Raw genomic sequence first — 230,686 nt, 5'->3', positions numbered from 1 at the left:
TGCCCTGGTAAGTTTGGGCTATAAGCTCACTGAAGCATCAAAGATGTTGGCTGATATCAACCCTAAGCAGTCAACAGAGGCAATTATTAAAGCCGCGCTGACCAAACGCATGGCTGGGTAACAACGTAGGTTATTTCATGGAACGACGGATAGTGCGCACCTTATGTTAGAACATGACCGATTAATTGCAGCACAGCCCGAGCACGGGGAAGGGCGTATTGATCATGCGATTCGTCCTAAACATCTCAAGGATTATATTGGGCAACCACGCGTACGTGAGCAGCTCGAAATCTTCATGGGGGCTGCAAAACTACGTCAGGAAAGCCTAGATCATACCTTGGTATTTGGCCCGCCAGGGCTTGGTAAAACAACGCTTGCTAATATTATTGCTACTGAGATGGGGGTAGGGCTGAAATCAACTTCTGGCCCCGTGCTTGAGCGTGCAGGTGATTTGGCAGCCATGCTGACAAATCTAGAACCCGGTGATGTACTGTTTATTGATGAAATTCATCGCCTGTCCCCTGTGGTAGAGGAAGTACTGTACCCGGCGATGGAAGATTTTCAGTTAGACATTATGATTGGCGAGGGGCCAGCAGCCCGTTCAATCAAGCTCGATTTGCCTCGTTTTACCTTGGTGGGCGCGACAACGCGCGCAGGCCTACTAACTTCCCCCCTACGTGACCGCTTTGGCATTGTACAGCGGCTGGAGTTTTACAATCTCGAAGAACTTACTGAGATTGTCACGCGCTCGGCTCGCTTGCTTGGTGTAGAAACCAGCTATGAAGGAGCAGTAGAAGTCGCACGACGCTCAAGAGGGACCCCTCGTATCGCCAATAGACTGCTGCGTCGGGTGCGTGACTACGCAGAAATAAAGGGCAATGGCATCGTTGATGTAACGCTCGCCGATGCAGCCCTTAATATGCTAAATGTCGATCACCATGGGCTGGATCATATGGATCGGCGCCTTTTACTGGCAATGATCGATAAATTTGATGGCGGCCCTGTCGGGGTAGATTCGATTTCAGCGGCTATCAGTGAAGAGCGCGGCACCATTGAAGATGTCATCGAGCCTTACTTGATCCAGCAAGGACTAATGATGCGCACACCAAGAGGACGTGTAGTGACGCGACAAGCATGGTTACACTTCAATAAAACGCCTCACGAGAATGCTATTGACCCAGAGGGAGAGCGTCGCCCATGAAAAATGGGGCCACGATGCCGGTGCGAGTATATATGGAAGATACTGACGCCGGCGGAATTGTCTACTACGTTAACTATTTGAAGTTTATGGAGCGTGCTCGTAGCGAGTGGTTGCGTACATTAGGGCTTAATCAGCAAACGTTACTAGACGCAGGTACCCAGCTAGTGGTATATCGCCTAGCCTGCCACTACAGCAAGCCAGCTCGCTTAGATGACTCGCTTATTGTCAGCACAACTGTTGAGAGTGTTGGCAAATGCCGCATGACTTTTTTACAGCAAGTTCAGCGAGATGAGGAACTCTTATGCGCTGCTACAGTCGAGATAGCCTGCCTGTGCGCAGACAAGATGCGGCCTAAGGCATGGCCACAAGCATTGAAAGCACTTAGATGATTCATTTTAGGCGAACGCTGATAACTTGCGTAAATCTATGAAGTAGTGCGATGTAGCGCGCTACCTCATTACCTTTAGACACCACCACTGTTCGGAACTTCCGACGCTAATAGCTTGACGAGGGTAACTGTGAACGATAACACCATGTCTATTCCCCACTTGATAATGAGTGCCAGCACGGTTGTTCAGCTGGTGATGTTGCTGCTGGTGGTGGGTTCAATCCTCTCATGGGTGGTTATTTTCCAACGTAGCATTGCCCTACGTAGGGCAAAACAGGAATACAACCAATTTGAAGAATCGTTTTGGTCGGGGGTCGATTTAAACGAGCTGTATCGAGAAATTCCCGCGGATGACCCGCACTATGGTGCAGAACATATCTTTCAGGCAGGCTTCCGTGAATTTAATCGCTTAATGCCAAAAACACGTAACCCCGACACAATCTTGGAAGGTGTGCAGCGTAGTATGCGCGTTGCCTGGTCTCGAGAAGAAGATCGCCTAACTCAGCACTTGGTGTTTCTTGCCACCGTCGCGTCAGCGAGCCCTTACATTGGCTTGTTTGGCACGGTGTGGGGAATCATGGGTTCCTTTCAATCCCTTTCGATGACACAACAAGCTACGCTGGCTACCGTTGCCCCGTGGATTGCTGAGGCGCTAATCGCAACAGCAATGGGTCTTTTTGCAGCTATCCCAGCGGTGATTTTCTATAACCGCCTATCTAATGATGCTGCACGCTTGCTGGGTAAGTACGAAGACTTTGCCGAGGAATTTCACGCCATTTTGCATCGTAATTTGCAAGGCCGTGAAAGTAAGTCCAGCGCTAGCTAAGGGAGTACGCTATGCAAGGCCCGTTTAATCGTAGCGGCAATAAAAAGCCGATGGCGGAAATCAACGTAGTGCCCTTCATTGATGTCATGCTGGTTTTGCTGGTGATCTTCATGATTACCGCACCGATGCTGACGCAAGGGGTACAAGTAGACCTTCCACAAGTCACCTCAGAGCCGATTGAAAGCCAAGAAGAAAGTGACCCAATCATCATTTCAGTTGATCGAGAGGGTGGTTATTTCATTACGTTAGGTGAAGACTCAACGTCTGTTTCGCTTGAACAAATGTCCGAACGGGTAGTAGCAATATTGCAGCGTCGACCTGGCACGCCAGTCATGGTGCGTGGTGACCGCAATGTGCCTTATGGACAAATAGTGTTATTGATGAGCACACTACAACGTTCAGGTGTTGCTAATGTAGGGCTGTTATCTGAGCCACCACAAGATGGTTAAAGGTAGCGCGCAAATGGCAGTTAAACCACCACGTGACCCGCAGGATGTTGGCTATACTTGGCCTACCGTTCTAGCGGTTGCAGTGCATCTATTAGTAGTGTTTTTTAGTTTAGTGAGTTTGCCAAGCTCTACAACAGAACCAGACTCTTCGTCTATTGTGCAAGCTACCTTCGTCAGTACTGAGACATTTACCGATCAGGCCCAGCAGGCAACGGAGCAACAGGCTGCACTTAATAGTTCGAGTGAACCTGACGAAGCTGAACCAGCGCCTGAACCTGATACAAGTGAACAAGAAGCCTTACAACAGCAAGCCGATGAAGCTGCTGCGAGAGAAGAGGCTCAAGCGCAGGCAGAAGAGCAAGCACGCGAGCTTCAAGAGGCTCAAGCTCAGGCCGAAGCTGAAGCGCAGCGAAGGGCAGAAGAAGCCCAGCGTCTAGCCGAACAGCAAGAGGTAGAAGCTCAAGCTCGGGAAGACGCTCAACGTGAAGCTGAGGCAGAAGCCCAACGCCAGCGTGAAGCCGAGGCAGAAGCCCAACGCCAACGTGAGGCCGAGGCAGAAGCCCAACGCCAGCGTGAAGCCGAGGCAGAAGCCCAACGCCAGCGTGAAGCCGAGGCAGAAGCCCAACGCCAGCGTGAAGCCGAGGCAGAAGCCCAACGCCAGCGTGAAGCCGAGGCAGAAGCCCAGCGCCAACGTGAAGCTGAGGCAGAAGCCCAGCGCCAGCGTGAAGCCGAGGCAGAAGCCCAACGCCAGCGTGAAGCCGAGGCAGAAGCCCAACGCCAGCGTGAAGCTGAGGCAGAAGCCCAACGCCAGCGTGAAGCTGAGGCAGAAGCCCAACGCCAGCGTGAAGCCGAGGCAGCTAGGCAGCGTCAGCTAGAAGGGGAAGCTCAGGCTGCCGCTAATGCACAGCAGGCTCAGCAAGCCGCGAATAGTTTTATTAATATTGTGCGTCGTGCGGTAGAGCAAGCATGGTTAATTCCAGCGGGAGCTAGTGACACGATGAGTGCTACGATTCAAGTAAGGCTTGGCCCGTCAGGAGAAGTCCTTTTAACCACTATCGCCTCATCGAGCGGTGATAGCGCCTTTGACCGATCTGCGATGCAGGCCGTAGAACACGCTGCACCGTTCAGCGAGCTGAGGGACTTGCCCGCAGAGCAGCAGCGCAATTTACGTCAATTTAATCTGCGATTTACCCCGGGGGATGTTCGCTGATGCAAACCATAAGCAAAGTATGGCTATTGTGTGTACTGCTTTTTGTGAGTAGTTACGCAAATGCAAACCTAACGATCGAGATAACACGAGGGAGTGATCAGGCCTTACCGATCGGTGTTGTACCCTTTGCAGGAGGCGACAATATGCCTGAGGACGTCGCTCAAATCATTCAGGATAATCTCGAACGCAGTGGCTTTTTTGCGCCCTTAGAACGCGATGCCATGTTTGATAGGCCAAACCAAGCGGATGACGTTGAATTTGGAACTTGGCGTTCGCTAGACGTGCGATATTTAGTGGTAGGTCGTGCGCAACAAACGGATAGCGGTTATCAGATTCAGTTTGAGCTAATGGATATTAGTGGGCAGCGTCGCATGATTAGTGAAACGGTTACTGCGAGCACAAATGATTTACGTGGAGCCGCACACTATATTAGTGATCAAATTTTTGAAGAGATCACCGATATCCGAGGAGCTTTCTCTACTCGGATTGCCTATGTCACCGCGCAAGGGCTTGGCGATAACATGCAATTTGGCCTGTATGTTGCCGATGCTGATGGGCGTAATAGCCAACAGATACTTACTTCAGACCAGCCGATTATGTCGCCCGCTTGGTCTCCTGATGGTCGTAAGCTTGCTTATGTTTCTTTCGAAACAGAGCGCCCAGCGATCTATATTCAAGATGTCTCGACTGGTCAGCGGGTCCAGGCTACGTCTTTTGAAGGCATTAATGGCGCCCCAACATGGTCACCGGATGGCCGCCGCATCGCGATGTCATTGTCTAAAGATGGACAACCTGAAATTTATATTCTAGATATCAATAATCGCTCGGTAGAACGTATTACTCAAAATAGCAGTATTGATACCGAGCCCGCTTGGGCACCGGATGGGCGTAGCTTACTATTTACCTCTGACCGTAGCGGCGGACCACAAATTTATGAGTATTCACTAGGTAGCGGTGAGGCAAACCGCATAACGTTTACAGGCAACTATAATGCCCGCGCGCGTTACTCTCCTGATGGTGAGTACATCTTTTTGATTCACCGCTCTAGCCGTGGTTATCAAGTTGCACGGCAAGAACGTGATGGAGGACGCCTTGTTGTCATAAGTGAAACAACAAGAGATGAATCTCCTAGTGTTGCCCCGAACGGGACCATGGTAATCTTCGCTACCCAACAGGGTAGCAATGGGGTATTAAGTGCCGTTTCAGCGGATGGCCGCTCGTCATTTAGATTACCCGCAGCGCAGGGTGATGTCCGTGATCCCGCGTGGTCACCTTTTTTAAATTAATTGACGAAAAGTATTAATTTTTTGTTTTCAGGCAAGGAGTCTGATTATGCAACTCAAACCGTTGGCTCGCTCATTGGCAGTAGCGCTATCTATCGTAGTTATCGCTGGCTGTTCCAGCACCGGCGGCACCCAGGACGGTGATTCTTATGGAAGCCAGGATGGCAGCAGCATGGGGTCTAGTACCTCCGGTGCGGGCGCTGGTGGTCAGTATGGCTCCACATCTGGTTCAGGTGCCGGCTCTAATCAACAAGCAGACTCACGCATTCCAGAAGTACGCACCATCTATTTTGATTTTGACCGCGATACAATCAAAAGCGATTACGAATCAGTAGTGATGGCCCATGCTCGCTACCTACGCGCCAACCCCAGCGCTCAAGTTGTTCTGCATGGTCACACCGACGAGCGTGGTACTCGCGAATACAACATGGCCCTTGGTGAGCGTCGTGCCGGAGCTGTTCAGCGTTTCTTGAATATTCAAGGCGTATCTCCTTCGCAAATGAGCGTGGTGAGCTACGGTGAAGAGCGCCCAGCCGCTAGTGGCCAAGGTGAGAGTGCCTACTCTCAAAACCGTCGCGTTGTCTTTAACTACTGATGGCATTGGTGTACCTAGTGCTGAACATTAAGTACGCGTTATTAGGCGCTAGGTACGCTAACTGAGTAATGATTGGAGTCATCATGAATCACAGTCTCAAACGTTATTTTGAGAGGCTGTGCGGTGCGGGAGCCATAGTGCTCCCGCTGTCCGTATTGCCCCTGACGGCCTTTGGTCAGCAGCCCCTCGTTCAAGATTTATCCAGCGGTTCGAGTGGCTTTTATCAGCAAACTCAACGTCAGGAATCATCTGGCGGAAACCTTGTATTGTTTAATCAAGTACAAGAGCATCAGAAGGAAATTCAGCAACTACGTGGCCAGATCGAAGAACTACGGCATCAGCTAGAGCAGCTTCGTCGACAATCCCAGCAACAGTACCTAGACATTGAAGATCGCTTAATGAATAGCGCTTCAAATCAAATTGAGCAATCCACACCGGAAGTAGAGCCAGAAGCAGCTGAGCAAGTAGTCAATGCTCCTTCTAGCCGTAACGTCAGTGAAGATGCTCAGGCTGACTATCAGGCGGCCTTCGCCCATGTTCAAGCACGTCAATTTGAAGATGCTATCGATGCGTTCAAAGCTTTTGTCAGCGATCATCCCGACAGTAGTTTGACGGCTAACGGTTATTACTGGCTGGGTGAGCTCTATGCGGCGGAAGGCGAACTTAGCGCAGCTGATGCGTCGTTTAGTCGCGTCATTGAGCAGTACAACGGTAGTAGCAAAGTGCCCGACGCGCTCTATAAACTGGGGTTAGTGAAAGCACGCCAAGGCGAGGCTGAACGCAGCCGTGAATTGCTGGAACAAGTACGTGATGATTATCCGCAGAGTAGCGCTGCAGGGCTTGCAAATGACTTTTTACGTCAGTCTGCAGGATAATATTGATTACACTTTCGCATCAAGGAAACCTCATGAGCTGCAAAATCGACTATCAACCAGCGTCCAATCTTTTGGAAAACCGCGTCGTGTTGGTAACCGGTGCGGGTGATGGTATTGGACGTGCTGCGGCACTTAGCTACGCCCGTCATGGGGCAACTGTAATACTGCTTGGCCGTACAATTGCAAAACTTGAACGTGTTTATGATGAAATTGAAGCAGAAGGTGGGCCTCAGCCCGCAATTTTTCCGCTCAATTTTGAAGGTGCAACGCTTAAAGACTTCCACGACATGGCTGAAACCCTCGATAAGGAATTTGGCCGTTTAGATGGGTTGCTTCATAACGCTGGCTTACTGGGAAGAATTACCCCTTTTGAGCAATACAACCCAGAGCTGTGGGAGCAAGTCATGCAGGTCAATATCAATGGACCTATTTGGATGACCCAAGCGTTGTTGCCACTGCTTCAGCAGTCAAAAGATGCCTCTGTCATTTTCACTTCATCAAGCGTTGGGCGAAAAGGCCGAGCTTATTGGGGGGCGTACTCAGTGTCCAAGTTCGCCACTGAAGGCTTCGTGGAAGTGCTTGCTGACGAACTTGATAACCAGTCAACTGTAAGGGTTAACACCCTAAACCCAGGTGCAACACGTACTCAAATGCGTCGCACTGCTTATCCTGGTGAAGACCCTCTTACTCTGCGTACTCCCGAAGAGATAATGCCCACCTACTTATGGTTGATGGGTCCTGATAGTGCCGGCACCAGTGGTCAAAAATTTGATGCTCAACCACCACGTGCATGAGCGTACGCTTCCCATAGCTTTTTGATACATAGTTTTTTGATACATAGTTTTTTGATACATAGTTTTTTGATACATAGCTTTTGACGTGCCGCTTGTCGATGTTCTACGCATTTTCATCAAATAGCGTTTCCCAATAACCCTACCGATGAAAGGTCGTTAGGGCATCGACTAAGTCTTTACAGGTTTCAAACCATAAGTCAGCTGGCCACTGATGGTAATCGTCTTCCTCACTGATATACCCGTACCCAACTGCGACAGCCGTCATTCCCGCTGCTTTTGCCGCCTCAATATCACGGATATGGTCACCAACGTACCAACACGCTTGCGGCGCCACGTTAAGCCTGCGCGCGGCTTCCCACAGAGGTTCAGGGGCAGGTTTTTTAACCGCAAGATCATCCGCACATAAAAGCGCACCTGGCGTCAGTGCCAAGGCTTCAAGCAGTGGAAGGGTATAGCGCCGAGGCTTGTTCGTTACAATTCCCCATAAGCGTGATTCGGCATGCCAGCGGACGAGCCATTGATCAAGGGGTTCAAATAGTCGACTGTGGACAGCAACGGCCTGTTCGTAAGCATCTAGCAAATACTGGCGCGCTGTATCATGCTCAGTAGAACCACTTTCGATACCAATAGCCAGGGTAACTAAGGCGCTACCCCCATTAGATACTTGACCACGTATTTGGCTGTAAGGCAGTGATACCAGACCATGATGCCGTCTCAATGCATTTGTCGCTTCAGCAAGGTCTGGGGCTGTGTCAACGAGAGTTCCGTCTAGATCAAACAGTATGGCTTCAGGGAGAGACGTTGACATTTATTGACTCGCTTTACGGCAATACATCATATAGTTAACCGACACATCATTAGCTACTAAACGGTAGTGACGAGTTATGGGATTATATGTGAGCCCGGTTTGTTCGTTAATCTCAAGATCGGCAGCTCTTGCCCAAGCAGCCATCTCAGAAGGGCGTATAAATTTCGCATAATCATGGGTGCCACGGGGCAACAGTTTAAGCACGTACTCAGCACCTAAAATCGCAAAAGCATAGGATTTAGGGGTGCGATTTAAGGTCGAGAAGAAAATATATCCCCCTGGACGAACCAGTTTACTGCAAGCGCGGATAACAGATGCCGGGTCTGGGACGTGCTCAAGCATTTCCATACAAGTGACAACATCATAATGCCCTGGCTTTTCTGCTGCTAAGGCTTCAACACTTATCAATCGATAATCTACTGTTACGCCACTTTCTGCAGCATGTAAACGAGCAACACTCAGAGGGGCATCTCCAAGATCAATGCCAGTAACGTTGGCCCCACGATGGGCCATAGACTCGCTTAAGATGCCGCCACCACATCCAACATCCACTACGCGTTTGCCGGCTAGCCCTGCGCGAGCGTCGATAAAATCAAGACGTAAAGGGTTAATCTCATGCAGTGGTTTAAATTCACCCTCTAAGTCCCACCAACGGCTAGCAAGTGCTTCAAATTTAGCAACTTCTGCTGCGTCGACATTGTCGTGGTTGCGATGAGTAGTGCTATCCTGAGATATCGCTTGCATATTCTGACTCCCGTCGTCGTTATGTTGGCATGAAGGTGGCATCCAACCAGCCGTTCAGTATGATGTCATTCTAACCACTCCTGGAGCACAACGCATGAAAAGGAACGCGACATGATTTTTAACCTTCTACTTTCGCGGCTTTTATCTTCTCAGGGAGCGTAATGAATGCAAGTGTTACTCCATGGTAGTGAATTAAGTGCCGCCACCGCCGCCGCTGCATTAGCCTGGGTGGGACATCAAGTTGAGTGGTTGCCTCATAAGAGCGCACCATGGTCAGCGCTTTCAAAGGCAGACTGGCTACGCCGCGAACCCGAATTAATGACTCATATTGATCAGGCGATAGCGGGCGGAACACTTAAGATTATTGACACTCCGGATCAGGCAAGTTCCCCTGATATTGTGTGGCTGGCACTTTCTCCAGACCAGCGTCCAGCGGCTAAACAGCTGCTCAAAATACCTATTTTTGAACACCATCCCGGTGCGGTCTTAATTAATAATTCTACTTTTCCTGTAGGAGAGACAGAAAAGCTGCATGCGCTTATGGGAGCTCAGCACAGTAGTGTTGCTTTACCCGACACGCTTGAAGAAGGACGAGCTTGGATAGCATTTACTCGCCCCACACGTTGGCTTTTGGGCTGTGATGATGCCGTCGGTGAGCAAGTGGCACGTGAACTTTTGCGCGCTTTTAATCGTCGCAATGATGTATTTCAGCGCATGCCTTGTAGAGCTGCTGAGCTCACTAAGCTAGCTATTAATGGCATGCTGGCAACACGCATCAGCTATATGAACGAAATTGCAGGACTGGCAGACACGTTGGGCGTAGACGTTGAGCATGTGCGTCGTGGTATGGGAGCGGACACACGTATTGGCTATGAGTATTTATATCCTGGCTGTGGCTTTGGTGGCCCTAATTTCTCTCGCGATCTGATGCGCTTAGCGGACGTTCAGTCAGCCAGTGGTCGTAATTCGGCGTTATTAGAGCAAGTAATGGACATTAATGAGCAGAAAAAAGAGACCTTGTTCAGGAAATTATGGACATTCTTTGAGGGAGATTTAGCAGGCAAAACGGTTGCTATATGGGGGGCTGCTTTTAAACCTGGCACCACTCGAATCGATCATGCGCCAGTACTCACGCTTCTTGCCGCTTTATGGGCACAAGGAGTAAAGGTAAACCTTCATGATCCAGCGGCAACCCCAGCGCTTCATGAAGCAGTAGGCCAGCGAAACGATCTAACTACGTTTACCAGTGATCCTTACCAAGCATGTGAAGGTGCAGATGCACTGATGTTAGTAACTGAGTGGAAATCTTATTGGAACCCAGACTGGCATCGTTTAGCCTCATTATTGAGCGCTAAGTTAGTATTGGATGGGCGTAATATCTATGATCCAGCCTTCGTAGCTAGCTGTGGCTTAAGGTATAGAGGAATTGGTCGCCGTGCCGACCCTACAACGCATTGAGGAAAAAACATGCCCAATAGCACTGGGTCTTCTCGCATTGTTCCCGATGTGGATCAAAGCTTGACTGCACAACACTTGCGTCATCGCAAGGGGCCTACATTGTGGCCATTGTGGCTATTTATAGTGCTTATCATTATTTCATTATGTGCCGCAGGGGTAGGTCTTTGGTATGAAAGAGAACGTTTACTAGAGGAGGTTCATCGAGTAAGTGGAGAAGTATCAAACCTACATGCAAGGCTGGACTCAGGTGACACGGATACGCAAGATGCGATAGCCTTTGTACAAGCTCAAATGACAACACTGTTCCAAGAACAGGAGATGCTGGCTGTCGCAGTAACGGACACTCGTGAAGAACTGTATGGGCTTTTAACGTCTAACGAAGAGCTTGTAAATAACGATGCGCTCAGCAGTATTGCAGAGCGTATCAACCAATTAGAAGAGCAGGCAGCACTGCGTGACCAACAACTCGCTGCCATTAGGACGTCGCTTGATGCACTTGAGCAAGCTGGTATTGCTGGGCGCCAAAACCTAGCCGAAGAGGTTACTTACCTCGAAGAGGTGCTATCACAGCGCTTAGCAGCTACTTCAAGCCGATTAGAAGACATTGAGCAGTTGGAAAATGAGAGCACTGAATTGGTAACAAAAGTTACCGCATGGCAAGAAGAGATTGATCAGCGCTTTAGTGAGGTAAACTCAACACTTGAGACTCTAAGCAGTACTGACACTCCAGCAACTGTGGAAGCTCTAGAAGCGCTTGAGCAACAATGGGCACAACAGCTTAACACCTTAGAGAGTGATATCCGTCAAGTGCGGCAAGCTCAGCTGGCATTTAGTGCCCAAATGGAGATGCTCCGCTAGAAATGAAACGCTAGGAATTGTCCGTTATGGGGCAATTGGTAATGAAGCCACCGAGTCGCTGATTTGGTTAGGGATGAACTGCATGGAAAGTAAACGGCGATGGCCTACCGTCAAAAAAGCGACTTGTGGGGTGGTTTTACCACTTTTTATAACGTGGGCCGCTCCCGGATGGGCGCTTAATGCCTCCATCAATGGTGTCAGCAGTGAAGTGGAAGCTAATATTGATGCGTATTTACAAAATATTGATGAGGGCCAGTACACCGATGTCAGGTTAGAAGGTGAAATACGTAAACGTACGCGAGAAGCAATGCGTGTTTTCGGCTATTACGAACCTGACATTACAGTTGACGTTGAAAGCTCTCCCATCACGCTTCGCATTGAACCTGGTTCACAGGTCAAAATCGACGTGCTGTCTATCAATATCGCCGGCGAAGCAAGAGATGACCCGCCCTTCCAGGAAGCGCTCGACGCATTTCCCTTAGCTGAGGGAGATACATTACGCCATGCACCCTGGGATCGCCTGCGTAATCAATTTTCAGGCTTAGCGCTGGAACGTGGCTATTTTGATTGGGGGTTCACCGACCGCCGTATGGAAATAAGGCCATATCTTGAAAGTGCGCGCCTCTACATGGATTTCGATAGTGGACCACGTTATCAATTTGGCAATACGTTTATTTCAGGCAGTCATATTGAGCCTGAACGCTTGCATAAAATGCAGACCTTTGCGGAAGGGGAGCCTTATCTAGCGGAATCAGTAGCACTTTATAATCAACGCTTAGCCGAGACAGGTTGGTTTAGCTCGGTAACGGTTCGACCACGCTTAGAGACAGCACGTGAGCTGGCCCTATCACCGCCAACAGGTGGCTCGCCGTGGTGGGATGAGGCAACGGCGTCGCAGCCTAAGCGCCCCCGACTTTCTAGTGCTGCGTTCGCAAGTGCACTAAGTGTCACTCAGCGCGACGATACACGCCTACCTATTGACGTAAGTGTAGAGCCTGCTGACCGTCATCAATTCGAAGTGGGGGTTGGCTTTGCTACCGATGTAGGGCCACGTTTGCGCTTTGGTTGGCAACAACCATGGATTAATCGTTTTGGTCATAGCTTAAATCATGATTTATATATTTCAGCACCCGACCAACGTTTTACAGGTAACTACAATATTCCGCTAGACGATCCCTTACGTGATAGCTACCGGCTGCAGTATGGCCTGCGTAACCTAGATGATGGCGATACTCAGTCGTTAGAAGGCACCGTAGAAATCGCGAGGCGCTGGGAATTTGAAAACCGCTGGGTACAAACACTTTACTTCCGTAGCACCTTCGAAGACTTTACCCAAGGTGGGGTATCCGATGAAGTGTTGCTCTTTTATCCAGGCATTCAATGGTCACGCACAAGAACGCGTCCGCAGCGGTTCCCCCTATGGGGAGACCGACAACAGCTATCAATCGAATATTCAGACCCTTTATGGGGATCTGACGCACAATTTACACGTTTAACAGGCGATACCGAATGGATCCGAACCATCGGCAATGACAACCGTTTTTCAGCAAGACTAAGCATTGGCGCTATTGAAACAGATAATTTCGATAAACTGCCTCCATCGCTACGCTTTTTTGCAGGCGGTGACCGAAGTGTTCGGGGTTACTCTTACGAAAGCCTATCCCCGCGAAATGAAGAAGGGCGCTTACGTGGTGGCCAACAAATGTTGACCTCGACATTCGAGTACCAGCGCAGAGTCTCTGGGGATTGGTGGGGAGCCACTTTTATTGATAGCGGTGACGCCTTCGATAACTGGGGCCCTGAGGAGTTGAAAACAGGCGCAGGGCTTGGCGTACGCTGGATTTCACCAGTTGGGCCTATCCGACTAGACGTAGCACATCCCTTTGACGATGAAGATGATTGGCGCCTGCATTTTTCCATCGGACCGGAATTCTAGGAGAGCACTTTGGCTAAGGTTGCAACAGCGGCATCTACTAAGCGTCAACCGCTCTCAGTTCAACATCGCTTTGGATTATTATTGTGGAGTTTAGTGCGGCTAGTTATTGTACTGCCACTATGGTTATTTGGTTTGATTGCGCTACTGCTCGGCGTTGCGCTTTCGCCCTGGGGTACTGGCCAGCTATTCTCTCAGGGCGAGCAGCGAGGCTATTTCACCTATGAACATCAAGCAGGCGCACTGCTTGATCACTTTGAATTGCAAGGTTTTCAGCTGTCGCTTGGTGAGACACGAATCAACGTTGACAGCCTAGCGCTAGCCTGGGCTGAAGATTGTGTGCTGTCAGGTAAGCTGTGCCTGGACAAATTTCATCTAGAAGGTGCGGATATTCGTTTGGGCGAGAGCACCGAATCGGCGCCAGAATCAACTGAATCGGAAGGGATGCCTAGCATCCAACTTCCTTTTCCTATTGAACTACGCTCGGTTGAGTTGAATAACGTTCAGCTGCAGCTGGCTGACGGAACACGTATCGGCTGGGAATCGTTTTCAACCGCAATGACTGCACAGCAGCATCTTGTTAATGTCGCGCCCACCACGCTCATGCGTCCAACACTCTATTTACCTACCTCTGCTGGCACTCAACTGACTGAAGGTATCCAAACGCCGTTACATGCATCTGGCATTGATGGTGCTATTAAGTCTACCCAGCCTATCAAAGCAGAATCTGATGAAGCGTCCGAAGCATTGGCCGCACGGGAACGAATTGAACTACCCGAGATAGTGCTACCTATTGATATCGACTTAGCATCTCTTACCGTGGCCGACGTCACTATCAGCGGATCAGTTGATTACCAAGTCGAACGATTAGCTGTCGTTGCTAGTGCCGAGGGTAGCCAAATAAACCTCCGGTCGTTAGAGTTGCTTACGCCTGATGCTGAGGCCAATTTAACAGCCAGTGCTACATTATCAGGCAGTTATCCGCTAGATGCCCAATTAACGTCAACCTTGTTTTTACCCGAGATATTTCCTGAGCTAAGTGGCGAAGAGCTTGTTCTCGAGCTATCGGGATCACTAGAAGCGCTTACAGCCAATTTAGAAGCATCCGGTGTCGTTGATGCGTCACTGGAGGCTCAAGTTGATGCGTTAGCGCCGACGCTACCCTTCGATTTACGACTACAGAGTAGCCGCCTGCAGTGGCCACTCACCCAGCCTAATAGTGATGAGTCAACGGCAGAGCCCTATATTGCTGAAGATATAGATATCATTGCCAGTGGCAGTTTGGAGGCGTACCAAACGACGCTTTCCTTGAACGCTCAAGGTCCTCAAGTACCAGCCACCACTATCCGACTCAGTGGCGACGGCGATCTTTCATCATTCCGTTGGACGCCGCTAACCCTAGCGATTGATGACAGTTCACTTAGCAGTGAAGGGGAAGTTAACTGGGCTTCGACACTTCGGGTTGACACCACCATCAAGCTGGAGCAGTTCGACCCTTCACACTTTATCGAACAACTTAACGGCAATCTCAATGGTAATATTACGGCTAGCGTGCGCCAAACCGGTGATCTGTGGGAAGTCAGTCTACCGGTGCTTGATATTGACGGGCAGCTTCAGGAATATCCTTTAACGTTACAGGCCGCTTTAGAGGCTAACAGTGCTCTCGAAGTTGATATTCAAGAACTTCTTTTCACTCAAGGAGACAACCGATTAACGGCCTCTGGCCAGATGAGTGAGCAAGCAATGTCGCTAGATACCGAGATTGCATTGCGACAATTACAGACGCTGCATCCAGATTTGGCGGGTACATTAACGGGTAATATTCTCGCTAGGGGTAGCTTTAGCCAACCTCGAGTGGAAGCCGAATTGACTGGTCGTGATTTACAGTTTGCCGAAAACCGGATTGACGCCTTATCACTGACCAGCAATATCGACGGGATCGAAGACCCGTCGCTAGACATTGACCTTGGCTTGCAGCAAGTCAGTGCAAGTGGTCAGGCATTTTCAAATATTGCCCTGGAGCTTAACGGTCGTTTATCACAGCATGCAATGACTGTCAGTGTCGATGGCCAAGCCGATAACATGCTAAGCCGTGCATTTGTCTCTTTAGAGGGAGGTTTTGATCAGCAAGCACAGCAGTATCAGGGTCAGCTCACACCGCTGGAAGTTGACTCCGAGTTTGGCAATCTACGTTTAGAAGCCCCCCTTGATATTCGTTACAGCCTTGCTGACGGCCAAGCACAGCTTTCACCTTTTTGTATACGTCGCGAAGAAGGAGGGATCGTTTGTTCGGAAGAACCGATTGGCGCATCGGCTGACCAAGGACGAGCGGTACTAAGCATTAGAGAAGTACCAATGGAAGCAGTGGAGCCGGTACTGCCAGAAGCGTGGAGCTTAGAAGGTGACACGACGGCAGACATCGTTGCAGCTTGGCGCCAGGGCGGAACACAGTGGCAGGCGGATGTTCAAGTATTAAGTGAGTTGGAGATTACTGCGGTTAACGATTACGGCCAGCCAGTACAGCTTCCCGTGATTCGCTTGGATACACAGCTGGAAGCCAACCAAGCTCAGGCCGATGCCAATATTGTGCTGTCGTTTGAAGAAGCAGGTGAACTTACCCTTGATCTTACTGTTAGCGACCCCCTTGGCAGTGGTGGTTTAAATGGCGAGCTACGAGCCCAGCAAGTTTCTTTAACCCCATATCGTCCATTAGTGGTAGGCATGGATCGCTTAGAAGGCGATTTAAATGGCAGTATACAGATTTCTGGAACAACCAATCAGCCAGACTTACAAGGTCAGCTTGCACTTCGTAACCTAAGCGTTCATGGTCCAGATATTCCTATCGATATCAAAGATGGCGAGCTGGTCGTTGCATTTGATGGTGAGCAAGGCGACATAAATGGGTTTGTTGCTGCTGAACGTGGCCGCTTAAATATCACCGGGGATGCCTACTGGCCCGCGGGTGACGATTGGCGTATTGGGGTCGATGTTAATGCTATCCAAGAGCCATTATTAATCGTGCTGCCACAGTTTGGACGTTTAGAAGCAGCGCCTGATATTCGTATCCGGGTAACGCCAGATCGCCTGCAAGTGCGAGGTAATGTGGATTTACCGTGGGCGCGCTTGGAGGTTGGTGATCTTCCTGCTTCGGCTGTTAGTCCAAGCTCTGATGAAGTCATTATCACGGAACGTGACGACCAAGAAGCTGAGCGGCTAGCCCAGCAACGGGCAACGAATGGTGAGCCAAGTGCTGCTGACGAATTATCACAGTCAGGCATGGCCCTTGATGTGCTCATTACTCTAACGTTAGGCCGTGATATGCAGATCTCAGCATATGGGCTTAATTCTGGCTTAGGTGGTACGTTAGAAATTCGTCAAGACAGTGGGGCACTTCAGCTATTTGGTGATGTCAACCTAGTTGATGGGCGTTTTCAAGCCTTTGGTCAAGACCTTTTGATCCGTAGGGGGCAGCTCATTTTCAGTGGCCCTCCGGGGCTTCCAATTCTCGATTTCGAAGCAATTCGCAATCCAGATATCACCGAAGATGAAGTTATTGCCGGTCTTCGGGTCAGTGGTAATGCAGAAGAACCCAACGTATTAATTTTTTCTGAACCAGGTATGGATGAAACTCGAGCGCTGTCATATTTATTAAGAGGGCGTGCACCCGATGCGTCTGGTGGGGGGATTGATAGTGCGCTGACGACTGCGCTAATTGGGATGTCACTCGGCCGAACGGGGGGCGCTGTTGGCTCTATTGGGGAAGCATTCGGTATTAGCGATTTAACGTTAGATACCACAGGTGCAGGTGATAATAGCCAAGTAGCACTTACTGGGCAGTTAACCGATGATATTCGCATTAGCTATGGCGTCGGCATTTTCTCTCCTATCGCAGAATTAACACTTCGCTATACCCTTTGGCGTAACTTGTACGTTCAAGCAGTATCGGGCGCTAACCAAGCAGTTGACTTAATTTATACCTTCACTCGTTCAGGTGACCCTACTATTTTTCCACGGCAGTAAGAGGGCGTTATGACGCTATTTTCTAAAGCAAGTTCAGCACCACTTGGCCGCTTAACGCCGATTGAAACGAGTCATACACATACCGTTAACGGACATTCACTTCATCCTCCTTTTCCAGCAGGGTATGAAGAAATCGTGTTAGGAATGGGATGCTTTTGGGGAGTTGAGCGTCTATTTTGGCAAGTGCCAGGGGTTTATGTTACCGCTGCAGGCTATGCCGGAGGCGAAACACAAAACCCCACTTATCAAGAAACCTGTACGGGCCAAACCGGTCATACCGAAGTCGTCAGGGTAGTCTACGACCCAAGCACCACTGCTCTAGAAACACTGTTGCAAATTTTTTGGGAACAACACGACCCTACTCAAGGGAATCGTCAAGGCAACGATGTGGGTAGCCAATACCGTTCGGCTATTTTTACGACAACAGCTGCACAGTTAATTGCCGCTGAAAAAAGCGCCGACGCCTATCAAAAAGCTCTTGATAGTGCGGGGCGTGGTGCGATTACCACCGAGATCAAACCCCTGGACGTTTTTTATTATGCGGAAGCTTATCACCAGCAGTATTTGGACAAGAATCCTAATGGATACTGTGGTCTCAAAGGTACCGGCGTCACGTGCCCAATTCAATCGTGGTGAAATCGGCAAAATAACCCATCACAAGGCCATTAACATGCCACACACATTTAAACGCCTATGGCTCATACCTTCGGTGTGGTTCGTGGTTATCTCTGGTGGCATTGCTACCGATGCTATGGCAGAAGAAATGGTAGCCGAAAATACTGTGCCGCCGATGCCACAAACGATTGAAGACAGCCCCTTTGCAAGTGAGAGAGAAGCTGTTATTTGGCGCCAAGACGAGCTTAAGGAGTTAGAAAGGCTTCTTCGTCAGCTGCGTTTTGACTTGGTCAATAACCAAGATGCGCGCGGGGCTGCCCCACGTCTAGTAATGCTCCAAGAGCGAGCTACCCAAGCACATTTTTTACCCGCGTTTATCGTCGGCACTCATGGGCGCGGATCTGATGCCCGTCCAGAAATTTGGGAAGAGTGGGAAGATTTTGCTGAGGGCTTCACAGATCTTGAGCAAAAAGTGGAAACGCTAGTGGATGCCGCCGAGCAAGAGGATTATCGCGCTGCCACGCAAGCATTTTCGGATGTTGGTTTGAGCTGTAAAAGCTGTCATCGCGCCTATCGCTATAACTAGCCGGGGGGGGTTATAACTAATAGAGATAGACCTCACAGAGATAGACGCGGCTATTGTCAGTCGCTTTGCTGAAGGCGGTCGATACGGTAAAGGGTTTCAACCTGTTCCAGACCAGTTATGGTGCAATTGAGATCCTTTACTCGGCCATCGCTTAACCCGTAAACCCAGCCGTGAACTGAGATATCTTGGCCCCTTTGCCATGCGCGTTGTAAGATTTTAGTCCGGCATAGGCTATTAACCTGAGCTTTAACGTTCAATTCGCACATGCGATTGATTTGATCTTCAAGTGGGAGATGCTCAAGCGCATCGCGATGGCGATTATATTGTTCGCGAACCGAGTGAAGCCAATAGTCCACCACGCCGCACTCACCACCAGTCACTGCTGCTTTAATACCACCGCAACCATAATGCCCCACAATCATTATGTGACTAACGTGAAGTACATCCACCGCATATTGGACAACAGACAAGGCATTCATGTCGGTATGATGGAGAAGGTTAGCGACGTTACGGTGGACAAACACTTCGCCCGGTGGAAGTGCGATTATCTGATTAGCGGGCACACGACTATCTGAACAACCAATCCATAAATAGTCAGGGTTCTGTTGGTTAGAAAGGCGCTTGAAATATTCCGGGTCTTCATCGCACATACGCTCAGCCCAGGCACGATTATTATCCAGGAGCGTCGCAATAGGGTTTGACATTGAATCTCCGCTACAGGTTAAAAGCTGTTAGGTTCAAGATAGAGCACACTAGGTTACAGAGAGAGCGTTTTTAACCTTCTCAGAATCTAAGGTCAATCTTTGTGCTTAGTGCTCGTTAGTGCTAAGCAGATGATGGCAAGTATATGCAGTGGTTTAGGACAGGAGTAGCACATGTCGGAAAATGCGCAATATGAATTCGATTTACTGGTGATAGGAGCAGGTTCAGGCGGTGTTCGCGCTGCGCGAATGGCCGCTGCAGCAGGAGCCAGAGTCGCCATAGCAGAAGATCGTTACTTAGGCGGCACGTGTGTCAATGTCGGCTGTGTTCCAAAAAAGCTTTACTCTTATGCTGCCCATTTTCACGATAGTTTTGATGATGCTGAAGGCTTTGGTTGGCATTTACCAGGTCCTGCAACATTTGAATGGTCCGTTTTACGTGACAATAAAACCAGCGAAATAAAAAGATTAAATGGCATTTATCAACGGATGTTGGAAGGCGCTGGAGTGATGTTATTAAATGCCAGAGCAACGGTAACGGGGCCGCACACCGTTGCGTTGACTTCGGAAGAGGGTGTTAACCAGGTCACCGCGCAAAAGATACTACTCGCCACGGGTGGCTGGCCATGGGTTCCTGACTTTCCTGGCAGTGAACACACCGTCACTTCTAACCAAATATTTGACCTAGATGCATTTCCAGAGCGCTTTTTGGTTTTAGGTGGTGGCTATATTGCAGTCGAGTTTGCAAGTATTTTTAACGGCCTCGGTAGCGATACTCACTTGATTTATCGGGGCGACTTGTTTCTGAAGGGCTTTGATGAGGAAGTTCGAGCGTTTACTCGCGATGAAATGATTAAAAAGGGTGTCAACCTCCATTTCAATACTAATATTGAGCGTATTGAACCGCATGGTTCTGCGTTTAAGGTGTATTTAACTAACGGTGAGTGCCAAGAAGTAGATGCCGTTTTAGCCGCAACAGGACGTAATGCCAATACGCAGGGACTGGGCCTTGAAGCGTTAGGAATTCACCTCGACAGCAGTGGAAAAATCCCTGTCAACGAGCGTTATGAGACGGCGATTCCTTCCATTTTGGCGCTTGGCGATTTAACTCAAGGGCCTGAATTAACCCCTGTCGCTTTAGCCGAAGCAATGCAACTAGTGGACATCCACTACACAAAGACACTGCCCAAACCACTGGACTACGCCACTATTCCTACCGCTATTTTTTGCCATCCTAACATCGGAACCGTAGGGCTATCTGAGGAGGCTGCCAGAAAAAAAATTGGCAACATACGCGTCTATTGTACGAATTTCAAAGCAATGAAACACACGTTGTCAGGTAGCCAAGAACGAACCCTAATGAAATTGATTGTGGATGATGCGTCGGATGTTGTCGTAGGGGCGCATATGGTAGGGGATGAGGCTGGTGAATTAATACAAGGGATTGCAATTGCGGTCAGGGCTGGTCTTACAAAAGAAGATTTTGATCGCACCATCGGTATCCATCCAACAGGCGCAGAAGAGTTTGTCACAATGAGAACACCTGCACGCAATTGATATTTTAGCAACACTATTTATGGCGAGCCTTAGCTCGCCTTTTTTTATCTCGCACTATGGCAGGTTGATCTAAACTCCTTCAGTACGACTGTTTTCTATCACCAGTAATTTTTACCGCAACTGTTTTTTTACCCCCCTAGCCTTTCGGCATACCACACGGCGTTTGATAACCAAAAATTATGGAAAACGTAAGGATGAATAATATTATTTTTGAATTGCTCATAATCAGCTGTTATAATGATTCTCAAATTCGCTACAGCGAAGCATAACCATGAGTACGCCAATAACACCTTTTACCCCTTCTGCGGATCTTGCACGCCCGACAGTTGCAGATGCTGTAGTGGGTCATGCGTCTACGCCGCTATTTATTCGTAAGCCAAATGCAGATGATGGCTGGGGCGTTTATGAATTAATCAAAGCATGCCCACCACTTGATGTTAACTCTGCTTATGCCTATCTATTGCTGGCAACTCAGTTTCGTGACACCTGTGCCGTTGCGACAAATGAAGAGGGCGAAATAGTAGGTTTTGTATCTGGTTATGTGAAAGACAACGCACCAGACACCTACTTCTTATGGCAAGTTGCCGTTGGTGAGAAAGCGCGTGGTACAGGCCTAGCACGCCGTTTAGTTGAAGCCATCATGTCGCGTCCAGAACTCGACAATGTGCATCACCTAGAAACCACCATCACACCAGATAACCAGGCTTCATGGGGGTTGTTTCGCCGTCTAGCAGCACGTTGGCAAGCCCCATTAAACAGCCGAGAATATTTCTCTACCGAACAGCTAGGTGGAGAACATGATCCAGAAAATCTAGTTCGTATAGGTCCATTTCAAACTGACAGCATGTAACAAAGCTGATCAGCTCAACTCAACTATTCCCGCTGACCCACATTTTGAATAGATTCTGCTATTTCTGCCAGTTTGTCTCACGCTTGGCTCAATGATTAAAAAAGGAGGTCGTTAATGCAGACCCAGACGCTTGAACGCATGGAATCCAACGTACGTACTTATTCGCGCTCATTTCCCGTTGTGTTTACGAAAGCCCAGAATGCTCGTTTAACTGACGAGAATGGACGTGAGTACATTGATTTCCTAGCCGGCGCCGGTACGCTTAATTACGGTCATAATAACCCGCATCTCAAACAAGCGATGATTGACTATCTGTCTACAGATGGCATCGTGCATGGTTTGGATATGTGGACCGCAGCAAAACGTGATTATTTAGAGACCTTAGAAGAGGTTATCTTCAAACCACGCGGCTTAGATTACAAGGTACACCTACCTGGGCCAACAGGGACTAACGCAGTCGAAGCGGCCATCCGATTGGCCCGTGTTGCTAAAGGTCGCCATAATATTGTGACCTTCACCAACGGCTTCCACGGCGTTACTATGGGCGCATTAGCGACTACGGGTAACCGTAAGTTCCGTGAAGCGACCGGCGGCATTCCCACCCAGGGCGCAAGTTTTCTACCCTTTGATGGCTATATGGGTGAACACGCAGATACGCTGGACTACTTTGAAAAACTGCTTAATGATAAGTCTGGCGGGCTAGATATTCCCGCGGGCGTTATTGTTGAAACCGTGCAAGGCGAGGGCGGTATTAACGTGGCAGGCCTTGAGTGGCTCAAACGCCTAGAAGGTATTTGTCACGCCCACGACATTTTATTAATCGTTGATGACATCCAGGCAGGTTGTGGCCGTACAGGTAAATTCTTTAGTTTCGAACATGCCGGTATTACGCCAGATATCATCACCAATTCGAAATCTCTTTCTGGTTTTGGGCTGCCTTTTGCCCACGTATTGATGCGCCCTGAACTAGATAAATGGAAGCCCGGTCAATACAACGGCACTTTCCGTGGCTTCAGTTTGGCGATGGTAACTGCCACCGCTGCACTTAAAAAATATTGGTCAAACGACATCTTTGAGCGTGATATTCAGCGTAAAGCGCGTATCGTTGAAGAACGTTTCCAGAAGCTAGCGGCCTTACTTAGTGAGAACGGCATGCCGGCAACCGAGCGTGGCCGCGGCCTTATGCGTGGTATTGATGTTGTCTCAGGTGATATTGCTGACAAGATCACCAGCAAAGCGTTTGAGCATGGGCTCATTATTGAAACCAGCGGCCAAGATGGCGAAGTAGTGAAGTGCCTATGTCCGCTAACAATTAGTGATGAAGATCTACTGGAAGCACTGGATATTCTTGAAGCGTCGGTTAATGCTGTTATCCAAGAGTAATGCAGTTTTAGGCTACTTTTTCAGTCACTTGAATAAGTGGCATCGATTCAGTACTGGGCCGTTGAGCGACTCAGCTAAACGCCTCACTATGGAGTACTTCTATGATCGTTCGCAATATTGAAGAAGCACGCAAAACGGATCGTTTGGTAACCGCAGAAAATGGCAACTGGGATAGTACGCGCCTAGTGCTTGCCAATGATGGCGGAAACTTCTCGTTCCACATCACTCGTATCTTTGAAGGTACTGAGACTCATATTCATTACAAGCATCACTACGAATCCGTATACTGCATCGAAGGTGAAGGCGAAGTAGAGACGTTGGCAGATGGTAAAATCTGGCCAATCAAGCCAGGCGATATTTATATCCTGGACCAGCATGATGAACATCTGCTGCGTGCGCACAAAACGATGCATTTAGCATGTGTGTTTACGCCACCTATTACTGGCAATGAAGTACATCAGGAAGACGGTTCTTACGCACCTGCAAGTGAATAAAACCTTAATTAGATTAATGGCTTATAAAAACAGCCTGCTTAACTAGCAGGCTGTTTTTTTGATCAACAATTGAGACAAGGTTGATGGAGAGCAAGTAAAAGGTCGCTAAGTTGGTCGTTTAAGGAACAATCTGCTCAAAAACCAGCGTGATTTCTCCTAATGTAAGGCCAAATTTACGCATGGCAGTCCGATTAATTAAACGCCCATCAGGCTGTAAGTACATCCAATCATCCATGGTAAAACGAATAGTGCGACCACTGACTTCAATATCAAGCGGATAGCGCATATGAAAGGCATGCCCATACTGACGAGCATCTACTTGACCCTCCACATCATTAGCCGTGCCAATCCAGTGGTGATCGTCAACACGCTCAAATACCCAGACCCGACGATCTGTTTCACCATCCGCAAACACAAAGGCTTCATCAAGCGTTAGCGTGTTGTTTTCATAAGTACCAACAATATCGACTGTAAAACGGCGCTGTACTTCACCAGAGTAGTCTTGCACCATGCCCCAGGCCCGGGTGTCACCAGTGAAGTACTCAGCGATATCTAAACGGGGCGTTGTGCTGGCATAATTTTCGATGTCGACATTGGCACAGCCTGCTAGTACAAACGCAGTGGCAATATAGATAAGCTTGCGCATGCTAATCATTATAAATCCCTTACATAGAGAATGGTTTTCGTATAGCTATTGTAGGAGAAAAAAGTGAGGCAAAGTACCAGCAGCGTATAAAATTGTCTTCATCGTAGTTCGCATAATATATATTATGTTAAATTGGTAAATAAAGGTATCAAAACGCCATGCTCAGGTTGGACAATACAATGTCCTTCTCCTTATCATTCCTTCTCTTATTGTTTAAGGATATCTCTCGTTATGCGCTCAGGTGTATTGTGGCTAATGGCTGGTTTGTCGCTTTCGTTTGCAGGCTGTGCTGTGACGCCGCCAGAAACGAATGAACCACCGCCATTAAGCGAAGCGTCATTTAACACTCGTATCCTTGAGCTTGAAACCTCTCTTATCAGGCAGTGTGCTTCCTCTTCGGCCTTGCATGAGCAACAGCTCAGCCAACAGCAGGGTTTAACGGCTGATGTTCGCGAAGTTGGCAGCTTGCTGCGCAATTTGCGTCAAGACGTGGCCAACCTCCAAGCACGGGGTGAAGAACCGGTTATTGTTCGCGAAGAGTGTGATATTGATCCCACTCATGACACCAAAACTCTGCTCGGCCGCAGTGAATGGGTTGGGCTGCCCAGTATCGGCACTTATTTGAAAGCACGGGTTGATTCCGGTGCAAACACATCCTCTCTATCAGCATCGGATATTACCCGCTTTGAGCGTGATGGTGAAAACTGGGTGCGTTTTAAACTGGCACTTAATGACGATGACGTGGTGGTAGATCGTGTTCGCGATGAGTGGATTGAAGCTCCTATTGTTCGCCGCGTGCGAATTGTGCAAGCGTTAGGTGAAGAATCTCGTCCGGTAATCTCACTGTTAATGACCCTAGGCCCGATACGCGAAAATGTTGAGTTCACACTTAATGACCGCTCTCATCTGGACTATCCAGTGCTATTAGGACGGCGATTTATGATGGATATTGCCACTATCGATGTGGCTCAAACGTATCTCTACGAACGCCCAGAATTCCCGGGTGGCGAACCCGCCGATCAAGCCGCTGAAGATGAAGCCGCTGATCAGGACGACACTGAAGAATAACAGCTCTCCCTCGCCGTTTTTCGCTGAAAGGAATCATGATGTCACGGTTGCCGTTTTATTTGATTGTAGGATTACTATTGCTGGTTGGCATTGCGGCCAGTGTGCATCGACACATTCAATTCGAAATTCCTTGGCTGCCTGGTGAACAGCGCCAAGTGTGGGAAATTGAAGCGGTTATCAACTTTAATGCCCAAAACGGCCCTGTCCAAGTTGACTTGGCGCTACCTTCTCATCAGGCCGGCTACCGGGTTTTAACGGAAAACACCGCTTCCTCAGGTTATGGACTTGCCTATAAAGCGGATGAATTAGGTCGCCAGGCTGAATGGACGATTCGGGAGGCAGCTGGTAGTCAACAGCTTTACTATTCCGTCCAAATGCTCGTTTCGCCTGATGCACGTTCGCCGGTGCAAACGCCGCCAGAATTATCAACTATACCTCCCTGGGAAAGCCCTTATGACACAGCGGCCAGCCAGCTCATTGATAGAGCTTGGTCACGCAGTGCCAATAATGCCACCTTTGCCAGAGAGTTGATTTTAGATATCAATAGTGAAAGACAAGGTGAAAACGCGCGGCTGCTTTTGACACAAGAGCAGCCTTCGGCACTGATTGTGCGCTTGTTAAATCAAGCCGGTGTGCAAGCAAGAGAAGTTAGTGGGCTGTTGATGGAAGATGGCCGTCGACGCCAAACCCTGAGCAGCTGGATTCAGGTGTTCGATGAAGCTGCTGAATCGTGGACACTATTTAACCCTGCCACTGGAGAACAAGGAAAGCCAGATAACTTGCTGCTTTGGGAAACGGGTGGTCGTGCTGTCCTAGAGGTTCAAGGCGGCACCAATTCTCGCGTCACTTTTTCTATGCTGACGCACTATCAGCCTGCCTCTGCTGCGGTTCGTAATCACTATTCCGACGACACGCTACTTAACTTCTCTATCCATAGCCTTCCTTTGGAAGAGCAAGCGCTTTTCCAAACGATTCTACTGATTCCCATTGGTGCACTGGTAGTGGTGTTCTTGCGAGTGCTAGTTGGGGTGAAAACGTCGGGCACATTTATGCCGGTGCTTATTGCATTAGCATTTATTCAAACGACGCTGCTGACTGGCTTGATAGGGTTTCTGCTCATCGTGGCGATGGGACTGATTATTCGCAACTACCTCTCCTACCTTAATTTACTTTTGGTAGCGAGGGTTTCAGCGGTCATCATTACCGTAATAGCAATTATCTCAATTTTCACTGTCATTGCTTATCGTATGGGCCTAAGCGCGGGGTTAACCGTCACTTTTTTCCCGATGATTATTCTAGCTTGGACGATTGAGCGGATGTCGATTCTTTGGGAAGAGGAAGGGCCAAAGCAGGTATTGATTCAAGGTGGGGGCAGTCTTCTAACGGCTGTATTAGCGTTCCTCGCCATGAACAACCCCTGGATCCGTCATATCACCTTCAATTTCCTTGGTGTTCAGTTCATTCTGATGGCGCTGATCTTATTGTTAGGTAATTACACCGGTTATCGTCTATTAGAGTTACGTCGCTTTAAGCCCATTACCGATGAAGAGAAATCCTCATGAGTTGGCTAAAGAACTGGACGTGGCCCTCTCGGCTCAGAGATAAGGGAATTATCGGCATGAACCGGCGAAACATTCGCTACATTGGCCGCTATAATTCACGTCGCCTGTACCCACTTGTTGATGATAAGTTGAAAACCAAGCTGATTGCTCAACGCTACGGCATCACGACACCTGAGCTCATCGGTACGGTAACAACTCAGTTTGGTGTGAAACATATCGATGAGATGCTGAGTGGCCACTCAGGCTTTGTGATCAAGCCAGCCAAAGGCAGTGGCGGCAAAGGAATCCTCGTTATAGAGAAAGTACACGAGGGTGCCTTTATCAAGCCCAGCGGTGTCAGCTTGACGATTGAAGACATTGAGCGCCACGTTTCAAACATACTTTCTGGGCTGTACTCACTAGGCGGCTCACCAGATGTCGCGGTCATCGAAACACTGATCAATTTTGATGAAAGCTTGATGGCTTATACCTACGAAGGTGTACCAGACATCCGTGTCATTGTGTTTAAAGGCTACCCCGTCATGGCGATGATGCGGCTTTCTACTGCCGCCTCAGATGGTAAGGCCAACCTTCACCAAGGTGCTGTTGGGGTGGGTTTAAACATTGCGACAGGGGCGGCATTGCGCGGCGTACAGTTTGATAGGCCCTGTTATAGCCACCCTGATACAGGCCACGATTTAGCAAGCTTGGTCGTGCCTCAGTGGGACACCCTACTTCACCTTGCCGCTAGCTGCTACGAGATGACTGGGCTTGGCTACCTAGGTACCGACATGGTACTTGATCGTCAGCATGGCCCTATGCTGCTAGAGCTTAATGCACGCCCAGGTCTTGCTATTCAAATGACAAACGGTGAAGGGCTGAGGCGTCGGCTCGATCTAATCGAACAACAGCCAGACGGTGTTCCTGTTGCTAAGCGGGTGGCGTTTGCACAACATTATTTCGCCCGACAAAGTGAGCTCGTCGAAACCCCTGACACGCCTTCGGTAACGGCGTAGACTACGCCTAAGACGTTCAACGAGTTACCTAATGACAGAAGCTAATACGCTATTACAACAAGCGGAGTCTCAGTGCCATACCCGTGGCGTCAGGTTTACGCCTATTCGTCGCAGGGTGTTGGAACTGATTGCGGAAAATGGTGGCGGCTTAAAAGCATATGATTTGCTAGATCAACTATCTACTGAGCATGCTGCTGCCCGCCCTCCAACCGTTTATCGCGCTCTCGATTTTCTGATTGAGCAAGGCCTAGTACATCGCATTGAGTCTCAGAATGCTTACGTGGCCTGCGCCTGCCCCGAGCATGTCCACGGCTTTCAACTATTGATTTGTCGCAAATGCGGTTATGTTGAAGAGCTTCACTTAGATGAAATAAGTGACCAGCTGGCTGCGTTAGCTAAGCATCAAGGGTTTAATGTCGAGCGTCAAACCATAGAGCTTCAAGGCTTGTGTCAACAATGTCGAACTGCGAGTAATGAGTGATGTCCCGTTTTGATCAATTACCCCCTGGTGATCTCTTCAAGGCATTGGAAGTTGCCAGCCCTTCTGATGATCTGCCCCAGATAAATGCCTTGTTAGATGCCGTACGATTTAATGAAGGCGGATTGCTTCCTGCCATCGCCCAACAGTTTGATTCAGGCGAAGTGCTAATGATGGCATGGATGAACCGCGAGGCACTCGAAGAAACGCTAACCACTCAGCGTGTTTGCTACTACTCCCGTTCGCGTCAAAAGCTGTGGCGTAAAGGTGAAACCTCTGGCCAGCAGCAGCAACTAAAAAGCGCTGCGCTTGACTGTGATGGCGACACGCTGCTACTCCAAGTTGACCAAACGGGTCCTGCCTGTCACACCGGCCGACGCAGTTGCTTCTACGTATCGCTTAGTAATGAGCACGCAGCGATTACCAGTGAACCGCTTATCGATCCAGCGACCCTTTACGGCAAAAAATAGTGTTACGCCTGCTAACGTTAATAAAGCACTGGACTTTGAACACACTTTCATTGGTGATGATAGGCTTTATTAAAGTCTACCAATACACTATTAGCCCACTGCTGGGGCCTCGCTGCCGATTCTGGCCTAGCTGCTCTTCCTATACCGTTGAAGCCATCCAAGTACATGGCCCTTTTAAAGGGGGCTGGATGGCGATAAAACGCATTGTAAAGTGTCACCCAGGCAGTGCTGGCGGTATTGACCCGGTTCCCGGCGGTAGAAGCGAACGATTATGCCAGGAAGATCCCGACCTAGCCGAGGCGCCGTGCTCAACCTGCAATCACCGGCGCTGATATACCTCAAGTCGATTGTTCTTTAGCTTCTTATTCTGGCTGCTTTGCCACTTGGTAAATACGCTCCAACATGGCATGTAAGCCGTTGCTGCGGGTCGGTGATAAGTGCTTATCTAAGCCTAAATCTTTCAAGAAGTGTGGCTGGGTATGATTAATCTCATCGGGTGTGCGATCGCTATAGATTCTCAGCAGCAGCGCAATTAAGCCAGACACGATGGCAGCATCTGAGGTTGCCTTGAAGACCAGCTTGTCGCCCTTCTCTTCATGACACATCCATACGTTGGATTGACAGCCTTGAATCTTAAACTCCTCGGTTCGCTGCTCCTCGGGGAAGTCAGGCAGTTGCTTCCCCATATCGATGATGTATTGATAACGATCCATCCAGTTATCAAAAATTTCAAACTCTTCGACCAACTCTTGCTGGGCCAGCTCAGCGCCTGAAGTTGCCATGGCGTTACCTTTGGGTTGATGTCTAATGTGGTTGATATTATAACGGTTTAGAGGGGGTTTTGGGGGCTGATTTCAAGCGATGGCGTTGCTGCTCTTGGTGCCATTCGTTGTCCTCGATATGCAAATAGCGGCTTGTTGTATCTAGCTTAGAGTGACGGGCACTTTCAGATAAATAGCGCAGACTTACCCCCGACTGCGCCTGATGAGTGATCGCCGTGTGCCGTAGCCAGTGGGGAGTCGCCCTACGCAGCGCACTAACATAAGCGAGCTTGCCATTTTGCGCCTCTAGCGCATCAGCGGCTTCGCTAAATGTGCTTTTAAGCAACCGGTAGAGCTGGTTATCGCTAATGCCACGATGCTTATCAAGCGCGCGAATGAGTGGAGTAGGCTCGTGGTAACTGGGCAATCCTTGTAACTCAAGCGCTCCTCGCCACTCGATTAAGCATTCCAGCATGTCGTTGGGCACCGGAATGCGCGCAAGCTTACTGCCCTTGCCAACCACTACCCACCACCAGCGCCCCTCTCTTTCCTGAAAATCATCCATCCGTGCGTTAGCCATTTCACTAATCCGAGGGGCTAACAGATAAGCGAAGCTGACGATAAACCGTCGCCGCGCTTGCTCGTAAGCTTCTCGCTCACTAGTGAGCTTTGCTGGTGCATTTAGCCACTGCCAAAACCAGGCCCAGAGATCGCCTTCTAAATAGCGCTCAATGGTTTGAGTCTGGTTATTTAGCCGCCTTGCCTTGTCACGCATCAGCACAAATGGGTTGTGCCTTACCCACCCAGCTTCTACCAACCAGCTATATAGGCCCTGCAGAATAATCAGGCTTTGACGCCGGCTTGCCGGTGAAAGCCCGCCACGAAAAGGCCGCCATTGGGCATGATAACGAGGCTTACTTGGCCCCACCCACTGCTCAGCTGGCTGTGGATCTTCCAAAAAAGCCTCGTATTGGCGCAACAATTCACGATTCATATCGCGTAACTGATTGTTTTGGCTAGCCAGCCAAAGCAACAGTCGCTCTGCTTCCCGGCGGTAACTTTTCAGCGTTTGAGGGCTATCTTGATACTCCTGCAGCCACGCAGCCACCGCCTCGACATCGTTTTGGGCGTCAATTAACAAAACGTCAGTTTGTGGCGCATCAAGCAAGGAGAGCTTAGGCAACAAATCAGACCAGCTGTCCTTTTCTAGACGCTTACTCCCTAGCGATCGCTGTTTTGTTACCTCTGTGGGCATCGCTACGCCTCCCTCTATGAGTGCTTCTTCAATAGGTTAAGTGTGACGTTACGAGCGAAGAAATTCAAGATAATAGGGGTAATCTTGAATTTATAGCGCTAAGTGTAAATAATATTACGTTTTATGTATTACGTAATTATTGTAATTTTAACCAAATGCTATGAAAATAGTGCTATCAATCTGATAAGGATAAGCGCCATGGCTCGCAGCGGGATTCAATACAGTGATGTTCAGCAAGCAGTCGATACCCTGCTCGCTCGTGGCGATACCCCAAGCGTTCAACGCATTCGGGAAGTACTGGGCACAGGCAGCTTCACCACGATCAGTGAGCATTTCCGTAGTTGGCGTATTGAGCGAGAGCAAAATCGTGACGTTCCGCCACCTAAGGGCGTTCCAGAAGTCATCGTTAATGTGGCAAGCGAGCTGTGGAGAGAAGCGCAAGAAGTCGCTAACCAGGCTCTCATCCACTATCGCGAGGATGCCAATCGACAAGTGGAGAACGCCCAGCAGGAAGCCGCTGAAGCCCTTCAGCAAGCGGCAAATGCCGAACAACGTGAAAGCGCCCTTGCGGAGCATTTGAGACATACAGAGCAGCGCCTGGAAACGCTAAACCGGGAGCTGGCGGCTAGCCAAGCCAATGAGCATCAATGGCAACACCAGGCAGAACAAGCCGCTAAAGATGTCAAGCAGTATCAGCAGCTGTTAACGAAATCTGAGTATGAAGTAGCTACACTTAAAGAGCGCTTTGCTGAAGAGCAGCAACAGCGACAAGCCGTTTGGGAACAGCGTCTTACGCAGGAAGAGCAGCGTAACGAAGCAGCAGAAGGAAAACTGATGGCGCTGCTAGATACGTTAAGGCAAGAGCGGGCCCAAGAAGAAAAAGCACTGCAAAAACGCCTGCAACAGACGGAGCAACGTGCAGACACGCTTACGAAGGAGCTTCAGCTAAAAAAAGAGACGCTACAGCACTACCAGTTAGACAACAGTAGCTTGCAACAGCGCATTGATGAACTTGAGCGCATGAACGCATCGCTTGAAGAGCAGCACAACAGCCTAAAAAATGATCTTAATAAGGCCTACCAAGCATTAGAAAAACAGCATCAAACAGCGCTTAAGGATGATAACTGGCAGCAGCAGCTTTGGCAGCGTATGGAAGCGCTTCAGGAACAGCTAACGGCTTTGCCAAAGACGCTCTCTTTCCAAGAAAAAGAGAACAGAACAAACGACGAGTGACCGTTCACTCATAAAAAAGCCCAGCAAATTACTGCTGGGCTTTTGGAGCGAACACAATGTCACTACTATAACGTTAGCGGTAATAGGCGTTCGTTGTATCGGTATGGTCAGTCACATCACGGATGCCTGCTAATTCGGGAATCCGCTCCATGAGTGTTTTCTCAACACCATCTTTTAGCGTTAGATCGACCGCAGCACAGCCTTGGCAACCGCCACCGAAGGCAAGAATTGCCACGTTGTCTTCAGTGAGTTCGACCAGTTTGATTTCACCGCCATGAGCTGCCAACCCAGGGTTAATCTCACTGTAAAGCGTATAATTGATACGGTCTTCCAGCGGACTATTGGCATTGACTTTAGGCATTTTCGCGTTAGGAGCCTTAATGGTTAACTGGCCTCCCATACGATCTGCATTAAAATCAACTACTGCTTCATCTAGAAACGCCAGGCTGTTTTTATCAAGAAATACGTTAATCTTTTCAAGCTCAAGCTTAACGTCAGTTGGCTCTTCTTCACCTGGGCGGCAATACGCTAGGCAGGTTTCTGCGTAGGGTGTGCCTGGCTGGGTGATAAAAATGCGTACAGCGATACCCTCAACGTTCTGTTTTTCCAGCAGCTCAGCAAGATACTCCTGAGCACTGTCAGTAATATCAATACCTTGAGTTTCAGTTTCGGTAGTCGCGGTCATAAGGGATGTTATCCTCCCGTGGTTGTGGCGTGGCCACATCACATGTCATTTATAACTATTTCATTAACGCCTATGGTAAGCAAAAGTGCTCGCCAGCACAATCCCGACCATTTTAGTAGGCTATTGGCTAGGTATATGAACGTGCCTAATGCAGATACTGCAATAACTTCACGCCCTTACTTGCTGCCCTATGGTGTGCCCTTTGTTATGATAGTGGCCGCTCACACTATAACGACGACTATAAAAATATCCTTTTTTGACCGAGACGCTGGAGATTCCCCCCTGCCATGGCTGCTAGTGATTTGACTGCTTCCCTCACCCAACGCCTTGCCCAACGCATCCTGATTTTGGACGGCGGCATGGGCACCATGTTGCAGAACGCCGAACTCAGCGAGGACGATTTTCGTAGTGACCGTTTCCGTAACTGGCCATCGGATCTTAAGGGTAATAACGATTTATTAGCACTTACCTGCCCTGATTTAGTAGCGCGTATCCACCGCGATTACTTAGAAGCTGGCGCAGACATCATCGAAACCAATACGTTTAACAGCACGCGTCTTTCCCAGTCAGACTATGGCATGGAAGACCTAGTGCCCGAGTTAAACCGCGAGTCGGCGCGCCTGGCGCGTAACGTTTGTGACGCCGTAGCTGCCGAAACGGATATCCCGCGTTATGTTGCCGGGGTACTTGGGCCAACTTCGCGCACCGCGTCGCTGTCGCCGGATGTGAACGATCCATCGAAACGCAACGTCACCTTTGATGAGCTTCGCGAGAACTATTATGAAGCTGCTAGTGCGTTAATCGAAGGCGGTGCCGATCTTATTATGATCGAAACCATCTTCGACACACTTAATGCCAAAGCCGCTATTTACGCTCTTGAAGAGCTATTTGATGATCTGGGCACACGGCTACCGGTGATGATTTCCGGTACGATCACTGATGCGTCAGGTCGTACGCTTTCTGGCCAAACTACCGAAGCATTCTGGAACTCAGTTCGCCATGCCCAGCCGCTCTCAGTTGGCTTGAACTGTGCCCTAGGTGCTGAAGAGCTGCGCCCGTATATCGAAGAGCTTTCCACTAAAGCCGATACTTTTGTCTCTGCGCATCCTAATGCGGGTCTGCCCAATGAGTTTGGTGAGTATGACCAAACACCAGAGGAAATGGCCGCTATTGTCAGCGAATTCGCACAAAGCGGACTGGTCAATATTATTGGTGGCTGCTGTGGTTCAACCCCTGAGCATATTCGAGCCATTGCTGAGGCTGTTAGCTCCATGGCGCCTCGTAACGTGGCTAAGCGCAGCCATGCCTGCCGCCTATCTGGCTTAGAGCCCTTCAACATTGAAGCCGACTCTCTGTTCGTCAACGTGGGCGAGCGCACTAACGTGACAGGCTCTGCGCGCTTCAAGCGGTTAATCGTCGAAGAAGATTTCACTACCGCGCTTGAAGTTGCCCTTGAGCAAGTCGAAAACGGCGCACAAATTATTGACATCAACATGGATGAAGGCATGTTGGAGTCCCAGGAAGCGATGGTTCGTTTCCTGAATTTAATCGCTGGCGAACCCGATATCGCTCGCGTGCCGATCATGATCGACTCCTCTAAGTGGGACATCATCGAAGCGGGTTTAAAGTGTGTTCAAGGCAAAGCGGTGGTGAACTCTATCTCGCTAAAAGAAGGCGAAGCCGCGTTCCGTGAACAAGCCACTAAGTGTCGCCGCTTTGGTGCCGCCATCGTGGTCATGGCGTTTGATGAAGAAGGTCAGGCGGATACTTTCGCTCGCAAAACTGAAATATGTGAGCGCGCCTATCGCTTACTGGTCGATGACATCGGCTTCCCTGCCGAAGATATTATTTTTGACCCTAATATCTTTGCCATTGCTACCGGCATAGACGAGCACAATAACTACGCCGTCGATTTTATTGAGGCCACCCAGTGGATTCGTGAACACCTGCCCCATGCGATGATTTCCGGCGGCGTATCGAACGTCTCGTTTTCATTTCGGGGTAATAATCCCGTTCGTGAAGCCATCCACTCGGTGTTTCTCTACCACGCCATTCGCGCTGGCCTCTCCATGGGCATCGTCAATGCGGGCCAATTGGCGGTGTATGACGACCTACCCGCCGAGCTGCGTGATGCCGTAGAAGACGTTGTACTTAACCGTCGTAGCGATGGCACCGAGCGGCTACTTGACCTTGCCGACAAGTACAAGGGCGACGGCAGCGGCGCGGCCAAAAAAGAGGATCTGGAGTGGCGCAGCTGGCCAGTTAATAAGCGTATCGAGCACGCGTTAGTAAAAGGCGTAACGGCGTACATAGAAGAGGATACCGAAGAAGCTCGCGCCCAGGCTGCAAGACCTATAGAAGTGATTGAAGGCCCGTTGATGGACGGCATGAACGTGGTTGGCGACCTGTTTGGCGCAGGAAAAATGTTCCTTCCCCAGGTGGTTAAGTCGGCCCGTGTCATGAAACAGGCAGTCGCCTATCTGATTCCCTATATCGAAGCGGAAAAAAGCGAAGAGACCAAAGCCAAAGGCAAAATCGTAATGGCCACGGTTAAAGGCGATGTTCACGATATTGGCAAAAACATTGTCGGCGTGGTGCTGCAGTGTAATAACTATGAAGTTATCGATCTAGGCGTGATGGTGCCCACCGAAAAAATCCTCCAGGCAGCGCTGGATCATAACGCCGATATTATTGGGCTTTCTGGGCTAATCACCCCATCGCTTGATGAAATGGTGCACGTTGCCAAAGAAATGAAGCGTAGAGGAATGGATTTGCCGCTGCTAATTGGCGGTGCCACCACCTCTAAAGCGCATACCGCGGTAAAAATTGAGCCACAGTACGATCACCCGGTGATTTACGTGACAGATGCTTCCCGAGCCGTTGGGGTAGCGGGTCGCTTGCTGGCACCTAATCTGAAAGAAGCCTACGTTAGCGAAATTCGTGAAGAGTATGAAAAAGTACGCGAGCGTAACGCCAAACGTCGCCCGAAAGCGGCGGATTTGGATTACACCCAAGCTCGAAAACGGCGCTTTCGTACCGACTGGAGCAGCCATACCCCGGTTAAGCCCCAAATATTGGGTCTAAAAACCTTTGATAACTACGACCTTGAAGAGCTGGTGGAGCGAATCGACTGGACGCCATTCTTTATGAGCTGGCAGTTGGCCGGTAAGTACCCCAAAATCCTTGAAGATGAAATAGTTGGCGATGCTGCACGCAATTTGTTTGCCGATGCTAAAGTAATGCTGCGCAAGCTAATCGACGAAAAACGTGTACAGGCGCGTGGTGTGATTGGCTTATGGCCCGCTAACAGCGTTGATGACGATGTCATTGAAGTCTATGCCGATGAAAGCCGCAGCGAGGTTATTGAGCGTTTACATCACATTCGCCAGCAGACCACCAAAGGGCGTGATGGTATTTGCTACAGCCTAGCAGATTTTATTGCGCCTAAAGAGAGCGGCAAAGCCGACTGGATTGGGGGCTTTGCGGTTACCACAGGCCATGGGGTTGATGAACTTTCCAAAGCCTATGAAGCAGCTGGTGACGATTACAACGCCATCATGGTGCAAGCATTAACTGACCGTTTGGCAGAGGCGTTTGCCGAACGCATGCACGAGCGTGTGCGCAAAGAGTTTTGGGGCTACGTACCGGAAGAAACACTAGATAACGACGCCCTAATTGCCGAGAAATACCAGGGTATCCGCCCTGCTCCCGGCTACCCAGCCTGCCCTGACCATACCGAAAAGGCCACGCTGTTCCGGCTGCTTGATGCGACACAAAACACCGGCTTGGCACTGACCGAAAACTTTGCCATGTGGCCTGCGGCGGCAGTATCTGGTTGGTACTTCGCCCACCCACAGTCAAAATACTTCTCTACGGGCAAAATCACTCGGGATCAAGTGGAAGCGATTGCACAGCGTAAGCAAATGCCACTAGTAGAAATGGAGCGCTGGCTCTCTCCGGTGCTTTCCTACGATCCTAGCTAACGTTTAGCTGATGTCGCCAGTGGGTCGCCGCCAAGGTAAGGTAATGCGCCTAGCCTTACCCATCATGTTGGGCATGCTCTCACAAAGCATGCTCAACCTTATTGACGCTGCATTGGTCGGGCATTTAGGACAAGAAGCCTTGGCAGGGGTTGGTATCGGCGGCTATGCCATGTTTATGATGACAGCGCTGGTATTTGGCCTCTCCTCCAGCGTCCAGTCACAAACCTCTCAGGACCTGGGCGCAAGACACTTCCCACTGACTCGCTCACTTCACTCGGGCTTGCTTATCGCGGTAATCGTCGCCCTTCCACTCTCGTGCCTGGCATGGTGGCAAGCGCCTTGGCTAATACAAGTGATTGCGCCTGCCGATGATGTGACGGCCATTGCCGTGGAGTATTTCCGCTGGCGCGTGGTGTCGTTAACAGCGATTGCCCTGACACTTTGCTTTCGTGGTTACTGGAACGGGCGACAGCACACGCACCTTTACCTCCGCATTATTGTGATTGTGCATGTGTTTAACGTAATTGCCAGCGCCGGGCTAATTTACGGCATCGGCGGCCTTCCGGCGCTGGGTATCAGTGGCGCGGGTATTGGTACAACGCTTTCTTTACTGCTTGGGCTACTCATTTGGGCGGGCGTAACGTATCACGCTGGTGCGCTTACCCAACAGAAGCAGACGTTGCACTCACTAAAAACAACGCTATTACTCGCCTTTCCCCACTCCATGCAACAAGTGTGGTTCGCAGCAGGTTATGTGGTGTTGTTCTGGCTATTAGGCAGGATGGGCACGGAAAGTGTCGCTGTTGGCCATGTGTTAGTGAATTTATCGTTGCTGCTTATTTTACCTGGGGTCGGTGTTGGCATCGCAGCGATGAGTTTGGTGGGAGAAGCATTAGGTCGAGATGATCTACAGGCGGCTCACCGCTGGGGGATCGACGCTTTAAGTGTCGCTGGCGTGATGCTAACCGTGTTGGCACTCCCCATGCTCTTGTTCCCTGCAGCGGTTCTGACTATTTTCTTCGAAGACCCTTCGCTCATTCAGCTGGGTACTCTACCGTTACAAATTACTGGCCTTATGATTGTGCTAGATGCAGCCGCCCTGGTGCTGGCTCAGGCATTAATGGGCGCCGGAGCCCAGCGAACAGTGATGCTGCTTACTTTGAGTATACAGTGGTTGGTATTCTTACCAATGGCTTGGTGGGTAGGTATTGAACTGGGCTATGGGCTACTCGGTGTTTGGTTAGTGCAACTCTTTTACCGCTCGCTCAATTCCGGCAGCTTCTTATGGGTTTGGCAGCGTCGACGCTGGTTAGCACAAGCGCTATGACTTATGAACCATAAATACCATTTAGCGATAAAAAGATAATTATATATTCTTTTGTAGAATATGACGCCCGCGTTAAGGTGGCGGCACATTACCGTCCGTCTCGACGTGACCATTTCGCTTTTAGCAGGATCGTGCCACATGTACCGTTATGATATTCACGACCAAACGTTGGTTGACGAGCGTGTTGCTCAGTTTCGTGACCAGATGGACCGCTACCGCGCCGGGCGTTTGGGAGAAGAAGAGTTTCGCCCATTGCGGCTCCAGAACGGCCTCTATATTCAGAAGCATGCGCCCATGCTACGTATTGCCATTCCTTACGGCATGTTGGCAGGCAAACAGCTTCGTGCATTAGCGGACATTACCCGTCGTTATGACCGTGGTTATGGTCACTTCACGACTCGGCAAAACTTGCAGTTGAACTGGCCCGCCTTGGAAGATGTGCCCGATATTTTGGCAGACCTAGCCAAAGTACAAATGCACGCCATTCAAACCAGTGGCAACTGTATCCGTAATACCACCAGTGACCAATTTGCCGGTATCGCGGGTGATGAAGTCGAAGATCCACGCCCTTGGTGTGAGTTAATTCGCCAATGGTCGACGTTACATCCTGAGTTTGCCTATCTGCCGCGCAAATTTAAAATTGCCGTCAGCGGTGCCGCACAGGATCGTGCAGCCATCCAAGTGCATGATATCGGCCTACGGTTATGGCATAACGCAGACGGTGAAGTACGCATTAAAGTGTTAGCCGGTGGTGGTCTTGGCCGTACGCCGATGATTGGCGACGTAGTGCGCGAGGACTTGCCCTGGCAGCATTTGCTAACATATTTGGAAGCGTGTGTTCGCGTTTATAACCAATTTGGTCGTCGCGATAACAAGTTTAAAGCACGTATTAAAATACTGGTCAAAGCGCTCGGTATTGAAGAGTTCCGTCGTCGCGTTGATGAAGAGTGGGCGCACCTTAAAGATGGCCCACAAACACTCAACCAAGCAGCGGTTGATGCGGCCAAGATCCATTTCCCCGAGCCAGCGCGTCGTCCGGTTACTGATAGCGCCATTGCCGAATTCGAACGACTACGCGGCGAAAATCGCAGCTTAGCTCGCTTTGTGACAAATAACGTCACCGACCACAAAGTTTCGGGCTATAAAGCCGTGACCCTTTCGCTTAAGCGCCGCGAGCACGCGCCTGGCGACGTCACTGCAGACCAGATGGAAGCCGTCGCCGACTTGGCAGATCGCTATAGCTTTGGTGAAGTCCGCGTGACCCACGAACAGAATCTGGTGCTGTCTGACGTTCCCGTCGACGAACTGGAAGCACTTTGGAAAGAGCTTGATGCACTGGGCATGGCTAACCCAACAGTGGGTACGCTGAACGATATTATCTGCTGCCCTGGTGGCGACTACTGCGGCTTGGCCAATGCGGTCTCCATTCCTATCGCTCAAGCACTACAGGAGCGGTTTGAAGACCTGGATTTTCTCTACGATCTCGGTCCCTTGGATCTCAACATCTCAGGCTGCATGAACGCCTGTGGGCACCACCATGTTGGTCACATCGGCATACTTGGCGTTGATAAAAAAGGCGAAGAGTATTACCAGATCTCAATTGGCGGTAACTCAACAGACGATGCGTCATTAGGCAAAATCCTTGGGCCCTCCTTCTTCCGCGAAGATGTACCAGACGTGGTCGATAAAGTACTTCAAGTCTATGTGGCCGAACGCCATGAAGACGAGCGATTCCTCGACACCTATCGCCGTATTGGCTTAAAACCCTTTAAGGAGCGTGTTTATGCCCAGCAATGACACTCAAACTGACGCGGTTGAGCTTACGCCAGTACATGTCGACCATCTGATCGCTGATGGTGAGCTGGCCGCCGAAAATGCTTGGTGTGTCTCTTATGACACAGAAACACTTCCTGAACAGCGTCCTGCCTTTGTGCCGTTGGCACTCTGGCAAGCGAACCAAGACGATGTCGAGCTAGCACCGCTGCTTTCAAGTGATACCGAGTTAACCACTGAACTTGGCCAGCAGCTGAGCGGAACCAACGCTATTGCCGTTGATTTCCCAGCATTCACTGACGGACGTGGCTATACCCTGGCCCGTTTGCTGCGCGAACGCTATGGCTATACCGGTGAAATACGTGCTGTCGGTGATGTTCTAGTCGATCAGTTGGATTACATGCGCCGCTGTGGTTTTACCGCTATGGCCTTGCGTGATGACCAGCACCCTGATGATGCTATCCGTGCGCTTAATATGTTCAGCGTTCGCTATCAAACTGACGTTGAACAGCGCCAAGCACTGTTCGAACGCCGCTTATTGGCCAGTGAATAGTAACAAGCAATAACGCTGTCAATGCATAGGTCGACGCAAAGACAGAGCTAGCAACAAAAGGGCAGCCACAGCTGCCCTTTTGCTTCATAATAACGAGTTTATTAACCGCGACGTTTTTGCTGGCGCTCACGATTATTCATTTTAGCCCGATCGCTTTTACGCAACATGACCCAGGTAGCCCCCAGGCCGCCCTCTGAAGGCTGCGCAGAGACATACGCTTGTACTTCATCAAACTGACTAAGCCACTTGGCTAGGTAAGAGCGTAGGACATTTGCAGGGCTGTCTACCTCTCGCCCTCTCCCATGCACAATTAGCACAGAACGAAGGTCATGGGCGTAAGCTTCTTGAATAAACGGAAAAAGCATTCTGCGGCACTCTGACAACGGCCTTCGTAAAAGATGCAGCTGCGCCTGAACACTGTAACCTCCGTGTTTCAGTTTATCGACGACCCCTTGTTGAATACCTTCCCGGCGGAATTCCATTGGATCAAAAGGCGGCAAAAGATCAACAAAATCGTCAGATAAGAAATTGCGCTCTTCTAGCTGCTCTTGGGCGCTGTCACGGCGAGCTAGCTGAGCCTCAGACGGCTGATGACGCTGAGTGCCTGTGTCTGCGCGGTTACGCTTGGTTAGTGGTTTAACATCACCAACTAACGCACGGAAATCCATATCGCCATGAAGTGACTGGTTCATAACAGGCTCCTCCGGTAGGGTCTAATGCCTAAGCGTCTACTGCCTATCCTAGCAAACCCACTGACATTGCTTAAGACTTGTTTTCATTAACATCTGACACGACGCGGATCGCCAGCCCAATGGAAGGAGGTTATATGAAGTGGTTAAAACGATTAGCGGCACTCGGTATATTACTTACCGTTGGTAGCGCGGGCTGGTTATGGTTAACCATGCTCAGCCCATGGTTTTATGAACGCCCCGCTCACCTACCGGTCATCGAACAACGTACCCACCATGTGTTTGTGTACGGTACATTGCGCTACTCGCCAGTGCGCTGGGTGGTGATGGGCAGCTCAGGTAACCCACAGCCAGCTCGGCTTGAAGGCTTTACAAAAGAGGGCCTTGATCTGGCTCCCGATGCCAATAGCGTTGTAGAGGGTTTACGGTTAGCAGTCACCGCCGATCAGTTAGCGCGTTTAGACCGATATGAGCGTTTGGGCATCCGTTATGAGCGTATAAAGCAAACCTTATCCGATGGTTCAACGGTTTGGGTTTATGTTCGATTGCCAACGCTGAGTCAATTGACCTCTCCTGTCCAACAAGCAGCTCTGATAACATAGACAACCATTACAGTAATGCCTTTTTAGCCCTTACCCCTGGGATATCTCATGAGTGATTCGACGCCGTTTGTTCTGATTCTTTATTATTCGCGCTCTGGAGCCACTGCGGATATGGCACGCCAAATAGCGGCGGGTGTCGAAAGCATGCCCGGCATAGAAGCCCGCCTGCGCACTGTGCCGCCTGTCTCCACTACCTGTGAAGCCGTTGCCCCTGAGATTCCGGAAGAAGGAGCCGTTTATGCAGATCTTGATAATTTGCGCCACTGCAGTGCTTTAGCATTGGGCAGCCCTACACGCTTTGGCAATATGGCCGCGCCGCTTAAATACTTCCTTGATACTACAAGTAGTTTGTGGATGAACGGGGCATTAATCGACAAACCTGCCTGTGCGTTTACGTCCACTTCAAGCCTTCACGGCGGCCAGGAAAGCACACTACTTACTATGCTTATTCCACTGCTGCACCATGGCATGGTCTACGCAGGCATCCCTTATAATGAAACCGCCCTGCTGAATACCCAAACGGGAGGCACACCCTATGGGGCTAGCCATGTCGCTGGTGCGCGAAGCGACCGTTCTGTTGATGAACACGAGCGCGCCTTATGTCTTGCCCAAGGTAAACGGTTAGCTAAATTGGCGCTTGCGCTACATGCAATGCGTCAGGAGGAATCTGCATGAGGCAGTGGTTAGAAGGTCTAGAAGCCCAACACGGACTAGATAAGCTCACACGGCAAGCAAGGCAGTTAGTCCTGGTCAGCTTTGTTATTTTACTGCTACTGGTTATTTACCGAGGCTTTTTTATCCAAGGAGACACCTTTAACTGGCGTCCTGTGGTCGCTTTTGTATTGCCATTGTTACTATTTCTCCCCTCTATCATTGGTCAGCGTGCTAGGGGTCATGCTTGGTTAGCGTTTGTCAGCCTGCTCTACTTTACCCAAGGCGTCATGTTAGCCACCTTGCCTGGGCAAGGTATGCGCGGTGTACTTGAGGCGGTTATCTCGCTGGCGCTGTTCACTGGTTGCATGGCGTACGCACGTTTTCGCAGCCGCCAACAGCGCCAAGGGTAAGCTTAGCGAGCGCTAAGAGTAAAAGAGATGCGCTAGTAGGGATAAAACCATAACCAGCCACATATGCCTGCCGCTACTAAAAAAGCACCTAGCGCAAACAGGTGGTGTTTAGTTCGGTGGGTCTGTTTTATATCAACCGGTTCACTCGTAAAACGTTTGATGCCCGTCACCATCGCCGCTACTAAATTCTCTCCCTGCAGAGCATGCACCACGACACCCACAAGATGAAGCCCTATGAGAATAAGCAATACATCGCTATTGAGTGCATGCAAGCTGGCTAGTTCGCCACTTATGTCTCGGTCTAGCAAACCGTAAAGCGGTCCCTGAAAAAAGATATCGTCACTAAGAAACAGCCCACTCACCGCTTGAAAGCTCAGTGAGAGTAATAAAAGCACTACCATCCAGCCACCTAGTGGGTTGTGGCTTGCATAGCGTGGCGCACGGCGCTTGAACAGCGCCTTGGTATACACTGCCGTGTCTCTAGGCCCGTATACAAAGGTGCTAAAGCGCGCATAAGTAGTGCCTAAGACGCCCCAAATGATGCGAAAAATCAGCAAACCAATAATGAGGTAGCCGGCTTGGGCATGCACCTCAATGGGAAACAAAAACGGAATGCCGTCAGTTTTTGTGGTGTAGAAAGAAACGGCTACGGCCACCACCAGACACCAATGAAATAAACGTACAAAGACATCCCAAACGGCTACCTGTTTTCTATCGTGCTGCATTAAATTGCCCTTTGTCTGTAGTTCATACATTTTCTCATTTCTTCTATGTTTCTGATAGAACGCATTACAGAAGGTGGTCAACGCGTTATACAATCAAACAGCTTAAGGTTGGTCATGTATCTCCATCCTCTGATTAAGGCTTCTAAGCAGGGCCACGAGACAGAGCTTGAGCTTTGCAAAAAGACCAGCGAATATGAACAAAACTTAAAGGGAGCAGCATTCAATGACACGCAATATAGCTGACATTAGGCGCGATTATGAAGGTGGCCGCCTTGACGAAGATCAGGCCCCCGACAACCCTTTTGTTCTGTTTGATGAGTGGTTTAGCCTAGCGCTAGAAACAGAAGGAAAAGATGGCAACGCGATGACCCTTTCTACTGTAGATAGCCAGGGCCGTCCTCATGCCCGGGTTGTGCTACTAAAAGGATTTGATGAGCGCGGCATGGTGTTTTTCACCAACTATCACAGCCATAAAGGCAGCGAGCTAAGCAATGTACCTTATGCAGCAATGACTTTTTGGTGGCCTTCGCTGTCGCGCCAGATCCGTATTGAGGGGCCTGTCGAGCAAGTAAGCCATGAAGAGTCTGATGACTACTTTTCGAGCCGCCCACGCGGCAGCCAACTCGGCGCTTGGATTGCCACACAAAGCGTAGTAATCCCCGATCGCAACTGGATTGAAGAGCGTCAAAAGCGCTTTGAACAAGCCTACGAAGGCCAAGATATACCGCGTCCGAATCATTGGGGTGGTTATCGAGTTAATCCGGAAATGATTGAGTTCTGGCAAGGGCAACCCAGTCGTCTTCACGACCGCCTCCGCTTTGAACGGCGTGACGGCGGCGATTGGAGCCGCTTTCGCTTAGCTCCTTAATTTAGCCCTTTGATGTAGCGCTGTTGCCATTTCATGATTAGGCCCGCCTCAAAAGAGTCGGGCCTAATCATGTCAGCATGTAATCTAATCAGGCAGACTCTCCAACCGATGTCTCTGCCATTCACTTTCCGGTTCGTTAAGCTTCAGTACAGCATCAATGACCTGCTCTTCCATGTTGTAACGGCATCTAAAGCCCAAGTGTTTCATCAAAGCGCGCATGGGATGATTATCGACCATAATTTTGCCGATCATTTCGAGCGTGCCAATGTTGGTGCAGTAATCGATCATCTTTTTCATCAACAGACTACCGATGCCCAGCCCCTGTAAATCGTCACGGATGATGACCGAAAATTCCGTACGAATATTGTCGGGGTCGTTCCACACACGTACAACGCCTAACATCTCTTTGCTACCGTCATCGTGTTGATGTTCAGCAATAAAAGCCATCTGACGATCGTAGTTAATATGTGACAGAATCGACAAATCACGCTGGGTTAAATTAGATTTATTGTGGAAGTAGCGAAAACGAATGCTCTCCTCTGACAACTGCTTGTGAAACGTTGTAATTAGGGGCGCGTCTTCCGCGCGGATGGGGCGAACCTCTACACGCCATCCATTTTTGAGCGTTACCCACTCACGTAACTCTTCAGGGTAAGGCATGATGGCAAATCGCGCAGGTGTGCCTAGATCCATCGCAAAATCTACTGCTAACATCCCATCACGGTTCAGCAGTAGTGGATTGAGCTCCAGTCCTCTCAAGTCGCCTAAGTCGGACGCCATCTGTGACAGCTTGACCAACAGCTGACATAGCCGTTGAATATCCCGCTCAGGATCAGCCGAATGCTCGCGAATCAATGAAGCCGCATGGGTTCTGCCTACTACGTCAGCGGCCAAGCTCATGTTCAGTGGTGGCAATGCTACCTGACGATCTGCCAACACATTCACTTTGTAACCACCAATGCCAAACACAATAAGTGGACCAAATACAGGATCACGAGTAATACCCGCACAAATCTGCATTGAATGTTTACCACGTTGCATGGGCTGTAAACAGTATTCGCGAATGGCATATTCGGGAAATTTCTCGCGAACCTTGTCGCCTAGCTGGCGGATACCTTCCGCAATTTGTTCCGGCGTTTCTAAATCCTGGAGCAACCCTGCGGAAATTTTATGAGGATGTTTGCGATAACGATAAGGTCGACAGTTACCTTCGTGAATGACTTTTAGTGCCTTATGCCCAGGAAAATGATCCGCCATTGCCAATGCTTCTTCAGGGTTTGCCAGGTAGACACTAGGCGCAGCAGGAATGCCGTAGGCTTCTAATACCTGAGCCGTTTCGGAATGGGTCAACGTTTGTCGCCCCTCCGCTTTGGCGTTTTTAATCAGTGCGCGACACTCCGCACGAATCTCTACGCTGGTGGAAAAGGGTAAGCTAGGCGGAATTTCATGCAGTAGCGCTTGAACACGCTGGTAGTCCACCATATGCATAAATGCTTTCACCGTCTTTTCTGGCGACGTATAGGTAGGAATACCAGCCAAATTGCAAATATGCCGGGCGTTCAATGCTTCTTTCAGCCCCATCCAGCTTGTCAGCAAATTGCGCTTAAACGACTTTCGGTGATCAATTAACGCCTGGGCGGTGGCCAATGAGGGGGCTAAACGGGTAGGCGCGTGTACCACCAGAACTGCATCTACATGAGGATCCGCAGTAACAATTTTTAGCGCTTCAACAAACCGCTCTGGCGTCGCATTGCCTCCTAGATCCACCGGGTTTTCACCGGGTTTGCTCATATCTACCTGACTTTTATGCAGAGCGCGCTGGGTCTCTTCGGTAAACTCTGCCAGCTTCCCACCAGCGCTAATCAGTTTATCGATTGCTAGCATGGCAGGCCCTAACCCATTAGAGACAATTGCCAAGCGATCACCGCGTAGCGGTTTCATTCGCGATAAAGTTTCAAGCGCATCCAGCAGCTCATCATAGTCATTAACACGAACAACACCCGCGCGGGCAAAAGCCGCGTCAAACACCACGTCACGATTAGCAATACCCGGGGTTGGCGCCATGCCAGAAATATCAGATTGTGGCGTTCGACCGCTTTTAATAGCGACAACCAAGCGGTTACGCGAGGCATCACGTACCGAGGTCATAAAATGTTGAGCGTCCATTACTCGCTCGAGGTGTAGCAAAATGGCTTGCGCTGGAGAGAACTGATTTACGTAGTCAATTAAATCTGGCAGCAATACATCGACACTGTCGCCTACCGTTATTAGGTGCGAAAACCCAACGTCACGACCAGCCGCCCAATCGATCATGGCATTGGCTAGCATCCCCGACTGCCCTAAATAAGCCACTCTGCCCGCTTTTACAGGCTGACTAGCATAGGAGGCATTCAGCTTTTTGCCAGGCACAATCAAGCCCATGCACTCTGGCCCTAACACACGAATACCGGACTCTATCGCTGATTGCAGCATACGCTGCCGGATAGACCCTTTATTACCCGTTTCACGATCAAGGTAAGCACCACCTGAAAGTACCAGAGCTGCTTTTACACCAAACTGGCCAAGCTTTTTGATAAGGCTAGGAACGCCATCAATAGGAGAACAAATAACTGCTAGATCAGGAATTTCAGGCAGCTCATTTACCGTACGGAAACAATTTACGCCAAAAACCTTGTCGTACCCTTTAAGATTGACTGCCCATATTTTTCCTTTGAACCCGCCCTCCTGAAGGTTATTAAGCACTAACCCCCCTAACGACGCTGGCTTTTCAGAGGCACCGAACACGGCCACTGTGCGCGGTTCGAAAAAATGATGCAAAAAGCGTGTACTCACGAATGCGTCTCCCCTGAAATTAATAGCCACTATGTACGACTTATTGACACTGTCGCGCAAGCCCCCGGGACGATTAAGGTGTCGATATTGTCTTCGGAGCACTTGCATGATTACTGCCTACCTTACCCACCCCGACTGCTCATTGCATCATATGGGGCCTGAACATCCTGAAAGTCCGCAGCGGCTTGAGGCGATACGCGCGCGCCTATCCCTAGCGGGACTTCTTCAACAAACCATGCAAGCAGATGCCAAAGAAGCGTGTGACGAAGCATTAGCAAGAGTGCATCCGGTCAGGCATCTTAACGCACTCAAGAAGTGCGTTCCCGATGAAGGCATTGTTACGCTCGATAGCGACACAATGATGAACCCCGATAGCTTAAAAGCGGCAAAAGTAGCCGCAGGTGCCGTTATCCGTGGTGTTGATCAGGTTTTTAAACGCCAAGCAGATAATGTTTTTTGTGCAGTACGACCACCTGGTCATCATGCAGAAGCAGCTGATGCAATGGGATTTTGCTTTTATAACAACGTTGCCGTTGGTGCTGCCCACGCTAAAGCTAAATATGGCGCTAGGCGTATTGCAATTCTCGATTTTGATGTCCATCAATGTAACGGCACTATCGATATTTTCAAAAACGATCCTGAGGTATTGATATGCACCAGCTTCCAATATCCATTTTACCCATGGCGCTATTTACGCAGTGAATGGCAAAACGTAGTTAATACACCGCTAGAAGTAGGCACTGACAGTACTGAGTTTAGACGCATTATAGAACGACAGTGGCTTCCTGCTCTTCATGCGTTCAAACCAGATTTGGTGATGCTTTCTGCTGGTTTCGATGCTCACCGTGACGATCCAATGGGAGACATTTGTTTAGAAGATGAAGATTTCTATTGGGTAACGCACTTAGCAATGGAGATTGCGGCCCTTTATGCAGAAAACCGTGTGGTTTCTGTGCTTGAAGGAGGCTATAACCCTAAGACGCTTGCCAGTGGTGCAGAAGCCCACTTAAAAGCTTTATTGGGTTTACCTTTTATGGATGTTCCATAAAGGGTACCAACAACTACAGCAGCTCGTTGCACTGTATTGCTTGAAAACTGTGCCACATTAAAACTGGACGAGTGTGATAACATGCGGCTCTATTGACGTTTACTCACGTGACTTTTATGACCGCTACTTCTGAAGAGCATGCTGCGCTGCGCATAGCCTCAGGGCGTAAGCCCTTTGTCGAACCTTTACGGTTGGGTGAACGATTAAAACAGATTCGCCTTGCTAACCAGTGGACACTGGAGGACGTTAGCCAGCGCACAGGCTTAGCACGGTCAACGCTTTCTAAGATCGAAAATGATCAGGTGTCGCCAACATTCAGTGTGGTTCAAAAGCTAATTACAGGGCTGAACATCGATTTGCCCCAGCTTTTTACTCCGCCAAAGCGTGAACGCTATACCATGGGGCGTAGAGACCTTACCCGTAAAGGTAAAGGTCAGCTACACCCCACCCCAACGTACGAACATGAATTACTAGGGCATCAGCTTGCTCAAAAGCGCATGATTCCCTTTAAAACTATTGTCAGAGCACGCAGTTTTGATGAGTATCATCAGTGGGTACGCCACGATGGCGAAGAATTCCTAATGATTTTGCAGGGTGACATCATGCTTTACACGGAGTTTTATGCCCCGCTGGTGTTAGCCGAAGGCGATAGTATTTATTTTGATAGTGATATGGGCCATGCCCTTGTGTCTACCAGCCCAGAAGATGCAGTCGTGCTTTCCGTTTGTACCCGGGGCGACTTAGTGTAGGCTGCTTAAAGCAAGCAGCACTACAAACAATTTGTTGGCTTAGGCAAGCCAGCAATACGAGCAATACGTTTTGGTGGGCTACCTGGGAACAGCGTCATTAAATAAATCGAATTTCCTTTATCGTCACCCAGGGTCTGTTTAGTTGCTTTGACCAATGGGCGCATCGCGGGTGCCATCTCATATCGGTTATAGAAATCGCGTACTAACTGAATAATTTCCCAGTGCTTTTCTGTGAGGGTTAGCCCTTCGTCTTCAGCAAGTAAATTAGCAATTTCAATGTTCCATTGCTGTTGATTAACAAGATACCCTTCAGGGTCTAACTTAATTTTTTCAGATGAATCAAGATAACGGTATAACTTTTGATTGCTCATGTTTAGTGCCAAGAAATAATCTGTTCATTTTGCTCAGTTAGCGCAATAAAACCATCAACCTCTATCAAAGGCATCTCATGAATAGCAGCAATGGTATGCACCCCCCTTGAAATAGCATCTTCCGCTAATAAGTAAATCGAAACTGTACTTACTAGCCAGCCTTGCCATTCAGGATAAAACGCTGCCTGAACACCATCCTCAATCAGCACAACAGCATCGCCACTGCTGAGGGCATTAAGCATTTGTAGCGCTGAATCGCTATAAGGAGGTTTATTCAAAATATGCAGCATGTTTGACTACTCTATTAAAAATTGAGTACATAAGGATAACGCTGAAATAGTTCCGGTATCTCTGCGGTTGTTACTAAGGTAACTCCCTCGACCAGCTGCTCAGCCCTTATGTTAAAAGCCATCAGTGTCTCTAAGGGCACTAGAATATTTTCTATATCATACATCTCTAACATATCAATCGTCGGCAGTGTCGCTTTTTGGCCCGGAGCGCCGGACTTCTGTTCTTTAAGCAACGCAAGTACGCCCTGCCCTAGAAATAGCAGGCTAACAGACTGCCCAAAAGCAGCGGCCACTAGCGCTACATCCAGCCCTTCTCGCAATGCGTTTGAGCTATAGGGTGCATGCCGTATAACAATGAGCTGCTCATTTGCTCTAGCCATTTGTAATCCCTATGCAAATGTAATCAACCGATCACAGCACTGCTGTAACTCAAGCAACTGCCCTAGCCCGGTTAGTTCAAAGGGGGCCTCAAGGTTGAAATTCACCTGCCCGTGCCGCTTAGCTTCTGATTCACTCATTACACCACGGCGTAATGCCGCTGCGATACAGACGTCTAGAGCCACTCCATGTTGGCGATGCAATTCTACCCATGCGTCTCGCATATTAAGCTCATCTTGCGGAGGAGCCATCAGTTGAGAGGCATTCTGAACGCCATCCTGGTAGAAAAAAACACCCTTAATTTGATGCCCTTTATTTAGAACCGCTTGAGCAAAGCGCAGCGCAGAATGAGGAGCTGAACTACTATACGGTGCCCCCATGATCAATAAGCCGTACTGCATCGCAGTCATCTCGTACATGGTTGTCATAAAAAAACAGACCCTACCAAGTAGGGCCTGCTATGAAACGTACTACTGATTTAATCAGTCGTTGCTCATGATGCCCAATATCGCAAGCAGACTGACAAACAAGTTATAGATAGATACGTAGAGTGTGACAGTCGCGAGAATGTAGTTAGTTTCTCCTGCCCGGTGAACGATTTCACTGGTTTGATAAAGAATCGCTGCTGACGCAAATAGCACAAAACCAGCGGAAACCATTAAAGAAAGCGCAGGAATATTAAAGATCAGGCCAGCGACCATGGCCAAAATCAGCACAATGGCACCTGCCATTAGGAAATTGCCTAAAAAGCTGAAATCTTTCTTGGTGGTTAATGCAATTGCAGAAAGACCAATGAACGTCAGCCCTGTCATTGCCAACGCATTCATAATCAAAGCGCCACCGTTAGGCAACGTAAGATAAGCGGAGATGATAGGGCCAAGCGTAAAGCCCATAAAACCGGTGAATGCGAAAGTAGACAATAAACCAACAGCAGAATTAGCCGTCTTGTGTACCAGGAACATCAGCCCATACGCGCCGATAAAGAACACAAAAATGTTCATTTGTTGGATGCCCATTGCGACAGAAGCACCCGCAGTGACCGCAGAAAATAGCAGTGTCATGGCCAACAGTGCATAGGTGTTACGCAACACTTTATTAGCGCTAACACTGCTTACTCCGCTGCGCGTTTGCGCTCTCGCCGTGCTCGAATCGTTAAAAGCCATTTTTCTATGCTCCCTAATAGTAATACTAACAACGGACAAGAATGCCGTTACCAAGTTCCAGACGCAAGTATTTGTCTTCCACGTAAATAACTGCTTTTTGGGGCAGTCGCTCCCCCAGCGTTGACTATGCTTAACATTTTACGCTGTTTTGGACATGAAAATGCCCTATGGAATTCCCCTGACCGTCAACACATTTAGCTTGATTGTCTTCATCTCTACCGAAGGCTGCGGCATTGGAAATGAAGATATTCGCTACGAAATGGTTGTCGATCCTAACGAGGCTACTTTATATCTGCTGGCGAGAATACAAAAGGCAGCGTGCTAATCATTCACGGCGGGGGCAGCATTGAAACTAAGGAACGACAACTTGCAAGCAAGCGCTCTTTGAAAAATTCAAACAGTGGTGAAATGGAAGGCTGTAAAACGTTTAGAAAACAACGGCGGCGGCAGCTAAAATCGCTATCCATCGCCGCTTATTTTCTATGTCAGTGAAACGTTATCGTCATCGTCTTCTCTGTTGTGAGGCAAATGCTGTGTTGTCGCTGCCTGACGCACATCCTGAGCGTTGTAAAGCCGCGCATCAAGTACGCTCAACACCGCCAACTGTGCAAATAGCACTGCGAAACAAATAATAAGGCCTTTCAACATGGCAGCATTCCTTAGTAGGCTAACAACATTGTCGTTAGTAGCGAATAATAGCCCTGAGCTGAAAGAAAGCAATGGGGGTTGAAAAATAATTTACCCTGTCATCACCTGATCCTTTTCCCCCACGCTTTTAAGACCTTTTATAAGTCATCGCTCACCTATTAACCTGCAAATTCTTCGGTATCAATATCAGCTTGTTGCGCATCATTATAACGAGCACCAGCCACTTGATTCGGTAACATCATTCCATTGAGCTGAACCACGGTTGCATCTTCTAACTTGATCGTTTCAGCGCTTAAATTCTCGCGCATATGCGTTACTAAACGGGTTCCTGGTATGGGGATAATATGATTCCCTTGGGCGTTTAACCATGCCAACGCCAGCTGTGCAGGAGACACCTCCAAACGAGTAGCCAGTGCCTTGAAGTCAGTTAATAAAGATAGATTATTAGGTAAGTTTTCTTTGCTAAACCGGGGCATTCCTGCGCGCATGTCACCCGTTGAAAACTCCGTATTTTCCTCCATTAACCCCGTCAAAAAGCCACGCCCTAAGGGGCTAAACGCAACCAAGGCTACACCTAATTCTAGACATACCTCCTTAAGAGCAATCTCGGGATTACGTGTCCAGAGTGAGTACTCTGACTGAACTGCTGCTATAGGATACTCCGCATTGCCCTTGCGAAGTGTTTCTGCTGATATCTCAGATAAACCAACCGCACCGACTTTACCCTCTTCGACGAGTCGGCCAATCGCACCCACACTCTCTTCGATGGCAACATTACGATCTAAGCGATGTAGATAATAGATGTCTAGATGATCCGTTTTCAGTCGTTTTAGGCTCTCCTCACACTGACGGCGCAGCGTATTAGGCCGTCCATCGATCACGCGATTTCCCGTTTTAGCGTCCAATGCCATACCACATTTACTGGCAAGAAGCAGTTGATGTCGCTTTGTCTTTAAGGCAAGCCCTAACAGGCGTTCATTAGCGGTTCCACCATAGAGTGTCGCCGTATCAAAATGGCGGTACCCCATCTCAAAGGCTTCTTCTAACACCTGAAGCGCCTCCTTTTCTGGCACATACTGTCCATAGCCATGAGAAAGGTTCATACACCCCAGGCCAATACGAGGAGATGAAACATCATTTAATCGGTCAAAAAACGCAGACATAGCAACCTCTAAGTGATTGTCTTTAGTTAGAATAATAACCCTTCAGTGTTATCCGCTTCACTAAGATTGAAAACCTGCGAACGTAGCCAGTCGGGCAAGCGGTGCTCAAGATAATAACGCGGCCGCCAAGGAGGGCCTTCGACAAACCCCACATGCCCCCCAGAAGCATGCAACTCCAGGGTGACATAACTTGGCAGGGCCTTAGCATCAGGAATACTGTGAGGATAGATAAAGGGGTCATCTTGTGCATGCACCATGAGCGTTGGAATACGTAGGCGCTCAACAAAAAAGGCACTGCTACAGCGGCGATAATAGTCATCGGCACTTTCAAAGCCGTGTAGTGGCGCAGTTACACGGCCATCAAAATCCCAAAATGTTTTCATACCATCTAGCGTTTCCAGCGCCGCTAAATGCGCCAGCTCCTTATGACGGCCTTGATGTGAAAGTGCGCGCTGTTTGCTTTGAACATAATGGCGTAGGTCACGCAGGAAACGTGCTTGATAAATCTTGGACACCCCTTTGTTTATTCGATCTGCACAGTGATCTAGCCGAAACGGCACCGATACCGCTACTGCCGCCCTCAGCGGTGTATTACTACCCTCCTCACCTAAATACTTAAGCAGCACGTTCCCGCCTAGTGAATAACCCACGGCGGTAAATAGTTTAGTGGGGTAGCGTGAGGTCAGTTGATTAACCACTTCTGCCAAGTCATCACTCGCCCCTGAGTGGTACCCCCTCGCACGCTGGTTTGGCTCACCAGAGCAACCGCGCCAATTAACGGCCACGCTTTGCCAACCATACGCCGCTAATGCCTGCTGCTGCCCTAGGATATACAAAGAAGAAGAACTGCCGGTTAGCCCATGGAGCAGCAGCACGCAATGGCCCGATGCTCCCTCAGGCCCATACCAATCCATGTCGATAAAATCGCCGTCTTCCAGCGTTAACCGCTCTCGCTGACGGCGCAATTGAGGCGGCTTGCGACATAAAGGACTGTAAAGCGTTTGCAAATGTCCGCCAGGCAACCAGCGCGAAGCACGAAATGGGAATGCGGATCGAAACGGGATCATAGAGGGAAAGTGCCAGCAAAAAACAGCTGGCTAGCTTAGCAAAATTTTTAGGCCGTTTGCTCTAGAAGAACTACCCGCCCTGGGGCTGGTAATGGCTTGTTTTAACTAATGCATCTTACACAGACACAAGCAAGGCTCGCCTAAAATAGACAAGCCTTGTTTACCACGCCACGTTAGTGGTGCTCTTTCAGAATTTTTCAGCTTCTTTATTCAATTAACAGTGAAGAGGCTTCCAGATAACGTTCACCGTGGCTTGCTACACGCTCCTGATCGAGTGTTTCCGACCCTAGATGGACTTCCTCCAGCAGCACAGCCATAGCACTGACTTCTTCATCGACTTTCTGCAAAGCATTTTCTAGCGTGTACGTGAGCATATGAATATCACTCATTTGCGCATCTGTGATCTCATCTTGTGAAAGTAATTCTGCTAGCTGCTGATTCCCTTCGGTCAAATTTGCAAAAGCCTGTTCCAAGGTATCGGAAGCTTTCCCTTCAAAATGATCCAGACGTTCATTGTCACTGGCCACCACGAGTCCACTGCTCAATAGACCGGCCAATAAAAGTGAAGCAGTTCGTTTCATCGAGAGTTCCTTTTCAAACGTTAACGTATCAAGCATTGGCCATTAAAAATTGGCGAATTGATCACTTCTTCATCATTCATCTGATTACGAAAACCAATTTAGCACCCTCAAATCTAAAATAGAAGTAAAAGCGTATAATAATGAGAATATTTACCATTGATAAAGATGCGACAATACGCCATGCGTCATAGGGTACTTTCAACTTACGGCGTAAAGCAGTTTCAACTATCATGAATCAAGAAAGAAATATAACCATAGCTTTTAAGAATATAGCTTCTGCGACAATCAATGCCTGTCAAATTTTCATGTCACACGATCTAGGAGGTCGCCATGGAATTAGATCCTCTGTTACTTTCAAGGCTGCAGTTCGCCTTTGTTGTTTCTTTTCACGCCATTTTCCCGGTGTTTACTATCGGTTTGGCTTCCTACATTGCGCTGCTGCATGGCTTGTTCTACAAAACGGAAAACCCTGCTTGGGATCGCTTGGCGCTCTTCTGGACAAAAGTGTTTGCCGTCGTATTTGGCATGGGTGTGGTATCAGGCATTGTTATGTCATTTCAGTTTGGTACCAACTGGAGCAACTTTGCCTACGCGACGTCTAACTTCTTAGGCCCAGTACTCAGCTATGAAGTAGTAACGGCCTTTTTCTTAGAAGCTGCTTTTTTAGGCGTGCTCTTGTTTGGCCGCAATAAAGTGCCTGAAGGCGTGCACTTGTTTGCCGCCATCATGGTCGCAGTTGGCACGTTCATCTCTTCTTTCTGGATACTTTCCGCTAACAGCTGGATGCAAACACCGGCAGGTTTTGAGCTAATTGATGGTCGCTTTCATATCACTTCCTGGATGGAAGCACTCTTTAACCCCTCCTTCTGGTACCGCTTCGTTCACATGGGCATGGCGTCTTTCCTCACCGGTGGGTTCGTGGTTGCGGGCGTTAGCGCTTGGTTCTTACTACGCAAGCGTGATGTAGAAGCCAACAAAAAAGCATTATCCATGTGCTTATGGTTATTATTGATCTTAGCGCCTGCACAGGCAGTGGTAGGGGATTTTCACGGCTTAAACACGCTAGAGCATCAACCAACTAAAGTAGCTGCCATGGAAGGTAACTGGGAAACGCAAACCAACGTACCGCTGCTACTATTCGCGATTCCTGATCAAGAATCACAAACCAACCACTTTGAAATTGGTATTCCTAACTTGGCTAGCTTAATTCTAACTCACCGTGCTGATGGTGAAGTTCCTGGGCTTAACGCAGTCCCGGTAGAAGAGCAGCCACCGGTAGCGATTGTTTTTTGGTCGTTCCGCGTCATGGTAGGTATTGGCTTACTGATGATTGCTGTTGCACTAGTAGGCTTGTTGCTACGTCGTAAGGGCCGTGTCTATGAAAACCGCCTGTTCCTAAAAACGCTGACTGTCATGATTATTTCCCCCTTCCTAGCAGTTCTGGGTGGCTGGATCGTTACTGAATCCGGACGTGCCCCATGGTTAGTGTATGGCGTTATGACCCATGCAGAAGGGTTAACGCCTTCACTGACAGGTGGTATGGCTCTATTTACTTTAATTGGCTACATCGCTGTTTACAGCGTAGTGTTTTTAACAGGGATTTATTACCTCACGCGTGTTGTACGCAACGGTATGCACGAAGAGCAAATAGAAGTGGAAGGCGAAGTTGAACGCCCGAAACGTCCGTTGTCCGCTGCACACACTCCCTTTGACGATGATTTGGAAGGAGCCAACGCATGAGTATTGATCTTTCGCTCATTTGGGCTGCCATCATTGGTTTCGGCGTCATTATGTACGTCTTAATGGATGGCTTTGATCTAGGGTTAGGCATTTTGTTTCCCTTCGCACCTGATGAAGAGTCACGTGATGTCATGATGAACTCTGTTGCCCCTGTGTGGGATGGCAATGAGACGTGGCTGGTGTTGGGCGGAGCGGGTCTACTTGGCGCGTTTCCCCTGGTTTATTCTGTGTTTTTACCCGCGCTCTATATCGGTGTTTTTCTGATGTTAGCTGGGTTAATTTTTCGCGGGATCTCGTTTGAGTTTCGTTTCAAGTCTAAGAAAAATCGCCGCTGGTGGAACCGTGCTTTCTGTTGGGGCTCTGCCATAGCCACCTTCGCACAAGGCGCAGTAGTTGGTGCTTATATTCAAGGATTTGCTGTTGAAGATTTCCGCTATGTCGGTGGTGCACTGGATTGGCTGACACCTTTCACTATACTGACAGGGCTTGGACTAATGGCAGGCTATGCGCTGCTTGGCTCTACTTGGCTAATCTTGAAGTCTGAAGGTCATGTCCAACAGTGGGCTTATCGTATTACACCAAAACTGCTTTTAGCAGTACTGGTAGTATTCGGTATTGTTAGCTTATGGACACCACTGGTTAGCCCCGAAGTGCGCGACCGCTGGATGAACCAGATTCACTTAATTTGGTTCTTCCCGATTCTTGCAATGGTGTGCGCTGGAGCTCTTTATCGCGCAGTAAAACGCCAGCAGGAAGGTTTACCTTTTGTCGCAACGCTGGGCCTATTTATCTTTACCTACCTGGGCCTAATCGCTAGCAAATGGCCGGTTATCGTACCGCCTAACTATACGATTTGGGATGCCGCATCGGCACCTGAGTCACAGCTATTTTTATTAGTCGGCGTGCTGTTTGTTATCCCTATTGTGCTGGCATACACCGCTTGGACCTACTGGGTGTTCCGTGGCAAGGTAAAAGTAGGCGAAGGATATCACTGAAGCGTCACTATTTAGCCTATTGACTGCTTTTTCACGATAAAAAGGGGTGCCTACATGGCACCCCTTTTTGATACAACATCGAAAGCGAATATATCAATTAAGCTAAATGTATCAGCAATAAAACAGGCCTAAATGAAGGAGGCTTAAAGCTTGACGGTAGGGTCAGCAAAGCCATTCGGCACATAAAGGTTATGAGGGCCTAAACGGCTGACGTCTGTTTCACCGCACAGCGCCATAGTGGTATCAAGCTCTTTATGAATAATCTGGAGCGCCTTGGTCACCCCCTCTTCGCCAGCAGCCCCTAAACCATAGGTGAAAGCGCGTCCAATGTAGGTCCCCTTGGCACCCAGCGCCAATGCTTTGAGTACATCCTGGCCTGAACGAATACCAGAATCGAGATGCACTTCAATCTCATTGCCTACCTCGTCCATAATACTTGGCAGCATACGAATTGAACTCATTGCGCCATCCAGCTGACGACCACCATGATTAGAAACAATAATGGCATCGGCACCAATTTCTACGGCGCAGCGCGCATCTTCCGGGGTCATAATCCCCTTCACAATCAACTTGCCACCCCACCACTCTTTAAATTGAGCAATCCGCTTCCAGTCTAGCGATACATCAAATGCCTCTGCTGTCCATGCTGATAATGAAGAAGGGTCGGTAACACCTTTTGCATGCCCAACAATATTACCAAACGATCGACGTTTGGTTTTCAACATCTCCAACCCCCAAGGAATTTTCGTCGCCATATTAGCGATTGATTTTGCAGTCAATTTAGGCGGTGCAGATAACCCATTTTTAAGATCTTTGTGGCGTTGCCCCAGGACTTGCAAATCGACAGTGACCACCACAGCAGAACAGTTAGCCGCTTTTGCGCGCTCAAACAAGCGACGCATAAAGTCATCGTCTTTTAAGGTATACACTTGGAACCAGAAAGGTTGCGTGGTGTGTTCTGCAACATCCTCAATCGAACAAATCGACATGGTCGAAAGTGTAAACGGCACACCGAATTTTTCAGCGGCGCGCGCTGTTTTAATTTCACCATCCGCCGACTGCATTCCCGTTAGTCCCACTGGCGCCAGCGCAACCGGCATTGCAACATCTTCGCCAATCATAGAACTTCGGGTAGAGCGCCCTGACATATCGACCGCCACGCGCTGTTTCAAATGAATATGCTGGAAGTCGCTGGTATTTTCGCGAAAGGTTTGTTCTGTCCAGCTACCCGACTCGGCATAGTCGTAGAACATTTTTGGCGTACGGCGAACATAATGGCGACGAAGATCTTCAATGCTGGTATAGATCGGCATGGCACACCCTCAAGAGAGATTGTTTTCCTAAACATCTAGAACAGACAATCACTATAGTTAAAAAATAAATATACAAAAACAAAATCAACTACAAGATTCGTACAAGCAATCAACAAGTTGGTATAGTAATAATCACCAAGATAGTGAGCATTAATGCTGGGAGATACTTATGTTACCCCCCCTGTTAGCCCTGCATCAGATAAGCAAAACCTTCAGCACTCCGCAAGGCTCACTACACGTGCTCAACGAGATAAATCTCACCCTTTCCCAAGGAGAAAGCCTTGCGTTGATGGGCGAGTCGGGCAGTGGTAAATCTACCTTGCTACACATCGCTGCAGGACTAGAAATGCCTAATCAGGGAGAGGTCGCTATCGCTGGGCAAGCTTTGTCATCGCTCAACGAACCAGCCCGAGCGAGACTGCGCCGCCAGCAATTGGGGCTTATTTTTCAGCAATTTCACCTTGTGCCAAGTCTCAACGTCATCGATAACCTCTCGCTGCAAGCTCGGCTTGCACGCACTGAAAATGCTGAATGGAGTGCGTATTTGCTTGATCGGCTAGGGCTTTCTGGTCGTGAAGAGCACTACCCCGAGCAGCTATCAGGCGGCCAGCAACAACGTTTAGCAATTGGCCGTGCCCTAGCAGTACGCCCAGCCTTATTACTTGCCGACGAACCGACCGGTAACCTTGACGAACAAAGTGCCGATACCGTGCTAACTTTATTGCTGGATTTGGTCAAAGAGACTCAATGCGCACTGCTGATGGTTACCCATAGCGCACGGGTAGCGGCCCCATTGAACCGCACGTTTCGCCTTCACTTAGGTCAGCTGAAGGAAACAAGGCAATGATACTGCGGGTGTTAATGACTCTGTTGGCTCATTACCGACGTCACCCTGGCCAGCTTGCTATGCTGTTGGTAGGCCTTTGGGTTGCCAGTGCCCTTTGGAGTAGCGTGCAAGCCATTAACGCCACCGCCAAAGAGAGCTATGCCCGTTCTAACGCGCTGCTGAGCGTAGAAACCGACCAGCTTACCCGTCGCGATGGCAACGCCCTTAGCATCGATGACTACTTATCACTCCGTCACGCAGGTCTCCCCGTATCACCGCTACTGGAGAGCTCACTGACAATAAGAAATACTCAGGTGACGGTACTTGGCATCGACCCATTAACACTACCCTCTTCAAATGAAAGCAACCGTGCCAATGGAAACGGCGGTTCACTGACCCAGTTTTTATCGCCACCTTGGCAAACTCAGCTCGCTCCAGATACGTTAGAAGTCTTCAAACTAAACCGTCAACAGGCTACCGGCGCTACCCCTGCTATTGGTAATCAGCGGCTACCACCGTTAGCACTCCGCAACGACCTTCCCCCTAACACACTGGTAATGGATATCGCCGCTGTATCTGCACTTTTTGGCGATCAGTCCACACTCAGTTTGGTCACCGCAGCAGGAGCATTGACTCAGCCGCCAGAAGGCTATCGCCTTACTCGCGCGGCCAATCTTGCTTCGCCTGAACAGCTCACTGATAGCTTTCATCTCAACTTGACGGCACTAGCACTGCTTTCGCTGGTGGTTGGGATGTTTATTGTCCAAGCCGCCTTAGGGCTAGCTATGGAACAGCGTATGGCGACTCTACGCACACTGCGAGCCATCGGCGTGCCCGGCAAAACAATCACTCTCGCCATTCTTATAGAGCTACTGATCTTTGGTCTGGTTGGCGCTGTGCTTGGACTCATCAGCGGCCTATGGCTGGCCGGCAAGCTGCTACCTGATGTGGCCAGCACACTTACCTCGCTGTATCAGACTGACGTTCAGCACTCGCTAGCACTGCCCTGGCATTATTGGCTTGGCAGTGTAGCCGTCACTTTGGGTGGTTTGCTATTAGCAGGTAGTGGCGTGCTGTGGCGTGCTTCCAAGCTACAAGTCTTGGCCCTTGGGCAGTCTTACGCCTGGCGATACAGCTATCAGCGCCAGCTAGTGCGCATGCTGCAAGCGGGCGGATTAGCCGGAGTGTTAACGTTAGGGTTAGCCGCTTGGTTGAAGATGCTTCCAGCCGGCGAGGGGTTAGTGGTCAGTTTCAGCTTAGTCGCTGCGTTACTTTTCAGCTGTGCACTGTGTCTACCACCAGCTCTCAATACCTTACTACGGTTGTTGCAACGGCGATTGCAGCGCTACCCGCTGGGTCAATGGGCAACTGCGGATATGCAACAACAGCTGCCCCGTTTATCCCTCGCGATGATGGCCTTATTCATTGCATTGGCAACTAATTTGGGCGTTAGCAGTATGGTAGGAGGTTTCCGGCTAACGTTTTTAGAATGGCTAGACCAGCGATTAGTAGCACCGCTATACATCAATGCAACACCAGCAACGCTCATTACTCTCAATGAGTGGCTAATCTCACAGCCAGAGGTGCTGGAAACCTTACCTACCGCGCGCGGTAACACTGAGTTGCTGGCTATTAATTCTTCGTCTCACGAAAACATCTCGACCCAAATGGCATCGCTTGGGTCCCTTGCCCTTTTTGGTATCAGCACGGTGCCAACACTAACCTCCCAGTGGCCGTTGCTAAAGACACTTAATGGGGCACCGCAAGCTTGGGAAGCCCTGAACAATCAAAGCGTATTCATCAATGAACAAATGGCGGTAGCCCGAAAACTTCAACCTGGCGACAGCGTTCTTCTTGAAACACTACAAGGCGCTGAATGGTTGACGGTAGCGGCCATTTACCCTGATTACGGTAACCCACAGCAGCAGCTATTGGTTACTGTTGATACGCTTACACAGCGCTTTGAAGGCGAACTAGCATCAACAGGCATCGCATTACATGATGAGGCCGATGCAGATACATTTCGCCAAGCGTTAATCACGACATTTGACCTTTCACCTGATGCCTTAATAAACCAACATGAGGTGAAGAAGGTAGCCACACAAATTTTTGAGCGTACCTTCAGCATCACCCGGGCATTGAATGGCTTAACGCTGGCTGTGGCTGCACTCGCACTTCTGGCAACACTACTGGCCCAAGCGCAACATCGACAGCGGCAACTTGCTACACTGTGGGCGCTAGGCGTACCGCGTGCCACCCTTGCGCTGCTGCCACTGGTTCAGTTGGGTGGGCTGGCGTTACTTACTGGCTTACTGGCTGTACCGCTTGGCATCTCAATCACCTGGCTCCTGGTGGCCGTAATTAATGTCGCCGCTTTTGGCTGGCGGCTACCACTTCAGCTATTTCCCCTGGATATACTGGTCATGCTGTTTACCGCATTTAGCGTTGCCCTTGTCGCTGCGGCGTTACCGGCCCTGCAGCTTTGGCGAACATCGCCTCGTGCGTTGCTTAACGAAGGTGCCCAATGATCTACGGTTGGGTTAACGCATTCGCAGCTATCGCTATCGGCCTTGGGCTTGCATCCTGCAGTGACGCGCCGTCCACTGAAAGCACACAGACTCAACAGCCATCACACAACGGCTTTGCGGGCCTGGGCGCGCAGGCACAAGGATTTGCTCAAGCAGATGCTTCCGTGTCTTTGGTGTTTCCACATGATCACGGCCCCCATCCAGACTACCGCATTGAATGGTGGTATCTCACAGCTAACCTTGAAGATAGCCAAGGTGAACCGCTAGGCCTTCAATGGACCCTGTTCCGGCAGGCCCTTATGCCACCACAGCAACGCCCGACTCCTGCCCCCTGGGCCACCGATCAAGTTTGGATGGCTCATATGGGCATCTCTCAGCACGCAACCCATGTTGCTGCCGAGCGCTTTGCCCGTAGCCACAGTGGTGAATCGTCTTCCAAACTTGTTCAGCAACGGGGGCAAGCGGGTGTGGTGGCTACTCCTTTTCATGCGTGGATTGATGATTGGTTCTTTAGAAGCCCGTTAGAGGCTAACTTCGAACGTTTTACTCTAAGCGCTTATAGTGGTCACGGAAACGAACGGTTTGGCTACGATCTCACACTTAGCGCGGAAGGCCCTTTGGTGTGGCATGGTGAAAACGGGTTTAACGCCAAAACAGTTCAGGGCCAGGGTTCTCACTACTACAGCCAGCCGTTTTTACACATTGAAGGAAGCGTCACCCTAAATGGTGAATCCCGGCACGTGCAAGGCAGCGGTTGGTTAGACAGGGAATGGAGCAGCCAGCTACTCAACGCCGAACAAACGGGCTGGGATTGGTTTTCCCTGCACCTGGATGATGGCCGCAAGCTGATGGCTTACCGGTTGCGCGGCGGTGGCGAAAATGGCTCGGACTATCGCTTTGCACACCTGTTTAACGCAGATGGCCAGACAGAACTGATCGGGCCAGACAGCGTTATGCTCTTACCTCTTGCCACTGAACGTGTAGCAGAAAGAGACATTCCCACCCAATGGCAGTTAACGCTCCCCGACGCCAATCTTGAACTCACCATAGAAGCGCGGCACCCCAATCGCTGGATGCCCACCACCGTGCCCTATTGGGAAGGTGATGTAGTGGTGCGCAACACGTCCACCCAACAACAGATTGGTGTAGGCTACTTAGAAATGACTGGCTATTAACCAAGACCGACGGCAATAAAAGCCGTTTGCTGCTCTTGGTTACTGCTTTTATAGTACTCCGCCTTTAGCGAATTCATTATCTAAAAGCAGCGGTGCTGGCGGGCCGTTCTTCTGAGTGCTAGCCTAATAAGTAGCTAAATAATCTTATATTCATCTTATTTCGAGGCAATTTAATAGCAAAAAACACTGATTAAATTGATGACACTGCTAATTAATGTGTAGAGTTTGCACTTATAACAACTAAAAACAGTGCCTTGACCTGGGCAAATAAAAACGACTCACATAGGCAGGTATTTCAAATTCTCCCCCCGCCCAGCACCAGAATTCTTCAGCCAATATAATTCGCTCGCTGCTACAGCACACGAATGAAAAACCGCAACGTGTTTCCTAGCGAGATTTTATACGATTGCGTCGATACGCTTCGCTATCTAATCGCACAGGATCGCAAAGCCTTTCTGTATGCCCTAGCGTTTCTAAGAGGAGAACCGGATTGGGTCAGACATGCCGTTCAGGTAACAGGACTGCTGACTGACTTACTACTGCTACGCGACCCACATGACCCTCAGCTACGTGAGGCGATGCTCGGCGTAATGCTACATACCGCTGGCAAACCATTGCTCGTCAGCGAAGCGTTACCGTCGTTGAACGTGAATATGAACCCTGTGCAAAAGCTGATGCTGAGTGGCCATGTAGAAGAGCTGATCAAAAAACTGAACACATTAGGCTGAGAGCCAAGCCCAACCTGCCGGGATGTGATTGAGAATGCTAATGAACGATTAGACGGTTCTGGCTATCCCGCATCCAAACACTACAGTGTGAAAGTGCTTAAACTTTAGGGTCGATCCACTAACGATCGGCACTGAAGAGCTGACTTGACGCTAGCAGACCGCTTACGCCACGCTCTGCTGCTTCAATAGCGCCTGCTAAATAGCCAGGGTACTGCTGCCCCCATTCACTACCAATGCCTATTAAACGATGCTGCCAAGGCCCTTCTAAAGCGCTCGCGGGCGGCGGCGTACTATGCTCACCGAGGTGGCAATCTGAGGCTGTCGCCGTTAACGGCTCTACAGCCCAATCCTTAATAATATCGATAACAGGCGTACCTGCCTGCGGGCCAAATACCCTGATCAATTGATCACGGCAGCGTTGCCGCAAGACGTTTTCTCTACTCTTTTTTCTCGCGCTTGCAGGCACGCTAAAAAAGCCAAAGAGCGCCCCATGACCACTGGGATCAGACGCATCGTGTATTTCACCTAATGGGCCAATCAAACTACGTGCCTCGCCAGAAAGACCACGTTCACGCCAGAAAGGTGTTGGGAAAAGAGCGACATATTTAGCGTGTGGGGCCATCCATGTTGCTGTGTGCCGCCATTGATGGGCAAGACTTACTGGTAACGCTGGCGAGAACGTAATACGTTGCTCAGCAAGTCTTGGCGGTACCGCCAGAAGAACATGATCTGCGTAATAGCGTTGTATAAGCCCACCTTTATCTTCACTTAATAGTTCAACTGCCTCACCATTGAACGACAAACGCTCAACCGTTTGACCTGTCACTATCCTCTGAGAATCGACACGCTGGCGCAAAGCTTCAATTAACACGCTCATGCCACCTTTTAAACGCATTGAAGGCGGCGTATTCACAAACCCCTGCATGCGAACTGGGGTTCCATTAAGCGTACGTTCAACCAACATATCCCCCGTTTCAAACTGGGCAAAAGAAACGATACCCAGAGACTCCACCAATGCACCAAGAGCATGCTGAAAGCCTGGCCAAAACCACGAAGGCCCCATATCAAATGCCTCAGGTTGTTGTCCTGGCGCCGACTTGCCTTCTGGCGTTACTGATGCAATACGACCACCTAGCTCGTCACGCCCTTCTAACAATACAAAGTCACTAATTCCCTGCTGCTCTAACAGGTAAGCGGCGTAAAGACCTGCTAACCCACCGCCGACAATAGCGATACGTGTTGTGTGCATCAGTCACCTCAGAATAATTAAAGAAGTAATGGTAAAGAGACAGAAAATGACCTAGTCAGTCACACAGGACGAAGCGCTACTCTGGATAACATGTCTGAATAGCTTGTCTGAATAACCTCTACACATCCTATACCAATGAAGTTTTCAGGTTTAAAAAAAATAAAATAATGATAAATTCAAAAGCGTCGCCCTAACAACAGCCACCTATAAAGACTCTTTAGGGTTAAGCATGTGATAGACAGCGGTCGCTTGCATAAAAATGCATAAAAAACAAAAGGATACTTTCCATGCAACATACCATAGATAAGTCATCAACCGTTCAGCAACACGTTGTTGTGCAAGAATTTACTAACAGTGTGCTAGACCCCAATGCCCCCATGTTGGGACCAGTTAAAAATGGGGGGACCATCACAGCCAACACTGCACCTGGCTGTTGGGGACCGATGATTACCCCACGTCTTCGCGGCGGACATGAGGTGACTACTCCCGTGTTTATTGAGGGCGCAGAAGTAGGTGATGGTGTTGCCATCCGTATTCGCGATATTGCCGTTACCTCTATCGCGACCGCGTCTGGACATGATAGCTCGCCCGAAGGATTTTGCCTTGGCGACCCCTATGTTGCCGCTCGCTGCCCTGTTTGTGACACACTGTGGCCCGAGACCCATATCGATGGCATCGGGCAAGATGCCGTAAAGTGTGATGCCTGCAATAACCCTGTAAAACCCTTCGAAATAGTCCATGGCTACACCGTCACCTTTGACGATGACCGAACAATCGGGCTTACCGTACCTAGCAATGTGGCAACTACCATCGCCCAACGCGCTGACCATTACTCAGCTTTACCCCCAGGCAGCCGACAGCACTCTATTCTTAACTATGCACCATCAGATATGCCTGGAACGCTAATTCGCACGCGGCCATTTATGGGGCAGCTTGGTACTTGCCCGTCAATGCCAATGCCAGACAGCCACAACGCTGGTGATTTTGGTGCTTTCTTGATCGGGGCGCCACATGAGTATGCTATTACGCCCGAGCAATTAGCTACGCACAAAACCGACGGACACATGGATATTGATGCTGTTCGTGCCGGCGCCATCCTTATTGCCCCTGTTAAGGTGCCAGGCGCAGGGGTTTATATGGGAGATATGCATGCAGGCCAGGGTGATGGCGAAATTGCTGGGCACACTATGGATGTAGCAGGAAGCGTCACGCTTCAGGTAGAAGTCGTGAAAAACTACCCACTGGACGGCCCCGTTTTATTCCCGCTGCTGGAAGATCTGCCACCATTAGCCAAACCGTTTAGTGCATCTGAAAAGGCCAAAGGCCAGCAATTGGCAGAAAAATGGGGAGTAGAAAACATTGAGCCGCTAGCGCCAATCTCGGTGATTGGAACCGCTGCTAACCTCAATGAGGCAATTGAAGACGGCCTTCAGCGAGCGGCTACCCTACTTGATATGAGTGTCGCTGAAATCCGTAATCGAGCCACCATTAACGGTGCTATAGAAATTGGCCGTGCACCGGGCGTGATACAAGTGACTTTCCTTGCCCCCCTATCTCGCCTAGATGCTATTGGCCTTGGGGGCTATGCCCGGGAACAGTACGACCTTTAGTGCTGCACAACACTAACCAACAGTACTTGAAGACATACTGCACTTGGTTGTAAGCCAGCTCGCTTCTCGGTTGCTAAGCTCTTAGATAACTAAACTCTTAGATGACTAAGCTCTTAGGTTGCTAAACTCTGTTATCCAAGAAGCGAGTCTAAACAACCTTTTAACCGTGCATTTTCCGATGATGCCGCGTCATTAGACGCGGCTAGCTTTATGGAAAAATACTCAGTGCAAAACACAGCACAAAAACACAGTAGATAAAAAAACAAGCAGATCTTAAACAGACGCTTCGCGTTGCAAAGAGGTCGCCGTTTCTTCCATTTCAAGCGACGTGCTCGTCAACTGTTCTGCAAGTTTTGAAATATCTTGCGCGCCTTGGTACAGCTCGTAAGTCGCCTTATTGATCTGCTCGATACCTAACGACTGTTCCTGGCTGCTGCTGGCAATATCGCGCACTAATTGAGCAGTCCGTTCGATGGCAGGTACTAATCCCTTAATACGCTCGCCTGCTTGTTCTGCCGTAATTACCGACTGGGTAGAAGTTGCACCAATGTCCTGAGCAGCCAGCCGACTTCCTTCTGCCAGCTTACGCACTTCAGAGGCTACGACAGCAAAACCACGGCCGTGCTCCCCTGCCCTTGCCGCCTCCACCGAGGCATTAAGAGCCAGTAAGTTCGTCTGAAACGCAATGTCATCAATGATTTTGACTTTACTGGCAATATCACGCATGGCTTGAATAGTTTGTAAAACGGCAGCGCTTCCGTCACTTGCATCCCTAGCGGCTTGATTGGCAACACTTTCTGTTTCTACGGCGTTTTCAGCATTTTGCGCAACAGTGGCACTTAATTCATCCAGTGATGCCGTTGTCTGTTCAACGCTAGCCGCCTGCTGTGTGGTCGCTGATGATAGGCTTTCAGAGGCCGACGAGACTCGGCTTGAGAGGCCTGCCATATTATTAATGGCTTGCTCAACTTCACTTAATAATGCCGCACGCTGGCGTTGCAACTCACTTCCCAGCCGATCGCTTTCATTAAGTGCACCTTGCGAACGGATAAATTCACCCGCCATAATGTTAGCAAGTGCCACGAGCACAGCCGCTTCAAATGCTAAATAACCACCATGAACAAGGACCATCTTCAGACTCGCTTCAGGCATGACATAAATGCCTATATCCATGCTTTGTAAGACATGAAAAGAAAGGTGATGGATAAGCGCCACAACAGCAGCTGCAGCAATGACACGCCAGTCGCGGTAATAAAGAAGGATCGCTAACAGCACAAACAATCCAAAGTGTACTTCAATAAGCCCATGGGTTTGGTGGATATGCAGCCCAGTCATCACCATAAATGCCGCGCCCAAGTAAAGACGCGTTAGTAAGTCACTTCCTTGTGAATAGGTTAAGTAACCACCTAGTATTACTGTCGGCACGCTAATAATGAGCGCCTCCAGCCAGGTGGAATACCAACTAGCAAGTGCCAGTGCTAGCACTCCCTGGGCAATGAGGATTTTAAACATGAGGAGGCTCGCATCTTGCCACTGCTCATGAAAAAGATCCTTATCGAGTCTATTCAACTGCATGAAAGAAGTGTCCCTGTCGTTAGGTAGATATGGGGGTTAATGATTAGCTTATTAATGATTTTTAATTAGGCCAATCGCAATAACAGCCAAAAGTGGACAAATTAAGCCATGGTGTCACGCTTTGCTGGGTAATGGCGCTATCTAGCACCTGTTCAACGGGAGTGCTCCCATCACTTGAACAGAAGGCACCATCGCTATAAGGACCGAAATAGACCAACGTATTTTGTGAATCAAAGATAACCGCCGAGGGACTGCTAAGCCCCTCTAGATTATTAATAACAATTACATCAGATACCCCTGGGAACGTAGTTAACGCTCTATCAACTAAGCTCTGGTTTGGCACTGCCACGACAAAATCAATACCCTGTTTTTCGTAGCTCGTTATGATTTCTTCAACATGGCTTTGGCTAAAGCGACTGCAACGACAGGCGGGATTCCAAAAATGAATAAGACGCCCGATAGATTGAGTTGGCAAAGGACCAATGCTCGTCATGGATTGAGCAACATCCGCCGGAAATTGAGCTAATACGTCTTGTTCGTCAGCAAACAGGCGAAGATTTTTGTAAGTAAATAGCCAAAAAGCAATCACAATAAACGTACCCCAGCCTAGCACTAGGCTGAATCCAACCAACTTCCGGGGCATAAAACGATCCTGCTGACAGTCAATAACGTGACGATGCCGCAAAATACTATGAAAAACTGTTTAGCTACTACAAAAATTCTTCTATTTACCAAAGAATATCGACATTTCTTGATCTATTGACGTATTAACTCTGGTTAAATATTAGCATGCTCACTAAAAGACTAATGTCGCGTTGCCACTATTCACCTCGTAAGCTACTTGAAAATTACTTCATTTAATAAGTGACGGGGTTTCAATCGGCAAGCACAGGCTGCCAGCCCTGCGGCGTATAGCACTCTACGCCCTCATCACCTATCCGTGTTAGCCACAACCAACGGTGGTTTATCAAATCAGCCACCACGGGCTGGCGCTTCAAAATTGCTTCAATACGCTCTTTAGGCGCATCGATCACCACGGTTAAGCGCAACGGCTCATGATGCAATTTTTCACCATCGCGAAGCGACTGCTCGGGCAACCCAATCCGCAACTGTGGCGAGTTACCTTCAATGACACCAACATGCCCTCCCACGACTGAATGCAGCAGCTTGTTGCCTGCGCCATACAGCTCTGGCACCACAGTGGATGCGTAGTACTGCAGATTGATCCAGCTAGCCACTAGCATGGGCGCCATCATCAGCCCTTCTAACACCTTGCCATCGGGGTCTTCGGAAGGGTGGTAGTCATGCAAAAATGCACGCCCTTCGAGCATTTTTCCTTGGGTAAGCGACCGCGGAGCTAAAATCAAGGCAGCATTATTCACCAGCCCCCACTCTGGCCGGGGCTGCGACCAATCGGCACCGCGCATTGCCAGGGTTTTCAGGCGCGCAACGTGAGTAGTTTCATCCACGCCCAATGCCGAAGCACGCTCAAGCCGAGTGGCTTCGCCAGCACGTTGCACACCGCTTTCAAACGTAGTGAGTGCAGCCTCTAGCCCCACAGGCATTTGCTTATCCCGATAAATATGTACCCTATCCGTTAGGGTGCAGTGGGTCGCCGCCAGTACATAAAACGCACTAGGTAATGAAATGCCCATTTGTTGAACAGATTGCTGCACGTCCGGATCATTCAGTAGCGCAGCGGCTACCCGAGCATTCATTCCGCCGCCCTGCCCGCCACACGCACCGCAAGTTAGCCCGGCGTGGTGTGGGTTATTTTCACTTTGAGACTCATGACCCACTAGCACCAGCAGCGGTGCAGTGAGGTTGCCAAGCAGGGTGAGTAGGTTTTTGGCTAGCGCTATTTTTTCGTGACGCGCGATTGGCTCCCCATCGTAAGTATGGAACAACCCAGCAGGCGCATCGCACTGTGCCACCGGTGCTTGCTTGCGCAGGCTATCCTTAATCAGCTTCCAGCCCCAGGCAATGCCAGTAGTCTCGACCAAAGTAAAGGTTGAAAGCGGCGCGTACTTCGCATGCCGTACGCTTTGGCGCTGACTCTCTTTCTGATAGCGCTTGACACCCTGCTGCTGAGGCCGTGTAGCCCCTACCCGATAGGTGGGCTTTAACAAACCAGGCACACGGGGAAGAGCGCGTTCAGGTCCGATCGCGGCATCGGTTACCGGCATAGCAAAAAAACCCGCCACCCCAAGCGTTGCCACAGTGGGGGCAGCTTGTTCTAAATGGCGACGAAACCGCTCAGAACGCACATCAATGCAAAACGCTGCCTGCACCTGTGCAGCCGGAGGTGACGACGTACTAGGCGCAGTCAATGTAGCGGCTAACATCCGCTGATAACCCACTTCGTAGGCGTGTTGCCAACACCATAGCGCTTCATGATCATAATGAGCGGTCAAAGCAGCATCCGCTGCTTGCCACTGGGCAAACCATTCACTTTTCTGTTGTTGATTAAGCTGGCGAACCCCTAGCCACTCCCAAGCCAACACCATTGCCACCAGCTGGCTAATGCCAGCCTCCTGCTGCTGTTCAGGCGTGTGCCAGCTAATTCCTTGACACCATGAGGCCCAGCCATTCACCCGTAACAGTAGCGTATGAGCTAACACTTCAAATGCATCGGGAGTTAATTCCCAATCCGCTGCTACCTGCTCACTAGCTGCAGCGGCGTTATCTGGCAGCGACTGCAACGAGCATCGCTGCTCTGTTGACCAGCGCAAATCGTGTTGTACCGTTTTTTTCCAAGCATAATAAAGTGAAGGCACAGAACAGCTTGCCCAGCGCTGCTGATGTTGATCGAAGTAGCTAGCGCAGCTCTCCGCAATAGGGTCAAATCCCGTATGCGCTTCTAGAATGTCCCAAGCGCTACATAGCGGCGTAATAGGTTTAGCGGGCAATGCCAAGTAATCCACTAAGCGCTGCTCACTAAAGGCGTAACTACCCTGGCGCAGGGCCTGGCGCAAGTCATGCGGTGTAATCCGACCGGTTTCCCAAGCATGACGATAAAACTGAGCAGGCATGGTCATCGGCTGCCCAGCCCGACGATTCAGATCATGGCTGACCTGTTCGATGGGCTGATGTTTCAAGCCCCACCAAGGATTCACCGCAATCCACTGATCAAGCGGCCAAACGGGTGCAATAGCATCGGTCGCCCGCTTTAGTGCGTCACGATACTGAAAAGACTGTTGGCTTGTAGAGGTAGTCGCATCCATTGCAGCGGGCTCTCCCATAAATTGCTTCATGGACTCTCTCATAGTCGCTCTCATGACCACTCTCCTTTTAAATCTGGCGCAGGCGATGAGGCACGCCGCCAAACACGAATGGGGGCAACTGCGTCCACCACGCGCTGAAACGGCAGCGCAAGATACAACCCTTGACTAAAGTGGACGCGCCAACGGGCAACCCACGCCGCTTGAGGAAAGAGCGTGACCAATCCAGCGACTAGCACCATGCTTACCAGCACCATGCCACCAAGAAGGCCTGCCGAGAAAGTTAAAGGGGTGTAAGCGCTTGGCAGCGCAGGCGCTAGTAAGCTATGTAGCAAGGCATACAAGGGCACCAAGGCCAGCGCCATGACAAACATTCCCAAGCGATTAAGTTTGGCGGTACCTAGCGGCATGCCCAGCAGCGTACTGCCTACTGCTAAGCTCAGTAGCGCACCTAACAGCGGGTTGTGGCTGACGAGCGCAGGCCAAACGACCAAAACCCCCGCCGCTAGTGCTGCAGCGGGTAGCGCCAGAGAGAGCCGCTGACGCAGCGACGCAAGCGGCAAACGTACACAGCGCGATGCTCTAACAGTACGCCCAGAGGCCAGGAAGGAGTGCGCTTTGTAGAGCGAGTGCGCCAGCAAATGGGCCAGCGCCAAGGTATACGCTCCAACGCCAATCTCGAACAGCATAAAGCCCATCTGCGCACAGGTTGACCATGCAAGGGCATGCTTTACAGAGGCTTGGGTCAACATCGTCATGACGGCTACCAACGCAGTAAAGCCACCGATGACAATTAGCAGATAGTGCCCAAGCGTCAGGCCATCGAAGACCGGAAACAGCCGTAGCCACACAAAGCCTCCCAGGTTAATCACCCCCGCATGAAGCAGTGCGGAGACCGGCGTAGGCGCTTCCATTACTTTGATTAACCAGCCATGCATCGGCACCTGAGCACATTTGCACAGCGCAGCAATAGCTAATGCCACCGAGGCTGCTTCGACTTGCCAGCCGCCAGGAGTTAAGGCCGCCGCGGCAAACAGCTCAGGTAATTGAAAAGTACCGAAACGAGCGTATAGCAGCGCCACCGCGACGATCAGCGCGGCATCCCCCAAGCGGCTTACTATGAATTTTTGCCATGCCGCCCGCTGCGCTTCCACCCGCTCTGGGTAAAGGGTGAGTAGATGATGCAGCGCCACACTAATGCCTACCCAGGCAATCAACATGACGACCAAATGGTGGGTAAAGACCAGCAACATAACGCTCGCTAACACCACCAAACACCAGGGCAAGAAACGACGTTCGCCGCGGTCGCCCTTTAAGTAGTTCTCTGCAAAACGCAACAACACCGTCCCTAACAAGCTAATCAACAGCGCCATCCACACCGCCAAGCCATCAGGATATAGCCCCAGTGGCTGGGCCGCTTCAGGCAGGCCTGTGGGCACACCCTGTGCATCGAGCAACAGCAGCACACCCACCGCTAGGCTGGCAGCCAAAGCACTTGCCGTTAACCAGCGGCTGATTTTCCAAGCGCGCTGCAGCGATTCTGACGTGCTGGCGCGTGCGCTAATCCCCGCCATCAGCAGTAGCGATATCGGGACCAGCAACCATAGCAACAGCAATGAAAACACCGTTATATCGACGACATTTGGCATAGCCTTTCCCCCCTAATCGTTTGCCAACGACTATGCCCCTCTCGTCATCATATAAAAAATAGTTTATTTCTGATAAAACGTTCTTTAAAAAAGAACGAAAGGCTAAACCGCTGCTGAAGGCACACCTCCATGAAGCTCAATTACCACCATCTTTACTATTTCTGGCAAGTTGCTAAATCAGGCCACCTGACCCGTACTGCCAATGCGCTACATGTGTCTCAGTCATCGCTCTCACAACAAATTCGCCAGCTGGAAGAGCGCCTAGGACAACCTCTTTTTTTACGCGAGGGTCGGCAGCTACATCTTTCAGAAGCGGGCAGACTAGCGTTTGATTATGCCGACACTATCTTCACCCAAGGCGAAGAGCTAAGCGCGCTGTTTGCTGAAGGTGGTCACGCCCACCGAGAGGTAGTGCGAGTGGGAGCAGTAGCGACGCTGTCACGTAATTTTCAAGAGGGTTTTGTACGGCCGCTATTGGGCCGAGACGACTTGGACTTAATACTGCAAAGCGGTGGGCTAGATGATCTACTGCGGAGGCTTTCCGCCCATAAGCTAGACGTAGTGCTCTCGAACCAGCCTGTACGTGGCGATAGCGAGCACCCTTGGCGCTCGCAGCGCTTGGCGCGCCAGCCAGTGAGTTTAATTGCATCGCCCCACCTCTCGCCGCCACCGGTATTTCCTAGCGGTCTAAAGGAACATGCTTTTATTCTGCCAGGCGTTGAAAATGCCACCCGCCACGCCTTTGACCAGCTCTGTAGCCATTACCGGGTTTCACCTAAGATTGCTGCCGAGGTAGACGACATGGCCATGATGCGACTATTGGCCAGAGACACCCAGCACATTGCCATCATGCCGCCGGTTGTTGTACGCGATGAACTGCATAACGGCACGCTAACCGATTACGGCGCACTACCCGGCGTTTGGGAGGAGTTTTACGCGATTACTATTCAACGGCGATTTGAATCACCGAGCCTAAAAGCACTGCTGACACGTTCGGGCGAATCGCTACTGGATTAGCGCCATTCACTTCAGCTAGAGCTTTTCAAAGGCTATCTAATATTCAGCACTAGATGCAGGAAAGGCACATGAATATAGCGACCCGCTTAACCCTGCCCGCTGGCGTCGCCATCTCGACAAATTGCTCGCTAAGCTGTCAAGGATCCAAAAGGTGAACCACCACCCTGCTATGCCTTATGACCAGGTAGCGACATTTATAGGTTCTGTTCAGCTTTACAACAGTATGTCATTAAAAATACTTCAGTTTTTGATACTGACGGCCACACGTACCTCAGAGGTGCTCAACGCTGAGCGGCATAAGAACGACATTGGAAAAGCTACGTGGCAAATACCAGCACTTGTCACATTTAGGCGCTGTTTAAGGCAGCGCCTAAAAGCATTCAGAACTCGTCGGTGACTTGCTTCTGTACCTTCTTCCACTCCACACCAGACGGCGGATTGGAAAGCATGTAGTCAAAGCGCCCGCCAGCTGGTCGTCGGAAAGCGTATTGCTTTAACCAGCATATCGCCCTTGCAGATGGCGTAGGACTCGGGGTTCAGCTCTTGCCCATGCAGCGAGACCGTCACACCCACGCTGACCTACTGAACGTACTCGTCGCTTTAAGAGACCCGCCAGTGCCCGCCGTTGGGTCATACACGGTAACAATGCTATTGGGCTTGAGCTTTTCTTCCTGGCCTGTCAGCACTAGTGAGGTCGTCAGGTGGACGATATCGCGAGGCGTGAAGTACTCCCCGGCGGTTTCGTTGGAGCTTTCGGCGAACTTGCGAATCAGTTCTTCAAAGATGCCGCCCATGCCGTGGTTGCTAACTTGCGCGGGGCTTAGGTCAATCGCCGCGTAATAGGGCAGCGACCGACTAGATCAAAGTAGCAAGCTGAGAGTGACTTTCCGTGTTCACAGAGGCTTCCCCAAATTTAGTGAAAATTAATGGGTACTATCATACACATCTGTGCCGCCAACCGAGCACCTTCGATGTTTCACAGCAATGGCTAAATTACAGACACAAAAAAGCCGCTGAAATCAGCGGCTTATTCGTAATACTTGGCGGAGGGACAGTCCGTATATTAAATATCCAACAGCATCCAATGCCTTCCACCAAGCTACTGATTTAAAATAAAAAAACAGCTAAAGCAGTCCAGTCCCATCCATTCTTATATTACGTAAAACAGAGACCAAGTATGGGCTGGAGTATGGGCTGGGATATGGTACGCTGAAAACCTACTACGGGGATAGCGGCTATGGGAAAACTGACGACTAAAGGCGTTCAAAAGCTGGTCAGGGAATCAAACCCTGGCATGACCAATGATGGGGATGGGCTGTACCTCAAAATTGGTAAAGGTGGCGGCGCAAGCTGGATTTACCGTTTCCGCTGGGATGGCAAGCTGAGAGATATGGGTCTTGGTAGCTATGCAGATACATCTCTATCTGAGGCAAGAGATGTAGCTTCTGAGCAACGCAAGCTCGTTAAGCAGGGTATCGACCCGCTGTCAGCTCGTGAACAGAAAGCTGATACAGAAGCGGGGCCTGTGACGTTTACGCACTGCGCAGCACGCTATATCCAGTCGCACCGCCGCAGCTGGCGGAATGCTAAACATGCGCGTCAATGGGTAAGCACGCTTAAAACATACGTGCGCCCGGTAATAGGCAACCTTCCAGTAGAGGAGGTCACCACGCAGGATATATTGAAGATTTTAACGCCTATCTGGACGGCCAAAAACGAGACCGCTAAGCGTGTACAAGGGCGTATTGAAAACGTATTAGACTTCGCAGCAGCACATGAATATCGCGACCCGGTTAATCCTGCCCGCTGGCGTGGCCATCTCGACAAGCTGCTGGCTAAGCCATCACGGATACAAAAGGTGAATCACCACCCTGCTATGCCTTACGAGCAAGTAACGGCGTTTATGAACTCAATTCAGCATTACAACAGCATGTCTTCTAAGGCGCTGCAGTTCCTCATATTGACCGCTACTCGCACGTCAGAAGTACTCAATGCTGAGTGGCATGAAATCGACATAGCAAAATCAACTTGGCAGATACCCGCCACACGTATGAAAGCGAATCGTGAGCACAGGGTGCCATTATCTAGTCAAACAGTAGATCTGCTTCTTACTCTCCCGCGCATGAAAGGTAACAACCATATTTTTCCAGGCATGAAAACTGGCCGCCCACTTTCCAATATGTCTCTTTTACAGTTCATGCGGGGGCTGGGGTACGGACCAAACGGCGAGCAAGGTTACTTTGTACCCCACGGTTTCCGCTCAAGCTTTAGGGATTGGACAGGCGAGGTAACGAGCTACCCTAGGGATGTAGCTGAAATGGCGTTAGCACATGCCATTGAAAACAAAGTGGAAGCCGCCTATCGACGTGGAGATCTGTTTGAAAAGCGTAGAGCAATGATGCAGGAATGGGCGGATTACATCCTTTAAGGAACAACTGTCATATTTAGGCGCTGCTTGGCACAGCGCCTAAAATCCTTCAGAACGAGTAGAATTGTGTTTTACAGCCCATCGCGGGAGAGTCAACACTTGGCAGTGCTGCCGCAGAGCCACGACTTGGAAGCTCCACACGCTTACCATCATCTGTCACAGCAATAATACTTGTGGCTTTACGCATGCGTTCCCAAGCATAAAGGAACCCTTCAGCGTGCGCGCGTGAATTAGTGAAATGTGGAATGGATATTTCATAACCATCCAGTACAAGATTGAACTCACCCTGCCGGTCATTCCCGTAAGCGATACCGTCAATAGTCAGCGTCATGCTCACTGGGTTTTCATCATTACATGCAATGTACAACTCAGCAGAGCCGTCAGAACTTACCGCCATATACTCTGCCGTTCCTTGGCCCCAACCACTTGCCCAGGTACCAGGCTCACCAAAGTAGGCATTGGCAGTAACAGGCATAGCCGCCAATCCAATCACGCACGAAACTGCCATAGCAGTTGCTAATTTCATTGCAAATCCTTTTTTAGCTTTTGAATGCTGCAATAGAGCTATCGGCCAGAATTAAATTATATTTAATCATATTTTTATTTTTTGAGCTGTTCTATGGCAGTCAGCCAAGCATCAAAGCGAGGGCAAGCTGCCCTCGCCTCCTGCAAACCATCTTCTAACGTCACTGGACCATGGAATTTTTTATCATACTGAGGGGCAATCGCTTTAATACGCCGTGAGGGGCAGGTTTCATAACCATCGTTGACTTGTTCAGCCCCACCACACTGATCAACTATCTGACGAATCTTATCTCCCAGGCCATTGATGCCAATGACACTTTCCGCACGGTCAGGCACTGCGAGTACCAGCGCTTCAAATTCATACTGCTGAACGTATGGCGTGAATCGATGCCGTTTATCGGCTGGTATCAAATCGTTGATCGCTGCTTCTAACGCATCAACACTACCCTCTGGCCGTTTATGAAATCCATAGAAATCGTAGAATGTGGTCACATGGTCAAACATCGCAAGCAGCTTGCTAAGCTCTTTTTCAACACGCTCTAGCGAAACACGCCCATGCATATCAATGGGATACACAAACACGTTGTTATGTGCCAATACCGGTGCCAATACCCGCGTCACAAACTCGCGTTCCGTTGCCCCTTCAACACTAATACCCAATCGAATCATGCTGGCGTACCTCCCAGCAGATTTTTCTCCCAAAGGTCTCCTAGACGGTAGTCATCAAGCCACGCTTCTAGCGCGCCCGCATCTAATCGTTTAAAAGTCGATCGATTTTCGTAATGCTCCACAACGACCACATCGTCAGCGCCAAACTCATTAGCCAACGAGACTGACTGCGTAGAGATAATAATTTGAGTTGATTGGCTAACCAGCCTAAGCATGGAACCCAATAGCTGTATGGCATACGGGTGCAAACCTAGCTCAGGTTCATCTAACAATATCAGGGAAGGTAGGCTGGGCTGTAGCAGTAAGGTAGCCATACAAATAAAGCGCAGCGTACCGTCTGAAAGTGCATGCGCATCAAAATAGGCGTCGCTGCCTTTATGTTTCCAACGCAGCCGAATTTTGCTGTCGTTATGCCGTTCAGGTGCCAGTATGAAATCGTGAAAAAACGGCGCAACCCGCTGGATCGTAGATACAATTCGCTTATAGACATCTGGGTTGTGCGTCTGAATGTCATAAAGGAAAGCCGCTAAGTTTTCGCCCTGCTCGCGTAATCGGTCACTGTCCAACAGCTCTCCCGCTTGCTTCATAGGCGCACTGCTGCTGGTGTCATGAAAGTGATATACCTTCCAGTCAGAAATGTGCTTAGCCACATTACCTGCAATAGTCATACCCTGCGGGGCTGGCAAGGCTGATTCGTCAGCACCAGGCTTAGCAAGCGCTTTTTTTTTGTCGCCACCTGAAAAGCCTATGGCGTCAGCAAAAAACTCGCAAAACTCCTCTTTAAAGACTAAGCGTCCATCTTGTGATGGAATCAAGGTTGCCCCATAGCTGTTTGGGTCAAAGCGCAAGTACGTTGAAAGCGTGGGAGTCTGTTTTCGGCCAAAATGAAGCAGCGCATCCGCCCCGCCCTGTTCCGCCACATATAGCTGCAAATCTTTTTGAAGCAGCTTATTCATGAAGCGAAAAAAATTGATGAAGTTCGACTTCCCCGCACCATTGGGGCCAATTAGCACGTTCAGTGGCTTGAGCTCTAGCGATGTAGACTCGATAGAGCGAAAACCATTAATTTCTAGGTGCGTGAGGTAGCCAACTTTAGCCATTCACCGTGTCCTCCAACCCATGTGATGTAAATCATCCACCTGACGCAGGCAGTAAAATCTTTGCAGTGTCGTGATGAGACCACCACGTTTGAAGCCACTATCATACGCTAGATTCGACCATCAAGCTGCCGACCTGTGAGTAGCTTCAAGATCAGTAGCGCAAACTGCCTGCCGGTTTCTTCGTTCTCCAGTAACGGCATACTGAGCTTTTCATGGTCGTTCATGGCATCTAACACGGCGTCAGTGACGCGTTTGGGAAACAGCCCGTGCATTACTTGGGCCTCATCATGGTGATTGATCTGGGCCATGACAGCATCATCATGTTCAATACGGTCGGCAATACCGTTGGCAAAATGCAGCTTATCTCCATCGCTGATATCTGCGCCGTAGAGGTCATTTAAACGCTCGATGATCTCATTAAGGAGCTGTGTCTCTGGGTCATGAGGCTTGCCCGAACCCACCTCGGTGATCGGTTTCAAACCGTAGTCGCCGCTCTCTTCTTCAAGCGAGAGGCGCTGTTCAGCGCGTTTGGTCAGCCGATAGCTGTCCAGCTCAAGTTCGCTGACATCAATAGGGTCGCCAATTAATAACCGATCAATACGTAGCAAGGGGTACAAGTGCTTGGCATACACGCACAGCTGCTCTAATTCAGCATCATCGAAGTGGATGATCTGACTGAGAAATTCATAGGTGCGCACAAAGCTTTGTAAGTTTTTACGGAACAGGTCAAGCTCATCGCGGGTCTTGCCTGCGTCTTCCAGCTCCTGCACGGCACGCTTTATGCCTTTGTCATCGCCCTGCTGCTCCGCTTGGTAGCGGGCTTCCTTCCAGGTTTGCTGTTGCTCGACGGTGACTTCATAGCGCTTTTTGAAGCGATCTTGAGCGGGCTGGCAGTAGTAACTTAATCGTGAGGCGGGTGCTTTGGGGTCAAAGAAAGCAGTAGCAAACGCTTCTACCTCTGGCCAGTGATAAATGCCACCCGCATCCAATGTGCGTTTAAGGTCATACACCACCTGGGGATCGGACACATCTGCCAACGTCGCTTTCCGATAGTACGGCGCAAACGCTTCTAAAATTTCTTGTGGTTCATTGAAGAAATCGAGGATAAACGTCTGTTTGCCGGGAAACAGACGGTTCAGCCGCGAGAGCGTCTGCACGCAATCTACGCCCTGCAGCTTCTTGTCCACGTACATGGCACATAGCTTGGGCTGATCAAAGCCGGTCTGATATTTGTTGGCCGCAATCATCACGTTGAAATCGTCGGTATCTAACGCCGCTGCTAAATCACGCCCACGCACGCCGGGATTGAGTAGCTTGCTGGTTTCGCTGACTTCTTCAGGAATGATCTCATCTGCCGGTACGCTGCCGGAAAAGGCCACCAAGGGATGCACGTCGCTATAGCCTTGAGCTTCCACATACTGGCGCATAGCCAGCTGGTAGCGCACCGCCTCTTGGCGGCTGGCGGTAACCACCATCGCTTTGGCTTGGCCATCTAGCAGGTGGCGCACATTGGCGCGAAAGTGCTCAACAATGACCTCTACGCGCTGGGCAATGTTGTAAGGATGCAGGCGCACCCACTTGGCTAATGCACGGGAGGCTTTCTTGGCGTCTACTTCCTGCTCTTCATCTTCTAAATGGGCCAGTTTCCAGGCGGTGCTGTAAGTCACATAGTTGCGCAGCACATCAAGAATGAAGCCTTCCTCGATAGCCTGGCGCATTGAGTAGAGATGAAATGGCTCAGGTTTGTTGTCCGCACTTGGCGGCAAGCTTAGGTCTGGTACACGGCCAAACAGTTCTAATGTTTTGGCTTTGGGTGTGGCAGTAAAGGCGTAGTAGCTGATGCGCTCATTAGGGCGACGCGTAGACACGGCTGCATCCAGCATTGCTTCTGCACTGATTTCCTCATCATCTTCCGCGCTCTCGCCAGCAGCCGCTAACAGCGCCTTGAGCTTGCGCGCAGAATCACCCGCTTGTGAAGAGTGAGCTTCGTCAGCAATCACCGCATAGCGACCTTCGGCAAGCGTAGGCCGCTTATCCAGCGCATCGAACAGTGCAGGAAAGGTCTGGATCGTGACGATGATGATGCGGGTATTGCTCGCCAGCGCCTCCGCCAGCTGTTCAGATTTGCTCTGGTTGCCGACATCGCGGGTGATCGGGCAGACCACGCCATGGGCATGTTCAAACTGGTAAATGGTGTTTTGCAGCTGGCTATCCAGCACGGTGCGGTCGGTCACCACAATCACTGAGTTGAAGCGCTTGTGCTGGCCGCTTTCGTCATAGAGGTTGGCGAGCTGGTGGGCCAGCCAGGCAATCGAGTTGGATTTACCCGAACCAGCGCTGTGCTGAACTAGATAGCGCTGGCCGCCATCTTCGGCTTGGGTGGTCTCAATCAGCTGATTAACCACTTCCCATTGGTGGTAGCGCGGGAAAATCAGCGTTTCTTTCGTTTTGCGTCGACCGTGAAAGTCTTCGGTGGTTTTCTGCTCCAGGTGCAAAAAGCGCCCGAGAATCTTCAGCCATGCATCCGGCAATAGCACACGCTCCCACAAGTAGCTTGTGGCGTAGCTATTGTCATCTTTTGCGGGTGGATTACCGGCACCGCCGCCTTCGCTGCCCAGGTTGAACGGCAGAAAAAACGTCTCTTTGCCCGCCAACTTGGTGGTCATCGCCACTTCTGCTTGGCTAACGGCAAAATGCACCAGCGCGCCGCGCTTAAACGCCAGCAGCGGCTCGATCTTGCGCGTGATGGGGTCTTTCAGCGGGCGGTCATTGCGGTACTGGCGCTTGGCGTTTTCTACCGACTGCTTGAACTCACTTTTTAGCTCCAGTGTTGCGGTCGGAATACCGTTTACAAACAAGACCAAGTCTAAACGTGGGTTGTAGCTCTGACCACCGTTCCCTTTTTCACGCGCATGGGGCGAGTAAGATACTTCCGGTACCACGCGCAAGCGGTTGGCACGATAGCGAGAAAGCGCTTCAGGGTTCATGCCGTGATCTGGTTTGAAGCTGCACAGGTCGAACGTCACGCCCGGCACTTTAAAGCCATGGCGCAGCACCTCTAGCGTGCCCGCCTGTTCCAGCTCGCGTACCACCTTCTGCACAAACACCGTTTCAGACGATTGCGGGTTAGCCTTACAGAACTTCTCCCACCGCTCGGGCCAGGCTTCCTGCACATACCCCAGCAGATCTTCGGTATAAAGTGCTGTGGTACGGTCATAGCCGCTGGCAGTGCCCACTGCCCAACCACCGGTGGCCATGGCGTCGATGATGTCTTGTTGAAACTGGGCTTCCCTGCAGTCCGCCATTTAAAATCCTTACATGCTTTGAGAGTCTGCTTGCCTAAACCGTTCACAATGGCTTTTCAATGAATCGCCGCCCGTCGTGCGTAACTGGGTGTAAGTGCTGACTAATGGCACATGATAACCCGCCGCATCTCGCAACTCTGAAGGACTAACACTACGCTCAAGCCGATAGAATGGCGATAACGTCACGAAATGCTCTTGATGATGATCTTCAAGTGCGTGTGGTGGTGCCTTTAAAGAAGGCGTTTCTGACTGGCATTTACCGTAAGCCACTACCCCGTGCCCACTATAGTAGAGAAATACCCAATCCCCTTTCTCGATATTATCTATCTTGTTTTTCCAGGGTGTATAAAAGGCAGCGGCGCGCCCCTCATCCAGCATGTAATGATGCGAAATGGGATCATTGCTGTGATTGGTATTAACCAGGTGATAACGCATTGGGCGATCCTCGTGGGGATCGTCTTCTTGCCCAAATGCATTGATATCCAAGAAAGGCTGCCCGTTAATCTCGTAAACCCGATATATCCAGGCACGAATGTTAATCCCTTTGCTATTCCAATATTTAATCGCTTTTCGCGTCGCATAGTCGAGTCCATTGGTGATCACCACTAACACTTGATCATGGTTCCATGCAGCCCTTTCTAAGGGATTTGAAAGCCCGAAGACCTCTTGATGAACTTCGCTTAGCTGTCCTTCTGACTTATTCAGCTTTTGATATAGCTTGTTGAGATGCTCGTAGCCACACTGGCTGGAAATTTGGGCATAACGCATGACTTGTAAAAGGTTTTCAGAGTGTGCCTCCCAGCGCTTTAACTCAAAAATAAAAAGTCGTCCGCTAGCATCTACGGCAGTAATATCAGCTTCTTCACCTCTAGTGGCTTGCTGAATAGGGAGCAACTCATCCGTGCGCAAAACCGAATCTAAATGGTGGAAAATCCACCGCTGCAAGTCAGCTTCTTTGTAATGGGAAGATAACGATTGAAGCGTCGTAGCATTATGACGTTCGAGATATCCGGTCTCATCATCGTTTTGAATGCGATAGAGCATTTGCTGTCCTTTTTGCTCGTGACCCTTAACTTAGGGCGGCATTAACTTGCTGGTCTTGCCATTCACCGTATGTCTTTCGGCTGTGTCTTTCTACCCAGACCGTGCGGCCATTGGCAGGACGCCCAGATACTACGGCAGCCGCAGCGCTGGGGCTTGAGAAAGCATGATCGCGAGAAAAGCTGACTATTCCCTGCTCATCACAAGCCAAAACACCTTCTTCCGTCAACTGCTCATACAGTGGCCGATAACTGGCATAGTCAGTATTACTCGCCCAGCGTTCCCGTGCCTTACTACCGGACAGCACAATAAATTCACCGTCTATCTCCTGCGCCCAGGCGGTGATTTTGTATTTGGGTATCTTCAATTCAAACGTGGTTAAGGGGACAGACTGAACAGGCTCTACCCTGATTTGTGTAAGCGGATGCTGACGCTGACGCAAAAAATCCAGCCCAAGTACCGGCAGTACCGTACGGATCTGCTCCATAAAAAAAGCCATATCGGCGCGGTCGGATTCGGGCAAGTTGATGTATTCGTGCGCGGTGCCGTTGGCTAGCTTGCAGCGCCCTAGCTCGCCTGCTGACTGGATCAGCAGGCTTTCCAGATATTTGACGTGGGCTTTGGTAAGGTTTTGATCCTTGCTGGTCACTAAACAGACTTTCTCCCAGAAGTCCTTGCCACCTTTATCTTCTGGCCGGTTATGCTGTTTTAGTCGTGTTCCCACATCATCACTTTCCCCGATATACACCTGTGGGCGTGGGCTGCCTTCCAGGTCAGGCCCCACCAGAAAATAGATCCCGGTGCGGCCGCACTCGGGCCGCTGGACTAGCTCTGTCAGCTTTGTGCGCGGGCCGGTCAGCACATGGCCTGTCCAGTTCATGATTTCGGCGGTAAGCAAGCCATTGGGCGTGCCATCCACTAGAAACAGCCGGATGCTGCGTCCCTGTGTCATTAATTACATACCTGTCAAAAAGAAATACATTCATAAGCAGTTGATTTAAATGATCCATAACCCATTCTTGCTTATAAAAAGGCACTGCTTATCAAATACCCGTCAAATAAAAAAGCAGAGCGATACCAATACATGACGATTACTGCGCTGATCAACTAATGAGTGATCACTGTCGCGTCTTGGCCTGCTGATTATCGTCGGGGGTTGTGACGTTAGGATGTGACGGTGCGTCTTCACCGATTAAAACAGGCTTGCCATCCTGCCAAAACACCGCGTATTGCCCCAGACGGCGCTTGCGCTCTAAGGTTTCAGCCACGGCGGTGCGAAGGCTATTGAGCATTTCTTGAGTATCAGGTGGAAGTTGGGTCATACAACCTCCATCCGAGAGGCCTCACCAGTCAACACCGAATCCTCTGGTGGCTGCCAACCACGCACGTCAATCTTGCCAGTGACAGCAGCGGAGATGAGTGCAGAACGGCGCTCTTGGAGTAAATTGATAGTTTCTATACTCTCTTGCATCAGATCATCTAATCGAGCAGCCTCAATAGCAAGGAAATCCAGCACTTGCCGTTGCTCCTGAACAGGAGGAAGTGGCAATGGACATGACATTACGCTACTTGAAGATATTGATGCCAAATTCGTGCTTTGCTTGGAATAGAGGTAAAAGTAAGCGCGAGCTGTATTGGAGCGAGTGAACATAGAGAGCCATTGTGGCAATAAATAGTGGTTCGGCCGAATAGCAAAAACATGGTTTTGGTGGAGGCAATCAGTAATTTCCCCCTTCCAAACAGTACCACGACCAAGCTTGTCGTTATCTCCACCTTCATTCATCAATACATCACCTTCTTGAAGGCGATAACGGTCTACCTCAGAAACAGCAACTTCCACTGTTTTAACCGTTGATAGGTCTACGTAACCGTCCTGAACATTCGCTACGCGAAGATAAGGGAGCTCTACAGTTGGTGTTTCAGCATCATAACTCTTACCTTTGGCGATGCCTCCTTGGATCGTTGCATACCAACGAAGTGGACCTACAGCCCAATGCTCAGGCACTTCCCCCAGCCACTCCACCCCAGAGTCTTTCATCGGCACATCAGGGTCGAGCCCTTTTGTGACGGCATGAGAAATCACCGCCTGGCGCTTTTCCTTGAGCAACGCGATCAGGCGCTGCTGCTCTTCCACCAAGGCGTCGATGCGGGCGGTTTCGTGGCCGAGGAAGGCGGCTATTTGGGACTGCTCACTCAGAGGAGGCTTCGGGGTGAAAAGATTTTTTATCTTCTCAACTGCAAGACCAGGCTGGGCTGCTGTAATCGAGTACTGGTTGAGATCCATGGCACGCAGCAGCTCACCTAGCCAAACTGGAGAAACATCATCATCCGGCGATGCAACAACTGCATGCTCAGAAGCCCAGAATTTTCCTTTTGCATAATTTACATTTCCACAAAGCGCCCCTTGCCTTCCTACAAGCGGGTATAGCCCATTGTGTGTATAGCTTGGGGTAAATCCTCGGTGCCCGTTACCTCCATAAACAGGGTATTCACCATCTTCTTCAATATCTGAAGGGGAAATGAAGTCGCCACTTTGCATGTGGCACAGCCTCTTGAGCTTTACCACCTCCCAAAGCACCGGCACTTCCCCCAGCCACTCGATGCCTGAGTCTTTGTATTCAGGATACTGCGGAAAAGTACTCGGGATATCCCTGCCCTCGCTCTTCGGGCCAGTCGCTTCGCGCTTGTTCAAATTTGCTCCAGACAAATTTGTCATGCCGATAGCTCCTCGATCATCTGCTTGATCTTGTCGGTGCAGGCCTTCAGGTCGGCGTCGATCTCTTCCAGTGGGCGCGGGGGCGTAAACTGGTAGAAGTGACGGTTAAAGGGTATCTCGAAGCCGACAATGCCGATGCGGCCATCCAGCTCATCACGCTTGTTGTCGTCGATCCAGGCATCCGGTACGTGGGGTTTTACCTCACGTTCGAAGTAGTCATATACCGATTCACCATAGGGCACGTTTTCGTTATCGCGCAGGCTGGTGTCTGGCTCGGGGTTGCCTTGCTTGTCCAGGCAAATATCGGCGTCCGGATCGCGCTCAGAAAGCGCATTAAGAATGGCCTTCTGCACTGGTGCGCCGATTTTCAGCCCTTCGGCCTTGAGGGCACCCTTCAGCGCCTTGGTGAATGCATCGCGGTTAGTGTAGCGTTGTTCACCGAGTGACTCACAGGCGGTTTTAAGCGCGGCTTGCTCGGCATCTGCCAGCTTCTGAATAGGCTTCTCGTCATCCAGCCGGGCCAGGCGTTCTGCGCTGGCATCAAAATTCAAGCGTAGCGGCCGCTCGACGGTAATGCGACGATAGCCAAAGGCTTCTACTGGGAAGAGCTTGCTTTCGTCGTTTTCCTCATAAGCGCCATACAAGCGGACGATATCGTCAATATCGCGGTCGGTAATGTACTGGCGTTTGCTGCCTAGCGACTTGCGCATCTTGCTGGCCCGGCCGGTGGCGTTAATCAGCTGTACTTTGCCTTTACGCTCGGCGGGCTTGTTGTTGGAAAGCACCCATATATAGGTAGCAATGCCGGTGTTGTAGAACATATCCGTGGGCAGGCCAACGATGGCTTCCACCATGTCATGTTGTAGCAGGTAACGGCGAATTTCAGATTCCCCACTACCCGCCCCGCCGGTAAACAGCGGCGAGCCGTTAAGGATGATGCCTATGCGCGAGCCACCGTCTTGGCGGGAACGCATTTTGGCCACCAGATGCATCAGAAACAGCAGCGAGCCATCAGAGACACGCGGTAAGCCAGGGCCAAAGCGGCCATCATAGCCACGGTGCTTGTGCTCGTCAGTGACTTGCTTCTGTACCTTCTTCCACTCAACGCCAAACGGCGGATTGGAGAGCATGTAGTCAAATCGCTCCCCCGCCAGTTGGTCGTCCGAGAGCGTGTTGCCCAGTTTGATCTGTTCGACCTCCTGCCCCTTGACCAGCATATCGCCCTTACAAATGGCGTAGGACTCGGGGTTCAGCTCCTGCCCGTGCAGCGAGACGGTGACATTCTGGCTGACCTGCTGAATGTAATCGTCGCTTTCGGAAAGAAACCCGCCAGTGCCCGCTGTCGGGTCATACACGGTGACGATGCTATTGGGCTTGAGTTTGGCTTCTTGCCCGGTCAGCACTAGTGAGGTAGTCAAGTGAACGATATCGCGAGGCGTAAAGTGCTCCCCGGCGGTTTCGTTGGAGCTTTCGGCAAACTTGCGAATCAGTTCTTCAAAGATGCCGCCCATACCGTGATTGCTTACCCGCGCTGGACTCAGATCAATCGCCGCAAACTGCTGCACGACCTTGTAGAGCAGATTATTGGCGCTGAGCTGTTGAACAAAGCTCTCGAACTCAAAGTGCTCGAAAATCTCCCGCGCGCTCTGGCTGAACGACTGCACATAGCTCATCAGGTCGTCGCTGGTCTGGGTGTCAGACAGGCTGATCAGGCTAAAGGGTGACGCATTGAAAAACGGCTGGTTGGCTGCGCGAAGCAACAGCTTCTCACGCACTGCCTCAGGCTTGTTCTGATGGTCTTCAGCGGCTTTCAGCACATCGGCCTTGGTAGGCTCTAAGACGCACTCCAGGCGGCGCAGCAGCGTAAACGGCAGAATGATGCGGCCATACTGGGACTGCTTGAAATCGCCGCGTAGAAGATCAGCGACCGACCAGATAAAAGCAGCAAGCTGAGAGTGACTTTCCGTGTTCACGGATGCTTCCCCATGTTTAATGAAAATAATTGGGTACTATCATACACATCTGTGCCTCCAGCCGAGCACCTTCTATGCTTCACAGCAAAGGCTAGAGTAGCGAACAGAGGTATTTTAAATTCATAGCTCTGAACGTGGCAAAAATCCACTTACTCTTTAAATACAATCACTTAAAATCACAAAATAGTAAAAGAAAAAGTCAAATTTGGCATGCCTGATGGATCTTTCCCCTTTATACCCTCATGTCAGGAATGCTGGGTTGGCTTGATGGATCGAGTGCGCCCATCATTAATATCAGGTTTTATGTTAATGATTAGCACCGTGCAATTAAATCTCGTATTGATATTCATATTTTTACATGGCTTGATATGCAAATCTGCATAATAGAGCAACAAACTAGCCATGACCTACCCACTGAATGCTATACACTTAAGGCCAGAATCATCTAAATACCCTACCCCCGTTATGGTTGTAGATGACCTTTACCATGTAAAATCGAAGATATCTTTATCTGAGCACATCGAAGACGCGAAGATAGTTTTGAAAAATGCTTATTTTTCAGGCAATCATATCAATAGCGACCTACCTCCTGAAGAAAACCAAGACCCTGCATTTTTAGATGCGTACCAAACAGCCTTGAAAGCGTTAAAAAGCGGCCAAAGTGGAACATCCTGCGAAGAGCATATAAAAAACACACTTAGCACTGCGTTTCAGAGCCCCTATTTACAAAGCTATTTCTCTCAAGCAATGACCTGGTTGCTGTGTTCTGACTTACTTTTCCAATCAGGACGTGAGCTAAATGCATGGTCTACTCTCATCGAATACAAAAAGTCAGAGTTTAAAATAGAGATAGCTCTATATGAGGAAGACAAACTTTCAGTATCGAATCGTAATAGAGCCTCTGGACAGAATAATCACCAAGAACGGCGATACTTAAAACCTTATTTTTTCGAGCTTTTAGCATCTCAAGCACCTGTCAATGGTTGGAAAGCTATGAAAACTGCGGCAAGCAAACTAGCGCCGCTCATATTTGAGCGGCACATGAACAGTGGAATTGACGCAGATCCGGATACAACAGTCACTGATATTGAAACTTGGCTAACTACCTGGTTAAAAAATGATGAGCAATGTAGAAAGCAATATTTTACTCACCGCCGTAAGTAGCCTTTACCAAACATCTAAACCATTTATGCATGACGCTGCATAAGCCATTGATTGATATCACTTTCAAACCATCCCACTGCCGATTTTCCTAGTTTGAAAGGCCGCGGGAATGTCTTATCGTAGCGAGGTGATTTGGGATTCATTTTTTCGTACACAGAAGAACGGCTGATGCCAATTTTCTTTACTAATTGCTTCATACGTAGAACAGTGATGGGTGGTTCGATATTACTCATGGTCGAGCTCCTTGTGAGTTGATGTCGACAGTGTAGATCCGCTCAACACCACCAGTCTCGCAATGGAAATAATTAGCTTTTTGGAAAAATAAGACAACAAAAACAGCTATGTAAAAAAATACTAGGGCTTTAGCTGCGAAATTTTTTATAAAAATAATCTCTTTGCATCTTTGTGATTTTCCTCCAAAACGAAATCAATTGGGCGCAAGCGCCTATCTTGCCGTGGTTCGTCGAAACCGCCATGTTGCGCATCCGAGTCGACCAGCTTTGCGACATCGATACCAAACCAGCCGTCTCTGAAGCGGGGATATAATCTGCCGTTAGGTTTTTTGAAAACGTACAATGATAAAGAGTAGAAGCATGAAGCGCCTACATCATCAGCACTGATTGAGGCGTATCTTGAACGGGGGGATGACTTTGGGGAAAGATCAATAGATGATTCGATTTCATTCAAAGCGTAGATAATGCAAAACATCGAACCATCTTTAGAAACAGCTTAATATCAGCATTTAGGCTATAAAGATGTATTGGTAATCCCCCCATTTTTAGAGGGCTTCAAAAGTAGACCTCAGGCCATCATGGCCAACTTCTGTTGAGGAGTGATTCCTCCGAGTCCCATGTTGGGCCGTTCGTGATTGTAGTGCCAGAGCCAGCGAGTCGCATAATCCTGGACTTCTTCGGTGCTATCGAACAAATACTGTGCCAGCCAGTCGTAACGCACGGTACGGTTGTAGCGTTCAATGTAGGCATTTTGCTGCGGTTTGCCTGGCTGGATAAATGCCAGCTTGATATCGTGTTTCTCTGCCCAGGCTGATAGCTTACCGCTGATGTATTCAGGTCCGTTGTCACAGCGGATAGAGCGCGGTTTTCCCCGCCATTCAATGATCTGCTCCAATGACCGGATAACCCGCTCTACCGGAAGAGAGAAGTCCACTTCGATACCAAGACCTTCGCGGTTGAAGTCATCAATCACATTCAGCAGCCGGTAACTGCGACCATTGTTGAGCTGATCGTGCATGAAACCCATCGACCAACTCTCATTGATCATTTCCGGCACGACCAACGGCTCAGGCTTTTCACGAACGAGACGTTTCTTGGGTTTGATCCGCAGGTTCAGCTCCAGCTCTCGGTAAATCCGGTAAACCCGCTTGTGGTTCCACCTAAAGCCTTTCACATTGCGCAGATGCAGGAAGCACAGACCAAAGCCCCAGTTCCGCTGGTTATGGGTCAGTCGGATCAGCCAGTCCGCGATTTCGGCATTCTCGTTGCTGAGCTTCGCCTGATAGCGGTAGCAGGTCTCGCTGATACTGAACATCCAACACGCCAGGCGAATACTGGCACGCTTCTCATTGACGGCTGTCTGCGCCATCTCACGGCGTCGAGACGGCTTCACCACTTTTTTTCGATGGCCTCCTTGAGAATATCCGCTTTCAAGCGTTCCTCTGCGTACATCTTCTTGAGCCGCCGGTTTTCATCTTCCAGCTCTTTCAGCCGGGCCATCATTGACGCATCCATGCCGCCGAATTTAGCTCGCCATTTGTAGAAAGTCGCACTGCTCATGCCATGCTCACGACATAGCTCTGGAACCGGTGCGCCGCCTTCGGCTTGCTTGAGAATTGACAGTATTTGGCTGTCAGAAAAACGTGATTTTTTCATGCAGAATCTCCCTGCGTTTAGCTTACGGAAAATTCTACTTTTGAGCACCCTGGTTTTTCGGGGGGGTTACCTATTTACCCTGGTTCCAGGATACCTACCTGTATCGCCTGTACTGAAATACTGTGATTCGTAACTCGGGAGCTCTTCAATATAATAGTCAATACCATTTTTCAAGACGCTATTTACACCATAAAAAATCATCTCGGAAAATTGAAAATTAGCATGACTAGCACATTTTACATGCCCCAGCTTTATAAGCAGCTGTAAACCTTGGTCAAGTTTTTTACGGTTGCGGGATTTGCCACGGCCATTTTGAAGAAACAATGTCTTGTTAAAGTTAAAAACATCTTCTCCAATCGGATAACCCAGGCGCCGGATTTCTCTAATAAGTTCATTAGTTATGGTAACAATTTCAGGCTCGCCTGCTAAATATTTAAGGTATTGGTTAGAATGACATTTACAAAGCCGATAAGCATATTCAAGGACATGACTTTCAATGTCTCCTTCATACCCCTCGAACGTGTGAAGAATAGCGGCAACACGGGTGACGTTATCAATCAGCTTTGAAGCATGATCCCGTGCATGGTAATACTTACCATGCTCTGCCATATCTTGCTCAATGCTTAGTTGAATTTGTTGCCAAAGTGTTTTGGCTGATGAGCTAAACCTTAAAACCTTCCGTTGTCGGCTTTTACTGTCCAATATAGCAAACGCCTCAGTAAGCAAATTTGTTACTCTATCGCTAAACTCCTTGCTTTTTTTGGCATCAACAGAAGACCCACCTTTCCGATTCCCTATGAATGATACAGGCTTGATTACGATCAGACGCGATAGAAAGCCATTGTCTCTGGCTTCACTACCCCGCTTTTCTAAAAATCGATCAATTACTTTCGGCTGCGCCATCAAAGCCAGACTTAATCGTGGATTTTCTAATGTGAAACTTTCAGAACTACGGCGTGATACATCCAGGGTGGAACCACTCCACATCGAATTAAACATAGGTAAATCTTGAAATGCACGGCCTTCAAAAATGTTGCCTGCTTCGCTAGAAACCAGACAAGCTAACGGAATATTTTCGTACAAACTAAATGCGAGGGCACTTGGTGTTACATTTTCATATATCAGCTGCCGAAGACGCGAAGGTTGAGGTTTTTGATCATCTAACTCGGCTTGTTGCCGCTCAATCTCTTCAATGGATTCACCATTCAAGTAAGTTTGGGTCCGCTTTTTTTCAAGTGCTTTTTCCGCATTTCTCCAGTTTTTAAGATTTCGTTGATATACCTGAATGGATAGCTGCCGCTCCTTTTTTTGTGCTGACTGAAAATCACGAATGGGTTGAAAGAACCAATTTTCTAAGGCTGTTTTTCTTTCGCCACTCTCAGCAATAGTCAGAAGGTTCAACGAAGTAGGAACCACATGTCCATTAGGAAAAGCTACATCAACAACTCCTTGACATGCCATTGCCATTGCACCAAGCGCAGTCGTTCGTGCCATTTCCGGAGCCACCTCGACATGCTGGCTCACCTCACGGCTCATAGCCTCGAATAGTGATTGTTCATCAAAGGCTGGCCATTCTTCTTCACTATTTATATTTGTCTGCATTGTGTTTCTCACTGTGAATAATTATAAAAATTAATAATTTTACATGCTATTTCTGCTAGTAATAGCAAAAATAGCAAGCTTTCATAACATATTTTTTTATTTTTATCTGAATTCATGGACACTACCCATGTTTGGTTCTGAGTCTTTTTGATGATGGCCAAGGTGTACCCACGCCTGGGCGGAATGCTCTGAAGAAAATCATTAGAACGATTTTTAAGGTGTATTGCCGAATCAGATTAATCAGGGAGAGCGAATAATAATTAATTGCTTAGCTAACGATATAGGCGCACTTAGGTACTAAGTACAGCAAAGTAATCGAGCGTTCGAACCACGCTCGAACGCTCGATTTTAGTCGAGTTGGGATATTGCGACTTATGACTAATGAAGGATTACGTGGCTATCGTCTGCTTCCCTCAAAACAATGGATACTTTGTCCGATCGGCTTCGAATATTCTTTACACATGTAGCTAGCCCCATGAAATACTTCTTCAAAAGTAGCTTGGTCATTTCTTTGGTAATGCCAAGTGTACGCATGTTTAGTCATGTCATCGGTGGCTATATGTACTAACCCTTTCATATTTTCTAGTGGCCAGCCTATCGCGACTGACCAAGCCCGGACAATTCGGTGGAAAAGATTGTCACGCTTAAAGCTTCCACCAGTTGAATGAGTATAATTTCCCAGGCTTCTATACGCATCCCCGCTTAACAGCAGTAGTACGTGGTAGTGATGGTGGATGCTGGTCACTTGCTCGCGACACCATACGTAGCGCATTTTGTGAGGATATTTGGTTCCTGCGATATCTAGTTCCCACTGCAAATGATTTATAAAGTTGCGAATATAGGAATTATCATTGCCTGTATTGCTAATATAATTCCGTGCAGGAAAGCGCGGGTCGATGCGTACGGCGAATATTCGTGGACATTCTCGGCGGGCATTCTCCATTACGCGAAGCAAGGTTGCTAGGTAGTTTTCAATTAAAGGGCCTTTCTCAATATTTACCCTCATGTTTTGGTAATACATATCCCACCAGAGCTTAAGGGCTGGGTTACATTGATGACGTTTACGTGGGTGTTGTCCTACGTACTGTATAGTGGTGTTCATTATCAAACTCCTAAAACTCACGCACGGTAATAGACACAGCGTTGATGCCGTGCCATGCCTGTAGCAAAAATGTGATCATGGGATTAATAGAAAACGCTGAAATGTTAACGCATTAGTAAACGCGGTTATCATCGGCGTAACAGGAAATGCCTTAGCAGGTATTTGTGAACATCATGCGAGCGCTGTCACACTGTCTTCTTATCGCTTTAGCATTGTAGGGCTATTCGTTAGGCGTGCCTTTAACACGCCTTGCTTAGCGTTACATGACACTTGACTGCTTTGTCATGAAGAGATGTGCTAGTTTTACTAGGACTTAACGGCTATCTTCTTGAGGAAAGGGCGTCGGCTTAAAGGCCCCCTTGATGGATACTATTTCTAATCCCTCAAAGGAGCATAATACTATTACCGTCATTTAAAGCGGATCGATGGTTTAGTATTTAGAATACTAAACCCGCATGGTAAGCGGGTTTCTGCCGACCATGACAACTTTATCCATCTTTCCTTTCAATAAAAATAATTCCATTTTTTCAACAAGATAACTAGAAGCCTTTTGGGCTCGGCATCTGCTCAGATAATGATACCAGTCAGTATTTTCTTTCTAAAATGGCACTTCCCCTAGCATGACCAGCACCATACAAGCGTGTTAGGCCTACTTAACGACCAACAGCTCGTTCCACTTGGTAGTGTAACGAGGCGTTCTCCGCTCACTGCGCAGCGCCCAGGCATTTCCTTTACGGGGCAGGCCCAACTGTACCGTTCCCTTACCCAGCTCACGGTTGAGCTTGTCCATCGTCATCATCAGGCGTTCGCTGCGCTTAGCCGCTTCGTCAGTTTGCGGGGTTTCAAGGGTGAGCTGTCGGTTAGCTTTGGGGGATAGATCAAGCAGCATTAGGCCGACTTTGTGATAGGCGTATCCTTTTCGCCAGAGACGGCGTAGCCCTTGCACTGCGGCGGCAATAATCTCCCGACTGTCGTCAGTTGGTCGCTCCAGGGATATCACCACGCGTTGGCGATATTGGGGTAAATCTTTACGAAACGGGTTGGTGCGGATAAACACCATAATGGCGCTGGTGACGCTTCGCTGTTTGCGAAGCTTTTCACCCGCCCTGGCGGCATGATGCCGTAGCGCCTCCCTTAGCTGACGGGGATCGTTAGTAAGTCGCCCAAACGAACGAGAAACCATGATCTGTTGTCTGGGCTGGCTCATGTCATCTAGCTGAATGGAAGGTTGCCCCCGCAACTCCCAGACGATGCGCTCCTGCATCACACTAAAGCGCTGCCTAATACGCTTAGGGTCTGCTTCGCGCAGATCCCAGGCAGACTCAATACCCATCACCCTTAAACGTTCACCGGTACGGCGCGCCACGCCCCACAGCTCGGTCACCGGCAACTGCTTAAGCAGTGCCTTGGTCGTTTCACTATCAGCGGTCAGCTTACACACCCCGTGCTGTTTGTAGGCGGGATGTTTTTTAGCCGCTTGGTTCGCCACTTTGGCCAATACGCGGGTAGGTGCAAACCCCACGCATACGGGAATGCCTGTCCACTGTCAAACGGTATCGCGCATGGCTTGGCCCCGTGCCTCCAGGGTCTTATGTTCGAAGCCTTGAAACCCTACAAAGCTTTCATCAATGGAGTAAATCTCAACATGGGGTGAAAACTCGCCTAGCACTTCGGTGACCCGCTGGGACATATCGCCATACAGGGCGTAATTACTGGAGAGCAACACCGCTTGGCGACGAATATGCGGTGCAAGCAGATGCATGGCCGTCCCCATCTCCACACCTAGGGCTTTGAGTTCGTTACTGCGAGCCACTACGCAACCATCGTTATTTGATAGCACTCCCACTGGACGCCCTTCGAGCGCCGGGTTAAATACCCGCTCGCAAGAGACATAGAAGTTATTGCAGTCGACTAAGGCGATCATTGCACCGTAGCCCCTGGCAAGCTGTGAATCACATGGGTGACGACACCCCAAACATGGGATTCGCGGCCATCAATAGGAATGGGCGGGTAAGCGGCGTTACTCGCACAGAGATAAGTACGTTGGCCCACACGTTCAAGACGTTTCACCGTGAGTTCTCCATCTACACAGATTACGATAATTCGCCCCGGCAACGCTTCCAAGCTGCGATCAACCACCAACAAATCTCCATGATGAATACCGTCACCGATCATGGAGTCACCTTCGGAGCGCACAAAGTAGGTTGCTGCCGGTCGCTTAACGACGTACGTGTGCAGATCCAAATCGGTATCTAGGTGGTCATCCGCTGGTGAGGGGAACCCTGCACGCACGGCGCTAGAGTAAAACGGTAAGGGACTGGGCAAGGCCATGGCATCCGCTTGGCCTATGAGGGAAACAGGTAAAGACATAAGGGCACCTCTTTTTACTGTATATAAAGACAGTATTAATAAAGCAGCCAGAGGGCGCAAGCCCCTAAAGGTCAAAGCCAAAAAAATTCAGACCTATATCACTCCTATGCATCCACCACCCTGAAACCTTTTCCTCTGCATAGGAGCGCTGTTTATGCCCCAATCCTGCACACGCTGTGCGTCACCGCGCACATTGAACCTTGAGGCTGCCCAACGCGTTGGCGTGGTGGGTAGCACCCTGTTAGGCGGTGCCATCGGTGCCTGGCGTGCGACGGCCATGACCGGCCCACTTGCGGTTGCTGTCACTCGCTTTCCCCTTGCAAAGCTGCCTGCTGCATTGATGGGCGCGGTTGCCGGTGGCCAAACCGGCTCCCGTATCGCCCACTCGCTGCTTAAACAGTGGCTGCCCTTGGGTAACGGCACCCCATGGCTATGCCTGTCGTGCGGTCAAGCGTTTCGCTATCCCTATCCTCCCTTAGCGTCTGCCCACTAACCCCAGCTTTTACCTTCGCCTATGGGCGGCTCCCTTACTTAACCACTTATTTGCGCTGGCGATTCGTCAGCGTTTTTTTATATCTGGAGAATGACTCATGGCACATCTAGTTGAACAAATGGCTTACGTTGGCGATACCCCTTGGCATGGCCTGGGGCAGCAGCTTTCACGTCATCAACCGTTGGAAATCTGGCAGCAACAGGCCGGTATGAATTGGCATATTGAAGAAGCGCCAGTGCGGTTTATTGCCGAGGGTGCCAGCCACTTGGGTAGCATCCACTCGTTCCCAGAACAGAAGGTGCTCTATCGCTCGGATACCAAGGCTCCCCTTTCCGTAGTATCTCAGCGTTATAAGGTGGTGCAGCCTGAGGAGATTCTGGAGTTTTACCGCGACCTAACGGAATACGCCGGTTATGAGCTGGAGACAGCGGGCGTGCTTAAAGGTGGGCGTAAATTCTGGGCGTTGGCCCGTAGCGGCTTAAGCACCTCGCTGAAAGGCCAGGATGAGGTGAACGACTACTTGCTGTTGGCGACGTCGTGCGATGGCACCCTAGCCACTATGGCGACCCCCACCACGGTGCGGGTAGTGTGCAATAACACGCTACAAATTGTCGTGGATGGTACGTCGCAGGCGGTGAAGGTGCCCCACCGTTCGGAGTTCGACCCCCGTGCAGTGAAACGCCAACTGGGTATTTCTGTTTCTCAGTGGAACGACTTCATGTATCGCATGAAGGCGTTAGCGGAACGCAAGGTCGACCACGGCGAGGCACAGCAGTATTTTCAGTCGGTACTCTGCGGTATTGATAAGGCGATAGACGATCCTTCCAAACTGCCCAACTATCGGGCGCTTAACAAGGTACAGAAGCTCTACCACGGCGAAGGCCGCGGTTCTCATCTCGACACTGCCAAAGATACTGCGTGGGGCTTGCTCAATGCTATTACCGAGTACGTGGATCACGACAAGCGTGCGCGTAGTAACGATACTCGATTGGATTCAGCGTGGTTTGGTCAAGGGGCTCAGTTAAAGCAGGAGGCATTGCAAACGGCCCTTGCCCTGGTGAGCTGACATGCTGTTTCTCATCATCTTACTACTAATTCTTTTGGTTTTTATCTTACCCCTTATTGGATAGCGCGATCAGCCCAGCCATCTACACGGCTGGGCTTTTTGCATTTTACGTGGAGCACACCATGGCCAATCTTAGCCTTGATTTAGATATCGCATTAACCCAACTAACGGAACGACTGCTTACCCAAGACCAAACCTATGCCAAGACCTACGTCATGGCAAAGGGGCAGCTCTATCGCACCGAGCTGCGCTTATGCCCCGTTTCACCTAGTGAGCTTCCTGCCGATCTTTAATCCTTATTGAAGGTACTTCGTCATGGCAACTAAAACTAATGTGGTAAATCACGACTTATCTGCACCCTCTTTACAAGCTGTTCCTACGGTGCCTGCCCCTCACCTTGCAGAAAGCACGGCCATCATTCAGGTCATCGAGCGTGCGGCGCTTAACCCAGACGTTGATATCGACAAGATGGAACGCTTATTACAGATGCAGGAGCGGGTGATGGATCGCCAGGCCATGATGGCCTATAGCGCGGCCATGGCGGCCATGCAGACCGAGTTACCCAGCATCGAAGAACATGGCCAAGGCAATAACGGTAAGTACGCCACGCTGGAAGATATCGTCGATACCGTGCGACCCATTATGCAGAAGCACGGCTTTGCAGTGAGCTTCCGGATTCAGACGCAAGAACGTGGCATTCAGGTCACCGGTGTGTTGATGCACAAGGACGGTCACCGTGAAGAGACCAGCATGCTACTGCCTGCGGACATGAGCGGTAACAAAAACGCGGTACAGGCTTTTGGCTCGTCTACTAGCTATGGCAAACGTTACGTGCTGAGTGCCCTGCTAAACATCACCACGCGAGGCCAGGACGATAACGGCAACACCTGCACTAGAGTAAAGCTAGTAACACCCTTTCAGGCGGGACAGATTCAGCGGCTGATTAGCCAATGCCCCGCCACGACCCAGGAGTGGTTCAGCGGCAAATACGGTTCCGCCGTTCAGGTGCCTCAGACGGACTTTGACAAGCTGCGGGCATCCCTCACCAAGCGAGCGGTTAAGTAAAACGGCGTACAACCCTACCTGAGTAAAGGAGGCATCCATGCAGGTACTCAACATGGAGCAAGGCTCCCCTGAATGGCTTGCGGCGCGCTTAGGGCGCGTCACCATGTCGGAGCTAAAAACGTTGCTGGTCAACGGCAAAGGCCCTGGTGGATTCGGCACCGGGGCCTTTTCGTATATGCATCAGCTGATTGGCGAGCGGATTACCGGCGAACTGGACGAGCCGTTTCAGGGCAATGCGCATACCCGACGGGGCCACGAGCTAGAAAGTGTAGCAAGAGAGCTCTACCGCGACACCACTGGTGAACCGGAGCCACAGGAAGTGGGCATTATCCTCAATCACGAGGTGGGCTACTCACCTGACAGTTTGGTGGGTGATAACGGCTTGCTGGAAATCAAAACCAAATTGCCTAAGTACCAGATAGAAGTGCTACTGAGCGGGGAGATTCCCGCCGAGCATGTTGCACAATGCCAAGGAGGGCTGTGGGTTAGCGAGCGGGAGTGGATCGACTTTGTGAGCTATTGGCCTGGCATGCCGCTGTTTATTAAGCGTGCCTACCGTGACGACATCATGATCCGCACGATTGCCGAGCGCGTCGAGGCATTCCACGAAGAAATGGAGCGGCGCATGAGTCAAGTGATGGCAGCGTGATCTGCCCCCTGACCCAAAACACCCACTCACTATCAACGACATAGACGCCGGGGCCACCACCCCGGCATTTTTATTTTTTGGAGGTAACCATGACTCATTCCAAACTTAAAGCCGGTGAAGTGGCGGGCACCTACTTAGTCACTTCACTGGTTACCGAAACCGACATCATTACCATGGCCAAGCACTTCGCACGGCGTAAACTCGCTAAAGGCCGTAAGATATCCCAGCCTTCGCAAGCGTTTGAGCATCTGCAGCTACTGCTGCAGGACTATGAGCATGAGGTGTTCAGCGTGCTGTTCCTCGACAGCCAACACCGCGTGATACGCTTTGAAGAATTGTTTCGAGGCACCATCGACGCGGCCAGCGTGTACCCACGGGAAGTGCTGAAAGCGGCACTAGCCTGCAACGCAGCTGCTGTTATCCTCGTTCACAACCACCCCAGCGGCGATCCTGAGCCTAGCAATGCAGATCGGCGCATTACCGAGCGACTCAAAGAGGCCCTGGGGCTAATGGATATTCGAGTGATTGATCACGTAGTAGTGGGGAGTGATGGTTGTAGGTCGTTCGCCGAAATGGGGTATTTGTAGAGCCCCAGATTCATATAACGGAGCTGCCGGAAAGGCAGCTCCATCCGTCAAACTGGCTTTATTTTTTCGTTACTTCAGCAAACCGCCAAGAGCGGATGTTAAAGAGTTTTCAGATTAATGATGTTCACAACATCTATTCCACGCCCCTTCCCTAAAACGCGGAGCGTGGCGGGCTGGGAATGTCAGTTTCCGTCCTTGAATTTTGCTTTGCAATTGCCGCTCATGCACATGGTACAGTAGTGCTCTCTATCCTCGTGCTGGGTACCCTCAGCGATGATAATGCCGCAGCCGTTGCAGAACAGGGTGGCAATCCCGTCTTCGAATTTCACAATTGCATGTTCGTAGTCCATAAAGTTCTCCGCGAAGACCCCATCCTGCAAGAACGGGTAGTAATAGCTTGTCAGCAAAAGCCGACCTTTATCTGATATTTCCTTCGATGGCGCTATCAGGCGTCAGTTCAATTTCCTCTCGACCATCAGGTTGATACAGATAATAACAACACACCTAAACAGCACAGGCTAAGCAATTCTCTCCCTGGCACCAGATGCATTCAGTGCCATGATTCTCGGATATGCAACTCTGCATCACCAAAGTTAGCTTGGCCGCTATCGGCCAAGAGCAGTTTTTTAAAGTATTCTAATATAATTCTCTTTCAGCGCTTTTTTAAAATTCAGTTAATAATTGGAGGGCTGCAAAGCGTTCGAGAGGAGCCTGCATACCCTAGCTAATCGGCACACTCAATACACTTCAGTACTAGCGGATCCCAAGTGAGGCGTTTGGCTCCGATCCATTCGCCGCACTCGATACACTCACCGAAGCTCTCACTCTCAATGCGTTGCAGGGCAGCGGCAATCTGCTTTAGCTTTAACTGGCGGCGCTGCTCGCCTGCTTTGGCCATCGCTTGCCCCTGCATTGCATCCATACGCGACAGCCGACCTACCGATGTTTGATCCAACATTACAGTATCGCGTGAGTCTTCACTGCTTGCGCTCTCCTCACGAAGCGTGGTGTCGAGTGTCATCAGCTTCTCACGGATAACGGCTATATCCACCTCGGGGTGATTCATCTGCGTCTCCAGTTAGCCTACAATCGTTACCCTACTAATTTGTTTGATCGCGTAAGGGACTATTCGATGGGCTATCGCACCCTGCTGCGCGATCACCGCAGCGTACTCAGTATCGCTTTTTTGGCCATGTTTAGCTCAAGCCTTGGGCAGAGTTATTTCATTGGCCTCTTTCAAGCCCCTCTTTCAGACCACCTTGGGCTTAGTGTCAGCCAGTTTGGCACCGCTTATGCTGTGGTTACTCTGATAGCGGGCTTCTGCATGCTGCGCTTTGGGCCATCTGTTGATTGGATAAACCCACGACGTTTCGCAGCAATCATATTATTACTGCTATTAACCGGCGTTGTGCTGCTTACCTTATCGCCCTGGTGGTGGTTAGGGATAGTCGGCCTTGGCATAGTACGGCTATGCGGTCAGGGTATGTTGACCCATTTGGGTAACACGCTCGCCGCCCGAGAGTTTTCCACCATGCGTGGCCGCGCCATTGGGTTGGCAAACTTAGGCATTCCACTGGGTGAAGCGCTGCTACCACCGTTGGTTGCTGCGGCGCTTATCTGGAGCAGTTGGCAAACTTTTTGGTGGATAATGTGCGGGACTATTGCACTGCCATGGCTGTGGCTGCTAATGAAAGCCCCCTGGCCCAGCGCGCCGGGCGTTAAACCCACGAAACTAACACCCCACGGCCCTCGCCCCTTTCGAGATAAACGCTTCTGGTTGTTATTGCCCCTGTTAATGTCACTGCCTATCACCATGACGGGGCTATTTATTTATCAAGCCCAATTAACCGAAGCCCTCGACAGCTCGCTGGCGGTTTATGCACTGGCGCTGACCGGCATGGGTTTCGCCAAACTGCCGGGTGCGTTACTAGGCGGTCGATGGATCGATAAATTGGGGCCCGTGAAGCTAGCGCGCCTTTACTTGTTACCCTACGCCATCGCCATGGTGATGGCGTTAACCATCGGTGGGAACATCAGCATTTGGGCACTAATGGTAGGCGGCGGGTTGGCCATGGGCGCTCAGGAGCTTATCGCCTCTGGTCTGTTGATCAAGCTATGGGGCGCTGAGCATCTTGGCAAGGTACGCTCAGCACTTAGCGCATCCATGGTGTTCTCCACCGGCATAGCGCCTGCGGTACTAGGGTTAGCACTTGGAGTGGGTGTACCCTTTTACTCGCTTTTAATAGGTATGCTGGTGTTCATCGTTGTCGGATGGCTACTGGCACAGCGCGTACTGCGGGAAGCAGCCAACTGCACGGCGGAGCAGTAAGTAGAAAGCAATGAAAGCAATGAAAGCAAGTGTTCAGCGCAAAGTTAATACCGGCAGTTGGGTGTTACGCTGCATCGAGGTCGTAGTACTACTCACTAGAAGGTGGCGAATGCGCGAGTGGCCATAGGCGCCCATTACCAGCATATCGATATTATAGGTACGCAGCTTCTCTGCCACTTCGCCCGCGCCTTCGCAGTGCACGTAACGTTTCCAACGCCCAGGTAAGCTGCGAGCGGTGTTCAGCTGTTTCTGCGCCCACAATGACGGCATGACAAGTAGTGCCTTCAAACAAGGGACTTTTAGCTAGCATTTCCCCCCCTTTACGGACCGGTTACTACCGTCAAACGCGATCATCATGTTGTGCGGTGCCGTAAACTGTTTCGGTACCATGAGTAATGGTTGATTTATCTCTCGTACCATAGAGGAAGTACTGAAGATACTCGACCAAACGCTGGAAGACGTTTTAACGGCTACCGAAGTACCCGCTTGCAACGAAATGCAGTGCGGCTGGGCCGCCAGTCATAGCCTGAAAGGCGCTCAAGCTCTTGCCAGCGATCTGCTTGAAAAACGTGATGAATGGACACAAGTCTTTGCTTAAAACGATTCTATCCTGAACTTAAGTTCATCTAGCTCACTGACCATCAACTTAGGGTATGAACCAAGCGCTTGACGAATTCACACCATCGCGCTTGGCCTACTCTAGTGGTAACAACATCCTACGGAACACAAAAACTTACTAGCGGTCAATCGTGGTAAGATTATGCTTCAACCTACCCCAGATACCTTTACTTAAGGTCGCTGGTAACTGCATGAGGAAACTCAATGACACGGTTACACAACGGCTTCTGCCCTACCCCGCCCTAGCGCTATTCCCTCCAGACAACGCTATGCAATCGTTGCGTTTCGGAACGCAATGACTTTGCCAAAACCGACCTGTGAGTGGAATGACCATGCAAGTACAAGATGCTTTTATCCCCAACATTGATGAATTAACTAAATCCAGCGAGTGGACTAGTGTTCACAGCTATTTACCCACGAATGCCAAAACACCCTTACTGGTGGTTTATCGCGATATTCATGGGGCTGGTGTGACATCGGCTATTTTAGAGCGCGGGCGATTTCTTAGCGTTACTAATCGCGCATTGGTTCGTGGCGTTCAGGCTTGGCGTTACATGGATGAATGATTCAATCCACGTTTACTCTTCGCCAAACCACATCACGAGGTCAATATGGAAAACGCCGCTCTTGCAGCTCAGTTCCCCATTGAACAAGAAGTAAAACGTCGTCGTACCTTCGCCATCATTTCGCACCCTGATGCGGGCAAAACCACCTTAACCGAAAAGCTATTGATGTACGGTGGCGCAATCCGTACAGCGGGTACCGTAAAAGCCAAAAAGAGCCAGCAGTTTGCCACCTCCGACTGGATGGAAGTGGAGAAGCAGCGGGGTATTTCAGTAGCAAGCTCTGTCATGCAGTTTGAGCACGAAGGGTGTGTAATTAATCTGCTCGATACGCCAGGCCACAAGGATTTTTCCGAAGATACATACCGCGTGCTAACCGCTGTAGATGCCGCATTAATGGTCATTGACGCGGCTAAAGGGGTAGAAGCACAAACCATAAAATTATTAGAAGTTTGTCGTCAGCGTAAAACCCCGATTATCACCTTTATCAATAAAATGGATCGTGAAGTTCGTGAACCATTAGACGTCATTGATGAAATTGAGCAAATTCTAGGTATCACCTGTGCCCCCATTACTTGGCCTGTAGGCATGGGAAAAGAATTTGCAGGTGTCTTCGACTTGCGTCGCCACCACATGCTTAAATTCACCCCAGGCGATAACACTGCTCATCAGGCAGTGGAAGTGCTAGAAAGCGTGGATGATCCTTACCTCACCAAGAATTTTCCAATTGCCCACGCCACTTTCAAAGAGGAGTTGGAAATTGTTCAAGAAGCAGCTGATCCTTTTAACCAGGAAGCTTTTCTAGCAGGTGACTTATCGCCGGTATTTTTCGGTTCAGCGATTAACAACTTCGGCGTGCGCGATATTCTAGAGGCGCTTACCCAGTGGGCACCTTCTCCACGTCCTAGAGAAGCGAAAGAAACAACCGTCTATCCTGATGGGAAACAATTTTCAGGTATCGTGTTTAAGATTCAAGCCAATATGAATCCGCAACATCGCGACCGAATTGCGTTCTTACGTATATGCTCCGGCGTCTATCGGCAGGGATTAAAAGTTAACCACGCGCGAAGTGCCAAGCCTATTCGACTCGACCACGCTATTACCTTTATGGCTCAAGAACGCGCACACCTTACCACCGCCTATGCAGGTGACATTATTGGCATCCCCAACCACGGCAAGCTGCGTATTGGCGATGTGCTAAGTGAAGGCGAGCTATTGGCCATGGCAGGCATCCCTCACTTTTCACCTGAAATTTTCAAAACGGCGCGTCTAAACGATCCACTCCGTTCAAAGCAGTTAAACAAAGCGCTTAAAGAGCTAGGTGAAGAAGGCACTATCCAGGTATTCGAACCGCTAGAAAAGACCGGGATGATTATGGGCGCTGTTGGGCAGCTACAGTTTGAAACCGTCGCTCATCGCTTACTTACGGAATACAACATAGACGCTACCTTTGAAAGCGTGCCAGTGCATAAAGCGCTCTGGGTATCGAGTGAGGATATACACCAGCTAAAGCGATTTACCCAAACTAGCTCTGTACGATTAGCCTACGACGCAGCGGGCGCCCTGGCCTTTATGCCCCCTACTCGCGCAGCACTGGACATTACTATTGAAAGATGGCCAGAGCTTACGTTTCACACTACCCGCGAAATAAATGCTTTTTGAATTAAGTCTTTCTTTACAAGACGTTAAGAAGTAAATACTCCCCATTTAACAGGCACTATGGATACCAAAACCAACATCTCTCAACGCGACGCTGAACACCGACAGTTAATGCACACCCTTGAACGCATTGATCTAAACATAGAAGACATTAACCAACGTCTAGCGGCTTATGCAGAGGACATACAGGCCCAGAAAGAGTATTTATGGACAAGCCGGGATGAGATGGATCACATCGAGAAAATCTCCGCTCGCGAGTCAATTGAGCAAGCGGTGATGACTGGCGACAATGCCTTGGCACGCCGCCATAAACTCGAAAAGCTCAGGCACTCACCCTATTTTGGTCGCTTCGATTTTGCCCAGCGGGGCGCCTCTGAAGCGACTCCCGCCCCCATTTATATCGGCATCCACCACTTTTACGACGATCTGGCCGGTCAAAGCCGTATACATGATTGGCGTGCGCCCATTGCATCACTTTTTTACGATTACGAAACAGGCCCCGCCAGCTATCATAGCCCGAGAGGCGAGATTAGCGGCCACATTACTCTTAAGCGACAGTTCAGAATAAAGAAAGCCAGCATTGAACTGATGATCGATAGCGATGTTCACGTGGTCGATGATGTACTCCAGGACACGCTGAGCCAAGCGTCTGACGACACGATGAAGAACATCGTTGCCACCATTCAGCGTGATCAAAATGCGATTATCCGTAACGACGAAGCCCACACTCTGATTATTCAAGGCGTGGCGGGCTCTGGAAAGACCTCGATTGCGCTGCACCGGATTGCTTTTCTGCTTTATCGATTTAAAGACACCCTCACCTCAGAAGATATCTTAATTATCTCGCCCAACCAGGTCTTTTCCGACTACATCGCCAACGTGCTGCCCGAGCTAGGCGAAGAGACCGTAAATCAAGTGGGTATGGAAACACTGGCTGACGAGTTGCTCGACAGCCAGTACCGGTTTGAAACATTTTTTGAACAAACCACGGCGCTACTGGAAAAGAACGACGAGGCTATGAAGGCGCGCCTGCATTTCAAAGCCTCACCCGAGTTTCTTAAAGAGCTTGATCGTTACGCGGCCGACGTAGAAGCGAAACGCTTTAAGGCTAAGGATATTTGGATTGCTCGGCGATTAGTGCCTGGCTGGCTACTGGAAGAAGTGTTTAAAAAGCATCGCAACCTACCTACCAATGAGCGCCTAAAACAGGTGAGCTGGGAAATAGAGCAGAAAATTGGCAATCAATATAATTATGATTTAGCGCCTGACGAGCGCAAGACACTCAAAGCCACTATTAAGGGCATGCTGCAGCAGAAAACCCTGCGCGAAACCTACAAGGCGTTTTACACCTGGCTGGGTAACCCCGAACTGTTCAAGACAGCTTCCAGGGGGCGGCTTGAGTACGCCGACGTATTCCCGCTGATCTATTTAAAGATGCGCTTGGAGGGAGTCCATTCACGGTGGCGGAATGCCAAGCATCTATTAATCGATGAAATGCAGGACTATACCCCCGTACAGTACGCGGTTATCGGCCAGCTGTTTCGTTGCAAAAAAACCGTGCTAGGCGATAGCTACCAATCGGTTAACCCTTATAGCGCCTCGAAAGCCGAGCAGATACGCCAAGTGCTGCGTCAATCCATGTACGTGACACTCAACAAAAGCTACCGCTCCAGTATTGAAATAACTCGCTTCGCCCAGCATATCGCCTATAACCCCGATTTAGAGCCGATTGAGCGTCATGGCAAATCGCCTGCTATTCACCGCTGCGCCTCACGCAAGCAGTCGCACACAGCCATTCAGCAGCTAGCCCAAGAGTTTGCAGCCTCAACACATAATACCTTGGGTATTGTGTGCAAAACCCAAAAGCAGGCCAGCCTTGTTTTTAAAGCGTTAGAAGGACAATTCGATAAGATACAGTTGCTCACTGAACAAAGCACCGCGTTTGGACAGGGCATTATTATCTGTACCGCCCATATGGCGAAGGGCTTGGAATTTGACCGTGTTATTGTGCCCGAGGTAACGGCCACCCATTACGCAACGGATATGGAGCGCAACTTACTCTACGTGGCCTGTACACGGGCAATGCATCAGCTTGACCTTACTTACCACGATCAGCCCTCGCCGTTTATCGAAGAGCTAGAAAGCCATCAATTTCAAGCGGCCTAATACCCAGACGGCTAGATTAGGACGTTGAGTTGAATAATGCCCATACGCTCTCTTCATCGGAAGCATAAAGGTGTAAGTGTTGCAGATGTTTCGAGTGTTGCAGTTGATCACTCAATGCGAAGACAGCTTCCCGTACTGCCTCTTCAACGCCTTGAACATGGGGGTTGGCGCCGGGTAGAGGAATAGAGAGCGTAGTAAGCTCTTCTCGCTCTGACACAATAATAATTTTACGGTAGCACTTGGCCCATAAAGCCAGCGTTTTAGTATCACCATCACTACTTTGGGGTGGTGCAAATTTAATCATCGTTGGCCCTTCCTGAAAAGGTTGCGAGACCATCCAAGCTTCACCAATCACTCCGCTGCCCAAGGCTTTTATATGCTCTTGGGTAGCAGGTTTTGCATACGCATTTTCTAGCAATAAAGGTACGTCCGTCTGGTGAACCGATATCTCCGTTTTATTGAGCTGCCAAGTCTTCATTAGCCTCTCCTTAGAACAAAAAAGCCGGCTCACTCAAGAAGCGAGGGCCGGCTGCGGGTAACAAGTCGCAATGCGAGCTAAATATTTATGCGCTGTTGCTCTTACCAAAACTCAGCGCAAAATCAGCACCGGTATGCGGCTACCACGTAGCATGGCCGTGGTTGTACTACCTACCAGTAAGTGGCGAATACGGGAATGCCCGTAGGCGCCCATCACCAGCAGGTCAATGATGTGCTCTTTTTCGTAGGCTTGTAGCGCTTCGTCTACCTCGCCAGCACGAATAGCGCCTTCGGCTTGGTGGCCCGCTTCACGCAACGTGCTTAACGCCCATTCAAGCTCAGAGCGGCGTTCAGCCGTTTCTGCACCGATGATCAGCACATGGCACTCGGTGCCTACGAAGAGCGGTGAACGGGCCAGCATCTCGACGCCTTTACGGGCTGTTTTACTGCCGTCAAAGGCCATCAATATTTTTTCAGGCCGCTTGAAGGTTTTCGGCACCATCAGGATCGGGCGGTGCATCTCACGCACTACCCGCTCAAGGTTAGAGCCAAGATGGCCACTGGCCTGGTGAGCGGTTTCACCGCGCTTACCCACCACCAGCAATCGCACGTCTTTTTCAAGCTCTACTAACGTTTCAACTAGGGTACCGTTGAGCTGGCGAGTGATGGGGTCGCTGACCCCATCCTTTATCGCCCGTTCTTTGGCCGCCTCCAGCATTAGCTTGCCCTGCTCGCGATTCACCTTGGCGCGCTGCTCATCAAGGTCGGAAAGCTCTTTCATTAACCGTTCGCGGGCACCGAATCGCAGGTTGCCGGAAAGATTCTGCTCTTCGGGTATTTCAGAATGGTTGTCGACCACATGCACAAAGGTTAACGGTGCATCCATGGCCAAGCTTGCCCAGGCGGCGTAATCGCAGACGCCTTCTGCATACTGGGAGCCGTCAATCGCGGCTAATACTTGATCAGTCATATCGCTCTCCTTCATTGGTTAGTGGCCGCCCATCAGTTTTTCAACTGCTTCGGGGTCGTTATGAACCGCATAGCGATCCACCACGGTCGCGCTGGCTTCGCTCAAACCGATCATTTCCACCTCGGTACCTTCACGGCGGAATTTAATCACCACGCGATCCAGCGCCTGTACGGCAGTAATGTCCCAGAAGTGCGCGCGGGAAAGGTTGATGGTGACTTTATCGATACTCTCTTTGAAGTCGAACGCACCTATAAAGCGCTCGGATGAGGCAAAAAAAACCTGACCGACGACTTCATATTCACGCTCTTTACCCGGTTCGATTTCTTTAGAGCCGATATACATAATGTTGCCGACTTTGTTAGCAAAGAACATCGCCGCCAATAGCACACCAACAAAGACGCCTATTGCCAAGTTGTGAGTACCTACGGTCACGATAACCGTCGCCACCATGACGAAATTGGTACTCATGGGGTGCTTTTTCAGGTCGCGAATCGATTCCCAGCTAAACGTGCCGATCGCCACCATGATCATTACCGCAACCAATGCCGCCATGGGAATCTGAGATACCCAATCCGCCAAGAACACCACCATCAGTAGTAGTGATATACCGGCAATCAAGGTAGAGGTACGACGACGACCGCCCGATTTAATGTTGATCACTGACTGGCCTATCATGGCGCACCCCGCCATACCACCAATGAGGCCTGAACCAATATTGGCAATGCCCTGACCTTTACACTCACGGTTCTTATCGCTTTTGGTATCAGTGAGATCATCGATGATCGTTGCGGTCATCATCGACTCCAGCAGACCCACCACAGTCAGCATCAGCGCTGTTGGCAGAATGATCATCAACGTTTCGAGGTTCAGCGGCACATCAGGCCACAAGAACATCGGTAGGCTATCGGGCAGTTCACCCATATCACCAACGCTGCGAATTTCCATGCCGGTCATCATGTACACGACGGTGAGAACGACAATACATACCAGTGGCGAAGGAATGGCTTTACCTATCACCGGTACATAGGGGAAGCCATAAATGATGGCTAAGCCAGCCAGGGTCATGGCATAAACGTGCCAGGTAACGTCAGTTAACTCGGGCAACTGAGCCATAAAAATCAGGATGGCCAGCGCGTTAACGAAGCCAGTCACCACCGAGCGCGACACAAAGCGCATCAGCTCAGCAAGCTTTAGATAACCTGCAATAATTTGCAGCACACCAGTTAAAATTGTAGTGGCTAGCAGGTATTCCAACCCGTGTTCTTTCACCAGGGTAATCATCAAAAGTGCCATGGCGCCGGTTGCTGCCGACACCATGCCAGAGCGACCGCCGGTAAAGGCGATAATCACACAGATAGCGAACGAGGCGTACAGGCCGACCTTGGGGTCAACACCGGCAATAATTGAGAACGCAATGGCTTCAGGTATTAGCGCTAGCGCAACGACAATCCCCGCAAGGGTGTCGCCCTTGAGGTTAGAGAGCCAAGATTGTTTAAACTTTTCGTACATGCGAGGGGTCCATGATTGTGGGATAACGATAAGCCAAAAACGGGCTAACAGCGCAGCCAACAATAGGAAGCACCGCCAACACATTGGCACGCTGGGGTAATCAGCTTGTAGTTTTTAAATAGTGAAAAGCTAGCGTTAGGTACGGCTACGTTCATGTACCAGAAAATCAGGTACTGCAGGCTTAAGTACCAGAAAGCGATGACAGCACAGTGGAAGCGCTATCAGCACCTCAGGGGGGGGCTTGGAGCTAGGGTGGAGTCATCAACCCTAAAAAATGATGTGTAAATACAGTCATTGGCAGAGATTCTTTTACAGCTGGGAAAAAGAAAGAGTAGTGCAAAAACGGGCTATATCTTAGCAGCAAACCTGCTGCATTGCACCTAGCGTCTAGTGCTACCCTTCGGGTTTCATAACTTCGACATATCAATCCACTACTTTAGGCAGGGTGATCTTACCCCCGCATCTGGCGTACCATTACGCCGTTTAAGACGACATTTATCGCCTGAGTCAATCATACAGATTCGCCTATTCAAACATCCTAGCTGAAGGGTGAATCGCCCCGGGTTTTTTAGACACTACCTGGTCTTATACTTGGGGTTTGAGAGGGTAGCCTGAATGGTCGACTTTAGTTCTTGGATAGATTAAGTGGTGTTACATTAGCTTTAATCAATTGACCGCTTTGGGTCGTTACCAGCCAGTGGCTACCATTCAAAACTCTTCAGAGGACATTATCTGAAAGAAGAGAGGCTGTCACCTCGCCCTCACGAGCGTGCATCAGTGAAGCTTTTGAGGGAGTTGAGCCATGGAGGTGAGTATCAAAAAACGACTTACGAAGAGAGAGCGTCCAGAGAGGTTTGTTTCTATTCAGTGAAAGCCAAAACCAAAGTATGGGCTGAGGTATGGGCTGACTAAATTACAGACACAAAAAAGCCGCTGAAATCAGCGGCTTATTCGTAATACTTGGCGGAGGGACAGGGATTCGAACCCTGGATAGGCTATTAACCTATGCCGGTTTTCAAGACCGGTGCATTCAACCGCTCTGCCATCCCTCCGGCTTATGGGTGCGTATAATAACAGCTTTCCCTTGGAAGTCAACGCCTTTACGGTTAATTAGTAGAGCCTTAAGCCGACACGGGTAATGTTCCCGCCTTCCATTTCACTTACCACCCAGTGAATGCCATGCCAGTCGACATCGTCACCAACCACAGGGTGACCGCCGACACGTAGCGAGATAAATTCTGCAAGCGTCATGTCTTGCTCGCCTGGGCTTAAGGTTAAACCATAGGCTTGGGCAATATCTTGCATTTTCGCCTCGCCATCTAAAGTGAAGGTGCCGAAGAAGGCTCGCTCTTGTTTGAGCTTTGCATCTCCATTGAATAAGCGATTAAGCGCGACGAGATCTTCAGTACGGCCAATAACGCAAATGACGTCATTTAACTTCAGTCGCGTGCTTCCTTTCGGGTGGAGCATAACGTGGTTGCGAAATAGTGCCGAAATCAACGCGCCTGAGGGGAAACGCAGTAGCCGAATGGGAACGTCTTCTAAGTCTTCATTTTCGACCACATAGACAAACATCTCAAAATCGTTATCTGGCAGTATGCCAAGAGGACCTCGGCGATTTGGCGTCGTGCCTATAGGCACTTCTACTTTTAACCACCGCGCCATAAAGGTTAGCGAGCCGCCCTGGATAAGCAGCGACATAAGTACCACCGCGAACGCCACGTTAAAGTACAACGACGCATTCTCTACCCCGCCGATTAAGGGGAAGATAGCCAGCACGATAGGCACCGCACCGCGCAAGCCAACCCAGGCAATAAAGAAAGTCTCTCGCCAGCGGAATTTGAAAAACGGCTTAATGGTGATCAATACCGCCAGCGGCCGTGCAACAAAAATCAGAGCTAGCGCGACTAGCCCTGCTGGCAAGGCCACTTCCCAGAGCTGGCTTGGCGTAACGAGTAAGCCCAACACCAGGAATAAACCAATCTGGCTCAACCAGGCCAATCCATCGTGTACCGGAAGAATAAAGTTAAGGTGCCGCCCAGGCTGATTACCAATCATCAACCCTGCTAAATAAATTGCCAGGAAGCCGCTGCCACCAAGCACACTGGTTAATCCAAATACGCTAAACCCAAGCGCCAGCGCTAGCATGGCATAAAGACCGGGGGCTAGATCTAACCAACGCAGCAGCTTAGCGCTTATCCAGCCACCGCCAATACCAACCACTAAACCAATACCAAACTGGGAAATGAAGAACAGCAGTGTTTCAGCAATGCCACCAATATCACCAACCAACAGTTCGACCAACATCAGCGTAAGGAAAATAGCCATCGGGTCGTTGGTACCCGATTCAATTTCGAGCGTGGCCCCTACCCGCTCGTTAAGGTTGACCCCACGGCCACTCAACATTGAGAACACGGCTGCAGCATCGGTAGAACCGACAATCGCACCAACAAGTAACCCTTGCGCTAAAGAGAGATCAAACACCCACATAGCAATAACACCAACAATAGCGCTGGTGATAAAGACGCCAAAGGTGGCTAATGAGAGTGCTGGCCTAAAGCCGACGCGAAAGGTTTTTAATCGGGTACGAAGGCCGCCATCTAGCAAAATCATGGCAAGCGCCAGATGACCAATCGTGAACGCCATGGAGTAATCGTCAAACTCGACTCCTAGCAGGCCCTCTTCCCCCGCTAGCATGCCAAGCCCTAGGAAAATCAGTAGTAGCGGAACACCCATCATGGAGGAAAGGCGACTCGCAAGAATACTGAGCGCCATCAAGGAACCGCCTACTAAGAAGAACGTGTAAATTGCGTCCATGTCTCTCCATCTCACCATCAATGCCGTTCTATTATTGCATGCCACCGTAAAATTTACTGAGCTTGTTAGGCTTGTCGCTTACGGGGGCTAGCCAGATCCTTCACCTCAACGCTAAACTCCGCCGTCATACCATGGGGAGTTAAGGTTATGTTGAACGCTTTTTGGCGTGTCCGTTCACTAGTATTTATTACATTGAGCTTCTTTTTATTATTTTCAATTTCAGCCACTTACGCAAACACAGAAAACGAGTCGGTTAATAACAGTGAACCATTAACGCTTGATGGCGAAATATCTCTGCCCCCTGAGCTGTGGACACACTCTGACAATGAAACAGCAGCGGAAATGGGCGAACAAGGAGAACAACAGGAAGAGGCGCCCAGTATGGCTCTTGCACCACCTCCGCCATTGGACCCACCGCCCTTAAAGCAGCTCCTTTTAATGCTAGATTGGTATGTTAGCCCGCAACACGCTGCCTTAATTGTGGCAAAGCAGCGCGGTTTGTTTGCTGCCCAAGGTCTCGAGCTTGAATTATTAACGCCTGCAGACCCCTCCATTGCGATCAAGCTATTGACTGCGGGAGAGGTCGATCTGGCGTTAACGCGCCAGCCGTTGTTGCATTTACACGCTCACGATGGCGCTGCTATTACCCGCATAGGAACGCTGATTGAGACACCGCTAAATGCTGTCATCGTGGCGGGAGATGTCCCAACAAACGAAACTACCGACCAACTTGCAGGCTTGCACTATGGCTTTTCTACCCGCGAAGGGCGTGATGTGCTAGTGGATCAACTGGTGCCTACCTCACTTCGCCAAATCGACGATTTTAACCCGCCTGAAAGTGTCCATTTCGATGCTGCCAGTGCCCTACGCGAAGGGCGCGTTAATGCCATTGCCGATGGCTTTTATCTCACGCTGCCACAACAACTGGCGTCAGAGGGCATTGTCACCCACACCGTGCGTTATCACGATATTGATGTGCCACGTCATGACGGCTTGATACTGCTGGCAAATAGCGACACAGTCACAAGACGAGCAGCCACTTGGTCAAGGGTACTTATTGCCCTGGAAGAAGCCAGCAATTGGATTATTGAAAACCCAGAAGCCGCGTGGTCACTGCTAATTAGCAGCCACCCTGTACTGGATAATGCAATTAACGAAGCCGCCTGGGACGATCTAATGCGACGTATAGCCATTAGTCCGGCAGCACTTGATGCCCGGCGTTATGCAGCTTTCGAGCGCTATCTTCAACAGTCAGGTATTACCGAAACGGCACTGCCGATATCACGACTGGCCGTTAACCCCCATGCGTTGATCGATATACGCTGACGAAAGCACAATGCATATGCACAATGAGAAATATGCCGCTGATTTTTATTGATATCGAGACAACAGGCACTCGTGCGACGAGGGATCGAATAACCGAAATTGCGGCCTTCAAGGTAGTGAACGGTCACATAACGGATCGCTGGGTCAGCCTGATTAATCCTGGCACTAGCGTGCCCTCTCACATCTGCCAACTCACCGGCATTTATGATGACATGCTAATTGATGCACCCTCGTTTTATACCATTGCTCCCAGCTTGCGCGAATGGCTTGGTGAAGATTGCTTGGTAGCCCACAATGCGCGATTTGACGCCAGCTTTTTGCGCAACGAATTCAAACGTGTCGGTATCAACTACCAGCCGCAGCTGCGCTGCACACTGCGCATTTCCCGCCGTTTAATGCCTGAACTGCCTAAGCACAATCTCCGAAGCTTATTGGCTCACTTCAATATTCATCAAGCCCGCCAGCACCGAGCAGAGGATGATGCCACTGCCCTTTGGCAGCTGTGGAAAGTCTGGCAGCAGCAATTTGACGCTGCCAGTTGGCAAGCCGCCCTTGCTGATGAACAACGCCACCGCAGCCTACCCGCCCACTTAGCCAGCGAACAGCTAACTGGGCTGCCTGCCTCGCCTGGGGTTTATTTGTTTTATGGCCACAACCGCCTTCCGCTGTACGTTGGCAAAAGCATTAATTTACGCAGCCGAGTTCTTGGCCATTTCCAACGCGACCACCAAGACGACAAAGAAATGCGCCTTGTCCAGCAAATACAGCATATTGAATGGGAGGAAACCCCTGGCGACTTAAGCGCCCAGCTAAGAGAAGCTGAACTGGTTAAAGAGCTGATGCCGATTATGAATCGCCAACTGCGCCGTCAGGGGCATTTAAAAACATGGTACTGGCCAACTGACCAACCTTGCCCAACGCTGGTCAGCGGCAAGGCGATCAGCCAGCCTCAGTCGGGAAAGCTGTTTGGGCTGTTTCGCAGCGCCAAAGAAGCTAAAGCTGCGCTACGCAGTATTGCCGAAACACATCAGCTTTGCCCGCAAGTGCTAGGAATAGATAAAGGAACAGGACGGTGTTTTGCTAACCAGTTAGGCAAATGTAGAGGCGCCTGCTGTGGACAGGAGCCCCTTGAAAGCCACTCACAGCGCGCCCAAGAAGCACTAGCATCTTTTCAAGTCAACACATGGCCTTGGCCAGGCCGCATTATTATTCGCGAGAAAAGCCGTAAAAACGGCCCAACCAGCCATCATGTAATCGACCACTGGTGCTATTTAGGCAGCGCCACAACCAAACAGCGTGCCCTTGGGCTAAAAGGCGTCGCTGCCAAATTTGATGTAGATACCTATCGCATTCTAAACCGCTTTTTACGTGAACCAGAGCGACACAACCTGACAATATCGCCGCTCTAACTTTGCCTGCCCCCGCTACGAGTGGGCAGCAATAAACGTATCAACGGCTTGCTGAAACGCCTCTGGCTGATCAGCGTGAAGCCAATGCCCAGCGTTTTTAAGTGCCACTACTCTTGCGCGGGGCAGTACTTCGCGCAGCGCTGGCAACATATCATCAGCCACGTAGTGCGAATCAGCGCCTTTAAGTACCAGTGTCGGCCCTTCAAAAGCGCGGTCACCATCAGGTTTGCCAATAATCGCTTCATAACCACGTTGAATTTCATCTAACCCAACCCGCACCTCCATCTCACCTTGCTCATTGCGCACTAAATTGGTGGCAAGAAACAGTCGAGTTGGACGGGAGTCGACATGCTCAGCCAACAAGGCGTCAGCTTCACGGCGATTAGTGGGCTTACCCGCTTTTACCCGTTCGAGTGCAGCAAATACATCGTCGTGGCCATGCTGATAAGCTACCGGGGCGATATCTGCCACCATCAGTGACGCACAGCGTTCAGGGTTCATACGCGCCAGCGTAATAGCCACCTTCCCGCCCATGGAGTGACCCAGTACATGCGCGCGTTCGATCCCAAGCTTATCGAGCGCCGCCAACACATCTTGGCTCATAGCGGTATAGCTCATACCTTCTGCATGAGGTGAACGGCCGTGGTTACGAAGATCCACAGCAATGACCCGCCTACTGCGCTGCCAAACCTTTAAATGCGAACGCCAGTTATCGGCACTACCCAATAAACCGTGGATCACCACAATAGGTAGTTGATCGTCGCTACCTGATTCGTCGGGCAAATCGATAATATAAAGATCAACACGGGCATCATCAGTCATGCAGGCTCCTCAGTCGTTACGCTTGATTTTTATGCTTGGTCGCTCAACCTAGCCATTATGCGGTCCGGGGCGATGCGTCAGTTTGCCCTGTCCACACCACTAGTCGACGCGTTAACCACGCGAGCAACAAGCCATATAATGGCAGGAAGAACAAGAGACTAATGCCGAGCTTAATGGCGTAGTCAACCACTGCTATTTCTACCCAATGTTCCGCCATAAAAGGGTCTGGACTGTTGTAAAACGCGGTAGAAAAGAAAGCAAACGTATCCGCTAGGTTGCCTAGCACGGTAGAACACACGGGAGCTACCCACCACGCCCACTGACGCAGCCGATCAAACACTTGAACATCGAGTAACTGGCCTAGCACGTAAGCAAGGAAGCTAGCTAACGCAATACGGGCAACAAATAAGTTCCACTCACCTAAGGCTTCGATACCGGCAAAACTTCCCCGCGGAAAAATTACCGAAACAACGTAGGAAATCACCAGCGCTGGAAACATAACGCGCAATATAATGGAGCGAGCAGGCCCTTTACCGAACAAACGAACCGTTAAGTCAGTTGCCAGGAAAATAAAGGGGAAACTGAACGCGCCCCAAGTGGTATGAAAACCAAACAAGGTAAATGGCAACTGAACCAGATAATTACTGGCGGCAATTATACCAATATGAAATGCAACCATTACCAGGAGGCAACGGCGGTGCTGGGTGTCGGTTAATGCAAACATGCAGGTTGGCCTTTTTTTGCAAGTCCGAGGGGTTAGGGAACCCTCATTTAAGCGCGGTTAACGCCACTGGGGCGCGCATTATACGCCTTCCGTTGGGTAATTAAAGTCGCCCACCTGCCTGGGCGACTCCATTCATCACGCTATTAGCTATGTTTTAAACTAAGCGTCTAGCGACTTAGCTTGATCCGCTGCCCCGACAGAGCGATCACGCATCGCGGCATGCACATCTTCTAAGCTGGTCGGATCATCAATAGTTGAAGGAATACCGAACGATTTACCGTCAGCAATATTACGCAGCAACTTACGCAATATTTTACCAGAACGGGTTTTAGGCAATCGATTGACGACCAACACCTGCTTAAAGCAAGCAATTGGCCCAATGTGTTCTCGCACGCGGCTGATAAGCTCTTCTTCCAGCATCGCTTCATCGCCATCGAAACCATCTTTGGTAATCACCAGCCCAATAGGCAGTTGACCTTTTAGCTCATCATGAATACCAATCACAGCACACTCAGCCACTGCAGGGTGCGCACCGACGATCTCTTCCATTTCGCCGGTAGAAAGACGATGCCCAGCAACGTTGATCACGTCATCGGTTCTACCCATGATGAACAAATACCCCTCTTCATCAAAGTAGCCACCATCGCCAGTGAGATAATAACCTGGATAGGCAGCCATATAGGCACTATGAAAACGCTGAGGATCACGCCAAATACCAGTGAGACAGCCAGGTGGAAGTGGTTGTTTTATAACCACACTGCCCTGATGCATTGACGCTGTTTCTTCACCATCACGATCCAAAATTTGTACATTAAAGCCAGGTACTGGAAAAGTAGCCGAGCCCGCTTTAGTAGGCGCAGATTCAATACCAGGCAAGTTTGCCGCAATCGGCCAGCCCGTTTCTGTTTGCCACCAATGATCAATCACCGGCACATCTAACAAATCATCAAGCCAATGAAAGGTTGGAGGATCTAAACGCTCGCCTGCTACATATAAGTGCTCAAGGCTGCTGATGTCATAATTAGCCAAGAGCTTCGCATCAGGATCCTCTTTTTTGATCGCCCGGAAGGCCGTAGGGGCAGTGAAAAAGCTTTTTACTTTGTACTCGTCAATTAACCGCCAAAAACCACCAGCATCCGGTGTTCTAACAGGTTTTCCCTCGTACACTACAGTAGTACACCCTCTTAATAGCGGCGCATACACAATATAAGAGTGCCCTACCACCCAACCTACATCTGACGCTGTGAACATCACATCGCCAGGATTTAAGGCATAAATTGCTTCCATTGAGTAGGCTAACGCCACGGCATAGCCACCGGTATCGCGCATTACCCCCTTAGGTTTACCGGTCGTCCCAGAGGTATATAGAACATAAAGTGGGTCGGTCGCTTTTACGGGCACACAATCAGCAAAAGGAGCATCCGCTACCAACGCCTGCCAATCATGATCGCCTTCGTGAAGTTCCGCGCGATGAGCATCACGCTGAAAAACAACACAGGCATCCGGCTTAAAACTACTAAGCGCAATAGCCTGGTCAACAATAGGCTTATAGGGAAGGACTTTATCTACTTCAATGCCACAAGAAGCGGCGATCACTACTTTTGGCTCAGCATCCTCAATACGCACAGCTAGCTCGTGGGGTGCGAATCCACCAAAAACCACCGAATGTACTGCCCCCAAGCGAGCACAGGCATACATGGCAATGAGCGCCTCTGGCACCATCGGCATATAAATGACGACTCGGTCGCCTTTCGTCACACCCAGACGAGAAAGCCCACCAGCAAAGTGCGCAACGCGATCACGCAGCGCCTGATAAGTAATGGTTTGTTTCGATTGAGTAACGGGAGAGTCCCAGAAAATGGCTGGCTGCTCGCCCCTGCCTTGTTCTACGTGATAATCAATCGCCGCATAACAAATATTTAACTCGCCATCTCCAAACCAACGCGCATGCTGCTGATCGTCGTAGCTAAGGATGGTGGAGGGGAATTTGTACCAAGGTAGACGCTGGGCCTGCTCAGCCCAGAACATTTCGGGATGCTCAATCGATTGCTGATAGGTCTCTTGATAGCTCTTTTGTTGGAGGCTCATGGTCGACATGCCTTTTATTGTGTCAGTGAAAGTAGCCAATTGTTGACACTTTATAAAGTAAATGGCCTTCATACCCTCATACTATGGGATAAATCGCGACTAAAGCGCTATATGCCCAGCAACATTGTCGACAAAAAAGAGCTTCACTACCATTGATAGATCGTTAAAGCAGCGTTTGGACAAACTCCGCTAAATTACTGATCATTCAACAACTGATCCTCGCGACGCGACGATGCCTAAATAAACCTATAACAACGCTGTCATAACAGCGTGGGCAAGGAGATTCTCATGTCTGCTTCTACTAGCGCCGCTGCTCGTTTGCTAGAACATGATTGTCACGCCATTGAGGCGGGTACCAATCTGTTGAAAGCCTTAGCAAATGAAAAACGCCTTCAAATACTCTGCCTTCTGGCTGAAAAAGAACTCTCAGTTACTCAAATTAACCAGGAACTTGCGCTTAGCCAGTCAGCATTAAGCCAACACTTAGCCATTTTGCGCCGCGATCAGTTGGTCGATACCCGCCGTGAATCGCAAACTATTTACTACTCATTAAGCAGCGAAAGCGCCAAGGCAATTATTGACACCCTGGCGCATCACTACGCTGCTTAACCGTTATGCATTTATCAACATAAGTTGCTAATGTTGGCTAACCACTATCGACGCTGCCAACCCGCCGCTTCGATTAAACCAAGTCCTTTCACAATGGCTTGCTCAATACCTGCTGATACAGCCAACCCGACCTTGCGGCTGAAAGTTTTTGGTGGCTCAAGCCTCACGCTATACACGTGGGCCTGTGCCATGCGCTCCACCAAATACGCTTCGCTGGTGCCTACGCTATCTGTTAACTTTTGTTCTAATGCTTCACTGCCATACCAAATTTCGCCTGTTGCTAACGCATCAATATCCATTTCCGGCCGATGTTGAGAAACGTACTGTTTAAACAACCGGTGGGTATTTTCTAAGTCGTCTATGAATTTTTCGCGGCCCTCTTCGGTGTTTTTCCCCAACACTGTCAGGGTCCGTTTGTACTTACCAGCTGTCAGTAGCTCAACATCAATATCATTGCGTTTCAGTAGTCGATGAATGTTAGGCACCTGCGCCACCACGCCAATAGAACCAATCACAGCAAAAGGTGCAGCTTTGATATGGTTAGCTGTACACGCCATCATATAACCACCGCTAGCAGCAACTTTGTCGATGCACACGGTGGTAGTTAAGCCTGCAGTTTGAAGCCGATCTAGCTGTGCTGCCGCTAACCCATAGGCATGAACAAGCCCGCCCGCTGACTCTAATCGCACAACAACTTCATCTTCCGCAGCGGCAACATCAATAATGGCAGACACTTCCTGAGCAAATTTCTCAGTTTGTGATGCCTTAAGATCACCGTGAAAATCCAATACCCACACCTTCTGGACAGCCTGAGCTTTTCCTTTACCTTGCTTAGCAGCTTTGTGTTTTGCCTTCTCTTCCTGGCGAAACGCTTTTACCAATTTTTTGCGCGCGCCATGTTCGGTGGTGGTAACACGCAGTTTGCGGCCACGTGAGCGTCGCTGGTCGTTGAGAGACTCTACGGTCAGTTTAAGGCTATGTTCTTCACTCTCTTTATTGCGTAACACTATTGCCAGCACCATGCCAACGATCGCCATTAGCAAGACGGTTTGTATCAAAAATGTGCCTATCTCTATCAACCACTCACTCATACGTTCTCTCCTGTCACTGTTTTTAAACGTTTATACCGATTAACGTTTTGCCAAATGACGGTTTAAGTCATTAAGATTGACAAACTCGCTTGATTAAAACACTTGTTTAAAATAACCTCGTTTGTCGCATTGTGAGAACCTCACCTAACGCCTTGCCTACGCTGGGCTAACGACCAAATAATTTTTGAGAATTTATTATGTCATCGAATACGTTAGATAAGCTGCAATCCCGCTTCAGCCCAGAAGCCGCCAAGGGCATGAATGAGGTGTTTCAATTCCATTTTTCTGATGCAGGCAGCCATTACCTGAATATTCAAGATGGAACACTAGGTGTACACGAAGGAGAACATGATGACCCCTCAGTCAGCCTAAGCATGACCACAGATACGCTAAAAGGCATTATGAGTGGCGATATCAATGGTATGACAGCCTTCATGACAGGTAAGCTAAAAGCTACTGGCAATGTCATGCTGGCCACTAAACTGACCAGCCTGTTTCCCAGCAAATAACGCCCATTCTCGCCCGCGTGCTGTTACCGCCAGCGGGCGAGATGTGTTTCGATAAGTTCACGTGAAATAGAGTACGGTGGCGGCAGCGAAGGCAATTGCCTTGGCGAAAACCAAGCGGCATCGCTAATTTCCACACCATCAATATGAATGCGCCGCGTCGTCGCTTCGGCAAAAAAACCAAACATTAGCGAATGCGGAAATGGCCACGCTTGGCTTTGATGATAACGAAGCTTTTCCACATGCACGCCTACCTCTTCGTATATCTCACGATGCACCGCTTCTTCAGCAGACTCTCCAGGCTCAATAAAGCCCGCAAGCGTCGAGTAACGTCCGGGTGGAAATCTTGGGCTTCGTGCTAACAACATCGCCTCTCCACTGGTGACTAGCGTAATAATGCAGGGAGAAATACGCGGATAGTTGCGATGCCCGCAAGCATGGCAGTGCATAGCAAACTCAGCTTCCAACTTGGTGGCCTTCTCGCCACAACGCCCACAAAAACGATGGTTCTCTAACCAAGCACCGACTTGAAGTGCCGTCGATAGGAGGCTAAACCAGGAAGCAGGTAACTCCCCTAGCCACTGCCGTCCATCTATCCAGTCCTCACCCGGCTTACTTTCCACAAAGAGCGCCACCGGCTCATCGTGCCAATAGCACAGCGGCTGCATACGTTCATCCCATGGTTGAGTCGGTTGTAACGGCGTTAACTCGCCGCTTTCAGCCAGTGGTGCTGGCGCTAGATGACTTCGGGACACACGAATAACACGACCTTCTCGCGCATAATGGGGAATTTCACGTCTAAGCATCGCCACGATTACCTTCAGTCAAACCACTCTCGAACCAATGTAACTGATGTGCTTGGCACTTAGCTTGGTGGGCTGCGCGCTCTTCTTCACTAGGCCGGACGACCCTCAACTGCCCTGGCGTCAGCGCTAAACGCTTTACCGATAGCCCTTCATTGGCTTGATTACTTTGCTGCTCACCGGACGATGATTCTGAATCAAGCGTCAGCGCCGTTTGTCCGCCGGTCATCGCCAGATAGACGTCGGCTAAGATCTCAGCATCAAGCAATGCGCCGTGCAACACACGATGGCCATTATCAATATCGTAGCGCTTGCATAACGCATCGAGGCTATTACGCTGGCCGGGGTGCATCTGACGGGCCATCACCAGCGTATCAAGAATACGGCAATGCTCACTAACAGGGCCTAATGCGGGTGACCGTCGCCGCTGGTTTAACATGGTTAACTCATGATCAATAAACCCCACATCAAAGGGGGCGTTATGAATCACCAGCTCGGCCCCTGCTATAAATGCCCAGAAGTCATCCGCTATATCGGCAAACACCGGCTCATTAGCCACCTTGGCGTCATCAATACCGTGAACCGCCACGACTTCAGCATCAATATGCCGTTCAGGATTGATATATTGATGATAGGAGCGCCCTGTAAACCGCCGGTTGATCATTTCGACGGCGCCAATTTCCACTAATCGGTGGCCATCTTTTGGGTCAATACCAGTTGTTTCAGTATCCAAGATTACTTGGCGCATGCTGCTCTCCTGTTATGCTCATCAATAGCTTCGTTGGCCAACGCGTCGGCGCGCTCATTGCCGGGGTGCCCGCTATGCCCCTTCACCCAATGCCACTCGACACGATGTCGCTGCGTTTCCTCGTGGAGAGTCTTCCAAAGCTCAGCGTTTTTAACCGGTTGTTTGGCCGCTGTCTTCCAGCCTCGCTTAATCCAATTGTGAATCCATTGAGTAATTCCCTGGCGCACATACTGAGAATCAGTCCAGAGAGCTACTTCACAAGGCTTGTTCAAGGTACGCAATGCCATAATCGCCGCTATTAACTCCATGCGGTTATTGGTGGTATCTGCTTCAAAGCCTTTTAATGTCTTCTCGTGCTGCCCGCTTGACAGCACAACTCCCCAGCCGCCTGGGCCTGGATTTCCTCGGCAGGCCCCATCGGTATACACCGTAACGCGAGGCAACCCATCGGTTGCTTGCTTACTCACTTTCACTATCCTTTTCTAAACGACGTTGACCTGAGTGGTATCGCGCAGAAACACCGGTTCGTGTGGCTCCCAAAGAGGAGGATGTAACCGGTGCGCGCAACCCAAATTTAAGACGCTCTATCGGCGCATGACGCTGCCGCCGCTGCGCTTGAATCATATAACTTTCACCCAACGGTAAATTGTGCCTGCGTCCCAATGCTTCCCAGCGCTCTCCACAGGTGGTGCTCATCGGCCCCCGAAAGCAGCAATAGTCTACGCGTTCCACGTCAAAATCGACAAATGCCAACCAGTCACGCAAACGACTAGCAGTACGCCACTGGCCGCTCCAGGGGTAGTTTGCCTGCTGCTTACGCCAACGCTGGGTTAACCCGTTCAATCCGATTGGATTAAACCCAAAAAGCACTAACACACCATTGTCTGATGTTACCCGAGCGGCTTCTTGTAAGACATGATGGGCGTCTGACAGATGCTCTAGCCAGTGATGAATAACCACTACCTCCAAACTGCGATCTGGTAAGGCAAGGTGATCTGGTGGACAGACTAACGTAGACGAGGACTCTGCCGCTGCTCTCGTCGGCGACCAGCGAATGACATGCGGAATGGCCGACATCGTCATCAATGTGGGCCCCATGCTCATCTCTAAACTGTGGCCACCTTTGCGCCCTTCAACCAGCGGCCCCAAACACGCTCGCTGCGTTTCCCATAGCGAACGGCCTGCTTCTGTTTGCCAGTACGCTTGGCTTTCTGCCATCTGCTGGGCGAGCCGGGTTGCCATTGACGAAGTTGACATGAACAGCGCTTCCCTCCACAGTAACTGCTTTTTAACGTTTTGAGCGCCAGCATTGGCGCACAGAAAAGCGTTTCATTAAGCGTCTATTTTGAACTTCAAAGGATCTCGCCCATGATGAGCGTGACACCGATTCCCGCACTTAGCGATAACTACATTTGGCTATTAAGACAGGATACCAGTCAAAGCGTTTGCGTGGTGGATCCCGGTGAAGCAACGCCTGTGATTGAGCTTCTTGAGCGAGAATCCTTAACGCTTGATACGATTTTAATCACTCACCATCATCATGATCATACCGGTGGCCTTTCAGAGCTGATTAAACGCTTCTCGCCTCGGGTGATTGGCCCCTCCAACCCGACCATTGAAGGCATTGATGAACAGGTAGGACATGGCGATGAAGTACGTATCATGGGCCGTCTGTTTGAAGTTATAGCAACGCCAGGGCATACATTAGATCATGTGAGCTACTTCACCCCAGGCATTCCTGCGCTACTTTTCTGCGGCGACACCCTATTTTGTGGTGGATGTGGTCGGCTGTTTGAAGGGTCGCCAGAGCAAATGTTTGCATCTCTTCAAACATTAGCGGAACTCCCAGAGGATACGCTGGTCTTTGCAGCGCATGAATATACGCAAGCGAATCTAACCTTTGCTCGTGCTGCAGACCCTGATAACGAAGACGTTAAATATGCATTGCAGGAGTGTGAGAAGGCTCGGGCATTAGACCGACCTACCTTACCCAGCACGATAGGACGCGAGCTGAAGATCAACCCCTACTTGCGTGTGAGCACCAATAGTGTGCGTCAAGCAGTAGGTACCCAAGGGGCCAATGATGATGATCTCGCCACGTTCTCCACGTTACGTGAGTGGAAGAACCGTTTTTAAAAACGCTATCGAGTAAAACGAACCGACTATGACTTATCGAACGATTCGCCAGCGCTTATTACTAAGCGCTGGAAGCACTGTTATTGTGAGCCTATTTTTAGCCGCAGCGGCCAGCTCTCAAGCCTCTACTACCGAAGCATACCAATCTGAAAGCGCCCTTATGGACGCGCCTGCTTCACCCAACTTCCGCCCCACTGCCTTTCAGCATCACTTCTGGGAAGCACTAGAACTGCAACCCCAAGATGCGTGGAGCACACTACGTGACAGCTTCCAGTGGCAGGAAAAACAGTTACCTGCCGATGCGCAAGCACGTGTCGATAAATGGATAGAGCACTATCGTTCCAGCCCGCAAAATATTGCCGCTATCACTGAGCGCGCGACGCCCTGGCTTGCTTGGATCACCCAGCAAGTAACTGAACGCGGTCTTCCTGGTGAAATTGCACTGATTCCGTTTGTTGAGAGTTCTTTCGATCCAAGCGCCCGAAGCCATCGAGGAGCCGCTGGGCTTTGGCAGTTCATGCCAGGTACAGGAGATGCATTAGGCTTGGTTCGCAACGGCAATTACGATGGTCGTTTAGACGTAGTAACGTCTACTGCAGCAGCGCTTGATTACCTGGAAATGCAGGCTGATGAGTGGTACGAGGGCGACCTGATGCTCTCGCTGGCCGCTTACAACGCCGGTGCTGGCACCGTTAACCGTGCGCAACGCCAAGCTCAGGGCCAAGGCCTTGCAGGCGACTACTGGGAACTATCCCTACCCCACGAAACGATGTATTATGTTCCTAAACTTAAAGCAATTGCGACGATCATCAATGATCCAGAACAGTATGGCGTTGCACTGCCCGACATTCACCCTGATCCCGCTTTTGCCAAAGTTCAGCTGGAGCAACCAGTTAGCCTAGCGCAAGCCTCTCAGCTTCTTGATGTCAGCCAAACCGCGCTGGCCGAGCTAAACCCTGGCCTGCTAAATGGCAGCCTTGACCCACGCAGCGCGCAGACGTTACTTGTGCCTGAAGAAGTTGACACTCAGGTATTAGCTCAGCTTTCGCAATCAAGCAGCACCTCATTAGCATCGACCAACACGCCTGACGTTCACCGCGTTGAAAGTGGCGATAACCTTTCTGTGATTGCAGCCCGCTATAATGTCGCTCAGCAAGACTTAATCAGATGGAATGCTATCGAACGCCCAGAGGCTCTGAAGCCAGGCCAACTGCTGTCGCTTTCAGGACGGTAACATGGGGGAAACCAACCAGGCTTTGTTAACTAGGTTTAAAAGTAGTCTTTATTAGTCTTTTGTGGCTATGTCTCAGTTATTATCATCGCCATAACATTGTCTTATCAGCTGCGCCTCAGTTTCTAAGGCCAGTTATCCAGTTATTAAGACTAGGCTACTAAGACTCAACTACCAAGACTCAACTACTAAGCCTTTGTTGTTACAGGAAGTTACCAATGCTACGTAGTGTGTTGTTTACCAAAGCACTTTTGTTAACCAGCGGCTTGCTGCTAAGCCTGTCGCTGTTGGCTTCTGAAAACGTCGCCGACAACAACACTTCTACACCCGTTGAGACTGTGCACGGGCTATCTCTTTACAATAGCCCACAGCTTCCTCCCGACTTTGCCTACTTCCCCCACGTGAACCCTTCCGCCCCCAAGGGTGGAACAATTACACATACCGCTGTGGGCGGCAGCTTCGACTCTACCAACCCGTTTATTATTCGTGGCACGCCTGTTACCGGCATTTTTCAGATTTACGACTCGCTGATGGCGAGTAATCCTGGCGAGCCCTTCAGTTTGTACGGTCTGCTGGCTGAAGGCGTTCGCTTAGCCCCAGATCGCCAGTGGATAGAGTTTGATTTGCGTCCAGAGGCACGCTTTCAGGACGGTGAACCAGTAACTGCCTATGACGTAGTATTCTCTCTAAATTTGTTACGTGAAGAAGGTAACCCCTTCTACAGCAGCTACTATTCAGGTGTCGAGAGAGTTGTCGCCTTAAACGATCATTTGGTCCGTTTTGAATTTAACGACACAGAATCACGTGAGTTGCCACTGATTGTTGCACAACTCCCTATTTTACCTCGCCACTACTGGGAACCGCGCGATTTCACGTCTCCCACCTTAGAGGCTCACCCGGGGTCTGGGCCTTATCGCATTAGCGAAGTAGATCCTGGGCGGCGCATTGTCTATCAGCGAGATGACAACTATTGGGGTAAGCACTTACCCGTCAATGTTGGCCGTTACAATATTGACCGTGTTGTGTACGAGTATTACCGTGACCGGGATATTGCTTGGGAAGCCTTCAAAGCAGGACTTACCGACTATCGGACAGATGCACGCGCCGCCACTTGGGCGATTGGCTATAATTTCCCAGCTTATCGTGACGGTTTGATAAAGCGAATTACTGTACCCGATGTTAACCCATCCATGATGCAGGCGTTTGTCTTCAACTTACGTAAAGAAAAATTTCAAGACCCAAGGGTCCGAGAAGCACTGAGCCTTACGTTCGATTTTCCCTGGCTTAACACTAACATTTTCTATGATACCTATCGGCGCACGGAAAGTTTCTTTCAAAACTCTGAAATGGAAGCGATTGGAACACCGTCAGAGGAAGAGTTTGCGCTGCTCGAACCGTTCCGTGAAGCGTTGATTGACTCCCATCATTCAGAACGACTATTCACTGACCCGCTGCCCATCGAACACCCTACCGACCTACGTGAGCGTTTGCGGCTTGCGCTTGATCTGCTGCGTGATGCTGGCTATCGCATAGAAAATGGTGTGCTAGTGAACAGCGAGACAGGCCGACCGCTTACACTAGAAGTACTGCTATACGACTCGGGACTTGAGCGTGTTGTGCAACCCATGCTGCGCAATATGGCGCGTCTTGGGGTTCAAACGTCGCTACGCATTGTCGATATCAATCAGTATCTTAACCGGGTACGCAGCTACGATTACGATATGGTCATCAGCCACTTCCCGCAGTCTAACAACCCTGGTAATGAGCAGCGCGACTACTGGACCAGTGCTGCCGCAGAGGCGCCACAAAGTCGTAATCGCATGGCCCTTGCCCACCCTGCTGTTGATGCACTAGTGGAGCAGCTCATTCGTGCTAACGACCGCGAAACGCTGGACACCATTGCAAAAGCGCTTGATCGAGTACTGCGTTGGGGATTTTATGTCATCCCTCATTATCATTCAGGCGAGACACGGATTGCCGTGTGGGATAAATTTGGCTATCCAGAGCCGTTTCCAGCTTATGCCATGGATCTAGACGCTTGGTGGGTAGATGCCGAACGTGAAGCAGCGTTGCAGCGTCGTAATCGTCGCCGTTGAAAACCTGAGACTGCTTATTAACTAATGGCTTATCTACACTAACGCTTGGCTAGCCGTTTTTCATGGCCTGCACTTACTCATGGAGCGCACTGTGGCACGCTACACCTTACGCCGACTGCTACTGATGATTCCGACTCTGCTCGGCATCATGCTGCTTAACTTCATGATCGTTCAAGCGGCCCCCGGAGGCCCCATTGATCAAATGCTAGCCCGCTTTGAAGGAGCGGATGCTATGGCAAGCACACGCCTGGATATGGGTGGTGCGGATGTGCAGGTTAGCGATGATTCTCGAGGTGCACGAGGGATTGATCCGCGCTTTATTGAGCAGTTAGAGCAGCAGTTTGGCTTTGACAAACCCGCTCACGAACGATTTATCGGCATGATGGTGGATTATCTCACCTTCGATTTCGGCACCAGTTTTTTTCGCGACCGTCCTGTCATTGAACTAATGATCGAACGCCTGCCCGTGTCTATTTCACTGGGCTTATGGACAACGCTGTTGGTCTATCTCATTTCTATCCCGTTAGGTATCAGCAAAGCGCTACGACATGGATCTCGCTTTGATGTCTGGACCTCAGGTCTAGTAATCGTGGGCTACGCCATCCCAGGTTTTTTATTCGCCATCCTCCTTATTGTTGTATTTGCTGGGGGTACTTACCTAGATTGGTTTCCTCTTCGCGGCCTAACATCACCCGATTTCTCCGAGCTATCTGCATGGGGCAAAATTAAAGATTACTTCTGGCATATCACCCTGCCAGTGCTGGCTGCTGCGATTGGCAGTTTTGCCACCCTCACCATGCTGACGAAAAACAGTTTTTTAGATGAAATTCATAAGCAGTACGTACTGACAGCCCGAGCCAAAGGCGCTGACGAGCAGCGTATTCTGTATGGCCATGTTTTCCGCAACGCTATGCTAATTATCATTGCTGGCTTGCCCTCTGCAATGATTGGCATTTTCTTTACTGGCGCACTGCTCATCGAAGTAATTTTTTCCTTGGATGGCCTCGGCTTGTTAGGTTTTGAGGCGGTAATGCAGCGTGATTACCCCGTCATTTTCGGAACACTATTTCTATATACAGTGATCGGTCTGCTGCTCAAGCTAGTATCCGACTTGACCTATGTGTGGGTTGACCCACGCATTGATTTTGCGTCGAGGGAGTCATAAATATGACATTTATTAGCTCGCGTCTTTCACCGATTACGTTACGCCGTCTGGCGGCATTTAAAGCCAATCGCCGCGCTCGGGTGTCGTTGTGGCTGTTTAGCGTTCTGTTTATTGTCAGCTTATTTGCCGAACTCATCGCCAACGATAAGCCCCTTGTAATGAAATATGATGGGCAGTGGTATGTGCCGTTACTGGTCGATTATCCGGAAACCGAATTCGGTGGCTTTTTACCCACTCGTACCGACTACTTAGACCCCTTTGTTCAACAGCAAATTAGCGATCACGGTTGGGCGCTTTGGCCGATCGTTCCCTACTCCTATCAAACCCTCGATATGCAGATGACACAACCTTCGCCTGCACCGCCAGATAGGCGCCATTGGCTGGGGACCGACGATCAGGGCCGTGATGTATTAGCGCGAGTCATTTACGGGTTTCGACTGTCGGTTGCCTTTGCCTTGGTGCTCACCGCCGGCTCTTTGGTACTGGGCGTGCTGGTAGGCGGTGTGCAGGGATACTTCGGCGGAAAAGTAGACCTTATCGGCCAGCGCATCACTGAAATCTGGTCTGGGTTACCTGTGCTATTTCTACTGATTATTTTAGCTAGTTTTGTGCAGCCAGGCTTCTGGTGGTTACTGGGGATAATGTTACTGTTTTCGTGGCTAGGGCTGGTTGATATCGTACGCGCCGAGTTTTTGCGTGCACGCAATCTTGAGTACGTTCGTGCAGCGAAGGCCATGGGGCTCCCTTCTAGGCTGATTATGTGGCGGCACGTTTTACCTAACGCTATGGTAGCCACACTGACGTTTATCCCTTTCCTGTTCACTGGTGCCATTGGCACGCTCACTGCGCTGGACTTCTTAGGCTTTGGCCTGCCGCCTGGAGCTCCTTCACTGGGCGAACTGGCAGCACAGGGCAAAAACAACCTGCACGCCCCGTGGCTCGGCATCACCGCGTTTATGACGCTTGCCATCATGCTCTCACTGTTGGTGTTTATTGGTGAAGGATTACGCGACGCCTTCGACCCACGCCATGTGAAGCAGCATCAGTCACCTGTTCAGGAAACCAAACATGCCTAATCACGCAAACAGCGCTATACCATTACTGCGCTTGAACGAGTTTTCGGTTTCCTTCGATGGCAACGTAGTTGTCGATTCCCTTTCGCTCACCGTCAATGCCGGTGAAACCCTCGCTATCGTGGGGGAATCTGGCTCTGGAAAGTCGGTTTCGGCACTAGGGGCAATTAATTTATTGCCGGACAATGCCTCGGTAAGTGGTCAACGTTGGTTAGAAGAAACGGATCTCAGTCAGCTAGGCAAACGCGATTGGAACGGGATACGCGGCAATCGGGTAGGTTTTATTTTTCAAGAGCCAATGACATCGCTAAACCCGCTGCACCGTATTGGCAAACAAATTGGCGAAACCCTGCGTTTACACCAGGGCCTTAGCGGGAACGCTGCACGCTCCAGGGCCAAAGTACTATTAGAACATGTCAAACTACCGCGCCCCGACGAACTGCTTGACGCATGGCCACATCAACTTTCAGGCGGCCAGCGCCAGCGGGTAATGATTGCCATGGCCATTGCCAACAATCCGGCACTATTGATTGCAGATGAGCCGACTACAGCACTCGATGTGACCGTTCAGCAAGAAATTTTAGCGCTGCTGAAAGAACTCCGTGATCAACACGGCATGGGCGTACTGTTTATCAGTCATGACTTAAACTTGGTGCGTCGCCATGCAGACCGTGTTTGTGTCATGTATCAAGGAAAAATCCAGGAAACTGGTAGCGTTGCCGATGTATTTAATAATCCCCAAAGCGACTACACCAAAGCCCTCATTGCCGCCGAACCAGAAGGACGGCCTGATGAACCTGCCGACGCTACGCCGCTTTTGATCACACGCCAGCTTAGCGTGAGCTTCAAGCGCCCGAGGGCAGGTCTTTTTCAGCGTCAGCCGCCGCCATTTGAGGCCTTAAAAGCTACCGACTTAACGATTGCCCCTGGCGAAACGCTTGGCATTGTTGGCGAATCAGGCTCTGGAAAAACAACGCTGGCTTCGGCGGTTATGCGCTTAGTCGCTAGCCAAGGCGAGGTGACACTGGGCAGCGCCATCTTAAGCCAACTCTCTGGCGACGCGCTTCGACGCCAGCGCCATCGGCTGCAAATGGTTTTTCAAGATCCATACGGGGCGCTTTCCCCACGTATGCCAGTGTTTGATATTGTCAGTGAAGGCCTACGGTTTCACTACCCCAGCCTAAGCAATGCCGAAGTCACCGAGCACGTGCATCGCACACTGAGCGAAGTGGGCCTACCGGAAAGCTGTGCTGCCCGTTATCCTCATGAGTTCTCGGGAGGCCAACGCCAGCGCATAGCGGTGGCCCGAGCAATTATCTTAGAGCCTGAGTTACTGGTACTCGACGAACCAACCTCTGCATTAGACCGTACAGTGCAAAAGCAGCTGGTCACACTGCTACGCGAACTTCAGGCACGCCGCCAGCTAAGCTATCTATTTATTAGCCACGACCTTGCCGTAGTGCGCGCTATGGCCCACCGCATTATGGTGTTAAAAGATGGTGAGGTAGTAGAACAAGGAGACTGCCTGGAAGTGCTCGCTGCGCCGCAGCATCCCTATACCAAAGCGTTGATAGAAGCTGCCCACTTGCACTAGCTACCTAGTTAACATAAACGTTTGTCTCGGCAACTTTTTCAAGTTGGCTACGTATGAACGTAGAAACAAGATAACGGTATAAAAATTCATTACTCATAATAAAAACGCCCCGGCCTTGGCACGGGTGTGCTAACCGGGGCGTTTTATCCACTAGCAGTGACGCTAAGTGTGTTTAGAAGCTGGCAATTTCTTCAGGCGTTAGCTCCCGCCATTCGCCAGGCGCTAGATCATCTGGTAAGGCTACATCACCAATCGACTGGCGATGCAATGCATTGACATGATTCCCCAACGCAGCAAACATGCGTTTCACTTGATGATAGCGACCTTCAGTGATCGTCAGCTCTGCTTGCTGTGGAGTAATAAATCTTAGCACGGCAGGTTGCGTTGGCGTTTCCTCGCCGTCGAGAAGAACCCCTTCCGCGACTTGGTTAATCGCCCACTGAGCAGCCTCTCCTTCCATAGGTTCCGCCAACTCGGCTATATACACCTTGGCGCAGCGATGGCGCGGCGAGGTAACACGATGGGACCATTGGCCATCATCAGTGAGCAATAACAAGCCGGTAGTATCTACATCCAACCGTCCTACCGGCTGCAGTCGCTCTACTTTGGGTAAATCAATTAGGTCAATCACCCTTGGGTAGAGCCCTCGGCGGGCGGTACACTCTGCTTCCAGCGGCTTATGCATCATCAGGTAACGTAACCCAACTAGCGCTAGCGTCTCACCGTTAAGTTTCACCTCATCGTGCTGGGTGTTAACTTGAGTCGCAGACTGCTTAATGGGTTCGCCATTCAGGGTCACCTCGCCATTCTTTAACGCACGCTTTGCTAGGCTGCGCGTCAACGGGGTTGTTTCACTCAAAAAGCGATCAAGGCGCATTATTGACCCACTCCTGGCAGAAGCGAAAAGCGGTCGGCATCTTGCCAGGCAGGAAATTTTTCTCGAAAAGCATCTAGGTCCGTTTTATTTAGCGTCCCCGTTTCAATAAACGGAGAGTTTGCAGGGTGGTCGATCATCGGTTCCCCTTTGAAATCGACCAGCATGGAATCGCCGCTATAGGCGAGTCCTTTGGCATCTTCACCGACGCGATTTACACCCACTACATAAACTAGGTTTTCAACGGCACGCGCTTGTAAAAGCGTGCGCCAAGGGTGACGCCGGGGTGCAGGCCAGTTCGCTACACACAACGCGGCATCATACTCGAAATGTTCGCCCTCTGCTGGCTGCTGGCGCATCCAAACCGGAAACCTCAGGTCGTAGCATACGCTCAATAGCAGCCTGAAGCCTTTCAGTTCTACTATCTTCCGGCTGTTGCCCATACCATAGCGTTCATGCTCTCCGGCCATACGAAATAAATGGCGCTTATCGTAGTACTGCAAGTCGCCGCTGGGGGTAGCCCATACCATACGGTTGTAGTATTGGCCTCCATCCATAATTGCCACACTGCCGGTCATGACACAGCCTCTCGCTTTGGCCTGCATCTGTAACCAGGCAACGCTCTGGCTCACGTTCATGGGCTGGGCCATTTCCCGAGAGTTCATGGTGAAACCAGTCGCAAACATTTCTGGCAACACAATTAAATCGGTATCGCGACTATCTAACTCGCCCAATAGCCGTTCAAGATGCGCATGGTTGGCCTGAGGATCTTCCCAGCGCAAATCGCACTGCACTAAGCTCGTTTTCAGTTGGCTCATGCCATGTCTCCTTTGCATCAGTGTGTTCGTCAATAGTGTGCTAGATTAGCATTTTTAATTAATGAGGCTGCTATGCTTTCACCTGCATCAAGGGATCCTGAAGCGGTCAAGGGCGTTATGTTTGGCTTAACTGCTTACACCATGTGGGGCTGTTTTCCGCTATTTTTCGCTCTTTTTGACGGCATTCCCGCGTTTGAAATCCTGACACACAGGATCCTGTGGTCGTGTATTTTCCTGGTAGGCCTAATCAGCCTTTTACGCCGGTGGCCACCAGTAATCGCAGCCCTTATTGAGCCTAAGCGCTTAGGGCGCGTGCTCGCTTGCGCGCTACTAATTGCCTTTAATTGGGGGCTCTATATCTACGCTGTCGAAAGTAAGCAGGTATTACAAGCCAGTTTAGGCTACTTTTTAACCCCACTGGTCAACGTTGCCTTAGGTGTGTTGGTGCTACGTGAAGTAATGGCACGCCTCCAGCTAATCGCCCTTGGCTTGGCAAGTTTAGCAATTGCAATACAGTTCGTTATGCTTGGGGAGCTGCCTTGGATCAGCCTAGCGCTTGCTCTCAGCTTTGGTAGCTACGGATTATTTCGCAAGCAGGTGCCACTCGATGGGCTCTCAGGCCTATTCGTAGAGACACTGTTGCTTTTTCCACTAGCCTTAATAGCGCTCACGTGGCTCAGCTGGCAGGGGGAGTCTCACTTTATATCTGATGTGCCGATGAGCGTATTGCTAATGATTAGTGGCGTGTTAACCGCCCTACCATTGATGGCCTTTGCTGGAGCAGCACGACGCCTGCGGCTGGCAACGCTGGGATTTCTAATGTACATCAACCCCAGCATTCAATTTTTAATTGCGATTATTATTTTCGATGAGCCTCTAGGACTCATCCAGTTAATTACCTTTGCAATGATCTGGACAGGCTTAGCACTGTATTCTTGGTCCTCTTGGCAGTCACGTCCGCGCCAAAAGGCGGCTATTTGAGGCTTCTGACACTACTTGTTTTTCAACAGCTGAGACACTGGTATCGGCTGACTGCTCAGGCTGATAACCCACGCGAAAGCCTCCCCAATGTTTACCATGAATGTAAATAGGCACCGAAAGATCGTGCATAATTTCGCCAGTATCTCGCTTGTAGGTTTGTAGCAGCAGCGGTTTCTCGTGGGCGCCGCAACGGCTACCAGTTGGGTCATCAAAAATGCGTTTGCTGCGGCAATACTTGAGGTCGTGATCGTAATCACCGGTAGGCTCGCGGCTGACAGCAGCATTGTGAGTAGGCACATACCCATTACGGTCACAGGCAATAGCGTAACTTAACCCATGCCCAATAAGTAAAGGTTCTTGTAAACTGGGTAGCCGTTGGTCTGTGAACGTATCAAAGCCGGTGTGGTAAAGCGGTGGCTGTGTCCCTGGCATGACCCTGTAATCAGGTTGAAACAGCGACGTTTCTGATAACTCACCGGAGGCAATCGCTTTCTCAAACAGTTTTCCAATACGGTCAGCTGCTTGGCGAGCAGCGCTAAATACGTGCTGGTGCCGCCCCTGTAAACGCTGCTGTGCCAACTCGCCATCAACCCCTTCTGCAGCCTCCATTAACGCCCTAGCTTGCTGGGCTAAATCGCGCATATCGCGATTGCCCTCATCAACATCATCTTCCAGCTGGCGAAGGCTATCGGCAACCGTTTGGCTATGCGTTTTAGTACTTTCCATGGCTTCTGCGACGCTAGTAATTTCCTGCTCAACGTGATCAAACTGCTCGGTAATAGTAGCCAGGCTACTGCCGACCTTCTGCATCCCTTGAGAACGCTCCCGAACCCGGCTCATTAGCGCTCCCATTGTACTAACAACACTTTGCCCGCTTTGATGCATATCTTTTACAAGTTCATCGACGCTTTGCGTTGCCGTTGAGGTCTTCAGTGCCAAATTGCGTACTTCACCCGCGACAACAGCAAAACCACGGCCATGTTCGCCCGCCCGTGCCGCTTCAATGGAAGCATTTAGCGATAGCAGGTGGGTCTGTTCAGCAATACCCTCTATCATGGAGGTGACATTGCGCACACGCTCGATTTTGTCATTTAACGCAGATAGCATCTCAAGCGCCTGATTAGAACGTTCCGCAACATCGCTCATATCATGGATGATATCGGCCAACTCATCATGATTGTGATGGCTTGCCTGACGGGCACTTTCCGCAAGTGAAGCAACCTGAGAAGCACTGGCGCTCACCTGCATAATGGCAGTATTAATGGCACTCATGCTCGATGAGGCCTCACTGGCCATGGTTTCCTGTTTGGCAAGCCGCTGGGCCATGAGGTCGGCATAGTGAGATACCTCTGCCGATGCAATTGCCGTGCTACTAGCTCGATTCATTAATCGATAAGCCATCGACCGAAGCGAGCCATAATCACGAATGGGCTTTGGACCGTGAATAGGTTTGATTAAACGCGCTTGATCGGCTGAATAAACCGTTGTGATTGGAACGAGCATCAAGCTCGCTCCAGCCCCCGTCGCCAGAAGAAGTGCAATATAAGATAGCGCACCAGGGTGAGAGATCATCCAGGCAGAAACGCTAAGCAATATTAGAGGCACTAACAGCCGAAATAGTCGCATGTGAAGGTGTACTCTTTTTTATTTGACGTTATTGAGCGGTGGATCAACATGGATCGAAAGAGCCAGGCGCTGCTTTTGAACCAGATTAGCGGTTTACACTAATTAATGAAGTAGCACTTTCGGGGGAGAACCTCTCTGTAGCCTAAACCCAAGATAGAAAGCAAAAGCCGTCAGATGCTGTGCAACGCGTTAAACTGGCGGTTTCAACTACTCTAAAAGATAAGGCTGACGCCAGGAGCTTATGTTTAAGCGCTATTTTCCTATTCTTACATGGTTGCCCCACTACCATAAGCGCCTGTTAGGAGCCGATGTAGTAGCGGGACTCATCGTAACTGCAATGGTAATTCCTCAGTCGTTAGCCTATGCCCTACTTGCGGGTTTACCTGCAGCTGTAGGCTTGTATGCCAGCATCTTGCCTCAACTGCTGTACACCTTGTTAGGTACAAGCCGCACTTTGGCCGTTGGTCCGGTGGCCATCATTGCATTAATGACGGGTGCTGCGCTCTCTTCTGTCGCCATGCCCGGTAGCCCTGAGTATTTACAAGCTGCGCTGGTGCTTTCGTTACTTTCTGGCGGCCTACTGGTTGCGATGGGCGCACTGAAGATGGGCTTTTTTAGCAATTTTTTAAGTCATCCGGTTATCTCTGGCTTTTTAACAGCGTCCGGCATTCTTATTGCCGTCAGCCAGTTGGGCAGCCTAATGGGCGTCTCTAGTAGTGGCTTTACGTTAATCGAACGCATCATGACACTCCTGCCTAATCTCTCCACTGTAAACCCTTACACCTTTGCTATCGGTGTTGGCACACTATTGTTTCTCGTCATTGTGCGTCGTTTTGGTAAGCAAAGCCTTCGTGCCATTGGCTTGTCTAAAACGCTTGCTGATTTAATTACCAAAGCTGGGCCTGTCTTTGCGGTTGTTATCACCACCCTGGTGACCTGGCATTGGCAGTTGGCCGATCAAGGCGTTGCTGTTGTCGGCACGATACCCAGTGGTTTGCCTGCGCTGAGCCTTCCGTGGGGTGATGCTTCACTCTGGCGCGCACTGCTGATTCCAGCACTGCTTATCAGCCTGGTAGGGTTTGTAGAGTCTGTCTCCATGGGTCAAATGTTGGCCGCGAAAAGGCGCCAGCGTATTTCTCCCAATCAAGAGCTGATTGGCTTAGGTGCCGCCAATCTAGCGGCTGGGTTTACCAGTGGGATGCCAGTCACCGGTGGCCTTTCGCGCACGGTCATCAACTATGATGCAGGTGCACAGACACCAGCTGCTGGTGCCTTTGCAGCACTCGGGATCGGCATAGTAACGCTGACCTTTACCGGCTGGCTCTACTACCTACCGATTGCAACGTTAGCGGCAACCATCACTGTATCTATTTTGACCCTGGTCGATATCCCCATGCTGCGCCAAACGTGGCGCTATTCTCGCAGTGATTTCGCCGCAATGGCTGTCACAATTCTACTGACACTGGTCGAAGGAGTAGAAGCCGGGATCATTGGCGGCGTAAGCCTCTCTATCGCGTTATTTTTGTACCGCACTAGTCGCCCTCATAGCGCACTGGTAGGCCGAGTGCCGGACACTGAGCACTTCCGTAATACAGAACGCCATGATGTTGAAACCGTCAATAATGTGGCGCTACTGCGAATCGATGAAAGTCTCTATTTTGCTAACGCCCGCTATCTTGAGGATACCGTCTATAATTTAGTTGCCAGTTATCCAGAACTTGAGCATGTCGTCCTTATTTGTTCAGCCGTTAATTTAATTGATGCGTCTGCGCTTGAGAGCCTGGATGCCATCAACGCCCGTTTAAAAGATTCCGATGTAAAACTACACCTATCCGAAGTGAAAGGTCCCGTCATGGACCAGCTTAAAAAAAGCGATTTTTTAGACGCTCTGACTGGGCGCGTTTTTCTTAGCACTTATGCGGCTTGGCGCGAATTTTCATAGAGTTGATTTGCCTAGGTTTGTTGATGCAACTTTAACTAACGCTTGTTTGAATGCATCATAGTGTTTTCACTATTGTGAATGACGATGAGGAGCAAGGATGCCAAACGAATGGATAACACGCGACAGCGGCACTCTATCGCTCCAGCATGAGTGGACCCTTGTTCATTATCAGGCGCTTAAATCGTTAGTGGCACAGCATAGAAATACTGCCAACAATTTCACGATCTCTTTGGAAGGTATTACCCAACTCGACACAGCGGGTGCCGCGTTAATCGTTGAGCTATTGGGCATCGAAAACGCCAAACAGCAAGCAGAAAGCTCATTACCTAAAAAGCAGCAGGCGCTTTTAGTGCGGGTTGCTGAGGCGATGGAGACGCCTCTCGATGTCACACCCCCTAAGCACAATCGAATAACCGATGCATTGGCAACAGTTGGCCAGCAAATGATGGGGTTATGGTCGCAACAGCGCCAGCTATTAGCGTTTATTGGGCTTGTGCTAGCAACACTATTTTCTCTACTACTTCGCCCTCATCGCTGGCGTTTCACTGCGACAGTGGCCCACATTCATTCAAGCGGGCTAAATGCAGTACCGATTGTTGCGCTGCTGACCTTTATGGTGGGCGCGGTAGTGGCTTTTCTGGGTGCTACCGTGCTTCAAGACTTTGGTGCCACGGTCTACACAATTGATTTAGTGGCTTTCTCTTTTTTACGTGAATTTGGTGTGTTGCTCGCGGCAATTTTGTTAGCAGGCCGCACTGCCAGTGCCTTTACCGCCCAACTTGGAGCCATGAAATCTAATGAAGAAATTGATGCGCTTCAAACTCAAGGGCTTGATCCTATAGAGCTTTTAGTACTTCCCCGAGTCATCGCCCTACTGATTAGCCTGCCGCTGCTCGCGTTCGTGGGAATGCTCAGCGGACTCATAGGCGGGGCCATGGTGGCTACGCTTTCGTTGGATATCTCGATTAGCCAGTTTATGACCACGCTACAAAAAGATGTATCCGTCAACCATTTCTTGGTAGGCCTCAGCAAAGCACCCGTGTTTGCGTTTGTTATTGCCGTCATTGGGTGTCTAGAAGGCTTTAAAGTTAGCGGTAGCGCGCAATCGGTTGGTGCCCACACTACCTCAAGCGTCGTGCAATCCATTTTTATGGTCATCCTTATTGATGCGCTAGCTGCACTGTTTTTTATGGAGCTGGGATGGTGACAACGACACATACTCAGCACGCACAAAATGACCAAACCGTTATCCATGTTAAAGGGTTAATCAATCGCTTTGGCCCGGTGGTGGTTCATGACGACCTCGACTTGTCGTTAAAGCGGGGGGAGATTCTCGGTGTAGTGGGCGGCTCAGGAACCGGCAAGTCTGTGCTGTTAAGAAGTATTGTGGGCTTAAAGCGCCCAAACGGAGGTACGATTGATGTACTGGGTAACCGTCTTAATGAGTTAAACAATGAGCAACGTAGCCAGATAGAACGCCGTTTTGGCGTGCTGTTTCAACGAGGCGCATTATTTAGCTCGCTAAATTTACAAGAAAATGTCGCCCTGCCACTGATTGAACACGCCAAACTGTCGCGAAAAGATGCAGAATACCTCGCACGCATCAAACTCTCATTAGTTGGGCTGCCCACCAAGGCAGCGCTTCAGTTTCCTGAGTCTCTTTCTGGCGGCATGGTAAAACGTGCAGCACTCGCAAGAGCGCTGGCGCTTGATCCCGATATTTTGTTTCTTGATGAGCCAACAGCGGGTCTTGACCCTATCGGTGCTGCCGCCTTTGATCAGCTATTAGTTACGCTGCGCGACGCGTTAGGCTTTAGCGTTTTTTTAGTTACCCACGATTTAGATACGCTTTATGCTACCTGCGACCGAGTCGCCGTGCTTTCTCAGAAACGCGTGTTAGTAGCAGATACGCTTGAAAATGTCGCTAATACTGACGATGAGTGGGTGCAAGCCTACTTTAAGGGACCTCGCGGACGTGCCGCTCAATACGCCACTAACGCATCAACGGCCGGTTTAAAGGAGTAAGTTAACAATGGAAACCCGTGCCCATCACGTCGTTATAGGGTTATTTACCCTATTATCTGCCGCAGCAGCACTGCTGTTTGCGCTGTGGATGAGCTACGCCGCTGGGGAACGCGATTACCAACCCTACCGGATACTGTTTGAGCGCAATGTCAGTGGTTTATCGATTGGCAGTAAGGTGCAGTACAACGGTATTGAAGTTGGCGATGTCACCGAACTGACGCTGAATCCTGACGACCCCCGCCAAGTGATTGCCAGCGTGCGTGTCTATGAAGACACCCCCGTCAAAACAGATACCCGTGCCAAGCTAGCGTTTGCCAGCATTACCGGCAGTATGTCAGTTCAGCTATATGGTGGCACACCCGAAAGCCCGCGTTTGATAAATCAAACTGACGAGTTTGCACCATTTATTAGTGCTGATCCTTCGCCTATCGCTACGCTGTTTGATGAAGGTGAAGCAGTGATTCAAAACATCAATGCTATTCTGCAAAACGTTAATGAACTCTTTAATGACGGCAATCGCGAACAAGCTGGCACTATTTTAACGAGTATTGCGCAAATCACTGAGATGATCGCGTCGCAACAGACAGCGCTTGATCAAAATATGGCTCTGTTTGGTGAGGTATCACGCCAAGCAACCGCTACGCTAGCAAGCATCGACACCCTCAGCCAAGAGGCGACCCTGCTATTGCGACAAGATGGTCAGCAAATGATGCAAAGCGCTGAAAGCGCCAGTCGTGATGTCGCCAGCGCCGCCCGACGAATTGAACAGCTCGTTAACGACAATGCCGGTGCTGTCGACAGTACGCTACAGGGGGCACAAGACATAGCCCCAGCGCTTTCAGCCCTGCGCTCTACACTTACTAATCTTGACCGCATTACTCGTCAGCTTGAGGAGAGCCCCGCGGACTTTTTCTTGGGCCGGGATCAGATAGAGGAGTTTCGTCCATGAGTTTGCGCATAACGTTGGGTAGCATCACATTAGCGGTGCTGTTATTAAACACAGGCTGTTCAATACTGCCCGAAAGTAATCCTGCAACGCTCTATCGGCTGCCATCGGCTGCCACGCTGTCTGAACACACGGCCGCCACCTTCCCTGTAAGACTAGGCATTGCTACCCCGGGGGCAGGCCACTTGCTTAACAGCAACCGTATTGTGGTATATCCAGAAGGCAATGTAGTTAATGTCTATGAGGGTGTACGCTGGCATGAAGACGCCCCTGAAATGCTTCAAGCACGCTTAATTTCTGACCTGCAGCAGCGCCAGCTATTCACTGGTGTGAGTAGCGACCGATTGCCCCACGATGTACTTCTACTGAGCGAGCTGCGCCATTTTCAAAGTGAGTACGACACCTCTCCACCAAGTGTTCATCTCCAGCTAGATGTACAGTTATTAACGACACAGCAGCGAAAACCGCTAGCAGCGAGCAGTTTTGTTATCCGCACCCGTGCGGAAAGTACAGAAATACCGGATGTTGTGAATGCGTTTGGGAACGCAAGCGACATGCTAGCAGAGCAGCTTTCGGCATGGCTCGTGGCACAATCAAGCGATCTGAGAACCGCCGATTGACGGCGTCCTTCTTAAAAAATCACGCGGGTCTTTAGGATAAAAGTGCTCAGGTTGACGCTCTAGATGGGTAAAAAATCGCGTATCCTTATAGGGCATTTTCATAAAGCCGGACACGCCCAGCCCTTCTATCTGGCTTACCGACGCCAGCATTCGCGCCAGCAAGGCACGAAACTCTGACTCTCGGCTAGGGTCTAGAAGTCGATAATAGCTATGGATTTTAAGATGCTTCGGCAGTGCCTCAAAAATAATCATGCCGGTGTGATGAATCTCATTCAGCCGTTGCAGTATGTGCATAATAGTGTCAGGCAGGACAAGTAGCTCTTCTGGATCAGGGCCGTCTTCAAAGTAACTATGCTGGCGGGTGCGGTCTTCCATTTCCGGAACCGCGCTCAGCTCATAGTCAATAGCCGTGCCAGGCTCACAATTAAAAGGTTCTTCTACACTCGCACGCTCTAAATGCAGCGTTTGTCGCGCATTAAATAAGCAGCTTTTAAACACCCCTTGGCGGTGAATAGCACGTGCTAAATGAACCATATTATTGACCGCTTGAATAAACGCCGGTTTTAACGCCGGGTCATGCAGGTTCAGCGACGAGTCGATATACACGCCTTCCCGCTCCCAGCGCACGGCTAAGCCACCTACAACCGGGTATTTTCCTAAACGACTCACCGAGGCCAAAAAAGCCTTTTCGGTTTCCCCCATGCCCTGCATAAACTGTTTGTAATAACGGTCTAGCTGCACGTCATTGACATCATTTAGCGTCTCTTCGGCGTTAGCTTCGCGCAAAAACGCCTTCCGAGAACTGTACACCACTGTATCAATTTCTTGGTGTGCCGGCCGGCCCCAGACTGGCACTAGCGGCACTTGTGGTGGGATGGGTAAATCTAACATCACCACCTTTGCCATCCGGGACATTGCCTGTAAATAGTGATCTCCTGCTTTATGGCGTATGTGGGGATCAGGATCAAGCATGCCATCCAGGGTACGGGCAAATTCTAAGGGTAGCCCCAACGAACTAGCGGGAATAGCACGATGACCAAAACGGCAAGATTGCGCCGAAGCTAATGCATATAGCGTTCCTGCAGCCCCTTGCTCATCGAAGCGGGGCGATGATAGCGCTCCATTGAGCTGCTCTTCACCAATAAAGTAGACATCGCCCAGCCGGGCGTTGGTTTGCTGCAGATTATCGGACATCAACTCCATCACATTTGCCCCAACAAACTGGAGCTTTTCATCTAACTGGGCAAACACAGATGAGCCCCAGTCAATTAATGCAATGGCCTCAGTAGCAGGATCAAATACCAGGTTTGAGGGTTTGATGTCGCCATGCACCACAGGACGCGCATTAGGGCCTGACTCTCGGCGCAACGCTGAGAGAATATCGGCTAACTGGTTGGCAATGTGGACCACCAAACGAGGAGAAAGACGTCCTTCTTTCAGCGACACCTGCTCAAGGTTCCAGCCAGGCGCACGCTCCATCACCAGAATCGACTGACCGCGGGAACGTTGATAAGCCACTAACTTTGGTATGCGGGGGTGGGAAACCTGATCAAGCATAAACGCCTCCTCTTCGAGGCGTTCTTGTAAATGAGTAGGTAGCGTAATGCGTGAGAATTTGAACACGTAGTGGGCAGGCACACCCTGCTGTTGTGCACTGCCCGCAAAAACAAAACCATAGGCACCTTTACCGACCAGCTCAATCCCCGCGTAGCCCAACTGGGCAAGCTGTGCCTGACACAGTGCAACCCAGTCTTTAAGCTTACGGGCATCGTGATGGCTTAGCAGGTATACCGACTGCTCTTCTGGTATATAAAACTGCTGGAGCGGTGCCTGAGACATTTCTCATTCCTTTCTCACCAACCTCTGGCTATTTAACCTCTGGCTCTTTAACCTCTGGCTCTTTAACCTCTGGGTGCTCAACTTCTGACAACCTTACCCCAAGTGCAGCAGCATGGTTTCAGGCGCTTCCAGGTAGCCTTTCCAGGCATTGCAGAACCTGGCGATGGTGCCGCCATCAATAAAGCGGTGATCGCCTGCCCAGGTAATGGTCATGATCGCCCGCCGCTGAACCTCACCTTGCTCGTCAAAGCGCGGTAACCATTGAGTTTTACCAATGGCCACTATCGCCGCTTCCGGCGCATTGATGATAGGCGCCGTATAGGTTCCGCCAAGCGCACCAATGTTAGAAATACTAATGGTGCCCCCTTTGAGATCCGCCTGATCGACACGCCCTTCTCGTGCTGCAATGGTCAAACGACCCACTTCACGAGCAATTTCCAGCAGCGTTAGGCGCTCAACACTTTTCACATTAGGCACCAGCAAACCGGCTTTGCTATCCACTGCCATGCCAATATTGCACTGTTCGAAGTAGTGCAGCTCATTAGCTTCCGCATTTAGTTGAGCATTGATGATCGGCGTCTCATTTACCGCAAGCGCCATGGCTTTCATAAAAAAAGGCATGAGTGTTAGCCGCTCACCAAGAGCCTCTACCCGTGGCTTTAGGCGCTCGCGCAATGCCAGCAGATCGGTCACATCAATCTCTTCGCCATAGTGAAAATGCGGAATAGAGCTGGCTGCCTCAACCATTCTTTTCGCCATCACCGCGCGTACACCGCGAAGCGGTTCAACCCTAGGCGGCTGGGTTACTTGAGATGATGCTTGGGCAGGGGCTTTGGAAGGTTGATTCAGGTGCGCCAGCACGTCTTCTTTTAATACCCGGCCATCTTTCCCACTGCCAGCAATGGCGCTTAACTCAAGTTGATGTTCACGCACAAGACGCCGCACGGCTGGGCTGGCAGGCACCTTGCCAGCACTCGTCCAAGTGGTGCTAGTGCTGGTCGCCACAGTGGTTGGCTCACTTACCTTGGGTGAACTATCAACCGTGACAGTTTCGGGTGTTTTCGGCTCATTAGCTTGATCCGTCGTGCCCGCTTCTTGCGTGTCGTTTTCTGCTTGGTAGGCATACAGTGGTGCGTGGACTTTGGCAATTTGCCCTTGGGCAACATACAGTTTGGTAACAACGCCTGCTTCGGGAGCGGTAATTTCCACTAGCGCTTTGTCGGTCATCACTTCAACAATTGGCTGATCCTCCTCAATCCGATCACCTTCCGCAACGCGCCACTCCACCACTTCACACTCGACAATGCCTTCGCCAATATCCGGCAGCATAAAATCGCTCATTATTTTTCTCCCTGGCGTCAAAAGTTAACGCTTTCGCGAATCGCTTCAAAAATTTTCAGATGATCGGGCAGATACTCTTTTTCCAGCACTAGCGGGAAAGGCGTATCTAATCCCGTTACCCGAGTAATCGGCGATTCCAGGTAGAGAAAACAGCGCTCTTGAATTGTCGCAGCGATCTCACCCGCGAAGCCCCCCGTTAACGGCGCTTCATGACTAACGACCAAACGTCCTGTTTTTAACACAGACTCAACAACGGTATCGGCGTCCCAAGGCAGTAGCGAACGCAGGTCAATCACTTCACAGGCAATGCCCTGCTCTTCAGCGAGCTCAACGGCTTTGCCAATGACTTCCATTTGCGCCCCCCAGCCTACCAGGGTGATATCCGTACCTTCTTTGACGACCTCCGCTTCACCAATAGGAAGCTGATAATCTTCTTGGGGCACCTCACCCACCGAGGCCCGGTATAGGCGTTTAGGTTCTAGGAAAAGTACCGGATCTGGGTCACGAATTGCGGCAAGTAGTAACCCTTTCGCTTGGTAGGGGTTACGCGGCACTACAACTTTTAAGCCAGGTGTATGTGTGAAGTAAGCTTCTGGTGATTGTGAATGATAGAGACCACCTGCGATGCCACCGCCATAGGGTGTGCGGATAGTTAATCCACCCACATTGAATAAATCTCCAGAGCGGTAGCGAAATTTCGCTGACTCATTAACGATTTGATCAAAGGCGGGAAAAATGTAGTCGGCAAACTGTATTTCAGCAACGGGCACTGAGCCTTGGGCCGCCAACCCATTGGCAAAACCAATAATGCCTTGTTCTACCAGCGGCGTGTTAAAGCAGCGCGCTTTACCGTACTTTTCCTGCAAATGGCTAGTGGCACGGAAAACACCACCAAAGACGCCCACGTCTTCACCAAAACAGATAACTTTTTCATCTTCAGCCATGGCGATATCAAGGGCATTATTAATCGCCTGCAGCATATTCATAGTGGGCATATTACGCCTCCCCCTGGGATTCTGTGGACGTGTTCACCTCAAGGTCTAGCGACCGCGCGCCACGCGGATAGGCGTCTGGGTAGCGACGAATATGACGCTTAAGTTGGTCGTATTGACGCTGTAGCTCTGGGGTTATGTCGGCGTAGACATCAGTAATTAGCGAGTCCAGGGAGGGTGGAGAGCGTTTTTCTGCCCGTTTCATGGTGTCCAATACTTCTCGGCGCAGCGTTTCCTGTTCGCTGGCTTCCTCCTCGTCACTCCACCAACCTTTTTTTGTTAGCCACTTTTGCATGCGCAGTATGGGGTCTTTTAAGCGCCAAGCTTCTTCTTCACTCTTAGCCCGGTAACCAGAAGGATCATCAGAAGAAGAGTGGGCAGCAAGCCGATAAGACATTGCTTCAATGAGTACCGGCTGATTCTGCTCAACGGCAATCTTGCGCGCTTGACGTGTCGCTTCATAGACCGCTAAAGCATCGTTGCCATCCACACGAATAACGTGCATGTGGTAGCCAAATGCTCTGGGGGCAATGCCGTCAGCGGCAAACTGCTCGTTAGAAGGCGTCGAAATGGCATAGCCATTGTTACGGCAGAAAAAAATCACCGGCACTTGATGAACGGACGCCATATTCAGTGCGGCATGAAAATCCCCTTCAGAGGCAGCGCCTTCACCAAAAAACGTTAAGGTACAGTGCCCATCACCCGCTAGTTTTTGACCGTAAGCGTAACCTGTCGCCTGGGGAATCTGCGTTGCAAGCGGCGAAGAGATAGTCATGTAGTGCAGTTTGCGCGAACCATAATGAATCGGCATTTGACGGCCTTTGCCGTAATCCAGCTCATTGCCGAACAGCTGATTCATGAACTCATCAATGGTGAAGCCGCGGTACATTAGTGCGCCTTGCTCGCGATATTGCGCCATGATCATATCGGCATCGTCTAACGCAGCCGCTGTACCAACAACGGCGGCTTCTTCTCCCGTACTTTGCATATAAAAACTAAGCCGCCCCTGGCGTTGGGCAGCCATCATACGCTCATCTAAGATGCGGGTGCCCAGCATGGCTTGATAGAGCCGTCGAGCATGATCACGTGGGAGGTCTGGCTCTTTGGCACCTTCATAAAGCTCACCCTCTGGATCGAGCAGGCTGAAGGTAGCTATTGAGAATTCGTCGCCGGTCATAAAGAGCGGCTGATGTACGTACTTTGTCATGTTTATTATCCTTGTATTACCCCTTTTGAGGGCAGTGTTGTTGGTGTTGACCATTTGTGCCAGTGGATTTATCTAGCATAGGTCAAGCCTGACGAGGTTAGTGCCACCTCGATCAACGCAACACAAGGACAGTAACGCAGTACGCTACTTTTAGGGATACAACTTAAGACGCAGAGAGACGCATGCGCAAACGCTGTTGGATTGCCTCAAACAGGCTATCCACTGCCAACGCGAGTAATGCAATCAGTATTGCACCTTGAACGACGTAGGCCACATTACTATTAACGATACCCGCAATAATGGGGTCACCTAAGTTACTAGCCCCAACTGTCGCTCCTAACGCTGCTGTGGCAATGTTAATAGTGACCGATGTGCGAATGCCGGCCAAAATTACAGGCGCAGCAAGCGGTAGTTCAACGCGGGTTAACACTTGCCACGATGTCATTCCCATGGCAATCGCCGCTTGTTTAAGGCTGGCATCGACATCTTGCAGTCCTGCTAGCGTGTTTCGCACAATGGGCAATAAGCCATAGAGAGTTAACGCCACGATAATAGGAATGGTGCCAAAGCCCAAAATAGGAACCGCTAACGCAAGCACAGCCACAGGCGGAAATGTCTGCCCAAGCGAGGCTACCTGCCCAACGAGAGGTAAGAAGTCTTGCCCCCACTGCCTCGTTACCGCGATGCCTGCCAAGACCCCCACACTTATCGTGACAATAGCCGCTATTCCTACAACAAACACATGCCTAGTCAGCAGTGAAATAAAATCAGCGCGAGAGTATATAACTTGACGCGCTTCGGGCTCTAACCAACGAAAACTGGGTTCTAGCATCGGCATCCCCCAGATGCCTGCCATCAGTAGGAGCGCCCACCCAGCAGGCCAGAGCCATGGAGATCCAGTCATTATTGGCGGGTTACCACGAAAGCCGCTACGCATCACGATGGCTTACCAACAAGCTGAGCCTCTTTCACAATCTTACGCAGAGATAGCTCACCAATTGGCATATCTTGTTGATCAACCACTGTTAACCTATCGCAATGATCACGCAGCATCATAGAAAGCGCTTGGCGCAATGAAAAATCGGCGGGAATGCGTGACTGAGCGGGCAAAGACTGTCCAAGCGATGACATATGATCTTTCACACGGGTTAATGCTGCCTGCTTTAAACCACGCTCCAACCCTCCTAGTAAGGACTCCACAAACGGGTCGACAGGGGTTTGAAGCAGTTCCAGCGGCGTCCCCTGCTGAACAATACGGCCTTCACGCATCACGACGAGATGATCAGCAAGCTTTAGCGCTTCATCCATATCGTGAGTTACGAACAGCACCGTTTTATGTAGCCGCGCCTGCAGCTTTGCCAGCTCATCTTGAAGCTTTTCTCTGGTAATGGGGTCTAGCGCCCCAAAAGGCTCATCCATCAACAAAATATCGGGATCTGCCGCCAATGCACGGGCAACGCCAACCCGTTGCGCCTGTCCACCAGAGAGCTGGTGAGGGTACTTATGGGCAAATTCGTGCGTGGGGAGGCCTAACAAACGCATGAGCTCTTCGACACGGGCATTGACATCAGCGGCCGACCATTTAAGTAAACGCGGCACCAGCCCAATATTACGAGCTACGTTCCAATGGGGAAATAGGCCGGTACTCTGGATCACATAACCAATACGACGACGAAGCTTAACCGGGTCATAATGCTCTATTGATTGGCTGTCGATGATAATGTCGCCGCTAGTATGCTCAATCAAGCGATTGAGCATACGTAGCGTTGTTGATTTTCCGCAGCCAGATGTTCCTACCAGCGCACAGAACTTTCCTTTCGCGACGTGTAAGGATATATCGTCAACCGCTGTGTCTTCTCCAAAGTGCTTTGACACATGGGAAAGTTCTATCATTCATGTTCTCCAGGGCGCAGCGCGTCGGCTAATGCCCCTAAACTAGCATCTACAATAAGAGCCATCACTAAAATAGGTAGTGCACCTAACAGCACCATATCCATGGCCGCTTGACCCAACCCTTGAAAGATAAACGTACCTAGTCCACCTGCCCCTATCAACGCGGCAACGGCAGTTAATCCAATCGCTTGCACGGCCGTAATCCGCACGCCTTCTAGCAGTATTGGCAGCGCCAGCGGAAACCTCACCTGCCAGAAGCGCTGACGGGCACGCATCCCCATCGCCTTTGCTGCCTCTAGAACGTCAGGATCTACCTCATCAAGCGCAATATAGGTATTACGCACCATAGGCAATAAGCTATAGGCAATTAGCGCAATTAGCGCGGGGGTAGTGCCAATACCACTGACGCCTAATTGTGCTAAAAAAGGCACGTTGGCGGCTAACCAGGCAAGGGGGGCTAGCAATAAACCAAACAAGGCTAAGCTCGGAATCGTTTGCAGGAAATTTAGCAGGCCAAAAGCTGTTCGTTGCAGCCCTTGGTAGCGTCGCATAAGCATAGCGAGAACTAAGCCTATCACCACACTAACGCTAACCGCCGTACCGACCAGCAACACATGTTGCAGCATGGCATCATAAAACTGCTGGTCTCGCGCCTGAAATTCCTGCACTAGGGCTAAGCTATCAAGCCATAACACCGCACAAACCAGCCATGCGCCCGCTACGCTGCTCAGCAATAAGGTGGTCCAAAGACGCGACAACCCCAAGCGTAGGCGTAGCTCCACCAAGCACAACAAAAGCAAAAAAAGCACAACCCAATAGGCACCACCAATACCTAAACGCGCTTGCGGCATAGCCGGATCAATCAGCCAGTGACCAGCCACCATAAGCCCAAACGGCATCAATAGCAGGGTAAGGATGACAATGCATAACTGAGCGTAGTAGTGAAGACGACTTGGCCTAATAGCCAAGCCGCCCATAGCGATAAATAGCAAGGAGACAAGCAGCGCGCCGGGCCACCCAACCGCGGGCACTAGGCCATAAGAGGTACCCGCTACAATTCTATTGGGCGCGATACTAACAAGACTTAATAGCCAAGAAGCACCTAACATAGCGGCACTTAAACATATCAGTACTGAATTTAAATGCCCATATTGACGGGTTGGCAATGGCAAGGCGTCTATCTGTGACATTCATTAGTCATCCAGGCTATCAAGATAGTCGCTTGCGACTTGATCAGGAGAGAAACCATTCACCGCTACATCAGCGTTCAACGTTTGCAACGTCTCAAGGTCAAGCGTTGCAAATACGTCATTGAGTAGCGTCTCAATCTCAGGGTAGGCATCCAGCACCTCGGCACGCACCACTGGCGACGGCTGATATACCGGCTGAACACCCTGACTATCTTCTAAAACAACTAGCCCCAGAGCACTCAAGCCACCATCGGTTCCATAGGTCATGGCACCATTAACACCGCTCGTTTGTTGGGCAGCAGCACGCATAGTCGCCGCCGTGTTCCCTCCGGAGAGCACGAGTAATTGGTCATCGCTAAGCTCGAAACCGTAGGCATCCTGGAATGCAGGTAATGCCTGAGCAGACTCTACAAATTCTGCACTCGCTGCGAATTTAAATTCACCGCCTTTATTAACGTAGTTGGCAAGGTCATCAAGAGTCGTTAAGTCGTTGGCGTTAGCCACGTCTTCACGAACACTCATCGCCCACGTGTTATTAGCACTGGCAGGCTTTAGCCATACTAACCCTCGCTCTGCGTCACGCTCCCGCACAGTCTGATAAGCATCATCAGCGTTATTCCAAACTGGGCTATCGGTCATATCAAAAAAGAAAGCACCGTTACCAGTATACTCAGGATAAAGGTCAATCTCTCCAGCCTCAAGCGCACTTCGCACAACACTGGTGCCACCTAGCTGTAGGCGGTCTTCCGTATCCACGCCACCTCGTTCCAGCGTTTGAATAATCAGCTCACCCAGCACGGCACCTTCAGTGTCGATTTTAGAAGACACGACAACAGGGTCTCTTGCATAAGCGGTTGAGACAGCAAAGGCGAATAAGCAAGTGACAATGGTCGGTTTTAAAATAAAGCGCATAGTGGTCATCCTATTATTTAGCGTCTTGAAAGTATCATCTTAGTATAAGAGCCAATAACGCTGACGTCAGACGCCCTATTAACGGCGCCTAACGTCTACGGTGCTTTTATTTGATGATACTCGTCTTGAATAACACGCTTAACATTGATAACGCTTAAGGCGCTTCAATTACCCACGTTGTTCCCTCACGGGAATCTTTCAAAATAATGCCCATGCCCGCTAACTCGTCACGAATAGCATCTGCTTGAGCAAAGTCTTTGTTTACTTTCGCTTCCTTGCGCTGCGCTATCTTAGCTTCAATGTCAGCGTCGCTCAGCGCCACCTGCTGCTGCGCTCCCTTTAAAAAGGTTTGCGGAACCTGCTGCAAAAGCCCCAATACACTTGCCAAGCGCTTTAACTCAACCGCTAAACCCTGTGCTTTCTCGGGCGATTCACTCTTGGCACGATTAAGCTCCCGAGCCAAGTCGAATAATACCGCTAACGCCTCAGGCGTATTGAAGTCATCGTCCATTGCCGTTGCGAAACGTTCGGCATATCCACCACTGTCGCTGCTTAGCCCATTAAACGCCTCGACACCTTCAAGAGCGGTATAAAAACGTGTCAGTGATTTACGAGCCTCATGGAGAGAATCGACTGAATAGTTAATGGGGCTGCGGTAGTGGCTAGCGACCAGCAAGTAGCGCACCACTTCCGGATCATGCTCAGCAAGTACATCACGGATGGTAAAAAAGTTACCCAGCGACTTTGACATTTTTTCCTGGTTAACCCGCACAGCCCCAGCATGCATCCAGGTGTTAACGTAGGTTTTACCAGTCGCGGCCTCTGATTGGGCAATTTCGTTTTCATGATGTGGAAATGTAAGGTCAGGCCCACCTCCATGAATATCGAAAGTATCGCCTAGGCAACACGTCGACATAGCCGAGCACTCAATGTGCCACCCTGGTCGGCCATCGCCCCAGGGGGAGTGCCAGTGAGCTTCGCCCGGTTTCGCGGCTTTCCAAAGCACAAAATCGAGCGGGTCTTCTTTATGAACATCAACCTCAACCCGGGCACCCGAGCGCATATCATCCAGCTGGCGATTATTCAATTTGCCGTAATCAGCGAACTTGCGAACGCGGTAATACACATCACCATTACTCGCGGCATAGGCAAAGCCTTTTTCAATCAGCGTCTCAATCATGGCAATAATATCGTCGATATGCCCCGTCGCCCTTGGCTCATGGCTTGGCGGCAATACATTAAGACGTGCTTCGTCTTCATGCATCGCCTGGATCATACGCTCGGTAAGCTCACTAATGGATTCGCCATTTTCCTCGGCCCGCTTGAGGATTTTATCGTCGATATCAGTGATGTTACGCACATAAGTAACATCATAGCCACGATGACGCAGGTAGCGAGTTATCACATCAAAAGCCACCATCACCCGCGCGTGGCCAAGGTGACAGTAGTCATACACCGTCATGCCGCAGACATACATGCTGACTTTACCCGCCACTAGCGGAGTAAACGGTTCTTTGCGACGTGTCAGCGTATTATAAATGTGCATATGACGATTCCTTAGCCCTTCTGTTTGATTTTCGCCCAGCTATCTTTCAACCCAACGGTACGATTAAACACTAGTTGCCCTGGCTTAGACGCATGACGGTCAGCACAGAAATAGCCCACCCGCTCAAACTGAAAACGGTCTTCTGGAGCAGCATTCGCTAAGCTTGGCTCACCAATAGCGTGGCACACCGTCAAAGAGTCTGGATTTAAGTGTTCAAGGAAGTCGACATCTTTATCACGGTCCGGCTGTTCAACCGTGAATAAATTGTCATACAGGCGCACTTCCATCGGTACACCATGGGCTGCACTCACCCAGTGAATCACGCCTTTCACTTTACGGCCTTCCGGATTTTTGCCCAGAGTATCGAAATCAACTGAACAGTGCAGCTCTGTTACATCTCCGGCTTCGTTCTTAACAACGTCATCACAGCGAATCACATAGCTGTTACGCAGGCGAACTTCTTTGCCGGGCGCTAAACGAAAGAACTTTTTGGGTGCGTCTTCCATAAAGTCGTCTTGGTCAATGTACAGCTCGCGACTAAATGGCACTTTACGCACAGCCATATCTTCACGTGCGGGGTGACCAGGCACGTCATATACTTCTTCATGATCTTCAGGAACGTTAGTCAGAACCACCTTAAGGGGGTTCAATACGCACATTGCCCGCGGCGCATTGTCCTCAAGATCTGAGCGAATCGCATGGGTTAGCATGGCAATATCCACCAAGCCACCATCGGCGCGAGTAACGCCAATCATCTCACAGAACTTGCGAATAGATGCTGGGGTATAACCGCGACGACGCATACCTGAAATGGTTGGCATACGCGGGTCGTCCCAGCCATCGACGATCTGTTCATCAACCAGCAGCTTTAACTTACGCTTCGACGTGAGGGTGTAATCCAAATTAAGTCGAGCAAACTCGATTTGGCGCGGCTTAGCGGGGACTGGCAAGTTATTCAAAAACCACTCGTAAAGCGGACGGTGGTCTTCAAACTCCAGCGTACAAATGGAGTGCGTTATGCCTTCAATGGCATCCGACTGGCCGTGGGTAAAATCATACGACGGGTATATTTTCCACTTATCGCCTGTTTGATGGTGGCTTGCGTGGCGAATACGATAAAGGATCGGGTCGCGAAGATTGATATTGGGCGACGCCATATCAATTTTAGCCCGAAGCACTTTTTCACCTTCACCAAACTCACCGTTACGCATGCGCTCAAGCAAGTCTAGATTTTCATCTACACTACGCTCGCGGTAGGGGCTTGGCTTACCTGGTGCCGTAAGCGTGCCGCGGTATTCACGAATTTCATCCGGTGAAAGATCATCAACATAGGCTTTATCTTCGCGGATCAGGTGCTGTGCCCAGGCATAAAGCTGGTCAAAGTAATCTGACGCAAAACGCACAGGTCCTGCCCATTGGAAGCCTAACCAGCTAACGTCTTCCTTAATCGCGTCGATATATGCCTGCTCTTCCTTCGCTGGGTTGGTATCATCGAAGCGTAGATGACAGTCACCCCCTAGCTGTTCCGCCAACCCGAAGTTCAAACAGATCGATTTTGCATGTCCAATATGCAAAAAACCGTTGGGTTCAGGGGGAAAGCGCGTCACAATTTTGGTGACCTGGCCGCCCTCTATCTCGTCGCGTACTTGGTTGCGAATGAAGTTCGGCGCTGGGGTGGTCTCGTTGGTCATGGTGGTGTTGATAACCTCATGGTGGATGGCGTACTAGGCAACCAATGCCTACGCTATTAGGGTTTGCGCTTCGCGGTGCCAAGCAAAACCGCTATTATAACGTGACGCCGATGCACAGCGCCAAGGCGAACGCCTTTATTGAACAGGAATTTATTTATGATCGTATTACAGACCAACCACGGTGACATCACTATTGCGCTTAATCACGAAAAAGCGCCGATAACTGCCGCTAACTTTGAGCAATATGTCCGTGATGGTTTTTATGATGGCACTCTGTTTCATCGTGTTATCGATGGTTTCATGGTGCAAGGCGGCGGTTTCGATCAAGAGTTCAACCAAAAGCCAACACGGGACCCAATCGAAAACGAAGCCGACAATGGATTACAAAACACCGTTGGCACACTTGCAATGGCGCGCACCCAAGACCCTCACTCTGCTACCGCGCAATTTTTTATCAATGTTGGCAACAATAGCTTCTTGAACCATAGCGGTAAAAGCCTTCAAGGTTGGGGCTATGCAGTGTTTGGAGAAGTTGTCGAGGGTATGGACGTCGTAGACGCCATTCGTGGTGTCAGCACTACCCGACGCGGCATGCACGCCGACGTACCTGCTGACGATGTCATTATTGAGCGCGCTTACGTAAAAGAAACCGACTAATTTTAGGAATCCTATGCGCACTCTGCTGATAGCTGACATGCATCTAAGCAGTGATACCCCTGAGATTAATCAGGGGTTTTATCGCTACTTAGAGCACACCGCTACAGGGTCTGATGCTCTGTATCTATTAGGCGACTTATTTGACGCCTGGATCGGAGATGATCTTCTTGATACACCACACCCTCTTGGCGACGTTGCCTGGGAAGTGGTCAAGCGGTTACGCAAATTGAGCAGTAACGGAACCGCCGTTTACTTCTTACACGGCAACCGAGACTTTCTGATTGGCGAGCGCTTCATCCATGAGTGCCAAGCCTCCCTGCTACCCGAAAGCCAAACGGTGGAACTCCAGGGCGTGCCAGCCGTTATTCTACACGGCGATAGCCTTTGCACTAGAGATGAAGCCTACATGGCATTCCGCCAACAATCGAGAGACCCTCAGTGGCAAGCGCAAATCTTATCGTTGCCTCTTGATCAGAGGTTAGAACTTGCTAAGAGTCTCCGTATGCAGTCAGGCGATGCTAACGCAAGCAAAGCAGAGGCGATCATGGATGTAACGCCTGAAGAAGTAGTGACACTGATGTCGCACGCCGGTGTCACCACTATGATTCATGGCCACACTCACCGGCCTAAGGTACATGATTTAACGGTCGAAGATGTGCCGGCAAAACGATTTGTACTTGGTGACTGGGATGATCAGCACGGCTGGGATATTGTAGTTGAGCGCACCGCAGACCATGACCCCATGCCTGTTTTACGCCAATTCACCTTAGATAACCCACCTTAATTGCTAACATTTGCAACATCATCAAAAAAGCCGACCAAAAAAAGATGGCCGGCTTTTTTATCGTGCTGATATAGCTTTAATTAACGTTCAATTTCCGCATCACTAAGCAGATCGTCAACCAAGCCCTGGATAACAGACTGGGCACGAAGCTGTTCAGCCATTTGCGCGACAAAAGAGGTAAGCTGCTCGTCAACGTCACCCACCGAGACGCTATCAAGCGCTATGATCGCGACACTTTCTGGCAGTGACACTGAGCGATAAACGCTACCACCCTCGGGGCGAGGCATTCGAAATACCTCCTGCACCAATGTTTGGGGAAGCACACTGTTAGATTGGCGTGAGATATTGTTAGCCTCAAGCCATTCAATGTTATTGGCTTCACCTGATGTTAATGCTGCAATCATACGAGCTGCTTCTTGCTCAAGCGCTTCTTGACGCTGTTGAGCAGCAACCGCGTTAGCGACTTCATCACGCACATCATCTAGTGCCAGCTGTGTTGTTTCACGATGCTCTGCAACACGCAGCACAAGACGACGATCATCATCAAGCTCGATTACTTCGCTGTTGTAGCCTTCCTCTAGCACGTCATCACTAAAGGCTTCATCAAGTACGCCCGGTTCAGAAAGTACCCCTTCGCCCTCGCCACGTGCCAACCAGTCGGTTTTGTTCAGCGTTAGACCAAGATCATCTGCCACACTCTGTAGGTCATCTGCGGCAAAACTCTCATCAATTAAGCGCTGCACTTTTTGATTAAATTCATCACTGACATCACGCAGTGCAACATCTTGCTGAAGTGCTTCACGCTGCTCCTCAAAAGGTGGCGCTGAAAGCTCAGTTACCTGGAGAATATGAAATGCACCATCCATCTCTACCAACTGAGATGTCTCTCCCTCATCAAGAGCAAAAGCAGCTTCATCAAAAGCATCGCCAAAGAAACCGCGGCTAATAACGCCTAAGTCACCCCCCTCTTCGGCACTTGCCGTGTCATCTGAGTAACGCAATGCGGTATCGGCAAACGATTCACCGTTGTTCAACGCATCAAATGCTTCGTTAGCTTCTGCTTGCGCTTCTTCACGGCTACGTTCATCACCAAACGTCACCATGATATGAGAAACACGACGATCAGCATTGCGATTCTGTTCACGCCACGCATCGCGCAACTTTTCCTCATCAATGTCAACGCCCTCCGCCATGGCTTGGCGGTCAACTAACACATACTCAACGCGCACCTGTTCAGGTCGTTCGAAACGTGCTTGATTGACATCGAAATATTCCTGCATTTGCGCATCAGTAACCTCTACGTCAACACTTACATCATCAGCATCTAATAAAACATACCGAAAGCTACGCTGCTGACGTTGTAACTCAGCTAAACGCTCCTGCTCGCTTTCCAGGCTGAAGTCGCTAAACGCAAGGCCTTGTTGTAAATGTTGGCGTTTGATGTCAGCACGCAGCTCTTCACGAAACGCCACTGGGGTATACCCTGCGCCGGCGAGACGGTTGCGAAATATCTCAGATGAAAAACGACCATCTTGATCATGGAACTCTGGCAAACCAACAATCATTTGATCTAGTTGAGCATCGGAGACGAACACACCACCGTCTTCAGCATACTGCGTTAGCAGTTGCTGAGTTATCAACTGGTCAAGGACATCATTGCGAAGCGCCCGTTCTTGCTCTGGTGGTACCTGTCCAGAGCGAAGTGCACGTTGCACCTCAAGCTCAATTTGCTGGCGCATGATTGGCTCGCCATTAACGCTCGCCACTTGATTAGGATCGTCGCCAAAAACACTAAACAGCGACTCCACACCAAAAAGTGCCATGGCAGCAACCATAACACCAATAATTATTTTGGCACCCCAGCTTCTGGAGCCATCTCGAATACTTTGCAGCATGCTAGCCTCAGATCATCACAGCCATCTATCGCCCCAACTATCGGGCCAGAAAAAAACATGGGCGCATCGCGGATGCGATGCGCCCATTAGCTTACAGCAAACGCGAGCCAATTAGTTGACGGCGTCTTTCAGCGCTTTACCGGCTTTAAAGCTAGGTACTTTCGCAGCGCTAATTTCAATCGGCTGACCAGTCTGCGGGTTACGACCAGTACGTGCAGCACGCTCTTTAATAGCGAAAGTGCCAAAGCCTACCAGTGAAACACTTTCGCCCTTTTTGAGGCTATCGGTGACAGACTCCACCATGGCATCCAATGCGCGGGTTGCCACTGCTTTGGGAATATCAGCAGACGCGGCAATAGCTTCAATCAGCTCAGACTTATTCACACTTCACCCCTTGACTATTTCAAAAAAATGGCTCTGAACGGCACTGCCACCGTAAGATATAACTTCAAAGCATGGCTGCGATTTATAGCAATGCATTGAAACACCTGTCAAGCGACAGAGCCGTGAAATGCCCAAAACTCAATGTCTTGGACAAACTTATTAATTAATGTCAAAAACTCAACGGAGCATTAACGCTTAATGGGTACTTGCTACAGTGGTTGAACCAAAAGCTGCGTCAGAACTTTTTAACGCAGAACTCTCATCAACCGGATCATTATGCAAGGCTACCGCTAGTACCTCATCTATCCACTGCACTGGGCGAATATCAAGGGCCCCTTTGATATTTTCTGGCACTTCCTTAAGATCTCGACGATTTTCCTCGGGGATCAAGACTATCTTTATACCACCGCGACGAGCTGCCAGCAATTTCTCCTTCAGCCCCCCAATAGGCATCACTTCACCACGCAGGTTAACTTCTCCAGTCATCGCCACATCACAGCGTACAGGGCGTTGAGTGTAGGCAGAAACAATAGCGGTTACCATGGCAACGCCTGCACTAGGGCCATCTTTTGGCGTGGCTCCTTCTGGCACATGAATATGCAAGTCTTCGTTCTCAAATCTCTGAGGGTCAATCCCATACTCTTTCGCACGGGCCTTAACGACCGTTTGCGCCGCACTCACTGACTCTTTCATAACATCGCCCAGCGAGCCGGTTTTGTTAATACGCCCCTTACCAGGTGTCACAACAGATTCGATATTCAGTAATTCGCCGCCAACTGATGTCCATGCTAGCCCCGTCACGCGACCAACTTGATCTTCCTGTTCAGCCAACCCGTAGCTATAACGACGTACGCCCGCATAGGCTTCAATATCTTCAGCTGCTAGTACCTGCTGTGCCTGTAGTTGGCTACCCTGCTTACCACCAGTTGTCTGCTCGGCTTCTAGACGTTCACGCAGCACTTTACGGCATACTTTAGCGATCTGACGCTCTAGCTCTCGCACCCCAGCTTCACGGGTGTAATAACGCACTAGTTCTAACAATGCGTCGTCGTTAAGTGCCAGCTCTTCCGTCTTTAGGCCATTCGCTTCCTGCTGCTTCGGCAACAAATATCGTCTCGCGATTGCTAGCTTTTCATCTTCTGTGTAACCCGGCAAACGAATTATTTCCATGCGATCCAAAAGCGGGCCTGGAATATTCATCGAGTTAGCAGTACAGATGAATAGGGTTTCAGACAAGTCGTAGTCCAATTCCAGATAGTGATCACTGAAGCTATTATTTTGCTCTGGATCAAGCACTTCTAGCAGCGCTGAGGCAGGATCACCACGATGATCCATCCCTAGCTTATCGACTTCATCCAGTAAGAAAAGCGGGTTTTTAACACCAGCACGGCTCATCCGCTGCATTAACTTACCCGGCAATGAGCCAATGTAGGTGCGGCGGTGACCACGAATCTCAGACTCGTCACGAACACCGCCTAACGCCAAACGAACATACTTACGATTTGTTGCCCGAGCGATAGATTGTCCAAGAGAGGTTTTCCCCACCCCTGGCGGCCCTACCAAACATAATACAGGCCCTTTCATCTTACGAACACGCTTCTGCACAGCAAGATATTCAAGAATACGTGCTTTTACTTCTTCTAAACCGTAGTGATCCTGATCGAGCACTTCCTGTGCTTTCACTAGGTCGTGCTTTACACGTGTGCGCTTCTTCCACGGGACCGCAATTAGCCAGTCAAGATAGGAGCGAACAACCGTTGCTTCGGCAGAATTAGCAGCCATCATCTTGAGCTTATTAAGCTCCTGGGTCGCTTTATCAGCTGCCTCTTTAGGCATTCCAGAAGCGGCAATGGCCTGCTCGTATTTTTCAGCTTCATTTGGCACATTTTCCAGCTCACCCATTTCTTTCTGGATGGCCTTCATCTGCTCATTGAGATAATACTCGCGCTGGGTCTTTTCCATCTGCTCTTTTACGCGTGAGCGGATGCGCTTTTCAACCTGCAACAAATCAATTTCTGATTCAATAAGTGCCATTAAGTGCTCGATACGGTCGCGGACACGATCCATTTCAAGCAGCTCTTGCTTATCACCTATCTTTAACGACAGGTGTGCGCAAATGGTGTCCACCAAGCGGCTTGGATCTTCAATTCCAGAAAGCGAATTGAGAACCTCGTTAGGCACTTTTTTGGACAGTTTGACGTATTGCTCAAATTGATTGAGCAATACGCGTACTAACGCTTCTTGCTCACGACTAGTCAATGGCTGACTCTCACGCGGCACTAGATGTGCCTGGGTGTAACCAGCTTCGTTTTCTTCAATCTTCATGACATCGGCGCGAAAATCACCTTCTATCAGCACTTTCACCGTGCCATCGGGTAATTTTAGCAACTGCATGATATCAGCCACGGTGCCCATGGCATAAAGATCAGCATTGTCAGGCTCGTCCTGTGAGGCCTCGCGCTGAGCTACCAGCAGCACACGTTTGTCGGCATCCATCGCTGCTTCCAATGCTTGGATGGATTTCTCGCGACCAACAAAAAGTGGAATAACCATTTGCGGATACACAACGACATCCCGCAAAGGCAACAGGGGTAGACATTGTGTCTGATCGGCGTTCTGCTGCATCGCAGACGTTCCTCAAAATCGGATGAGTACTTGAAAGGGTACTTAATCAAGTACCTCACAGTATGAAAAGCATGGCGCTGGGCAACTAGGCAGAAACTTTACGAGTAACAGATGAATAACGAGGGGCCGCCTAGGCGACCCCTTTGTTTGGCGCAAGCAAGCAAGACTAGGCCATCGTAAATGCTTAACCACTAGCCATCGGTGCCATCAACACGTGTTTCTTCCTGCTTTGAATAAATCAGCAACGGTTCGCTTTCACCAGCAATCACTGAACTATCAATTACCACTTTGCTAACACCTTCAAGCGAAGGAATTTCATACATGGTATCTAGCAGAACGGACTCAAGGATAGAACGCAGCCCTCGCGCTCCGGTCTTACGCTCCATCGCTTTGATAGCCACTGCACGCAGCGCATCATCTCTAAACTCCAGCGTAACATCTTCCATTTCGAAGAGCTTAGCGTATTGCTTAACCAGTGAGTTCTTTGGCTCAGTTAAGATTTGTACCAGTGCATCTTCTGTTAGCTCGGTGAGTGTTGCAATCACTGGCAAACGGCCAACAAATTCAGGTATTAACCCAAACTTCACCAAGTCGTCTGGTTCTACATCAGCCAGCAGCTCACCAACGCCACGCGAGGACTCTTTGCTCTTCACGCTGGCATTAAAGCCAATGCCACCTTTCTCAGCCCGATCACGGATAACTTTATCAAGTCCCGCGAAAGCCCCCCCCACAATAAACAGAATGTTGGCCGTATTGACCTGAACAAACTCTTGCTGGGGATGTTTACGACCACCTTGGGGCGGCACAGAGGCGGTTGTCCCTTCAATCAACTTGAGCAGCGCCTGTTGAACGCCCTCACCCGACACATCACGTGTGATGGAAGGGTTATCGGATTTGCGTGAAATCTTATCAATTTCATCGATATAGACAATGCCACGCTCAGCCTTCTCAACGTCGTAATCACACTTTTGCAGAAGCTTTTGGATGATATTTTCAACATCTTCACCCACGTAACCCGCTTCTGTCAGCGTGGTGGCATCGGCAATGGTAAAAGGTACATTAAGTAGCCGTGCCATGGTTTCCGCTAGCAGCGTTTTACCACTACCTGTAGGACCAATAAGCAGAATATTTGATTTACCTAACTCTACATCGCCTTCGCGCACTTCTGACTTGAGACGTTTGTAGTGGTTATAAACCGCCACAGAAAGCACCATTTTGGCGCGATCCTGTCCGATGACGTAGTCGTCTAACGTATGACGTATTTCGCGCGGCGTAGGTAAACGCTCTTCATCGCTCTCGGCATCGGCTTCGAGAACTTCTTCGCGAATGATGTCATTACATAAGTCGACACACTCATCGCAGATATACACGGACGGGCCTGCAATTAGCTTGCGCACTTCGTTTTGGTTTTTACCACAAAACGAGCAGTATAAAAGCTTGCCACCTTCGTCCTTGCCTTTGCCGTCGGCCATTCGCGTACCTCTATCACTGCGGCGGCTTACGCCGCCGGAAAAGCTCGTTAGAAAAGCAGAATCCTATCACGCTATCAGGATGTAGGCCGCTTATCCAGCACTGCGTCAATCAAGCCATATTCTTGGGCTTTCGTGGCGCTCATAAAGTTGTCACGGTCAGTATCCCGAGCAACGGTATCAAGATCTTGGCCAGTGTGGTGCGCTAAAATTTGATTCAACTTTTCACGAATACCTAGAATTTCACGGGTGTGAATTTCAATATCAGACGCTTGACCTTGATAGCCACCCAACGGCTGATGAATCATTACACGGGAATTAGGTAAGCAGTAACGTTTACCCGCAGCACCCGCTGTTAACAACAACGCACCCATGCTAGCCGCTTGGCCAATACATACCGTTGATACATCCGGCTTAATAAACTGCATGGTGTCATAAATAGACATACCAGCCGTAACCGATCCACCAGGCGAATTGATGTAAAGATGGATATCTTTATCAGGATTTTCTGACTCAAGAAATAGCAGCTGCGCCACCACTAAATTTGCCATGTAATCTTCAACTGGTCCTACCAGGAAAATAACACGCTCTTTTAGAAGCCGTGAGTAGATGTCGTAGGCTCTTTCCCCTTTGGCGCTCTGCTCAACCACCATGGGCACTAAACCGCCGGCGTTTTGAATATCAAACTCACTCATTCGTGATTCCTTGCGTCCGGTAAGGGAAAGCGCACCCGATGAAAGGGTGCGCCACTCGATGAAGTTAGGCGCTAGCTTGCTCGCTTTCTTCAACATCTTCATCTTGCTCGGCTTGTTGCTGAGCTGCTGCCAATGCCTGTTGATAGGACATTTCAACGTCTTTAACGTTCGTCTGCTCTAATAGCTTATCAACTGCTTTCTCTTCCAGAATGGCAGACTTCACTTGAGTTTTGAGTTGCTCATTACTCATGTAGTACTCAACCACCTCGGAAGGATCCTGGTACTGCTCTGCCAGTTCTTCAACTTTAGCTTTAATCGCGTCATCGTCAGCGTCCAACTCATTCGCTTTGATAACCTCAGCCAACAACAAGCCTACCTGAACACGGCCTTTCGCTTGCGCTTCGAACAATTCATTTGGCAGTTGACTAACGTCAAAGTCTTCACCCAAACCAAACTGCTGCGCTGCTTGGCGTTTCATGCCATCAGTTTCCTGCTGAACAAGCGCACTAGGCACAGGGATATCATTCGCTTTTTTCAGTGCATCTAGCACTTGCTGCTTAACACGGTTATCAACCGCTTGAGCAGCTTCGCGCGTCATGTTCTTTTTGATTTCAGCACGGAACTTGTCTTCATCACCATCTTCAACGCCAAAGCGAGCAATAAACTCAGCGTCTACGGCCGGCAGCGTTTGGCTGCTGACTTTATGAACAGTAACTTTAAAAGTCGCCTCTTGGCCTGCAAGATGCTCCGCCTGATAATCGTCAGGGAACGTAACAGTTATCGTTTTCTCATCACCTGCTTTCGCACCGATTAACTGCTCTTCAAAGCCTGGAATGAAGCTGTTAGAGCCAATCACCAGAGCATGGCCTTCTGCACTTCCACCTTCGAACGGCTCATCGCCCAGGAAGCCCTGGAAATCGATAGTGACCTGATCGCCATCAGCGGCAGCAGCGTCTACTTCTTCCCAGGCAGCGTTTTGCTTACGCAGTGTGTCGATCATTTCATCAACATCACTATCGCTAACAGTTACTACTGGGCGCTCAACCTCAGTCCCTTCGATAGAAGCAAGCTCGACCTGCGGATAAATTTCCATTACCGCTACAAACTCTAAATCTTTACCAGTTTGATTTACTTTTGGCTCAATCTGGGGGAAACCGGCAGGATTAAGGCCTTCCTCTGTGATGGCGCGCACATAGCGCTCACGCATCACTTCACCTACCACTTCGTTGCGCACGCTGTCGCCATAGCGCTGACGAACTACAGCCATCGGCACTCGGCCCTGGCGAAAACCATTCAAGCGAACGTTTTTCGCGGTGTCTTTCAAGCGAGCGCTGACGGCCTCGTCGATTTCGGCGGCCGGCACCTGAATAGTGATACGGCGTTCGATCTGGGAGGTCGTCTCGACGGAAACTTGCATGAATTGTCCTCTAGCGGCTGGGCGTTATGTTGATTGCGTAAAATAAGTTCAAGGGGGCAATTTTAAGAACCCTAGCGCATCGTGGCAAGCGCCATACTCGCAAGATGGGGGCACAACCCACAAATACAAGAGTAATTACTAGCAAAACGGCCGTTTTAGGCCGTTTTTTTGGTTGCAAGGCAACCAAAACCCTTTCGAAACGTTAAAGATAGCGTTGTAGCCTAATTAGCTAACCCAACGCAATGGTCTTTACTCGCGTTTTCCCCACCATAGGGAAATGGCATGAAATAGTAGCCCGCACGTCGCTGCGTGCGAAATAAATACTTGCCAACTAATCCAGTCAGTGAATAAAGCATGCCATGCCCCCATCACGAGGGCACCCATTAGCAACATCAACGCTAAACGCTGACATAACTTAGGTAACTCTTTTCGTGCACTAACAGAGAGCATTTTCCACTGAACAGCAGCGGCCCCTAGTACGATAGCGAGTGCGATAAGCAGCAGTGTTTGGCGTGTTTCATGCCCTTCTACCATATAGCGTGGTATAGCTGCCAACATTACGATGCAAAGTCCGATGGCAACACTTATACGTTCCGGAGAATAAGGGACCCGCTGCATTATTAGGCAACCTTTAGCTGCTGAGCCACTATCCACTCTTCCACCCATGGAACAGCGGCGTCATCTGCCATGAAGGTTTCCATTGCATCGACTTCAAGACGATCTCCTAGACGCGTGGCACCGTGCTCTTCTAATAGAGCATCTAGTGCCCTTCCCGCTCCACAGAAAGTTTCTCCATACGAGCTATCGCCCAACGCAATCAAGCCGTAGCGTAACGATGCGAGTGAAGGACTTTTTTCCTGCAAACCACGCACAAAGGAAACAAAATTACCTGGAAAATCGCCACTCCCCGTTGTCGACACGCAAAAAAGCGTGAGATCTGCAGAATGAGTCAAGTCATTGATGGTTGGCTGTTCTGAAATATCAACTTTGTAGCCCGCCTGTTCAAACAACGGTTTTACTTGCTCTGCGACATCTAACGCACCACCGTACATAGTACCGACTAAGATTGTTAGCGTTGGCATGCTCGTACTCCTCTGTAAAAGTGTCGCACTACACGTCGTTCAGTCGACAAATACCCGATTAATTTGGTCAAATATTAACACGACTTGTAAAGACGGCACACGCCTCCCCAGGTGGGATCATTAATTTTGCACAGGAAATGTTATGCAACAACTTTTTGAGGCATGGATCACACCCATTATGGTTGGTGGTCTAATCGTATTTATGTGTTTTATTATTTGGGATTTAGCGAAAAAATCGAACGCTGGAAAATTCGGCACCATCATGCTTTTTGTTGTTTTGGGAGCTGGCATGCTGGGCTACGTTATTAAGGTGGTGATTACCTGGCTGATCGAAGGGCGTGGCGTTTAGCCAACAGATGAAAAAGGAGTGCCGTTCGGCACTCCTTTTTACTTACTTAACCAATCAATAGCTACTTGTAGCGTTCTACCTGTTGCTTCAGTTTTTGGCCGGGACGGAAAGTAACGACGCGGCGGGCAGAAATTGGAATTTCCTCACCTGTCTTGGGGTTACGCCCTGGTCTTTCGCGCTTATCACGCAAGTCGAAGTTTCCGAAACCCGACAGCTTAACTTGCTCATTTTCGCGTAAGCAGGCACGAATCTCTTCAAAAAAAGCCTCAACCATGGCTTTTGCTTCTCGCTTCGACAGCGCAAGCTCAGTGTGTAAATGTTCTGCTAGCTCTGCTTTGGTCAACGCACCCATAAGGCCCCCTCCATGTAGCAAACGCATTGCCAAGAACGTGATAAGCGTCGCGTTATGGCGCTATTTAGTTATTCGCAAGAACTGATCCCAAACATCACCTACCGTCCTGGCTACAACGGCTATGCTCGTAGCTCGGCGCCTAGTTCAGATCGTACTTGCGCTATGATGGAATCTACCAACAGGTTGATTTCATCATCATTTAGCGTGCGCGATGCATGCTGCCACGTCAAGCCCAACGCAATACTCTTGTCACCATCGGCCACGCCCTTACCAGCATAGACATCAAACAGTCTAATGTCTTTTAAGTAATCGCCCGCTTGTGCTTTTGCACAATCAAGCAGTGCCTGAACTGGTGTTTCTGCCTTGACGGTGAAAGCCAAGTCGCGACGAACCTCTGGATAGCGAGACAGTGGCTCAAACGCTGGAATGGCGCCCTCACTGAGTGCATCTAGGCGAACTTCGAACATAACAGCATCAACCTTCAGTCCCAACTTAGCTCGCACCTGAGGATGTAACGCACCAATCCAACCAGCAGGCTTACCATTGTGCAACAGCTTAGCCGTTTGCCCAGGATGTAGCGAAGGGTGCTCATCTGGCTCAAAGCGCCAAGCATCAAACGCGCCACCAAGCGCTAATAGACTTTCTAAATCCCCTTTTAGGTCATAAAAGTCGACCTGAGCCTTAGCCCCGCTCCAGCCTTCTGGCTCACGACTCCCACACACCAGGGCTCCCATCATGGGCACCTGCGACAGGTTGTCTAAATGACCATTAAATACTAAACCGGTTTCAAACAATCTGACACGGGTCTGCTGGCGGTTAAGATTATGTTCAAGCGCACGCACCAAGCCCGGGAACAGGCTAGCGCGCATCACTGACAAATCTGACGAAATCGGGTTTGCCAACACTGGCGATACCGCGTCTGGCAGCAGCGCCGTCTGTAGGTCAGGCGCAACGAAACTATAGGTTATCGCCTCCTGAAAACCACGCGCCACCATCTGATTACGCAATTGAGCCTGTGTCAGCATTGCTTCGTTAGCGGGACGTAGCGCTAAACGCGCTGCGGGGCGCCGGACAGGCAGATTATTATAGCCATGAATCCGGGCAATCTCTTCAATGAGATCTTCTTCAATTGCCAAATCAAAGCGCCAACTTGGTGCTGTAACGGACCAGCCATCTCCCTGTTTATCAACCGCTAGCCCTAAACGCTGAAGAATGTCAGTTACATCTTCAGCTGGCAGCCGCTTTGAAAGCGCACTTTCTAGACGTGCTTCGCGCAGTACGATGTTGCCTGGCGCTGGCAAGTATTCACTACTAGATGACTCAACAACGGGCCCTGCCTGGCCGCCACATATCTCCATCAAAAGCTTGGTGGCTCGCTCAATTGCCACTCTGGCAAGTGCCGGGTCAACGCCACGCTCAAACCGGTGAGATGCATCCGTATGAAGACCATATGAACGCGCTTGCCCTGCGATAGCCAACGGCGTGAAATAGGCAGACTCCAAGAAAATCGTGTCTGTTTTCTCGTTTACACCTGAGTTCTCACCCCCCATGACACCAGCCATTGCTAGCGGGCCATTATCGTCTGCAATAACCAGCGTCTCCGACCTCAGCGCTACTTCTTGCCCATCCAGCAAAGTCAAACGCTCATCCTTGCCCGCCAACCGAACGGTGATACCGCCATGAAGGTTATCGCGGTCGAATGCATGCAGCGGCTGACCAAGCTCCAGCATCACATAGTTAGTGACATCAACCACAGGATCAATAGATCGAACACCACTGCGACGTAAACGTTCTACCATCCACAACGGGGTTTCGGCACTAACATCAACGTCTTTAATAATACGCCCCAAGTAGCGCGGGCACTGTTCTGGCGCCTCAATACGCACTGAAAAAGTATCACTGATACTAGCATCAACAGTGGCCATTTCAGGCCCACTTACCGGAAGACGATTGAGCACACCCACTTCTCGGGCTAGCCCCTTAATACTGAGGCAATCACCACGGTTCGGCGTGAGATCAACTTCAATAGTCATATCATCGAGTTGCATGTACTCACGAAAATTTACGCCTACCGGCGCGGAGGCAGGTAGCACAAAAATACCTGGTGACACCTCCTCCGCCAAACCTAACTCAGAGGCGGAGCAAATCATTCCGCGAGACTCTACGCCACGCAATTTGGCTTTCTTGATCTTGAAGTCGCCAGGTAACACACCACCCACTTGAGCAAATGGAATTTTTTGGCCCACATCAACGTTGGGAGCGCCGCAAACCACCTGCACAGGTTCACCCGTACCATCATTAACGGTACAGACGTTGAGTTTATCCGCGTCTGGGTGCTTCGCCTTGGTCAATACCTCTGCGACCACTACCCCGCTAAATGGGGATGCAACGGCCTCAATGCCATCAACCTCAAGGCCTGCCATGGTGATCTGATCGGCGATTGCCTGTGTATCAAGCTGCGGTGCCACCCAATCACGCAGCCACTGTTCTGAAAATTTCATAAGGGTTCCCGTCGTTGGCAGCGGTCTTAGGTAAATTGGCGAAGAAAACGCAGATCGTTCTCAAAGAACAAACGCAGGTCGTTAACACCGTAGCGCAACATTGCAAGCCGCTCGGCACCCATTCCAAATGCAAACCCTGTGTAGCGCTCAGCATCAATACCTGAGTGCCGAAATACCTCGGGATGCACCATGCCACAGCCCATCACTTCCAACCAGCCGCTATGCGAGCAAACACGACAGCCATCACCGCTACACATCACGCACTGAATATCGACCTCTGCAGAAGGTTCAGTGAATGGAAAGTAAGAGGGACGGAAGCGCACTGAAAGATCATTGCGTTCAAAAAAAGCTTGGAGGAAATCTTCAATCGTGCCTTTAAGATCTGCAAAACTCACACCTTCGTCAACCAACAGACCCTCCACTTGATGGAACATTGGCGTATGGGTGAGATCTGAATCGCTACGGTAGACGCGACCGGGGCAGACAATGCGAATTGGCGGCTCGCTACTCTTCATCGTACGCACTTGAACTGGCGACGTATGGGTACGCAACAGGCGGGTAGCATCGAAATAGAAGGTATCGGCCATACCGCGCGCCGGGTGATGGGCAGGTATATTTAGCGCCTCAAAATTGTGATAATCATCTTCAATTTCTGGCCCTACCGCCACATCGTAGCCAATCCTGGTAAATAAGCCCTCAATGCGCTCAAGCGTGCGGGTAACAGGGTGCAGACCACCACTCTCTTGACCACGACCGGGTAATGTTACATCAATTCTCTCTGCCGCCAAGCGAGCGTTGAGTGCTTGGCTTTCAAGCTGTTGACGCTTTGTATCAATTTCAGTAGCCAGGGTCTGTTTTGCCTGATTAATTTGCTCACCGGCGGCAGGACGCTCTTCTGCTGATAGCTTTCCTAAGCCTTTCAACAAGGCCGTCACTTCGCCTTTTTTACCTAAGTAACGTACGCGCAACTCATCTAGGGCAGAGACACTTTGCGCTGCCTGAATCGCATCGCGGGCCTCTGTGACCAGAGTAGGAAGATGGTCCATCCGATTCACTCCGAATTAAGCGGTTTCCATCTCTAAAGATGGCTGGCATGTTGAAGGTGACAAAAAAACAGGGGAAGAGCGGCTGCTCTTCCCCTGCATGGGTCACACTAAAATGACCTCAGACACATCACACTGATTTAGCTCAGCGTTATATGCTTTATTGGGCAGCCTTGGCTTTTTCCACGATAGCTGCAAACGCGGCTTTTTCGTGTACTGCCAGGTCGGCCAATACTTTACGGTCAATTTCAATACCGGCTTTCTTCAGACCGCCAACAAAGCGGCTGTAAGACATGCCATTGATACGCGCGCCAGCGTTAATACGCTGGATCCACAAAGCGCGGAATTGACGCTTGCGGTTGCGACGGTCACGGTAAGCATACTGACCGGCTTTGATAACAGCCTGTTTGGCTACGCGGAAAACACGCGAACGGGCACCGTAGTAACCTTTGGCCTGCTTCAATACTTTTTTATGGCGACGACGGGCAACTACGCCACGCTTAACACGGGTCATAACACACTCCTGACTTTATGACTGAGGCTGAATGCTCTCAGATAAGAAAATTCGACCTTACAGATTCGGCAGCATGCGCTGGATCAGCGCTTTATCAGAAGCATGAATCTGTTTCATGCCACGCAGCTGACGCTTACGCTTGGTCGACTTCTTGGTCAAGATGTGGCTACGGAAAGACTGCTTGTGCTTGAAGCCATTCGCGGTCTTTTTGAAGCGCTTGGCAGCGCCGCTGTTGCTTTTGATTTTCGGCATGAGAAAACTCCGCTCGATATTTTTTAGAAAACCCAGGGCCGATCAGCGCTTTCGCGCTGATCCGTTAACTTCGCCGTTGGATCACTTCTTTTTCGGGGCAATAATCATGATCATCTGGCGTCCTTCCATTTTGGGGAAAGACTCAACCGCTCCGATCTCTTCCAGGTCTGCCGCGATCCTTTCCATTAGCTTACGGCCAATGTCTTGATGCGCCATTTCACGACCACGGAAGCGCAATGTGACTTTGCCCTTATCACCACCTTCTAGAAAGCGTGTCAGGTTTTTAAGCTTGACCTGATAATCGCCTTCATCGGTGCCAGGACGGAACTTAACTTCCTTAACCTGGATTTGCTTTTGCTTTTTCTTTTGAGCCGCTTTTTGTTTCTTCGTCTCAAAAACAAATTTGCCATAATCCATGATCTTACACACGATCGGATCGGCATTCGAAATTTGTACGAGGTCTAAACCGGCAGCTTCGGCACGCTCAAGTGCTTCGGTGGTGGGCACAACACCCAACTGCTCACCTTCAGCATCGATTAAACGTACTTCTTCTTCGATAATTCTCTCGTTCATTGGTGGGCGTTTGTCTTGTGGACGCCCGCGCTGATTGCTTCGCTTGATTGCTCCGTCTCCTTAGGCAATTGACGATGTCGCCAGGGCTGCTCGCTCCGCACTGCAACGGTCAATGAATTCATCGACTGTCATTGTGCCGAGGTTTTCGCCGCTGCGAGTTCGCACGGCCACTGAGTCAGCTTCGACTTCCTTATCTCCCACCACAAGGAGATAGGGAACTTTCTGTAATGTGTGTTCACGGATTTTAAAGCCGATCTTCTCGTTCCTCAAGTCCGCTTTGACACGTAAACCATTTTTTTGCAGCCGTTGCTCCAACTCAAGCGCATAATCACGCTGCGCATCAGTAATGGTCATCAAAACGACTTGCTGAGGCGCCAACCACAATGGCATAGCACCAGCATAGTGCTCAATTAGGATTCCCAAAAACCGCTCAAAGGACCCTAAGATAGCACGATGAAGCATAACAGGGGTCTTACGCGTCCCATCTTCATCTACATATTGCGCGCCTAACCGCCCTGGCAAATTAAAATCTAACTGTAGAGTACCACATTGCCAAACACGATTCAGGCAATCACGCAGGGCAAATTCAATTTTCGGCCCATAAAAAGCCCCTTCTCCTGGCTGAAGCTCCCAATCAAGCCCCGTTGCATTAAGTGCAGCCTCAAGCCCATGCTCTGCTCGATCCCACATCTCTGCTTCGCCAAGAAAATCTTCAGGCCGTGTTGAGAGTTTAAGCTCAACGTCTTCAAAGCCGAGCGTTTTATAAACCTGCAAGGTAAGCACAATAAATGCTTCTGCTTCTGCCTGAATTTGGCTTTCAGTACAAAAGATATGCGCATCATCTTGAGTAAAACCACGAACACGCATCAGACCATGTAAGGAACCCGATGGTTCATTTCGGTGGCAGCTACCAAACTCTGCTAGGCGCAACGGCAAATCGCGGTAGCTTTTCAACCCCTGATTAAATACCTGCACATGACAGGGGCAATTCATCGGTTTAACGGCATATTCACGCTTTTCCGACTCAGTGGTAAACATGAGTTCACTATAATGCCCCCAATGACCAGATTTCTTCCACAATGAAAGATCTACCACCTGCGGCGTTTTAATCTCTTGATAGCCATGCGCACGCTGAATTTTACGCATGTAATCTTCCAAGGCCTGGTACATCGTCCAGCCATTGGGGTGCCAAAACACCATTCCAGGCGCTTCTTCTTGCAAATGGAAAAGATCCATTTTTCGCGCCAGTTTACGGTGATCTCGTTTTTCAGCTTCTTCTAGGCGTTTTAAATAAGCCTTGAGCTGCTTCTTATCGCCCCATGCGGTGCCATAAATACGTGTCAGCATTGGGTTAGAAGCATCACCACGCCAATAGGCACCCGCCAACTTTGTCAGCTTAAAAGCTTTAAGGTGTCGCGTATTTGGCACGTGCGGCCCACGACACATATCCGTATATTCTTCATGGTGATACAAACGAATTGTTGCATCTTTGGGTATATCGCGAACAATTTCTTGCTTGAATGTCTCGCCACGCTCAACAAATGTACTCATCGCTTTGTCGCGATCAACGTACTCGCGTATCACATCGTAGTCACGCTCAATGAGCGATTGCATACGTTTTTCAATGGCATCTAAGTCTTCAGGCGTTACAGACTTACCAAAGTCAATATCGTAATAAAAACCATCATCAATCACCGGCCCAATGGCCATTTTAGCATCAGGATATAGCTGTTTAACCGCATGCCCAATCAGGTGAGCGCAAGAGTGACGAATAATCTCCAGGCCCTCTGGATCACGGGCGGTAATTATCGCTATTTCAGCATCATGCTCGATTAAATCAGCAGCATCGACCAACACACCATCAATCTTGCCAGCCACACAGGCCTTGGCCAAACCAGGGCCAATCGATTCTGCGAGCTGCATGATAGAAAGTGGTGTTTCGAACGTTCTTTGGCTGCCATCAGGCAATGTTACTATGGGCATTAAGGTATTCCTTGAGCGCAGTGGTGATCCATACCAAGGATCACATTTCGCTATCAATGGTGGAAAGTGTTGAGTTTTTTAAAGTCGTTCAGCCTACCAGAATTTAGCAAGCCGTAAAATAAAACGGGAGGCAAAAAGCCTCCCGTTTCGTACTTAAAGGGCAAGTATCAACAGCCGTATTTAGCCCCTTAATAAAGATGAATCAATGAGTAGCTTAGTTCCACTCATCCAATTCAACACGGCGGTTCTGGAAGCGACCTTCTTCTGTGTCATTAGAAGCAACCGGACGCTCTTCGCCATAACCAATGGCGCGCATACGGTTTGCACTTACGCCACGCTGAGCCAGGTAAGCAGCAACCGACTCTGCACGACGCTGTGAAAGGTTCTTGTTGTACTGATCAGAACCACGCGAATCAGTGTGGCCTTCGATGCTTACGCGTACGTTCGGGTTGTTAACCAAACGCTCGGCAACACCGTTGAGCACGTTCTGCGCGTTCGGCGTTAGCTGAGCAGAGTCAAATTCAAAATTAACATCACGAAGCACTAGACTCTCTGGGCAGCCAAGTGAGTTAACTTCAACACCTGCAGGGGTGTTAGGGCACTGATCACGATAATCCGGCACGCCATCATTATCAGAGTCCAGCGGGCAACCATTGGCATCAACAGATACGCCAGCAGGCGTTCCTGGGCACTGGTCACGGTAATCAGGAACACCATCACCATCGGAGTCCAGCGGGCAGCCTTCAGCATCAACTGCAACGCCTGCAGGCACTTCACCATAGCTCGGACACTGCGGAGCCACTGGCTCAGGCGTGCGGTCTGCACATAGCAAGCCCCCAATTGCTGCACCAGCTGTTGCACCAATAGCGGTATTTTCATCTTCATCAGAGTTGCCACTAGTAGCGTAGGCAATACTGCCGCCGATGACACTGCCAGCTAAGCCACAAACGAAAGGATGTTGATACCAATCGCGGTCACTATTTGCGCTGGTTTGGCCAGATGATTGTGATGCTGAGCTGGCGCAGCCTGATAAGCCTACTACCAGTGCGGAACCGATTAGCAAGCCAGTCGTTGATTTTTTCATGCAAGACTCCTTCTTGATCCAATGCTGACATGGTCATGAGACCAAATCTATCCAATGCTTCTTATTGCGAGAGCATCCATTTTTCGCTGCCCAGCGCTATGGAGATATTCTACGGTCACCGTAAGGCTGGGCGTTTGCCTATGATTAACCTTTAATCACGAGAAGGCAACAATGCCGAGATATCAACTTCTTGCCAATACCGACAATTTCAGCATAGCAAAGCTGACGCAATAAGCGTCAAAAAACGTAGGGTAACGCATTTACTAATCATAACGCTCGTTAAACAACGTTAATGAAGCCCTGCTCCCCCTTTAGATCTCCAGTTGATTACCTGCTGCGCTGCTGCCAGAACTGCAGAACGCATTTCATCCTCAACAGCAAGCCGCTCTTTGTCTTCTTGCATCCGTTCTCGTGGTGTTAGCTGATTTCGTGCAGAGTGTGTTTTTAGATGACGTGTACGGTTATATACTTCTGCAAATGCTTGAAATTCCGGCCGCTCCGCTAGGCTTGGATCGACAATCTCCAGCAGCACCTTGCAGCGCCAAGAACCTTCCGTAATGTCGACTTGCTCTTGAACAAGCGCACTGACGACGTAATCGAGATTTTCCAAGCTATTTTGGTGGGCTCGTCGGTCTTCATCGATTCTGAAGGCTTCTCGACGCTTTACTTCTTGACGAAGTTTAAAGGCATAAATACCAAGAGCCACAATCATCGCTACTGCAGCCGCAAGCAATATTAACGCTAGCGTGGTACTCATAACGGTCCTCGCAAAGTCTTAAAAGAATTTGACAATAACTATACACCCTATTGAACCAAGTAGACTAATTTCAAATCTTGAAACACATTCGTTAGATTAACAACCATGAAGCACACTTAATAAAAATTATTTTTTCATTGATGCAAGCAAATTTTATGCCGCATGATAAAAATAAAAAATATTAGTTAACGGCAACTCGGCCTACTTATCATTAGCCAGCAATTTATGGGTATATAAAAATGCGCGCTGCCCATAATATGGGGGCTTACAGCTCTTACAAGCCGTCCCGTGGTTCAGTCGGTATTATCTTGATAACGCCAGCACCAAACCGCCCACCCCATGCTTATTGTCAATGCAACCGCACCAGCGGTATGTAACAGCGCCAGCCATAACGGCAGCCACAACAAAACGTTGGCAACGCCAAGTATGACTTGTATAACGTAAGCCATAACCACCAGCGTAAGCGCTCGACCAACAGAGACAGTCGTTCGATAGCGCCACCATAATACCAATAGCGCTATCCCAAGAAGAAGTGCTCCAAGGCGATGCATCATGTGTATTGCAGTACGTGCGTCGGCATGTAACTGCCCATGTAAATAATTAGGTCCAACAGTTTGTGTCAGGTGAAAGCCTTCACTTATATCCATTTCTGGCCACCACTGCGTATTGCAGGTCGGGAACCCTTGACAAGCAATGCCTGAATAGTTGCTGGTTACCCAGCCACCTAAGGCAAGCTGCAAAATCAATGCCGATACCCCTATCACCCAAAGTAAATTCATGCTGCTAGTTGGGGAGACATAGCTTTTGGGAGATGAAATAGCATTGCTAGGGGTAGTCAAATGCCTCGTTAAGCTAAGGCGAATTCGCATATGCACCCAAAAAAATAGCGTTAGCACACTTAGCCCGCCCAACAAATGCAGAGTAACCACCTGCGGCCAAAGCTTTAAAGTAACGGTAAAAGCCCCAAATGCTCCTTGAAGCAATATAACCACTAGTAGAGCAAGACTAACTTTCCATGGGTATCCTGAACTCTTGCGTAGTGACCAGCCTATCGCCACGACGCTTAGCACGATAAGCCCTAAAAAACTCGCCACATAGCGATGAGCCATCTCTACCCACGCCTTAAAAGGCTCAAGAGGCACATCAGGATGGCGTAGCGCAGCATGTTCATTATCAGGGACTAGCAACCGTCCATAACACCCTGGCCAGTCTGGGCAACCTAAACCAGCGTCAACTAAGCGCGTCCATGCGCCGACTAGAATCACTAGCGCTGTCAGTGCCGTACCGGCCAAGGTGATGTATTTCAGCCATTGTAAACGCCGCTCAGTAGAATGTGGCACGTTGTTTCCTTACGACCTATTAGGTCGAGCATCCAGAATAGCAATAGGGTATTAATTACAGCGGATTAACCTTAAACAAATGCCGTATATCATCGAGAATATCAGCTGCAGGTACTGCATTGTTAAATGACAGCGCGGGTCTGCCGAATGGATCCATTAGCCATACACCATTTTCTTCGCGCCATTCAGGCTCCACTAGCCATCGATTAACGACCTCCCCAGGTAGCGCTTGTGCACTCCCACCTATTCTAAGACGCTCTAAGCGTGAGGCCTCTCGACCCAACGCACGATGCAAACGCCACAATTCATCCATTCGCTCATCACAGAGCGAAGTGCAGTCAAATACTAATATCCACACATCGTTTTTTTGAGGTTTATCGCTTAAAGGCCAATCATCCAGCAATGGTGCTCCGACGTGTACTTGCCCATGGGCAGTATCATTACTAGGTATGCCTATTTGCCATGTCAACATCGCCCACGCAGTCACAATAGGCGCAGCGAATGCTGCAAAAATAAGCAACAGCTTAACTCGCGGGTAACGAACTGGCTGGCGTTGTTCCATGCTTTCCCCTCAGTAACCAGTAAGACTGTCTTTGTGCAAGCGATAACCTCCTAATACCATGATTACTGCCGCAGCAAGCGCTAGCCCCCACCATTGAAATGCATACCCAAGATGACGACTAGGAGGCATTACGTTAGCTTCCCACCAAGGCGAAAACACTCCATCGCCTTGCTCAGCATGTAACCATCCGGAGTAAGTAAATTCAGGCAATGTTGACTCCCAAGGGGTTAAGCTGATCTGCTGCAGTCTTTTCCCTTCCCTGTTTTCGCCATACAACGGCCCACCTGGGCGAGCAACCTGCCACTCTCCTGAGACTGTCACGCTGCCCTCAGGAGTATTTGCTTCAGGCTCTGCTCTACTTGGCCCTGTTTCAATAAACCCCCGCTGAACAAGCCACAATTGATCAAAACTGTCTCGGAAAGGCGTCAGCACAGCAACGCCTAGACGTCCATCTACAATGCGGTTATCTAAATAGAGAGTGTGATCAGCAAGGTATTCTCCTTGTAAATGCAGCTCAGACCCTTCTTCTGGCATAACAGTAGGCGATTTAACAAAAGGTGCTGCTTCTCGAGCAGCTAACAAAACACGCTTGTCAGCGGCACGCTCCCACTGCCATAGTCCTAGTAAGATACCCAGCGAAACTAATACGCCCCAAAATACACACCAGACGTATAAACGTTGCGGCCCAGAAGAGGTTTTCGTCATGTGGTTAAAGCTGCTCATTGGCCTAGTTTTTATTGGAATAGTCGCTAGTATAGCGGCCGGCGCGGGCTTCCTCTTGAAGGATGACAGCAACTCTCGACGGCTACTAGCATCCCTTAAATGGCGCATTGGACTAACATGCTTACTCATGGCTTTGTTAGTGATTGGCTTCTGGTCTGGAGAATTAGGCTGATTGTTTAAAAAACGTATACAAAAATAAATAACCCAACCCAGACAACATCGACAAAATGCCAATACCAACAAGATGCTTCAAAACCAAAGTGATGGTCGTTAGCAAAGTGCCCTTTCCATATCCGTACTAACATGCACGCCAGGATAATCGTGCCGACAATAACGTGGACTCCATGAAAACCGGTCAGAATAAAGAAGGTGGCTCCAAAAATTCCTGCTTCCAGCGTGATACCGTAGTGATGATAGGCTTCGTAGTATTCGACCCCCTGTATGACAATAAAGCAGCAGCCCAGTAATACTGTACCCGCCAGCCAATGCCTGCATGTCTTACGCTCGCCTGATTTCAACGCCTCATGAGCAACCGTCAATGTAATACTAGAGGTAACTAATATCAGTGTATTGACCAACGGCAATTGCCAAGGACTAAATACCCGCTCAGGCCCAATTACGGAGCTGTCTGGCGGGTTAAACAACGGCCATTGTGCAACAAATTCTGGCCAAAGCAGCGCAGACACCCCCTTGGCCCCTTCCCCTCCTAACCAAGGAATGGCAAACGTTCTCACGTAAAATAGCGCACCAAAGAAAGCCGCAAAAAACATAACTTCAGAAAAAATAAACCAGCCCATTCCCCACCGGAATGAGCGATCCATCTGGGCATCGTACAAGCCACTCATTGATTCGCGAATAACCTCTCTGAACCAAAGACCCATGACAATAATCACGCTAGCCATACCGATTAGCATTAGCGGAGTACCCGTGTCGTATACCAACTTGATCCCTGTACCCACCATCATAGCCCCGAGCGCCAGCGATCCTAGAATAGGCCATCGACTCGTTGCTGGAACATAGTAGCCGCCACTCATATTGAATCCCCTATTGTCTTGTTGTCATTCTTTGAGATGTCTTTTACTAAGTGATGAACTGGGTACAAGGTATACACTAGCGTTATCGTATTAATGTCCTCTGGGAGATCCCGCGCCAGCTGGAATATTAGAGGAATCGTCAAACGCTCATCCCCTTGTAGCTGCTGCTCTTGGAAACAGAAACAGCTGACTTTTCTTAAATGAGTCGTAGCGCTTGAAGGGGAAACACTAGGCACAGCCCGTCCCCAACTTTCAACCCGACTATTGTTGGTAAAGGTAAAATCGACCTCCGCTGTTTGGCCAGGGTGCACGCGCATTTGGCGATTTTCGACGCTCATTCTCCATGGTAAGCCTGCGCTACCTCGGGTAATGAACTGCACGGTGACATAGCGAGATTGATCAACTTCTTCATGAATAATGGCCTTAGCCGTCGTATCCACTTTGCCATTAAGACCCGTTACACGGCAAAACACGTCATAAAGAGGGACAAGTGCAAATGCGAAGGCAAACATCCCTATTAGCGCCGCTACCGTGCGAATGACCGTCCGTTTTACCCCCACTGATTGCACCGCATTACTTGATGCCATATATCCCCCTAGACCATTCACTGAGGCACAGCTTATTGGTCATGGTGATGGGTACGGTTAAAAATTGGTGGTGTCTCGAAGGTGTGCAGCGGTGCGGGACTTGGAACGCTCCACTCAAGGTCTTCTGCACCTTCCCAAGCTTTTGCAGGCGCTTTTTTTCCTCCCCTCACACACATCACCACCACCACTACAAAAATCAGCTGCGAAGCGCCAAAAAAGAATGCGCCAATGCTGGAAAGCAAGTTGAAGTCTGCAAACTGTAACGCATAGTCAGGAATGCGCCTTGGCATACCCGCCAAGCCTGCGAAATGCATGGGGAAAAACGTTAGGTTAACGCCAATGATAGAGCACCAAAAATGGCATTGAGCCAGACGCTCGTTAGGGTAATAACCGGTCCATTTGGGTAGCCAATAGTAGACGCCAGCCATAATGGCAAAAATAGCGCCTGGTACTAATACATAATGAAAATGCGCCACGACAAAGTAGGTATCGTGGTATTGGAAATCTGCAGGTGCAATTGCCAACATCAGCCCTGAGAAACCGCCAATGGTGAACAGAACGACAAAAGCCAAAGCAAACAGCATGGGCGGCTCAAAACTGATCGAGCCACGAAACAGCGTGGTCACCCAGTTAAACACTTTCACACCTGTTGGCACGGCAATCAGCATGGTCGAGTACATGAAAAATAGCTCTGCCGTTAACGGAAGTCCGACAATGAACATATGATGCGCCCATACTAAAAACGACAGCAGTGCGATAGCTGCCGTGGCGTACACCATAGACGCATAGCCAAATAAAGGCTTACGCGCGAAAGTGGGAATAATAGCTGAGACAATACCGAAGGCCGGCAAAATCATGATGTAAACTTCAGGATGGCCAAAGAACCAAAATAAGTGTTGGAAAAGCACAGGATCGCCGCCACCCGCGGCGTCAAAAAAACTGGTCCCAAAGTTAATATCCATGAGCATCATGGTGATGACGCCTGCTAGAACGGGCATTACTGCAATCAGTAGAAAAGCCGTAATTAACCATGTCCATACAAACAGCGGCATATCCATCATGCGCATACCAGGTGCGCGCATGTTCAAAATGGTCGCAATAATATTGATAGCCCCAAGAATTGAGCTAATACCTGCGATGTGCAGAGCTAGAATAAAAAATGTCGTAGAGGCGGGAGCATAAGTCGTTGATAGAGGAGCATAAAACGTCCAGCCAAAATTTGGCCCGCCGCCCGGCATTAAAAGCGTAGAAAGTAGCAATGTAAACGCCACCGGAAGTAGCCAGAAACTAAAATTATTAAGCCTGGGCAGCGCCATATCCGGCGCACCAATCTGAAGCGGAATCATCCAGTTGGCTAGCCCAGTAAACGCTGGCATTACAGCAGCGAACACCATGATTAGACCATGCATGGTGGTCATTTGATTGAAAAATTCTGGCTCTATAAGCTGTAAACCCGGCTGAAATAGCTCGGCTCTCACTACTAAGGCAAATATGCCGCCAACAAAAAACATGGTGAGAGAAAAAATCAGGTACAGAGAACCAATTTCTTTATGGTTGGTCGTCAGTACCCATCGCAATATCCCTTTGGGCTGAGCCGCATGGTCGTGATGAGAATGACCGCCAGCGGCTGCAGTAGAGCTATGTTGCAGCGGGTGTTGAGGAGGTAGTTTGGGCACCATGAGCATCTCCGCCTGATTTATTGTTGTAAGTACCTTAAATTATTGTGCAATACGTTCGGCCACCGCAGCTGGCTGCACCACATCACCTGTCTCGTTGCCCCAGGCATTACGAGTAAAAGTGACAACAGCGGCTATTTCGACAGGATTTAAGGTACTGCGGAACGCTGGCATTGCAGCACCGGAAACGCCGTTGACAATTCGATCGATATGCCAATCTAGGTCGTTAATTAATTGGTCGTTGTTGGCTAGTGCTGGAAATGCCGGCGGAGCTCCCTGACCTTCGCTTTGATGACATGAAGAACAGATGGATTGGTACACAGACTCACCTCGCGCCATCAAATCCTCCATCTCCCACTCTCGGTCAATCCCCATTGCCTCTTGCTCTGCTGCTTCTTTACGTTCTGCCAACCATGCTTCGAACTCTTCTTCCTCCATCGCATGCACAACCACTGGCATAAACCCGTGGTTAACGCCGCAAAGCTCAGCACACTGACCACGATAGATTCCCGGCTCGTTGATTTTCACCCAGTTTTCATTGATAAATCCCGGTATCGTATCCTGCTTAACGGCAAGTTCTGGCACCCACCAAGAGTGAATGACATCGTCCGATGTCATTAAAAAACGTACTTTCCGGTTAATCGGTAGAACCAATGGCTCATCTACGTCTAGCAGGTAGTGCTCATCTCTAGCTTCGCTTCCTCGAATTTGCTCCCTTGAGGTACTCATGTTCGATGTAAATGCAACATCTTCACCCAGGTATTCGTAGCGCCAGCGCCACTGTTGGCCGGTAATCATCACGTCTAAATCCGCTTCTGAAGAGTCGTACATACTCTTCAATGTCGCGGTCGCGGGCACAGCCATTCCAATCAAAATCAAAATCGGGATAGCGGTCCAAAGAATCTCGACAGAGGTATGCTCATGAAAATGTGCTGCTTTTGCCCCTTTTGAGTGTCTGTATCTAAATAATGAGTAAAACATTACCCCAAACACAACCACACCGATCACCACACACACCCAAAAAATGGCCATATGCAGGCCAAAAATATCTCGACTGATATCAGTGACACCTACCGGCATATTCCAGCCATTGGCATAAACCTGTGAGATACTTGAGGCACTGATAATGGTTAGCAGCCATTGCCACGTTAGGCGCATAGAAACCTCCTTTATTATTGTTGTTCTCGCCAACCCTTTTATTAGCTCAGGATTAACTGATTAACGTCAGTATAGAAAACATGTGGCATTCGTCACGAACAACCGTCGTGTTTGACTCAACGCTTCAGCGCGAGGCGATCATTGCGACCCCCACCAAGATCAAAACAAAGAGAAAAGTGATCGCAATTCCCGTCAAAATAAAGACAGTAGGCTTACCAGTTGAAAAATCTTGCTGACGCTGGTGATCATTTTGTACACCCAAAAGTGCTGACAAAACTGACTTGACGACTGACCACATTAAATTGCTCCTCGATGCCAAGTATTTCGTTGCCAAATAGCCAACTGTTCCTCATTGCTTAGCTATAGTTGAAGATAGGCAACGTAGTAAAAAATGCCTCATAAATCGTATAACGTGTTAGGAGCAAGCGATGAACAGTTCAAACAAACAACAGGCCAACTCCGCTACTGAAACAAATCAAGATTTGTTGACTTGGTGGCACCGTTATTGGCTTTTGAGCACCATGCCTATAGTGCGTTGTCAGATTGCATGGCTTGAGAACGTGACGCAGGCTATGGCGTTAGAAGCTGAGCTTTTTCAAGCTATTGCCAAAAGCAATGAAAAACTGACGCTGTGCCTAACCGACAGCAAAGAAAACTGCACAGCTCAGGAACTCACTGAACATTACCAAGAAATGGTTAAAACACTGACTGACGCTAATCTTGAGCGCTTATCCAACGTGTCTCAACTTTCCCACGAATTTAGACGTAGTCTGTGGGAAGAAATTTAACCCGTTTGGATTAAGCTTGCGGCTGACTGTCGTGCCATTCACACTATGCCTGCTTTTTATAAGCAGCATTGGACTGGTGATGGAGCCTAATATGCCCAAATGTCGTGGATTTTTTTCGTTGTTCCCATTAATAGTCGTGGGCTTACTACCCTTGGCTGGATGCACTACTTATACATGGCCAGATGGGTCTCAAGAAACGGTGCTGGGAGTGCCCCCAGAGGAAGAAAACCGTCGCTATGAAGAGCAGCGCGCTGACGGGGTTCGTTATCGGCTACCGGGAGAAAATCCTGACACTCAAAAAGAGTGATCTTATCGTTGCTATGTTTTTACTATCAGGCGATATTTTTAATCTAAACGACGCTTGGTTAGCGATGTTGCCTGCGCAGTCAATGGATCTTCTGGCCAGGGGTGCTTAGGGTAACGACCACGCATCTCTTTACGCACCTCTGGATAGCCGTTCAACCAAAAACTGCGTAAATCCTGAGTCACTTGAAGCGGTCTTTTGGCTGGTGAAAGCAAGTGAATGACGACGGGTATATGGCCATCCGCAACGAGGGGAGTATCCTGCCAACCAAACGCTTCCTGTAACTTCAGAGCAAGCACTGGAGGTCTCCCCACTAGGCACGGTCTATAATCAATTGATGCCTGATTACCGCTAGGCACCGTTATCGATGACGGCGTTAAATATTCAAAGCGCGTCTGTTCATCCCAACTTAGCGTTGACATTAAATAAGTATGGAACTGCATTTTTTCTAACTGGCTGAAGCGTGTTATACCCGCTAGGTAAGGAGCCAGCCAAACGTCTAAACTTTCTAGCAGCGCACATTCGGACCAATCAGGCCATTCACCAGGATAAGTACTCTCCAACAGCGTCATTCGGCCCTGCAACTGCTTAAACCTGTCATTAAAAAGCACCCCAGGTCGCTGCTTTAGTGCCTGAAGCAATGCTTGCTGTACAGCTTCTGCAGATAGCTCCGTCAAAGGACGGCTTGCCAACATAAGCTCACCATGACGCTGAACAGCTTCGCCGAGAAGCTTTCCTTGTGCATCTGACCAAGTAATTCGCTCTTCCCACTGTTGAGTTGCAGGATAAAGGTCAATAAGCGTTGCCAACGCAAGAGGTTCAGCGAGATAAATAGCGGCTTCACTACTGGCGCTTTCGACGCTAATGGCGACAATGTACGCTTCGTTCGCCAGAGGATGGTGAATAGACAGTGTAGCCGTTTTGCCATTGGCAAGCTTGAACCGGCCAGGGCTAATAAGCTGGCCAATACGATCAGGGTAAGACAGCGCCAGTAGCGCTCCTAACGGCTCTTCGGCTATGCCTCGCGGCAACGCCGTATCGGCGATGCCTGCCAAGCGCTTTGCATCACGCAGCCATTTGGGAAAGCGCGAAGGTTGACTAAACCGCTGAACTAACGCAGCTCTCAGCGAGCCATTAATACGCTCCCTGCCTTCTAACAAAGCCGCTAAAGCACAGGCAAGTGGCAATGTATTGAGCTGTTCAGCTTTCGATAGCATTACCGCTAAACGCGGTTCAACCGGCCAACGCGCACTTTGCTTGCCTAGCGGCGTTAACAGGCCCGCTGGATCCAGCATACCCAACTGACGAAGCAAAGCCTGACTACTTTGCCATGCGCCGTTAGGCGGCGATGTCATCCAACTGAGCTCATCTGGCGAACGCGCTCCCCACATAGCAACTTCAAGCGTTAATCTTGATAAATCAGCCTGTAGTATCTCAGGCTCACCGTAAGCTACAAGAGGCTGCTCCTGAGACCACAAGCGATAACATACCCCCGGCTGCTGTCTCCCTGCGCGCCCCCGGCGCTGATCAGCGCTGGCTCGGTTAACCCGCCGCGTGGTTAGATGAGTTAGTCCAGTGCGCGGCTGAAACAGAGGAACCCGCTCTAATCCAGCATCGATGACGACATTCACACCATCCACCGTTACGCTGGACTCTGCAATGGCCGTTGACACGATGACACGTTGGCGCTCTGCATGTGGTTTGAGGGCGGCTTGCTGTATTTCTATTGGCATGCTGCCATGCAGAGCCCGCACTTCAATCTCTCGTGGGCTGTTATCCAGCGCATGAACCAGCTGGTTAATTTCAGCCATCCCAGGAAGAATAACTAATAGATCGCGACTATCTGACCTTGCCAGCGCTTCATCAACGACCCGTAAAGCGGCCGATGCGACACTTTCATCACCGGAGGCCGGCCGATAATACGTTTCCACAGGAAATTGCCGCCCAGTACTTTCAATCACTGGCGTTTCTTCGCCCAGCACCTTTTTTAAGGCTGCGACATCCATCGTGGCAGACATCACAATCAATCGTAAGTCATCGCGAATGCTTTGTTGGATATCCAGCGATAGCGCCAACCCTAGATCCGCTTCAATACTACGCTCATGAAATTCATCAAAGATAATCCCGGCAACACCTTCCAACAGCGGGTCATCCTGCAGCATTCGGGTAAGCACGCCCTGGGTAATAATTTCCAGGCGTGTTTGCGTGCTTACCTTACTGTCACCACGCATACGATAGCCCACTGTACCACCAACGGGCTCATTCAGCTGTTGAGCCATAAACGTTGCCGCCAGACGCGCCGCCACACGACGAGGCTCCAGCAATAAGAGCTTTTGCCCTTGCGCCCACGGGCACTCCAATAGTGTCAACGGAACACGTGTCGTCTTCCCAGCGCCAGGCTGTGCAACGAGTATGAGCCGGTTATGCGCACTCAAAGCAGCTTGTAGTGGCACCAGATGCTGTTCAATTGGAAGCGTAGGCATAGAAATGGTTTCTGTGGAGCTAAAGCGCTGTGGCAATAAGTGCCGTAAAGTAAGTACGGTCAAATAATGAAGATGATCGCTGACAGTGGCTAACTACTTGATATATTTGGCGGCTGGATACCGCACCCTTTCAAAATGACCTGTTCTAAAAATTGGCAAATAGATTCAAGATCCATTTCACTAAGCGCCTCTGAGCCTAAAATGCCGTTTACTTGTGCACTATATTCTGTGTAGTGCTGGGTAGCCGACCAAATCAGAAAGATAAGCCAGCGTGGGTCGACGTTATCCATTTTCCCCTGGATAGACCACTGCCTAATAATCATCGCACGTGAAGCAACCCACTCTTTCAACTCACCTGATAAATAGTCACTTAAAAACGGCGCACCGGCCAAAATCTCAGCGGCAAACAGCTTTGAACCTTCAGGATAGCGCTGCCCAAGTACCATTTTGGTGCGAATAAAATCACTGAGCACCTGGCCGGGGTCACTTTCTGGCGTGATATCTTCAAGTACCGCGTTCCAGCGGCGCATCATCCGGTTGAGCAAACGTACATATAGCGCCTGCTTACTACCCATGTAATATAAAATATTTGCTTTAGGTAACCCTGCTTGGTCAGCAATCGCCTGAAGGCTGGCGCCTCGATAGCCATATTGGGCAAATACCTGTTCGGCAGCACTTAGTATGGATTGCTCAATACGATCCCTGCTGGCGTTCTCATGATTAGCGGTATCAACCGTCATTGAGTAAGCTCCTGTAATAAGCACCGCTGATTAAGTGTCGTGGTCATTTCACTTAGTATATCGCTCCTATGGCGAACTAACGCTGCAAAATAGGGCGTATACGCATTTATTGCACTTTCAAAGTGCAATAAACAAAGCCTTGCAAGGCGCGTCATTTTGTCCCAAGCTCAACAATATTGACCGATCGGTCAGAACAATCATAACGGAGTTTGGCATGGCTACGATCGAGTTTCTACTCAACGGCACTCCTCACCAAAGAGACGTGTCTCCAGATACCAGTATTCTAACGCTGTTGCGTGATTATTTGGGCATTACCGGTACGAAAGAGGGCTGCGCATCGGGCGATTGCGGTGCTTGCACAGTAGCGATTAACAACCCAAGCGACGCGCAAAGCCGTTTTTTAAGTGTCAACGCGTGTATTACTCCCGCTCATCAACTGCACGGCCAGCACGTAATTACCGTCGAAGGATTAGCAACCGAGGGCAACTTACACCCCGCTCAGCGAGCAATGGTTGAGTGCCACGGCAGCCAGTGTGGTTTTTGCACGCCTGGGATTGTTATGTCGCTATTTACATTGCATGCCAACCAGCAGCAGCGCCCCTCGCCTCTTACACCAGAGACACTTGAAGCCACATTAGGCGGAAATTTATGCCGCTGCACGGGATACCGCCCTATCCGTGACGCCGCATTGAGTATGCAAGACTTCTCTTGGAAAGCACCACAGTGGTTTGAGGCATCCCAACAAGCCAGTCGACCGCTTCAGTCGCCCGAGCCAATCGCCGAAGATGAAGCGCTCTTTATACAGCCAACCACGTTAGCTGAGTTGACTGATGCAAGACATTGTTACCCTGCTGCACGCCTTGTCGCTGGCGCAACCGATCTATGGCTGGAAAACACTCAGCGCCTTACCCCATTGCACCAGCTGATTGATATCACTCGTGTGGAAGAGCTATGCCGTATTGAAGAGGCGTCTTTTCAAGCTCAACCAGGTTGGTGGGTAGGCGCTGGGGTTACGTACTCACAGCTTGAACCCTTATTAAATAGTCACTTTCCTGCGTTTGCACACCTCCTTCACAGGCTCGGTTCCCAACAAGTTCGTAACCGAGGAACGCTTGGCGGCAACATCGCCAACGCCTCGCCAATTGGAGATACTCCCCCTGTACTGTTGGCGCTCAATGCATGGGTAGAACTTACCAGTCATAACAATACTCGCCAGCTTTTACTGAGCGACTTCTTTATAAACTATAAAAAAACGGCACTGGCTGATAATGAAGTTATCAGTCGTATTTTTATTCCTCAAATGCCTGAACCCGCCACACTAAGGGTGTGGAAGCTTTCCAAACGACGCGAGGATGACATCACAGCGGTATTAGGCGCGTTTTGCTACCGTGTTAATAACGGTGTGATGGAGGATGTGCGCATTGCCTTTGGCGGTATGGCTGCTACTCCCAAGCGAGCTAGTCAAACAGAAGCTGCGCTAGAGGGCCAGCCCGTTTCTAAAGCTAATTTTCAAGCAGCCCAGCGAGCCCTTGCTGAAGAATTTCAGCCAATGAGCGATGTACGGGGTAGCCAATATTACCGAGAACAGGCTGCACTCAACCTACTAGAACGCCTCTACTTATCGCTTTCTTCACCCAACCAGGAGGTGATGCTCCATGCGTACGCTCACTAAACTTGATGGCGACAGCAGCCGAGCTCGTCGTGAGCTACATGACCATATTCAAGGGTCGGGCCCACTTGCCCGCCATACTGTCGATAGCCACGGTCAGCGACAAGCAGGCACCTCTAGCTTTCATGAAAGCGCTGAAAAACACGTTACCGGCAAGGCCACCTATATTGATGACCTTAAAGCACCGGCCGATGCACTGCATGTAGCTTTAGGGCTTTCTCCTGTTGCACACGGTACATTAACCGCGCTTGATCTCGAAGCAGTTAAACAAGCGTCTGGCGTTGTCGATGTCATCACCTTTCAAGACGTACCTGGCCATACGGATATCGGCCCAGTATTCCCTGGCGACCCTATTTTTGTTGATCATGAAATCAGCTACGCAGGTCAGTGTATTTTTGCCGTTGCGGCCACCTCGCTCCAGGCTGCTCGCCGAGCGGTAACGCTAGCCAAACTAAGTATTGATGAACAACAGACAAACCTCGACCCCGTTGCTGCCGCTGAACGCGATGACGTGGTTCGCCCTACCCATATTCAAGAGCGCGGTGATTGGCAAGCAGAGCTGCGCCAAGCCGAGCAAACGATTGAAGGCGAACTTTTCGTCGGAGGACAAGAGCATTTTTACCTGGAGGGCCAAGCATGCTTGGTTATACCCACCGAAGATGAAGGGGTCATTGTTCATACCTCTAACCAGCACCCCAGCGAGACTCAAAAACTTGTCGCTGAAGTACTGGGTATCCCCTTTCATGCGGTTACCGTTGAAGTGCGTCGGATGGGCGGTGGGTTTGGCGGCAAAGAAACCCAAGCATCCCCTTGGGCCTGTATAGCAGCCATCATTGCCCGCAGAACCGGAAAGGCCACCCGTTTACGTCTACCGCGAAGTGATGATATGCGCGCAACCGGTAAGCGCCACCCCTTCCATAATCGCTACCGACTAGCGATTGATTCCCAGGGCATTATTCAGGGCGGCGAGATAACGGTTATTGGGGACTGTGGCTACTCGCCTGATCTATCAGATGCCATTGTTGATCGTGCAATGTTCCATGCCGACAACGCTTACTCATTAGGCAGTGCACGCGTGACCGGACATCGTGCTAAGACCCATACCGCTTCTAACACGGCTTTTAGGGGCTTCGGCGGCCCCCAGGGCATGATGATTATCGAAGCTGCAATGGACGATATCGCGCGCAACGTCGGTGAAGACCCTCTCACCATACGCAAACGCAACTTCTATCGCGAAGGACGTGATGTTACCCACTACGGCCAGCAAGTGGATCAAAAACAACTGTTACATACGCTGGTAGACACACTGGAAACAAGTAGCGACTACTGGGCGCGCCGCGCGGCGATTAAGGCATTTAATACCCACAGCCCCATTATTAAAAAAGGGCTTGCGCTAACGCCTGTTAAATTTGGCATCTCATTTACCGCCCAGCATCTTAACCAAGCCGGTGCTCTGCTGCATGTATATACCGATGGCAGCATCATGATCAATCACGGCGGCACCGAAATGGGGCAAGGTCTACACACCAAGATTTGCCAAGTGGTCGCTCGCGAGCTTGGCTTGGATTTAGATAGCGTACGGATTAGTGCCACTCGCACGGATAAAGTACCCAATACGTCCCCTACGGCGGCCTCAAGCGGTGCCGACCTTAATGGCATGGCCGCGCGAGACGCTGCCAGCAAATTACGCGAAAGGTTGTTCGACTTTGCCGCGATGCATTTTGAGGGCGGCTTAGACCGAGAAGGCATGCGCCTGGAAGATGGCCTGCTAATTGCTGGTATTGGAGAGAGCGAGCATCGCATCCCCTGGGGAGAGCTTATACAAACAGCCTATCTCAATCGCATCTCGCTTTCAGAAAAAGGCTTTTATGCCACACCACTGATTCATTACAACCGCGCGACGGGCCAAGGCCGCCCTTTTTATTATTACGCGTTTGGAGCAGCCGTTGCTGAAGTAAGTGTTGATACATTGAGCGGCGAATACTTAGTCGACCGTGTTGATGTGCTGCATGACGTTGGCAATTCGCTCAACCCAGCGATTGATATTGGCCAGGTAGAAGGCGGCTTTATCCAGGGAATGGGCTGGCTCACCAGTGAAGAGCTTAAGTGGAACGAAAAAGGTGTGCTAGTGAGTGACGGTCCTGCAACTTACAAGATACCTACGTTTGGCGACCTTCCCGATATTTTTAACGTTGAGCTACTGGAAGGCCACCCTAACTCCATGGCAAGCCTGTATCGCTCCAAAGCTGTTGGTGAGCCACCATTTATGCTTGGTATCTGTGTATGGTCTGCACTACGTGATGCCCTTTCAAGCTTAACCAATTACCAAGCTTCTCCCCATCTGGATACTCCAGCAACCCCTGAGCGGGTAATGCTGGCTGCCAACGCAATTAGAGAAAAGGCGCTATGACTTTACACGCGTCTGAAACTTGGCACGCGGCGCTCGATCGACTGCAGCGCAGTGGTGCTCCCCATGTATTAGCCACCCAGGTAACCAGCGCGGGTTCCACCCCGCGCGAGCCTGGCGCACGCATGGTAATCACCCAGGAGACGGTTTATGACACGCTAGGCGGGGGCACTTTTGAGTGGCAAACCATCAACGCTGCCCGAGAGTTTTTGCAGCAAGGTCGTACAGGTTTTCACTTAGAGTCATTTTCCCTAGGTGGGCGCAGCGGCCAGTGCTGTGGTGGTTTTGTTAATGTGCTGCTGGAAGTGTTCCCTGGCGCTACTGTGAATATCGCCCTGTTTGGTGCAGGCCATGTAGGGCGTGAAATCGTTAAGCTTAGCGCCCCGCTACCCTGGCAAATACACTGGTTCGATAGCCGTGCTGATGTATTTCACGAACAGGATAGGCGGCAAGCCCGACTCAGCTGCCACACGCTAAGTAGTACACAGGAAGGCACTGCAGCCCTGCCTCCCTACTGTCATACACTGGTATTAACTCACAATCATGATGAAGATTATGCCCTTATCACTGCTTTACTGCAGCGCCGTGATATTGCCTCGATAGGATTAATCGGCTCGGATAGTAAGTGGGCAAGCTTTCGGGGACGGCTGCAGCGCGAGGGCTACTCCGCTGAGGAAATCGAGCGCGTACGCAGTCCCATTGGCGCTGTTCATAACACTAAGCTTAGCAATAAAACCCCCTATGCCATTGCTTTGACGGTAGTAACCGAACTGCTATGGCTCACAGACAAGCCAGCCTCACTAGAAACGCGCGGCCTTGAGCCTAACGCTTTACGTACACTTATTGACGATACGAAAACGACCTAGAGTTAATATGAATTCCCCAATCGATACGTTTATTCGCGCTGAAGTTGTCAGTTTTACACGTGACCCAGGTGATGATGATCTGCCCCAGTCAGGTAGCCTTGAGCATTATGGCGACGGGTTACTTTGGCTAAAAGGCAGTCATGTTCATGCTGTCGGCCACTATGGTGATATCTCTCAACAACTGCCAAGTGGCGCCCACGTCATTGATTATCGCGGCAAGTTGATTATGCCTGGCTTTATCGATACCCACGTACACTATGTGCAGCTAGATATCATGGCTTCTTATGGCCGACAGTTACTTGATTGGCTAAATGATTATACGTTTCCTGAAGAGTGCCGTTTTGCCAATCATGCGCATGCAGAAGCGCTATCGAACGCTTTTCTAGATGAAATGCTTCGCGCAGGAACGACAACAGCCCAAGTATTTGGCTCCAGTCACCCTGGCTCAGTGGATGCGTTTTTCACCGCCTGCCAAAAACGCCAATTACGTATGCTGGTCGGCAAGGTATTGATGGACCGTAACGCGCCAAATGCTCTGATGGATGGCGTGTCGGGAATTGCAGACAGTGAGCGCCTTATTCAAGACTGGCATGGCAATGGACGACTGGGCTATAGCGTCACACCACGCTTTGCGCCTACCTCCACCAAAATGCAAATGGACGCTGCCGGCGCCCTTCTGCGTAATGACCCAAGCCTTTGGCTACAAACTCATTTAGCTGAAAATAGCGGGGAATTAGACTGGGTAGCCGAGTTATTTCCCGGCAGCCGAGACTATTTAGCCGTTTATGAAGAAGCAGGGTTAGTTGGTCCTCGTAGCACCTTCGCCCACGGCATACACCTGGATAATGGTATGCGTAAACGCTTGGCTGATCGAGGCGCCAATATTGCCTTTTGCCCAAGCTCCAATCTTTTCTTGGGCAGCGGATTATTTGACCGAGAAGCCGCCAAACAGACCGGCATGGCATTTACCTATGCCAGCGATATCGGCGCAGGCACCGATTTATCAGGGTTTGGAACGCTGAAAGCAGCTTATCAAGTGGGCCAATTAGGCGGACAGCCGCTTACCGCATGGCAAGGTTTTTATGGTTTAACCCATGGCAATGCAAAAGCGCTCTCCCTAGATACCCATATCGGTCAACTTGCACCGTCTTATGAAGCAGATTTTGTAGTGATTGACCCTCATGCGACACCACTGCTGACACGCCGCATCCAACATTGCACAACGCTTGGCGAACGATTATTTGCACTGATGATGCTCGCTGATGATCGCGCTATCTATGAAACTTGGGCAAATGGGCAGTGCCAACACCAACGGGATTAATTTTAAAATTTAGAATCCTCCAAACGGATACCTTTAAGGATTTCCAGACGGCACTCGTCATTCCCGCAGGCCAGGTCAAGGTCAAGGTGGATTCCCGATACCCCCACTCGGGAATGACGGTGTGGTGACTCGGGAACGACGTGCGGTGACTGAATGACGTATGGTGCACGCGTCGGGAGGGGGCCACGTTGTTAGAGAAGGCTAGGGGTGTTTTTTCTTTCTGAACGCAAAAAACCCAGCCGGGTGGCTGGGTTTTTTGTTTAATAAGTGCCTGACGATGGCCTACTCTCGCATGGGGAGACCCCACACTACCATCGGCGCTAAGCGGTTTCACTGCTGAGTTCGGCATGGGATCAGGTGGTTCACGCTCGCTATGGTCGTCAGGCGTAACAGGTAATGCATATCATGCTGACAGTGTTTTGTGTCGTCTCTTTTGTCTTAAGCCTGTCGTGTATCACGGTGGGCTTAATCCGCGTATCCGGTTTTCTGAGTGTTGTCACACTCGTTTCGTTATCACTACGACCAGACCCCTTGGGTGTTATAGGGTCAAGCCTCACGGGCCATTAGTACACGTTAGCTCAACGCCTTGCAGCGCTTCCACACCGTGCCTATCAACCAGCTGGTCTCGCTGGGCCCTTCAGGAGGCTCTAGGCCTCAGGGATGTCTCATCTTGAAGGGGGCTTCCCGCTTAGATGCTTTCAGCGGTTATCCCGTCCGCACATAGCTACCCGGCAATGCCACTGGCGTGACAACCGGAACACCAGAGGTGCGTCCACTCCGGTCCTCTCGTACTAGGAGCAGCCCTTCTCAAACATCCAACGCCCACGGCAGATAGGGACCGAACTGTCTCACGACGTTCTAAACCCAGCTCGCGTACCACTTTAAATGGCGAACAGCCATACCCTTGGGACCGACTTCAGCCCCAGGATGTGATGAGCCGACATCGAGGTGCCAAACACCGCCGTCGATGTGAACTCTTGGGCGGTATCAGCCTGTTATCCCCGGAGTACCTTTTATCCGTTGAGCGATGGCCCTTCCATACAGAACCACCGGATCACTAGAACCTGCTTTCGCACCTGCTCGACGTGTCTGTCTCGCAGTCAAGCACCCTTATGCTCTTGCACTCACTGCACGATGTCCGACCGTGCTGAGGGTACCTTCGTGCTCCTCCGTTACTCTTTGGGAGGAGACCGCCCCAGTCAAACTACCCACCACACACTGTCCTCGATCCGGATAACGGACCTGAGTGAGAACGCCAATGATGCCAGGCTGGTATTTCAAGGTTGGCTCCGCTCGAACTGGCGTCCGAGGTTCAAAGCCTCCCAGCTATCCTACACAGGCAACATCAGCGTCCAGTGTGAAGCTATAGTAAAGGTTCACGGGGTCTTTCCGTCTAGCCGCGGGTACACCGCATCTTCACGGCGATTTCAATTTCACTGAGTCTCGGGTGGAGACAGCGTGGCCATCATTACGCCATTCGTGCAGGTCGGAACTTACCCGACAAGGAATTTCGCTACCTTAGGACCGTTATAGTTACGGCCGCCGTTTACCGGGGCTTCAATCAAGAGCTTCGGCCGAAGCCTAACACCATCATTTAACCTTCCGGCACCGGGCAGGCGTCACACCCTATACGTCCGCTTGCGCGTTAGCAGAGTGCTGTGTTTTTACTAAACAGTTGCAGCCACCTGGTATCTTCGACCGGTTCGGGCTTGGAGAGCAAGTCTCGTCACCCTACGCCGGCGTGCCTTCTCCCGAAGTTACGGCACCATTTTGCCTAGTTCCTTCACCCGAGTTCTCTCAAGCGCCTTGGGATTCTCACCCTGACCACCTGTGTCGGTTTGGGGTACGGTCGCACATGATCTGAAGCTTAGAGGCTTTTCCTGGAAGCGTGGCATCAATGACTTCCTGACCGTAGTCAGTTCGTTTCGTGTCTCGGCCTTAGAGCATCCCGGATTTACCTAGGACACCAGCCTACTCACTTTCACCAGGACAACCAACGCCTGGCTCACCTAGCCTTCTCCGTCCCCCCATCGCAATCATGTCCGGTACGGGAATATTGACCCGTTTCCCATCGACTACGCCTTTCGGCCTCGCCTTAGGGGCCGACTCACTCTGCTCCGATTAGCGTCGAACAGAAACCCTTGGTCTTCCGGCGAGGGAGTTTTTCACTCCCTTTATCGTTACTCATGTCAGCATTCGCACTCGTGATACCTCCAGCGAACTTCTCAATTCACCTTCATTGGCTTACACGACGCTCCTCTACCGCTCATCCAGAGGATGAACCCGTAGCTTCGGTACCTGGTTTAGCCCCGTTACATCTTCCGCGCAGGCCGACTCGACTAGTGAGCTATTACGCTTTCTTTAAAGGATGGCTGCTTCTAAGCCAACCTCCTAGCTGTCTGAGCCTTCCCACATCGTTTCCCACTTAACCAGGATTTCGGGACCTTAGCTGACGGTCTGGGTTGTTTCCCTTTTCACGACGGACGTTAGCACCCGCCGTGTGTCTCCCACGCTTGCACTCGCCGGTATTCGGAGTTTGCCTCGGGTTGGTAAGTCGGGATGACCCCCTAGCCGAAACAGTGCTCTACCCCCGGTGGTGATACGTGAGGCGCTACCTAAATAGCTTTCGAGGAGAACCAGCTATCTCCGAGCTTGATTAGCCTTTCACTCCGATCCACAAGTCATCCAAATCTTTTTCAACAGATCCTGGTTCGGGCCTCCAGTTGATGTTACTCAACCTTCACCCTGCTCATGGATAGATCGCTCGGTTTCGGGTCTATATCCAGCGACTGTGTCGCCCAGTTAAGACTCGGTTTCCCTACGGCTCCCCTAAACGGTTAACCTCGCCACTGAATATAAGTCGCTGACCCATTATACAAAAGGTACGCAGTCACAGAACAAGTCTGCTCCTACTGCTTGTACGCACACGGTTTCAGGATCTATTTCACTCCCCTCTCCGGGGTTCTTTTCGCCTTTCCCTCACGGTACTGGTTCACTATCGGTCAGCCAGGAGTATTTAGCCTTGGAGGATGGTCCCCCCGTCTTCAGTCAAGGTTTCTCGTGCCCCGACCTACTCGATTTCACATGATCAGATTTTCGACTACGGGGCTATCACCCGCTGCGGCCGAGCTTCCCAGCTCGTTCGTCTAATCAGTCACATGCTTAAGGGCTGGTCCCCGTTCGCTCGCCGCTACTAGGGGAATCTCGGTTGATTTCTTTTCCTCAGGGTACTTAGATGTTTCAGTTCCCCTGGTTCGCCTCTTACGCCTATATATTCAGCGTAAGATACTCATCTTATGATGAGTGGGTTTCCCCATTCAGAGATGCCCGGGTCACAGGTTGTTTGCCACCTCGCCGAGCCTTATCGCAGGCTACCACGTCTTTCATCGCCTCTGGCTGCCTAGGCATCCACCGTGTGCGCTTCATTGCTTGACCCTATAACCCGAAGGAGTCTGGGGTTCGCAATGATAACGATTGCCGGATACGCTTGAGACGTATCACAAAACAATTACGTATAAACGTTTTAAAACGTTTATGTCAGCATGATATACATTGTTAAAGAGCAGCTGTTCAATGAACAGTGATAAGAAGACGTCTAACGTCGTGCTTATCAATGGTCACGAAACAATCACAAACGGGTCTTACACTTAACGTTAAGATAATGGTGGAGCCAAGCGGGATCGAACCGCTGACCTCCTGCGTGCAAGGCAGGCGCTCTCCCAGCTGAGCTATGGCCCCATTGTTTTTGCTGATCTTACCTCTTGCCATTAATTTCTGTGAGACAAGGCAAGATGCGACGACGTATAGCCTGCTATACGAGGAGCATTTTAACGCCGTATCACAGGAATTTGGTGGGTCTGGGCAGACTTGAACTGCCGACCTCACCCTTATCAGGGGTGCGCTCTAACCAACTGAGCTACAGACCCAAGAGGGGATCGTGCTTAAACCGTTTGCTCTATTATCTGATCAGGTAATTCATTGTGAGCGCTTACCGCGAGGGATGATGCATCGTTTAAGGAGGTGATCCAGCCGCAGGTTCCCCTACGGCTACCTTGTTACGACTTCACCCCAGTCATGAACCACACCGTGGTGATCGCCCTCTTGCGTTAGGCTAACCACTTCTGGTGCAGTCCACTCCCATGGTGTGACGGGCGGTGTGTACAAGGCCCGGGAACGTATTCACCGTGACATTCTGATTCACGATTACTAGCGATTCCGACTTCACGGAGTCGAGTTGCAGACTCCGATCCGGACTGAGACCGGCTTTTCGGGATTAGCTGACTCTCGCGAGCTCGCAACCCTTTGTACCGGCCATTGTAGCACGTGTGTAGCCCTACTCGTAAGGGCCATGATGACTTGACGTCGTCCCCACCTTCCTCCGGTTTGTCACCGGCAGTCTCCTTAGAGTTCCCGGCATTACCCGCTGGCAAATAAGGACAAGGGTTGCGCTCGTTACGGGACTTAACCCAACATTTCACAACACGAGCTGACGACAGCCATGCAGCACCTGTCTCTGCGTTCCCGAAGGCACCAAGTGATCTCTCACAAGTTCGCAGGATGTCAAGAGTAGGTAAGGTTCTTCGCGTTGCATCGAATTAAACCACATGCTCCACCGCTTGTGCGGGCCCCCGTCAATTCATTTGAGTTTTAACCTTGCGGCCGTACTCCCCAGGCGGTCGACTTATCGCGTTAACTTCGCCACAAAGTGCGCTAGGCACCCAACGGCTGGTCGACATCGTTTACGGCGTGGACTACCAGGGTATCTAATCCTGTTTGCTACCCACGCTTTCGCACCTCAGTGTCAGTGTCAGTCCAGAAGGCCGCCTTCGCCACTGGTATTCCTCCCGATCTCTACGCATTTCACCGCTACACCGGGAATTCTACCTTCCTCTCCTGCACTCTAGCTTGACAGTTCCGGATGCCGTTCCCAGGTTGAGCCCGGGGCTTTCACAACCGGCTTATCAAGCCACCTACGCGCGCTTTACGCCCAGTAATTCCGATTAACGCTTGCACCCTCCGTATTACCGCGGCTGCTGGCACGGAGTTAGCCGGTGCTTCTTCTGCGAGTGATGTCTTTCCTAATGGGTATTAACCACTAGGCGTTCTTCCTCGCTGAAAGTGCTTTACAACCCGAAGGCCTTCTTCACACACGCGGCATGGCTGGATCAGGGTTCCCCCCATTGTCCAATATTCCCCACTGCTGCCTCCCGTAGGAGTTCGGGCCGTGTCTCAGTCCCGATGTGGCTGATCATCCTCTCAGACCAGCTACGGATCGTTGCCTTGGTGAGCCATTACCTCACCAACTAGCTAATCCGACATAGGCTCATCCGATAGCGGGAGCCGGAGCCCCCTTTCTCCCGTAGGACGTATGCGGTATTAGCCTGGGTTTCCCCAGGTTATCCCCCACTACCGGGTAGATTCCTATGCATTACTCACCCGTCCGCCGCTCGTCAGCATCTAGCAAGCTAGATCTGTTACCGCTCGACTTGCATGTGTTAGGCCTGCCGCCAGCGTTCAATCTGAGCCATGATCAAACTCTTCAGTTTAAAATCATTGTGATGCTTACTCGTCATCCGACAACATAATGTTGACGAACAACAAAAGCGCATCAAACTTGGCTCAAGGTTCAAACGAATTCATTTCAATTTACATTGTCATGACCGCTTGCCTTGATATTTGGTGATTTATCACCCTCATCGGCAAGCGCCCACATGAATTACCTGATCAAATTGTTAAAGAGCTATCGATTGGCGTCGCCGTTCGATGGATGCGTATCATACCGATATTTTTTTCTCGGTCAACCCCTTCTCGGATATTTTAAACACTATGCATTGTTTGTCGCAGTGTTAGGCATCATTCAAGCATTAGCAGCAGAAGCCGCTTGTTCATTACTGACGATGAATTAGAGCGTCAATCAGGCGAAAAACAACCAAAAACGCTAACACCGAACCGAAAACAAACGGCACCAAATAATCGGCACGAGTAAGCTCCCAAAAGTGGTATATACCCAGCCCAGCTGAGAGATAAATAAAGCGATGCAACCAGTGCCATGCCTTCCAACCCATGTGCTGTGGAAACCATTGAAATGATGTTACAGCCAACGGCACCAACAATAGCAACGCTAAAACGCCATATCTGACATAATGTAACGCCCATATATCATGCCAGATCCACTGCCAATCCCAGTATTGATCCCAGCCAAACCAAGTCAGCATATGCACCACCAGCCAAAAAAAAGCCCATAACCCTATTTGTCGCCGCGCTGCCATAACACCACGCCAACCGGTTAATCTGAACGCGGGACTGAACGCAATGGTAATAAGCAGCAAAACCAGGCCTGTTTTACCGGTAAAATGCACTGCTGCTTCGGCAGGGTTAGCTCCCAAACCGCCATTTACCCACAACCAAGCAAAGATGATTCCAGGCGCTATACCTATACAAAGGACAAAGTAGCGAAACAGTAAAACCTTAGATGAATCAAACAACATTAAGAAACCTTCCTCCCGCTACTTTAGGGCATGCTGTAGAGCGGCACGTTCAGCGCCTGCCGATAGAGCATTTCCCATAATCTTGCTGGCATGCCGTCACTGGTTGCGTATTAAAAAATTGCGGAGGTTCGCTTTTTTAAATCAGTAGTGTTTTTGAAGATCAATCCCAGTGTACAACTGGGCTACTTCATCAGCATAGCCATTAAACATTAGCGTTTCTCTGCGCCCACCTTCTCCAATGCGCCGTTCACGCGCCTGTGACCAGCGTGGATGGTCGACCTCTGGGTTTACATTGGCATAAAAACCGTACTCTTCAGGATTTTTAGCCACCCAAGATGGCGTCGGCTTTTCTTCAAGGGCTCGAATCGCCACTACTGACTTGATGCTTTTGAAACCATACTTCCAAGGCACCACCAAGCGCATAGGAGCCCCATTTTGATTGGGCATTTTTTCCCCATACATACCCACCGCGATCATGGTTAAGGGATGCATTGCCTCATCAATTCTTAACGCTTCACGGTAAGGCCAATCAATCATTGAGCGTCGCTGACCACGTAAGTTATCAGGGTCAAAAATGGATTCAAATTCAATGTAATTAGCGCGTGACGTCAACCCATAATGCGTTAGCAAGTTAGCAAGCGGAAAACCTAACCAAGGGATCACCATTGACCATGTTTCAACACAACGAAGGCGGTAAATTCTTTCTTCCAGCATATAGCGACGGAGTATGTCTTCTAAATAGACGCTAGCTGTATTTTCAAACTCGCCTTCAATGCTGACACGCCACGGGTCTGTTTGAAGCTTGTGACCGTACACTTCGGGATCACTTTTACGAACACCAAATTCGTAAAAATTATTGTAAGTCGTTGCATCATTGACTGAAGTTAGCGACTCACCCTCGGCAAAATCTTGATTACTAACGCCTTGCTGTATTTTATCTGCCAATGTTCGCTGCCATGCACTTGCCGTGTTGGGCATTAACATTCCTGGCGCAAAGCTCATGACAGCACCAAATGCAGCACTGTGTTGAAGGAAACGACGGCGATTTTCAAAAACATGTTTGGGAGTGACTTCTGATTCCGCTATTTTTGGATACCTATATCCCTTCATACATAGCCTTCCGAGGTAATAAAGCTAAATTTTTCAAAAGCATCTAGTTGGCAAATAAATATATAAAATGTAGACCGACTCGAATAACAACTAACAACAGGACAAAATAGACTGATAGCCCTCATAAGCACTCTACCGGGGTTATGCCACATCTCAAGACTGTTCGTGAGGGTATAAAATGATCTATGACACAAATTCTTCTAGTGGATGAAAGGCTCCTCAACATTGAATTTCATATGCATCATACACCCAGAACCTTACTAAAATTTTCAGGTATTGCCCTTAGTTTTCATGACCATACTTAATGTAGACATTAAAATACAACCAGTATCTGATCTAGCTCAAGGTTTCCCTTTTTTGACCTGATCACTGGCTTGTTTTTTAACTGAAATTAATCCTTACTAAGGATTAAGGCTAGCTTAACTAGCCAAGCAACTCTCATTAGAGAGTGATTGAGGCAAGGGGGAGATCCATATGAAAAAAATACTACCCGTCGTAGTGGCCGCTGCCGCCATGGTTCCTATCGGCATGGCAACAGCAGATGACGACTTACAAAGCTACAAAGACCGTTTTGAAGCACTACCACATTTGCCGCCGATACCTGCAAATAACTCAATGACGCCCGAAAAAATTGAACTGGGCAATATGCTGTTTTTTGAGCCGCGCATTTCATCTAGTGGCGTCATCAGCTGCGCTACTTGCCATAACCCAGCATTAGGCTGGGCTGACCGTATTCCGCGCGCCACTGGTCATGACGGCCAAGTGGGTGAACGTAACACACCTACCGTACTAAACAGCGGCTTCTTAGGTTCACAATTCTGGGATGGCCGTGAGCCAGACCTAGAGGGTCAAGCATTAGGCCCCATCGAAGCCGACGTTGAAATGGCGATGGACCTTGAGACTGCGCTTGAGCGACTCACCGAATTCGATCTCTATCAGGAAAAATTTGAAGCGGCTTTCCCCAATGACGAAGAGCCGATCAATGCTGATAACTTGGCGCACTCTCTGGCTACATTTCAGCGCACACTAAACACACCAAACTCGCCTTTTGATCGTTACTTGCATGGCGATGCTGAAGCAATAAGCGACGAGGCCAAAGATGGCATGGTTGCTTTCGTTGATAATGGCTGCATCGCTTGTCACCGTGGACCGGCACTGACAGATAGCCAGTTCCATGCTATTCAGGTGCCTGGCTCTACCGACTTAGGCCGCTTTACTGTTACTGGCGAAGAAAGCGACAAATATCGTTTCAGAACGCCCACCTTACGTAATGTTGCGGTTACTTATCCCTACATGAATAACGGCGCTACTGAGACACTGGAAGAAGCTGTTACCATCATGGGACAAGAAATGCTTGGTCGTGAGTTTGATGAAACTACGGTTAATAACATCACTGCGTTTTTGCATACGCTTACCGGCGACATGCCCGATTTTGAAGTGCCAGCCCTTCCATAAACTGGCTGTTATAAACCTTCGCAATTAATCGTAGTGCCTTGAACCCGCCAAGAACTGGCGGGTTCAAGGTACATTAGGCGCTTTCAAGACGATGCATAAGCTCTTTGCGCCGCTGGTCGCTGGTAAAAGCTTCTTCGATAGCATTTCGATTCAGCAAACGGAAGACATCTGCATCCCAACCAAGTGCATCTGCACAAGCAAGATGGTTAGCTAGCAGCCCGCCACCAAAGTAAGCTGGGTCATCAGAACTAATCGTTACCTTCAACCCCTTTTTAAGCAACTGCGGAAGAGGGTGATTTCGAAGATCATCAACCACTTTTAGACTGACGTTAGAGAGTGGGCAAACCGTTAGTACTATTTGGCTCTCCCTTAGCCGCTCAACCACGATGTCGCTTTCAAGACAACGAACTCCATGGTCAATTCGCTGAACGTCAAGGATATCCAGCGCTTCGGCGATATAGTCAGCAGGTCCCTCCTCTCCTGCATGAGCAACCCGTACTAAGCCAATCTCTTTGGCCCGCTTGAAAAGCGCCTGGAACTTTGCCGGAGGGTTATCACGCTCTGCGCTGTCTAAACCAATAGCATCTATAAACTTCCAGTACGGCGCAGCGTTTTCCAGCACTCGAAGCGCTTCTTCAACAGGACGGTCACGCAAAAAAGCCATAATCATACCGACAGACAAATCAAGCGATGCCTCTGCCTCTTCCTTGGCACGAAGTAAGCCCGCCATCACAACCTCAAGGGGAATGCCACGCTGGAGGTGGGCCTGTGGATCAAAATGCATATCAATATGCACTACCCCTTCCCCACGAGCACGTTGGAAATAATCTATCGCCAGGTCATAAAAATCCTGCTCCGTGCGCAGTACATTCATGCCTTGATAGTAAAGATTCAAAAACCCCTGGAGGTCACTAAATTCATAGGCTGCTTTTGCCTCTTTAACCGTCGCATAAGGAAGCTCAATACCATTTCGCTTGGCAAGCTCAAACATTAGCTCAGGCTCAAGAGAGCCTTCGATGTGCAAATGGAGCTCTACCTTAGGGAGCTGGAGAAGAAATTCATGCATACGAGACTCCTAACATTAGGATAAATTATTTCCAATATTATCAAGAGTATCCGTATTTAACTTCCCCTCAGCAAGTCGCCAGTGATAGTTAACGCCGGGCAATAACGCTGGCTCCTCCACCTGGTGAACAAAATAGATCACTGTTCGGCCAATAAGCCAACGATCCAGGGAGTTAGCAATGTGCATGGCTGTTAATGCATCTACTCCAGCAAAGGGTTCGTCTAAAAGGACCACCGCTGGATCGCGCAATAAAACACGAGCCAGAGCCACTCTACGCGCCTGCCCCCCTGAAAGTTGCTGGCCTTTTTCGCCAACTTGGGTCTTAAGCTGCTTTGGCTGCTGCTTTGCCCAATCATCTAGTGCAACTTGAGAGAGAACTTCCCATAGCTGATCATCGCTTGCCTCTGGCTTTGCAATACGAAGATTTGCTGCTAACGAACCATCAAAAAGATCAACCTGCTGCGTGAGCAGCGTAAAATGTTTGGCGCGGCTTTCCACAGTAACGCCTGAAGGCGCACAGCTGGCAACGTAAACCTCTCCCTGTGAAGCCGATATTCTACCCATAATAAGGTTAGCCAACGTTGACTTGCCTGCTCCAGAGATACCCGTTATCACTGCTCGCTCTCCGGCTGGTAAGTGGAATGTAATATCAGACAGCACCGAGTAAGCTGTATCGGGATAACGAAAAGAAACATTATTAAACGCCACTGGATGCCCACGAGAAGCATCAGGCAAAGTCATCGACGGCAACTCACTCACTATAGTAGTTAGTGTATTTAATCGCCGAGCCGCCCCATAGCTGGCACCGGCTTTAAGAAAGGCATTAGGCAGCGAAGTAAAAACCTCATTGATGCCCAGTACTGCGATAACTGCCATAACAACGATGGGCCCTGCTACCTGACCAGCCGCCACGGTGAAGCTGCCTAGCCATAATACGCCAACTACCAACAAACCAGTTACCGCCAATACGAGCGCATTCCCGATGGCCGATTTATAGGCAAGCTGACGCTGATTACTAAGCGCTTGGTCTTCGTGTTGATTAACCCGCATACGATACCAATCGTTGGTCTGGTAGCTCATTAGCTCAGCCGAGGCTTGTACTTGATCAAGCACCAGACGGCGTAACTCGTCTTGATCATTAACCTGCTGATAGCTATTGCCAAAACCAAGCCACGCATAACCAAGCGTTACCACAAGCCATAGCACACTTAATACGGCGGCTATTAAACTGCCCAACAAAGGCAACCAAATAGCGATGAAGCCAGATATAACAAGTATGCTTAACAGACCAGCAACCGGTGGAATTAGCAAACGTAGATACAAGTTATCAAGCGTATCAATATCTGACGTCAAGCGACTTAGCCATTCACTGGCTCGGCGGCGCTTTAGAGCTGCTTCATCCAGTCGTGTTAAATCACTAAACACGCGGTAGCGCAAATCAGCTAACAATGTCAGTACAGTATTATGGTTATAAAGACGCTCCGCGTAACGCGCCACCGTTCGTAACAGTGCAAAAAAACGAATCCCCCCACCAGGAACATAAATATCCAAAGTAGCAGGCAAACCAGCCGCTAGCGCTATGCCGGCCAGCGCACAGGCGGTAATGAACCAACCCGACAGTCCTAATAAGGAAAGCCCTGCCAGCAGCGTTATCCACACCAATAACGCCCCAACAAAAAAACGCAGCCGGCGGCGCAATAATATCAGTAGCCACGGCTTTATATCGCGATAAAGTTGCTTCATACCGCCGCCTCAATAAGCTGACCTGCTTGGCAGATAAAATGGCGATTAGCAACGGCTACCACTGCAGGATGATGTGTTGCAATAACTAGCGTACGACCTTCCTTTGCCCAATCTAACAGCGCTTGAATGACAGCCTGCTCAGTAACAGCATCTAGGCTTGCCGTTGGCTCATCTAACAACACCAGCGGTGCTTCGCTAAGGTATACACGCGCCAATGTAAGGCGTTGCGCTTGACCACCAGACAGGCCAACACCACGCTCACCTACCTGGCTTTGTAGGCCATCAGGCAACTGTGACAACAGCTCACCCAGCCCCGCTCGTTGCAGTGCTCGGACCATTGACGCTTGATCCGCCCCAGGGGCGGCTAAGCGCAAGTTGTCGGCAAGGCTTCCCTGAATGATGCAAGGGGTTTGATCCAGCCAGGCGACTTGCCCACCATGGCGATAGCGGCATTCGCCGCTGCTGGGCATCATAAAACCAGCCATTAATGCTATAAGGGATGATTTACCGCTCCCCGACTCACCAGTGATCGCCACCACATCACCACGCCATATGGTGGCATCAAGAGCGGCCAATACCGTGGCACGCCCCTCATACCCGATGCCAGCTTGGCAAAGCTCAATGACTGCATCCTCAGCATGCGGCGGCGATGGGGCTGAAGGCACTAGATCTTGTTCGTTAAGTACCGCTACTACACTTTCAGCTGCCCCTAATGCTGCCGCGCGATCATGATAATGTTGGGATAGCGTTCGTAAAGGCTGGAAAAACTCTGGTGCTAGCAGCAAAACGGCTAGCCCAGTAAAGAGGGTTAGAGAAGAAGATGGCCCATAGTCGATATAGCCTAACAGGCCAAAGCCGACATACATTGCTACAACAGCAATTGCTACGGATGCAAAAAACTCAAGCACTGCTGATGATAAAAACGCTAATCGCAGTGTGCGCATACTTAGTCGTCGATAATCATCAGTGGCATACCAAACCTCTTTTTGTGCTGATTTGGTATGGCCAAACAACTGGAGCGTCGTCATTCCCCTGACCCGATCTACAAAGTGGGCTGACAAACGCGAAACGGCCATGAATTGATCACGATTCAAGCGTTCAGCGCCCATTCCCACCAACGCCATAAAAAGAGGAATAAGCGGCGCTGAAAGCAATAAAAAGAGGGCTACAAGATAGTCCAACCATCCAACAATGCAAAGAATCAGCAACGGTAATGCGACCACAATCCTCATCTGCGGATAAAAACGCGCGAAATAGCCGTCTAACGCTTCAATATGCTCTACCGCCTGAGTCGCTATCGCGCCACTCTGTTGGCGAGTAAGCCAAACTGGCCCAAGCGCCGCTACTTTATTTAACAACTCCTCCCGCGCATGCTGACGGATACGAAGACTTGCCTCTGCACTATTGGCTTCTTGCATTGCTTGAAATAGTGAGCGAAGCAGCACCACCGCCATCAACCCAAGGAAAAAAACGGTTAGCGATGCTGGCGAGCGGCCATGAATAACGAGCTGATCGACGAGCCACGCCAGCCCCACCACAAGTAGCACCGTATGACTACCCGCCAGTACCCCCCATATCGCTGCTAGCGTAAGTTTTTTTTGCTCATGCCGAGCGAGGGAATTCAACCATGAGCGCGAAGTTATCGGCATTACCTGATCTATATTAGATGTCACCATCACGTTAACGGCACTCCTCACTTATGGTCGCGCCTTGCCAAGAATGGATACACCTAAGACAAATACAACCACAGGAGAACGCCTATCAAACCAGACACACTTAGTCATCATGTTTTGCTTCCGTTTCAAATGGACGTGACAGGTATCATCATTAACGTTCGAGCAGACACTCCAATCGTTAACTCCTTGCCGGGTCAACATCCTCATCAAAAGGCGTATGCGCTGCGGAAAAGGGCCGCATCGGACGTTTGAAATTTTCTGACGTAGTTTCCCGCTTATCTTCAGGCAACATACCGTTGCGCACCACGCGTGTGAGGTAATAAATACCAGCGTAAAACACCACCGCATAGACCAGCACATAGCCGACCAACGTAAACAGCGCCATTGGTCCAGTAAGTGACGGCGTTAAACCTTCCGCATGAGTCATAATGCCGTATACCAACCAAGGCGCCCGTCCGGACTCAGTGACAACCCAACCTGCCAGCACTGCCACAAAAGGCATGGGTATCATGCAGACTAATGCTTTCAAGTAGGCCGAATGCTGATACACCCGTCCTTTACGCCGCATAAGTAAACCAACCAGCGCGGTGGCAATCATTAGCAACCCTATTCCCACCATCACACGAAATGCCCAGAACACGATGAGAACCGGTGGCTGCTCATTTGGTGCCACTTCTGTAATACCAGGAATCTCGCCTTCGGGTGAATGAGTAAGAATAATGCTGGCTAGATTTGGAATACCCAGTTCAAAGTGATTTTTTTGTGCTTCCTGATCAGGAATTGCAAACAACAGGAGGGGCACATTCGCTGAGGTTTCCCAATGGCCCTCCATTGCTGCAACTTTTGTTGGCTGATGCTCTAAGGTATTGAGGCCGTGAAAATCACCCACCACAGCCTGCGCCGGGGCGAGAAACAGTAGTAACCATAAACACATCGACAACGCTCGGCGGTTAGCCTCTAGATCGCGACCACGAAGCAAGAACCAAGCACTTACACCAGCCACCACAAAACCGCCGGTTAAAAATGATGCCATAGCCATATGGGCAAAACGGTAGGGGAAGGACGGATTAAAAATTGCCTGTAGCCATGAGGTCACATGAAAGCGGTTATCAATTAACTCCACCCCGGCTGGCGTGTGCATCCAGCTGTTTGCCGACAAAATCCAGAAAGAGGAAATAAAGGTGCCTACCGCTACCATAATGGCTGCAAATAAGTGGACGCCCTGAGGCACTTTACCGCGCCCAAATAACAGCACACCAAGAAAGGCCGCTTCCAAGAAGAAAGCTGTCACAACTTCATAGCTTAATACCGGACCTAGAAAATTTGACGCCGCTTGCGAAAAGTTACTCCAGTTGGTGCCGAACTGAAACGACATGACAATGCCAGACACCACTCCCATGCCAAAGACAACCGCAAACACCTTTGTCCAGAACAGCGATAGACGATCCCAAGCAGGGTTATTGGTTTTGAAGAAAAGCCCATGGAGTAGCGCTATGTAAGAAGCTAGACCAATGGTGAAAACTGGAAAGATCGCGTGAAATGATACTACGAAGGCAAACTGAATTCGTGATAGCACGAGGGGATCAAGTTCCATCACACTCTCCTAAGACCTGAATAAGTATCCCATTACTGGGTCACACAAGCTTAGTTGAGCATCGCTGGTGCTGCTTTTAAGTGCTAAACCTGATGACAGCGACACGGCTCCAAGCTTGGTCATTGAATGTGTTGCAAGTTGACGTTGTGACAAACGTTATACACCGCTAGTTCTTTTTACAGACTGTGTCGCATTGACGCAGTAAATTATCGGCGGGGCTAAGACATCACCACAATGCTGACCATATAGCCGGTATAAGCAATAAACATAGAGAACAGCATGCCGCCTTCAATACGGTTTATACGCCGTGGGCGACCGCGCCAAGAAAACGCGAAAAACACCATCATCAAGGTCATGAAGGTCATAACACTCCAATCGCGAATTAACACTTCACGCCCCACTTCAATTGGAGTGATGACGCCGGCAAGGCCTACCACTGCCAAGCTATTAAATAAATTAGAACCGACTACATTACCCAACACCATATCATGCTCTTTGCGCCGTAAAGCGCTAATAGAAGATGCAAGCTCTGGTAAGGATGTTCCTATTGCTACGACGGTTAAGCCAATAATTAAGTCACTAACCCCAAACGCTACCGCTATTTCGACCGCTCCCCACACTAAGATGCGCGAGCTTGCGATCAACAGTATCAACCCAATTAACGTCCACATAATCGCTTTGCCACGCGACATGGCCTTACTATCAAGCGCCTCTGCTACTTCACCGACTAGCGGATCATCTTGCTGTCCCCGTGAACGAACAATACTAACCCCAATAAAGAGCGCCAGCGCACCTAGCAATAAGATGGCTTCTCCGCGAGAAATCCAACCGTCATATAGCATATAACCTGTCAGCAGCATGACACCTATCAACAGTGGCATCTCCTTGCGGATCACGCCGGAATGCACCGCTAAAGGAGCAATCAACGCAACAAAACCTAAAACAAGGCCAATATTTGCGATATTTGAACCGTAGGCGTTACCTACCGCTAAACCAGGATTTCCTTGTATGGCCGCTAACACAGACACCATCATTTCGGGTGCAGAGGTGCCAAAACCAATCACCAGCATGCCAATTAACAAAGGCGATAGCCCTAACCATCGGGAGGTAGCTGCGGCGCCATCAATAAATTTTTCAGCGCTCCATACAAGCAGCACCAAACCCACGACCACAGCAAAAAAAGGCAGCAACATTATTTCATTTCCTTAATAACGTAATGTTAGGCACTATCATCAGGCACCATTGCCGAGGCATCCTTGTCTAACTGGTTGGTTAGGTCAAGTGCTGTTTTAATGGAGCGAAGACACTCCTCGATTTGACAGAAGTATCTGCCCACCGTACTACTTTGGGTTCCTCAACGTATTGAGAATTAGCTGTTGCCTCACTTTCAGTTTATCAAACGACCTTCTATGCGGGTAAACACACCACAGGTCGACCGCCACCCTCCAGAAGCACGCGTTCAGCGTAGACGTTTGCGCGCCTGTCATGAGTGTGACTGGGTTTCAGCACTTCCTCCGCTCGGCTCTGGAGAGAAAGCATCCTGTCCGCGATGCTCGCATGTGCTAGTAAAACGGCATCGCTATCCCGCTCAACGTAGTATGGCGCTCGCGCTTTCTTCCCTGATAGCACTATTTGTAGCCGTGTCATTTCCTTTTGTTAGTTTCAGTGTCAGCGGCATTGGTAATCGTATTGAGCTTTCACAGACGGCGACTACATTGATCGCTTTTCATCAGCCTATTGTCGCTATCGCTGTCATTATGACGATTGTGGTCCTTCCCGCGATTTATCTGATTGGCGTTATCTGGCTTCAGTTTGGTTTGCTTCGAGGCCATCCAATGCCGTTTAGCCGAGACATCGCCCGTTCACTCGCAAGGCTGAACCCATGGATGATGGCAGATGTTTTCATCGTTGGGGCACTGGTTAGTTTGATAAAAATAGCGGGTATGGCACAAATCGAGCTAGGCATCTCCTTCTGGGCGTTCAGCGTGTTTGCCATCCTCTTACTGTTAACGACACAATCCATTGATTCGGATTGGATGTGGTTTTCGTTAGAGAAAGAACCGCTCGCACCAGAAGGTACACGTACAGGTGAAACAGCGGCCAGCCAAGGGATAACCGGCTGTCCAACTTGCGGGCTAATTAATCGCCTTCCTGAGCATGGCAAAGGACGCTGTTTGCGTTGCCATGAAAGGCTCCACCCACGGCTCCCTCATAGTTTACAACGCACCTGGGCTCTTCTTTTTGCAGCCGCGGTGATGTATATACCCGCTAATGTATACCCTATTATGACCACCACCAGTTTAGGACACTCGTCACCGTCAACGATCATCGGTGGGGTCGTACAGCTTATGCAAATGGGTTCTTGGCCAGTGGCTGCTGTTATCTTTGTGGCAAGTGTTATCGTGCCGGTTGGCAAACTTGTCGCTTTAGTTTGGCTTTGTATGGTTATAAAACATAGCAACGAACTTAATGCGCAAAGTCGCACACGGCTTTATCGGCTCACTGAATTTATAGGCCGCTGGTCGATGGTTGACGTATTTGTAGTTGCCATATTGGTCGCCTTGATTCGCGCTGGCTCTCTAATGTCAATTACGCCAGGACCTGCAGCGCTCGCATTCGCTGCCGTTGTTGTACTGACAATGCTGGCTGCTATGACATTTGATCCGCGCTTAATTTGGGATACCCCACCTCCTCGCTCTACTCGCCGTAAAACGGCCACCAAGGAAACTGTTGATGGCTAATGATTCAACACCAAAGAAAGCTGATATTAACGACAAAAACAATTTACACCGGGCAAAATCATCGCCCCAAACGCGGCTCTCGCCGATTTGGATTGTACCAATTGTTGCCGTTGTTATTGGGCTATGGCTTGTCTACGACAATTACGCAAGCCGGGGCACGCTCGTTACGCTAACAATGGAAAGTGCAGAAGGCATCGAAGCGGGCAGTACGCTTATTCGAAGCCGAAATGTCGAGATAGGCAGAGTTCAAAATGTTCGCTTATCTGATGATCTTTCCCACGCCGTCATGACCGCCCGTATCCAGCCAGAAGCAGAGGCAATGCTCAGAGAAGATAGCCGATTCTGGGTAGTGAAGCCGCGCATTGGCCGTGAAGGTATCAGCGGCTTGGGCACAGTATTATCTGGTGCTTATATTCAGCTAGAACCAGGACAATCCAATGAGCCTAAACGCGAATTTACGGTAAATGATACACCACCTGTTGCGCCAGCCGGGCAGGCAGGTTTGCAAATCAGCCTGGTCAGCCAGCTAGGTAACTCGCTTCGAATAGGCGACCCTGTTTCTTACCAAGGCTATACCGTTGGACGAGTAGAAGATACTCGGTTTGACGCCAACTCTCGTACCATGCACCACCAAGTATTTATCGAAGAACCTTACGGTCAGTTAGTAACAGATAGCACTCGATTTTGGACATCAAGCGGGGTTGATTTCCAGTTAGATGCCGACGGTGTTCGTGTCAACGTAGAATCCCTTGAAGCATTACTGGGAGGCGGCGTTACGTTTGGCGTGCCAGAAGATTTACCCATGGGGCAACCGGTAGAGCCTAATGCACGCTTTAATCTCTATGCGGATGAAAATACTGCCCGAGAAGGCACTTTTAACCGGTATCTTGAGTATGTGCTGTTGGTCGATGATACCGTTCGCGGCTTATCGAAAGGTGCTCCTGTCGAATTTCGCGGTGTAAGAATCGGCACGGTTGCGTCCGTACCTTGGAATTTTACCGCACCGCAGCCCGACTCGCGCTCTCAGTTTGCCATCCCAGTACTGATTCGAATTGAGCCTCAGCGATTGGGCATTGAGAATACTGATATCGATATCGAAGAGTGGGACTCACGTTTTAAGCGACTTTTTGGCTTGGGGCTCCGTGCCTCGCTCAAAAATGGCAGCTTATTGACAGGCGCACTTTTTGTTGACCTTAACTTTCAACGCGAACTGGCTGACGAATATGTCGCGGAAACATTTTCCGAGCGAACAGTGTTCCCCACAGTCGCTGGCGGCTTTGCACAGATCCAAGCGCAGGTAACCAGCCTGCTTGAGAAATTAAACGCGCTTGACGTTGAGCCACTGCTCACCGGCCTAGACCGAAACTTACAAGCATCTGAAAGCATGCTTATCGAAATACGCCAGGTCAGCACTTCCATCAACCAGCTGCTAAATGACCCAGATACTCAGGCAGTCGGCGGCAACGTTAATGCCACCCTTGAGGAACTGCGTAACACCTTACAAGGTGTTTCACCATCCTCTCCGGCTTACCAAGAATTAACCACCGCTATCCAACGGCTGGATCGCTTAATGCGCGACTTACAACCACTTACTCGCACATTAAATGAAAACCCAAGGGCGCTTTTATTCGATAACCTGGATACCCAAGACCCCGTGCCTCGCGCACCACGCTAAGAAGGAGCTTACTATGCGCAATAAGGTAATCCGTTATTTATCACTATTAGGCCTTTGCAGTCTGCTAAGTGCTTGCGCTAGTAGTGTCACACCACCCACTCGCTATATGCTACCCAGCGAAAACGCAGTAAGCTCGCCAAATCAATCGATTGGCACGCTTCAAGTGCGTTCACCACGTTTAGCCCACTATCTAGATGTGGACGGTATCGTCATGCAGCTTGATGACATTACCCTAAATGAAGCCCGCGAACACCAGTGGGCTGAAAGTATTGCTCGCCAATTAGAACGTGCATTACGTGCTCAACTATCCCAAGAGCTTACATCCGTTCAGATCGTTCATGCTGACGGCAATACGCCTGAAGCGCTCACACTGCTGCTTGAAGTTGACCAGTTTCAGGGGCGACACGACGGGCGAGCAGTCACCAGCGGCCAATGGCAGTTACGCAGTGCAGATAACAACCTACTTGCGCTAAAAAGCTTTTCTGCCGAAACCGAACTTCAGCAGGATGGTTACCCTGCCCTAGTGCGCTCGCTTGGCGAAAGCTGGGATAAGGTAGCACTGCAAATTGCCGAAGAGATTCGCAAAGGAAATTATTTTTAGATCTAGCTTCAACAAGGTGCTTTACCTCTATGTTAAACGCTGAAATGAATGATCCGTGATATACTAAAGGAGTTATCTTTCAGCATTACCACGTCACCCCCGATTCAAGCCAATGTCTATTTCACCGTCTTGATCGGCAAAAAAATGACCATCGCGGCATCGCACTTTATCTGGCAAACTTCGCTGCCGCGAAGGTGTACCATCCTCGCTTTTTGAACATTACGCTCAGTAACGACGGCGCCAAGCGACGTCACTTACTAAGCGATTGCGGAGAACGCATGAGCTTTTCTGAACTTGGTCTGCACGACGATTTACTCCGCGCGGTTACCGCGCAGGGCTATACACAGCCTACCCCTATTCAACAAAAAGCCATTCCCGTCGTGCTTGAAGGACGTGACATGCTTGCCAGTGCGCAAACGGGCACAGGCAAAACCGCTGGTTTTACGTTACCTATGTTACAGCGGTTAGCGAATGGCAAACGACCCGGTAAACGCCAAGTACGCGCGTTAGTACTTACCCCTACGCGTGAGCTTGCTGCCCAAGTAGGCGAAAGCGTGACTGCTTACGGCAAGCATCTCTCTTTGCGCTCGCATATTATTTTCGGCGGCGTTGGCCAACAACCACAAGTTGATGCACTTAAAGCGGGACTTGATGTATTGGTAGCCACCCCAGGCCGGCTGCTCGACTTACAACAACAAGGCCACGTTGATCTCTCAGCCGTGGAGATCCTGGTACTCGATGAAGCTGATCGCATGCTTGATATGGGGTTCATTCATGATATCAAGCGACTATTACGCTTAGTGCCTAAACAGCGTCAAAACCTACTGTTTTCGGCAACATTTTCTAACGAAATACAGTTATTGGCGCAACAGCTGCTCAACAATCCAGCGTTAATAGAAGTCGCACCTCGCAATACGACCGCTGAAAAGATTGAGCAAACTATTTACCGGGTAGATCGCGATAAAAAGCGCGAGCTGTTGGCGCATTTGATTCAGCAGCATGGTTGGTTTCAAGTACTCGTTTTTACGCGTACCAAACATGGCGCAAATCGCTTAGCAGAACAGCTTTCAAAGCAAGACATACCCGCTATGGCCATCCACGGCAATAAAAGCCAAGGTGCTAGAACACGGGCGTTGGGGGCGTTCAAAAGCGGTGATTTACAAGTACTCGTCGCCACCGATATTGCCGCTCGTGGGTTAGATATCAACGAACTTCCCCATGTCGTTAATTTCGACTTACCCAATGTGGCAGAAGACTATGTGCACCGTATTGGACGTACCGGCCGAGCGGGCAGCGATGGAGAAGCAGTCTCACTCGTATGTGTCGACGAACACGGCTTGCTGAGTGGGATTGAGCGGCTTATTAAGCAAAATCTGCCTAAACGTATCGAACCTGGTTTTGAACCTGATCCCAACGCCAAGCCTGAACCAATTGAAAATGGCCGACGTGGCCAAAAACAGCCCCGTGCCAAGCGTAAACCGGAAGGGCAAGCGGCGAACAAAGGCGGTGAACGTCGCCGCGCCCGTCGCTAGCCCTTAGCTTAGGAATATGCGAAGGTTACCGTTCTGCGTATTCCGGCGGTACTGCTTAATTTATTCATGGAGTGATTATGGCGTCGTCTCAACTTATTAACGATTACCGCCAGTGGCTTACCTTTCAACGTCAGGAGCAGCTAAGCCGCGAGCACCAAGGCATTTCTCAGCGGCTGGAAGATGCCCGTGCATCAGCAGGCCAAGTGCTGCAGGCGTATCGTAGCATGGCAGAAAAAGCCTCTACGCAGGGCGCCTGTTATCGCACGCTTTTCTTACGTGAACGCAATAATAACGAATCACTGCCTTGTGAAGGATGGTTGTTTGTTCGTCGCGTCCTTAGCGAAGAGAGCAGTACGCGAGTGCGAGTAACACTACTCGAAACATTTACGCTGGAAGACGGCATTATTGCCCCTGGGGACAAACCCGCGCGTAAATTAACCCTCGAAATCTACGACAAGTTGAATATGGATAAGGGTATGCGTACCGAGGTGCGCGTAGACTGCTTAGATACACAGCAAGATTATCATTTCATTACTCTGCTTGATGCCGTTCGCGGCGATTTACGCCCACATCTCAAGTAATAGTAAACATGGTATCTCGTCGCGCATGCACCTTTATTATTTTGATGTTCGTGGTGGGGCTTAATTTACGCCCCGCCATGTCATCAGTGGCACCTTTGCTTGCCCGACTGCAAGAAACCGCTGGCTTAAGCCCTGCATCAGCGGGCATTTTAACCACCTTGCCCGTGCTTTTTTTAGGCTTATCAGCACCTCTTGCTCCCCTACTGGCTAAGCGTATCGGCAGCGAACGAACCCTAAGCGCTGCACTGTTTCTGTTAGCTTGCGGGTTAATTTTAAGAGGCCTACCAATGTCAGGGGCTCTTTTTATTGGTTCTGCAATGGCTGGCAGCGCAATTGGTATTGGCGGCACCCTCCTTCCTGCACTAGTGAAACGAGAGCTACCTGACAGTGCCGATCTCTTAACGGGTTTATACACCATGGCACTGTGTTTTGGAGGTGCATTAGGTGCTGGTCTTAGTGTTCCACTGATGCAATGGCTAGGCAGCTGGCAGCTGAGTCTCATGAGTTGGTCACTGTTGGCACTTATTGCCTTAGTCCTATGGCTTATCAACATTCCAGCAACTCAGTGCACGCAGCCTAGTCCAGCAACCTCTTCTTCGCTTACACAACTACTACGTAAATCACTTACGTGGCACGTTATGCTGTTCATGGGCATTCAGTCTTCGATGGCTTACATTGTCTTTGGGTGGCTACCAACCTTATTAGTCTATAGAGGTTATGACGAGGCAGCGGCTGGCTGGACGATGGCCATCTCCATCATGTGCCAGCTTGGTTCAGCACTGAGTGCTCCCTGGCTTGGCCGCTTAACCCACGATCAACGCCCCGCCTTACTGCTCGTACTACTGAGTACGGCACTTGGGCTTTGGATGTTGCTTATTGCACCGCTGGCGTGGAAATGGCCAGGAGCTGTGCTACTTGGCATTGGCCAGGGTGGCAGCTTTAGCCTAGCACTTAGCCTACTGGTGTTACGAACGGCTAACTCGCGTCTCGCAGGACAGCTTTCCGGACTAGTACAAGGCGGGGGCTATACGCTGGCAGCGCTAGGGCCATTTGGGGTGGGGCTAATGCTGCAAGCTGGAGCAGAGATACCTCATATCGCATGGCTGCTCATCGTACTGATTGCCCTTTGCTGTGGCTTCGCCTTATTAGCTGGGCGTAACCGTCAACTTGACGATCACAATGGCGAACTAGTCGTGCACCGCGGCTAATAGCTTCCTTCGGAATCAGCTATTTACACGCTTTTTTATACACCTTATTAGTTATAAATATTTAGATACTACGACTTGTGTTCGCCCACTTCAGGAAACGGCTATGAGTATCAATTCCGCCCTAATGAACGCCACTCCCACTCAAGAACGTGTGTTGGTGATTTATACTGGTGGCACAATTGGCATGCAGCCCAATACAACAGGGCTAATCCCGAGGGGAAACTTTCAAGCTCGCATGGCAGACGCATTAAGTCGGCTGCCTTTAGTACATCAGCATGCCCTGCCCGCCTATGACGTCCTTAGCTACCCATCATTAATCGACTCAAGTGCAGCGACGCCGTTGACTTGGCAACAGATTGCCAAAGATATTGCTGCTCGCCTTGCCACCTATCGTGGATTTGTGGTTATCCATGGAACCGATACCCTAAGCTGGTCCGCTTCGAGTCTTGCCTATCAGCTGCAAGGGATTGATCGCCCAGTTGTGTTGACAGGCTCTATGTATCCTCTTGAGACAGCGAATAGCGATGCGCTCGACAACCTTCACGGCGCGTTAAGGTTTGCTGCTAACGCTGAACTAAAGGAGGTGGCGATTTATTTTTCAAACGTCCTTCTGAGAGGCACACGAGCCATCAAACAGCATACGGAAGCCTTTGATGCATTTTTTTCCCCTAGCTATCCCTGTATTGGTGAACGCGTGGGCGACGACTTCATTTATTACCCCAGTAGAGGCTTAGGATTTCAACAGCGTGGCGCACCCCGTTTCGAGCTTGCCGACTATCAAGCGGTTTCCAACGGGGACATTATCCGGCTAACCTTATGGCCAGGTATCGCTGTTTGGCAATTAGAGACCCTGCTTAACGATTCACGCGTCAAGGGCGCTCTACTGCAGCTTTGGGGAGCAGGTAATATACCCAACGATCCTGCAATTATTGATGTTATTGCTAATGCCAGTGGCGAAGGTAAACTGCTGGCTGCAATTAGCCAATGTCCCCAAGGCAGCATTCATATGGGCGAGTACGCAGCGGGCCATGGCCTAGCAGAAGCAGGCCTGCTGTCAGGCGGCAACATGACGCCGGAGGCGGCTTTCACCAAGCTTACCCACCTATTGGCTCAACCCTTATCGCTAGATGATCGCCGGCAACGCTTTTTAACCTCACTTGTTGGCGAGCGATAAAACACACGACAACCTTTATAACCGTGTAACACATACTCGGCACTGGCGTACTCGCTCATACACGCTATGTTTAAACATACGTTCATAACCAAAAAGGAAGGCAACGTATGGAACAACCCGTACACCATTTTAGCGAGCTATTTGAACAACTCGGACTACGCTCGGATGCGGAGTCCATTGAACACTTTATTCAACGCCACTCTCCCCTACCCAAAGAAATGCCGCTAGCTGAGGCTCCCTGCTGGAACGAAGGCCAAGCGGAATTTCTTCGCGAAGCCGTGGAAGAAGACGCCGACTGGGCTGAAGTTGTCGACCACCTTGATGCATCAATGCATAAAGGCAACTAACCACATCACTATCAGACTTAACAGACTATCAGACTTAACAGTTGACTAAGCACGTTTGCTATCACTGACGCGCCGCTTCTACGCGGCGCCTATACCAGCCTCCCACAAAAAGGAGCAGCGTCAACACAACAAGTGGTAAAATCACCTCGATTTGCAACGCATCTTTTTCTTCGACAGCTTCAAGCGCACCGTAAATAGCACTACTGTAAACCGTCCATTTTATCGAAAGCCCGATAGCTGCCGCCATTAAGTAGCGCTTTAAAGGGATACGCCCTAATCCTGCTGCGAAATTAATCACTGAGTGCGGGAAACCCGGCAAAATTCGCAGTGCGCACTGCGTTAACAAATCACTTCTCTCTTTCAGTGTTTCCATCACTTTAAACGTCAACCCTTTTGGCTGCCAACGCCACCCAGCATTTGCGGCTAAAAGATAGGCACCCCACGCACCAGCAACACTACTCAACGTTAACATTAGCGTAGCTACTATAGGAGGATAAAAAGGTGCTATCAGCCATAGTCCGATACTGCCCGGCAAGCCAATTGCCAATGTGATAGCCATTGTGCCCATTATAGCAATCACAACCAGAGGATGATGCGACATCGTCGCCGCCCAACGTTTTACAGCCATCAAGTCCGGCGAATACCATAACCAAACATAGGCAAACATTGCCGCGATAGAAAAACCGGCAGCCCAACGCCAAGAGTGCTTAAAAAAGTTATTCATTTAGCCGCGCTTCAACCCTCTCAAGGATTTGCCTGCTTACCTTACCTACTAATGGCTTTGCAGCACGGTTTACCGCTTTTTCCATTAATCGGTTACGAATGTCATAACTCAGAGTGAGCGATACTTCTGTACCTTCTGGCACTTCACGCAACTGATAACGACCCTGATTTTTTACTCCTTCTAATGATTCCCACGCCAACACATAGGGGGGTGTTATTTCTGTTACCGCTACATCAAAAGACCAATCTACTCCTACCGCACGAACGTGCCAGCGGTAACGGTTATTGCCTAAGGTATCAATTGATTTGATGAGATCAGAATAATCAGCAAAATCTTCTACTCGACGCAGTAAGTCAAACACCCTTTCAGGTGGGGCTTTGATAATTTCACTATGTTGTATGGTGGCCATGAATTCATCCCTTACGACTAGAAGAGTCAGCTTAGCATGTTGACCCATGCACATACCGAACAGAAAATAGTACCAATTACCGTTACTGCTAGCCAGGTAACGCTGCATTGCGTAAACTGCCGCCCTTGCCGGACCGGACCCCGGAAACTTCGCTTAGCACGATGCTAAAAGCACTCAATAAATTCTCCGACCAATGAGTTTCTATTATGTTGTCACCCTCGACCTCTGGCGCAAACGCGCTATCTACCGTTGTGATTTATTCCGGCGGCATGGACTCTTACACCGTTCTTCACCGCGCAATCAAAGAAGGGCTAGAAGTTTATGCTCTGTCATTTGATTACGGCCAACGCCATTCAAAAGAGTTGAACGTAGCAAAAGCAGTGTGTAAGCAGCACAATATTCCCCATCAGATCGTTGATATACGCGCTATTCAGGGCTTAATTGATAACTCAGCGCTGACCAACCCAGACGTATCAATGCCCGAAGGCAACTATGCTGCTGACAACCTACACACCACCGTTGTCCCTAACCGCAACATGATTTTGCTTTCGTTAGCCATTGCTAAAGCGGTTAATATCGGTGCGGCGCGTGTCGATTATGGTGCCCATGGCGGTGACCATATTCTCTACCCTGACTGCCGCCCTGAATTTGTTCATGCAATGAATCACGTCGCTGGCATCGCTAATTTTGACCCCATTAGCTTACATGCCCCTTATTTAGAATCGAGCAAAGCCGATATCTTGCGGGATGGCTTAGCAATGGGCCTAGATTACCGAGATACTTGGACCTGCTATGAAGGGCGTGATCTTGCCTGCGGTAAATGCGGCAGCTGCCATGAGCGTCTAGCAGCGTTTGCAGCCAATAATGTCGCAGACCCTCTGGCGTATGAAATCACTTCTGCACAGGCTAACCACTGATGTATCACGTTAAAGAAGCGTTTTACACCTTACAAGGTGAAGGCGCACAGGCAGGCCGTGCCAGCGTATTTTGTCGTTTTAGCGGCTGCAATCTTTGGTCTGGACGTGAAATTGATCGTGCTAGCGCAAAGTGCTCTTTTTGCGACACCGATTTTATCGGCACGGATGGCGTTAACGGAGGCCGTTTCAGTACACCCAGTGCGCTCGCTCAGCATATAGAGGATCTCTGGCCAGCCGAGGCAAAGCATGCAACGCCCTATGTTGTTTTTACCGGTGGGGAACCACTACTGCAACTTGATTCTTTATTGATCGCAACACTACATAGCGTTGGGTTCGAAGTAGCCGTTGAAACCAATGGTACGGTATTACCACCGCCAGGAATTGATTGGTTATGCGTTAGCCCTAAGGGCAAAAACCCACTGGTGGTCACTCGAGGCGATGAACTAAAATTGGTTTTCCCACAGACTACGGCGCCGCCAACTCAGTTTGCCAACTTGGACTTCAAACACTTTTTTTTGCAGCCAATGGATCACGGCGTTCCAGAGAAAAATCTTGAGACGGTGCAGGCCACTACTGCTTATTGCATGGCTAACCCCCAGTGGCGTTTATCGCTTCAAACGCACAAAATTGCAGGGTTTGAGTAATGGCATTATTTGTAAATCATCTTAGCCATATTGATGTGTCATTATGGTGCCCAACGAAAGGGTTAATAGGCTGTAGTTGGCAAGTGGATGCCCAGTTAGACGGGGAGTTAGGCGAAGACGGCATGCTTTTTGATTTCGGAGAAGTAAAGCCGTGGATTAAGCGCACGCTGGACAATGGTCTAGACCATACGCTGCTCGTACCTATCAACGCGCCCGGCGTGGAGGTTACTGACTGTGATGAAGGTATCTGTATACGCACAGCATCTCCCTACGAAATGGAAGTTCGCGGCCCCGCCCAGGCGTTTAGCTTGCTCCCTTGGGACAACATCACCCTTGAGCGCGTTACACGCTACTTAAGCGCACAGCTAACCGAACAACGACCCAAAAACGTACATAACGTCACGTTAGTACTTAAAGACGAGTGTATTGACGGCGCGGCCTATAGTTATACGCACGGTTTGAAGCGGCATCTTGGTAACTGCCAGCGTATTGCCCATGGTCACCGCTCGCGCTTGTATATTTGGCAACAACAGGCACGGCAACCAGCACTTGAAAACCACTGGGCAGCCTGGCTTGATAATCGCTACCTGCTTGAAAAAGCCGATATTGAAAACCAGATTGACGGGAAGCTAACGTGTCGATACCTCTCAGCACAAGGTACGTTTTCCATCACCCTGCCTCAAGATCGCTGCTGCATACTACCTAAGCCAACAACCGTCGAAAATATTGCTTTATGGCTTGCCAATAACATTGCACAGCACAGCGGCCATAAAACATTGGTTCAGGCATTTGAAGGAATTGATAAAGGAGCTACCGCTGAAGCTTTGCCATGAGTAATCACGTATTTGCCACAGACACCGCCGCCTGCCGAGCAGGCTGCGGTGCTTGCTGTATTGCACCGTCTATCACTTCTTATATACCCGGTATGCCTGATGGCAAACCTGCAGGGGTTCGGTGCGTGCAGTTAAGTGATGACTATTTATGCAAGTTATTTGAAGATCCTAGCCGTCCAGCTGTGTGTGAGCAGTTTAACTATGATACCGATGTATGCGGCGAGCACCGAGAAGAGGCACTCACCACACTTAACTGGCTAGAATCAACGACGCGTTAATAGCTAATTCAGATTTCGTTTTCCACACTTACCGCGTGAGGCAAACGCCTATCAAGCAGACTAACCCAACGGACCAGTACTGGTGCATCGCTGTGACTCACTTCGCTCAATAAGCGCCTAAATGCTTCTTTTGCCTGAAGGTCGCTTGGCGCAATGCGCGTTAACCAAAGTTCAAGTGCCGCCAGCTCCTGATGCCGATTTCCATGCTCCCTGGCCTGATTAATAGCCATTTCAGTTAGCGCTTTCACTTCATTGGCGGGGTGCCCAAGCAAATCACGCACTTTGGCAAGCTGAGTTGCTAACTCAGGTAGAAAAAGCGTTGTGCGCTCTTTAGCAATAACAAGACATTGATCCAGGTAATCCTCTGCTGCCTTAAGCTCACCCAACTCAATGCACGCATCGGAATACCATAAAACTGGGCGTTGATAGCGATCCCGTCCGTTCAGCTCTGCCATTTGATCAAGGCTATGTCGCAGCTGGACTAAGCCCGTCTGATCACCCGCAAGTGCTCTCTGCCAGCCAAGAATGCCTTGGGCTGAAATCTGCCAAAGCTGCAAGTCGGGCGTGCCCGTCATTGCCGCCGCACGCTCCGCGTGTCTTGCCGCTAAGTGCACATGGCCTAGTTGGCGATATAAAGCAGCCGCAAACATTAATGCCATAGCAAGCGTGCCAGGATGACCAATTTTCTCTGCTAATCGAATGGCAGAAGAGACATGTCGCTCTGCACGCTGATAATCACCACGCAGACAGAGCGCCCAACCTTGAAAACAAGCAGCGGTTACTTGTGGGTGATCAGAGAATGGCAGCCATTCAATCATCATTGGGGCGTTGAGCGGATCAATTTCATCCAAATGGTCATGTGCTTGTTGTATGCTGCCAGCCCAGTATTCGCAATGCGCTCTCGCATAGTCAGCTAATCTCTGATAACGCGGGTCCTCTAAGCGCCCTGCAATATCTGCCAGGGTCGATGCTAATGCAAAGGCATCAGCGTGCGCATAGCGTTGGCTACGCCCAACCCATAGCCCCCACTTGACCAAGAAGATTTGCTCAAGATCTTCTGGGTCTTCCGTGCTTTCACTGCTTGATTGCCGCAGCAGCTCTCGTGCTCGCACAAAGCTTTCATGAGCAGTAGGCGAACCATGCCCCTCCAGGGCAAACGCCGCCTGACCGCGCACAGTGAGCAGACTCACTTCACGTTCAACTTCATGCTCAACGTGTCTCAGACTGGCTAAGCCAAAATCTGCCATGCGCAAAGCAGTGCGATTAGCACTCACTTTTAAGGCTTCCCGTGCAGACAGCTCAAAGTAACGGGCACCTCTAGCATAGTGGCCGCTACGGCGGAGGTGGGTTGCAAAATCACCAGGATGACGACTAATCCACATAGGAAAGCGCTCTTCGATCAGTGTAACTACCTGCTGATGAAGCTTAACGCGTACATCTCTTGGGCACGAAAGATAAGCAGCTTCTTGCAGCAGCTGGTGGCTAAACTGATGCTCTGGCTCCCCCCCCTCTTTATCTACTGGCTCGATAATTTCCAGCTGTCGCATATGCTCAATAGCTTGAGCCAAACGCGGTTTTTCCCAACCGCTACACTCTTGCAGAAAATCAAGGCGGAACCGCTTACCTAGCACTGCTGCAACATGGGCAATTTCCCGATCGCCTTCAAGCTGGTCAATACGGCTGGCAAGCAGCCCTAATAACCCTTTTGGTAGCTCATCAAACTGCACGCTACGGCCTTCACGACGATCCATATCCAGACGCCGACAAATCTCTTGCATATAGAGCGGCACACCGTCGCAACGCTCAATAATTTGATTACGCAGCCGCGGGCTTAAATGAATGCGGTAACGACGGGATAACTGCGAAAGCAAGCGTGAGGATTGGAGGGCATCCAACCTTCCCAGGGTGACTTGCTGATCCCAATGCAGCTTGACCGGAAGTGACTCTCGACCATGGTGGCTAGCCACTAACATAAAAGCCGTATTAATAGGTAGACGTGCCTGTAAACCAGCAAGCACCTTAAAAGAGGGCTCATCAAGCCACTGCAGGTCGTCAATCATCAATACTAATGTACGTGAACTGGCTTGATAATCTATTAAGCGATGTAAAAGCTTTACTACCAACTCTATTGCTTCACCGTTTTGGATCAGCTGTGCAACTTCCTGAACATCACGAACACCCAGAGCCTCTTCAAGAAGCTGCTGACGCTCATCATCTAAAGGCTCCAATGACAGCGTTTCCTGTAACTGCCGTATAGCCGCACAGGTTGGTGACGCTTCTAAGTACCAAGTAAGTAAAGTGCGAGCAACGCCATAGGGTTCTAATACTGATAACCGCGTTGTTGGCTGCCAACAAATCGCAGCATCGCGGCTAAGCTCTAACTGGCGAAAACCCACCATGAGAGCGGATTTACCCATCCCAGAGGCACCGCGTACTAAAACGCTTTGACGCAGCCCTATACCCGCTCTCGCCAGCGCGTCTCTAAGTGTACGTAGAGATGTTTCTCGCCCCACTAAACTAGGTGGCAGCGCATCCCTACCACCTTCATTGACACCCAACACAAGCGCTCTCAAACGAACACGGCCATCGCTGGCCACCAAGCGAGACACTAGCCGCGGCTGTAAATCCAGCGCAGGCGGCATGTGTTGGCTCGCTTCTTGAGAGATTACCAATTCGCTACCTTCTGCCGCACTCATTAGCTCCAGCGCCACTTGAGTAACCTGGCCCAACGGATCCGCTAACTGTCGCTCTGGAAGGTAAACCACCCTTCCGCTATTAAGACCTGCGGCAAGCTCGAATTTTGGAGGTTCTCCTTCACCACTCCAGTGACGCTGCGACTCTTGAGGTAACGCTTGGCGACAGTGCTCATACAGAGCGACAAGCTCTGCTAGCTGATGTGCTGGTCCATGAGTACCGAAACAGGCCAAACCAAGCCCACCTGTTGCACCAGGCAACCAAAAACCACCTAAGTGATGACATTGCTGTTCTAACCAACGCAGCAACTCTAGCTGGAGCGCCAAGCAATTACGAGTAGCAGCACGATCTTGCCAATCGCCTTGCAATTTAAGCCGAATGGCCATTACCGACAGCTGGCGTAGCTCAATTTCATCTTCGCGAAGCGGTTTACTATCTGCTGCTAACACGCGAGAAAAAGCGCCTTGCGGGCTCATTACGCGCGGATCGTGGTGACCGTCTGACCAATAATTAGCAAGCTGTAGAAAGCTCGGTTCGGGCTGCTGACCAGAAAGCGCTAGTAATTGTAAATAGCTGTTGTACTGCTCATGAGCCGCTGCCATCTGGTTTTGCTCAGCCAATTGGCGAACCCGTCGCTCATGAAAGGGTCCATAGCCTGAAAAACGACTAACTAATCCTTCCAATAAATTGTCAGGCACATCGGTGTGGGCATCTAGTACCTGCTCAGCAAAACGAATAACCCGTTGACGCCATTCATTTCGTACCTGAACTAACCAACGCTGGAATTCGCTGCAGTTGGCGAGTTGAAGCTCTTCTATTAAATCGCCCTGGTAACACGCCATCACCTCTTCGAGGTTGGCTAAATCCCGCGGCCCTTCCAATAATTGTTGCAATTCATGCAAGTCAACCCGCCATTGAGCCGGCAATTGAAATGCGATGGTTTGGCGAGAGACGTTCAATACTTGATCAGCATTATCTCCCATCGATTGCCGCAGACAGTGAAGTGCATGACGCAGATTCGTCCTGCCCGATGACAGCCCTTGATCTGGCCATAGCAATTCCGCGAGCGATGCCCGATTGACAGGTTGCCGGTGTAACAACAAATACACGAGCAGCGCTTTTACTTTGTCATAACTGAAGTGCGTCAGCACATCTTCTCCTTGTGACAAAGAAAAATGGCCAAACAGGGTCAGTTGGTCTGTCTCACGAGCATCGCGCATGATACATATCCTACCTAGACTAGCGATGGCCTACGCTGGCACACCGCTGTGAAAACGAAAAGCCGTATCTGGCGAAGTAATCAACTCCGCTTCACGCGCCACAAAAAAAGCGACTCTGTCATCTATTGATGCCGTTGTTTGCTGTTTAGCAAGCAGCAGATAATCTTCAAAATGACGGCCTTCGGACTTCACCAATGTGCGATAAAACTTTGCAAGCTCTTCATCTAAATAAGGTATCAAGCGTGCAAAGCGTTCGCAGCTACGTGCCTCAATAAGCGCACCAATGATTAACACATCAATCAAGCGGTCCGGGTCGTTACTGCGAAGATGCTTACGTAAGCCTTCGGCATAGCGTGAAGCCGTAAGGTGCGTGTAGGCCACGCCACGCTTCTCCATTAAGCCAACGACCTGCTCAAAATGCAGTAACTCCTCTCGAGCCAGCTGCGACATCTTGCTTAATAATAACGGCTGATCAACATAACGATAGAGCAAGCTCATTGCCGTCGAAGCGGCTTTCTTTTCACACTGAGCGTGATCAACAAGAAGTATCTCAGGGTTATCCAGTGCCCATTGCAGCCATGCATCTGGCGTTGGGCAAGCAAGAAACTGATGGAGACATTCTGGCAATAAATCATCTGCTTGTAGCGAATGTCCCACGGGTTCCAGCGTATTTAATTGTATCGACATAATACCATTACCAAGCGCTTATCTCACTATTGTACAACATATAAACGCCCTTGGCGTTTGTTCCCTGCCATTACATTTGCCATAAGTAGGCCGTAACAGCACTTTTTATATAGCACATTGCTAATATAAAAATACGCTTATATTGAAGCTCCACACTTCAACTTAAGTAATTTTATTGCCGTAGTGATAATAATACGACGAAATGAGCAAACAATAGGGTAACGCGGCATCACAATAATCACACGCGCCCTCCCCTTAAATGACGGCAGTTCGGTAAAAAACTTCCACCCGCAGGATTAATTAAGAAAAAAACGCGTTGTTCAGAAACCTTCTGCCAGCTCCTCAACATAAAGTACAAGGCCCCCAAGAGCTTGTCGTCTTAACATTGTCGACAGTTTCCCGTAGAATCCATTTCATCCACCAGACGCTGTTTGTCAAGCGTATGTCACGTGTCCGGGCACATACTCAATACCGTGTGGGTATGCGCTCGTCACCACTAAGAAGATGAGAGGGCCCCAACGTGCTTGAAGCTTACCGCCAACATGTCGAGGAACGCGCTGCTGAGGGCGTACCGCCCAAGCCCCTGAACGCCGAACAAGTTGCTGCCTTAATTGAGCTACTTAAGAATCCGCCGGCAGGTGAAGAAGAGTTTGTCCTTGATCTAATCACTAACCGAGTCCCCCCAGGCGTTGATGAGGCAGCTTATGTAAAAGCAGGTTTCTTAACTGCGATTGCTAAAGGTGAAGCCACCTCTCCGTTAATCGACAAAATCCATGCCGTCAAACTCCTCGGCACCATGCAAGGCGGTTATAACATCGTCTCCATGGTCGAGCTATTAGACAACGAAGAACTTGCTCGTGAAGCTGGTGAACAGCTCAAGCACACTCTCCTAATGTTTGATGCGTTCCATGACGTTGAAGAGCGCGCCAAGAAAGGCAATACCGTTGCTAAGGACGTTATTCAGTCATGGGCTGAAGCAGAGTGGTTCCTCTCCAAGCCTGCACTGGAAGAGAAGATTACATTAACGGTCTTCAAGGTGCCTGGTGAAACCAACACCGATGATCTATCTCCAGCACCTGATGCATGGTCGCGTCCAGACATCCCGCTACATGCCAACGCTATGCTCAAAAACGAGCGCGAAGGTATTGAGCCTGAAGTTCAAGGAACAACCGGCCCGCTGAAACAAATTGAAGGCGTCAAAGCAAAAGGCTTCCCTGTTGCCTATGTTGGCGATGTTGTAGGTACCGGTTCTTCACGTAAGTCTGCCACCAACTCTGTACTCTGGTTCTTTGGCGACGACATCCCTTACGTACCTAACAAGCGCGCTGGTGGCTTCTGTTTTGGCGGTAAAATCGCGCCCATCTTCTTCAATACGATGGAAGACTCTGGTGCATTGCCGGTTGAAATGGATGTTTCTAACCTGGAAATGGGCGATGTTATCGATGTCTATCCTTACGAAGGTAAAGTGTGCAAGCACGGTACCGACGAAGTACTGACAACATTTGAACTCAAGACCCAGTTAATTCTTGATGAAGTGCGCGCAGGTGGCCGCATTCCGTTAATTATTGGTCGCGGCTTAACGGGTAAGGCCCGTGAATCACTAGGCCTTGAGCCTTCTGATGTTTTCCGCCTACCGGACCAGCCGGTTGATACGGGCAAAGGTTTCACCCTAGCTCAAAAAATGGTCGGTAAGGCTTGCGGTCTGGACGGCGTGCGCCCCGGCATGTACTGCGAACCTAAGATGACCACCGTTGGCTCTCAGGACACGACTGGGCCGATGACTCGTGATGAGTTAAAAGACTTAGCGTGCCTAGGCTTCCAAGCCGACTTGGTCATGCAATCATTCTGTCACACAGCAGCCTATCCAAAGCCTGTCGATGTGGATACGCATCACACATTGCCTGACTTCATCATGAACCGTGGCGGCGTCTCTCTTCGCCCTGGTGACGGCATCATCCACAGCTGGTTGAACCGCATGCTGCTGCCCGACACGGTGGGAACCGGTGGTGACTCTCACACTCGCTTCCCGCTGGGCATTTCGTTCCCAGCAGGTTCTGGTCTAGTGGCATTTGCTGCCGCGACTGGCGTCATGCCGTTGGACATGCCGGAATCTGTGCTGGTTCGCTTTAAAGGTGAGCGCCAACCGGGTGTTACACTGCGCGACCTAGTTCACGCGATTCCACTCTATGCCATCAAAAAGGGCCTGCTAACCGTTGAAAAATCCGGTAAGAAGAACGCTTTCTCTGGTCGCGTCTTAGAAATTGAAGGACTTGAAGACCTGACTGTTGAGCAAGCTTTCGAGCTTTCCGACGCGTCAGCAGAGCGCAGTGCAGCAGGCTGCACAATCACACTGTCTGAAGAAAGCGTCACCGAGTACCTCAAATCCAACATCACACTGCTAAAGTGGATGATGGCGAATGGGTATGGAGATGAACGCACTATCAGCCGTCGTATTGAAGGTATGGAAGCATGGCTTGCCAACCCAAGCTTAATGCGTGCTGATAACGATGCAGAGTATGCTGAAGTTATCGAAATCGATCTGAGTGAAATTAAAGAGCCAGTTCTTTGCGCACCGAACGATCCAGATGATGCCCGTCTGTTATCAGACGTGGCTGGTGAAAAGATTGATGAAGTGTTTATCGGCTCGTGCATGACCAACATCGGCCATTTCCGCGCAGCGGGTAAGTTACTTGAAAAACAGCCTGCGGGTAGCCTGAAAACGCGTCTTTGGTTAGCACCGCCGACCAAGATGGATCAGCACCAACTTACCGAAGAAGGCTATTACGGCATTTATGGCCGTGCTGGCGCCCGTATGGAAATGCCGGGATGCTCACTGTGTATGGGTAACCAGGCACGCGTTGCAGCGAAAAGCACCGTGGTGTCTACGTCTACACGTAACTTCCCGAACCGTCTGGGTGATGGTGCCAATGTTTATCTCGCCTCAGCGGAACTGGCAGCTGTTGCTGCCGTGGAAGGTCGTCTTCCAACTGTAGAAGAGTACCAGCGCTATATGAGTGAATTTGACGCTCTCGCTGGGGAAATATATCGTTACATGAACTTTCACGAAATCGAGGAGTATCAAAAAATCGCCTCGAACGTGATACCGGTTGCTCAAGAAGCGTAACGCTCTTGAAGTACCGAACCTATCGCCGATGCTCGCAACATCGCAAGAAGGTTGGTAACAATCCCTTCTTGAGCCGATGACCGAACGCCCCAGCCTATTTTAGGTTGGGGCGTTTTTTTATAGCATTTGGTTTTCTTAAACTGGTCTTCATAGATAGATTTCTTTAAACAATGCTTTCTAGGAGCGTGCAATGACCACTACACCCCCTGTCGTGACACCGGATTTATGTGATGCGTACCCTGACGTAACAGTGCTTGAACCAATGTTTGCTAACTACGGCGGCATCGACAGCTTTTACGGCCCTATTCGTACTGTTAAGTGTTTTGAAGACAACTCAATGGTTAAGCAAGCCGTTGCCGAACCCGGTGATGGAGCAGTACTGGTTGTAGATGCTGGCGGTTCACACCGTTGCGCCATGCTAGGTGATATGCTCGCCGAACAAGCTGCTAAGAACGGTTGGGCTGGTGTGGTGATGTATGGCTGCGTGCGTGACGTGGATATTCTTGTCACACTACCAATCGGCGTTCAAGCATTAGGTAACCACCCACGTAAAAGCGAAAAACGCGGCGAAGGACAACGTGATATTCCTGTCACGTTTGCTGGTGCCACGCTACACCCCGGACAATGGCTTTACGCAGATAACAACGGCATTATTATCGCCGAAAAACCACTTGAGCTTTCCTAAGGCAATTGCTTGCCAGGCGTGGCACATAGTGCCACCCTGGTAGCTCAAATTCTGACAAAATTGTGACCATGCAGCCGCTAAATCAATTGGGCTACACCCTACTTCGCACCCTACGCGACCATCTTCGTCCTCTCATTGCCTACCATCTACTCTTTACGCTATTAGCTTCTGCCCTTTTAGTGCCGATGATTGCCTGGATTTCTCAGGCATTGTTAGCACAACTCAATCGAACAGTGGTCACCAATGATGCATTACTTGCACTGCTATTTAGCCCCCTAGGCCTAGTGGCAATGCTCGTGGGTCTTGGTTTTGCATTCTTACTAATTTATTGGCAACAAACGGGCATGCTGCTAGTTGCCGTAAGACCTAAAGACAACCATTACCGACTCGCCTTTGAAGCACTTTGGTT

The 230,686-nt window shown here is 50.0% G+C and carries 207 protein-coding genes, 3 tRNA genes, 3 rRNA genes and 2 pseudogenes (2 of these 215 only partly in view); 101 read left to right on the top strand and 114 right to left on the bottom strand.

Annotation, left to right across the window (positions count from 1 at the left end; genetic code table 11):
* The 10 genes from ruvA to K1Y77_RS08535 form a co-directional block, all read left to right on the top strand.
* On the top strand, window positions 1-121 hold the end of the coding sequence (gene ruvA / locus K1Y77_RS08580) for a Holliday junction branch migration protein RuvA (protein WP_030072935.1). 488 nt of this gene lie to the left of the window's left edge; 121 of the gene's 609 nt are visible here — the last part of the coding sequence; its start codon lies beyond the left edge, outside the window; the stop codon is at window positions 119-121.
* Between the two features lie 42 nt (window positions 122-163).
* On the top strand, window positions 164-1,201 hold the full coding sequence (gene ruvB, locus K1Y77_RS08575; protein ID WP_030072937.1) for a Holliday junction branch migration DNA helicase RuvB: 1,038 nt from the start codon (window positions 164-166) through the stop codon (window positions 1,199-1,201).
* Window positions 1,198-1,590, top strand: coding sequence for a tol-pal system-associated acyl-CoA thioesterase (gene ybgC / locus K1Y77_RS08570; RefSeq protein ID WP_318784687.1), 393 nt, complete (start codon window positions 1,198-1,200; stop codon window positions 1,588-1,590). Before ruvB ends, ybgC begins: the two co-directional genes overlap by 4 nt.
* 129 nt (window positions 1,591-1,719) lie before the next feature.
* Complete coding sequence (tolQ, locus tag K1Y77_RS08565; protein ID WP_030072943.1) at window positions 1,720-2,415, top strand: protein TolQ; 696 nt, start codon at window positions 1,720-1,722, stop codon at window positions 2,413-2,415.
* 11 nt (window positions 2,416-2,426) lie between these two features.
* Window positions 2,427-2,864 carry a protein TolR gene (tolR, locus tag K1Y77_RS08560; RefSeq protein ID WP_030072945.1) on the top strand — a complete coding sequence of 146 codons (438 nt, stop codon included), beginning with the start codon at window positions 2,427-2,429 and terminating at the stop codon, window positions 2,862-2,864.
* Window positions 2,865-2,877: 13 nt separating this feature from the next.
* On the top strand, window positions 2,878-4,074 hold the full coding sequence (gene tolA, locus K1Y77_RS08555) for a cell envelope integrity protein TolA (protein WP_264431357.1): 1,197 nt from the start codon (window positions 2,878-2,880) through the stop codon (window positions 4,072-4,074).
* Window positions 4,074-5,360, top strand: coding sequence for a Tol-Pal system beta propeller repeat protein TolB (tolB, locus tag K1Y77_RS08550; RefSeq protein WP_030072949.1), 1,287 nt, complete (start codon window positions 4,074-4,076; stop codon window positions 5,358-5,360). The genes tolA and tolB overlap by 1 nt, the downstream gene beginning before the upstream one ends.
* A gap of 46 nt (window positions 5,361-5,406) precedes the next feature.
* Window positions 5,407-5,952 carry a peptidoglycan-associated lipoprotein Pal gene (pal, locus tag K1Y77_RS08545; protein ID WP_264431355.1) on the top strand — a complete coding sequence of 182 codons (546 nt, stop codon included), beginning with the start codon at window positions 5,407-5,409 and terminating at the stop codon, window positions 5,950-5,952.
* Between the two features lie 83 nt (window positions 5,953-6,035).
* Window positions 6,036-6,827 carry a tol-pal system protein YbgF gene (gene ybgF / locus K1Y77_RS08540; protein ID WP_030072953.1) on the top strand — a complete coding sequence of 264 codons (792 nt, stop codon included), beginning with the start codon at window positions 6,036-6,038 and terminating at the stop codon, window positions 6,825-6,827.
* 32 nt (window positions 6,828-6,859) lie between these two features.
* The gene (locus K1Y77_RS08535; protein ID WP_030072955.1) at window positions 6,860-7,621 is read left to right on the top strand and encodes a YciK family oxidoreductase; all 762 of its coding nucleotides are present in this window, start codon (window positions 6,860-6,862) and stop codon (window positions 7,619-7,621) included.
* A gap of 139 nt (window positions 7,622-7,760) precedes the next feature.
* Here K1Y77_RS08535 and K1Y77_RS08530 read toward each other — a convergent pair whose 3' ends face one another.
* Together K1Y77_RS08530 and ubiG are read right to left on the bottom strand one after the other, a co-directional pair.
* Window positions 7,761-8,429 carry an HAD-IA family hydrolase gene (locus tag K1Y77_RS08530; RefSeq protein WP_264431352.1) on the bottom strand — a complete coding sequence of 223 codons (669 nt, stop codon included), beginning with the start codon at window positions 8,427-8,429 and terminating at the stop codon, window positions 7,761-7,763.
* Entirely contained in the window at window positions 8,430-9,173 is a 744-nt protein-coding gene (gene ubiG, locus K1Y77_RS08525) for a bifunctional 2-polyprenyl-6-hydroxyphenol methylase/3-demethylubiquinol 3-O-methyltransferase UbiG (RefSeq protein ID WP_030072959.1), read from the bottom strand.
* Window positions 9,174-9,338: 165 nt separating this feature from the next.
* On the opposite strand from ubiG, the gene K1Y77_RS08520 reads away from it, so the two are divergent.
* The 6 genes from K1Y77_RS08520 to K1Y77_RS08495 all read left to right on the top strand — a co-directional run bounded on the left by K1Y77_RS08520 (window position 9,339) and on the right by K1Y77_RS08495 (window position 18,643).
* Window positions 9,339-10,631, top strand: coding sequence for a nucleotide sugar dehydrogenase (locus K1Y77_RS08520; protein WP_030072960.1), 1,293 nt, complete (start codon window positions 9,339-9,341; stop codon window positions 10,629-10,631).
* Between the two features lie 9 nt (window positions 10,632-10,640).
* Window positions 10,641-11,489, top strand: coding sequence for a hypothetical protein (locus tag K1Y77_RS08515; RefSeq protein ID WP_264431350.1), 849 nt, complete (start codon window positions 10,641-10,643; stop codon window positions 11,487-11,489).
* Window positions 11,490-11,571: 82 nt separating this feature from the next.
* The gene (gene tamA, locus K1Y77_RS08510) at window positions 11,572-13,425 is read left to right on the top strand and encodes an autotransporter assembly complex protein TamA (protein WP_030072964.1); all 1,854 of its coding nucleotides are present in this window, start codon (window positions 11,572-11,574) and stop codon (window positions 13,423-13,425) included.
* Window positions 13,426-13,434: 9 nt separating this feature from the next.
* On the top strand, window positions 13,435-17,442 hold the full coding sequence (gene tamB, locus K1Y77_RS08505; protein ID WP_264431348.1) for an autotransporter assembly complex protein TamB: 4,008 nt from the start codon (window positions 13,435-13,437) through the stop codon (window positions 17,440-17,442).
* A gap of 9 nt (window positions 17,443-17,451) precedes the next feature.
* Window positions 17,452-18,078 (top strand): peptide-methionine (S)-S-oxide reductase MsrA, encoded by a 627-nt coding sequence (msrA, locus tag K1Y77_RS08500; protein WP_264431347.1) that lies wholly within the window; start codon window positions 17,452-17,454, stop codon window positions 18,076-18,078.
* 34 nt (window positions 18,079-18,112) lie between these two features.
* Window positions 18,113-18,643, top strand: a complete 531-nt coding sequence (locus tag K1Y77_RS08495) for a c-type cytochrome (RefSeq protein WP_264018244.1) — start codon at window positions 18,113-18,115, stop codon at window positions 18,641-18,643.
* 56 nt (window positions 18,644-18,699) lie between these two features.
* On the opposite strand, the gene can is transcribed toward K1Y77_RS08495, so the two are convergent.
* On the bottom strand, window positions 18,700-19,347 hold the full coding sequence (gene can / locus K1Y77_RS08490) for a carbonate dehydratase (RefSeq protein ID WP_030072973.1): 648 nt from the start codon (window positions 19,345-19,347) through the stop codon (window positions 18,700-18,702).
* 171 nt (window positions 19,348-19,518) lie between these two features.
* Here can and gorA point away from each other — a divergent pair, with 171 nt between their 5' ends.
* From gorA to K1Y77_RS08470, 4 genes are all read left to right on the top strand, one after another.
* Window positions 19,519-20,901 (top strand): glutathione-disulfide reductase, encoded by a 1,383-nt coding sequence (gene gorA / locus K1Y77_RS08485; protein ID WP_264018245.1) that lies wholly within the window; start codon window positions 19,519-19,521, stop codon window positions 20,899-20,901.
* Between the two features lie 271 nt (window positions 20,902-21,172).
* Window positions 21,173-21,751: a diaminobutyrate acetyltransferase gene (ectA, locus tag K1Y77_RS08480; RefSeq protein WP_030072977.1), complete on the top strand. Its 579-nt coding sequence runs from the start codon at window positions 21,173-21,175 to the stop codon at window positions 21,749-21,751.
* A 114-nt stretch (window positions 21,752-21,865) separates the two neighbouring features.
* Window positions 21,866-23,134: a diaminobutyrate--2-oxoglutarate transaminase gene (gene ectB, locus K1Y77_RS08475; protein ID WP_264431344.1), complete on the top strand. Its 1,269-nt coding sequence runs from the start codon at window positions 21,866-21,868 to the stop codon at window positions 23,132-23,134.
* Window positions 23,135-23,235: 101 nt separating this feature from the next.
* Window positions 23,236-23,628 carry an ectoine synthase gene (locus K1Y77_RS08470; RefSeq protein WP_030072981.1) on the top strand — a complete coding sequence of 131 codons (393 nt, stop codon included), beginning with the start codon at window positions 23,236-23,238 and terminating at the stop codon, window positions 23,626-23,628.
* A gap of 118 nt (window positions 23,629-23,746) precedes the next feature.
* Here the strand turns inward: K1Y77_RS08470 and K1Y77_RS08465 are convergent, their stop codons facing one another.
* Window positions 23,747-24,283, bottom strand: a complete 537-nt coding sequence (locus K1Y77_RS08465; protein ID WP_030072983.1) for a DUF3833 domain-containing protein — start codon at window positions 24,281-24,283, stop codon at window positions 23,747-23,749.
* A gap of 222 nt (window positions 24,284-24,505) precedes the next feature.
* Between K1Y77_RS08465 and K1Y77_RS08460 the strand changes: the two genes are divergently transcribed.
* Genes K1Y77_RS08460 through yidD form a run of 6 tightly spaced genes read left to right on the top strand, consistent with a single transcriptional unit; the run spans window position 24,506 to window position 29,179 of the window.
* Window positions 24,506-25,342 carry an ATP-dependent zinc protease family protein gene (locus tag K1Y77_RS08460; RefSeq protein ID WP_264431341.1) on the top strand — a complete coding sequence of 279 codons (837 nt, stop codon included), beginning with the start codon at window positions 24,506-24,508 and terminating at the stop codon, window positions 25,340-25,342.
* Between the two features lie 38 nt (window positions 25,343-25,380).
* Window positions 25,381-26,904, top strand: a complete 1,524-nt coding sequence (locus K1Y77_RS08455) for an inactive transglutaminase family protein (protein WP_030072986.1) — start codon at window positions 25,381-25,383, stop codon at window positions 26,902-26,904.
* Window positions 26,901-27,899: an alpha-L-glutamate ligase-like protein gene (locus K1Y77_RS08450; RefSeq protein ID WP_264431339.1), complete on the top strand. Its 999-nt coding sequence runs from the start codon at window positions 26,901-26,903 to the stop codon at window positions 27,897-27,899. Before K1Y77_RS08455 ends, K1Y77_RS08450 begins: the two co-directional genes overlap by 4 nt.
* A 31-nt stretch (window positions 27,900-27,930) precedes the next feature.
* The gene (locus tag K1Y77_RS08445; RefSeq protein WP_030072989.1) at window positions 27,931-28,380 is read left to right on the top strand and encodes a transcriptional repressor; all 450 of its coding nucleotides are present in this window, start codon (window positions 27,931-27,933) and stop codon (window positions 28,378-28,380) included.
* Window positions 28,380-28,847: a phosphoribosyl-AMP cyclohydrolase gene (gene hisI, locus K1Y77_RS08440; RefSeq protein WP_030072991.1), complete on the top strand. Its 468-nt coding sequence runs from the start codon at window positions 28,380-28,382 to the stop codon at window positions 28,845-28,847. The genes K1Y77_RS08445 and hisI overlap by 1 nt, the downstream gene beginning before the upstream one ends.
* A 56-nt stretch (window positions 28,848-28,903) precedes the next feature.
* Entirely contained in the window at window positions 28,904-29,179 is a 276-nt protein-coding gene (yidD, locus tag K1Y77_RS08435; protein WP_264431445.1) for a membrane protein insertion efficiency factor YidD, read from the top strand.
* A 30-nt stretch (window positions 29,180-29,209) separates the two neighbouring features.
* On the opposite strand, the gene K1Y77_RS08430 is transcribed toward yidD, so the two are convergent.
* Together K1Y77_RS08430 and K1Y77_RS08425 are read right to left on the bottom strand one after the other, a co-directional pair.
* Window positions 29,210-29,629: a SufE family protein gene (locus K1Y77_RS08430; RefSeq protein ID WP_030072993.1), complete on the bottom strand. Its 420-nt coding sequence runs from the start codon at window positions 29,627-29,629 to the stop codon at window positions 29,210-29,212.
* A gap of 37 nt (window positions 29,630-29,666) precedes the next feature.
* Entirely contained in the window at window positions 29,667-30,863 is a 1,197-nt protein-coding gene (locus K1Y77_RS08425) for a tyrosine-type recombinase/integrase (protein ID WP_264431337.1), read from the bottom strand.
* Between the two features lie 198 nt (window positions 30,864-31,061).
* Here K1Y77_RS08425 and K1Y77_RS08420 point away from each other — a divergent pair, with 198 nt between their 5' ends.
* Window positions 31,062-32,096, top strand: coding sequence for a DNA-binding protein (locus tag K1Y77_RS08420; RefSeq protein WP_264431335.1), 1,035 nt, complete (start codon window positions 31,062-31,064; stop codon window positions 32,094-32,096).
* Window positions 32,097-32,169: 73 nt separating this feature from the next.
* On the opposite strand, the gene nfuA is transcribed toward K1Y77_RS08420, so the two are convergent.
* Complete coding sequence (gene nfuA / locus K1Y77_RS08415) at window positions 32,170-32,781, bottom strand: Fe-S biogenesis protein NfuA (RefSeq protein ID WP_030072999.1); 612 nt, start codon at window positions 32,779-32,781, stop codon at window positions 32,170-32,172.
* Between the two features lie 287 nt (window positions 32,782-33,068).
* Between nfuA and metH the strand changes: the two genes are divergently transcribed.
* The 4 genes from metH (at window position 33,069) to K1Y77_RS08395 (ending at window position 40,417) form a co-directional block, all read left to right on the top strand.
* Entirely contained in the window at window positions 33,069-36,764 is a 3,696-nt protein-coding gene (gene metH, locus K1Y77_RS08410; RefSeq protein WP_030073001.1) for a methionine synthase, read from the top strand.
* A 10-nt stretch (window positions 36,765-36,774) separates the two neighbouring features.
* The gene (locus tag K1Y77_RS08405) at window positions 36,775-38,091 is read left to right on the top strand and encodes an MATE family efflux transporter (RefSeq protein ID WP_264431333.1); all 1,317 of its coding nucleotides are present in this window, start codon (window positions 36,775-36,777) and stop codon (window positions 38,089-38,091) included.
* A gap of 138 nt (window positions 38,092-38,229) precedes the next feature.
* Window positions 38,230-39,888: a nitrite/sulfite reductase gene (locus tag K1Y77_RS08400; RefSeq protein WP_030073003.1), complete on the top strand. Its 1,659-nt coding sequence runs from the start codon at window positions 38,230-38,232 to the stop codon at window positions 39,886-39,888.
* Window positions 39,875-40,417, top strand: a complete 543-nt coding sequence (locus K1Y77_RS08395; RefSeq protein WP_030073005.1) for a DUF934 domain-containing protein — start codon at window positions 39,875-39,877, stop codon at window positions 40,415-40,417. The genes K1Y77_RS08400 and K1Y77_RS08395 overlap by 14 nt, the downstream gene beginning before the upstream one ends.
* Window positions 40,418-40,518: 101 nt before the next feature.
* Here K1Y77_RS08395 and smrA read toward each other — a convergent pair whose 3' ends face one another.
* Window positions 40,519-41,109 carry a DNA endonuclease SmrA gene (smrA, locus tag K1Y77_RS08390; RefSeq protein ID WP_030073008.1) on the bottom strand — a complete coding sequence of 197 codons (591 nt, stop codon included), beginning with the start codon at window positions 41,107-41,109 and terminating at the stop codon, window positions 40,519-40,521.
* A gap of 134 nt (window positions 41,110-41,243) precedes the next feature.
* On the opposite strand from smrA, the gene K1Y77_RS08385 reads away from it, so the two are divergent.
* The 3 genes from K1Y77_RS08385 to K1Y77_RS08375 are packed head-to-tail and all read left to right on the top strand — an operon-like array spanning window position 41,244 to window position 42,772.
* Window positions 41,244-41,708 (top strand): gamma-glutamylcyclotransferase family protein, encoded by a 465-nt coding sequence (locus K1Y77_RS08385; protein WP_030073011.1) that lies wholly within the window; start codon window positions 41,244-41,246, stop codon window positions 41,706-41,708.
* Between the two features lie 48 nt (window positions 41,709-41,756).
* On the top strand, window positions 41,757-42,383 hold the full coding sequence (wrbA, locus tag K1Y77_RS08380) for an NAD(P)H:quinone oxidoreductase (RefSeq protein WP_264431328.1): 627 nt from the start codon (window positions 41,757-41,759) through the stop codon (window positions 42,381-42,383).
* Window positions 42,380-42,772 (top strand): DUF2069 domain-containing protein, encoded by a 393-nt coding sequence (locus tag K1Y77_RS08375; RefSeq protein ID WP_030073016.1) that lies wholly within the window; start codon window positions 42,380-42,382, stop codon window positions 42,770-42,772. The genes wrbA and K1Y77_RS08375 overlap by 4 nt, the downstream gene beginning before the upstream one ends.
* Before the next feature lie 32 nt (window positions 42,773-42,804).
* Here the strand turns inward: K1Y77_RS08375 and K1Y77_RS08370 are convergent, their stop codons facing one another.
* On the bottom strand, window positions 42,805-43,497 hold the full coding sequence (locus K1Y77_RS08370) for a cytochrome b/b6 domain-containing protein (RefSeq protein ID WP_264431326.1): 693 nt from the start codon (window positions 43,495-43,497) through the stop codon (window positions 42,805-42,807).
* Window positions 43,498-43,720: 223 nt separating this feature from the next.
* Here K1Y77_RS08370 and pdxH point away from each other — a divergent pair, with 223 nt between their 5' ends.
* Complete coding sequence (pdxH, locus tag K1Y77_RS08365; RefSeq protein ID WP_030073019.1) at window positions 43,721-44,365, top strand: pyridoxamine 5'-phosphate oxidase; 645 nt, start codon at window positions 43,721-43,723, stop codon at window positions 44,363-44,365.
* Between the two features lie 84 nt (window positions 44,366-44,449).
* On the opposite strand, the gene K1Y77_RS08360 is transcribed toward pdxH, so the two are convergent.
* Window positions 44,450-47,197 carry a bifunctional acetate--CoA ligase family protein/GNAT family N-acetyltransferase gene (locus K1Y77_RS08360; protein WP_264431323.1) on the bottom strand — a complete coding sequence of 916 codons (2,748 nt, stop codon included), beginning with the start codon at window positions 47,195-47,197 and terminating at the stop codon, window positions 44,450-44,452.
* 106 nt (window positions 47,198-47,303) lie between these two features.
* On the opposite strand from K1Y77_RS08360, the gene K1Y77_RS08355 reads away from it, so the two are divergent.
* Both K1Y77_RS08355 and K1Y77_RS08350 read left to right on the top strand, forming a co-directional pair.
* Window positions 47,304-48,245 carry a histone deacetylase family protein gene (locus tag K1Y77_RS08355; RefSeq protein WP_030073023.1) on the top strand — a complete coding sequence of 314 codons (942 nt, stop codon included), beginning with the start codon at window positions 47,304-47,306 and terminating at the stop codon, window positions 48,243-48,245.
* A 116-nt stretch (window positions 48,246-48,361) separates the two neighbouring features.
* Window positions 48,362-48,994, top strand: coding sequence for a helix-turn-helix domain-containing protein (locus K1Y77_RS08350; protein ID WP_030073024.1), 633 nt, complete (start codon window positions 48,362-48,364; stop codon window positions 48,992-48,994).
* A 20-nt stretch (window positions 48,995-49,014) separates the two neighbouring features.
* On the opposite strand, the gene K1Y77_RS08345 is transcribed toward K1Y77_RS08350, so the two are convergent.
* From K1Y77_RS08345 to K1Y77_RS08325, 5 genes are all read right to left on the bottom strand, one after another.
* Window positions 49,015-49,365 (bottom strand): TusE/DsrC/DsvC family sulfur relay protein, encoded by a 351-nt coding sequence (locus K1Y77_RS08345; protein ID WP_030073025.1) that lies wholly within the window; start codon window positions 49,363-49,365, stop codon window positions 49,015-49,017.
* Between the two features lie 2 nt (window positions 49,366-49,367).
* Window positions 49,368-49,655, bottom strand: a complete 288-nt coding sequence (tusB, locus tag K1Y77_RS08340; RefSeq protein WP_264431320.1) for a sulfurtransferase complex subunit TusB — start codon at window positions 49,653-49,655, stop codon at window positions 49,368-49,370.
* A 14-nt stretch (window positions 49,656-49,669) separates the two neighbouring features.
* Complete coding sequence (gene tusC, locus K1Y77_RS08335; protein ID WP_030073029.1) at window positions 49,670-50,035, bottom strand: sulfurtransferase complex subunit TusC; 366 nt, start codon at window positions 50,033-50,035, stop codon at window positions 49,670-49,672.
* Between the two features lie 9 nt (window positions 50,036-50,044).
* Window positions 50,045-50,434 (bottom strand): sulfurtransferase complex subunit TusD, encoded by a 390-nt coding sequence (gene tusD, locus K1Y77_RS08330; RefSeq protein ID WP_030073030.1) that lies wholly within the window; start codon window positions 50,432-50,434, stop codon window positions 50,045-50,047.
* 81 nt (window positions 50,435-50,515) lie between these two features.
* Window positions 50,516-51,196 (bottom strand): Bax inhibitor-1/YccA family protein, encoded by a 681-nt coding sequence (locus tag K1Y77_RS08325; RefSeq protein WP_264018261.1) that lies wholly within the window; start codon window positions 51,194-51,196, stop codon window positions 50,516-50,518.
* A gap of 160 nt (window positions 51,197-51,356) precedes the next feature.
* On the opposite strand from K1Y77_RS08325, the gene K1Y77_RS08320 reads away from it, so the two are divergent.
* Window positions 51,357-51,521 (top strand): hypothetical protein, encoded by a 165-nt coding sequence (locus K1Y77_RS08320; RefSeq protein WP_264018262.1) that lies wholly within the window; start codon window positions 51,357-51,359, stop codon window positions 51,519-51,521.
* A 155-nt stretch (window positions 51,522-51,676) separates the two neighbouring features.
* Here K1Y77_RS08320 and K1Y77_RS08315 read toward each other — a convergent pair whose 3' ends face one another.
* The 4 genes from K1Y77_RS08315 to K1Y77_RS08300 form a co-directional block, all read right to left on the bottom strand.
* The gene (locus tag K1Y77_RS08315; protein WP_198023720.1) at window positions 51,677-51,844 is read right to left on the bottom strand and encodes a hypothetical protein; all 168 of its coding nucleotides are present in this window, start codon (window positions 51,842-51,844) and stop codon (window positions 51,677-51,679) included.
* 158 nt (window positions 51,845-52,002) lie between these two features.
* A complete protein-coding gene (locus tag K1Y77_RS08310; RefSeq protein ID WP_264431316.1) occupies window positions 52,003-53,007 on the bottom strand; it encodes an aldo/keto reductase in 1,005 nt (334 codons plus the stop codon).
* Between the two features lie 26 nt (window positions 53,008-53,033).
* Window positions 53,034-54,074: a hydrolase gene (locus K1Y77_RS08305; protein WP_030073036.1), complete on the bottom strand. Its 1,041-nt coding sequence runs from the start codon at window positions 54,072-54,074 to the stop codon at window positions 53,034-53,036.
* Between the two features lie 206 nt (window positions 54,075-54,280).
* A complete protein-coding gene (locus K1Y77_RS08300; protein WP_030073042.1) occupies window positions 54,281-54,655 on the bottom strand; it encodes a DUF6746 family protein in 375 nt (124 codons plus the stop codon).
* 330 nt (window positions 54,656-54,985) lie between these two features.
* Here K1Y77_RS08300 and K1Y77_RS08295 point away from each other — a divergent pair, with 330 nt between their 5' ends.
* Both K1Y77_RS08295 and cydB read left to right on the top strand, forming a co-directional pair.
* Window positions 54,986-56,395 (top strand): cytochrome ubiquinol oxidase subunit I, encoded by a 1,410-nt coding sequence (locus K1Y77_RS08295; protein ID WP_264018264.1) that lies wholly within the window; start codon window positions 54,986-54,988, stop codon window positions 56,393-56,395.
* A complete protein-coding gene (gene cydB / locus K1Y77_RS08290; protein WP_030073046.1) occupies window positions 56,392-57,390 on the top strand; it encodes a cytochrome d ubiquinol oxidase subunit II in 999 nt (332 codons plus the stop codon). The genes K1Y77_RS08295 and cydB overlap by 4 nt, the downstream gene beginning before the upstream one ends.
* A gap of 143 nt (window positions 57,391-57,533) precedes the next feature.
* Here cydB and K1Y77_RS08285 read toward each other — a convergent pair whose 3' ends face one another.
* Complete coding sequence (locus K1Y77_RS08285; RefSeq protein ID WP_264431314.1) at window positions 57,534-58,703, bottom strand: alpha-hydroxy acid oxidase; 1,170 nt, start codon at window positions 58,701-58,703, stop codon at window positions 57,534-57,536.
* A 181-nt stretch (window positions 58,704-58,884) separates the two neighbouring features.
* Here K1Y77_RS08285 and K1Y77_RS08280 point away from each other — a divergent pair, with 181 nt between their 5' ends.
* From K1Y77_RS08280 to K1Y77_RS08265, 4 genes are all read left to right on the top strand, one after another.
* Window positions 58,885-59,550 (top strand): ABC transporter ATP-binding protein, encoded by a 666-nt coding sequence (locus K1Y77_RS08280; RefSeq protein WP_030073050.1) that lies wholly within the window; start codon window positions 58,885-58,887, stop codon window positions 59,548-59,550.
* Window positions 59,547-62,057, top strand: coding sequence for an ABC transporter permease (locus K1Y77_RS08275; protein WP_264431313.1), 2,511 nt, complete (start codon window positions 59,547-59,549; stop codon window positions 62,055-62,057). The genes K1Y77_RS08280 and K1Y77_RS08275 overlap by 4 nt, the downstream gene beginning before the upstream one ends.
* Entirely contained in the window at window positions 62,054-63,232 is a 1,179-nt protein-coding gene (locus tag K1Y77_RS08270; protein WP_030073054.1) for a lipocalin-like domain-containing protein, read from the top strand. The genes K1Y77_RS08275 and K1Y77_RS08270 overlap by 4 nt, the downstream gene beginning before the upstream one ends.
* A 365-nt stretch (window positions 63,233-63,597) precedes the next feature.
* Window positions 63,598-63,960 (top strand): hypothetical protein, encoded by a 363-nt coding sequence (locus tag K1Y77_RS08265; RefSeq protein ID WP_264431310.1) that lies wholly within the window; start codon window positions 63,598-63,600, stop codon window positions 63,958-63,960.
* Window positions 63,961-64,078: 118 nt separating this feature from the next.
* Here the strand turns inward: K1Y77_RS08265 and K1Y77_RS08260 are convergent, their stop codons facing one another.
* Entirely contained in the window at window positions 64,079-65,209 is a 1,131-nt protein-coding gene (locus tag K1Y77_RS08260; RefSeq protein WP_264431309.1) for a flavin monoamine oxidase family protein, read from the bottom strand.
* 287 nt (window positions 65,210-65,496) lie between these two features.
* On the opposite strand from K1Y77_RS08260, the gene K1Y77_RS08255 reads away from it, so the two are divergent.
* Window positions 65,497-66,819, top strand: coding sequence for an acetamidase/formamidase family protein (locus K1Y77_RS08255; RefSeq protein WP_264431308.1), 1,323 nt, complete (start codon window positions 65,497-65,499; stop codon window positions 66,817-66,819).
* A gap of 273 nt (window positions 66,820-67,092) precedes the next feature.
* Here the strand turns inward: K1Y77_RS08255 and K1Y77_RS17350 are convergent, their stop codons facing one another.
* The 4 genes from K1Y77_RS17350 to K1Y77_RS08235 form a co-directional block, all read right to left on the bottom strand.
* Window positions 67,093-68,331, bottom strand: a complete 1,239-nt coding sequence (locus K1Y77_RS17350) for a methyl-accepting chemotaxis protein (protein ID WP_320055282.1) — start codon at window positions 68,329-68,331, stop codon at window positions 67,093-67,095.
* 124 nt (window positions 68,332-68,455) lie between these two features.
* Window positions 68,456-69,037, bottom strand: coding sequence for a DUF6436 domain-containing protein (locus tag K1Y77_RS08245; protein ID WP_264431305.1), 582 nt, complete (start codon window positions 69,035-69,037; stop codon window positions 68,456-68,458).
* Between the two features lie 232 nt (window positions 69,038-69,269).
* A complete protein-coding gene (locus tag K1Y77_RS08240) occupies window positions 69,270-71,672 on the bottom strand; it encodes a DUF2309 domain-containing protein (protein WP_264431303.1) in 2,403 nt (800 codons plus the stop codon).
* Window positions 71,669-73,264, bottom strand: a complete 1,596-nt coding sequence (locus K1Y77_RS08235) for an NADH-quinone oxidoreductase subunit L (RefSeq protein ID WP_264431301.1) — start codon at window positions 73,262-73,264, stop codon at window positions 71,669-71,671. The genes K1Y77_RS08240 and K1Y77_RS08235 overlap by 4 nt, the downstream gene beginning before the upstream one ends.
* 129 nt (window positions 73,265-73,393) lie before the next feature.
* On the opposite strand from K1Y77_RS08235, the gene K1Y77_RS08230 reads away from it, so the two are divergent.
* Window positions 73,394-74,281: a LysR family transcriptional regulator gene (locus tag K1Y77_RS08230; RefSeq protein ID WP_030073069.1), complete on the top strand. Its 888-nt coding sequence runs from the start codon at window positions 73,394-73,396 to the stop codon at window positions 74,279-74,281.
* 563 nt (window positions 74,282-74,844) lie between these two features.
* On the opposite strand, the gene K1Y77_RS08225 is transcribed toward K1Y77_RS08230, so the two are convergent.
* Window positions 74,845-75,075 carry an N-6 DNA methylase gene (locus K1Y77_RS08225; protein WP_264018271.1) on the bottom strand — a complete coding sequence of 77 codons (231 nt, stop codon included), beginning with the start codon at window positions 75,073-75,075 and terminating at the stop codon, window positions 74,845-74,847.
* A gap of 443 nt (window positions 75,076-75,518) precedes the next feature.
* Here K1Y77_RS08225 and K1Y77_RS08220 point away from each other — a divergent pair, with 443 nt between their 5' ends.
* Window positions 75,519-76,709, top strand: coding sequence for a tyrosine-type recombinase/integrase (locus tag K1Y77_RS08220; RefSeq protein WP_264431299.1), 1,191 nt, complete (start codon window positions 75,519-75,521; stop codon window positions 76,707-76,709).
* A 49-nt stretch (window positions 76,710-76,758) separates the two neighbouring features.
* Here the strand turns inward: K1Y77_RS08220 and K1Y77_RS08215 are convergent, their stop codons facing one another.
* The 9 genes from K1Y77_RS08215 to K1Y77_RS08175 form a co-directional block, all read right to left on the bottom strand.
* Window positions 76,759-77,235: a hypothetical protein gene (locus tag K1Y77_RS08215; RefSeq protein WP_264431296.1), complete on the bottom strand. Its 477-nt coding sequence runs from the start codon at window positions 77,233-77,235 to the stop codon at window positions 76,759-76,761.
* A 74-nt stretch (window positions 77,236-77,309) separates the two neighbouring features.
* Window positions 77,310-77,903 carry a DUF4276 family protein gene (locus tag K1Y77_RS08210; RefSeq protein ID WP_264431295.1) on the bottom strand — a complete coding sequence of 198 codons (594 nt, stop codon included), beginning with the start codon at window positions 77,901-77,903 and terminating at the stop codon, window positions 77,310-77,312.
* Window positions 77,900-79,003, bottom strand: coding sequence for an AAA family ATPase (locus K1Y77_RS08205; protein WP_264431292.1), 1,104 nt, complete (start codon window positions 79,001-79,003; stop codon window positions 77,900-77,902). Before K1Y77_RS08205 ends, K1Y77_RS08210 begins: the two co-directional genes overlap by 4 nt.
* A gap of 107 nt (window positions 79,004-79,110) precedes the next feature.
* Window positions 79,111-82,308: a type I restriction endonuclease subunit R gene (locus tag K1Y77_RS08200; protein WP_264431289.1), complete on the bottom strand. Its 3,198-nt coding sequence runs from the start codon at window positions 82,306-82,308 to the stop codon at window positions 79,111-79,113.
* Window positions 82,309-82,317: 9 nt separating this feature from the next.
* Entirely contained in the window at window positions 82,318-83,352 is a 1,035-nt protein-coding gene (locus K1Y77_RS08195) for a PDDEXK family nuclease (protein ID WP_264431287.1), read from the bottom strand.
* 25 nt (window positions 83,353-83,377) lie between these two features.
* Complete coding sequence (locus K1Y77_RS08190) at window positions 83,378-84,301, bottom strand: GIY-YIG nuclease family protein (RefSeq protein ID WP_038484140.1); 924 nt, start codon at window positions 84,299-84,301, stop codon at window positions 83,378-83,380.
* Between the two features lie 166 nt (window positions 84,302-84,467).
* Complete coding sequence (locus tag K1Y77_RS08185; protein ID WP_264431283.1) at window positions 84,468-84,671, bottom strand: hypothetical protein; 204 nt, start codon at window positions 84,669-84,671, stop codon at window positions 84,468-84,470.
* Window positions 84,668-86,065 (bottom strand): restriction endonuclease subunit S, encoded by a 1,398-nt coding sequence (locus K1Y77_RS08180; RefSeq protein WP_264431281.1) that lies wholly within the window; start codon window positions 86,063-86,065, stop codon window positions 84,668-84,670. Before K1Y77_RS08180 ends, K1Y77_RS08185 begins: the two co-directional genes overlap by 4 nt.
* Window positions 86,062-88,038, bottom strand: a complete 1,977-nt coding sequence (locus tag K1Y77_RS08175) for a type I restriction-modification system subunit M (RefSeq protein WP_264431279.1) — start codon at window positions 88,036-88,038, stop codon at window positions 86,062-86,064. Before K1Y77_RS08175 ends, K1Y77_RS08180 begins: the two co-directional genes overlap by 4 nt.
* A gap of 402 nt (window positions 88,039-88,440) precedes the next feature.
* Between K1Y77_RS08175 and K1Y77_RS08170 the strand changes: the two genes are divergently transcribed.
* On the top strand, window positions 88,441-89,202 hold the full coding sequence (locus K1Y77_RS08170) for a hypothetical protein (protein ID WP_264431277.1): 762 nt from the start codon (window positions 88,441-88,443) through the stop codon (window positions 89,200-89,202).
* A gap of 23 nt (window positions 89,203-89,225) precedes the next feature.
* On the opposite strand, the gene K1Y77_RS08165 is transcribed toward K1Y77_RS08170, so the two are convergent.
* The 7 genes from K1Y77_RS08165 to K1Y77_RS08140 form a co-directional block, all read right to left on the bottom strand.
* Complete coding sequence (locus tag K1Y77_RS08165) at window positions 89,226-89,435, bottom strand: helix-turn-helix transcriptional regulator (protein ID WP_083004129.1); 210 nt, start codon at window positions 89,433-89,435, stop codon at window positions 89,226-89,228.
* Between the two features lie 568 nt (window positions 89,436-90,003).
* Window positions 90,004-91,091 (bottom strand): IS3 family transposase gene (locus K1Y77_RS08160; protein WP_264431276.1). Its coding sequence is split into 2 segments (ribosomal slippage): window positions 90,004-90,830 and window positions 90,830-91,091, totalling 1,089 coding nucleotides; the frame shifts between segments, so codons are not numbered across the junction.
* Window positions 91,092-91,157: 66 nt separating this feature from the next.
* Complete coding sequence (locus K1Y77_RS08155) at window positions 91,158-92,693, bottom strand: YfjI family protein (RefSeq protein WP_264431274.1); 1,536 nt, start codon at window positions 92,691-92,693, stop codon at window positions 91,158-91,160.
* A gap of 397 nt (window positions 92,694-93,090) precedes the next feature.
* Window positions 93,091-93,795: an inovirus Gp2 family protein gene (locus K1Y77_RS08150; protein WP_264431273.1), complete on the bottom strand. Its 705-nt coding sequence runs from the start codon at window positions 93,793-93,795 to the stop codon at window positions 93,091-93,093.
* Between the two features lie 649 nt (window positions 93,796-94,444).
* Window positions 94,445-95,317: a DinB/UmuC family translesion DNA polymerase gene (locus K1Y77_RS08145; protein ID WP_320055281.1), complete on the bottom strand. Its 873-nt coding sequence runs from the start codon at window positions 95,315-95,317 to the stop codon at window positions 94,445-94,447.
* Window positions 95,318-95,341: 24 nt separating this feature from the next.
* Complete coding sequence (locus tag K1Y77_RS17345; protein WP_320055280.1) at window positions 95,342-95,719, bottom strand: Y-family DNA polymerase; 378 nt, start codon at window positions 95,717-95,719, stop codon at window positions 95,342-95,344.
* Complete coding sequence (locus K1Y77_RS08140) at window positions 95,716-96,165, bottom strand: LexA family protein (protein WP_264431272.1); 450 nt, start codon at window positions 96,163-96,165, stop codon at window positions 95,716-95,718. Before K1Y77_RS08140 ends, K1Y77_RS17345 begins: the two co-directional genes overlap by 4 nt.
* A 154-nt stretch (window positions 96,166-96,319) precedes the next feature.
* On the opposite strand from K1Y77_RS08140, the gene K1Y77_RS08135 reads away from it, so the two are divergent.
* From K1Y77_RS08135 to radC, 6 genes are all read left to right on the top strand, one after another.
* On the top strand, window positions 96,320-96,658 hold the full coding sequence (locus tag K1Y77_RS08135) for a hypothetical protein (protein WP_264431269.1): 339 nt from the start codon (window positions 96,320-96,322) through the stop codon (window positions 96,656-96,658).
* A 97-nt stretch (window positions 96,659-96,755) separates the two neighbouring features.
* Window positions 96,756-97,724, top strand: coding sequence for a DUF932 domain-containing protein (locus K1Y77_RS08130; protein WP_083004107.1), 969 nt, complete (start codon window positions 96,756-96,758; stop codon window positions 97,722-97,724).
* Window positions 97,725-97,846: 122 nt separating this feature from the next.
* The gene (locus K1Y77_RS08125; protein ID WP_156886210.1) at window positions 97,847-98,017 is read left to right on the top strand and encodes a hypothetical protein; all 171 of its coding nucleotides are present in this window, start codon (window positions 97,847-97,849) and stop codon (window positions 98,015-98,017) included.
* Between the two features lie 22 nt (window positions 98,018-98,039).
* Window positions 98,040-98,789 carry an ERF family protein gene (locus K1Y77_RS08120; protein WP_264431267.1) on the top strand — a complete coding sequence of 250 codons (750 nt, stop codon included), beginning with the start codon at window positions 98,040-98,042 and terminating at the stop codon, window positions 98,787-98,789.
* A 37-nt stretch (window positions 98,790-98,826) separates the two neighbouring features.
* Window positions 98,827-99,438: a lambda exonuclease family protein gene (locus K1Y77_RS08115; RefSeq protein ID WP_264431265.1), complete on the top strand. Its 612-nt coding sequence runs from the start codon at window positions 98,827-98,829 to the stop codon at window positions 99,436-99,438.
* A gap of 89 nt (window positions 99,439-99,527) precedes the next feature.
* Window positions 99,528-100,025 carry a RadC family protein gene (gene radC / locus K1Y77_RS08110; RefSeq protein WP_264431263.1) on the top strand — a complete coding sequence of 166 codons (498 nt, stop codon included), beginning with the start codon at window positions 99,528-99,530 and terminating at the stop codon, window positions 100,023-100,025.
* A 182-nt stretch (window positions 100,026-100,207) separates the two neighbouring features.
* Here the strand turns inward: radC and K1Y77_RS08105 are convergent, their stop codons facing one another.
* Both K1Y77_RS08105 and K1Y77_RS08100 read right to left on the bottom strand, forming a co-directional pair.
* Window positions 100,208-100,375, bottom strand: coding sequence for a hypothetical protein (locus K1Y77_RS08105; protein ID WP_264431261.1), 168 nt, complete (start codon window positions 100,373-100,375; stop codon window positions 100,208-100,210).
* Between the two features lie 374 nt (window positions 100,376-100,749).
* Window positions 100,750-101,091 carry a TraR/DksA family transcriptional regulator gene (locus K1Y77_RS08100; protein WP_083004087.1) on the bottom strand — a complete coding sequence of 114 codons (342 nt, stop codon included), beginning with the start codon at window positions 101,089-101,091 and terminating at the stop codon, window positions 100,750-100,752.
* Window positions 101,092-101,157: 66 nt separating this feature from the next.
* Here K1Y77_RS08100 and K1Y77_RS08095 point away from each other — a divergent pair, with 66 nt between their 5' ends.
* A complete protein-coding gene (locus tag K1Y77_RS08095; protein WP_264431257.1) occupies window positions 101,158-102,354 on the top strand; it encodes an MFS transporter in 1,197 nt (398 codons plus the stop codon).
* Window positions 102,355-102,387: 33 nt separating this feature from the next.
* On the opposite strand, the pseudogene K1Y77_RS08090 reads toward K1Y77_RS08095, so the two are convergent.
* A pseudogene (locus K1Y77_RS08090) lies at window positions 102,388-102,774 on the bottom strand (universal stress protein); the annotation flags it as partial.
* A gap of 1 nt (window position 102,775) precedes the next feature.
* Here K1Y77_RS08090 and K1Y77_RS08085 point away from each other — a divergent pair.
* The 4 genes and pseudogenes from K1Y77_RS08085 to K1Y77_RS08070 form a co-directional block, all read left to right on the top strand.
* Window positions 102,776-102,952, top strand: a pseudogene (locus tag K1Y77_RS08085) (S-ribosylhomocysteine lyase); the annotation flags it as partial.
* Between the two features lie 352 nt (window positions 102,953-103,304).
* Window positions 103,305-103,538, top strand: coding sequence for a hypothetical protein (locus K1Y77_RS08080; RefSeq protein ID WP_264431256.1), 234 nt, complete (start codon window positions 103,305-103,307; stop codon window positions 103,536-103,538).
* 45 nt (window positions 103,539-103,583) lie between these two features.
* On the top strand, window positions 103,584-105,197 hold the full coding sequence (locus K1Y77_RS08075) for a peptide chain release factor 3 (RefSeq protein WP_264431255.1): 1,614 nt from the start codon (window positions 103,584-103,586) through the stop codon (window positions 105,195-105,197).
* A 57-nt stretch (window positions 105,198-105,254) separates the two neighbouring features.
* Window positions 105,255-107,360, top strand: coding sequence for a HelD family protein (locus K1Y77_RS08070; RefSeq protein WP_264431253.1), 2,106 nt, complete (start codon window positions 105,255-105,257; stop codon window positions 107,358-107,360).
* Between the two features lie 16 nt (window positions 107,361-107,376).
* Here K1Y77_RS08070 and K1Y77_RS08065 read toward each other — a convergent pair whose 3' ends face one another.
* The 5 genes from K1Y77_RS08065 to K1Y77_RS08045 all read right to left on the bottom strand — a co-directional run bounded on the left by K1Y77_RS08065 (window position 107,377) and on the right by K1Y77_RS08045 (window position 113,133).
* Window positions 107,377-107,838, bottom strand: a complete 462-nt coding sequence (locus tag K1Y77_RS08065) for a hypothetical protein (protein ID WP_264431251.1) — start codon at window positions 107,836-107,838, stop codon at window positions 107,377-107,379.
* Window positions 107,839-107,949: 111 nt separating this feature from the next.
* Window positions 107,950-108,807: a universal stress protein gene (locus K1Y77_RS08060; protein WP_264431250.1), complete on the bottom strand. Its 858-nt coding sequence runs from the start codon at window positions 108,805-108,807 to the stop codon at window positions 107,950-107,952.
* Window positions 108,808-108,825: 18 nt separating this feature from the next.
* A complete protein-coding gene (locus tag K1Y77_RS08055; protein ID WP_071693681.1) occupies window positions 108,826-110,316 on the bottom strand; it encodes a SulP family inorganic anion transporter in 1,491 nt (496 codons plus the stop codon).
* Between the two features lie 961 nt (window positions 110,317-111,277).
* Window positions 111,278-111,368, bottom strand: a tRNA-Ser gene (locus K1Y77_RS08050).
* Between the two features lie 58 nt (window positions 111,369-111,426).
* Window positions 111,427-113,133, bottom strand: a complete 1,707-nt coding sequence (locus K1Y77_RS08045) for a potassium/proton antiporter (protein WP_264431246.1) — start codon at window positions 113,131-113,133, stop codon at window positions 111,427-111,429.
* 147 nt (window positions 113,134-113,280) lie between these two features.
* Here K1Y77_RS08045 and K1Y77_RS08040 point away from each other — a divergent pair, with 147 nt between their 5' ends.
* Complete coding sequence (locus K1Y77_RS08040) at window positions 113,281-114,459, top strand: ABC transporter substrate-binding protein (protein ID WP_264431245.1); 1,179 nt, start codon at window positions 113,281-113,283, stop codon at window positions 114,457-114,459.
* 23 nt (window positions 114,460-114,482) lie between these two features.
* Complete coding sequence (locus K1Y77_RS08035) at window positions 114,483-115,868, top strand: 3'-5' exonuclease family protein (RefSeq protein WP_264431243.1); 1,386 nt, start codon at window positions 114,483-114,485, stop codon at window positions 115,866-115,868.
* A gap of 15 nt (window positions 115,869-115,883) precedes the next feature.
* Here K1Y77_RS08035 and K1Y77_RS08030 read toward each other — a convergent pair whose 3' ends face one another.
* The 3 genes from K1Y77_RS08030 to K1Y77_RS08020 form a co-directional block, all read right to left on the bottom strand.
* Window positions 115,884-116,690, bottom strand: a complete 807-nt coding sequence (locus K1Y77_RS08030) for an alpha/beta fold hydrolase (protein ID WP_030073078.1) — start codon at window positions 116,688-116,690, stop codon at window positions 115,884-115,886.
* A 55-nt stretch (window positions 116,691-116,745) separates the two neighbouring features.
* A complete protein-coding gene (locus K1Y77_RS08025) occupies window positions 116,746-117,414 on the bottom strand; it encodes a 7-cyano-7-deazaguanine/7-aminomethyl-7-deazaguanine transporter (RefSeq protein ID WP_030073079.1) in 669 nt (222 codons plus the stop codon).
* 159 nt (window positions 117,415-117,573) lie between these two features.
* Complete coding sequence (locus K1Y77_RS08020; protein WP_264018274.1) at window positions 117,574-119,502, bottom strand: propionyl-CoA synthetase; 1,929 nt, start codon at window positions 119,500-119,502, stop codon at window positions 117,574-117,576.
* A gap of 288 nt (window positions 119,503-119,790) precedes the next feature.
* Between K1Y77_RS08020 and K1Y77_RS08015 the strand changes: the two genes are divergently transcribed.
* Window positions 119,791-120,111 (top strand): ArsR/SmtB family transcription factor, encoded by a 321-nt coding sequence (locus K1Y77_RS08015; protein WP_030073084.1) that lies wholly within the window; start codon window positions 119,791-119,793, stop codon window positions 120,109-120,111.
* A gap of 44 nt (window positions 120,112-120,155) precedes the next feature.
* Here K1Y77_RS08015 and sohB read toward each other — a convergent pair whose 3' ends face one another.
* The gene (sohB, locus tag K1Y77_RS08010; protein WP_264431239.1) at window positions 120,156-121,202 is read right to left on the bottom strand and encodes a protease SohB; all 1,047 of its coding nucleotides are present in this window, start codon (window positions 121,200-121,202) and stop codon (window positions 120,156-120,158) included.
* A gap of 197 nt (window positions 121,203-121,399) precedes the next feature.
* Here sohB and K1Y77_RS08005 point away from each other — a divergent pair, with 197 nt between their 5' ends.
* A complete protein-coding gene (locus K1Y77_RS08005; protein ID WP_030073088.1) occupies window positions 121,400-121,711 on the top strand; it encodes an SCP2 sterol-binding domain-containing protein in 312 nt (103 codons plus the stop codon).
* Window positions 121,712-121,734: 23 nt separating this feature from the next.
* Here the strand turns inward: K1Y77_RS08005 and nudC are convergent, their stop codons facing one another.
* The 4 genes from nudC to K1Y77_RS07985 are packed head-to-tail and all read right to left on the bottom strand — an operon-like array spanning window position 121,735 to window position 124,516.
* Complete coding sequence (gene nudC / locus K1Y77_RS08000; RefSeq protein WP_030073090.1) at window positions 121,735-122,514, bottom strand: NAD(+) diphosphatase; 780 nt, start codon at window positions 122,512-122,514, stop codon at window positions 121,735-121,737.
* On the bottom strand, window positions 122,507-123,259 hold the full coding sequence (gene dnaQ / locus K1Y77_RS07995; RefSeq protein WP_264431236.1) for a DNA polymerase III subunit epsilon: 753 nt from the start codon (window positions 123,257-123,259) through the stop codon (window positions 122,507-122,509). The genes nudC and dnaQ overlap by 8 nt, the downstream gene beginning before the upstream one ends.
* A complete protein-coding gene (rnhA, locus tag K1Y77_RS07990; RefSeq protein ID WP_030073094.1) occupies window positions 123,247-123,726 on the bottom strand; it encodes a ribonuclease HI in 480 nt (159 codons plus the stop codon). The genes dnaQ and rnhA overlap by 13 nt, the downstream gene beginning before the upstream one ends.
* Entirely contained in the window at window positions 123,719-124,516 is a 798-nt protein-coding gene (locus K1Y77_RS07985) for a class I SAM-dependent methyltransferase (protein WP_264018278.1), read from the bottom strand. The genes rnhA and K1Y77_RS07985 overlap by 8 nt, the downstream gene beginning before the upstream one ends.
* A gap of 111 nt (window positions 124,517-124,627) precedes the next feature.
* Between K1Y77_RS07985 and gloB the strand changes: the two genes are divergently transcribed.
* The 6 genes from gloB (at window position 124,628) to K1Y77_RS07955 (ending at window position 132,554) form a co-directional block, all read left to right on the top strand.
* Complete coding sequence (gene gloB, locus K1Y77_RS07980) at window positions 124,628-125,395, top strand: hydroxyacylglutathione hydrolase (protein ID WP_264431234.1); 768 nt, start codon at window positions 124,628-124,630, stop codon at window positions 125,393-125,395.
* Window positions 125,396-125,423: 28 nt separating this feature from the next.
* On the top strand, window positions 125,424-126,629 hold the full coding sequence (locus tag K1Y77_RS07975) for a transglycosylase SLT domain-containing protein (protein WP_264431232.1): 1,206 nt from the start codon (window positions 125,424-125,426) through the stop codon (window positions 126,627-126,629).
* A gap of 215 nt (window positions 126,630-126,844) precedes the next feature.
* Window positions 126,845-128,722, top strand: a complete 1,878-nt coding sequence (locus K1Y77_RS07970; RefSeq protein WP_264431230.1) for an extracellular solute-binding protein — start codon at window positions 126,845-126,847, stop codon at window positions 128,720-128,722.
* 91 nt (window positions 128,723-128,813) lie between these two features.
* Entirely contained in the window at window positions 128,814-129,887 is a 1,074-nt protein-coding gene (locus K1Y77_RS07965) for a microcin C ABC transporter permease YejB (RefSeq protein ID WP_264431228.1), read from the top strand.
* Between the two features lie 2 nt (window positions 129,888-129,889).
* Window positions 129,890-130,963, top strand: a complete 1,074-nt coding sequence (locus tag K1Y77_RS07960; protein WP_030073104.1) for an ABC transporter permease — start codon at window positions 129,890-129,892, stop codon at window positions 130,961-130,963.
* Window positions 130,956-132,554, top strand: a complete 1,599-nt coding sequence (locus K1Y77_RS07955; RefSeq protein WP_030073107.1) for an ABC transporter ATP-binding protein — start codon at window positions 130,956-130,958, stop codon at window positions 132,552-132,554. Before K1Y77_RS07960 ends, K1Y77_RS07955 begins: the two co-directional genes overlap by 8 nt.
* Before the next feature lie 172 nt (window positions 132,555-132,726).
* On the opposite strand, the gene K1Y77_RS07950 is transcribed toward K1Y77_RS07955, so the two are convergent.
* Both K1Y77_RS07950 and K1Y77_RS07945 read right to left on the bottom strand, forming a co-directional pair.
* A complete protein-coding gene (locus tag K1Y77_RS07950; protein ID WP_264431226.1) occupies window positions 132,727-133,431 on the bottom strand; it encodes a pseudouridine synthase in 705 nt (234 codons plus the stop codon).
* Window positions 133,431-134,246, bottom strand: a complete 816-nt coding sequence (locus K1Y77_RS07945) for an amidohydrolase (protein WP_264431224.1) — start codon at window positions 134,244-134,246, stop codon at window positions 133,431-133,433. Before K1Y77_RS07945 ends, K1Y77_RS07950 begins: the two co-directional genes overlap by 1 nt.
* 72 nt (window positions 134,247-134,318) lie before the next feature.
* Here K1Y77_RS07945 and rarD point away from each other — a divergent pair, with 72 nt between their 5' ends.
* The gene (rarD, locus tag K1Y77_RS07940) at window positions 134,319-135,227 is read left to right on the top strand and encodes an EamA family transporter RarD (protein WP_030073111.1); all 909 of its coding nucleotides are present in this window, start codon (window positions 134,319-134,321) and stop codon (window positions 135,225-135,227) included.
* On the opposite strand, the gene K1Y77_RS07935 is transcribed toward rarD, so the two are convergent.
* A complete protein-coding gene (locus K1Y77_RS07935) occupies window positions 135,198-136,853 on the bottom strand; it encodes a methyl-accepting chemotaxis protein (RefSeq protein WP_264431223.1) in 1,656 nt (551 codons plus the stop codon). The genes rarD and K1Y77_RS07935 overlap by 30 nt on opposite strands.
* A 241-nt stretch (window positions 136,854-137,094) precedes the next feature.
* Here K1Y77_RS07935 and K1Y77_RS07930 point away from each other — a divergent pair, with 241 nt between their 5' ends.
* From K1Y77_RS07930 to K1Y77_RS07910, 5 genes are all read left to right on the top strand, one after another.
* Window positions 137,095-138,795, top strand: a complete 1,701-nt coding sequence (locus K1Y77_RS07930) for a SulP family inorganic anion transporter (protein ID WP_264431221.1) — start codon at window positions 137,095-137,097, stop codon at window positions 138,793-138,795.
* 97 nt (window positions 138,796-138,892) lie between these two features.
* Window positions 138,893-140,002 (top strand): MlaE family ABC transporter permease, encoded by a 1,110-nt coding sequence (locus tag K1Y77_RS07925; RefSeq protein WP_264431220.1) that lies wholly within the window; start codon window positions 138,893-138,895, stop codon window positions 140,000-140,002.
* Window positions 139,996-140,820, top strand: a complete 825-nt coding sequence (locus K1Y77_RS07920) for an ABC transporter ATP-binding protein (protein ID WP_264431219.1) — start codon at window positions 139,996-139,998, stop codon at window positions 140,818-140,820. Before K1Y77_RS07925 ends, K1Y77_RS07920 begins: the two co-directional genes overlap by 7 nt.
* 7 nt (window positions 140,821-140,827) lie before the next feature.
* Window positions 140,828-141,769, top strand: coding sequence for an MlaD family protein (locus K1Y77_RS07915; protein WP_030073120.1), 942 nt, complete (start codon window positions 140,828-140,830; stop codon window positions 141,767-141,769).
* Window positions 141,766-142,386: an ABC-type transport auxiliary lipoprotein family protein gene (locus tag K1Y77_RS07910; RefSeq protein WP_030073122.1), complete on the top strand. Its 621-nt coding sequence runs from the start codon at window positions 141,766-141,768 to the stop codon at window positions 142,384-142,386. The genes K1Y77_RS07915 and K1Y77_RS07910 overlap by 4 nt, the downstream gene beginning before the upstream one ends.
* On the opposite strand, the gene K1Y77_RS07905 is transcribed toward K1Y77_RS07910, so the two are convergent.
* The 10 genes from K1Y77_RS07905 to K1Y77_RS07860 all read right to left on the bottom strand — a co-directional run bounded on the left by K1Y77_RS07905 (window position 142,360) and on the right by K1Y77_RS07860 (window position 154,997).
* Entirely contained in the window at window positions 142,360-144,225 is a 1,866-nt protein-coding gene (locus K1Y77_RS07905; RefSeq protein WP_264431218.1) for a protein kinase domain-containing protein, read from the bottom strand. The two genes, K1Y77_RS07910 and K1Y77_RS07905, sit on opposite strands and share 27 nt — an antisense overlap.
* 93 nt (window positions 144,226-144,318) lie before the next feature.
* Entirely contained in the window at window positions 144,319-145,566 is a 1,248-nt protein-coding gene (locus K1Y77_RS07900; RefSeq protein ID WP_264431217.1) for a 2-oxo acid dehydrogenase subunit E2, read from the bottom strand.
* Between the two features lie 17 nt (window positions 145,567-145,583).
* Window positions 145,584-146,561 (bottom strand): alpha-ketoacid dehydrogenase subunit beta, encoded by a 978-nt coding sequence (locus tag K1Y77_RS07895; RefSeq protein ID WP_264431215.1) that lies wholly within the window; start codon window positions 146,559-146,561, stop codon window positions 145,584-145,586.
* Window position 146,562: 1 nt separating this feature from the next.
* Entirely contained in the window at window positions 146,563-147,765 is a 1,203-nt protein-coding gene (locus tag K1Y77_RS07890; RefSeq protein ID WP_264431213.1) for a thiamine pyrophosphate-dependent dehydrogenase E1 component subunit alpha, read from the bottom strand.
* A gap of 163 nt (window positions 147,766-147,928) precedes the next feature.
* Window positions 147,929-148,669: an ABC transporter permease gene (locus tag K1Y77_RS07885; RefSeq protein ID WP_035536629.1), complete on the bottom strand. Its 741-nt coding sequence runs from the start codon at window positions 148,667-148,669 to the stop codon at window positions 147,929-147,931.
* Window positions 148,670-148,701: 32 nt separating this feature from the next.
* Window positions 148,702-149,658, bottom strand: coding sequence for an ABC transporter ATP-binding protein (locus K1Y77_RS07880; RefSeq protein ID WP_264431212.1), 957 nt, complete (start codon window positions 149,656-149,658; stop codon window positions 148,702-148,704).
* Window positions 149,655-150,848, bottom strand: a complete 1,194-nt coding sequence (locus tag K1Y77_RS07875; RefSeq protein WP_264431210.1) for an ABC transporter permease — start codon at window positions 150,846-150,848, stop codon at window positions 149,655-149,657. Before K1Y77_RS07875 ends, K1Y77_RS07880 begins: the two co-directional genes overlap by 4 nt.
* A gap of 3 nt (window positions 150,849-150,851) precedes the next feature.
* The gene (osmF, locus tag K1Y77_RS07870) at window positions 150,852-151,760 is read right to left on the bottom strand and encodes a glycine betaine ABC transporter substrate-binding protein OsmF (RefSeq protein ID WP_030073136.1); all 909 of its coding nucleotides are present in this window, start codon (window positions 151,758-151,760) and stop codon (window positions 150,852-150,854) included.
* A 154-nt stretch (window positions 151,761-151,914) separates the two neighbouring features.
* The gene (gene cysS / locus K1Y77_RS07865) at window positions 151,915-153,306 is read right to left on the bottom strand and encodes a cysteine--tRNA ligase (RefSeq protein WP_264018292.1); all 1,392 of its coding nucleotides are present in this window, start codon (window positions 153,304-153,306) and stop codon (window positions 151,915-151,917) included.
* A gap of 11 nt (window positions 153,307-153,317) precedes the next feature.
* Complete coding sequence (locus tag K1Y77_RS07860; protein WP_030073140.1) at window positions 153,318-154,997, bottom strand: glutamine--tRNA ligase/YqeY domain fusion protein; 1,680 nt, start codon at window positions 154,995-154,997, stop codon at window positions 153,318-153,320.
* Between the two features lie 156 nt (window positions 154,998-155,153).
* On the opposite strand from K1Y77_RS07860, the gene K1Y77_RS07855 reads away from it, so the two are divergent.
* Window positions 155,154-155,654: a peptidylprolyl isomerase gene (locus tag K1Y77_RS07855; RefSeq protein ID WP_030073142.1), complete on the top strand. Its 501-nt coding sequence runs from the start codon at window positions 155,154-155,156 to the stop codon at window positions 155,652-155,654.
* A gap of 13 nt (window positions 155,655-155,667) precedes the next feature.
* Entirely contained in the window at window positions 155,668-156,438 is a 771-nt protein-coding gene (locus K1Y77_RS07850; RefSeq protein ID WP_030073144.1) for a UDP-2,3-diacylglucosamine diphosphatase, read from the top strand.
* A gap of 80 nt (window positions 156,439-156,518) precedes the next feature.
* Here the strand turns inward: K1Y77_RS07850 and K1Y77_RS07845 are convergent, their stop codons facing one another.
* From K1Y77_RS07845 to K1Y77_RS07810, 8 genes are all read right to left on the bottom strand, one after another.
* Window positions 156,519-158,333, bottom strand: a complete 1,815-nt coding sequence (locus K1Y77_RS07845; protein ID WP_264431206.1) for a SurA N-terminal domain-containing protein — start codon at window positions 158,331-158,333, stop codon at window positions 156,519-156,521.
* Window positions 158,334-158,444: 111 nt separating this feature from the next.
* Window positions 158,445-158,717 (bottom strand): HU family DNA-binding protein, encoded by a 273-nt coding sequence (locus K1Y77_RS07840; RefSeq protein WP_030073150.1) that lies wholly within the window; start codon window positions 158,715-158,717, stop codon window positions 158,445-158,447.
* A 195-nt stretch (window positions 158,718-158,912) separates the two neighbouring features.
* Entirely contained in the window at window positions 158,913-161,342 is a 2,430-nt protein-coding gene (gene lon, locus K1Y77_RS07835; RefSeq protein WP_264431203.1) for an endopeptidase La, read from the bottom strand.
* Between the two features lie 191 nt (window positions 161,343-161,533).
* Complete coding sequence (clpX, locus tag K1Y77_RS07830; RefSeq protein WP_030073153.1) at window positions 161,534-162,814, bottom strand: ATP-dependent Clp protease ATP-binding subunit ClpX; 1,281 nt, start codon at window positions 162,812-162,814, stop codon at window positions 161,534-161,536.
* A gap of 74 nt (window positions 162,815-162,888) precedes the next feature.
* A complete protein-coding gene (gene clpP / locus K1Y77_RS07825; protein ID WP_030073154.1) occupies window positions 162,889-163,506 on the bottom strand; it encodes an ATP-dependent Clp endopeptidase proteolytic subunit ClpP in 618 nt (205 codons plus the stop codon).
* Window positions 163,507-163,570: 64 nt separating this feature from the next.
* Entirely contained in the window at window positions 163,571-164,923 is a 1,353-nt protein-coding gene (tig, locus tag K1Y77_RS07820; protein ID WP_030073156.1) for a trigger factor, read from the bottom strand.
* Window positions 164,924-165,172: 249 nt separating this feature from the next.
* Entirely contained in the window at window positions 165,173-165,541 is a 369-nt protein-coding gene (locus K1Y77_RS07815) for a hypothetical protein (RefSeq protein ID WP_264018297.1), read from the bottom strand.
* Between the two features lie 2 nt (window positions 165,542-165,543).
* The gene (locus tag K1Y77_RS07810) at window positions 165,544-166,005 is read right to left on the bottom strand and encodes a flavodoxin domain-containing protein (RefSeq protein WP_030073160.1); all 462 of its coding nucleotides are present in this window, start codon (window positions 166,003-166,005) and stop codon (window positions 165,544-165,546) included.
* A gap of 142 nt (window positions 166,006-166,147) precedes the next feature.
* On the opposite strand from K1Y77_RS07810, the gene K1Y77_RS07805 reads away from it, so the two are divergent.
* Window positions 166,148-166,354: a DUF2788 domain-containing protein gene (locus tag K1Y77_RS07805; protein WP_030073162.1), complete on the top strand. Its 207-nt coding sequence runs from the start codon at window positions 166,148-166,150 to the stop codon at window positions 166,352-166,354.
* Window positions 166,355-166,415: 61 nt separating this feature from the next.
* On the opposite strand, the gene K1Y77_RS07800 is transcribed toward K1Y77_RS07805, so the two are convergent.
* From K1Y77_RS07800 to K1Y77_RS07745, 12 genes are all read right to left on the bottom strand, one after another.
* The gene (locus K1Y77_RS07800; protein WP_264018300.1) at window positions 166,416-166,706 is read right to left on the bottom strand and encodes an integration host factor subunit alpha; all 291 of its coding nucleotides are present in this window, start codon (window positions 166,704-166,706) and stop codon (window positions 166,416-166,418) included.
* A 119-nt stretch (window positions 166,707-166,825) separates the two neighbouring features.
* On the bottom strand, window positions 166,826-169,207 hold the full coding sequence (gene pheT, locus K1Y77_RS07795; RefSeq protein WP_264431199.1) for a phenylalanine--tRNA ligase subunit beta: 2,382 nt from the start codon (window positions 169,205-169,207) through the stop codon (window positions 166,826-166,828).
* A gap of 26 nt (window positions 169,208-169,233) precedes the next feature.
* On the bottom strand, window positions 169,234-170,253 hold the full coding sequence (pheS, locus tag K1Y77_RS07790) for a phenylalanine--tRNA ligase subunit alpha (protein WP_030073168.1): 1,020 nt from the start codon (window positions 170,251-170,253) through the stop codon (window positions 169,234-169,236).
* Between the two features lie 157 nt (window positions 170,254-170,410).
* Window positions 170,411-170,764: a 50S ribosomal protein L20 gene (rplT, locus tag K1Y77_RS07785; protein WP_009097607.1), complete on the bottom strand. Its 354-nt coding sequence runs from the start codon at window positions 170,762-170,764 to the stop codon at window positions 170,411-170,413.
* A 57-nt stretch (window positions 170,765-170,821) separates the two neighbouring features.
* Window positions 170,822-171,016 carry a 50S ribosomal protein L35 gene (gene rpmI / locus K1Y77_RS07780; RefSeq protein WP_009724291.1) on the bottom strand — a complete coding sequence of 65 codons (195 nt, stop codon included), beginning with the start codon at window positions 171,014-171,016 and terminating at the stop codon, window positions 170,822-170,824.
* A gap of 81 nt (window positions 171,017-171,097) precedes the next feature.
* Entirely contained in the window at window positions 171,098-171,637 is a 540-nt protein-coding gene (infC, locus tag K1Y77_RS07775) for a translation initiation factor IF-3 (protein WP_084180457.1), read from the bottom strand.
* A 12-nt stretch (window positions 171,638-171,649) separates the two neighbouring features.
* On the bottom strand, window positions 171,650-173,572 hold the full coding sequence (gene thrS / locus K1Y77_RS07770; protein WP_030073176.1) for a threonine--tRNA ligase: 1,923 nt from the start codon (window positions 173,570-173,572) through the stop codon (window positions 171,650-171,652).
* A 214-nt stretch (window positions 173,573-173,786) separates the two neighbouring features.
* Window positions 173,787-174,656 carry an OmpA family protein gene (locus tag K1Y77_RS07765; protein ID WP_030073177.1) on the bottom strand — a complete coding sequence of 290 codons (870 nt, stop codon included), beginning with the start codon at window positions 174,654-174,656 and terminating at the stop codon, window positions 173,787-173,789.
* 289 nt (window positions 174,657-174,945) lie between these two features.
* Window positions 174,946-175,413 carry a DUF2489 domain-containing protein gene (locus K1Y77_RS07760; RefSeq protein ID WP_264018304.1) on the bottom strand — a complete coding sequence of 156 codons (468 nt, stop codon included), beginning with the start codon at window positions 175,411-175,413 and terminating at the stop codon, window positions 174,946-174,948.
* A 293-nt stretch (window positions 175,414-175,706) separates the two neighbouring features.
* Entirely contained in the window at window positions 175,707-176,753 is a 1,047-nt protein-coding gene (locus tag K1Y77_RS07755; protein WP_264018305.1) for a COX15/CtaA family protein, read from the bottom strand.
* 55 nt (window positions 176,754-176,808) lie between these two features.
* Entirely contained in the window at window positions 176,809-177,315 is a 507-nt protein-coding gene (locus K1Y77_RS07750) for a hypothetical protein (RefSeq protein WP_264018306.1), read from the bottom strand.
* Between the two features lie 9 nt (window positions 177,316-177,324).
* Window positions 177,325-178,020 carry an SURF1 family protein gene (locus K1Y77_RS07745; protein WP_264018307.1) on the bottom strand — a complete coding sequence of 232 codons (696 nt, stop codon included), beginning with the start codon at window positions 178,018-178,020 and terminating at the stop codon, window positions 177,325-177,327.
* Between K1Y77_RS07745 and K1Y77_RS07740 the strand changes: the two genes are divergently transcribed.
* Complete coding sequence (locus K1Y77_RS07740) at window positions 178,019-178,210, top strand: DUF2909 domain-containing protein (protein ID WP_264431184.1); 192 nt, start codon at window positions 178,019-178,021, stop codon at window positions 178,208-178,210. The two genes, K1Y77_RS07745 and K1Y77_RS07740, sit on opposite strands and share 2 nt — an antisense overlap.
* A gap of 4 nt (window positions 178,211-178,214) precedes the next feature.
* Here the strand turns inward: K1Y77_RS07740 and K1Y77_RS07735 are convergent, their stop codons facing one another.
* The 5 genes from K1Y77_RS07735 to K1Y77_RS07715 all read right to left on the bottom strand — a co-directional run bounded on the left by K1Y77_RS07735 (window position 178,215) and on the right by K1Y77_RS07715 (window position 182,791).
* Window positions 178,215-179,072 carry a cytochrome c oxidase subunit 3 gene (locus tag K1Y77_RS07735; RefSeq protein WP_264018308.1) on the bottom strand — a complete coding sequence of 286 codons (858 nt, stop codon included), beginning with the start codon at window positions 179,070-179,072 and terminating at the stop codon, window positions 178,215-178,217.
* A complete protein-coding gene (locus tag K1Y77_RS07730) occupies window positions 179,069-179,659 on the bottom strand; it encodes a cytochrome c oxidase assembly protein (RefSeq protein WP_264018309.1) in 591 nt (196 codons plus the stop codon). Before K1Y77_RS07730 ends, K1Y77_RS07735 begins: the two co-directional genes overlap by 4 nt.
* A 32-nt stretch (window positions 179,660-179,691) precedes the next feature.
* Entirely contained in the window at window positions 179,692-181,338 is a 1,647-nt protein-coding gene (ctaD, locus tag K1Y77_RS07725) for a cytochrome c oxidase subunit I (RefSeq protein WP_030073192.1), read from the bottom strand.
* 39 nt (window positions 181,339-181,377) lie between these two features.
* The gene (gene coxB / locus K1Y77_RS07720; protein ID WP_030073193.1) at window positions 181,378-182,493 is read right to left on the bottom strand and encodes a cytochrome c oxidase subunit II; all 1,116 of its coding nucleotides are present in this window, start codon (window positions 182,491-182,493) and stop codon (window positions 181,378-181,380) included.
* Window positions 182,494-182,617: 124 nt separating this feature from the next.
* The gene (locus K1Y77_RS07715) at window positions 182,618-182,791 is read right to left on the bottom strand and encodes a DUF2970 domain-containing protein (RefSeq protein ID WP_264431183.1); all 174 of its coding nucleotides are present in this window, start codon (window positions 182,789-182,791) and stop codon (window positions 182,618-182,620) included.
* Between the two features lie 130 nt (window positions 182,792-182,921).
* Between K1Y77_RS07715 and K1Y77_RS07710 the strand changes: the two genes are divergently transcribed.
* Complete coding sequence (locus K1Y77_RS07710) at window positions 182,922-183,281, top strand: hypothetical protein (RefSeq protein WP_264018311.1); 360 nt, start codon at window positions 182,922-182,924, stop codon at window positions 183,279-183,281.
* A 91-nt stretch (window positions 183,282-183,372) separates the two neighbouring features.
* Window positions 183,373-183,588: a hypothetical protein gene (locus K1Y77_RS07705; RefSeq protein WP_030073198.1), complete on the top strand. Its 216-nt coding sequence runs from the start codon at window positions 183,373-183,375 to the stop codon at window positions 183,586-183,588.
* Window positions 183,589-183,626: 38 nt separating this feature from the next.
* On the opposite strand, the gene hrpB is transcribed toward K1Y77_RS07705, so the two are convergent.
* Both hrpB and K1Y77_RS07695 read right to left on the bottom strand, forming a co-directional pair.
* The gene (hrpB, locus tag K1Y77_RS07700; protein WP_264431181.1) at window positions 183,627-186,068 is read right to left on the bottom strand and encodes an ATP-dependent helicase HrpB; all 2,442 of its coding nucleotides are present in this window, start codon (window positions 186,066-186,068) and stop codon (window positions 183,627-183,629) included.
* 89 nt (window positions 186,069-186,157) lie between these two features.
* On the bottom strand, window positions 186,158-186,808 hold the full coding sequence (locus tag K1Y77_RS07695; protein ID WP_264018315.1) for a TetR family transcriptional regulator C-terminal domain-containing protein: 651 nt from the start codon (window positions 186,806-186,808) through the stop codon (window positions 186,158-186,160).
* 214 nt (window positions 186,809-187,022) lie between these two features.
* Between K1Y77_RS07695 and xdhA the strand changes: the two genes are divergently transcribed.
* The 4 genes from xdhA to guaD are packed head-to-tail and all read left to right on the top strand — an operon-like array spanning window position 187,023 to window position 193,071.
* On the top strand, window positions 187,023-188,480 hold the full coding sequence (xdhA, locus tag K1Y77_RS07690) for a xanthine dehydrogenase small subunit (RefSeq protein WP_030073208.1): 1,458 nt from the start codon (window positions 187,023-187,025) through the stop codon (window positions 188,478-188,480).
* On the top strand, window positions 188,464-190,887 hold the full coding sequence (gene xdhB, locus K1Y77_RS07685) for a xanthine dehydrogenase molybdopterin binding subunit (protein ID WP_264431179.1): 2,424 nt from the start codon (window positions 188,464-188,466) through the stop codon (window positions 190,885-190,887). Before xdhA ends, xdhB begins: the two co-directional genes overlap by 17 nt.
* Window positions 190,884-191,750: a xanthine dehydrogenase accessory protein XdhC gene (gene xdhC / locus K1Y77_RS07680; RefSeq protein WP_264431178.1), complete on the top strand. Its 867-nt coding sequence runs from the start codon at window positions 190,884-190,886 to the stop codon at window positions 191,748-191,750. Before xdhB ends, xdhC begins: the two co-directional genes overlap by 4 nt.
* Window positions 191,751-191,757: 7 nt before the next feature.
* Window positions 191,758-193,071 (top strand): guanine deaminase, encoded by a 1,314-nt coding sequence (gene guaD, locus K1Y77_RS07675; protein ID WP_264431176.1) that lies wholly within the window; start codon window positions 191,758-191,760, stop codon window positions 193,069-193,071.
* Between the two features lie 269 nt (window positions 193,072-193,340).
* Here the strand turns inward: guaD and rrf are convergent.
* From rrf to msrP, 7 genes are all read right to left on the bottom strand, one after another.
* Window positions 193,341-193,456: ribosomal RNA gene (gene rrf / locus K1Y77_RS07670) — 5S ribosomal RNA — on the bottom strand.
* Between the two features lie 157 nt (window positions 193,457-193,613).
* Window positions 193,614-196,506 (bottom strand): 23S ribosomal RNA (locus K1Y77_RS07665).
* A 227-nt stretch (window positions 196,507-196,733) separates the two neighbouring features.
* Window positions 196,734-196,809, bottom strand: a tRNA-Ala gene (locus K1Y77_RS07660).
* Window positions 196,810-196,920: 111 nt separating this feature from the next.
* Window positions 196,921-196,997 (bottom strand) — tRNA-Ile (locus K1Y77_RS07655).
* An 87-nt stretch (window positions 196,998-197,084) separates the two neighbouring features.
* Window positions 197,085-198,617, bottom strand: a 16S ribosomal RNA gene (locus tag K1Y77_RS07650).
* The 16S, 23S and 5S rRNA genes sit together here with 2 tRNA genes alongside, the layout of an rRNA operon.
* Window positions 198,618-198,959: 342 nt before the next feature.
* Window positions 198,960-199,559, bottom strand: a complete 600-nt coding sequence (locus K1Y77_RS07645; protein ID WP_264018318.1) for a protein-methionine-sulfoxide reductase heme-binding subunit MsrQ — start codon at window positions 199,557-199,559, stop codon at window positions 198,960-198,962.
* A gap of 141 nt (window positions 199,560-199,700) precedes the next feature.
* Window positions 199,701-200,669 (bottom strand): protein-methionine-sulfoxide reductase catalytic subunit MsrP, encoded by a 969-nt coding sequence (gene msrP, locus K1Y77_RS07640; RefSeq protein WP_264431173.1) that lies wholly within the window; start codon window positions 200,667-200,669, stop codon window positions 199,701-199,703.
* Between the two features lie 474 nt (window positions 200,670-201,143).
* On the opposite strand from msrP, the gene K1Y77_RS07635 reads away from it, so the two are divergent.
* Window positions 201,144-202,124, top strand: coding sequence for a cytochrome-c peroxidase (locus K1Y77_RS07635; protein WP_030069483.1), 981 nt, complete (start codon window positions 201,144-201,146; stop codon window positions 202,122-202,124).
* Window positions 202,125-202,197: 73 nt separating this feature from the next.
* On the opposite strand, the gene K1Y77_RS07630 is transcribed toward K1Y77_RS07635, so the two are convergent.
* The 5 genes from K1Y77_RS07630 to K1Y77_RS07610 form a co-directional block, all read right to left on the bottom strand.
* Window positions 202,198-203,190, bottom strand: coding sequence for an adenosine deaminase (locus tag K1Y77_RS07630; protein ID WP_264018320.1), 993 nt, complete (start codon window positions 203,188-203,190; stop codon window positions 202,198-202,200).
* A gap of 15 nt (window positions 203,191-203,205) precedes the next feature.
* Window positions 203,206-204,933: a thiol reductant ABC exporter subunit CydC gene (gene cydC, locus K1Y77_RS07625; RefSeq protein ID WP_264431171.1), complete on the bottom strand. Its 1,728-nt coding sequence runs from the start codon at window positions 204,931-204,933 to the stop codon at window positions 203,206-203,208.
* Window positions 204,930-206,609: a thiol reductant ABC exporter subunit CydD gene (gene cydD, locus K1Y77_RS07620; protein ID WP_264431169.1), complete on the bottom strand. Its 1,680-nt coding sequence runs from the start codon at window positions 206,607-206,609 to the stop codon at window positions 204,930-204,932. The genes cydC and cydD overlap by 4 nt, the downstream gene beginning before the upstream one ends.
* Before the next feature lie 178 nt (window positions 206,610-206,787).
* The gene (locus K1Y77_RS07615) at window positions 206,788-208,203 is read right to left on the bottom strand and encodes a cytochrome ubiquinol oxidase subunit I (protein WP_264431167.1); all 1,416 of its coding nucleotides are present in this window, start codon (window positions 208,201-208,203) and stop codon (window positions 206,788-206,790) included.
* A 218-nt stretch (window positions 208,204-208,421) separates the two neighbouring features.
* Complete coding sequence (locus K1Y77_RS07610) at window positions 208,422-209,396, bottom strand: calcium/sodium antiporter (RefSeq protein ID WP_030069472.1); 975 nt, start codon at window positions 209,394-209,396, stop codon at window positions 208,422-208,424.
* A gap of 216 nt (window positions 209,397-209,612) precedes the next feature.
* Between K1Y77_RS07610 and K1Y77_RS07605 the strand changes: the two genes are divergently transcribed.
* The 8 genes from K1Y77_RS07605 to K1Y77_RS07570 all read left to right on the top strand — a co-directional run bounded on the left by K1Y77_RS07605 (window position 209,613) and on the right by K1Y77_RS07570 (window position 218,062).
* Entirely contained in the window at window positions 209,613-210,944 is a 1,332-nt protein-coding gene (locus K1Y77_RS07605) for a paraquat-inducible protein A (protein WP_035536125.1), read from the top strand.
* Complete coding sequence (gene pqiB, locus K1Y77_RS07600; protein ID WP_264431164.1) at window positions 210,937-212,619, top strand: intermembrane transport protein PqiB; 1,683 nt, start codon at window positions 210,937-210,939, stop codon at window positions 212,617-212,619. The genes K1Y77_RS07605 and pqiB overlap by 8 nt, the downstream gene beginning before the upstream one ends.
* 13 nt (window positions 212,620-212,632) lie before the next feature.
* Window positions 212,633-213,220: a PqiC family protein gene (locus K1Y77_RS07595; protein WP_264431162.1), complete on the top strand. Its 588-nt coding sequence runs from the start codon at window positions 212,633-212,635 to the stop codon at window positions 213,218-213,220.
* 278 nt (window positions 213,221-213,498) lie between these two features.
* Entirely contained in the window at window positions 213,499-214,752 is a 1,254-nt protein-coding gene (locus K1Y77_RS07590; protein ID WP_030069462.1) for a DEAD/DEAH box helicase, read from the top strand.
* 77 nt (window positions 214,753-214,829) lie between these two features.
* A complete protein-coding gene (locus K1Y77_RS07585) occupies window positions 214,830-215,333 on the top strand; it encodes a hypothetical protein (protein WP_030069461.1) in 504 nt (167 codons plus the stop codon).
* Between the two features lie 8 nt (window positions 215,334-215,341).
* Entirely contained in the window at window positions 215,342-216,541 is a 1,200-nt protein-coding gene (locus K1Y77_RS07580; protein ID WP_264431159.1) for an MFS transporter, read from the top strand.
* Window positions 216,542-216,644: 103 nt separating this feature from the next.
* Window positions 216,645-217,715 carry an asparaginase gene (locus tag K1Y77_RS07575; RefSeq protein WP_264431155.1) on the top strand — a complete coding sequence of 357 codons (1,071 nt, stop codon included), beginning with the start codon at window positions 216,645-216,647 and terminating at the stop codon, window positions 217,713-217,715.
* Between the two features lie 107 nt (window positions 217,716-217,822).
* A complete protein-coding gene (locus K1Y77_RS07570; RefSeq protein ID WP_030069455.1) occupies window positions 217,823-218,062 on the top strand; it encodes a DUF2789 domain-containing protein in 240 nt (79 codons plus the stop codon).
* Between the two features lie 61 nt (window positions 218,063-218,123).
* Here K1Y77_RS07570 and K1Y77_RS07565 read toward each other — a convergent pair whose 3' ends face one another.
* Window positions 218,124-218,786 carry a TVP38/TMEM64 family protein gene (locus tag K1Y77_RS07565; RefSeq protein WP_030069453.1) on the bottom strand — a complete coding sequence of 221 codons (663 nt, stop codon included), beginning with the start codon at window positions 218,784-218,786 and terminating at the stop codon, window positions 218,124-218,126.
* On the bottom strand, window positions 218,779-219,195 hold the full coding sequence (locus K1Y77_RS07560) for an SRPBCC family protein (protein WP_030069452.1): 417 nt from the start codon (window positions 219,193-219,195) through the stop codon (window positions 218,779-218,781). The genes K1Y77_RS07565 and K1Y77_RS07560 overlap by 8 nt, the downstream gene beginning before the upstream one ends.
* A 206-nt stretch (window positions 219,196-219,401) precedes the next feature.
* On the opposite strand from K1Y77_RS07560, the gene queC reads away from it, so the two are divergent.
* The 4 genes from queC to K1Y77_RS07540 are packed head-to-tail and all read left to right on the top strand — an operon-like array spanning window position 219,402 to window position 221,867.
* Complete coding sequence (gene queC, locus K1Y77_RS07555; RefSeq protein WP_264431153.1) at window positions 219,402-220,112, top strand: 7-cyano-7-deazaguanine synthase QueC; 711 nt, start codon at window positions 219,402-219,404, stop codon at window positions 220,110-220,112.
* Window positions 220,112-220,756 carry a 7-carboxy-7-deazaguanine synthase gene (gene queE / locus K1Y77_RS07550; protein ID WP_264431151.1) on the top strand — a complete coding sequence of 215 codons (645 nt, stop codon included), beginning with the start codon at window positions 220,112-220,114 and terminating at the stop codon, window positions 220,754-220,756. The genes queC and queE overlap by 1 nt, the downstream gene beginning before the upstream one ends.
* Window positions 220,756-221,589, top strand: a complete 834-nt coding sequence (locus K1Y77_RS07545) for a 6-carboxytetrahydropterin synthase (RefSeq protein WP_264431149.1) — start codon at window positions 220,756-220,758, stop codon at window positions 221,587-221,589. Before queE ends, K1Y77_RS07545 begins: the two co-directional genes overlap by 1 nt.
* Window positions 221,586-221,867, top strand: coding sequence for a YkgJ family cysteine cluster protein (locus K1Y77_RS07540; protein WP_051690099.1), 282 nt, complete (start codon window positions 221,586-221,588; stop codon window positions 221,865-221,867). Before K1Y77_RS07545 ends, K1Y77_RS07540 begins: the two co-directional genes overlap by 4 nt.
* Window positions 221,868-221,875: 8 nt before the next feature.
* On the opposite strand, the gene K1Y77_RS07535 is transcribed toward K1Y77_RS07540, so the two are convergent.
* Window positions 221,876-225,781, bottom strand: a complete 3,906-nt coding sequence (locus tag K1Y77_RS07535; RefSeq protein ID WP_030069443.1) for an AAA family ATPase — start codon at window positions 225,779-225,781, stop codon at window positions 221,876-221,878.
* A gap of 30 nt (window positions 225,782-225,811) precedes the next feature.
* Window positions 225,812-226,468, bottom strand: a complete 657-nt coding sequence (gene miaE / locus K1Y77_RS07530; protein WP_030069441.1) for a tRNA-(ms[2]io[6]A)-hydroxylase — start codon at window positions 226,466-226,468, stop codon at window positions 225,812-225,814.
* A 520-nt stretch (window positions 226,469-226,988) separates the two neighbouring features.
* On the opposite strand from miaE, the gene acnB reads away from it, so the two are divergent.
* The 3 genes from acnB to K1Y77_RS07515 form a co-directional block, all read left to right on the top strand.
* Window positions 226,989-229,592, top strand: a complete 2,604-nt coding sequence (gene acnB / locus K1Y77_RS07525; protein ID WP_030069439.1) for a bifunctional aconitate hydratase 2/2-methylisocitrate dehydratase — start codon at window positions 226,989-226,991, stop codon at window positions 229,590-229,592.
* A 190-nt stretch (window positions 229,593-229,782) separates the two neighbouring features.
* On the top strand, window positions 229,783-230,277 hold the full coding sequence (rraA, locus tag K1Y77_RS07520; protein WP_264018330.1) for a ribonuclease E activity regulator RraA: 495 nt from the start codon (window positions 229,783-229,785) through the stop codon (window positions 230,275-230,277).
* A 68-nt stretch (window positions 230,278-230,345) separates the two neighbouring features.
* Window positions 230,346-230,686, top strand: the start of a protein-coding gene (locus tag K1Y77_RS07515; RefSeq protein ID WP_264431146.1) for a glycerophosphodiester phosphodiesterase family protein. Its footprint extends 1,546 nt past the window's final position; 341 of the gene's 1,887 nt are visible here — the first part of the coding sequence; the start codon lies at window positions 230,346-230,348; the stop codon falls past the right edge of the window.

This window comes from Halomonas qaidamensis (assembly GCF_025917315.1).
Lineage (GTDB): Bacteria > Pseudomonadota > Gammaproteobacteria > Pseudomonadales > Halomonadaceae > Vreelandella > Vreelandella qaidamensis.
Note: the sequence above shows the minus strand (reverse complement) of the source record. Positions and strands in the feature narration are given on the sequence as shown.

Bases quoted from the DNA above. Each gene is read 5' to 3' on its own strand.
- nudC (WP_030073090.1), bottom strand. From the start codon at position 122,514: ATGCTTAGACGTGAAATTCCCCATTATGCGCGAGAAGGTCGTGTTATT.
- tolR (WP_030072945.1), top strand. From the start codon at position 2,427: ATGCAAGGCCCGTTTAATCGTAGCGGCAATAAAAAGCCGATGGCGGAA.
- clpP (WP_030073154.1), bottom strand. From the start codon at position 163,506: ATGAGTGAGTTTGATATTCAAAACGCCGGCGGTTTAGTGCCCATGGTG.
- K1Y77_RS07695 (WP_264018315.1), bottom strand. From the start codon at position 186,808: ATGACGGTTGATACCGCTAATCATGAGAACGCCAGCAGGGATCGTATT.
- pheT (WP_264431199.1), bottom strand. From the start codon at position 169,207: ATGAAATTTTCAGAACAGTGGCTGCGTGATTGGGTGGCACCGCAGCTT.
- K1Y77_RS08120 (WP_264431267.1), top strand. From the start codon at position 98,040: ATGGCAACTAAAACTAATGTGGTAAATCACGACTTATCTGCACCCTCT.
- K1Y77_RS08025 (WP_030073079.1), bottom strand. From the start codon at position 117,414: ATGTTTGCATTAACCGACACCCAGCACCGCCGTTGCCTCCTGGTAATG.
- K1Y77_RS08385 (WP_030073011.1), top strand. From the start codon at position 41,244: ATGAAGTGGTTAAAACGATTAGCGGCACTCGGTATATTACTTACCGTT.
- K1Y77_RS07800 (WP_264018300.1), bottom strand. From the start codon at position 166,706: ATGGGTGCGTTGACCAAAGCAGAGCTAGCAGAACATTTACACACTGAG.
- wrbA (WP_264431328.1), top strand. From the start codon at position 41,757: ATGAGTGATTCGACGCCGTTTGTTCTGATTCTTTATTATTCGCGCTCT.
- K1Y77_RS08235 (WP_264431301.1), bottom strand. From the start codon at position 73,264: ATGCCAAATGTCGTCGATATAACGGTGTTTTCATTGCTGTTGCTATGG.
- gorA (WP_264018245.1), top strand. From the start codon at position 19,519: ATGTCGGAAAATGCGCAATATGAATTCGATTTACTGGTGATAGGAGCA.
- K1Y77_RS08045 (WP_264431246.1), bottom strand. From the start codon at position 113,133: ATGGACGCAATTTACACGTTCTTCTTAGTAGGCGGTTCCTTGATGGCG.
- K1Y77_RS07630 (WP_264018320.1), bottom strand. From the start codon at position 203,190: ATGCATGAATTTCTTCTCCAGCTCCCTAAGGTAGAGCTCCATTTGCAC.
- K1Y77_RS08225 (WP_264018271.1), bottom strand. From the start codon at position 75,075: ATGGGCGGCATCTTTGAAGAACTGATTCGCAAGTTCGCCGAAAGCTCC.
- K1Y77_RS07760 (WP_264018304.1), bottom strand. From the start codon at position 175,413: ATGAGTACCACGCTAGCGTTAATATTGCTTGCGGCTGCAGTAGCGATG.
- cydB (WP_030073046.1), top strand. From the start codon at position 56,392: ATGAGTATTGATCTTTCGCTCATTTGGGCTGCCATCATTGGTTTCGGC.
- K1Y77_RS07925 (WP_264431220.1), top strand. From the start codon at position 138,893: ATGCCAAACGAATGGATAACACGCGACAGCGGCACTCTATCGCTCCAG.
- K1Y77_RS07970 (WP_264431230.1), top strand. From the start codon at position 126,845: ATGCTACGTAGTGTGTTGTTTACCAAAGCACTTTTGTTAACCAGCGGC.
- K1Y77_RS08190 (WP_038484140.1), bottom strand. From the start codon at position 84,301: ATGACACAGGGACGCAGCATCCGGCTGTTTCTAGTGGATGGCACGCCC.
- K1Y77_RS08295 (WP_264018264.1), top strand. From the start codon at position 54,986: ATGGAATTAGATCCTCTGTTACTTTCAAGGCTGCAGTTCGCCTTTGTT.
- K1Y77_RS08115 (WP_264431265.1), top strand. From the start codon at position 98,827: ATGCAGGTACTCAACATGGAGCAAGGCTCCCCTGAATGGCTTGCGGCG.
- K1Y77_RS07955 (WP_030073107.1), top strand. From the start codon at position 130,956: ATGCCTAATCACGCAAACAGCGCTATACCATTACTGCGCTTGAACGAG.
- tusD (WP_030073030.1), bottom strand. From the start codon at position 50,434: ATGCAGTACGGCTTATTGATCATGGGGGCACCGTATAGTAGTTCAGCT.
- K1Y77_RS07900 (WP_264431217.1), bottom strand. From the start codon at position 145,566: ATGAGCGATTTTATGCTGCCGGATATTGGCGAAGGCATTGTCGAGTGT.
- K1Y77_RS08135 (WP_264431269.1), top strand. From the start codon at position 96,320: ATGCCCCAATCCTGCACACGCTGTGCGTCACCGCGCACATTGAACCTT.
- K1Y77_RS07920 (WP_264431219.1), top strand. From the start codon at position 139,996: ATGGTGACAACGACACATACTCAGCACGCACAAAATGACCAAACCGTT.
- K1Y77_RS08230 (WP_030073069.1), top strand. From the start codon at position 73,394: ATGAAGCTCAATTACCACCATCTTTACTATTTCTGGCAAGTTGCTAAA.
- K1Y77_RS07935 (WP_264431223.1), bottom strand. From the start codon at position 136,853: ATGCGACTATTTCGGCTGTTAGTGCCTCTAATATTGCTTAGCGTTTCT.
- K1Y77_RS08400 (WP_030073003.1), top strand. From the start codon at position 38,230: ATGTACCGTTATGATATTCACGACCAAACGTTGGTTGACGAGCGTGTT.
- K1Y77_RS07875 (WP_264431210.1), bottom strand. From the start codon at position 150,848: ATGTCACAGATAGACGCCTTGCCATTGCCAACCCGTCAATATGGGCAT.
- K1Y77_RS08155 (WP_264431274.1), bottom strand. From the start codon at position 92,693: ATGCAGACAAATATAAATAGTGAAGAAGAATGGCCAGCCTTTGATGAA.
- K1Y77_RS07565 (WP_030069453.1), bottom strand. From the start codon at position 218,786: ATGAATAACTTTTTTAAGCACTCTTGGCGTTGGGCTGCCGGTTTTTCT.
- xdhB (WP_264431179.1), top strand. From the start codon at position 188,464: ATGCGTACGCTCACTAAACTTGATGGCGACAGCAGCCGAGCTCGTCGT.
- K1Y77_RS08215 (WP_264431296.1), bottom strand. From the start codon at position 77,235: ATGAAATTAGCAACTGCTATGGCAGTTTCGTGCGTGATTGGATTGGCG.
- K1Y77_RS07615 (WP_264431167.1), bottom strand. From the start codon at position 208,203: ATGGAACTTGATCCCCTCGTGCTATCACGAATTCAGTTTGCCTTCGTA.
- K1Y77_RS08185 (WP_264431283.1), bottom strand. From the start codon at position 84,671: ATGACCCAACTTCCACCTGATACTCAAGAAATGCTCAATAGCCTTCGC.
- K1Y77_RS07745 (WP_264018307.1), bottom strand. From the start codon at position 178,020: ATGACGAAAACCTCTTCTGGGCCGCAACGTTTATACGTCTGGTGTGTA.
- pdxH (WP_030073019.1), top strand. From the start codon at position 43,721: ATGACACGCAATATAGCTGACATTAGGCGCGATTATGAAGGTGGCCGC.
- K1Y77_RS08370 (WP_264431326.1), bottom strand. From the start codon at position 43,497: ATGCAGCACGATAGAAAACAGGTAGCCGTTTGGGATGTCTTTGTACGT.
- tusB (WP_264431320.1), bottom strand. From the start codon at position 49,655: ATGCTGCATATTTTGAATAAACCTCCTTATAGCGATTCAGCGCTACAA.
- ectB (WP_264431344.1), top strand. From the start codon at position 21,866: ATGCAGACCCAGACGCTTGAACGCATGGAATCCAACGTACGTACTTAT.
- K1Y77_RS08405 (WP_264431333.1), top strand. From the start codon at position 36,775: ATGTCGCCAGTGGGTCGCCGCCAAGGTAAGGTAATGCGCCTAGCCTTA.
- xdhA (WP_030073208.1), top strand. From the start codon at position 187,023: ATGGCTACGATCGAGTTTCTACTCAACGGCACTCCTCACCAAAGAGAC.
- ruvB (WP_030072937.1), top strand. From the start codon at position 164: ATGTTAGAACATGACCGATTAATTGCAGCACAGCCCGAGCACGGGGAA.
- K1Y77_RS08100 (WP_083004087.1), bottom strand. From the start codon at position 101,091: ATGAATCACCCCGAGGTGGATATAGCCGTTATCCGTGAGAAGCTGATG.
- K1Y77_RS07590 (WP_030069462.1), top strand. From the start codon at position 213,499: ATGAGCTTTTCTGAACTTGGTCTGCACGACGATTTACTCCGCGCGGTT.
- K1Y77_RS08165 (WP_083004129.1), bottom strand. From the start codon at position 89,435: ATGAGTAATATCGAACCACCCATCACTGTTCTACGTATGAAGCAATTA.
- K1Y77_RS07605 (WP_035536125.1), top strand. From the start codon at position 209,613: ATGCGGGTAAACACACCACAGGTCGACCGCCACCCTCCAGAAGCACGC.
- msrP (WP_264431173.1), bottom strand. From the start codon at position 200,669: ATGAAGGGATATAGGTATCCAAAAATAGCGGAATCAGAAGTCACTCCC.
- K1Y77_RS08150 (WP_264431273.1), bottom strand. From the start codon at position 93,795: ATGAACACCACTATACAGTACGTAGGACAACACCCACGTAAACGTCAT.
- rplT (WP_009097607.1), bottom strand. From the start codon at position 170,764: ATGACCCGTGTTAAGCGTGGCGTAGTTGCCCGTCGTCGCCATAAAAAA.
- clpX (WP_030073153.1), bottom strand. From the start codon at position 162,814: ATGGCCGACGGCAAAGGCAAGGACGAAGGTGGCAAGCTTTTATACTGC.
- K1Y77_RS07710 (WP_264018311.1), top strand. From the start codon at position 182,922: ATGAACAGTTCAAACAAACAACAGGCCAACTCCGCTACTGAAACAAAT.
- radC (WP_264431263.1), top strand. From the start codon at position 99,528: ATGACTCATTCCAAACTTAAAGCCGGTGAAGTGGCGGGCACCTACTTA.
- K1Y77_RS07705 (WP_030073198.1), top strand. From the start codon at position 183,373: ATGCCCAAATGTCGTGGATTTTTTTCGTTGTTCCCATTAATAGTCGTG.
- ybgF (WP_030072953.1), top strand. From the start codon at position 6,036: ATGAATCACAGTCTCAAACGTTATTTTGAGAGGCTGTGCGGTGCGGGA.
- K1Y77_RS08070 (WP_264431253.1), top strand. From the start codon at position 105,255: ATGGATACCAAAACCAACATCTCTCAACGCGACGCTGAACACCGACAG.
- K1Y77_RS07915 (WP_030073120.1), top strand. From the start codon at position 140,828: ATGGAAACCCGTGCCCATCACGTCGTTATAGGGTTATTTACCCTATTA.
- K1Y77_RS08105 (WP_264431261.1), bottom strand. From the start codon at position 100,375: ATGGACTACGAACATGCAATTGTGAAATTCGAAGACGGGATTGCCACC.
- guaD (WP_264431176.1), top strand. From the start codon at position 191,758: ATGAATTCCCCAATCGATACGTTTATTCGCGCTGAAGTTGTCAGTTTT.
- K1Y77_RS08470 (WP_030072981.1), top strand. From the start codon at position 23,236: ATGATCGTTCGCAATATTGAAGAAGCACGCAAAACGGATCGTTTGGTA.
- K1Y77_RS08445 (WP_030072989.1), top strand. From the start codon at position 27,931: ATGACAGAAGCTAATACGCTATTACAACAAGCGGAGTCTCAGTGCCAT.
- tolA (WP_264431357.1), top strand. From the start codon at position 2,878: ATGGCAGTTAAACCACCACGTGACCCGCAGGATGTTGGCTATACTTGG.
- K1Y77_RS07560 (WP_030069452.1), bottom strand. From the start codon at position 219,195: ATGGCCACCATACAACATAGTGAAATTATCAAAGCCCCACCTGAAAGG.
- K1Y77_RS08375 (WP_030073016.1), top strand. From the start codon at position 42,380: ATGAGGCAGTGGTTAGAAGGTCTAGAAGCCCAACACGGACTAGATAAG.
- K1Y77_RS08015 (WP_030073084.1), top strand. From the start codon at position 119,791: ATGTCTGCTTCTACTAGCGCCGCTGCTCGTTTGCTAGAACATGATTGT.
- K1Y77_RS08260 (WP_264431309.1), bottom strand. From the start codon at position 65,209: ATGCACACAACACGTATCGCTATTGTCGGCGGTGGGTTAGCAGGTCTT.
- K1Y77_RS08075 (WP_264431255.1), top strand. From the start codon at position 103,584: ATGGAAAACGCCGCTCTTGCAGCTCAGTTCCCCATTGAACAAGAAGTA.
- K1Y77_RS08195 (WP_264431287.1), bottom strand. From the start codon at position 83,352: ATGCTCTATCGCATTCAAAACGATGATGAGACCGGATATCTCGAACGT.
- K1Y77_RS07805 (WP_030073162.1), top strand. From the start codon at position 166,148: ATGCAACAACTTTTTGAGGCATGGATCACACCCATTATGGTTGGTGGT.
- K1Y77_RS08395 (WP_030073005.1), top strand. From the start codon at position 39,875: ATGCCCAGCAATGACACTCAAACTGACGCGGTTGAGCTTACGCCAGTA.
- nfuA (WP_030072999.1), bottom strand. From the start codon at position 32,781: ATGACCGCGACTACCGAAACTGAAACTCAAGGTATTGATATTACTGAC.
- pal (WP_264431355.1), top strand. From the start codon at position 5,407: ATGCAACTCAAACCGTTGGCTCGCTCATTGGCAGTAGCGCTATCTATC.
- K1Y77_RS08140 (WP_264431272.1), bottom strand. From the start codon at position 96,165: ATGTCTTTACCTGTTTCCCTCATAGGCCAAGCGGATGCCATGGCCTTG.
- K1Y77_RS07735 (WP_264018308.1), bottom strand. From the start codon at position 179,072: ATGAGTGGCGGCTACTATGTTCCAGCAACGAGTCGATGGCCTATTCTA.
- K1Y77_RS08285 (WP_264431314.1), bottom strand. From the start codon at position 58,703: ATGCCGATCTATACCAGCATTGAAGATCTTCGTCGCCATTATGTTCGC.
- tig (WP_030073156.1), bottom strand. From the start codon at position 164,923: ATGCAAGTTTCCGTCGAGACGACCTCCCAGATCGAACGCCGTATCACT.
- tusC (WP_030073029.1), bottom strand. From the start codon at position 50,035: ATGGCTAGAGCAAATGAGCAGCTCATTGTTATACGGCATGCACCCTAT.
- smrA (WP_030073008.1), bottom strand. From the start codon at position 41,109: ATGAACCAGTCACTTCATGGCGATATGGATTTCCGTGCGTTAGTTGGT.
- yidD (WP_264431445.1), top strand. From the start codon at position 28,904: ATGATAGGCTTTATTAAAGTCTACCAATACACTATTAGCCCACTGCTG.
- K1Y77_RS07545 (WP_264431149.1), top strand. From the start codon at position 220,756: ATGGCATTATTTGTAAATCATCTTAGCCATATTGATGTGTCATTATGG.
- K1Y77_RS08200 (WP_264431289.1), bottom strand. From the start codon at position 82,308: ATGGCGGACTGCAGGGAAGCCCAGTTTCAACAAGACATCATCGACGCC.
- tamA (WP_030072964.1), top strand. From the start codon at position 11,572: ATGGAAAGTAAACGGCGATGGCCTACCGTCAAAAAAGCGACTTGTGGG.
- K1Y77_RS07985 (WP_264018278.1), bottom strand. From the start codon at position 124,516: ATGTCAACTTCGTCAATGGCAACCCGGCTCGCCCAGCAGATGGCAGAA.
- K1Y77_RS07910 (WP_030073122.1), top strand. From the start codon at position 141,766: ATGAGTTTGCGCATAACGTTGGGTAGCATCACATTAGCGGTGCTGTTA.
- K1Y77_RS08040 (WP_264431245.1), top strand. From the start codon at position 113,281: ATGTTGAACGCTTTTTGGCGTGTCCGTTCACTAGTATTTATTACATTG.
- K1Y77_RS07635 (WP_030069483.1), top strand. From the start codon at position 201,144: ATGAAAAAAATACTACCCGTCGTAGTGGCCGCTGCCGCCATGGTTCCT.
- K1Y77_RS07585 (WP_030069461.1), top strand. From the start codon at position 214,830: ATGGCGTCGTCTCAACTTATTAACGATTACCGCCAGTGGCTTACCTTT.
- cysS (WP_264018292.1), bottom strand. From the start codon at position 153,306: ATGCACATTTATAATACGCTGACACGTCGCAAAGAACCGTTTACTCCG.
- K1Y77_RS07890 (WP_264431213.1), bottom strand. From the start codon at position 147,765: ATGACAAAGTACGTACATCAGCCGCTCTTTATGACCGGCGACGAATTC.
- K1Y77_RS07815 (WP_264018297.1), bottom strand. From the start codon at position 165,541: ATGCAGCGGGTCCCTTATTCTCCGGAACGTATAAGTGTTGCCATCGGA.
- K1Y77_RS08305 (WP_030073036.1), bottom strand. From the start codon at position 54,074: ATGATCCCGTTTCGATCCGCATTCCCATTTCGTGCTTCGCGCTGGTTG.
- xdhC (WP_264431178.1), top strand. From the start codon at position 190,884: ATGACTTTACACGCGTCTGAAACTTGGCACGCGGCGCTCGATCGACTG.
- cydC (WP_264431171.1), bottom strand. From the start codon at position 204,933: ATGAAGCAACTTTATCGCGATATAAAGCCGTGGCTACTGATATTATTG.
- rraA (WP_264018330.1), top strand. From the start codon at position 229,783: ATGACCACTACACCCCCTGTCGTGACACCGGATTTATGTGATGCGTAC.
- gloB (WP_264431234.1), top strand. From the start codon at position 124,628: ATGATGAGCGTGACACCGATTCCCGCACTTAGCGATAACTACATTTGG.
- K1Y77_RS08080 (WP_264431256.1), top strand. From the start codon at position 103,305: ATGCAAGTACAAGATGCTTTTATCCCCAACATTGATGAATTAACTAAA.
- K1Y77_RS07740 (WP_264431184.1), top strand. From the start codon at position 178,019: ATGTGGTTAAAGCTGCTCATTGGCCTAGTTTTTATTGGAATAGTCGCT.
- rpmI (WP_009724291.1), bottom strand. From the start codon at position 171,016: ATGCCGAAAATCAAAAGCAACAGCGGCGCTGCCAAGCGCTTCAAAAAG.
- K1Y77_RS08350 (WP_030073024.1), top strand. From the start codon at position 48,362: ATGACCGCTACTTCTGAAGAGCATGCTGCGCTGCGCATAGCCTCAGGG.
- K1Y77_RS07535 (WP_030069443.1), bottom strand. From the start codon at position 225,781: ATGCGCGATGCTCGTGAGACAGACCAACTGACCCTGTTTGGCCATTTT.
- thrS (WP_030073176.1), bottom strand. From the start codon at position 173,572: ATGCCCATAGTAACATTGCCTGATGGCAGCCAAAGAACGTTCGAAACA.
- K1Y77_RS08430 (WP_030072993.1), bottom strand. From the start codon at position 29,629: ATGGCAACTTCAGGCGCTGAGCTGGCCCAGCAAGAGTTGGTCGAAGAG.
- K1Y77_RS08465 (WP_030072983.1), bottom strand. From the start codon at position 24,283: ATGATTAGCATGCGCAAGCTTATCTATATTGCCACTGCGTTTGTACTA.
- K1Y77_RS07880 (WP_264431212.1), bottom strand. From the start codon at position 149,658: ATGATAGAACTTTCCCATGTGTCAAAGCACTTTGGAGAAGACACAGCG.
- K1Y77_RS07850 (WP_030073144.1), top strand. From the start codon at position 155,668: ATGCGCACTCTGCTGATAGCTGACATGCATCTAAGCAGTGATACCCCT.
- K1Y77_RS08035 (WP_264431243.1), top strand. From the start codon at position 114,483: ATGAGAAATATGCCGCTGATTTTTATTGATATCGAGACAACAGGCACT.
- hisI (WP_030072991.1), top strand. From the start codon at position 28,380: ATGTCCCGTTTTGATCAATTACCCCCTGGTGATCTCTTCAAGGCATTG.
- K1Y77_RS08535 (WP_030072955.1), top strand. From the start codon at position 6,860: ATGAGCTGCAAAATCGACTATCAACCAGCGTCCAATCTTTTGGAAAAC.
- K1Y77_RS07905 (WP_264431218.1), bottom strand. From the start codon at position 144,225: ATGTCTCAGGCACCGCTCCAGCAGTTTTATATACCAGAAGAGCAGTCG.
- K1Y77_RS08055 (WP_071693681.1), bottom strand. From the start codon at position 110,316: ATGTACGAAAAGTTTAAACAATCTTGGCTCTCTAACCTCAAGGGCGAC.
- miaE (WP_030069441.1), bottom strand. From the start codon at position 226,468: ATGTCGATACAATTAAATACGCTGGAACCCGTGGGACATTCGCTACAA.
- K1Y77_RS07860 (WP_030073140.1), bottom strand. From the start codon at position 154,997: ATGACCAACGAGACCACCCCAGCGCCGAACTTCATTCGCAACCAAGTA.
- K1Y77_RS07845 (WP_264431206.1), bottom strand. From the start codon at position 158,333: ATGCTGCAAAGTATTCGAGATGGCTCCAGAAGCTGGGGTGCCAAAATA.
- K1Y77_RS08095 (WP_264431257.1), top strand. From the start codon at position 101,158: ATGGGCTATCGCACCCTGCTGCGCGATCACCGCAGCGTACTCAGTATC.
- K1Y77_RS07750 (WP_264018306.1), bottom strand. From the start codon at position 177,315: ATGGAACAACGCCAGCCAGTTCGTTACCCGCGAGTTAAGCTGTTGCTT.
- ybgC (WP_318784687.1), top strand. From the start codon at position 1,198: ATGAAAAATGGGGCCACGATGCCGGTGCGAGTATATATGGAAGATACT.
- pheS (WP_030073168.1), bottom strand. From the start codon at position 170,253: ATGGACCATCTTCCTACTCTGGTCACAGAGGCCCGCGATGCGATTCAG.
- K1Y77_RS07645 (WP_264018318.1), bottom strand. From the start codon at position 199,559: ATGTTGTTTGATTCATCTAAGGTTTTACTGTTTCGCTACTTTGTCCTT.
- K1Y77_RS17345 (WP_320055280.1), bottom strand. From the start codon at position 95,719: ATGATCGCCTTAGTCGACTGCAATAACTTCTATGTCTCTTGCGAGCGG.
- K1Y77_RS08245 (WP_264431305.1), bottom strand. From the start codon at position 69,037: ATGCCCCGGAAGTTGGTTGGATTCAGCCTAGTGCTAGGCTGGGGTACG.
- K1Y77_RS17350 (WP_320055282.1), bottom strand. From the start codon at position 68,331: ATGTTTAAAATCCTCATTGCCCAGGGAGTGCTAGCACTGGCACTTGCT.
- sohB (WP_264431239.1), bottom strand. From the start codon at position 121,202: ATGAGTGAGTGGTTGATAGAGATAGGCACATTTTTGATACAAACCGTC.
- cydD (WP_264431169.1), bottom strand. From the start codon at position 206,609: ATGGTGACATCTAATATAGATCAGGTAATGCCGATAACTTCGCGCTCA.
- K1Y77_RS08265 (WP_264431310.1), top strand. From the start codon at position 63,598: ATGAAAAACCGCAACGTGTTTCCTAGCGAGATTTTATACGATTGCGTC.
- K1Y77_RS08240 (WP_264431303.1), bottom strand. From the start codon at position 71,672: ATGAGAGCGACTATGAGAGAGTCCATGAAGCAATTTATGGGAGAGCCC.
- K1Y77_RS08425 (WP_264431337.1), bottom strand. From the start codon at position 30,863: ATGCCCACAGAGGTAACAAAACAGCGATCGCTAGGGAGTAAGCGTCTA.
- K1Y77_RS08125 (WP_156886210.1), top strand. From the start codon at position 97,847: ATGGCCAATCTTAGCCTTGATTTAGATATCGCATTAACCCAACTAACG.
- K1Y77_RS07580 (WP_264431159.1), top strand. From the start codon at position 215,342: ATGGTATCTCGTCGCGCATGCACCTTTATTATTTTGATGTTCGTGGTG.
- K1Y77_RS08020 (WP_264018274.1), bottom strand. From the start codon at position 119,502: ATGAGCCTCCAACAAAAGAGCTATCAAGAGACCTATCAGCAATCGATT.
- K1Y77_RS07810 (WP_030073160.1), bottom strand. From the start codon at position 166,005: ATGCCAACGCTAACAATCTTAGTCGGTACTATGTACGGTGGTGCGTTA.
- lon (WP_264431203.1), bottom strand. From the start codon at position 161,342: ATGCAGCAGAACGCCGATCAGACACAATGTCTACCCCTGTTGCCTTTG.
- K1Y77_RS07945 (WP_264431224.1), bottom strand. From the start codon at position 134,246: ATGAGCCAACTGAAAACGAGCTTAGTGCAGTGCGATTTGCGCTGGGAA.
- K1Y77_RS08205 (WP_264431292.1), bottom strand. From the start codon at position 79,003: ATGGCTAAAGTTGGCTACCTCACGCACCTAGAAATTAATGGTTTTCGC.
- K1Y77_RS08170 (WP_264431277.1), top strand. From the start codon at position 88,441: ATGACCTACCCACTGAATGCTATACACTTAAGGCCAGAATCATCTAAA.
- ubiG (WP_030072959.1), bottom strand. From the start codon at position 9,173: ATGCAAGCGATATCTCAGGATAGCACTACTCATCGCAACCACGACAAT.
- metH (WP_030073001.1), top strand. From the start codon at position 33,069: ATGGCTGCTAGTGATTTGACTGCTTCCCTCACCCAACGCCTTGCCCAA.
- K1Y77_RS08355 (WP_030073023.1), top strand. From the start codon at position 47,304: ATGATTACTGCCTACCTTACCCACCCCGACTGCTCATTGCATCATATG.
- K1Y77_RS07730 (WP_264018309.1), bottom strand. From the start codon at position 179,659: ATGGCATCAAGTAATGCGGTGCAATCAGTGGGGGTAAAACGGACGGTC.
- K1Y77_RS08455 (WP_030072986.1), top strand. From the start codon at position 25,381: ATGTCACGGTTGCCGTTTTATTTGATTGTAGGATTACTATTGCTGGTT.
- K1Y77_RS07765 (WP_030073177.1), bottom strand. From the start codon at position 174,656: ATGAAAAAATCAACGACTGGCTTGCTAATCGGTTCCGCACTGGTAGTA.
- K1Y77_RS08060 (WP_264431250.1), bottom strand. From the start codon at position 108,807: ATGACTGATCAAGTATTAGCCGCGATTGACGGCTCCCAGTATGCAGAA.
- K1Y77_RS08130 (WP_083004107.1), top strand. From the start codon at position 96,756: ATGGCACATCTAGTTGAACAAATGGCTTACGTTGGCGATACCCCTTGG.
- K1Y77_RS08520 (WP_030072960.1), top strand. From the start codon at position 9,339: ATGCAAGTGTTACTCCATGGTAGTGAATTAAGTGCCGCCACCGCCGCC.
- K1Y77_RS08220 (WP_264431299.1), top strand. From the start codon at position 75,519: ATGGGAAAACTGACGACTAAAGGCGTTCAAAAGCTGGTCAGGGAATCA.
- coxB (WP_030073193.1), bottom strand. From the start codon at position 182,493: ATGCGCCTAACGTGGCAATGGCTGCTAACCATTATCAGTGCCTCAAGT.
- K1Y77_RS08320 (WP_264018262.1), top strand. From the start codon at position 51,357: ATGCCCTATGGAATTCCCCTGACCGTCAACACATTTAGCTTGATTGTC.
- queC (WP_264431153.1), top strand. From the start codon at position 219,402: ATGTTGTCACCCTCGACCTCTGGCGCAAACGCGCTATCTACCGTTGTG.
- K1Y77_RS07885 (WP_035536629.1), bottom strand. From the start codon at position 148,669: ATGACTGGATCTCCATGGCTCTGGCCTGCTGGGTGGGCGCTCCTACTG.
- K1Y77_RS07930 (WP_264431221.1), top strand. From the start codon at position 137,095: ATGTTTAAGCGCTATTTTCCTATTCTTACATGGTTGCCCCACTACCAT.
- K1Y77_RS08005 (WP_030073088.1), top strand. From the start codon at position 121,400: ATGTCATCGAATACGTTAGATAAGCTGCAATCCCGCTTCAGCCCAGAA.
- K1Y77_RS08460 (WP_264431341.1), top strand. From the start codon at position 24,506: ATGCGCTCAGGTGTATTGTGGCTAATGGCTGGTTTGTCGCTTTCGTTT.
- K1Y77_RS08065 (WP_264431251.1), bottom strand. From the start codon at position 107,838: ATGAAGACTTGGCAGCTCAATAAAACGGAGATATCGGTTCACCAGACG.
- K1Y77_RS08530 (WP_264431352.1), bottom strand. From the start codon at position 8,429: ATGTCAACGTCTCTCCCTGAAGCCATACTGTTTGATCTAGACGGAACT.
- K1Y77_RS08270 (WP_030073054.1), top strand. From the start codon at position 62,054: ATGATCTACGGTTGGGTTAACGCATTCGCAGCTATCGCTATCGGCCTT.
- K1Y77_RS07570 (WP_030069455.1), top strand. From the start codon at position 217,823: ATGGAACAACCCGTACACCATTTTAGCGAGCTATTTGAACAACTCGGA.
- K1Y77_RS08180 (WP_264431281.1), bottom strand. From the start codon at position 86,065: ATGACAAATTTGTCTGGAGCAAATTTGAACAAGCGCGAAGCGACTGGC.
- pqiB (WP_264431164.1), top strand. From the start codon at position 210,937: ATGGCTAATGATTCAACACCAAAGAAAGCTGATATTAACGACAAAAAC.
- hrpB (WP_264431181.1), bottom strand. From the start codon at position 186,068: ATGCCTACGCTTCCAATTGAACAGCATCTGGTGCCACTACAAGCTGCT.
- rarD (WP_030073111.1), top strand. From the start codon at position 134,319: ATGCTTTCACCTGCATCAAGGGATCCTGAAGCGGTCAAGGGCGTTATG.
- msrA (WP_264431347.1), top strand. From the start codon at position 17,452: ATGACGCTATTTTCTAAAGCAAGTTCAGCACCACTTGGCCGCTTAACG.
- tolB (WP_030072949.1), top strand. From the start codon at position 4,074: ATGCAAACCATAAGCAAAGTATGGCTATTGTGTGTACTGCTTTTTGTG.
- K1Y77_RS07960 (WP_030073104.1), top strand. From the start codon at position 129,890: ATGACATTTATTAGCTCGCGTCTTTCACCGATTACGTTACGCCGTCTG.
- dnaQ (WP_264431236.1), bottom strand. From the start codon at position 123,259: ATGCGCCAAGTAATCTTGGATACTGAAACAACTGGTATTGACCCAAAA.
- K1Y77_RS07715 (WP_264431183.1), bottom strand. From the start codon at position 182,791: ATGTGGTCAGTCGTCAAGTCAGTTTTGTCAGCACTTTTGGGTGTACAA.
- K1Y77_RS07595 (WP_264431162.1), top strand. From the start codon at position 212,633: ATGCGCAATAAGGTAATCCGTTATTTATCACTATTAGGCCTTTGCAGT.
- K1Y77_RS08515 (WP_264431350.1), top strand. From the start codon at position 10,641: ATGCCCAATAGCACTGGGTCTTCTCGCATTGTTCCCGATGTGGATCAA.
- K1Y77_RS08345 (WP_030073025.1), bottom strand. From the start codon at position 49,365: ATGAGCAATCAAAAGTTATACCGTTATCTTGATTCATCTGAAAAAATT.
- K1Y77_RS07855 (WP_030073142.1), top strand. From the start codon at position 155,154: ATGATCGTATTACAGACCAACCACGGTGACATCACTATTGCGCTTAAT.
- K1Y77_RS08450 (WP_264431339.1), top strand. From the start codon at position 26,901: ATGAGTTGGCTAAAGAACTGGACGTGGCCCTCTCGGCTCAGAGATAAG.
- K1Y77_RS08300 (WP_030073042.1), bottom strand. From the start codon at position 54,655: ATGAAACGAACTGCTTCACTTTTATTGGCCGGTCTATTGAGCAGTGGA.
- osmF (WP_030073136.1), bottom strand. From the start codon at position 151,760: ATGCGCTTTATTTTAAAACCGACCATTGTCACTTGCTTATTCGCCTTT.
- K1Y77_RS08310 (WP_264431316.1), bottom strand. From the start codon at position 53,007: ATGTCTGCGTTTTTTGACCGATTAAATGATGTTTCATCTCCTCGTATT.
- K1Y77_RS08255 (WP_264431308.1), top strand. From the start codon at position 65,497: ATGCAACATACCATAGATAAGTCATCAACCGTTCAGCAACACGTTGTT.
- ctaD (WP_030073192.1), bottom strand. From the start codon at position 181,338: ATGGTGCCCAAACTACCTCCTCAACACCCGCTGCAACATAGCTCTACT.
- K1Y77_RS08210 (WP_264431295.1), bottom strand. From the start codon at position 77,903: ATGATTCGATTGGGTATTAGTGTTGAAGGGGCAACGGAACGCGAGTTT.
- can (WP_030072973.1), bottom strand. From the start codon at position 19,347: ATGTCAAACCCTATTGCGACGCTCCTGGATAATAATCGTGCCTGGGCT.
- ectA (WP_030072977.1), top strand. From the start codon at position 21,173: ATGAGTACGCCAATAACACCTTTTACCCCTTCTGCGGATCTTGCACGC.
- K1Y77_RS07975 (WP_264431232.1), top strand. From the start codon at position 125,424: ATGACTTATCGAACGATTCGCCAGCGCTTATTACTAAGCGCTGGAAGC.
- K1Y77_RS08495 (WP_264018244.1), top strand. From the start codon at position 18,113: ATGCCACACACATTTAAACGCCTATGGCTCATACCTTCGGTGTGGTTC.
- K1Y77_RS08325 (WP_264018261.1), bottom strand. From the start codon at position 51,196: ATGGCTTTTAACGATTCGAGCACGGCGAGAGCGCAAACGCGCAGCGGA.
- queE (WP_264431151.1), top strand. From the start codon at position 220,112: ATGTATCACGTTAAAGAAGCGTTTTACACCTTACAAGGTGAAGGCGCA.
- K1Y77_RS08420 (WP_264431335.1), top strand. From the start codon at position 31,062: ATGGCTCGCAGCGGGATTCAATACAGTGATGTTCAGCAAGCAGTCGAT.
- K1Y77_RS08315 (WP_198023720.1), bottom strand. From the start codon at position 51,844: ATGTTGAAAGGCCTTATTATTTGTTTCGCAGTGCTATTTGCACAGTTG.
- K1Y77_RS07610 (WP_030069472.1), bottom strand. From the start codon at position 209,396: ATGTTGCTGCCTTTTTTTGCTGTGGTCGTGGGTTTGGTGCTGCTTGTA.
- K1Y77_RS08030 (WP_030073078.1), bottom strand. From the start codon at position 116,690: ATGACTGATGATGCCCGTGTTGATCTTTATATTATCGATTTGCCCGAC.
- K1Y77_RS07895 (WP_264431215.1), bottom strand. From the start codon at position 146,561: ATGCCCACTATGAATATGCTGCAGGCGATTAATAATGCCCTTGATATC.
- K1Y77_RS07540 (WP_051690099.1), top strand. From the start codon at position 221,586: ATGAGTAATCACGTATTTGCCACAGACACCGCCGCCTGCCGAGCAGGC.
- K1Y77_RS07575 (WP_264431155.1), top strand. From the start codon at position 216,645: ATGAGTATCAATTCCGCCCTAATGAACGCCACTCCCACTCAAGAACGT.
- K1Y77_RS07950 (WP_264431226.1), bottom strand. From the start codon at position 133,431: ATGCGCCTTGATCGCTTTTTGAGTGAAACAACCCCGTTGACGCGCAGC.
- K1Y77_RS08275 (WP_264431313.1), top strand. From the start codon at position 59,547: ATGATACTGCGGGTGTTAATGACTCTGTTGGCTCATTACCGACGTCAC.